The sequence below is a fragment of the Pseudomonas salomonii genome (genome assembly GCF_900107155.1).
GTDB lineage: Bacteria > Pseudomonadota > Gammaproteobacteria > Pseudomonadales > Pseudomonadaceae > Aquipseudomonas > Aquipseudomonas salomonii.
Genome location: NZ_FNOX01000007.1, coordinates 230,114 through 400,169, shown reverse-complemented (window position 1 = coordinate 400,169; position 170,056 = coordinate 230,114). Strand labels below are relative to the sequence as shown.

158 protein-coding genes, 1 pseudogene and 1 riboswitch (1 of these 160 only partly in view) are annotated in these 170,056 nt (G+C 61.1%); of the genes and pseudogenes, 76 read left to right on the top strand and 83 right to left on the bottom strand.

What is annotated here, in order from left to right; all coding sequences use genetic code 11:
* Positions 1–135: 135 nt before the first annotated feature.
* Positions 136–1,236, bottom strand: coding sequence for a glycine-betaine demethylase subunit GbcB (gene gbcB / locus BLV67_RS18385; RefSeq protein WP_017139359.1), 1,101 nt, complete (start codon positions 1,234–1,236; stop codon positions 136–138).
* A gap of 283 nt (positions 1,237–1,519) precedes the next feature.
* On the opposite strand from gbcB, the gene gbcA reads away from it, so the two are divergent.
* Positions 1,520–2,815, top strand: a complete 1,296-nt coding sequence (gene gbcA, locus BLV67_RS18375) for a glycine-betaine demethylase subunit GbcA (RefSeq protein WP_065929444.1) — start codon at positions 1,520–1,522, stop codon at positions 2,813–2,815.
* Between the two features lie 745 nt (positions 2,816–3,560).
* Here the strand turns inward: gbcA and etfB are convergent.
* The 6 genes from etfB to BLV67_RS18345 all read right to left on the bottom strand — a co-directional run bounded on the left by etfB (position 3,561) and on the right by BLV67_RS18345 (position 11,295).
* Complete coding sequence (etfB, locus tag BLV67_RS18370; protein WP_069787001.1) at positions 3,561–4,331, bottom strand: electron transfer flavoprotein subunit beta; 771 nt, start codon at positions 4,329–4,331, stop codon at positions 3,561–3,563.
* 10 nt (positions 4,332–4,341) lie between these two features.
* Complete coding sequence (gene etfA, locus BLV67_RS18365; protein ID WP_069787000.1) at positions 4,342–5,562, bottom strand: electron transfer flavoprotein subunit alpha; 1,221 nt, start codon at positions 5,560–5,562, stop codon at positions 4,342–4,344.
* Positions 5,562–7,505: a dimethylglycine demethylation protein DgcB gene (gene dgcB / locus BLV67_RS18360; protein ID WP_069786999.1), complete on the bottom strand. Its 1,944-nt coding sequence runs from the start codon at positions 7,503–7,505 to the stop codon at positions 5,562–5,564. The genes etfA and dgcB overlap by 1 nt, the downstream gene beginning before the upstream one ends.
* Positions 7,506–7,642: 137 nt before the next feature.
* Positions 7,643–9,703 carry a dimethylglycine demethylation protein DgcA gene (gene dgcA, locus BLV67_RS18355; protein ID WP_069786998.1) on the bottom strand — a complete coding sequence of 687 codons (2,061 nt, stop codon included), beginning with the start codon at positions 9,701–9,703 and terminating at the stop codon, positions 7,643–7,645.
* A 16-nt stretch (positions 9,704–9,719) separates the two neighbouring features.
* Positions 9,720–10,250 carry a DUF5943 domain-containing protein gene (locus tag BLV67_RS18350; protein ID WP_034116150.1) on the bottom strand — a complete coding sequence of 177 codons (531 nt, stop codon included), beginning with the start codon at positions 10,248–10,250 and terminating at the stop codon, positions 9,720–9,722.
* Between the two features lie 67 nt (positions 10,251–10,317).
* A complete protein-coding gene (locus tag BLV67_RS18345; RefSeq protein WP_014720245.1) occupies positions 10,318–11,295 on the bottom strand; it encodes a dipeptidase in 978 nt (325 codons plus the stop codon).
* A 219-nt stretch (positions 11,296–11,514) separates the two neighbouring features.
* Between BLV67_RS18345 and BLV67_RS18340 the strand changes: the two genes are divergently transcribed.
* Positions 11,515–11,916 (top strand): lysozyme inhibitor LprI family protein, encoded by a 402-nt coding sequence (locus BLV67_RS18340; RefSeq protein WP_056857778.1) that lies wholly within the window; start codon positions 11,515–11,517, stop codon positions 11,914–11,916.
* 41 nt (positions 11,917–11,957) lie between these two features.
* Positions 11,958–12,374 (top strand): DUF3010 family protein, encoded by a 417-nt coding sequence (locus BLV67_RS18335; protein WP_069786997.1) that lies wholly within the window; start codon positions 11,958–11,960, stop codon positions 12,372–12,374.
* 113 nt (positions 12,375–12,487) lie between these two features.
* Here BLV67_RS18335 and BLV67_RS18330 read toward each other — a convergent pair whose 3' ends face one another.
* Together BLV67_RS18330 and BLV67_RS18325 are read right to left on the bottom strand one after the other, a co-directional pair.
* Entirely contained in the window at positions 12,488–13,678 is a 1,191-nt protein-coding gene (locus BLV67_RS18330; RefSeq protein WP_069786996.1) for an AAA family ATPase, read from the bottom strand.
* A gap of 68 nt (positions 13,679–13,746) precedes the next feature.
* The gene (locus BLV67_RS18325; RefSeq protein ID WP_065929451.1) at positions 13,747–14,691 is read right to left on the bottom strand and encodes a GlxA family transcriptional regulator; all 945 of its coding nucleotides are present in this window, start codon (positions 14,689–14,691) and stop codon (positions 13,747–13,749) included.
* A gap of 194 nt (positions 14,692–14,885) precedes the next feature.
* On the opposite strand from BLV67_RS18325, the gene BLV67_RS18320 reads away from it, so the two are divergent.
* The 6 genes from BLV67_RS18320 to BLV67_RS18295 all read left to right on the top strand — a co-directional run bounded on the left by BLV67_RS18320 (position 14,886) and on the right by BLV67_RS18295 (position 20,179).
* Positions 14,886–15,830, top strand: coding sequence for a choline ABC transporter substrate-binding protein (locus BLV67_RS18320; RefSeq protein WP_069786995.1), 945 nt, complete (start codon positions 14,886–14,888; stop codon positions 15,828–15,830).
* A gap of 77 nt (positions 15,831–15,907) precedes the next feature.
* Positions 15,908–16,795 carry a 3-dehydrocarnitine:acetyl-CoA trimethylamine transferase CdhC gene (gene cdhC / locus BLV67_RS18315; RefSeq protein ID WP_069786994.1) on the top strand — a complete coding sequence of 296 codons (888 nt, stop codon included), beginning with the start codon at positions 15,908–15,910 and terminating at the stop codon, positions 16,793–16,795.
* A 146-nt stretch (positions 16,796–16,941) separates the two neighbouring features.
* On the top strand, positions 16,942–17,907 hold the full coding sequence (locus tag BLV67_RS18310; protein WP_069786993.1) for an L-carnitine dehydrogenase: 966 nt from the start codon (positions 16,942–16,944) through the stop codon (positions 17,905–17,907).
* Between the two features lie 65 nt (positions 17,908–17,972).
* On the top strand, positions 17,973–18,452 hold the full coding sequence (locus BLV67_RS18305; RefSeq protein WP_065929454.1) for a thioesterase family protein: 480 nt from the start codon (positions 17,973–17,975) through the stop codon (positions 18,450–18,452).
* Between the two features lie 9 nt (positions 18,453–18,461).
* On the top strand, positions 18,462–19,622 hold the full coding sequence (locus BLV67_RS18300) for a gamma-butyrobetaine dioxygenase (RefSeq protein ID WP_069786992.1): 1,161 nt from the start codon (positions 18,462–18,464) through the stop codon (positions 19,620–19,622).
* Positions 19,623–19,915: 293 nt separating this feature from the next.
* On the top strand, positions 19,916–20,179 hold the full coding sequence (locus tag BLV67_RS18295; protein ID WP_017139371.1) for a hypothetical protein: 264 nt from the start codon (positions 19,916–19,918) through the stop codon (positions 20,177–20,179).
* 88 nt (positions 20,180–20,267) lie between these two features.
* Here the strand turns inward: BLV67_RS18295 and gbdR are convergent, their stop codons facing one another.
* Both gbdR and BLV67_RS18285 read right to left on the bottom strand, forming a co-directional pair.
* The gene (gene gbdR, locus BLV67_RS18290) at positions 20,268–21,371 is read right to left on the bottom strand and encodes a choline metabolism transcriptional regulator GbdR (RefSeq protein ID WP_065929456.1); all 1,104 of its coding nucleotides are present in this window, start codon (positions 21,369–21,371) and stop codon (positions 20,268–20,270) included.
* A gap of 510 nt (positions 21,372–21,881) precedes the next feature.
* Positions 21,882–23,258, bottom strand: a complete 1,377-nt coding sequence (locus BLV67_RS18285; protein WP_069786991.1) for an L-serine ammonia-lyase — start codon at positions 23,256–23,258, stop codon at positions 21,882–21,884.
* A 406-nt stretch (positions 23,259–23,664) separates the two neighbouring features.
* Between BLV67_RS18285 and BLV67_RS18280 the strand changes: the two genes are divergently transcribed.
* The 3 genes from BLV67_RS18280 (at position 23,665) to choV (ending at position 26,713) form a co-directional block, all read left to right on the top strand.
* Positions 23,665–24,612: a choline ABC transporter substrate-binding protein gene (locus tag BLV67_RS18280; protein ID WP_068931290.1), complete on the top strand. Its 948-nt coding sequence runs from the start codon at positions 23,665–23,667 to the stop codon at positions 24,610–24,612.
* 80 nt (positions 24,613–24,692) lie between these two features.
* Positions 24,693–25,538, top strand: a complete 846-nt coding sequence (gene choW, locus BLV67_RS18275) for a choline ABC transporter permease subunit (RefSeq protein WP_017139374.1) — start codon at positions 24,693–24,695, stop codon at positions 25,536–25,538.
* Entirely contained in the window at positions 25,535–26,713 is a 1,179-nt protein-coding gene (gene choV, locus BLV67_RS18270) for a choline ABC transporter ATP-binding protein (RefSeq protein WP_017139375.1), read from the top strand. Before choW ends, choV begins: the two co-directional genes overlap by 4 nt.
* Before the next feature lie 134 nt (positions 26,714–26,847).
* Here the strand turns inward: choV and BLV67_RS18265 are convergent, their stop codons facing one another.
* Positions 26,848–28,782 (bottom strand): BCCT family transporter, encoded by a 1,935-nt coding sequence (locus BLV67_RS18265; protein ID WP_244160724.1) that lies wholly within the window; start codon positions 28,780–28,782, stop codon positions 26,848–26,850.
* Positions 28,783–29,173: 391 nt separating this feature from the next.
* Here BLV67_RS18265 and betI point away from each other — a divergent pair, with 391 nt between their 5' ends.
* From betI to yccS, 10 genes are all read left to right on the top strand, one after another.
* The gene (gene betI / locus BLV67_RS18260; RefSeq protein WP_065929460.1) at positions 29,174–29,767 is read left to right on the top strand and encodes a transcriptional regulator BetI; all 594 of its coding nucleotides are present in this window, start codon (positions 29,174–29,176) and stop codon (positions 29,765–29,767) included.
* Positions 29,768–29,876: 109 nt separating this feature from the next.
* Positions 29,877–31,349 (top strand): betaine-aldehyde dehydrogenase, encoded by a 1,473-nt coding sequence (gene betB, locus BLV67_RS18255; protein WP_017139377.1) that lies wholly within the window; start codon positions 29,877–29,879, stop codon positions 31,347–31,349.
* Positions 31,350–31,493: 144 nt separating this feature from the next.
* Complete coding sequence (gene betA / locus BLV67_RS18250; RefSeq protein WP_065929461.1) at positions 31,494–33,197, top strand: choline dehydrogenase; 1,704 nt, start codon at positions 31,494–31,496, stop codon at positions 33,195–33,197.
* Between the two features lie 165 nt (positions 33,198–33,362).
* A complete protein-coding gene (locus BLV67_RS18245) occupies positions 33,363–34,805 on the top strand; it encodes a TldD/PmbA family protein (protein WP_069786989.1) in 1,443 nt (480 codons plus the stop codon).
* Entirely contained in the window at positions 34,805–36,121 is a 1,317-nt protein-coding gene (locus BLV67_RS18240; RefSeq protein ID WP_069786988.1) for a TldD/PmbA family protein, read from the top strand. The genes BLV67_RS18245 and BLV67_RS18240 overlap by 1 nt, the downstream gene beginning before the upstream one ends.
* Positions 36,122–36,407: 286 nt before the next feature.
* Positions 36,408–37,298, top strand: a complete 891-nt coding sequence (locus tag BLV67_RS18235; RefSeq protein ID WP_069786987.1) for an alpha/beta fold hydrolase — start codon at positions 36,408–36,410, stop codon at positions 37,296–37,298.
* 36 nt (positions 37,299–37,334) lie between these two features.
* Positions 37,335–38,762: a multidrug transporter subunit MdtD gene (mdtD, locus tag BLV67_RS18230; protein WP_065929465.1), complete on the top strand. Its 1,428-nt coding sequence runs from the start codon at positions 37,335–37,337 to the stop codon at positions 38,760–38,762.
* Between the two features lie 130 nt (positions 38,763–38,892).
* On the top strand, positions 38,893–40,230 hold the full coding sequence (gene dbpA, locus BLV67_RS18225) for an ATP-dependent RNA helicase DbpA (RefSeq protein ID WP_232626477.1): 1,338 nt from the start codon (positions 38,893–38,895) through the stop codon (positions 40,228–40,230).
* A gap of 131 nt (positions 40,231–40,361) precedes the next feature.
* Complete coding sequence (locus BLV67_RS18220) at positions 40,362–41,540, top strand: BaiN/RdsA family NAD(P)/FAD-dependent oxidoreductase (protein WP_065929466.1); 1,179 nt, start codon at positions 40,362–40,364, stop codon at positions 41,538–41,540.
* A 234-nt stretch (positions 41,541–41,774) separates the two neighbouring features.
* Positions 41,775–43,958 carry a YccS family putative transporter gene (yccS, locus tag BLV67_RS18215; RefSeq protein WP_065929467.1) on the top strand — a complete coding sequence of 728 codons (2,184 nt, stop codon included), beginning with the start codon at positions 41,775–41,777 and terminating at the stop codon, positions 43,956–43,958.
* Positions 43,959–43,970: 12 nt separating this feature from the next.
* Here yccS and BLV67_RS18210 read toward each other — a convergent pair whose 3' ends face one another.
* Positions 43,971–44,708: a substrate-binding periplasmic protein gene (locus tag BLV67_RS18210; protein ID WP_065929468.1), complete on the bottom strand. Its 738-nt coding sequence runs from the start codon at positions 44,706–44,708 to the stop codon at positions 43,971–43,973.
* Between the two features lie 202 nt (positions 44,709–44,910).
* Between BLV67_RS18210 and BLV67_RS18205 the strand changes: the two genes are divergently transcribed.
* On the top strand, positions 44,911–45,363 hold the full coding sequence (locus BLV67_RS18205) for a GNAT family N-acetyltransferase (protein ID WP_065929469.1): 453 nt from the start codon (positions 44,911–44,913) through the stop codon (positions 45,361–45,363).
* A 114-nt stretch (positions 45,364–45,477) separates the two neighbouring features.
* Here BLV67_RS18205 and BLV67_RS18200 read toward each other — a convergent pair whose 3' ends face one another.
* Genes BLV67_RS18200 through BLV67_RS18190 form a run of 3 tightly spaced genes read right to left on the bottom strand, consistent with a single transcriptional unit; the run spans position 45,478 to position 48,443 of the window.
* Positions 45,478–45,774: a winged helix-turn-helix domain-containing protein gene (locus BLV67_RS18200; RefSeq protein WP_065929470.1), complete on the bottom strand. Its 297-nt coding sequence runs from the start codon at positions 45,772–45,774 to the stop codon at positions 45,478–45,480.
* 19 nt (positions 45,775–45,793) lie between these two features.
* On the bottom strand, positions 45,794–46,294 hold the full coding sequence (locus BLV67_RS18195) for a M48 metallopeptidase family protein (protein ID WP_017139389.1): 501 nt from the start codon (positions 46,292–46,294) through the stop codon (positions 45,794–45,796).
* Positions 46,295–46,337: 43 nt separating this feature from the next.
* Positions 46,338–48,443: a putative bifunctional diguanylate cyclase/phosphodiesterase gene (locus tag BLV67_RS18190; protein WP_069786986.1), complete on the bottom strand. Its 2,106-nt coding sequence runs from the start codon at positions 48,441–48,443 to the stop codon at positions 46,338–46,340.
* Between the two features lie 310 nt (positions 48,444–48,753).
* On the opposite strand from BLV67_RS18190, the gene BLV67_RS18185 reads away from it, so the two are divergent.
* Together BLV67_RS18185 and BLV67_RS18175 are read left to right on the top strand one after the other, a co-directional pair.
* On the top strand, positions 48,754–49,419 hold the full coding sequence (locus tag BLV67_RS18185) for a polysaccharide lyase family 7 protein (protein WP_065929472.1): 666 nt from the start codon (positions 48,754–48,756) through the stop codon (positions 49,417–49,419).
* Positions 49,420–50,429: 1,010 nt separating this feature from the next.
* A complete protein-coding gene (locus tag BLV67_RS18175; protein WP_017139393.1) occupies positions 50,430–50,717 on the top strand; it encodes a hypothetical protein in 288 nt (95 codons plus the stop codon).
* Positions 50,718–50,770: 53 nt separating this feature from the next.
* Here BLV67_RS18175 and BLV67_RS18170 read toward each other — a convergent pair whose 3' ends face one another.
* The 8 genes from BLV67_RS18170 to tkt all read right to left on the bottom strand — a co-directional run bounded on the left by BLV67_RS18170 (position 50,771) and on the right by tkt (position 58,824).
* Positions 50,771–52,042, bottom strand: coding sequence for a type II toxin-antitoxin system HipA family toxin (locus BLV67_RS18170; RefSeq protein WP_065929473.1), 1,272 nt, complete (start codon positions 52,040–52,042; stop codon positions 50,771–50,773).
* Positions 52,035–52,298 (bottom strand): helix-turn-helix transcriptional regulator, encoded by a 264-nt coding sequence (locus BLV67_RS18165; protein ID WP_239694251.1) that lies wholly within the window; start codon positions 52,296–52,298, stop codon positions 52,035–52,037. The genes BLV67_RS18170 and BLV67_RS18165 overlap by 8 nt, the downstream gene beginning before the upstream one ends.
* A 127-nt stretch (positions 52,299–52,425) precedes the next feature.
* Positions 52,426–53,490 (bottom strand): class II fructose-bisphosphate aldolase, encoded by a 1,065-nt coding sequence (gene fba / locus BLV67_RS18160; protein WP_069786985.1) that lies wholly within the window; start codon positions 53,488–53,490, stop codon positions 52,426–52,428.
* A gap of 278 nt (positions 53,491–53,768) precedes the next feature.
* Positions 53,769–54,104, bottom strand: a complete 336-nt coding sequence (locus BLV67_RS18155; protein ID WP_056857744.1) for an MliC family protein — start codon at positions 54,102–54,104, stop codon at positions 53,769–53,771.
* Positions 54,105–54,166: 62 nt separating this feature from the next.
* Positions 54,167–54,394, bottom strand: coding sequence for a hypothetical protein (locus tag BLV67_RS18150; protein ID WP_056857743.1), 228 nt, complete (start codon positions 54,392–54,394; stop codon positions 54,167–54,169).
* Positions 54,395–54,423: 29 nt separating this feature from the next.
* Positions 54,424–55,587, bottom strand: coding sequence for a phosphoglycerate kinase (locus BLV67_RS18145; RefSeq protein WP_069786984.1), 1,164 nt, complete (start codon positions 55,585–55,587; stop codon positions 54,424–54,426).
* A 17-nt stretch (positions 55,588–55,604) separates the two neighbouring features.
* Positions 55,605–56,660: an erythrose-4-phosphate dehydrogenase gene (gene epd, locus BLV67_RS18140; protein WP_069786983.1), complete on the bottom strand. Its 1,056-nt coding sequence runs from the start codon at positions 56,658–56,660 to the stop codon at positions 55,605–55,607.
* Between the two features lie 166 nt (positions 56,661–56,826).
* Positions 56,827–58,824: a transketolase gene (gene tkt / locus BLV67_RS18135; RefSeq protein ID WP_065929476.1), complete on the bottom strand. Its 1,998-nt coding sequence runs from the start codon at positions 58,822–58,824 to the stop codon at positions 56,827–56,829.
* 259 nt (positions 58,825–59,083) lie between these two features.
* Here tkt and BLV67_RS18130 point away from each other — a divergent pair, with 259 nt between their 5' ends.
* The 4 genes from BLV67_RS18130 (at position 59,084) to BLV67_RS18115 (ending at position 63,755) form a co-directional block, all read left to right on the top strand.
* Positions 59,084–60,079 carry an ArsR/SmtB family transcription factor gene (locus BLV67_RS18130; protein WP_058420733.1) on the top strand — a complete coding sequence of 332 codons (996 nt, stop codon included), beginning with the start codon at positions 59,084–59,086 and terminating at the stop codon, positions 60,077–60,079.
* A 19-nt stretch (positions 60,080–60,098) separates the two neighbouring features.
* Positions 60,099–61,289 carry a methionine adenosyltransferase gene (metK, locus tag BLV67_RS18125; RefSeq protein WP_056857738.1) on the top strand — a complete coding sequence of 397 codons (1,191 nt, stop codon included), beginning with the start codon at positions 60,099–60,101 and terminating at the stop codon, positions 61,287–61,289.
* Between the two features lie 337 nt (positions 61,290–61,626).
* Positions 61,627–63,291, top strand: a complete 1,665-nt coding sequence (gene ligB / locus BLV67_RS18120; RefSeq protein WP_069786982.1) for an NAD-dependent DNA ligase LigB — start codon at positions 61,627–61,629, stop codon at positions 63,289–63,291.
* A gap of 68 nt (positions 63,292–63,359) precedes the next feature.
* Entirely contained in the window at positions 63,360–63,755 is a 396-nt protein-coding gene (locus BLV67_RS18115; RefSeq protein WP_069786981.1) for a DUF1090 domain-containing protein, read from the top strand.
* Positions 63,756–63,761: 6 nt separating this feature from the next.
* Here the strand turns inward: BLV67_RS18115 and BLV67_RS18110 are convergent, their stop codons facing one another.
* Complete coding sequence (locus BLV67_RS18110) at positions 63,762–64,211, bottom strand: c-type cytochrome (protein ID WP_069786980.1); 450 nt, start codon at positions 64,209–64,211, stop codon at positions 63,762–63,764.
* A gap of 129 nt (positions 64,212–64,340) precedes the next feature.
* On the opposite strand from BLV67_RS18110, the gene mltA reads away from it, so the two are divergent.
* Positions 64,341–65,528: a murein transglycosylase A gene (gene mltA, locus BLV67_RS18105; RefSeq protein WP_069786979.1), complete on the top strand. Its 1,188-nt coding sequence runs from the start codon at positions 64,341–64,343 to the stop codon at positions 65,526–65,528.
* A 215-nt stretch (positions 65,529–65,743) separates the two neighbouring features.
* Here mltA and BLV67_RS18100 read toward each other — a convergent pair whose 3' ends face one another.
* A complete protein-coding gene (locus BLV67_RS18100; RefSeq protein ID WP_069787055.1) occupies positions 65,744–66,130 on the bottom strand; it encodes an MAPEG family protein in 387 nt (128 codons plus the stop codon).
* A 192-nt stretch (positions 66,131–66,322) separates the two neighbouring features.
* Here BLV67_RS18100 and BLV67_RS18095 point away from each other — a divergent pair, with 192 nt between their 5' ends.
* Positions 66,323–67,582: a cation:proton antiporter gene (locus tag BLV67_RS18095; RefSeq protein ID WP_065929482.1), complete on the top strand. Its 1,260-nt coding sequence runs from the start codon at positions 66,323–66,325 to the stop codon at positions 67,580–67,582.
* On the opposite strand, the gene BLV67_RS18090 is transcribed toward BLV67_RS18095, so the two are convergent.
* Together BLV67_RS18090 and BLV67_RS18085 are read right to left on the bottom strand one after the other, a co-directional pair.
* A complete protein-coding gene (locus BLV67_RS18090; protein ID WP_065929483.1) occupies positions 67,576–68,463 on the bottom strand; it encodes a formate/nitrite transporter family protein in 888 nt (295 codons plus the stop codon). The genes BLV67_RS18095 and BLV67_RS18090 overlap by 7 nt on opposite strands.
* An 86-nt stretch (positions 68,464–68,549) precedes the next feature.
* Complete coding sequence (locus tag BLV67_RS18085) at positions 68,550–68,942, bottom strand: acyl-CoA thioesterase (protein WP_016977737.1); 393 nt, start codon at positions 68,940–68,942, stop codon at positions 68,550–68,552.
* Between the two features lie 198 nt (positions 68,943–69,140).
* Positions 69,141–69,246: riboswitch (S-adenosyl-L-homocysteine riboswitch) on the top strand.
* A gap of 21 nt (positions 69,247–69,267) precedes the next feature.
* On the opposite strand from BLV67_RS18085, the gene ahcY reads away from it, so the two are divergent.
* The 4 genes from ahcY (at position 69,268) to rhlE2 (ending at position 74,674) form a co-directional block, all read left to right on the top strand.
* Positions 69,268–70,677: an adenosylhomocysteinase gene (gene ahcY, locus BLV67_RS18080; protein ID WP_056857730.1), complete on the top strand. Its 1,410-nt coding sequence runs from the start codon at positions 69,268–69,270 to the stop codon at positions 70,675–70,677.
* Positions 70,678–70,793: 116 nt separating this feature from the next.
* Positions 70,794–71,639 (top strand): methylenetetrahydrofolate reductase [NAD(P)H], encoded by an 846-nt coding sequence (gene metF, locus BLV67_RS18075; RefSeq protein WP_017139413.1) that lies wholly within the window; start codon positions 70,794–70,796, stop codon positions 71,637–71,639.
* Positions 71,640–71,768: 129 nt separating this feature from the next.
* Positions 71,769–72,560 carry a substrate-binding periplasmic protein gene (locus tag BLV67_RS18070; protein WP_069787056.1) on the top strand — a complete coding sequence of 264 codons (792 nt, stop codon included), beginning with the start codon at positions 71,769–71,771 and terminating at the stop codon, positions 72,558–72,560.
* 221 nt (positions 72,561–72,781) lie between these two features.
* A complete protein-coding gene (rhlE2, locus tag BLV67_RS18065; RefSeq protein ID WP_017139415.1) occupies positions 72,782–74,674 on the top strand; it encodes an RNA helicase RhlE2 in 1,893 nt (630 codons plus the stop codon).
* A 61-nt stretch (positions 74,675–74,735) separates the two neighbouring features.
* Here rhlE2 and BLV67_RS18060 read toward each other — a convergent pair whose 3' ends face one another.
* Complete coding sequence (locus BLV67_RS18060) at positions 74,736–75,110, bottom strand: nuclear transport factor 2 family protein (RefSeq protein WP_065912160.1); 375 nt, start codon at positions 75,108–75,110, stop codon at positions 74,736–74,738.
* Positions 75,111–75,237: 127 nt separating this feature from the next.
* Between BLV67_RS18060 and BLV67_RS18055 the strand changes: the two genes are divergently transcribed.
* Positions 75,238–76,122, top strand: a complete 885-nt coding sequence (locus tag BLV67_RS18055) for a LysR substrate-binding domain-containing protein (RefSeq protein WP_069787057.1) — start codon at positions 75,238–75,240, stop codon at positions 76,120–76,122.
* A gap of 61 nt (positions 76,123–76,183) precedes the next feature.
* On the opposite strand, the gene BLV67_RS18050 is transcribed toward BLV67_RS18055, so the two are convergent.
* Together BLV67_RS18050 and BLV67_RS18045 are read right to left on the bottom strand one after the other, a co-directional pair.
* Entirely contained in the window at positions 76,184–76,780 is a 597-nt protein-coding gene (locus BLV67_RS18050; protein WP_065912164.1) for a YceI family protein, read from the bottom strand.
* 32 nt (positions 76,781–76,812) lie between these two features.
* On the bottom strand, positions 76,813–77,364 hold the full coding sequence (locus BLV67_RS18045; RefSeq protein ID WP_065912166.1) for a cytochrome b: 552 nt from the start codon (positions 77,362–77,364) through the stop codon (positions 76,813–76,815).
* Positions 77,365–77,637: 273 nt separating this feature from the next.
* Between BLV67_RS18045 and BLV67_RS18040 the strand changes: the two genes are divergently transcribed.
* On the top strand, positions 77,638–79,044 hold the full coding sequence (locus BLV67_RS18040) for an adenosylmethionine--8-amino-7-oxononanoate transaminase (RefSeq protein ID WP_069787058.1): 1,407 nt from the start codon (positions 77,638–77,640) through the stop codon (positions 79,042–79,044).
* Positions 79,045–79,197: 153 nt separating this feature from the next.
* The gene (locus BLV67_RS18035) at positions 79,198–79,917 is read left to right on the top strand and encodes a 16S rRNA (uracil(1498)-N(3))-methyltransferase (protein WP_065912170.1); all 720 of its coding nucleotides are present in this window, start codon (positions 79,198–79,200) and stop codon (positions 79,915–79,917) included.
* A gap of 50 nt (positions 79,918–79,967) precedes the next feature.
* Here BLV67_RS18035 and BLV67_RS18030 read toward each other — a convergent pair whose 3' ends face one another.
* Genes BLV67_RS18030 through BLV67_RS18020 form a run of 3 tightly spaced genes read right to left on the bottom strand, consistent with a single transcriptional unit; the run spans position 79,968 to position 82,497 of the window.
* Positions 79,968–80,870, bottom strand: a complete 903-nt coding sequence (locus BLV67_RS18030) for a transporter substrate-binding domain-containing protein (protein WP_069787059.1) — start codon at positions 80,868–80,870, stop codon at positions 79,968–79,970.
* Positions 80,871–80,894: 24 nt separating this feature from the next.
* A complete protein-coding gene (locus BLV67_RS18025) occupies positions 80,895–81,245 on the bottom strand; it encodes a RidA family protein (RefSeq protein WP_069787060.1) in 351 nt (116 codons plus the stop codon).
* Positions 81,246–81,255: 10 nt separating this feature from the next.
* A complete protein-coding gene (locus tag BLV67_RS18020; protein ID WP_069787061.1) occupies positions 81,256–82,497 on the bottom strand; it encodes a D-amino acid dehydrogenase in 1,242 nt (413 codons plus the stop codon).
* 108 nt (positions 82,498–82,605) lie between these two features.
* Here BLV67_RS18020 and BLV67_RS18015 point away from each other — a divergent pair, with 108 nt between their 5' ends.
* Positions 82,606–83,508, top strand: coding sequence for a LysR family transcriptional regulator (locus BLV67_RS18015; RefSeq protein ID WP_065912174.1), 903 nt, complete (start codon positions 82,606–82,608; stop codon positions 83,506–83,508).
* Positions 83,509–83,564: 56 nt separating this feature from the next.
* Here the strand turns inward: BLV67_RS18015 and trhA are convergent, their stop codons facing one another.
* A complete protein-coding gene (gene trhA, locus BLV67_RS18010) occupies positions 83,565–84,182 on the bottom strand; it encodes a PAQR family membrane homeostasis protein TrhA (protein WP_017139425.1) in 618 nt (205 codons plus the stop codon).
* A gap of 350 nt (positions 84,183–84,532) precedes the next feature.
* On the opposite strand from trhA, the gene BLV67_RS18005 reads away from it, so the two are divergent.
* A complete protein-coding gene (locus BLV67_RS18005; RefSeq protein ID WP_069787062.1) occupies positions 84,533–85,447 on the top strand; it encodes a LysR family transcriptional regulator in 915 nt (304 codons plus the stop codon).
* A gap of 137 nt (positions 85,448–85,584) precedes the next feature.
* Here BLV67_RS18005 and madM read toward each other — a convergent pair whose 3' ends face one another.
* The 17 genes and pseudogenes from madM to pilG form a co-directional block, all read right to left on the bottom strand.
* Complete coding sequence (madM, locus tag BLV67_RS18000; RefSeq protein ID WP_056857769.1) at positions 85,585–86,349, bottom strand: malonate transporter subunit MadM; 765 nt, start codon at positions 86,347–86,349, stop codon at positions 85,585–85,587.
* A gap of 5 nt (positions 86,350–86,354) precedes the next feature.
* Entirely contained in the window at positions 86,355–86,747 is a 393-nt protein-coding gene (gene madL, locus BLV67_RS17995; protein WP_065912176.1) for a malonate transporter subunit MadL, read from the bottom strand.
* Positions 86,748–86,814: 67 nt separating this feature from the next.
* Complete coding sequence (mdcH, locus tag BLV67_RS17990) at positions 86,815–87,714, bottom strand: malonate decarboxylase subunit epsilon (protein WP_069787063.1); 900 nt, start codon at positions 87,712–87,714, stop codon at positions 86,815–86,817.
* Positions 87,711–88,307 (bottom strand): malonate decarboxylase holo-ACP synthase, encoded by a 597-nt coding sequence (locus BLV67_RS17985; protein ID WP_069787064.1) that lies wholly within the window; start codon positions 88,305–88,307, stop codon positions 87,711–87,713. Before BLV67_RS17985 ends, mdcH begins: the two co-directional genes overlap by 4 nt.
* A complete protein-coding gene (gene mdcE, locus BLV67_RS17980) occupies positions 88,301–89,071 on the bottom strand; it encodes a biotin-independent malonate decarboxylase subunit gamma (protein WP_069787065.1) in 771 nt (256 codons plus the stop codon). The genes BLV67_RS17985 and mdcE overlap by 7 nt, the downstream gene beginning before the upstream one ends.
* The gene (locus tag BLV67_RS17975) at positions 89,068–89,910 is read right to left on the bottom strand and encodes a biotin-independent malonate decarboxylase subunit beta (RefSeq protein ID WP_069787066.1); all 843 of its coding nucleotides are present in this window, start codon (positions 89,908–89,910) and stop codon (positions 89,068–89,070) included. Before BLV67_RS17975 ends, mdcE begins: the two co-directional genes overlap by 4 nt.
* Positions 89,903–90,202, bottom strand: coding sequence for a malonate decarboxylase subunit delta (locus BLV67_RS17970; RefSeq protein ID WP_017139433.1), 300 nt, complete (start codon positions 90,200–90,202; stop codon positions 89,903–89,905). The genes BLV67_RS17975 and BLV67_RS17970 overlap by 8 nt, the downstream gene beginning before the upstream one ends.
* A complete protein-coding gene (locus BLV67_RS17965; protein ID WP_069787067.1) occupies positions 90,202–91,035 on the bottom strand; it encodes a triphosphoribosyl-dephospho-CoA synthase in 834 nt (277 codons plus the stop codon). The genes BLV67_RS17970 and BLV67_RS17965 overlap by 1 nt, the downstream gene beginning before the upstream one ends.
* Entirely contained in the window at positions 91,036–92,706 is a 1,671-nt protein-coding gene (mdcA, locus tag BLV67_RS17960) for a malonate decarboxylase subunit alpha (protein WP_065912182.1), read from the bottom strand. It lies immediately after the preceding gene.
* Positions 92,707–92,983: 277 nt separating this feature from the next.
* Positions 92,984–93,214: a DUF6124 family protein gene (locus BLV67_RS17955; protein ID WP_069787068.1), complete on the bottom strand. Its 231-nt coding sequence runs from the start codon at positions 93,212–93,214 to the stop codon at positions 92,984–92,986.
* Between the two features lie 513 nt (positions 93,215–93,727).
* Positions 93,728–93,844 (bottom strand): annotated as a pseudogene (locus tag BLV67_RS17950) (chemotaxis protein CheW); the annotation flags it as partial.
* 140 nt (positions 93,845–93,984) lie between these two features.
* Positions 93,985–94,440 (bottom strand): chemotaxis protein CheW, encoded by a 456-nt coding sequence (locus BLV67_RS17945; RefSeq protein WP_056857706.1) that lies wholly within the window; start codon positions 94,438–94,440, stop codon positions 93,985–93,987.
* Entirely contained in the window at positions 94,433–100,267 is a 5,835-nt protein-coding gene (locus BLV67_RS17940) for a hybrid sensor histidine kinase/response regulator (RefSeq protein ID WP_069787069.1), read from the bottom strand. The genes BLV67_RS17945 and BLV67_RS17940 overlap by 8 nt, the downstream gene beginning before the upstream one ends.
* A gap of 178 nt (positions 100,268–100,445) precedes the next feature.
* On the bottom strand, positions 100,446–102,497 hold the full coding sequence (locus BLV67_RS17935) for a methyl-accepting chemotaxis protein (protein ID WP_074854491.1): 2,052 nt from the start codon (positions 102,495–102,497) through the stop codon (positions 100,446–100,448).
* Positions 102,494–103,018 carry a chemotaxis protein CheW gene (locus BLV67_RS17930; RefSeq protein ID WP_065912202.1) on the bottom strand — a complete coding sequence of 175 codons (525 nt, stop codon included), beginning with the start codon at positions 103,016–103,018 and terminating at the stop codon, positions 102,494–102,496. Before BLV67_RS17930 ends, BLV67_RS17935 begins: the two co-directional genes overlap by 4 nt.
* Before the next feature lie 12 nt (positions 103,019–103,030).
* Entirely contained in the window at positions 103,031–103,396 is a 366-nt protein-coding gene (pilH, locus tag BLV67_RS17925) for a twitching motility response regulator PilH (RefSeq protein WP_017139442.1), read from the bottom strand.
* Between the two features lie 46 nt (positions 103,397–103,442).
* On the bottom strand, positions 103,443–103,850 hold the full coding sequence (gene pilG, locus BLV67_RS17920; protein ID WP_010564379.1) for a twitching motility response regulator PilG: 408 nt from the start codon (positions 103,848–103,850) through the stop codon (positions 103,443–103,445).
* 239 nt (positions 103,851–104,089) lie between these two features.
* Here pilG and gshB point away from each other — a divergent pair, with 239 nt between their 5' ends.
* The 7 genes from gshB (at position 104,090) to BLV67_RS17885 (ending at position 110,088) form a co-directional block, all read left to right on the top strand.
* Positions 104,090–105,043, top strand: a complete 954-nt coding sequence (gene gshB, locus BLV67_RS17915; RefSeq protein WP_056857702.1) for a glutathione synthase — start codon at positions 104,090–104,092, stop codon at positions 105,041–105,043.
* 77 nt (positions 105,044–105,120) lie between these two features.
* On the top strand, positions 105,121–106,026 hold the full coding sequence (locus tag BLV67_RS17910; RefSeq protein ID WP_065912204.1) for an energy transducer TonB: 906 nt from the start codon (positions 105,121–105,123) through the stop codon (positions 106,024–106,026).
* Between the two features lie 169 nt (positions 106,027–106,195).
* The gene (locus BLV67_RS17905) at positions 106,196–106,765 is read left to right on the top strand and encodes a YqgE/AlgH family protein (RefSeq protein WP_065912206.1); all 570 of its coding nucleotides are present in this window, start codon (positions 106,196–106,198) and stop codon (positions 106,763–106,765) included.
* Positions 106,765–107,202 (top strand): Holliday junction resolvase RuvX, encoded by a 438-nt coding sequence (gene ruvX / locus BLV67_RS17900; protein WP_003213744.1) that lies wholly within the window; start codon positions 106,765–106,767, stop codon positions 107,200–107,202. The genes BLV67_RS17905 and ruvX overlap by 1 nt, the downstream gene beginning before the upstream one ends.
* Positions 107,203–107,284: 82 nt before the next feature.
* Complete coding sequence (gene pyrR, locus BLV67_RS17895) at positions 107,285–107,791, top strand: bifunctional pyr operon transcriptional regulator/uracil phosphoribosyltransferase PyrR (RefSeq protein ID WP_017139446.1); 507 nt, start codon at positions 107,285–107,287, stop codon at positions 107,789–107,791.
* A gap of 24 nt (positions 107,792–107,815) precedes the next feature.
* Positions 107,816–108,820, top strand: a complete 1,005-nt coding sequence (locus tag BLV67_RS17890) for an aspartate carbamoyltransferase catalytic subunit (protein ID WP_056857699.1) — start codon at positions 107,816–107,818, stop codon at positions 108,818–108,820.
* Positions 108,817–110,088 carry a dihydroorotase gene (locus BLV67_RS17885; RefSeq protein ID WP_069787070.1) on the top strand — a complete coding sequence of 424 codons (1,272 nt, stop codon included), beginning with the start codon at positions 108,817–108,819 and terminating at the stop codon, positions 110,086–110,088. The genes BLV67_RS17890 and BLV67_RS17885 overlap by 4 nt, the downstream gene beginning before the upstream one ends.
* 143 nt (positions 110,089–110,231) lie before the next feature.
* On the opposite strand, the gene BLV67_RS17880 is transcribed toward BLV67_RS17885, so the two are convergent.
* Positions 110,232–110,660, bottom strand: a complete 429-nt coding sequence (locus BLV67_RS17880) for an NINE protein (RefSeq protein WP_065912210.1) — start codon at positions 110,658–110,660, stop codon at positions 110,232–110,234.
* 249 nt (positions 110,661–110,909) lie between these two features.
* On the opposite strand from BLV67_RS17880, the gene BLV67_RS17875 reads away from it, so the two are divergent.
* Positions 110,910–111,545: a C40 family peptidase gene (locus tag BLV67_RS17875; RefSeq protein ID WP_017139450.1), complete on the top strand. Its 636-nt coding sequence runs from the start codon at positions 110,910–110,912 to the stop codon at positions 111,543–111,545.
* 138 nt (positions 111,546–111,683) lie between these two features.
* On the opposite strand, the gene BLV67_RS17870 is transcribed toward BLV67_RS17875, so the two are convergent.
* Positions 111,684–112,718: a type IV pilus twitching motility protein PilT gene (locus BLV67_RS17870; protein ID WP_069787071.1), complete on the bottom strand. Its 1,035-nt coding sequence runs from the start codon at positions 112,716–112,718 to the stop codon at positions 111,684–111,686.
* 57 nt (positions 112,719–112,775) lie between these two features.
* Between BLV67_RS17870 and BLV67_RS17865 the strand changes: the two genes are divergently transcribed.
* From BLV67_RS17865 to BLV67_RS17825, 9 genes are all read left to right on the top strand, one after another.
* The gene (locus tag BLV67_RS17865; protein ID WP_065912213.1) at positions 112,776–113,462 is read left to right on the top strand and encodes a YggS family pyridoxal phosphate-dependent enzyme; all 687 of its coding nucleotides are present in this window, start codon (positions 112,776–112,778) and stop codon (positions 113,460–113,462) included.
* Positions 113,463–113,495: 33 nt separating this feature from the next.
* Positions 113,496–114,314, top strand: a complete 819-nt coding sequence (gene proC, locus BLV67_RS17860) for a pyrroline-5-carboxylate reductase (RefSeq protein WP_069787072.1) — start codon at positions 113,496–113,498, stop codon at positions 114,312–114,314.
* 25 nt (positions 114,315–114,339) lie between these two features.
* Positions 114,340–114,927, top strand: a complete 588-nt coding sequence (locus BLV67_RS17855; RefSeq protein ID WP_017139454.1) for a YggT family protein — start codon at positions 114,340–114,342, stop codon at positions 114,925–114,927.
* Positions 114,928–115,123: 196 nt separating this feature from the next.
* Positions 115,124–116,263 carry a homoserine O-succinyltransferase MetX gene (gene metX, locus BLV67_RS17850; RefSeq protein ID WP_069787073.1) on the top strand — a complete coding sequence of 380 codons (1,140 nt, stop codon included), beginning with the start codon at positions 115,124–115,126 and terminating at the stop codon, positions 116,261–116,263.
* Positions 116,264–116,270: 7 nt separating this feature from the next.
* Positions 116,271–116,891 carry a methionine biosynthesis protein MetW gene (gene metW, locus BLV67_RS17845; RefSeq protein ID WP_016972957.1) on the top strand — a complete coding sequence of 207 codons (621 nt, stop codon included), beginning with the start codon at positions 116,271–116,273 and terminating at the stop codon, positions 116,889–116,891.
* Between the two features lie 21 nt (positions 116,892–116,912).
* The gene (locus BLV67_RS17840) at positions 116,913–117,347 is read left to right on the top strand and encodes a DUF4426 domain-containing protein (RefSeq protein WP_056857692.1); all 435 of its coding nucleotides are present in this window, start codon (positions 116,913–116,915) and stop codon (positions 117,345–117,347) included.
* A complete protein-coding gene (rdgB, locus tag BLV67_RS17835; protein WP_025859581.1) occupies positions 117,344–117,940 on the top strand; it encodes an RdgB/HAM1 family non-canonical purine NTP pyrophosphatase in 597 nt (198 codons plus the stop codon). The genes BLV67_RS17840 and rdgB overlap by 4 nt, the downstream gene beginning before the upstream one ends.
* Positions 117,937–119,139, top strand: a complete 1,203-nt coding sequence (gene hemW, locus BLV67_RS17830) for a radical SAM family heme chaperone HemW (protein WP_069787074.1) — start codon at positions 117,937–117,939, stop codon at positions 119,137–119,139. The genes rdgB and hemW overlap by 4 nt, the downstream gene beginning before the upstream one ends.
* Positions 119,140–119,157: 18 nt before the next feature.
* Positions 119,158–119,481 (top strand): DUF3392 domain-containing protein, encoded by a 324-nt coding sequence (locus BLV67_RS17825; RefSeq protein WP_056857690.1) that lies wholly within the window; start codon positions 119,158–119,160, stop codon positions 119,479–119,481.
* Positions 119,482–119,623: 142 nt separating this feature from the next.
* On the opposite strand, the gene trmB is transcribed toward BLV67_RS17825, so the two are convergent.
* The 4 genes from trmB to BLV67_RS17805 all read right to left on the bottom strand — a co-directional run bounded on the left by trmB (position 119,624) and on the right by BLV67_RS17805 (position 121,868).
* A complete protein-coding gene (trmB, locus tag BLV67_RS17820; RefSeq protein ID WP_056857689.1) occupies positions 119,624–120,349 on the bottom strand; it encodes a tRNA (guanosine(46)-N7)-methyltransferase TrmB in 726 nt (241 codons plus the stop codon).
* 9 nt (positions 120,350–120,358) lie between these two features.
* Positions 120,359–121,153 (bottom strand): thiazole synthase, encoded by a 795-nt coding sequence (locus tag BLV67_RS17815; RefSeq protein WP_017139461.1) that lies wholly within the window; start codon positions 121,151–121,153, stop codon positions 120,359–120,361.
* 65 nt (positions 121,154–121,218) lie between these two features.
* Positions 121,219–121,419: a sulfur carrier protein ThiS gene (gene thiS / locus BLV67_RS17810; RefSeq protein WP_065912283.1), complete on the bottom strand. Its 201-nt coding sequence runs from the start codon at positions 121,417–121,419 to the stop codon at positions 121,219–121,221.
* A gap of 71 nt (positions 121,420–121,490) precedes the next feature.
* Positions 121,491–121,868, bottom strand: coding sequence for a DUF423 domain-containing protein (locus BLV67_RS17805; protein ID WP_056857688.1), 378 nt, complete (start codon positions 121,866–121,868; stop codon positions 121,491–121,493).
* 74 nt (positions 121,869–121,942) lie between these two features.
* On the opposite strand from BLV67_RS17805, the gene mtgA reads away from it, so the two are divergent.
* On the top strand, positions 121,943–122,665 hold the full coding sequence (gene mtgA, locus BLV67_RS17800) for a monofunctional biosynthetic peptidoglycan transglycosylase (RefSeq protein WP_065912221.1): 723 nt from the start codon (positions 121,943–121,945) through the stop codon (positions 122,663–122,665).
* A 137-nt stretch (positions 122,666–122,802) separates the two neighbouring features.
* Here the strand turns inward: mtgA and rpoH are convergent, their stop codons facing one another.
* From rpoH to ftsY, 4 genes are all read right to left on the bottom strand, one after another.
* Positions 122,803–123,657, bottom strand: a complete 855-nt coding sequence (rpoH, locus tag BLV67_RS17795) for an RNA polymerase sigma factor RpoH (RefSeq protein ID WP_065912223.1) — start codon at positions 123,655–123,657, stop codon at positions 122,803–122,805.
* A gap of 129 nt (positions 123,658–123,786) precedes the next feature.
* A complete protein-coding gene (gene ftsX / locus BLV67_RS17790; protein WP_065912225.1) occupies positions 123,787–124,809 on the bottom strand; it encodes a permease-like cell division protein FtsX in 1,023 nt (340 codons plus the stop codon).
* Positions 124,806–125,477 carry a cell division ATP-binding protein FtsE gene (ftsE, locus tag BLV67_RS17785; RefSeq protein ID WP_003213784.1) on the bottom strand — a complete coding sequence of 224 codons (672 nt, stop codon included), beginning with the start codon at positions 125,475–125,477 and terminating at the stop codon, positions 124,806–124,808. The genes ftsX and ftsE overlap by 4 nt, the downstream gene beginning before the upstream one ends.
* A complete protein-coding gene (ftsY, locus tag BLV67_RS17780; protein ID WP_069787075.1) occupies positions 125,474–126,880 on the bottom strand; it encodes a signal recognition particle-docking protein FtsY in 1,407 nt (468 codons plus the stop codon). Before ftsY ends, ftsE begins: the two co-directional genes overlap by 4 nt.
* Positions 126,881–127,218: 338 nt before the next feature.
* Between ftsY and BLV67_RS17775 the strand changes: the two genes are divergently transcribed.
* The 4 genes from BLV67_RS17775 (at position 127,219) to BLV67_RS17760 (ending at position 131,751) form a co-directional block, all read left to right on the top strand.
* Positions 127,219–128,574, top strand: a complete 1,356-nt coding sequence (locus BLV67_RS17775; protein WP_065912227.1) for a M16 family metallopeptidase — start codon at positions 127,219–127,221, stop codon at positions 128,572–128,574.
* Positions 128,567–130,057, top strand: coding sequence for a M16 family metallopeptidase (locus BLV67_RS17770; protein ID WP_065912228.1), 1,491 nt, complete (start codon positions 128,567–128,569; stop codon positions 130,055–130,057). Before BLV67_RS17775 ends, BLV67_RS17770 begins: the two co-directional genes overlap by 8 nt.
* Entirely contained in the window at positions 130,057–130,674 is a 618-nt protein-coding gene (gene rsmD / locus BLV67_RS17765; RefSeq protein ID WP_056857682.1) for a 16S rRNA (guanine(966)-N(2))-methyltransferase RsmD, read from the top strand. Before BLV67_RS17770 ends, rsmD begins: the two co-directional genes overlap by 1 nt.
* Before the next feature lie 81 nt (positions 130,675–130,755).
* A complete protein-coding gene (locus BLV67_RS17760) occupies positions 130,756–131,751 on the top strand; it encodes a hydrolase (protein ID WP_065912229.1) in 996 nt (331 codons plus the stop codon).
* Between the two features lie 120 nt (positions 131,752–131,871).
* Here the strand turns inward: BLV67_RS17760 and BLV67_RS17755 are convergent, their stop codons facing one another.
* On the bottom strand, positions 131,872–132,726 hold the full coding sequence (locus BLV67_RS17755; protein WP_069787076.1) for a sulfurtransferase: 855 nt from the start codon (positions 132,724–132,726) through the stop codon (positions 131,872–131,874).
* 33 nt (positions 132,727–132,759) lie between these two features.
* A complete protein-coding gene (locus BLV67_RS17750) occupies positions 132,760–133,431 on the bottom strand; it encodes a TetR/AcrR family transcriptional regulator (RefSeq protein WP_025859550.1) in 672 nt (223 codons plus the stop codon).
* A gap of 146 nt (positions 133,432–133,577) precedes the next feature.
* Here BLV67_RS17750 and BLV67_RS17745 point away from each other — a divergent pair, with 146 nt between their 5' ends.
* The 5 genes from BLV67_RS17745 to BLV67_RS17725 all read left to right on the top strand — a co-directional run bounded on the left by BLV67_RS17745 (position 133,578) and on the right by BLV67_RS17725 (position 138,273).
* A complete protein-coding gene (locus BLV67_RS17745; protein ID WP_069787077.1) occupies positions 133,578–135,005 on the top strand; it encodes a coniferyl aldehyde dehydrogenase in 1,428 nt (475 codons plus the stop codon).
* Positions 135,006–135,033: 28 nt separating this feature from the next.
* A complete protein-coding gene (locus tag BLV67_RS17740; RefSeq protein ID WP_056857678.1) occupies positions 135,034–135,579 on the top strand; it encodes a hypothetical protein in 546 nt (181 codons plus the stop codon).
* Between the two features lie 161 nt (positions 135,580–135,740).
* Entirely contained in the window at positions 135,741–137,336 is a 1,596-nt protein-coding gene (locus BLV67_RS17735) for a GMC family oxidoreductase (RefSeq protein ID WP_069787078.1), read from the top strand.
* A 103-nt stretch (positions 137,337–137,439) separates the two neighbouring features.
* Positions 137,440–137,919 (top strand): pantetheine-phosphate adenylyltransferase, encoded by a 480-nt coding sequence (gene coaD / locus BLV67_RS17730; protein ID WP_003195136.1) that lies wholly within the window; start codon positions 137,440–137,442, stop codon positions 137,917–137,919.
* A 102-nt stretch (positions 137,920–138,021) separates the two neighbouring features.
* Positions 138,022–138,273: a YfhL family 4Fe-4S dicluster ferredoxin gene (locus tag BLV67_RS17725; RefSeq protein ID WP_029300613.1), complete on the top strand. Its 252-nt coding sequence runs from the start codon at positions 138,022–138,024 to the stop codon at positions 138,271–138,273.
* A gap of 45 nt (positions 138,274–138,318) precedes the next feature.
* Here the strand turns inward: BLV67_RS17725 and mutM are convergent, their stop codons facing one another.
* Positions 138,319–139,131 carry a bifunctional DNA-formamidopyrimidine glycosylase/DNA-(apurinic or apyrimidinic site) lyase gene (gene mutM / locus BLV67_RS17720; protein WP_065912235.1) on the bottom strand — a complete coding sequence of 271 codons (813 nt, stop codon included), beginning with the start codon at positions 139,129–139,131 and terminating at the stop codon, positions 138,319–138,321.
* A 21-nt stretch (positions 139,132–139,152) separates the two neighbouring features.
* Positions 139,153–139,965 (bottom strand): HDOD domain-containing protein, encoded by an 813-nt coding sequence (locus tag BLV67_RS17715; protein ID WP_176727923.1) that lies wholly within the window; start codon positions 139,963–139,965, stop codon positions 139,153–139,155.
* A 292-nt stretch (positions 139,966–140,257) separates the two neighbouring features.
* Between BLV67_RS17715 and BLV67_RS17710 the strand changes: the two genes are divergently transcribed.
* From BLV67_RS17710 to ilvD, 3 genes are all read left to right on the top strand, one after another.
* Entirely contained in the window at positions 140,258–141,454 is a 1,197-nt protein-coding gene (locus BLV67_RS17710) for a class I SAM-dependent rRNA methyltransferase (RefSeq protein WP_003213799.1), read from the top strand.
* A gap of 142 nt (positions 141,455–141,596) precedes the next feature.
* Positions 141,597–142,787: an MFS transporter gene (locus tag BLV67_RS17705; protein ID WP_065912239.1), complete on the top strand. Its 1,191-nt coding sequence runs from the start codon at positions 141,597–141,599 to the stop codon at positions 142,785–142,787.
* Between the two features lie 242 nt (positions 142,788–143,029).
* Complete coding sequence (ilvD, locus tag BLV67_RS17700) at positions 143,030–144,871, top strand: dihydroxy-acid dehydratase (RefSeq protein WP_017139479.1); 1,842 nt, start codon at positions 143,030–143,032, stop codon at positions 144,869–144,871.
* A 243-nt stretch (positions 144,872–145,114) separates the two neighbouring features.
* Here the strand turns inward: ilvD and BLV67_RS17695 are convergent, their stop codons facing one another.
* On the bottom strand, positions 145,115–146,173 hold the full coding sequence (locus BLV67_RS17695; RefSeq protein WP_065912241.1) for an HAD family hydrolase: 1,059 nt from the start codon (positions 146,171–146,173) through the stop codon (positions 145,115–145,117).
* A 241-nt stretch (positions 146,174–146,414) separates the two neighbouring features.
* Here BLV67_RS17695 and BLV67_RS17690 point away from each other — a divergent pair, with 241 nt between their 5' ends.
* Positions 146,415–147,806: an L-cystine transporter gene (locus BLV67_RS17690; RefSeq protein ID WP_065912243.1), complete on the top strand. Its 1,392-nt coding sequence runs from the start codon at positions 146,415–146,417 to the stop codon at positions 147,804–147,806.
* Between the two features lie 95 nt (positions 147,807–147,901).
* On the opposite strand, the gene BLV67_RS17685 is transcribed toward BLV67_RS17690, so the two are convergent.
* Positions 147,902–148,414 (bottom strand): dihydrofolate reductase, encoded by a 513-nt coding sequence (locus BLV67_RS17685; protein ID WP_069787079.1) that lies wholly within the window; start codon positions 148,412–148,414, stop codon positions 147,902–147,904.
* A gap of 69 nt (positions 148,415–148,483) precedes the next feature.
* On the opposite strand from BLV67_RS17685, the gene BLV67_RS17680 reads away from it, so the two are divergent.
* Entirely contained in the window at positions 148,484–149,863 is a 1,380-nt protein-coding gene (locus BLV67_RS17680) for a DUF2868 domain-containing protein (protein WP_069787080.1), read from the top strand.
* Positions 149,864–149,867: 4 nt separating this feature from the next.
* The gene (locus BLV67_RS17675) at positions 149,868–151,250 is read left to right on the top strand and encodes a DUF3482 domain-containing protein (protein ID WP_069787148.1); all 1,383 of its coding nucleotides are present in this window, start codon (positions 149,868–149,870) and stop codon (positions 151,248–151,250) included.
* Here BLV67_RS17675 and BLV67_RS17670 read toward each other — a convergent pair.
* The 9 genes from BLV67_RS17670 to BLV67_RS17630 all read right to left on the bottom strand — a co-directional run bounded on the left by BLV67_RS17670 (position 151,237) and on the right by BLV67_RS17630 (position 161,569).
* Positions 151,237–151,788 (bottom strand): hypothetical protein, encoded by a 552-nt coding sequence (locus tag BLV67_RS17670; RefSeq protein ID WP_065912252.1) that lies wholly within the window; start codon positions 151,786–151,788, stop codon positions 151,237–151,239. The genes BLV67_RS17675 and BLV67_RS17670 overlap by 14 nt on opposite strands.
* Positions 151,789–151,895: 107 nt before the next feature.
* Positions 151,896–152,426 carry a hypothetical protein gene (locus BLV67_RS17665; protein WP_068931415.1) on the bottom strand — a complete coding sequence of 177 codons (531 nt, stop codon included), beginning with the start codon at positions 152,424–152,426 and terminating at the stop codon, positions 151,896–151,898.
* A 97-nt stretch (positions 152,427–152,523) separates the two neighbouring features.
* Complete coding sequence (locus BLV67_RS17660) at positions 152,524–153,084, bottom strand: phosphonate degradation HD-domain oxygenase (protein WP_068931417.1); 561 nt, start codon at positions 153,082–153,084, stop codon at positions 152,524–152,526.
* Positions 153,084–154,211: a TIGR03364 family FAD-dependent oxidoreductase gene (locus BLV67_RS17655; protein WP_069787081.1), complete on the bottom strand. Its 1,128-nt coding sequence runs from the start codon at positions 154,209–154,211 to the stop codon at positions 153,084–153,086. The genes BLV67_RS17660 and BLV67_RS17655 overlap by 1 nt, the downstream gene beginning before the upstream one ends.
* A gap of 129 nt (positions 154,212–154,340) precedes the next feature.
* On the bottom strand, positions 154,341–155,357 hold the full coding sequence (locus BLV67_RS17650; protein ID WP_056857668.1) for a putative 2-aminoethylphosphonate ABC transporter substrate-binding protein: 1,017 nt from the start codon (positions 155,355–155,357) through the stop codon (positions 154,341–154,343).
* 22 nt (positions 155,358–155,379) lie between these two features.
* On the bottom strand, positions 155,380–157,104 hold the full coding sequence (locus BLV67_RS17645) for a putative 2-aminoethylphosphonate ABC transporter permease subunit (protein WP_065912257.1): 1,725 nt from the start codon (positions 157,102–157,104) through the stop codon (positions 155,380–155,382).
* Between the two features lies 1 nt (position 157,105).
* Positions 157,106–158,170: a putative 2-aminoethylphosphonate ABC transporter ATP-binding protein gene (locus BLV67_RS17640; protein ID WP_069787082.1), complete on the bottom strand. Its 1,065-nt coding sequence runs from the start codon at positions 158,168–158,170 to the stop codon at positions 157,106–157,108.
* Between the two features lie 224 nt (positions 158,171–158,394).
* A complete protein-coding gene (locus tag BLV67_RS17635) occupies positions 158,395–159,258 on the bottom strand; it encodes a LysR family transcriptional regulator (RefSeq protein ID WP_065912258.1) in 864 nt (287 codons plus the stop codon).
* Between the two features lie 16 nt (positions 159,259–159,274).
* Positions 159,275–161,569, bottom strand: a complete 2,295-nt coding sequence (locus BLV67_RS17630) for a heavy metal translocating P-type ATPase (protein ID WP_069787083.1) — start codon at positions 161,567–161,569, stop codon at positions 159,275–159,277.
* Between the two features lie 85 nt (positions 161,570–161,654).
* Here BLV67_RS17630 and cadR point away from each other — a divergent pair, with 85 nt between their 5' ends.
* Complete coding sequence (gene cadR, locus BLV67_RS17625) at positions 161,655–162,104, top strand: Cd(II)/Pb(II)-responsive transcriptional regulator (protein ID WP_053258516.1); 450 nt, start codon at positions 161,655–161,657, stop codon at positions 162,102–162,104.
* A gap of 125 nt (positions 162,105–162,229) precedes the next feature.
* Here cadR and BLV67_RS17620 read toward each other — a convergent pair whose 3' ends face one another.
* Positions 162,230–163,063 carry a thymidylate synthase gene (locus BLV67_RS17620; RefSeq protein ID WP_065912266.1) on the bottom strand — a complete coding sequence of 278 codons (834 nt, stop codon included), beginning with the start codon at positions 163,061–163,063 and terminating at the stop codon, positions 162,230–162,232.
* A gap of 53 nt (positions 163,064–163,116) precedes the next feature.
* Positions 163,117–163,929 (bottom strand): prolipoprotein diacylglyceryl transferase, encoded by an 813-nt coding sequence (gene lgt, locus BLV67_RS17615; RefSeq protein ID WP_065912267.1) that lies wholly within the window; start codon positions 163,927–163,929, stop codon positions 163,117–163,119.
* A gap of 230 nt (positions 163,930–164,159) precedes the next feature.
* On the opposite strand from lgt, the gene BLV67_RS17610 reads away from it, so the two are divergent.
* Positions 164,160–164,906: an NRDE family protein gene (locus BLV67_RS17610; RefSeq protein ID WP_065912268.1), complete on the top strand. Its 747-nt coding sequence runs from the start codon at positions 164,160–164,162 to the stop codon at positions 164,904–164,906.
* A 126-nt stretch (positions 164,907–165,032) separates the two neighbouring features.
* Here BLV67_RS17610 and ptsP read toward each other — a convergent pair whose 3' ends face one another.
* Both ptsP and BLV67_RS17600 read right to left on the bottom strand, forming a co-directional pair.
* Positions 165,033–167,312: a phosphoenolpyruvate--protein phosphotransferase gene (gene ptsP / locus BLV67_RS17605; RefSeq protein WP_017139499.1), complete on the bottom strand. Its 2,280-nt coding sequence runs from the start codon at positions 167,310–167,312 to the stop codon at positions 165,033–165,035.
* Between the two features lie 22 nt (positions 167,313–167,334).
* A complete protein-coding gene (locus tag BLV67_RS17600; RefSeq protein ID WP_003176750.1) occupies positions 167,335–167,814 on the bottom strand; it encodes an RNA pyrophosphohydrolase in 480 nt (159 codons plus the stop codon).
* 143 nt (positions 167,815–167,957) lie between these two features.
* On the opposite strand from BLV67_RS17600, the gene BLV67_RS17595 reads away from it, so the two are divergent.
* On the top strand, positions 167,958–168,614 hold the full coding sequence (locus BLV67_RS17595; RefSeq protein WP_069787084.1) for a histidinol-phosphatase: 657 nt from the start codon (positions 167,958–167,960) through the stop codon (positions 168,612–168,614).
* Positions 168,615–168,716: 102 nt separating this feature from the next.
* Here BLV67_RS17595 and BLV67_RS17590 read toward each other — a convergent pair whose 3' ends face one another.
* Together BLV67_RS17590 and ilvA are read right to left on the bottom strand one after the other, a co-directional pair.
* Positions 168,717–169,130 carry a DUF2269 family protein gene (locus BLV67_RS17590; protein ID WP_069787085.1) on the bottom strand — a complete coding sequence of 138 codons (414 nt, stop codon included), beginning with the start codon at positions 169,128–169,130 and terminating at the stop codon, positions 168,717–168,719.
* 40 nt (positions 169,131–169,170) lie between these two features.
* Positions 169,171–170,056: the 3' portion of a threonine ammonia-lyase, biosynthetic gene (ilvA, locus tag BLV67_RS17585; protein ID WP_065912273.1), read on the bottom strand. It continues 629 nt past the right edge of the window; the window shows 886 of its 1,515 coding nt (coding positions 630–1,515); its start codon lies off the right edge, out of view; it ends in the stop codon at positions 169,171–169,173.

The following is a 170,056-nucleotide window of genomic DNA, read 5'->3' as shown; positions in this document are numbered from 1 at the left end:
CGTTCCCACGCTCTGCGTGGGAATGCCTCTTGGGGCGCTCCGCGTCCCGGCCTGTGGGCATGGCCTGAATACCGGGCACTTTGTGACGCGGAGCGTCACGGGTTGCATTCCCACGCGGAGCGTGGGAACGAGCGTTTAGAACTCGATACGCACGTCGCCCTTCGGCACGCTGCAGCACGACAGGATGTAGCCTTCGGCTTCGTCTTCCTCGGTGATCCCGCCGTTGTGGTCCATCTCGACCTCCCCGCCCAGCTTCATGACCTTGCATGTCCCACAAATGCCCATGCCGCATGCTTTTGGAATCAGCAGGCCAAGCTTGGCCGCGGCCGCGTGCACGGTTTCGCCCGGCGCCACACGAATGCTTTTGCCGGAGGCGATGAATTCCACTTGATGCAGGTCTGCCAGGTCGATCTCTGGCGCGTCCGCGGCTTGCTCGGCTTGCTCCACCGCATCGGCGCGGGCTTCCGGCGGCGTGGCGCCGAAGGATTCCTCGTGGTAGCGCGTCATGTCGAAGCCGGCGGCCTCCAGCAGGCGTTTCACCGCGCTCATGTAAGGCGTAGGGCCGCAGCAGAACACTTCGCGCTCCAGGAAATCCGGCACCATCAATTCCAGCATCTTGTGGTTCAGGTAACCGCGATACCCGGCCCAGGGCTCGCCCAATCCGTGTTTTTCACAGATAAGGTGCAGGCTGAAGTTGTCGATCCGCGACGCCATGTGCTCCAGCTCGCGGTGGTAAATGATGTCTTTAGGCGAGCGGGCGCTGTGGACAAACGTCATGTCGACATTCGCGTTGGTGTCGTAAAACCAGCGCGCCATGGACATCACCGGCGTGATGCCGACGCCGCCGCTGAGGTACAGCACTTTAGGGCTTGGGAAGTCGATGGCATTGAACAGCCCGACCGGCCCGTGCACCGCCAGCTCCTGGCCTTCATGCAGGGTGTCGTGCAGCCAGTTGGAAACCCGCCCGCCCGGCACGCGCTTGATGGTCACCGAGAAGCTGTAGGGCACCGACGGCGAACTGGAGATGGTGTACGAGCGCATGATCGGCTGGCCTTCGATCTCCAGCTCCAGGGTGACGAACTGCCCTGGCTTGAAAAAGAACAAAATCGGCTGGTCGGCCATGAAGCAAAAGGTGCGCACGTCCCAGGTTTCCTGGATGACTTTGACGCAACGGACGATGTGCCGACCATTGGCCCAGGTCTGGGTGGTTACCGGGTTCAGGAAATTGTTGGACATGCTTGCTCTCCACTGCCGATGCTCGGCTTTATGGTGGCGATTCTGCGTAACGCCGCAACCGCCCATTTACCTATCTGCGACATTCACATACTTATCGCGACCAGCCCCCATACCACGGGGCTTGCGCGTCGGGATCAGAGTGGGCCATGTCGCTAATGGACAAGGTTCGGTGCATCGGCGGCCCCACACTCGCTTCCAACAACGACGCTTTCTTTACGCCTTGCTGCAAAACCTGATCAGCCACTTTCGCCGGCCACACAGAATGGCCATGAGGACACACACGATGGACGTCACCGCAACCTTAAGCTTGGGCGATCCGCTGGAACCCGCACGCAAGGCCACCGCGCAAATGCTGCAAGAGCGCGAACGCACTTTTTCGCTGCCGCAGCCGTTCTACTCTGATGAGCGGTTGTTTGATATCGACATGCAGGAGATCTTCCAGAAAGAGTGGTTGATCGCCGGCATGACCTGCGAGATCCCCACCAAGGGCAACTACATCACCCTGCAAATCGGCAAGAACCCGATCATCGTGATCCGTGGCGCCGACGGCGTGGTGCATGCCTTCCATAACGTGTGCCGCCACCGGGGCTCACGCCTGTGCACCAGCGACAAGGGCAAGGTCGCCAAGCTCGTGTGCCACTACCACCAGTGGACCTACGAGCTGGACGGCCGCCTGCTGTTCGCCGGCACCGAGATGGGCGCCGACTTCGACATGAAGCAGTACGGCTTGAAGCCCGTGAACGTGAAAACGGCGGGGGGCTACATCTTCATCAGCCTGGCCGAAACCCCGCCGGCCATCGATGATTTCCTGTCGACGCTGAACCACTACATGGAACCCTACGACATGGAGAACACCAAGGTGGCGATTCAAACCACCTTGTTCGAAAAGGCCAACTGGAAGCTGGTGCTGGAAAACAACCGCGAGTGCTACCACTGCAACGCATCGCACCCGGAACTGCTGAAAACCCTGCTGGAATGGGACGACGTCACCGACCCGCGCGCCGACCAGGCGTTTAAAGATCACGTCGCCGCCTCCGCCGCCGCGTGGGACGCCGAAAAGATCCCTTACGCCCACGCCAGCTTCGGCCTGCGTAATCGCATCGTGCGCATGCCGCTGCTCAAAGGCACCGTGTCGATGACCCTGGATGGCAAACAAGGCTGCGCCAAGCTCATGGGCCGCATCAAGAACCCGGACCTGGGCTCGATGCGTATCCTGCACCTGCCGCATTCGTGGAACCACTGCATGGGCGACCACATCATTGTGTTCACTGTGTGGCCGATCAGCGCCCAGGAAACCATGGTCACCACCAAGTGGATCGTGCACAAGGACGCTGTGGAAGGTGTGGACTACGACGTGGAGCGTATGCGCCAGGTCTGGGACGCCACCAATGACCAGGACCGCCGCCTGGCGGAAGAGAACCAGCGCGGGATCAACTCCACCGCGTACCAGCCGGGCCCGTACTCCAAGACCTATGAGTTTGGTGTGGTGAACTTTGTCGACTGGTACAGCGAGCGTCTGCTGAACAACCTGGGCGCGGCGCCAGCGCCGTATCTCAAGGGTGTGGCGGCGCACGAGTAACTGACACACCGTCGATCAAACGGTGGGAGCGGGCTTGCTCGCGAATGCGGTGGTTCAGCAATGAATGAATTGACTGATACACCGCTATCGCAGGCAAGCCAGCTCCCACATGTACATGGGCTACTGTTCAAAAATCGATCAACACTCTTACAGCCCTTTGTCACCCTACCCTCCAGCCTTCGCCCAACAACTTATCCACAAAGCCACCCACAGCAATTGTGGGCAAGTGTGCTCAACCCTCGAAATTAACTGAAGAAAATCCGTGACTTATTCAAGTCGTGCGGTTTTAGCCACACCTGATCACTTATTGATCAAACCCGTGAAAGCCCCTGAATACGTGGCCTACAGCAGTAGGCGAACACCTTATCCACAGAAGCACCAACAGACTTTGGGGGCAACTTTGCAAGCCTTGTGGAAAACCACCTCAAACCTTCATAAATCGGGGCATTCAGGGATTTTCGCAAGCCAACAAGGCAAATTGATCATATTTTGATCAAACCACTGAAAGTCTTTATCTATAAGGCTCCCAGCCGAGAGCGAACATCTTATCCACAGAAGCGCCAACAGACTTTGGGGGCAAGTTTGTGCCTGGCTTCAAACTTATCCAGCAAAAAACCCAAGCAAAAACCGTGAGTTAGCCTGGTTGTTTTTCGTACAGAGGTCTGCAGGGCTTGATCAGCCGGGGGTGTGGACAACCGCGAACAGGTTATCCACAGGCGGATCAACAGGGATTGTGGGTAATCCTTTAGCGCACCACGCCTTCTTCGATGAGTAGCTTCAGAATCGCTTCCGCGCCCGCTTCAGGGGTAAGCCCCTTGAGCACCTGCCCACCGCCGCCGCTGGCCTTGGCAGTCGCCGCCTTCATCCGATCGGCGCCGCTCTTGGCCTTGATTACCTTCAGGCGCTTGGGCCGTGGCTTGGCCGGTTGCAGCACCGCACCTGTGAATAACTCATCGTGTTCAACCTCGACCTCATGGGCCGCCAGCTCGCCGCGCTGCGCCGGGCCATAGGCGCTTTGCCGTGGCTTGGGCGCGGCGTTATCCACAGTCGCCAGGAACGGCAGGCGCACCTTCAGGCGCCGCCGCTGCCCGCGCGGCAAGGCTTGCAGCACATGGGCAATGCCGCCGTCGATAGACTCCACTTGCGCCAGCCCGACGATCAACGGCCAGCCCAATTGCTCGGCCAACAGGAACGGCAACATGCCCGAGCCTTCGCCGGTTTCCGCCTGGCTGCCGGTGAGCACCACGTGAGCCCCGGCCTCACGCAGATAATCACTGAGCACCGGCAAAGCGTCGCTGCCCGCCGGTTGTTCGAGCACATGCAACTGCGGCAGGCCCATGCCCAGGTAGCTGCGCAACGTCGGCTCGTTAACATCACCGGCATGCAGCACCTGCAAACTATCCCCAGCCAACTGCAGGCCCAGCTCGACGGCGCGGGCATCCTGCTCCGCACGACGCGGACGGCCGGAAGTCGGGTGGGCGCCGATGGACACCAAGCTGATTACATTCGTGGTCATGGTCATGTCCTTAAGCCGCATCGCGCTTGGCGCCGTTGCGGTACACCTGCACCGCCTCGATCAAGGCTTGCAGAATCGCGGCGCTTTCGCCGATCACCGACAGGTCGGCACGCTTGATCATGTCGCAGCCAGGGTCGAGGTTGATCGCTACCACCTTGTCGCAGGCACCGATGCCTTGCAGGTGCTGGATCGCCCCGGAAATGCCCACGGCCACGTACACCCGTGCCGTGACCCAGGTGCCGCTGGCGCCGACCTGGCGATCACGCGCCATAAAGCCATCGTCCACTGCCACCCGTGACGCGCCTTCGGTGGCGCCCAAGGCGGCTGCGGTCTGGTGGAATAATGCCCAATCCTTGACGCCATTGCCGCCAGAGAAAATGAACTCCGCCTCGGCCATCGGAATTGCCCCAGGGTCCACCGCCACTGCGCCGAGATCCTCGATACGCGGCAGGCTGCGCGCCAGAGTTGTGGATAACTCCACCGGCAAGGCTTCGTGACGGGTTTCGCTGACCGGCTCGGCGCATTCCACCGCGGCCAGAATCAGGCGCGGCAGTGGCCGGGCCAAATCCTCCTGGCCCGCACCGGCGCGGCCGATGCACTCCTCGCCCTTGATCTGCCACACGCGTGTGGCCGGGCGTTCCTTGAGGCTCGCGGCAAAACGCCGGCCCAATTCGCCGCCGCCACTGCGGCTGTCGGGCAGCAACCAATGGCGCGGGTTGAACTGGTTATCCACAGCCCGCAAGCCCTGGATGCGTTGCTCCGGTGAATAACCCTCGAATTCCTGGCCATCCAACACCAGCAGGCGATCGACGCCCGCCGTGGCAAAAGCACTTTCTTTGTGCTCGCCAAACATCACCGCCAGCACTGCACCGTCACTGCCGGCGAGTTGCCGGGCCAGGCCGAGCAAGTCGCGGTCATGGCTGCTCAGGCGGCCACCGACCATGTCCGGGACCACGTTGATATAGAACGCCGGCGCTGTTACCTGGTGCAGCGGCAACTGCACTTGCACTGCCGCCGTGCGCTTGGCCGCGCCGCCCTGCTGGGCGCCGCTGCGGTCGATACGCTTGATGCCGTTGGGGCCGATAAAACCCACGCCATGTACATTTTTGCGGATGACGCCGTTCGGCCCCATCCAGCTGTGTTGCAGCGGCTGCATGGCCGCGTGCAACGGGTGCAGGCGGTTACGGGCGATCCATTCGGCCCGTGGGTCGCGGCGGATAATGTCGCTCATCAGTGCACCTCCGCAGGTTGACGCTTGATGGGGGCCTTGGACGGTGTGGCGTCTTCAAGCAACGCGTCGGCCACCAGTTCAGCGATGTCCTTGATCAGTGGCCGTGGCTCGACTACACCCTCAAGCATTGCGGTGCATTGTGGACAACCCACGGCCACCAGCTCGGCGCCGGTTTCGCGGATGTCGTCCATGCGCATATCCGGGATGCGCTGCTTGCCGGGAATATCGGTGATCGGCGCGCCGCCACCGCCGCCGCAGCAGCGCGAACGGAAGCCCGAGCGTTGCATCTCCTTGACCTCGATACCCAACGCCCGCAGCACTTGGCGCGGCGCCTCGTATTCGCCGTTGTAGCGGCCCAGGTAACAAGGGTCGTGGTAAGTCACGCTGTTGCCCTTGTGCTGGCCCAGGTTCAGCGCGCCCTCGCCGATCAGTTCGGCCATGAAGGTGCTGTGGTGCTGCACGACATAATTACCGTTGAAGGCGCCGTATTCGTTTTTCAGCACGTGAAAGCTGTGCGGGTCGCAGGTGACGATGCGCTTGAAGCTGTACTTTTCCAGTGTGCGGATATTGCGCGTGGCCAGCAGTTGGAAAGTGGCTTCATCGCCCAGGCGCCGCGCCACATCACCGCTGTCGCGTTCTTCCAGGCCCAGCACGGCAAAGTCGACTTTGGCCGCTTTGAGCACTTTGACGAAGGCGCGCAAGGTGCGTTGGTTACGCATGTCGAACGCGCCGTCACCGACCCAGAACAATACGTCGCAGCTGGCTTTTTCGCTGAGCAATGGCAGGTTGAGGTCCGCTGCCCAGTTGAGGCGACCGCCCGGTGCGAAACCGCCGGGGTTATCGGTGGCAATCAGGTTTTCCAGGACTTCGGCGCCCTTGTTCGGCGTGGCGCCTTTTTCCAGGGTGAGGTGGCGGCGCATGTCGACGATGGCGTCGACGTGCTCGATCATCATCGGGCACTCTTCCACGCAGGCGCGGCAGGTGGTGCACGACCACAGGGTTTCGGCGTCGACCAGGCCATTGACGATCGGCTGGTGCGGGTTGCCGCTGTGTTCGCCCACCGGTTTGCCTGGGTAAGGGCTGCCGGCGAACTTGGCATCGGTGCCACCGGCCAGGCCGACCACCATGTCCTGAATGAGTTTTTTCGGGTTCAGCGGTTGGCCGGCGGCGAACGCCGGGCACGCCGCTTCGCACTTGCCGCACTGCACGCAGGCGTCGAAACCGAGCAGTTGGTTCCAGGTGAAATCCTTGGGTTTTTCCACGCCCAATGGCGCGGTTTTGTCGCTGAGGTCGAGCGGCTTCAAACCTGTAGAACGGCCACCACCAAAACGCTCGGCGCGACGGTGCCAGGCCAGGTGCAGGGCACCGGCGAAGGCGTGTTTCATCGGCCCGCCCCAGGTCATGCCGAAGAACATTTCGCTCACGCCCCACAGCACGCCCAGGCTCAAGAGCGCGGCGAGCAGCCAGCCGCCAAAGTCGGCAGGCAAAACTCCGGCCACCGGCAAGGTCACCACAAAGAAGCTGACCGAGAACGCCATCAGGCTTTTCGGCAGGCGCATCCACGGGCCTTTCGACAGGCGCGCGGGTGGGTCGCGCCGACGCAGGTAGACGAAGGTGGCGCCGACGAACATCAGCACCGAGGCCAGCAGCAAGGCATAGCCGAGGATACGGTTATGCAGGCCAAAACCGTGCACCAAAATAGCCAGCAGCGCCGACAGCACAAAGCCCAGGGCGGTGGCGACGTGGGTGTTGGCGATGTATTTGTCGCGGGCCACCACGTGGTGCAGGTCAACCATATAGCGCTTGGGCATGGCCAGCAGGCCGCCGAGCAGGTCGACCTTGGACGCGCGGCCACGGCGCCACATGTTGACCCGGCGCAAGGCGCCGAGGGCGGCGAGGCCGATGGCTGCAAACAAAAGAATAGGAAGCAAGGTGTTCAACATGGTGAAGCTCCCACAATGATCGTCCCCACGCTCTGCGTGGGGATGCATCCTGTGACGCTCTGCGTCACGACCTTAAGAGCGGACGCGGAGCGTCCAGGGCAGCATTCCCACGCAGAGCGTGGGAACGATCAGGTGCGTCAGAAATCCTTGCACAAGCGCAGGGCGTCATAGATCGCGGCGTGGGTATTACGCTGCGCCACACAGTCACCGATGCGGAACAGCAAGTACCCCTCACCCGCCTCGCTCAAGCACGGCTGCGGTTTGATCGCGAACAAGGCTTCGACGTCGATCTGGCCCTTGTTGCGCGAACCTTCCTTGAGCCCGTAGTAAATGGCCTCGTCCGGGCGCACACCGTTCTCGACCACCACCTGGTCAACCACGCGTTCTTCCTTGGCGCCGGTGTATTCGTTCTCCAGCACCGCCACCAGCTTGTCGCCCTCGCGGTAGACCTTTTCCAGCATCATGTCGCCGGTCATGATCACTTCTTTGGGGTACATGCTGCGGTAGTAAGTCGGGAACGACGTACCGCCAATCGCCACGCCTGGCTTGATGTCGTCGGTGACGATTTCCACCTGGCAGCCTTTGTCGGCCAGGAAGTCGGCCACCGACATGCCGGTGAACTCGCAGATGGTGTCGTACACCAACACGTTCTTGCCCGGCGCCACTTTGCCGTCGAGCACGTCCCAACTGCTCACCACCAAACCTTCAGCGGCGCCCCAATGTTCGTTCTGCTCGATAAACGGATGCCCGCCGACGGCCAGCACCACGATGTCAGGGCGCAGGTCGAGGATGGTCTCGGCATCGGCCGCCACGCCCAGGCGCAGGTCGACCTTCAAGCGTGCCAACTCCAGCTGGAACCAGCGCGTGATGCCGGCGATCTGGTCACGCTGCGGGGCTTTGGAGGCGGTGGTGATTTGCCCGCCGATAAACTCTTTCTTCTCGAACAGGGTCACGTCGTGGCCACGTTCGGCCGCGACCCGCGCCGCTTCCATGCCGGCCGGGCCGGCACCCACCACCACGACTTTGCGTTTGACCCCGGCGGATTTCTCGATGATGTGCGGCACGCCCATGTATTCACGGGAGGTCGCGGCGTTCTGGATGCACAACACATCCAGGCCCTGGTATTGGCGGTCGATGCAGTAGTTGGCACCGACGCACTGTTTGATCTGGTCGATCTGGCCCATCTTGATCTTGGCGATCAGGTGCGGGTCGGCGATGTGCGCACGGGTCATGCCGACCATGTCCACATAACCGCCTTCCAGAATGCGCGTGGCCTGGTTCGGGTCCTTGATGTTCTGCGCGTGCAGCACCGGAACCTTGACCACTTCCTTGATACCGGCCGCCAGGTGCAGGAACGGCTCCGGCGGGTAGCTCATGTTCGGGATCACGTTGGCCAGGGTGTTGTGGGTGTCGCAACCCGAGCCCACCACGCCGATAAAATCGAGCATGCCGGTGTCGTCGTAATACTTGGCGATCTGCTTCATGTCCTCGTGGGACAAGCCGTCCGGGTGGAACTCGTCGCCACACAAGCGCATTCCCACGCAAAAGTCGTCACCGACCTCGGCGCGCACGGCTTTGAGCACTTCCAGGCCGAACTTCATGCGGCCCTCGAAGGTGCCGCCCCATTCGTCGGTACGCTTGTTGACCCGCGGGCTCCAGAACTGGTCGATCATGTGCTGGTGCACCGCAGACAGTTCCACGCCGTCCAGGCCACCGGCCTTGGCGCGCTTGGCGGCGCTGGCGTAGTTGCCGATTACGCGCCAGATTTCTTCCGGCTCGATGGTCTTGCAGGTCGCACGGTGCACCGGCTCACGCACGCCGGACGGCGACATCAGGGTCGGCCAGTTAAAGCCGTCCCAGCGCGAGCGACGGCCCATGTGGGTAATCTGGATCATGATCTTGGCGCCATGCTTGTGCATGGCATCGGCCAGGTTCTGGAAGTGCGGGATGATGCGGTCGGTGGACAGGTTCACCGAGCTCCACCATTCCTGCGGGCTGTCGATGGCCACCACCGAGGAGCCGCCACAGATCGCCAGGCCGATACCGCCCTTGGCTTTCTCTTCGTAATACTTCACATAGCGGTCAGTGGTCATGCCGCCGTCGGTGGCATACACCTCGGCGTGGGCGGTACTGAGCACGCGGTTGCGGATGGTCAGTTTGCCGATCTGGATCGGCGCAAACATTGCTTCGAAAGCCATGGCACGGTTCCTCGACTTACAACGGCTTGACGGTGAACAGGCCGTCGTCATGGCCCTCTTCGGAGCCTCCGTAAACTTGCTCGGCTACGGTGCGAATCTGGCTGCCGCGCGCCTGCAGAATCTGGTCCATGGCACCGGCAAACCAGCCGGTGAACATGTAGTCCACTTTGCGCCCGACCTTGCCGTACACGTAGACAAACGCCGAGTGTTCGAGCTTGACGCTGGCGGTGCCTTTGTCGAGGTCGATGTCCTGGATCTTGAACAGGCCCCAGCCGCGTTGCGACAGGCGCTTCATGTAATGCTCGAACACTGCAACGCCTTCCAGGCCGTGGCATTCAGCTTCTTTTTCGCACCAGTGCCAGGCAGATTTGTAGCCGGCCTTGTAGAGGATCTCGGCGTAGGCGTCGGCGCCCAGCACTTCTTCGATGCCCATGTGGTTGTTGACGAAGAAATGCCGTGGCACATACAGCATCGGCAGGGCGTCGGAAGTCCAGACACCGGTTTCGCTGTCGACTTCGATAGGCAATTGCGGGGCGATTTTGGCCATGGAAACTTAACTCCAGAAAATTCTCAGGTATGCCCCGACGCGAACGGTCGGGGAGAAATGCGGTGGCTTATTCGCCCCAGACGTCTTTCAAGACGTTGACCCAGTTCTCGCCCATGATCTTGCGCACCACACGCTCGCTGTGGCCGCGTTTGAGCAGGGTCTCGGTGAGGTTGGGGAACTCGCCCACGGTGCGGATGCCCAGCGGGTTGATGATCTTGCCGAAGCTGGTCAGGCGGCGGGCGTAACCCTTGTCATGGGTCAGCATCTCGAAGAAATCCTGGCCATGGCCCTGGGTGAAGTCGGTGCCGATGCCGATCGCGTCTTCACCGACGATGTTCATGGTGTATTCGATGGCTTCGGCGTAGTCGTCGATGGTCGAATCGATGCCCTTGGCCAGGAACGGCGCGAACATGGTCACGCCGACAAAACCGCCATGGTCGGCGATGAACTTGAGTTCTTCATCGGACTTGTTGCGCGGGTGCTCTTTAAGGCCCGACGGCAGGCAGTGGGAGTAGCACACCGGCTTTTTCGATTCGAGGATGACTTCTTCGCTGGTCTTGGAACCGACGTGGGACAGGTCGCACATGATGCCGACACGGTTCATCTCGCCGACGATTTCACGACCAAAGCCCGACAGGCCGCCGTCACGCTCATAGCAACCGGTGCCGACCAGGTTCTGGGTGTTGTAGCACATCTGCACCACACCCACGCCGAGCTGCTTAAAGATCTCGACGTAGCCCAGTTGGTCCTCAAACGCATGGGCGTTCTGGAAGCCGAAGATGATGCCGGTCTTGCCCTGCTCTTTTGCGCGGCGAATGTCGGCGGTGGTTTTCACCGGGATCACCAGGTCGCTGTTTTCACGGATCAGGGTCTGGCTGGCCACGATGTTGTTGATCGTGGCCTGGAAGCCTTCCCACACCGACACCGTGCAGTTGGCGGCGGTGAGGCCACCTTTGCGCATGTCTTCGAACAGGTCGCGGTTCCACTTGGCAATAATCAGACCGTCGATAACGATGCTGTCGGCGTGCAACTCGGCTGGGCTCATCAGGCGTCCCCTTATTGGCGATTCATGCGCCGAATCGTCTGCCGGCGCTTTGGGGCCAGCATATGCCCAGGGGCAACCTGAGCCGGGTGCAAAAACGACAGGGGAATTGCCGAAAGCGTCAATCAGCGACAAAGGCCTACATGACATCGATGACGGGTGGCTGTTCTTTGTCCCACGCTTGAGCCAGAATTTGCTCATCACCTGATATGAGACGGCGCAATGAAATCGATTTTCCTGGCTTTGGCACTCATCGCAACCGGCGTCCACGCCGCCGAAGACACCGACAACACGCCTTGCGATGGCATCGAAAACGACAAACAAACCCTGGAATGCGCCACCTATAACAAAACCACCGCCGAGCAATTGCTCAAGGATAACTATCAGGGCTTGCTCGAACGCATGGGTTCAACCTATGGCAGCAACAAATCGCAACTGGCCGACATTACCGCTCGTCTGAAGGATGCCCAGCAGAAGTGGGAAAAACTTCGCGATGCCGATTGCGCGGTGGACACCTTCCCGGCGGTGAATGGCAGCAAGGACTACGCGATTCAACAGAATGACTGCCTGGCGCGGATGAGTGATGAGCGGTCGGAGTTTTTGGAGTCGATTGGGCAGGAATAAGCGACAATCCCGTCACTTTCTCTCTGAAACAAGGCTCTTGCATGACTATCTGCGGCATTGAAATCAAAGGCAGCGAAGCCATCATCGCCGTCACTTCCCTGGATGGCCTGACGCTGACTCACGTGGCGCTGGCCACCAAGAAAATCGCGCTTGAAGACGACGATGAGGCGGCCAACGTCAAAGCCTTCGCCGCCCAGGTGAAGGCCTTTGTGCAGGCAAACGCCATCACCCGCATCGCGATCAAAAAACGCAGCAAGAAAGGCGAATTCGCCGGTGGCCCGACCACGTTCAAGATTGAAGGGGTGTTTCAGTTGCTCGACGGGGTTGAGGTGACATTGCTGTCGCCGCAGACCATTAATGCGCAGAACAAGAAGCACGACTTTGCCCTGCCGGCGACGCTGAACAAGTATCAGCATGAGGCCTTCAAGGCAGCGTGCTCGGCGCTGGTAAAGAAATAAGCCACACCACCAATCCCCTGTGGGAGCTGGCTTGCCTGCGATGGCGGTCTGCCAGACAACGCTGCACTGCCTGATCTACCGCTATCGCAGGCAAGCCAGCTCCCACAGTTGATTTATGGTGTCTTTGAATTCGCTGTACGGCTTCTGTGCAGCAGCCAATCGCCAAAGGATTTGTCTTCCAGGGCATACCCGCCGCGACTCGACTTCCACACCAATTCTTTGTCACGCAAGGCATCGATACAGGCCTGAATGGTCTGGGTGCCCGGCACCACGTCGCTGCCCATGTCCTCCAGTGCCTTGCTGACCGCCGTGAGTGTGCTATCGGTAAACGGCGCAAAAGGCTCGTTGTTCTGCGAGCGCTCCACCATCACCTCCAACACAGCACGCTGGGGAACGGTGAGGTTGTTCCACGCGCTTTCAAATTCGGTCCATACGCCGGCACGCAACAGTTCGGCGCGGCTGTGCAGCAGTTGGCCCAGGTTGCTCGCCTCGCCCAATTCCAGCGCCACTTCGCCGATGATGGTACGCAGCATCTCCGGGCGACGGCCGACCAGTTCGAAGGCTTCGTCGATATCCGCAGCGTTGAACTGATTGGTGCTGGCCAAATGCGCGTTGAGGTGCAGGGTGTAGGCCTGAGTGAACGCTTTGCCGAGTAAGGGAAAGGGCGTGATGCTGGAGCCGAAGAATGGTTGGCTTTTACCGAGGACCAAATGCGCGAGCTTGTCGCGATTGGAGCCGGTGAACACCAGGCGCAAGCCACTGCCCTCCTCGTCACGGCCTTGGTTGAGCTGATCTCGGGCAGCTTTCAACGCGAACATCGCGTTGATGCCGGACTCGGTGGTCAGTGCGTGCTGCGCTTCATCAATCACCAGCACGACGGGCTTTTCGGCAGCGCTGTGGAGCAACTCCAACGCTTGAGTCAGCGTCGCGCCAACCGGCAATTGTGGCGTGCTGAAGTCCCAGGAAAGGGTACGCAGGAAGCTTAGCTTCTCGATTCCAATGTTCTTGGCCAGCTTGCGAATACCCTTTTCATAGGGCACCAGAGCCGCGGCGATAGCGCTGGCGATCAACTCCGCCGGATCTTTCTCTTTGTCAGCCCAGAGATCCACGTAAACCGCCAGCCAACCCCGCAGTTGACACTCCGGGATCAGGTCTTCGCGCAAAAAGGTACTTTTGCCGGTGCGTCGAGGTGCTGCGAGGAACAGGCCTGAGGTGAAATCCTGAATCCCGGCGCCGACCAAGCCATCAGCAATGCTGCGAGCCAGCGTCGGGCGGCGAAACACAAAGCCGCTGTGCTTGGACATGGTTTTATACTCAATTATTGGAACAGCTATAAATTATAGTCGCGAGTATAATTGACTATAATTGCTCGTCAAACCACTTCCCGTCGCCGGTCCTCTCTCGGGCACTTGGCAAACCGCGCCCTGTAGCTGCGGGTGAAGTACGACGGCGACTCAAACCCGCACGCAATGCTCACTTCCAGCACACTCATGTCGCTTTGGCGCAATAGCTGCCGGGCTTTTTCCAGGCGCAGGCCGAGGTAGAAGTTGCTCGGTGTGTCGTTCAGGTGCAGACGGAACAGGCGCTCCAGCTGACGCCGCGTGACCTTGATCGCCTCGGCTAACGCCAACGTGCTCAGCGGCGGCTCGCTGTGTTGTTCCATCTCGCCGATCACCTGCACCAGCTTCTTGTTGTTGATGCCGTAGCGCGTGGCGATCTGCATGCGCTGGTGGTCTTTGCGCGGGCGGATGCGCCCGAGCACGAACTGCTCGGACACCTGGATGGCCAGGTCCGGGCCGTGGGCCTGGGCGATCAGGTCGAGCATCAGGTCGATGGAGGCGGTGCCACCGGCGCAAGTGATGCGTCGGCGGTCAATCTCGAACAGCTCCTGGGTCACCGTGAGCTGTGGATAGGACTCCTTGAACGCGTCGATGGCTTCCCAGTGCAGGGTCAGGCGGTGACCGTCGAGCAAACCGGCTTCTGCGAGCACACAGGCGCCGGTGTCGATGGCGCCGAGGGTCACGCCATCGTGATCAAGGCGACGCAGCCAGTGTTCCAGTGCGGGCGTGGTGAACTTCAAGGGTTCGAAGCCTGCGACCACCATCAGCGTCGCGCCTTTTTTCAGCGGCTCCAGCGCGGCGTCGGCGTTCACCGACATGCCATTGCTCGCCAGCACCGCGCCGCCATCGGCACTCAACACGTGCCAGCGGTACAACTCGCCGCGAAAGCGGTTGGCCACGCGCAGCGGTTCCAGCGCGGAAATAAAGCCGATGGCCGAGAAACCCGGCATCAGCAGAAAGTAGAAATCCTGGGACATGGTGGCGCTCTCGTAGGACGGGCAGCGTGCTCACTGTGATACGCCAGTTCAACCGGCCATTCAAGAGCACAGGTCGCTGCAGTGCAAGAGCTGGTCGCCGCCGTGCGCTTTGCCTCCCCTCAAGCTGCGTAACGTGATCCCACGGCGCACAAAGACGCCGGCCCCCACAATAACGACCTGCCGAGGGATCCACCATGAACCGACTGATCAGCCGCTGCGTGCTTGCACTCAGCGCCAGCGCCATCTTGAGCACCAGCGTACTCGCGGCCGACGCAGAATCTTGCCGGAACGTGCGCATGGGTGTGGTGAACTGGACCGACGTAATCGCCACCAGCGCCATGACCCAAGTATTGCTCGACGGCCTCGGCTACAAGACCAAACAAACCAGCGCCTCCCAGCAAATCATCTTCGCCGGTATCCGCGACCAGCGCCTGGATATGTTCCTGGGCTACTGGAACCCGCTGATGACCCAGACCATCACGCCGTTTGTCGACGCCAAGCAAGTCAAAGTCCTCGACAAACCGAGCCTGGAAGATGCGCGCGCCACCCTCGCCGTGCCGACTTACCTGGCGGACAAAGGCCTGAAAACCTTCGCCGACATTGCCAGGTTCGAAAAAGAACTGGGCGGCAAGATCTACGGCATCGAGCCAGGCTCGGGCGCCAACACCCAGATCAAGGCGATGATCGCCAAGAACCAGTTCGGCCTCGGCAAGTTCCAGTTGGTGGAGTCCAGCGAAGCCGGGATGCTCGCCGCCGTCGACCGCGCCGTGCGCCGCAAAGAGGCCGTGGTGTTCTTTGGCTGGGCGCCGCACCCGATGAACGTCAACGTCGCCATGACTTACCTCACCGGCAGCGATGACGCCCTTGGCCCGAACGAAGGCATGGCCACGGTGTGGAGCGTGACTTCACCGACCTACGCCGAGCAGTGCCCCAACGTGCACAAACTGCTGACCAACCTGACTTTCACCGCCGCCGACGAGAGCCGAATGATGCAGCCGTTGCTGGATCACAAGGACGCTCTCGAATCGGCGAAGCAATGGCTCAAGGATCACCCGCAAGACCAGCAGCGCTGGCTCGAAGGCGTGACCACCTTCGACGGCAAACCGGCCGCAGCCAACCTGCAACTGACCAGCAAATAACCTGATTCGCATCACCGTATCGCAGCCGCTGTTGGCTGCGAACGGCATCACTACGCCCGCCTTTAAGGAACCGCCTCATGAACCACGACGTCATCATCACCTGCGCACTCACCGGTGCTGGCGACACGACCAGCCGCAGCCCGCATGTGCCGGTCACTCCCAAACAAATCGCCGCCGCCGCCGTGGAAGCCGCCAAGGCCGGCGCCACCGTGGTGCACTGCCATGTGCGTGACCCGCAAACCGGCAAGTTCAGCCGCGACGTGGCGCTGTACCGCGAAGTGATGGAGCGCATTCGCGAGGCCGACATCGACATCATCGTCAACCTCACCGCCGGCATGGGCGGCGACCTGGAGATCGGCGGCGGCGAGAACCCGATGGAGTTCGGCCCCAACACCGACCTGGTCGGCCCGCTGACGCGCCTGGCCCACGTCGAGGAACTGCTGCCGGAAATTTGCACCCTGGACTGCGGCACACTCAACTTCGGCGATGGCGACACCATTTACGTCTCTACCCCGGAGCAGCTGCGGGCGGGCGCCAAGCGTATTCAAGAGCTGGGCGTTAAGGCCGAGCTGGAAATTTTCGACACCGGCCACCTGTGGTTCGCCAAGCAGATGATCAAGGAAGGCTTGCTCGACAACCCGCTGTTCCAACTGTGCCTGGGCATCCCATGGGGCGCGCCGGCCGACACCACCACCATGAAAGCCATGGTCGACAACCTGCCTGCCGACGCCGTGTGGGCCGGTTTCGGCATCGGCCGCATGCAAATGCCGATGGCGGCGCAAGCGGTGCTGCTGGGCGGCAACGTGCGGGTCGGCCTGGAAGACAACCTGTGGCTGGACAAGGGCGTACTCGCCACTAACGGCCAACTGGTGGAGCGCGCCAGTGAAATCCTCAGCCGCCTGGGTGCACGGGTCATGACCCCGGCGGAAGGCCGAATCAAGATGGGCCTGACCAAGCGCGGCTAATCCCCTGCCGAAACCGGATCAAAAATGTGGGAGCGGGCTTGCTCGCGAATGCGGTGAATCAGTCACCGAATGCATCAACTGACACACCGCATTCGCGAGCAAGCCCGCTCCCACAGGGTTCTTCACATTATTCAGGGATTGTCGACATGAGCTTTATCACCGAAATCAAAACCTTCGCCGCCCTCGGCAGCGGCGTTATCGGCAGCGGCTGGGTGTCCCGTGCCCTGGCCCACGGCCTGGATGTGGTCGCCTGGGACCCGGCGCCCGGCGCTGAAGCAGCGCTGCGCAAACGTGTCGCCAACGCCTGGGGCGCCTTGGAGAAACAAGGCCTGGCGCCGGGTGCCTCCCAGGATCGCCTGCGCTTTGTCACCACCATTGAAGAATGCGTAAAAGACGCCGACTTCATCCAGGAAAGCGCCCCGGAACGCCTGGAGCTGAAGCTGGAATTGCACAGCAAAATCAGCGCCGCCGCCAAGCCGAACGCACTGATTGGCTCCAGCACTTCGGGCCTGTTGCCGAGTGAGTTCTACGAGGGCTCGACGCACCCGGAACGCTGCGTGGTCGGGCACCCGTTCAACCCGGTTTACCTGTTGCCGCTGGTGGAAGTGGTGGGCGGCAAGCACACCGCGCCGGAGGCGATTCAAGCGGCGATCAAGGTGTATGAATCCCTCGGCATGCGCCCGTTGCATGTGCGCAAGGAAGTGCCAGGGTTTATTGCCGACCGTTTGCTTGAAGCGCTGTGGCGTGAGGCGTTGCACCTGGTCAATGATGGCGTGGCAACCACGGGCGAGATCGATGACGCGATTCGTTTTGGTGCCGGTTTGCGCTGGTCGTTCATGGGCACATTCCTGACCTACACCCTGGCCGGCGGCGATGCCGGAATGCGCCACTTCATGGCCCAGTTCGGCCCGGCACTGCAGTTGCCGTGGACGTATTTGCCTGCGCCGGAGCTGACCGACAAGTTGATTGATGATGTGGTCGACGGCACCAGCGATCAGCTGGGTAAACACAGCATTTCGGCGCTGGAGCGCTATCGTGATGATTGCTTGCTGGCGGTGCTTGAAGCAGTGAAGACCACTAAAGAAAAACACGGTATGACTTTCGCTGAATAACCAATGTGGGAGCGGGCTTGCTCGCTTCCACATTTCTGACCGTGCACATTTTCGGAATCCACGCCATGCCTGCACTGACCACCTACACCACCAAAATCCAGCCCGACTGGGTCGATTACAACGGCCACCTGCGTGATGCGTTCTACCTGCTGATTTTCAGCTACGCCACCGACGCGCTGATGGACACCCTCGGGCTGGACAGCGAAAACCGCGAAGCCAGCGGCCACTCGCTGTTCACCCTGGAACTGCACCTCAACTACCTGCACGAAGTGAAACTCGGCGCAGAAGTAGAGGTGCACACCCAACTGATCGCCCACGACGCCAAGCGCCTGCACCTCTATCACAGCCTGCACCTTGTGGGCGATGCGAAGGAATTGGCCGGCAACGAACAGATGCTGCTGCACGTCGATCTGGCCGGGCCGCATTCGACGCCGTTTACCGAGGCCACCCTGGAAAAGCTCGCGGGCATCAGCGCCGAACAGGCCGACCTGCCCCGCCCTGCCTTGCTGGGCCGAGTGATTGGATTACCCCCCAAAAAACCATAAGGAGCCGCCATGCAAACCGCCGCCGCTGTTGCCGATTTCCGTACTTACCCGAAGATCTGCGACCTTGCCGAGGCGCAGGTGCTGGACGATCAGATTCGCGTGCAGTGGGCCGATGGGCGGGTCAGCCCGTTCCATCATCAGTGGCTGCGGGACAACTGCCCTTGCAGCGAATGCGTGTACAGCGTGACCCGTGAGCAGGTGCTGGAGATTGTCGATGTGGACGAGCATCTGCGCGCAGTCAGCGCGCACATCGATCAAGGTTTTCTGTGCGTGGAATGGTACGGCGGCCATCGCAGCCAGTACGACCCAGGCTGGTTGCGCGCCCACGCCTATGACGATCAATCACGCGCCGAACGCCGCGCAGCCAAACCCCAGTCGCACCTGTGGCACAGCACCTTCGCGCTGCCCGTCTTCGACTATGCGACGGTGATGGAAGACCCCAAAGCCCTGCTGCAATGGCTGCTGGCCTTGCGCGACGGTGGCCTTACGCAAATCCGTGGCGTACCCACCGAGCCGGGCTCGCTTGCACTGGTCGCCAAGCGCATTTCATTTATTCGCGAGAGCAACTTCGGCGTGCTGTTCAACGTGCAATCCAAGGCCGATGCCGACAGTAACGCCTACACCGCTTTCAACCTGCCGCTGCACAGTGATTTGCCGACACGGGAGCTGCAACCCGGGCTGCAATTTTTGCATTGCCTGGTGAACGACGCCGACGGTGGCGAGAGCATTTTTGTCGATGGTTTTGCCATCGCCCAGGCGCTGCGCAGCGAAGACCCCGAGGCGTTTCGCGCACTGTGTGAAATTCCGGTGGAGTTTCGCAATAAAGACCGGCACAGCGACTACCGCCGCCTGGCACCGATTATTGCGCTGGACGCCTTGGGTGATGTGGCAGAGATTCGCATGGCCAACTTTTTGCGTGGGCCGTTTGAGGCCAGCGTGGAGCAGATGCCATTGTTGTACCGGGCGTATCGGCGTTTTATTGCGATGACGCGCGAGGATCGTTTCCGGCTGGTCAAACGCCTGAATCCGGGTGAGTTGTGGTGTTTTGATAACCGCCGCACTTTGCATGCGCGCAATGCGTTTAACCCGGCTTCGGGGGCGCGGCATTTTCAGGGTTGTTACATTGATCGGGATGAGTTGTTGTCCCGGATATTGGTGTTGCAGAGGTAGACCGGGGTGCGGCCATCGCAGGCAAGCCACCACAAACCCCAGCCAAAAAAAGCCCCGGGCCAGCCGTGACTGGATCGGGGCAGAGTGCTTGGTGTGAGCGTGACATCCCGAGGGTGACCAAACCGTCAAGGTGCGTGCCTGGCCTCCAGTGTGCCTATTGTTGCTATCGGTAAATGACCCGAAAACGACCTGTTCATAGCCATCTGAGCCATTCGCCGATTCTGCCCTTGCCGACCGGCCGAGGGCCTACCAGAATCCCATTCAATACCGCTCCCTACACCAGGATAAACGTCATGATGCACGCGGACTTGATAGACCAGGATGACCTGCTGAGCCAACTGCGCTCGCTGGGTTTTGAGGTATCCAGCGGCGCCAGCGCCGAACAGGCTTGCGAATGTGCGGTACGCGGTTTGAGCGCTGCGCGGGCCAAGGCGCTCAAGGGCATGGTGGAGCAGATGTACACCGGCAGCGCGACGATCTTGCCGGCGGTGCGCCAGGCGATCGACAAGCAGTTGTTGCCGGCTTTGGTGCAGTTCAAGCAAAGCTCTGGTGCCTGATAGATCGCTATCGCAGGCAAGCCAGCTCCCACATTTTGAATGCATTCCCCTGTGGGAGCTGGCTTGCCTGCGATGAAGGCGACTCGGTCTAGAGCCTTACACTCGCAAACGTCGACTCATTACGCGCCTGGCTCAACGCCGACATCGGCCCCGACAACGGTGACAGCACCAGCGCCTGCGGAATCGGCATCATCGCCACTTGCTGGGTGGTGTTGGAACCTACGCGCTCATCCCGTGGCGGAATGCCGAAGTATTCGCGGTAGCACTTGGAGAAGTGCGGCGTGGACACAAACCCGCACACCGACGCCACTTCGATGATCGACATCGGCGTTTGCTTGAGCAACTGCCGTGCACGGATCAGGCGCAACTTGAGGTAGTAGCGCGACGGTGAGCAGTGCAGGTATTTCTGGAACAGCCGCTCCAGTTGGCGGCGCGACACGGCGACATACACCGCCAGCTCATCCAGGTCGATCGGCTCTTCCAGGTTGGCTTCCATCAGCGCGACGATTTCCTGCAGTTTCGGCTGGTTGGTGCCGAGCATGTGCTTGAGCGGCACACGCTGGTGATCCTGTTCGTTGCGGATGCGTTCGTACACAAACATCTCGGAGATGGCGGCCGACAATTCACGGCCGTGGTCGCGGCTGATCAGGTGGAGCATCATGTCCAGCGGCGCGGTGCCGCCCGAGCTGGTGAAGCGGTTACGGTCGAGGGTGAACAGGCGCGTGCTCATGGCCACGCGCGGGAAGGCTTCCTGCATCGAGGCCAGGCATTCCCAGTGCACGCTGCAATCAAAGCCGTCGAGCAACCCGGCGCAGGCCAAGGCCCAACTGCCGGTGCAGACCGCGCCAAGGCGGCGCGATTGGCGCGCCTGGCTTTGCAGCCACGACACATGTTCACGGGTCACGGTGCGCTGGATGCCCACGCCGCCGCACACAATCACAGTGTCCAGGGCCGCAGCTTTGTGCATGGAGGCATCGGGGGTGATTTGCAGACCGTCGCTGGCCCAGACCTGGTTGCCGTCGACACTCAGGGTTGTCCAGCGATACAGCTCGCGGCCGGACAGCTGGTTGGCCATGCGCAGCGGTTCCACTGCCGAAGCCAGGGAAATCAGCGTGAAATTGTCCAGCAGCAAAAAGCCGATGGATTGAGGCGCACGGTTCTGGGGTTGGGCCCCGGAGTTGAACGACGTCATCGCGGTATCTCCTCACACAAAGCGGGTGATGGCCTCAGGCGAGGCTCTTGTTATTGCGTTCGTCTCCAACAAGGAGAGAGGCTTTGAATGGATAGAGCAAATGCCATGCCTAAAATTGAATGGCCGTCCAATAAATCCTAAAAACGACCTGATGACGCGTCTATATAAGCCCACGCAGGGAGTGCGGGATATGGCCGGAAATGGACGTCAGACCGGCCCTGCTCAAGGGGTGTGAGCAGATCGGTAGCACTTGTGGGAAGGCGCTTTGCGGGTGTGGGAAAGGTCTGTCACCGCACGCACGGGTGACGGGTGGGAAGGCGCGGGATCGTTCGCAAGCTACTTATCTATTTGCGACGCGCTAAAAGGTGGCGCGTTTGGATTTGGATGTTCACTTTTTGAGCAGTGTTGCTCGGACTAGCGCTTTCGCGAGCAAGCCCGCTCCCACACTTGACCGTGTTCACAAATCAAAATGTGGGAGCGGGCTTGCTCGCGAAATCAGGCAACTCGGTCTCAACACTCTACTGCGCTGACCGCCAAGCCCCCTCGCGATGTCTCTTTGTACTTGTCATGCATATCCGCGCCGGTATCGCGCATGGTGCGGATCACCCGGTCCAGGGAAATAAAGTGCTGGCCATCACCGCGCAGCGCCATCTGCGCCGCGTTGATCGCCTTCACCGCCGCAATCGCGTTGCGCTCAATGCACGGCACTTGCACCAGCCCGCCCACCGGGTCGCAGGTCAGGCCGAGGTTATGTTCCAGGCCGATTTCAGCGGCGTTGCACAGTTGCTCCGGCGTGGCGCCGAGGATCTCGGCCAGTCCGGCAGCCGCCATGGCGCAAGCAGAACCGACTTCGCCCTGGCAGCCGACTTCGGCGCCGGAGATCGAGGCGTTTTTCTTGCACAGAATCCCCACCGCCGCAGCGCCCAGCAAATAGTCGACCACGTTGGCTTCGGTGACCTCTTCGCTGAACTTCATAAAGTAGTGCAGCACCGCCGGAATAATCCCCGCCGCGCCATTGGTGGGGGCGGTGACCATGCGCCCACCGGCGGCGTTTTCTTCATTGACCGCCAGGGCGAACAGGTTAACCCATTCCATGGCGCTCAAGGTTGAGCCGATCACATTCGGTTTGCCCAGCTCCTGCAAACTGCGGTGCAGCTTGGCCGCGCGACGTCGCACATTCAGGCCGCCGGGCAGGATGCCTTCGTGCTTGAGGCCCTGCTCCACGCAGTCCTGCATGGCGCGCCAGAGCTTCATCAGGCCGCTGCGGATTTCTTCTTCGCTGCGCCAGGTTTTTTCGTTGGCCAGCATCAATTCGGCAACGCGCAGGTTGTGGGTCTTGCACAGCTGCAACAGCTCCACCGCGCTGGAGAAATCATAGGGCAACTCGGTGCGGTCCATGTCCGCCACGCCGCTCTGCGCCTGGGCCTCATCCACCACAAAACCGCCGCCGACTGAGTAGTAGGTGTCGCGGTGCAGCTCGCCGTCATCACCAAACACCACCAGGGTCATGGCGTTGGGGTGGAAGGGCAGGTTTTCATCGAGCAGGCGCATGTCGCGCGCCCAGATAAAAAGCACCGGCAAACGCCCGTCGAGCAACAAGGTGTCGGTCTCGCGCAGGGTGTGAATACGCAGGCCGATCTGCGACGGGTCAATTGCGTCCGGCCATTCGCCCATCAAGCCCATGATGGTAGCGGTGTCGCTGCCGTGGCCGATGCCGGTGGCCGACAACGAGCCGTAGAGCTGAACTTCGACGCGACGTACTTGTTCCAACATTCCACGTTCACGCAAGTGCTGAACGAACAACGCCGCGGCGCGCATGGGGCCGACGGTGTGAGAACTCGAAGGCCCGATGCCGATCTTGAACAGGTCGAAAACGCTGATAGCCATTGCCGTGAAACTCCTCGATGGGCACGGGCGACCTGCTACGCTGAACTCGCCCGAATAGCGGCATCATCAAGCTTTTGTTGCCCCTCACGGCGTCTCACACCGACGTGACCATGCTCAGCAGCGCCGCCCTCGCGCGAACGGGCGTTTTGGCCGTTTTTAGCGGTGCAGAGCGGCAAAAAATGCAGTTTTGCCGTTGAAAAAATCTGTAAGCGACGTCACCGACACTGGATACGACCATCCCTGTACTGGATACGACGCCCCCTGTAGGCGTCAGATTTTCACTGGTACATGATCAGTCTCGACTCGTTTGCAAGGCATCGTGCCGTCAGCTTGAAGCACGCCCCAACCGCAACACTTATAAAGCGCGGCACAAGCCGTCAGAAAAAAGACACAGGAGTCTACCCAGATGAAAGGTTCACCCTCGTTGTTGTTGGCCGCCATGTTGAGTCTGCCAGCCCTGGCGCACGCTGCAGAACCGGCACAATGTCAGACCGTCAATTTCTCCGATGTCGGCTGGACCGACATCACCGTCACCACCGCAACCACCAGTGAAATCCTCAAAGGCTTGGGCTACAAGCCACGTACCACGATGATTTCAGTGCCGGTGACCTACAAGTCGCTGGCCGACGGCAAGAACATGGACATCTTCCTCGGCAACTGGATGCCGACCATGGAAAACGACATCAAGCAGTACCGTGATGCCGGCACCGTGGAAACCGTGCGCGCCAACCTGGAGAACGCCAAATACACCCTGGCCGTACCCGAGGCGCTGTATAACAAGGGCCTGAAAGACTTCGCCGATATCGCCAAATTCAAGGATGAGCTGGGCGGCAAAATCTACGGCATCGAGCCGGGTAACGACGGCAACCGCACCATCCAGACCCTGATCGACAAAGACGCCTTCGGCCTGAAAACCGCCGGTTTCAAAGTGGTGGAGTCCAGCGAAGCCGGGATGCTCTCGCAAGTGGAACGCGCCACCAAACGCGACCAGGCCATCGTGTTTCTCGGTTGGGAACCACACCCGATGAACACCCGCTTCAAGATGAAGTACCTGACCGGCGGTGACGATTCGTTCGGCCCCAACTATGGCCAGGCCACCATCTACACCAACGTTCGCAAGGGCTACACCCAGGAATGCAGCAACGTCGGTCAGTTGCTGAAAAACCTGTCGTTCACCCTGAACATGGAAAGCACCCTGATGGGTAAAGTCCTGGACGACAAACAAAAACCGGATGTAGCCGCCAAAGCCTGGCTCAAATCCAACCCACAAGTACTCGACACCTGGCTTGCCGGTGTCACCACCATTGATGGCAAACCAGGGCTGGACGCCGTTAAAGCTTACCTCGCCAAATAATTAACCCGGCAACATCGCTGACCCCAGGCCGGTGCGCTGGCCTGGGATGTTTTCCCCTTCGCATGTGGACATTCACTACCATGCTGACTGAACAGAAAATCCCACTAGGCCAGTACATCGCTGCCTTCGTCGAATGGTTGACCAAACATGGTGCCAACTATTTCGACGCAATCGCATCGACCCTGGAAACGATGATCCACGGCGTGACGTTCGCGCTGACCTGGTTCAATCCGCTGGCATTGATCGGTCTGATTGCGCTGCTGGCTCACTTTATTCAACGCAAATGGGGCCTGACCGTTTTTGTCATCGCCTCCTTCCTGCTGATCCTCAACCTGGGGTACTGGCAGGAAACCATGGAAACCCTCGCCCAGGTGTTGTTCGCCACCCTGGTCTGCGTGGTCATCGGTGTGCCGCTGGGCATTGTTGCCGCGCACAAACCGCTGTTCTACACCATGATGCGGCCGGTGCTCGATCTGATGCAGACCGTGCCGACCTTCGTCTACCTCATCCCAACCCTGACCCTCTTCGGGCTGGGTGTGGTGCCTGGCTTGATCTCTACGGTGGTGTTCGCGATTGCCGCGCCTATCCGCCTGACCTACCTGGGTATCCGCGATGTACCGCAAGAGTTGATGGACGCGGGCAAGGCCTTTGGCTGCTCGCGCCGTCAGTTGCTCTCACGCATTGAACTGCCCCACGCCATGCCGAGCATTGCCGCCGGCATTACCCAATGCATCATGCTGTCGTTGTCGATGGTGGTGATCGCGGCCCTGGTGGGCGCCGACGGCCTCGGCAAGCCGGTGGTCAACGCACTCAACACCGCCGACATCGCCCTGGGCTTTGAAGCCGGCCTGGCAATCGTATTGCTGGCCATCATGCTCGACCGCATCTGCAAACAACCCGACGCCAAAGTAGGGGGTGATGCATGAGCATTATCCGATTCGACAATGTCGACGTGATCTTCTCCAAAGACCCACGCGAAGCGCTCAAGCTGCTGGACCAGGGCATGAGCCGTAACGAGATCCTGAAAAAGACCGGGCAGATCGTCGGCGTTGAAAAAGCCAGCCTGGACATTGAAAAAGGCGAGATCTGCGTGCTGATGGGCCTGTCCGGCTCCGGCAAATCAAGCCTGCTGCGCTGCATCAACGGCCTCAACACCGTAAGCCGTGGCCAACTGTTTGTGGAGCATGAAGGTCGCCAGATCGACATCGCTTCGTGCACACCGGCCGAGCTGAAAATGATGCGCACCAAGCGCATCGCCATGGTGTTCCAGAAGTTCGCGTTGATGCCGTGGCTGACGGTGCGCGAGAACATCAGCTTTGGCTTGGAGATGCAGGGCCGCCCGGAGAAAGAACGGCGTGCGCTGGTGGATGAAAAACTCGAACTGGTGGGCCTGGCCCAATGGCGTAACAAGAAGCCCGACGAGCTGTCCGGCGGCATGCAGCAGCGCGTCGGCCTGGCCCGCGCCCTGGCGATGGACGCCGATATCCTGCTGATGGACGAACCCTTCTCGGCCCTCGACCCGCTGATCCGCCAAGGCCTGCAAGATGAATTGCTGGAGCTGCAACGCAAGCTGAGCAAGACCATCGTGTTCGTGAGCCATGACCTGGATGAGGCACTGAAACTCGGCAGCCGCATCGCGATCATGAAAGACGGCAAGATCATCCAGTACAGCGTGCCGGAAGAGATCGTGCTGAACCCGGCGGACGACTATGTGCGTACCTTCGTCGCCCATACCAACCCGCTGAACGTGCTGTGCGGGCGCAGCCTGATGCGCACCGTAGAGAACTGCACCCACGTCAACGGCTCCATCAGCCTGGACCCGGGCGGCGATTCGTGGCTGGACCTGGCCGAAGGCAATGTGATCAAGGGCGCACGCCAGAACGGCACGCCGTTGAACCTGCAGAACTGGGCGCCGGGGCAACCGGTGGAAGGTTTGGGCCGGGTACCGACGCTGGTGGATTCCAATATCGGCATGCGCGATGCGTTGCAGATCCGGTATCACACGGGGAACAAGCTGGTGTTGCATAACAACAACCAGGTGGTGGGGATTCTGGGGGATAGCGAGCTGTACCATGCCCTGCTGGGCAAGAACCTGGGTTAGTCGCCTGATCGTTCCCACGCTCCGCGTGGGAATGCCGCCCTGGACGCTCTGCGTCCGCTCTTGAAATCGTGACGCGGAGCGTCACAGGAGGCATTCCCACGCGGAGCGTGGGAACGATCATTCAAGCTCAACCATCAGCTATAGACACGGCCAAGGAGCTGCCGATGGCTCTCAAACTGATCGAGCACGTCCCGGGTGATCTGCTCCTGGGCGAAGCCCATCAGGTCATATTCCTGAGGTCCGTTGTGCAGGTAGACCTCGGCCCGGTAGTAGCGGGTGCGCTCTTCTTCGGGCAGGTCGCTCGGTGCCGAGGAGTAAGCATCCAGGCTCACTTCATAGACAAACGGGTTGCCCTCTTCCATCTCGATACGCACACCGATGCAGCGCTTGGATTTACCCAGCAGCGTCTGCACCTCCAGCCCTTGCTCACGCAAGGTTGCCGCCGCCTCTTCCAACGCCGGCGTAACGTGCTTGTCCATAAAGCGCTGCACAGTGCCCTGGCTCGGTTGCAGGTCCAGGGCGGTCAAACGCTCGCTGAAACCACGACGACCACGTTCGGCCAATTGCGCCTGCTCCTGTTCGATGGCCACATCCTGGCGCATCGCCTTGTGCAAACCGAACATAAACAGAATCAGCACCACCGAGAACGGCAGCCCCGCCAGCACCACCATGGTTTGCATGGCTTCGAAGTTACCCGCGAACAGCAGGCCGATGGTCACCAGAGTGATCACCGCCGACCAGAAGATCCGCAACCAGTGCGGCGCATCTTCATCCACATTGCCGCCCTTGCAGGACAGGTTGGCCATCATCACCGCGCCGGAATCCGCCGGGGTCAGGAACAGCACAAAGCCCACGAAGATCGACACACCGATCACGATTTTCGACGCCGGGTAATGCTCAAGCAGTTGGTAGATGGCCATCGACGGTTGTTCCAGCGCCGTCTTGCCCAACTCCACCGCACCGTGGTTCAACACCAGGTCCAGCGCCGAGTTACCGAAGATCGACAACCACGCCAGGGTGAAGCCCAGCGGGATCAGCAGCACGCCGGCCACCAGCTCACGCACCGTACGACCACGGGAAATACGCGCGATGAACATGCCGAAAAATGGCGCCCAGGAAATCCACCAGGCCCAGTAGAACAGGGTCCACAGGCCCATCCAGCGCTCGGTCTTGTCGGCATCGCCTTCGTACACATACAGGTCGAATGTTTTCAGGATGATGCCGTTGAGGTAGTCACCGGTGTTCTGCACCAGGCCATTGAGCAGGTGCAGGGTCGGGCCAAACAACAGCACAAAGATCAGCAAGCCGCTGAACAACACGATGTTGAGGTTGGACAGGCGGCGAATGCCGTTTTCCACACCCGACACGGCGGCGATGGTCGCTACGGTACTCATCACGATGATCACGATCAGCAGGTTGGTGTTGCTGTGCTGCATGCCGAACAGATTTTCAAGGCCCGACGACACTTGCATCGAACCAATCCCCAGGTTCGTCACCAGGCCCAGCAGGGTCACGAACATGCCGAAACCGTCCACCGCGTGACCGGCTGCGCCTTTGACCCAACGCTCGCCCACCAGCGGGTACAGTGCCGAACGCAAGGCCAGCGGCTGGTTATGACGGTACGCGAAGTACGCCACGGCCAGGCCGACCAGCGCATAAATCGCCCAGCCGTGCAGGCCCCAGTGCAGGAACGTCAACTGCAACGCCTGGCGGGCTGCGCCATTGCTGGCGGCGGCGCCTTCGGGCGGGTTGAAGTAGTGATCCAACGGCTCGGAAGCCCCGAAATACAGCAGCGAGATGCCGATGCCGGACGAGAACAGCATGCCGGCCCAGGCGCCGTAGCTGAAGTCCGGGGTGTCGTCCTTGCTGCCCAGTTTCAATTTACCGTAGGACGAAAACGCCAGGCCGACCACAAACACCAGGTAGGCAGCGATGACCACCATGTAGTACCAGCCGAAGCTTTTCGACAGCCACGCCTGGGCTATGCCGAGCATGCGCCCGGCCTCCTGCGGGGCGATGATCAAAATGGCGGTCAACAACAGAATGAGCGCGGTGGAGGTGTAGAACACCCAACCGTTGACCCTGACCTTTTCCGGCGGGGTCTTTATAAGAGAGGCAGAACTCATGGCGCAGATGCTCCGGGCAGTGCGAGAGAGAAACACAAGGCAACGGTTATCCCGGGACATCGATTTTTCGGCAGTCGACGGACGGGTGTTATAAAGACACCCCGAAAATTCTTGAGCCTCGTCGAGGCAGTGGCCAGGCCCTGATTCGGCCTGTTTCAAGGGTTTTTGCAGGTGTCAGAGGACGTCGCTCACAGGTAGGAAAAATCTGTAGGCAGCGACCATTTGTCGCAGATCTTATTCTTTGTTGATTGAACGTTCAATCAAAACAAAATAGACTGGCCATCAAGCCGACGGGCGTTTATCGCCCAACGGCAGGCCTAAGGAGAGGTGCTACATGCCCAAGGTCGGTATGCAACCCATACGCCGCCAGCAGTTGATCGAAGCCACTTTGACGGCCATCGATCAGGTTGGAATGGGAGATGCCAGCATTGCGCTGATCGCCCGTTTGGCCGGCGTCTCGAACGGCATCATCAGTCACTACTTTCAGGACAAGAACGGCCTGATCGCCGCAACGATGCGGTACTTGATGAATGTGCTGATCGAGAACGTCCACGAACGCAGGCAAGCGTTGAAAGACGACAGCCCCCGTGCCCACCTTCGGGTGATCATCGAGGGCAACTTTGACGCCAGCCAGGTCAACGGACCGGCAATGAAAACCTGGCTGGCCTTCTGGGCCGCCAGCATGCACCACCCGTCATTGCACAGGTTGCAGCGGATCAACGATCAACGTCTGTATTCCAACCTGTGCTGCCAGTTCCGCCGAGTGCTGCCGCTGCCGCACGCACGCAAAGCAGCCAGAGGCCTGGCGGCCCTGATCGACGGTTTGTGGTTGCGCGGCGCCCTGTCGGGAGACGCTTTCGACACGGAGCAGGCGCAACGGATCGCTTACGAATACATGGATTTCCAATTGGCCAAGCAGGTGAGTTAGAGCACACATAACCGCTCAACCCCTGAACGTCTGCCGCCCAGTGTTGCCACAACCCCATGGCCCACTGGCGGCGGGTAACGCCAACCACTTATGCACTTGCGAGGACTTTATGGCCCGTTTCGAACTGCAAAAACTCTACATTGACGGCGGCTACAGCGACGCTGGCAGCGATGCCACCTTCGAAGCCATCAACCCGGCTAACGGTGAAGTTCTCGCCCAAGTGCAACGCGCCACCAAGGAAGACGTGGAACGTGCCGTGGTCAGCGCCGAAAAAGGCCAGAAAATCTGGGCTGCCATGACCGCCATGGAGCGTTCGCGCATCCTGCGTCGTGCCGTCGACATCCTGCGCGAGCGCAACGATGAACTGGCCGCCCTGGAAACCCTGGACACCGGTAAAGCCTTCTCCGAAACCCAATACGTCGACATCGTCACCGGCGCCGACGTGCTGGAATACTATGCAGGCCTGGTGCCGGCCATCGAAGGCGAGCAGATCCCGTTGCGCGACACTTCGTTCGTCTATACCCGCCGCGAGCCGCTGGGCGTGGTGGCCGGTATCGGCGCGTGGAACTACCCGATCCAGATCGCCCTGTGGAAATCCGCACCGGCCCTGGCGGCGGGTAACGCAATGATCTTCAAGCCAAGCGAAGTCACTTCGCTGACCACCCTGAAACTGGCCGAGATCTACACCGAAGCCGGCGTACCGGCTGGCGTGTTCAACGTATTGACCGGCAGCGGCCGTGAAGTCGGCACCTGGCTGACCGAGCACCCGCGCATCGAGAAAGTCTCGTTCACCGGCGGCACCGACACCGGCAAGAAGGTTATGGCCAGCGCTTCGAGCTCTTCGCTCAAAGAAGTGACCATGGAACTGGGCGGCAAGTCCCCGCTGATCGTGTTCGAAGACGCCGACCTGGATCGCGCCGCCGACATCGCCATGATGGCCAACTTCTACAGCTCCGGTCAGGTCTGCACCAACGGCACTCGCGTGTTCGTGCCCAAGCACCTGCAAGCGGCGTTCGAAGCCAAGATCGTTGAGCGTGTTGCGCGCATTCGCGTCGGCAACCCACAAGACGAAAACACCAACTTCGGCCCGCTGGTCAGCTTCGCCCACATGGAAAGCGTGCTCGGCTACATCGCCAAAGGTAAGGAAGAAGGCGCCCGCGTACTGTGCGGCGGCGACCGTCTGACCGACGGCGAATTCGCCAAAGGCGCTTATGTGGCTCCGACTGTGTTCACTGACTGCACTGACGAGATGACCATCGTCCGTGAAGAAATCTTCGGCCCAGTGATGAGCATCCTCACTTACGAGACCGAAGAAGAAGTGATCCGCCGCGCCAACGACACCGACTTCGGCCTGGCCGCAGGTCTGGTGACCAAGGACCTGAACCGCGCCCACCGCGTGATTCATCAGCTGGAAGCGGGTATCTGCTGGATCAACGCCTGGGGCGAATCCGACGCCAAGATGCCGGTCGGTGGCTACAAGCAATCCGGTGTGGGCCGTGAGAACGGCATCAGCTCGCTGAACAACTTCACCCGCATCAAATCGGTACAGGTTGAGCTGGGCGACTACGCCTCGGTGTTCTAAATCCGAGCGTTGTATTGCCCGCGAGGCCGCCATCGCGGGCAAGCCCGGCTCCCACATTTTGTGCTGTATGAACCCAATCAAATGTGGGAGCCGGCTTGCCTGCGATGAGGCCCGACCTGACCATCTCAAAAGAGGGTGCATCCAATGTCCCAAGAATACGATTACATCATTGTGGGTGCCGGCTCCGCCGGTAACACCCTGGCGACCCGTCTGACCGAAGACGAAGGCGTCACCGTCCTGCTGCTGGAAGCCGGCGGCCCGGACTACCGTTTTGACTTCCGTACCCAAATGCCGGCCGCGCTGGCGTTCCCGCTGCAAGGCCGTCGCTACAACTGGGCCTACGAAACCGACCCAGAGCCACACATGGACGGCCGTCGGATGGAATGCGGTCGCGGCAAAGGCCTGGGCGGTTCTTCGCTGATCAACGGCATGTGCTACATCCGTGGCAACGCCCTGGACTACGACAACTGGGCAAAACTGCCCGGTCTGGAAAACTGGACCTACCTCGACTGCCTGCCCTATTTCCGTAAAGCCGAAACCCGCGACATCGGCCCCAACGACTACCACGGTGGCGACGGCCCGGTCAGCGTGACCACGCCGAAAGCCGGCAACAACCCGCTGTTCCACGCCATGGTTGAAGCCGGCGTACAGGCCGGTTACCCGCGTACCGACGACTTGAACGGCTACCAGCAAGAAGGCTTCGGCCCGATGGACCGTACCGTCACGCCTAAAGGCCGTCGCGCCAGCACCGCACGCGGTTACCTGGACACGGCCAAGAAGCGCTCGACCCTGACCATCGTCACCCACGCCCTTACCGACAAAGTGTTGTTTGAAGGCAAGCGTGCCGTGGGCGTGCGTTACCTGATCGGCGCGGCCGAAGAGCGCGTTGAAGCCCGTGCGCGTAAAGAAGTACTGGTGTGCAGCGGCGCCATCGCTTCGCCGCAACTGCTGCAACGCTCCGGTGTGGGCCCGGCCAAACTGCTGGAAAGCCTCGACATCCCGGTGGTCCACGACCTGCCCGGCGTCGGCGAAAACCTGCAGGACCACCTTGAGCTGTACCTGCAATACGCCTGCACCCAGCCAGTGTCGCTGTACCCGTCGCTGCTCTGGTACAACCAACCGGCTATCGGTGCGGAATGGCTGTTCAACGGCACCGGCATCGGCGCCAGCAACCAGTTCGAAGCGGGCGGTTTTATCCGCACCCGTGAAGACTTCGATTGGCCGAACATCCAGTACCACTTCCTGCCGGTCGCGATTAACTACAACGGCAGCAACGGTGTGAAAGAGCACGGTTTCCAGGCGCACATGGGCTCCATGCGTTCGCCAAGCCGTGGCCGCGTGCAATTGAAGTCGAAGAACCCTCGGGACTACCCGAGCATCCTCTTCAACTACATGGCCACCGAACAGGACTGGCAGGAATTCCGCGATGGCATTCGCCTGACCCGCGAAATCATGCAGCAGCCGGCACTCGACCAATACCGTGGCCGTGAAATCAGCCCAGGTATTGACGTGCAAACCGATGAGCAGCTGGACAAGTTCATCCGCGAGCACGCCGAAACTGCGTTCCACCCGTCCTGCTCGTGCAAAATGGGCACCGACGAGATGGCCGTAGTGGATGCCGAAGGCCGCGTGCATGGCATGCAGGGCTTGCGTGTTGTGGATGCGTCGATCATGCCGATCATCACCACCGGCAACCTCAACGCGCCGACGATCATGATCGCCGAGAAAATTGCCGACAAGATCCGTGGCCGCCAGCCGCTGCCGCGCAGCACGGCGGATTACTACGTGGCAGGCGATGCGCCGGTGCGTGGCAAGCCGATGCGTGAAGTCGGCCCGACCGCGCAGTAACCCGTTGATCGTTCCCACGCTCTGCGTGGGAATGCATCCTGTGACGCTCTGCGTCACGACCTTCAAAAGCGGACGCAGAGCGTCCAAGGCGGCATTCCCACGCAGAGCGTGGGAACGATCACCTATGCTAGCCTCTGGGACTGCGCTGCCCTCAAGGAGGTCCCGATGTTCGACGCCCACCCCACCCTCAAACAACACTTCAGTGCCCTGCGCGCCCGTGCCGAATTTTTCTCGCTGCGTTATGTGCGCGAATCCGGCCAGTACCTGTCGGTCCGCAAGAACGTCGCCGAGCCGCCACACCTGAGCCACGACGAGGGCGCGATGCTCACGGTGCGCCTCAATGGCGTGGAAGCCTACGCCGCAACCAACGATATTTCCCTCGCCGGCCTGCAAGCCGCCCTTGAGCGCGCCGAGCAGCAAGCCCGGCAGATTTCGCCCCACGCCCTGCTCGACCTGCACCAACAGCAGGTTTCCAGCGACGTGGCCGACTACCTGTCGCCCGACCTCGACCAGCCCTTCCCATCCCTGAGCGACTGCTACCAACTGCTCGGCGATGAATCCGCCAGCGTTCCCAAGGATGAGCGTCTGGTGAGTTGGGAAGTCAGCCTGGGCACCACGCACGTTGAGCAGATCTACCTCAACAGTGCCGGCGCCGAGCTGCGCCAGGCCCAGCGTTTCGTCTTTCCGGGCCTGAGCGTCACCGCGTTCGACGGCAACGACAGCCAGACCCGCACCCTGGGCGGCACCAACTTCGGCCAGCAAGGCAGTGCGAACGTGATTCGCCGCTTCGGCCTGGCCGGCGCCGCCCGTACGGTCGCCGACGAAGCCCTGCAACTGCTGCTCGCGCCGAACACGCCCCACGGCCCACGCGACCTGCTGCTGATGCCCGACCAGATGATCCTGCAGATCCACGAGTCCATCGGCCATCCGCTGGAACTGGACCGCATTCTGGGCGATGAGCGTAACTACGCCGGCACCAGTTTTGTGAAAGCCAGCGACTTCGGCCACCTGCAATACGGCTCGCCCTTGCTCAACGTGACCTTCGACCCGAACATCCCCGAACAGCTCGCCAGCTATGGGCATGACGACGACGGCACGGCCGCCAGCAAACAATTTCTGATCCGCGATGGCCTGTTGCTCAAGCCCTTGGGTGGCGCGCTGTCGCAATTTCGCGCGAACCTGCCAGGCGTGGCCAACAGCCGCGCGTGCGGCTGGAACCGGCCGCCCATCGACCGCATGGCCAACCTCAATATCGAGGCAGGCGACAAGACCCAGGCCGAACTGGTCAGCGGCATCGAGCACGGCATTCTGATGAGTACCAACCGTTCCTGGTCCATTGATGACGCGCGCAATAAATTCCAGTTCGGCTGCGAGTGGGGCCAGTTGATCGAAAACGGCGAACTCAAGGGTGTGGTCAAAAACCCCAACTACCGTGCCATCTCCGCGCAGTTCTGGCGCAACCTCAGCGCCGTCGGCGACGCCAGCACCTTCCAGGTGTTAGGCACGCCCAACTGCGGCAAAGGCGAACCCAACCAGGTGATCCGCGTGGGCCACGCCTCACCGGCCTGTGTGTTCAGTGATATCGACGTGTTCGGGGGAGATGCCTGATGAACAACTTCAAGGCACTGGTGAACTGGCTCAAACAAGCCGTCACCGACAAGGAACAGTTTCACCTGGGCTACGCTGACGAGTCGTCGGAGTTTGTGCGTTTCAACCACGCCAAGGTGCGCCAAGCCGGCCAGGTGCAACAGGCCAGCCTCAACCTCAAGCTGATCAACGATGGCCGCCACGCCGACCTCGGCATCACCCTGGCGGGCGAGCCGGAGCTGGATCGCCAGCGCCTCGCCGATGGCCTGCAACAACTGCGCGAAACCCTGCCATTGTTGCCGCAGGATCCGTACCTGCTGCTGAACCACAACGCCTGGCAAAACCACAACGAACAACTGCGACCGTTGCCGGAGCTGGCTCAGGTGCTGGCAGATATCAGCCAGGCCGCCGACGGTGTGGACCTGGTGGGCTTCTATGCTGCCGGCCCGATCAGCCGTGGCTTTGCCAGCTCCGACGGCGCGTTCGGTTGGCACCAGGCCAATAGTTTCAACTTCGATTTCAGCCTGTTCCACGCCAATGGCGAAGCGGTAAAGGCCAGCTACGCCGGGCACACCTGGGACAGCGCCGCGTTCATTGAGCGTTTCCAGCGGGCGCGCGAGCAGCTGGCGTTCCTTGGCCGCCCGCTGCACAAGCTGCCTCCCGGCCAGTACCGCGCCTACCTTGCCCCGGCGGCGCTGGAAGAAATCTTCAGCATCGTCACCTGGGGCGGGTTTTCCGCCCAGGCCATCGCCAGCAAAGGCAGTTGCTTGCAAAAGCTCTACACGGGTGAGCAGTCGCTGAGCCCACTGGTGAGGGTCGATGAGCAGATCAGCGGTTCCCTGAGCCAGGCATTTTCCACCGAAGGCTACCCGCGCAGCGATGTCACGCTGATCAACGCCGGTAAAGCCCAGGGCCAACTGATCAACTCGCGCAGCGCTGCCGAATATGGCCTGAGCACCAACGGTGCCAGCAGCGACGAGTCGCCCAGCGCCTTGCAGATGGCCGCCGGCGACCTGGGCCAGGCCGATATCCTCAAGCAATTGGGCACTGGCTTGTACATCAGCAACCTGTGGTACTTGAACTACTCGGACTTGCCGGCGGCACGCCTGACCGGCATGACGCGCTTCGCCACGTTCTGGGTCGAAGACGGTGAAATCAAGGCGCCGGTGAGCACCATGCGGTTTGATGACAGTGTCTACAGCCTGCTCGGTTCGCAGCTTGAGGCGCTGACCTCGGAACGGGAACTGCTGCTGTCGGCGAGTACGTACAGCCAGCGCAATACCTCGTCCAATCTATTGCCTGGCGCGCTGGTCAAGCGCCTTACTCTCACGCTGTAAATGCAATTCCCCCTGTGGGAGCGGGCTTGCTCGCGAAGGCGTCGTGTCAGTCTCCGGATGAATTGACTGACACACCGCTTTCGCGAGCAAGCCCGCTCCCACAAAGTTTTGCGTCGTTTTCAGGCACCCGGTTTCGTCCCTTCCTACCGCAAAATCCCATCTGACACTTCTCCCCGTGCGGCCTGTTGTCGCCCGCAAAAAACCTCGTTATAACGGTTAGTGGCAAACCGCCACCTATCCCACGAGAGCACGACCTTGCCCGGGAAGGGCAAGCTGGAGCGTTGACATGAATCATGGAAGTTTTGTCATAGAGAAGCTGTTCAAGCACTACAACGTTCATGTTGAGCAGCTAGGAAACGATTCGGGAAAAAAGACCGTGTTGATGGTCAACGGCGCGCTGTCTACCACCCGCTCTTTCGCGCGAACCAGCAAATGCCTGGCGGAGCATTTTAATGTGCTGCTGTTCGACCTGCCCTTCTCCGGCTATTCGCGCGAGCACAACACCGACCTCGACCTTGTGACCAAGGACGACGAAGTGCAAATCCTGCGCGCCCTGGTGGAGCGCTTCGAGGTCAACCATCTGGTGTCGGCCTCCTGGGGCGGCATCTCCACCTTGCTGACCCTGGCCCACAATCCGCCGTCCATCGAAAGCTCGGTGGTGATGGCCCTGGCGCCCAACCTCAACCAGGCCATGCTCGACTACGTGGAGCGCGTGCGCGTGCTGATCGAGGCCGATGACAAATCCGCCGTCGGCCACTTGCTCAACGAGACCGTCGGCAAATACCTGTCGCCGCGCCTCAAGCGCAACAACCATCGGCATCTGTCGAGCATGGCCACCACCGAATACCGCCAGGCGCGTTTCCATATCCATCAGGTGCTGGCCTTGGGCGATGGCAATTACCTGCCGACGCTGACCCGGATCGAAACCCCGGTGCACTTCCTCAACGGCGCCCTGGATGAATACACGCCGGCGGCCGAGGCCCAGTTGTTCAAGCACTATGTCGGCCGCAGCAGCTTTGCGGTCGCCGAACACACCGGCCATCTGCTCGATCTGGAGTCGCGCGAAGCCGCCATGGCGGTGCACCGTGCACTGTTGGATTTCCTGGTGGGAGAGCACGCAACCCTGTCGGAATTAGACGAACCGCCAGTGGGAAAAGGAGCGACGGATGGCGCATAATCGCCAACACATAGCCTGCTAATAAAAAGGGTTCATATGCCGAATCGCGCCCCTCTCGATGCCAAGACCGCCCGCTGGCTACCCTGGGTGGTAGCGATTGCCTTCTTCATGCAGTCGCTGGACGGGACGATTCTCAACACCGCCCTGCCGGCCATGGCGCGGGACTTGGCGGAAAACCCGCTGCGCATGCAAGGGGTGGTGATCGCCTACATGCTCACCGTCGCCTTGCTGATCCCGGCTTCGGGCTGGGTGGCCGACCGCTTCGGCACCAAAAAAATCTTCTTCGGCGCAATCATGCTGTTCAGCATCGGCTCCTTGCTGTGCGCCTTGTCGAGCAGCTTGACCATGCTGGTCGGCGCGCGTGTTATCCAGGGTTTGGGCGGTGCGCTGATGCTGCCGGTCGGGCGGCTGGTGGTCCTGCGTGCTTATCCGCGCTCCGAACTGGTGCGCATCATGGGCTTCATCACCATTCCCGGCCTGCTCGGCCCGTTGCTCGGCCCGACCATGGGCGGCTGGATGGTGCAATACCTGACCTGGCACTGGATCTTCCTGATCAACCTGCCGGTGGGCATGGTCGGTTGCTACGCCGTGTGGAAACTCATCCCCGACTTGCGCGGCAGCGAACGCACGCGCTTTGACAGTGTGGGGTTTGTGCTGTTTGGCGCGGCGATGGTGCTGATCACCATCGCCATGGAAGGTCTGGGCGAACTGCACCTGCCGCACCTGCGGGTGATGTTGCTGTTGTTCGGCGGGCTCGCCTGCCTGGCCGCGTACTGGCTGCGTGCCGGGCATATCGACAACCCACTGTTCTCGCCGGTGCTGTTCAAAACCCGCACCTTTGCCGTGGGCATCCTCGGCAATCTGTTCGCCCGGTTGGGCAGCGGCGCACTGCCCTTTCTGGTGCCGTTGCTGCTGCAGGTGGCACTGGGTTATTCGCCCTCCGAAGCCGGGATGAGCATGCTGCCCCTGGCAGCGGCGGCGATGTTTGCCAAGTCCATCGCGCGGCCACTGATCGAGCGGCTGGGCTATCGCATTGTGCTCACCGGCAACACCCTGGCGCTGGGCATCATGCTGGCCAGCATGGGCCTGGTCAGCGAACACACGCCCTACCCGCTGCTGCTGTGCATGCTGGCGGTGCTGGGGGCGATCAACTCGCTGCAATTTACCGCGATGAACACCGTCACCCTGATCGACCTGGACGACGCCCAGGCCAGCAGCGGCAACAGTTTGCTCTCGGTGGTGGCGCAATTGTCCTTGAGCCTGGGCGTAGCCTGTGCCGGTGCCTTGCTCGGCGGCTTCACTGCCGAAGCGGGCAATGACGGCGTGGAAAGCGTGCTGGGCGCGTTCCAGCTGACCTTCCTTACCGTCGGCATCATGGCCATGCTGGCGGCGGCGATCTTCCTGCAACTGTCGCCAAAAGACGGCAAACGGGTGGTCAGCCGCGAGCACGACCTTGAGCATTAACAGGCTTCTCGTCTAGAACTTGCAGGGAAAATCCCACAGGGCTGGTACACTGCGCGACATTTTGTTTTGCAGAGCCAGTCCCGTGACTACCATCGCCACCGCTTTTAATACTTTGCCCCTGTCCGCCGCCATGCTGGCTAACCTCGACTCGCTGGGTTACGTCGAGATGACGCAGATCCAGGCGCAAAGCTTGCCGGTGATCCTCAAGGGGCTGGACCTCATCGCCCAAGCCAAGACCGGCAGCGGCAAGACCGCCGCCTTCGGTATCGGCCTGCTCAACCCGATCAACCCGCGTTACTTCGGCTGCCAGGCGCTGGTGATGTGCCCGACCCGTGAGCTGGCCGACCAGGTCGCCAAGGAAATCCGTCGCCTGGCGCGTGCCGAAGACAACATCAAGGTACTGACCCTGTGCGGCGGCGTGTCCCTCGGCCCGCAAATCGCCTCGCTGGAACATGGCGCCCACGTCATCGTCGGCACGCCAGGCCGTATCCAGCAGCACCTGCGCAAAGGTTCGCTGGTGCTGGACGGCCTGAACACGCTGATCCTCGATGAAGCCGACCGCATGCTCGATATGGGCTTCTACGACGCCATCGAAGACATCATCAGCAAGACCCCGCCACGCCGCCAGACCCTGCTGTTCTCGGCCACCTACCCGGTGAGCATCAAGCAGCTGGCCTCCAAGTTCATGCGCGCGCCGCAGCAAGTGAAAGCCGAAGCCTTCCATTCCGACGACCAGATCGAGCAGCGTTTCTACGAGATCTCGCCGGAAGAGCGCATGGACGCGGTGACCAAGGTGCTGGCGCACTTCCGCCCGGCGTCTTGCGTGGCGTTCTGCTTTACCAAGCAGCAAGTGCAGGAAACCGTGGATCACCTGACCGCCAAAGGCATCTCCGCCGTCGGCCTGCATGGCGACCTGGAACAGCGCGACCGTGACCAGGTACTGGCGATGTTCGCCAACCGCAGCACTTCAGTGCTGGTGGCAACCGACGTCGCCGCCCGTGGCCTGGACATTGATTCGCTGGACATGGTGATCAACGTCGAACTGGCCCGCGACTCGGAAATCCACATCCACCGCGTGGGCCGTACCGGTCGCGCCGGTGAGACCGGCATCGCCATCAGCCTGGTGGCACCGTCCGAAGCGCACCGCGCCCAGGCCATCGAGCAACTGCAAAAGTCGCCGCTGAACTGGGACCAACTGGACAACCTCAAGCCGCAAAGCGGCGGCCCGTTGCTGCCGCAGATGAGCACGCTGTGCATCGCCGCCGGCCGTAAAGACAAGGTTCGCCCAGGCGACATCCTTGGTGCACTGACCGGTGATGCCGGGATTCCGGGTGCTCAGGTCGGCAAGATCGCGATCTTTGATTTCCAGGCGTTCGTGGCCGTGGAACGTGGGATCGCCAAACAGGCGCTGCAGCGTTTGAATGACGGCAAGATCAAAGGCCGCTCGTTGCGCGTGCGCATCCTCTGACCTGATCGTTCCCACGCTCCGCGTGGGAACGCATCCCGTGACGTTGTGCGTCACAAAGCGGACGCAGAGCGTCCATGGCGGCATTCCCACGCAGAGCGTGGGAACGATCTGATGAACATGAGGACACCGTTTTGCGCTCGACCGAAGTTGTGATCATTGGCGCCGGCGCCGCAGGCTTGATGTGCGCACTGACCGCCGCCGGGCGTGGGCGCAAGGTGATGCTGATCGACCACGCCAACAAGGCCGGCAAAAAGATCCTGATGTCCGGCGGCGGCCGCTGCAATTTCACCAACATGTACACCGAACCGGCCAACTTCCTCTCGCACAACGCGCACTTCTGCAAATCCGCCCTGGCCCGCTACACCCAGTGGGATTTCATCGGGCTGGTGGCCAAGCACGGCGTGCCGTACCACGAGAAAAAACTCGGCCAGCTGTTCTGCGACAACAAGTCCAGCGACATCCTCGGCATGCTGCTCGATGAATGCATCCAGACCGGCGTGAGCCTGCACCTGGACACCTCCATCGAGGAAATCGCCAAAGTCGACGGCGGCTATCAGTTGCAAACCACCTTGGGCGAACTGCACTGCGAATCCCTGGTGATCGCCACGGGCGGCCTGTCGATTCCGACCCTGGGCGCCACCGGTTTTGGTTACCAGGTGGCCAAGCAATTTGGCCACGAACTGCTGCCGACCCGCGCAGGTTTGGTGCCGTTTACCATCACCGACCAGCTCAAGGAACTGTGCGGCGAGCTGTCCGGTACATCCGTGGATTGCCTGGTGAGCTGCAACGACCAGAGCTTTCGCGAGAACATCCTGTTTACCCACCGTGGCCTCAGTGGCCCGGCGATTCTGCAGATTTCGTCCTACTGGGAAACCGGCGACACGGTGGAAATCAACCTGCTGCCCGACCACGACGCGCACAGCTGGTTGCAACAGCAACAGGTCGAGCACCCCAACAGCGAGCTGAAAACCCTGCTGGGTGAGATCTTCACCAAGAAGATGGCCAACCTGTTGGCGCAGAGCTGGTTTGTGTCCAAGCCGATGAAGCAATACACCCACGCCGAAGTGGCCGACATTGCGCAAAAGCTGTCGAGCTGGCAGTTGGTGCCCGCGGGCACCGAAGGCTATCGCACGGCCGAGGTGACGCTGGGTGGCGTGGACACGCGGGAAGTGTCGTCCAAGACCATGGAATCGCTGAAAAGCCCAGGGCTGTACTTTATTGGTGAAGTGTTGGATGTGACCGGTCACCTGGGTGGGTTTAATTTCCAGTGGGCCTGGGCGTCCGGCTATGCGGCCGCGCAATACGCCTGACACAACGCGGTAAAAAATGTGGGAGCGGGCTTGCTCGCGAAGGCGGTGTATCAGTATCAGATGTGCTGACTGACACTGCGCATTCGCGAGCAAGCCCGCTCCCACATTGATTGCATTCCACATTTAGAATGCAGGCCCTGGAATAAATTTCGCTGTTACATGTGATCGCCACGCTTGCCGTGGCGTCATTACTGGCTCAATTTAGCGGCATCGTCCCGGAAGACTCCAGACTTCATGTCATCGACCTCGTTCAAGCAGTCCATGCGGCGCCTGTGGGCGCTGGATAAATTCAGTTACAGCGTTCGGGTATTCATCGCCCTCACCGGCAGCATGGCGCTGTGCTGGTATCAGAACGAAATGACCCTGCTGATCCCGCTGTTCCTGGGGATTATCGCCAGCGCCCTGGCCGAGACTGATGACAGCTGGCAAGGCCGCCTGAATGCACTGGCGGTGACGCTGGTGTGTTTCAGCGTCGCCGCGCTGTCGGTTGAGCTGCTGTTTCCCTATCCCTGGATCTTCGCCATCGCCCTGGCCCTGGCCAGCTTCTGCCTGACCATGCTCGGCGCGTTGGGCGAACGTTATGGCGCGATTGCTTCAGCGACGTTGATTCTGTCGGTTTACACCATGATCGGCGTGGACCAGCGCGGTGGCGCCGTCACCGACTTCTGGCATGAGCCGTTGCTGCTGGTGGCCGGTGCGGCGTGGTATGGCGTGCTGTCGGTGCTGTGGCAGGTGCTGTTTTCCAATCAGCCGGTGCAGCAAAGCCTGGCGCGGTTGTTTCGCGAGCTGGGGCGTTACCTCAAACTCAAATCGTCGCTGTTCGAGCCGATCCGCCAACTGGATGTGCAAGCCCGCCGCCTGGAACTGGCCCAGCAAAACGGCCGGGTGGTGGCGGCGCTGAATGCCGCGAAAGAAATCATCCTGCACCGCGTGGGCAATGGCCGCCCAGGCTCGAAAGTCAGCCGTTACCTGAAGCTGTACTTTCTGGCCCAGGATATCCACGAACGCGCCAGCTCGTCCCACTACCCTTACAACGCCCTGGCCGAAGCCTTCTTCCACAGCGACGTGCTGTTCCGCTGCCAGCGCCTGTTGCGCCAGCAAGGCAAGGCCTGCCAGGCCCTGGCCGAATCAATCCAGCTGCGCCAGCCGTTCATTTATGACGACAGCTTCGCTGAAGCCCTGGGCGACCTGAACGCCTCCCTGGAGCACTTGCGCATCCAGAGCAACCCGGCCTGGCGCGGCCTGTTGCGCTCGTTGCGGGCGTTGGCGGCCAACCTGTCCACCCTCGACCGCCTGCTCGGCGATGCCAGCAACCCCGACTCCCTGGCCGACGCCACCGACAGCAGCCTGCTGGACCGTGCCCCGCGCAACCTCAAGGAAATGTGGACGCGCCTGCGCACGCAACTGACGCCGACGTCACTGCTGTTCCGTCACGCCCTGCGCCTGCCGCTGGCACTGAGTATCGGCTATTGGATGGTGCACCTCATCCACCCCTCCCAGGGTTACTGGATCATCCTCACCACCCTGTTCGTGTGCCAGCCCAACTACGGCGCCACGCGGCGCAAGCTCGGCCAGCGGATCATCGGCACCGCCATCGGCCTGACCGTGGCCTGGGCGCTGTTCGACCTGTTCCCAAGCCCGCTGGTGCAGTCAATGTTCGCCATCGCCGCAGGCCTGGTGTTCTTTATCAACCGTACCACCCGCTACACCCTGGCCACGGCGGCGATCACCCTGATGGTGCTGTTCTGCTTCAACCAGGTGGGCGACGGTTACGGGCTGTTCCTGCCACGCCTGTTCGATACCTTGCTGGGCAGTTTGATTGCAGGCCTGGCGGTGTTCCTGTTCCTGCCGGACTGGCAAGGCCGGCGTCTGAACAAGGTGCTGGCCAACACCCTGACCTGCAACAGCATTTACCTGCGCCAGATCATGCAGCAATACGCCGCCGGCAAGCGCGACGACCTGGCCTACCGGCTGGCGCGGCGCAATGCGCACAACGCCGATGCGGCGCTGTCCACCACGCTGGCGAATATGCTCATGGAACCTGGGCATTTCCGTAAGGAGGCCGATGTGGGTTTCCGCTTTCTGGTGCTGTCGCACACCTTGCTCAGCTACCTTTCCGGGCTGGGTGCGCATCGGGAGACTCAATTACCGGCCGACGTGCGTGAACATCTGATCAACGGCGCCGGTAACAGCCTGGCGGCGAGTATCGACGAAATCGCCACGGGGCTGGCCAACAAGCAGCCGATTGCGATTCAGAGTGATGCCGAAGAAGCATTGGCGGCGGACCTGGAGCAGATGCCCGATGAGATTGATGAGGGGCAGCGGTTGGTGCAGACGCAACTGGCGTTGATTTGCCGCCAGTTGGGGCCGTTACGCACGTTGGCGGCGCATCTGATCAAAGACACCAGCGCGGCGTAGACCGCCAAAACACTACATCCCATGCTCCTTCATCAACCTTGCATAACTGCCATCTGCCTTCATCCTGGCAATCTCCCGATCAAAGCTGGCCACGATCTGCTCATGCTCGGGGTTCTTCAGGCTCACCAGAATATGCAGGCTGTTCTCGCTCAGCGGCTTGGGTAAAAACTCCACCGCATTGCGCACCCGGGGCGACTCCCGCGCCAGGTAATAGCGGGCTACAAACTCATCTTCCAGCGTCAGCCTGACGCGTCTGGCCGCCAGCATACGCACCGCCATGGCGAAGTTATGCACCGGCACTTTCTGCAACTGCGCATCCTGCTCGAACGCCGCCGAGTAGGCGTAGCCGCGCACCACGGCGATGGGATCGTCGTGCAGTTGCTCCAGGTTCTGATAGTCGATGGGGTCGTCGCGGCGCTTGATAAACCGCACGCGATTCATCAGGTATTCGCCGGAAAACTGGCCCAGCCTGGTGCGGGCATCGTCGTACCAGGCGTTGATCAACACGTCATAACGGCCATCGCCCACGCCCATCAACGCCCGCGCCCAGGGCACCTGCTCAAAATCACTGGCATACCCTGCGCGGGCCAGCGCCGTACTGACAATGTCAGTGGCCAGGCCGCCGTTAATCAAGGTGGAATCGGTAAACGGTGGCCATACATCCGCTACCAGGCGCAAGCGCTGCGCCACCGCGGGCTGGGCCAGCAGCAACACTCCAATCAAAGCAACGGCACGAGAAAATCGCGGCATGCTCAAGGTCCTTGGCGGGCAGGCAGGCAGTGGCCTGATAACAGTAGCTCATCAATGAGCCCGTATTGCAGATTACACAAAGAAGCCAGCAGCGATCGAACTGAATGATGGCAAATTGACGCCATTCACAAAAATGCTCGCTTTAGACAGGGCGGCCGGTGGCGCTTACTATCGGCAACAAACATTAATAAGGGAAAACGCCATGACGGTTGAATGGGTCTGCAAACATCACGAAGACCTCGGCAAAGAGCAGCTGTACGCCATTATGCGTCTGCGCAATGAGGTGTTCGTCGTCGAGCAAAAATGCGTGTATCAAGACCTCGACGGGCAGGATCTTTCGGGCGATACCCACCACTTGATGGCCTGGCAAGATGACGTGCTGGTGGCTTACCTGCGCCTGCTGGACCCGGAATCACAGGGCGGTGACGTGGTAATTGGCCGAGTGATCGTGGCACCGGTGGCACGCGGTACCGGGCTGGGGCACCAGATGATGGAAGAAGCGCTCAAGCGCATTGAAGACATCTGGCCGCAGACGCCGATTTATCTGTCAGCCCAGGCGCATTTGCAGGGGTATTACGGGCGGTACGGGTTTGCGGTGGCGGGTGAGGAATACCTGGAGGATGACATTCCCCATATTGGTATGCGGCGTAGCTGAGGGCCTCTTCGCGAGCAAGCCCGCTCCCACATTTAACCGCGTACATACTTTGAAATGCGGTCGAATGTGGGAGCGGGCTTGCTCGCGAAGGCGTCAGACAATTCACCACAAGCCTCAGGGATAACCCAACACCTGCTTGACCACCCCAAGGTTCGCCTCGATCCAGCGCCGATCAATCGCGCCCCAGCTGCGAATCCGATAACACCCAGCATGATTACGCGCACCGTCCTCCTGCTCGAATTCACACACAATATCCAGATCAGCCAACGCCGCAATCGTGTCCTGCGCCGTGCGCCGTGGCATGCCGGTGGCGTCGGTCAGTGCCGGCACGCTGCTGGCCTGGCCGCTGTCGATCAGGTAAGCCACATACAGGCGGCGGTAGAAACTGCTTTTGGTCTTGCTCACATCCATGCTCGAACGCCTTGTGAAGTTAGGGCTTGCCCTGCAAGTCGCGATACGTGAGGTACACCCGCAGGTCGAATTCCACCTGATGGTAGCCCGGCATCATGTACTCACAGAGTTTATAGAACGCCTTGTTGTGGTCCGATTCCTTGAAGTGCGCCAGCTCGTGTACCACGATCATGCGCAGAAACTCCGGCGCGGCTTCCTTGAACAGCGCGGCAATGCGGATCTCTTTCTTGGCTTTGAGGTTGCCGCCCTGCACCCGTGAAATCGTGGTGTGCAGGCCCAGAGCGCGGTGGGTGAGGTCCAGGCGGTTGTCGAACAGCACTTTGTCGATGGCCGGCGCGTTGCGCAGGTGTTCCTGCTTCAACGCCAGGGCATAGCTGTATAGCGCCTTGTCGCTCTGCACGCCGTGGCGCTCGGGGTAGCGTTGCTCCAGGTAGGCGCCCAATTGGTCCTTGGCGATCAACTGGCGCACTTGCTCTTGAAGCGCTGCGGGGTAGGCCTGGAGGTATTTCAGCGCGGTCATGGGGCTCTGCAACAGGGTTCGAATGGCCGCCAGTGTAGCGAATTCACAGCAGACGAGGGTGGGACCACGTGGCCATTTCCTCGGCCACCAACGGCTGCGCCGCCCACGGCCCCTGGATAAACGCGCAGCCATTGGCCTTGAGCCACTGTGATTGTTCGAGGGTTTCCACACCCTCGGCGATCACCAACACATCAAAATGAGCGCATAACTGGATGATACTGCGCGCCATCGCCGCATCCCGCACCGAGCCCGGCAGGCGCGCCACCAGTTGCGGGTCGAGCTTGAGCGTGTCGAACGCCAGGTCCCGCAGGTGGGCCAGGGAGCATTGGCCCAGGCCGAAATCATCCAGGGCAATGCGCACGCCGATCTGGCGCAGTAACTTGAGCTGCTTATGGGTCTCGTCGAGGTTACTCATCAGGCTGTCTTCGCTGATTTCCACCTCCAGCTGGCGCCCCTGCAACCCATGTCGCTCAAGGACCTGCTGCAGTTGGCTGGCGAGGTTGGGCATATTGAACTGGCTGGCACTCAAGCTCACGCTCAGCACCAGCGCTTGATCGAACGTGGCTTGCCAGGCCTGGCGCTGGGCAGCGACTTGCTGGTAGATCCAGGCGCTCAACTGGCTGATCAGCCGCGCCTCTTCAAGCAGCGGCAAAAACAAGCCCGGCGGCACATCGCCGACGCTGGGGTGCTGCCAGCGCAACAGCGCCTCGACACCACGCAAGCGCCCGTCTTCCAGCGAGACCTGGGGTTGGTACACCAGGGTGAAATCCTTGTTTTGGATCGCGGTGCGCACGCTGTCTTCCAGCATCAGCCGCGAACGGGCACGGCCGTTCATTTCCTGATCGTAATAGCGATATTGCTGACGCCCCGCGCGCTTGGCTTCGTACATGGCGATATCCGCCGCACGCAACAGACCACTCAGGTCGGAGCCGCAGTCCGGGAACGTGGCGATGCCGATGCTGACGCCGAGCATCACCTCCAAACCGTCCACTTGCTGGCACACAGACACCCTTTCGATCAGTTTTTCCGCAATCTTGGCGGCCTGCTCCGGAAACTCCAACTCCAGCAACGCGGTGAACTCATCCCCGCCCATGCGCCCAAGAATGTCGCAGGAGCGCAGACACGCCTGCATCTGCTCCGAGACCCAGCGCAGCACACGGTCGCCCGCGTCGTGGCCCAACGAGTCATTGACCCGCTTGAAACCGTCCAGGTCCAGGTACAGCAACACCAGCGACTGTTCGTTACGCTCGCTGCGCGACAAGAGGTTCTCCACCGCCTGGTGAAAGCCACGCCGGTTCAACAGCCCCGTCAACGGGTCGGTCACGGCCTGGAACTCCAACTGCTGATGCAGATGGCGTACCTCGGACATGTCCAGCACGGTCACCACCATGGCCTTCTGCTCGGCGGGCAGCGGTGCACAGGACAACGCCACGGGCACCTGCTGACCACGCCCGGTGCGCAAGATTGCGTCATGCTGGCGCCACGTTTCGCCCCGCCGGTACGCCTCGTACATCGGGAAACTCAACCACGCGGGCACATGGGGCTTTTGCAGGAAGCTCAAGAAGCTCTCGCCCTGCAACTCGGCCATGGTGGCGTTCAGCAAGCGTGAAATGGCCGGGTTGGCGTACTCGATCACACTGCCCTCGCCCACCACCAGCAGGCCTTCGGCGGCGTTGTCGAGCACCGAGGCGTTAAAGGCACGCGCCAGCTCCAGGTCATGGCTCAGCCGCTGCAAGGCCCGGCGGTTGCGTTGGTGTTCCAGCAGGGCCTGAACCTTGGGCTTGAGGATATGGGGGTCGAAAGGTTTGAACAGATAGTCGATCGCACCGCTGGCGTAGCCTTCCTGCACGGCGTCGGACGATTGGGCGTGGGCCGTCAGAAAGATAATCGGCGTCATGCGCGTACGCTGGCTGCCGCGCATCAGGCGTGCGACTTCAAAGCCGTCCATGCCGGGCATGCGCACATCCAGCAACACCAGGTCGACCTCGTGGGCGAGCAGCAATTCCAGGGCTTCCAGCCCGGAGGCGGCCGTGATCACGTGCCAGTCTTCACGCTGCAAAAGCGCACGCATGCTGATGAGGTTCTCGGGGTAGTCATCAACTACCAGAAGAACCGAACTGCCATCGCCGGGGTGTGGAGCGCAATCCATGCTACGTCTCTTCCTTGAGGGGCTGCACCGGTCACTTCTGCTACAAAAACCGGACAAACACAGAGGGCTCACTCTAGCCCCGCTTTAAAAAAAGCAGAAGTGACGTGGGTGCCATCATTGCGCCAAAGCTCAGGAAGCCGACTAACGGTCAAGCCCTACAGCCTACGGGCTGTGGGAAACATGGCTTTTTGGCATTTAGCTGACGCCAATAATTTGCCAGCGCTTAATTAACAATTTGGTTACTACCGCTTATAAAGAACCTGCGCAGCCCTCGGGCTAAAGCCTTCATTCTCTGTAAAAGGCCAACACCATGATCGACCTTTCCACCTGGAACCTGAGCATTCCGGTCGGCTCCCCGCCCACGACCATCGACACCCCCAAACTGCTGAGCGGCTTCAAAGACCAGTACTTCCAGGCCGAAGGCAGCAACGTGCAATTCTGGACACCCGTGACCGGCACCCGTACCGAAAACGCCATCTACCCACGCAGCGAGTTACGCGAAACCTACGCCGATGGGCGCCTGCGCAACTGGACTTACAACGAGGCCAACAACTTCCTGCGCGCCACCGTGACCGTCAACCAGGTGCCCTCCAGCGGCAAAGTGGTCATCGGCCAGATCCACGCGTATGACAGCCAGAAACCGCTGATCAAGCTGGAGTACCAGTTCAAGGAAAAAACCCAGACCGGCAACATCGTCGCCAAGGTGCGCATGCGCCCGGATGATGGCGAGGGCCGTGTGATTACCGTCGCCAGTAACGTGCCATTGGAGAAGAGCTTCACCTATGTGATCAACCTCAATAAGGCCGGCTTGCTCAGCGTATCTGCCGCAGACGGCCAATGGAACGAGCGCATAGGCGCCGCGTGGGGTGCGAAGCCGCTGTACTTCAAGGCAGGGGTTTATGTGCAGGACAACAGCGGCGACAGCAAAGAAGGCGCGCGAGTGACGTTTGCCAAATTGGATATTGATCACCAATAGTGCGTGAAAGAAGCCCCGTTAATGGCGGGGCTTCTTGGAAGGTTTATTCAACGAACATCAGCATAAAGCCCATCGAGGAGTCACCGGCGGGTTTGTTATCGCCGACTTTAAGCGTCAATACATTAATGTAGTTGATGGCCGGAATACTGCCCAACTTGGCATGACCATAGAAGATATGTTCGTTGGAACTGACATCCCTCAGGCTGCGCGATCAAGGCTACCTCTTTCACCCACTTGGGCGACTGTGCAGTGGCTTGCCCCTTTTCGTTAACAGATGCGGTGAATATTCGGCCCTCGGCGTGGGCAAAAGATCCTGCTGCGAGTAACGCGATGATAGCGCCAGCGACTTTAATCAACTTCATTATCAATTCTCCATCATTGAATACATTTAACGATCAACCTTAAATGATCAGAGACTGATAAAAGCGCACTTTTAATGGCGCACCAATAAAACAGAAAACTATAAAGACACAGGGAATTCTACTGACTGGTTCAGGAGACTTCCGATTGCAAAGCACTTTTGAGCCGATGATATTCGTAGGCAAACTCCGACAGATACAAAGACTATTCTCAGATTAATCCAACCTCTTAAACACACCACCGAACCCTGTGGGAGCCGGGCTTGCCCGCGATGGCGGCGCATCAGCCACCATCAGCAGTGCCTGACACACCGCCATCGCGGGCAAGCCCGGCTCCCACATTGGATCTGCATCGATTCAAAGGTCCAGGTTGGTCCTACACGACCGTTGCGGGCAAACAGATCGCCGCTTATAGTTCGCCGGTCGCTGAGAACAGCGATAGGGTTTCGCAGCCCTACCGAGTTAATACCGCACCCGTCACAAACGGCCCCGGCGCTCCGCCGACGGCCGTCCTTGTTATGGCGGCTGTGCGTGGGAGACCTTCGGGTCTGCCGGGTCTTAACTCCTCGGTCTGCGAACCCGCGTACAGCTGCCACCCAATTTGTTTCGCAGCAAACGGTGGTCATTCTTTTCTTGAGTTAAGGATTTACCATGACCGACCCATTACCACCCCGCCGCTTCTACCCCTGCACCGAGTCCGCCACCGACTCACCCGTGCTCTTGATCGACAGCGCCGCCCCACTGCCCGACCTCCACGCCTGCCTGCGCGAACGCCTCAACGCCGCCCTCGAACACCTCAACCTGATGGCCTGCTCCAGCCTCCCGGACTTCGCCGAGCGCGACCTGAATAACGTGGCCAATACCGCACGTATTCTGGTGCAGGACGTGAGCGACGTGTTCCGCGTCATTGAGCACCGAGGTTTCGATACCGCTGCCTGATCAAATCCCGGCCACAAAAAAGCCCGCATCGTTGCGGGCTTCTTTGCAGGCACTTATGGCGCCCGTTTTTCCACTGGCTTTCGTCTCATCCCCGATACCACCGAATCATGCAGCGCCATTGCGCGGCCGGCGTCCCACTCCTTCTGCATCGTTGAAAACAGCTCAACGTCTATGTGTACTTTATGTGCGCTTAGCGCCTCAGACATGGCATCGCTAATTTGCTCAATAATCGCGCCTGGGTTTGCAACACCACAGTGCTTGCGACCGAACTCGACCAGTTGCTGGCGATCCGGGTAGGCCTTTGCCTTGTTCATCTTGATCGCCAAGGTACGGTCGACCAGTGACTGACCAGACTTGGGGTTGTAATTTTCATACACAGTAGTCGTTGTCACATCGAACACAGGGGCTAACTGCACGGTTTCCAGCGCACCGGGATGGGTGTAGAGCACACCGAAATTTTTCAGATGAGCATCGCCATTGCGCACCATGACCGACAAGCACACAGATGAATAAAAACGTTCGAGTTCACGCAGCACATCACCCTGCCGGCACACCTCATTTATCACTGCAGCAAGCGTTTCGTAACTTTGGGAATATTTGTAGTTGTCGTGAGGATCTTTGTTCAGTCCCAACAGCACTGCCATATCCTCGAACCCCAACCTGCCAGACTCCGTCAGATCAAAGCGCTCCATGACAAACAGATCACCCCGTTCCGACAGCCAGAAACGCGGAGTTTGCATGCCGGCAAGGCGAGCAGCTTCCAAACAGAGGAATTCGTTCTGAGCCAAGTGTGCATATTCATCAGCGCCGGACTTCACGATTAAGTCAGAACTGAGCATGGTTTTGCGACTGCCTGTCAGCTTATCCAGATCGGGTACCAGCACCTTCGGCTGCACCCCGGAAATACCTGACTCAAAGTAGGTCTCGACCAGGAAATCGAATACGCCTTGTGAGGCATCCGCAGAAAGGATTTCCTGCAACCCCACTTGCGCTTTCACCGGTGCAGACGCTTCAACGGGGTTCTCGTAACTCAACCGACCGATCTGATTGCCACCAATGATCGACAGCAAACGCATGTCGTCCACCTGCATATGCTTGGCCATGCGACGTTTAATCTGATCAGCCAGGAAACCCTCCGGCACATTCATATCAAAAATCGGATGCAGGACGTTGCTGACCGCAGGCGTCGGGTCATAGGGCATTACCAATGACACTTCAGACGAAGCCTGCGCCGAGGCATAGGCGAACGAAAACTGTGAGCCTTTGGACAGCACGCCTGCCAAGCCCTGGGGCGTGGTTATGTTGAGCAGCTTGACCCTACTCATCGTACTCCACCAGTTCGGCAAGGGATTTGAGGTCGATGCGCCGATCAACCACCTCCAGCGCCATTCCCAACGCGGTAATGACCCTGAATACGGTATACATAGCCACGTTTTCCCCTGCCTCAAGATCGATGATCGTCTTGCGACTGCACCTGGCTTTTTCCGCGAGCTGTTGCTGACTGTATTGCTTCGCCCGCCGCAGCTGCCTCAGCCGTTCGCCAAATGAGGGAGGATTGGTGATAAGCAAAATGTCACCCATATAGGACTTTTTAAGTATTAATCATAATTATGTCCACTATAGCGGACATTTCAACCACCTTCCGTCTGCAACGCGCGGCCACAAAAAAGCCCGCATCGCTGCGGGCTTCTTTTTAAACGCTTAAGGCTCAGTTCACCTTGGCGTTCAACTCACCTTTCAGGTAACGCTGGTACATGGCTTCCAACGAGATCGGTTTGATCTTCGAAGCATTACCGGCAGTGCCGAACGCTTCGTAGCGAGCGATACACACATCACGCATGGCGGTAACGGTGGCGCCGAAGAACTTACGTGGGTCAAATTCGCTCGGGTTGGTGGCCATCAGGCGACGCATTGCGCCGGTGGACGCCAAACGCAGGTCGGTGTCGATGTTGACCTTGCGCACGCCATACTTGATGCCTTCGACGATTTCTTCAACCGGCACGCCGTAGGTTTCTTTGATGTCGCCGCCGTACTGGTTGATGATCGCCAGCCACTCTTGCGGTACCGAGGAAGAGCCGTGCATCACCAGGTGGGTGTTAGGGATGCGCTTGTGGATTTCCTTGATGCGGTCGATGGCCAGCACGTCGCCGGTAGGTGGCTTGGTGAACTTGTAGGCGCCGTGGCTGGTGCCGATGGCGATGGCCAGGGCGTCCACTTGGGTCTTTTTCACGAAGTCAGCGGCTTCTTCCGGGTCAGTCAGCATCTGGCTGTGATCCAGCACGCCTTCGGCGCCGATGCCGTCTTCTTCACCGGCCATACCGGTTTCCAGGGAACCCAGGCAGCCCAGCTCGCCTTCAACCGACACACCACAGGCGTGAGCCATGGCCACGGTTTGTTGGGTGACGCGTACGTTGTACTCGTAGCCGGTCGGGGTCTTGCCGTCTTCGCCCAGGGAGCCGTCCATCATTACCGAGCTGAAGCCCAGTTGGATGGAGCGCTGGCACACGTCAGGGCTGGTGCCGTGGTCCTGGTGCATGCACACCGGGATGTGCGGGAATTCTTCGATCGCGGCGAGAATCAGGTGACGCAGGAACGGGGCGCCGGCGTATTTGCGCGCACCGGCCGAAGCCTGGACGATCACGGGGGAGTCGGTCTTGTCAGCGGCTTCCATGATGGCGCGCATCTGCTCAAGGTTGTTGACGTTAAAGGCTGGGACGCCGTAGCCGAACTCGGCTGCGTGGTCCAGCATTTGACGCATGCTGATAAGTGCCATTGTGTTGTCTCTCCCGGTCGAGGGTCGTTAATCGTGCAAGCCTGCCGTAGCGGCGGCTGCTATTCAAGTTATTGCAGATCAAGGGGTTAAGCTTGAGCTGCTGAATCGTTATTGCAGTGTCCGGTTCGCATTCATTTCGATTTGGAACCGGCTCTACTGTGGGAGCGGGCTTGCTCGCGAATGCGGTGTACCAGTCACCGAATTCGTCAGCTGAACCACCGCTTTCGCGAGCAAGCCAGCTCCCACATTTTGATCTCATGTATTTCGAGATCGTGTTCTTACTGAGCCTTACAGCCGCGCCCAATCAAATCATCGGTGGCGACCCAGTAAACCAGGCCTTCCTCACCTTTTGTGTGAAACGCCAGTTGGCCGTCGCTGTACAGCACGCCCGAGGCGGCAACCTCTTGTTTAAGGCGATAAACCTGGTCCGCACCGCCGAGGCGTACATCCACTTCAGAACGGGCCGGGTTGGCAAAGCGCCAGTTGACCTCGGCCTTGCTGTCGCAGGTCCAGGTGGTCCATTTGTCTGCCGGCTCAGCCGCCTTGTTGAACATGTTCATGCTGCTGCAACCGGCCAACAAGGCCAGGGCTGCCAGGGCGAAAACGCCTTTCATTGCCACTCCTCGAACGACGGCCCCAAGGGCCGCCACTGCTGTCGGTTAGTTGATCAGACCCGTCATGGGCAACCCTGTTCCTGACCGTTGGGCGCGGCGTCGTATTGTTCCAGCCGTTCATTGCCGATGCGCTTGTTGATCACCGGCATGGTTTCGGCTTGCCAGTCGGCCTGGTAGCAGCTTTTTTTCGGCGCCGCCCCAGGCGCTTGCGCCTCGGGCGCAGCGCTTGGCGTGCTGCCGCAGCCGGCCAACAGGCCCGCTGCGATCACCAGTGCCAACGACTTGATCATGGGAATGCTCCTTTTCCGGATCACGAGCCTTAACCTTTGGCTCGGGTTTCCAGCACTTCAACGGCCGGCAGCACTTTGCCTTCGACGAATTCGAGGAATGCGCCACCACCGGTAGAAATGTAGGAGATCTGGTCAGCAACGCCATATTTATCGATGGCGGCCAGGGTGTCACCGCCGCCGGCGATGGAGAATGCCGAGCTGTCGGCAATCGCCTGGGCCAGCACTTTGGTGCCGTTGCCGAACTGGTCGAACTCAAACACACCGACCGGGCCGTTCCACAGAATGGTCTGGGAGGCTTTCAGCAGTTGCGCGAAGTTAGCCGCCGTTTGTGGGCCGATATCCAGGATCATGTCGTCAGCCGCCACGTCAGCAATCAGCTTGACGGTGGCTTCGGCGCTTTCGGCGAATTCCTTGGCAACCACCACGTCCACCGGCAGCGGCACGCTGACTTTGGCGGCGATGGCGCGGGCGGTGTCGAGCAGGTCCGGCTCATACAGCGATTTGCCCACCGGGTGCCCGGCTGCGGCGAGGAAGGTGTTGGCGATGCCGCCGCCGACAATCAGCTGATTGCAGATGGTGCTGAGGCTGTTGAGCACGTCCAGCTTGGTGGACACTTTGGAGCCGGCAACAATGGCCGCCATCGGTTGGGCCGGTGCGCCCAGGGCCTTGCCCAGCGCATCCAGTTCAGCGGCCAGCAACGGGCCAGCAGCGGCGACTTTGGCAAACTTGGCCACGCCGTGAGTCGAGCCTTCGGCGCGGTGCGCGGTGCCGAAAGCGTCCATCACGAACACGTCGCACAGGGCCGCGTATTGCTGGGCCAGTTCGTCGCTGTTCTTTTTCTCGCCTTTGTTAAAGCGCACGTTTTCGAACAGCACGATGTCGCCAGGCTTAACGTCAACGCCGCCCAGGTAGTCGGCTACCAGCGGCACGTCACGGCCCAGGGCCTTGCTCAGGTAGTCGGCTACAGGCTTGAGGCTGTTTTCGGCGCTGAACTCACCTTCGGTCGGGCGACCCAAGTGGGAGCAGACCATCACGGCCGCGCCTTTTTCCAGGGCCAGCTTGATGGTCGGCAGCGAGGCCAGGATTCGCGCATCGCTGGTGACAACACCGTCCTTGACTGGGACGTTGAGGTCTTCGCGAATCAGTACGCGCTTACCTTGCAGATCGAGGTCGGTCATCTTCAACACGGTCATGGGTCGCAGTTCCTGAATTACTGTTGAGGTTGTTTAGTGGCGATGTGCAGATAGTGCCCTGCAACATCCAACATGCGGTTGGCAAAGCCCCATTCGTTGTCGAACCACGCCAGGATGTTCACCAGCCTGGGGCCGGAAACGCGGGTCTGGCTGGCATCGACAATCGCCGAATGCGGGTCATGGTTGAAATCACAACTGGCGTGCGGCAACTCGGTGTAGGCCAGCAGGCCCTTGAGCGGGCCGCTGGTGGCGGCGTCGCGCAGGATCCGGTTGACCTCTGTCGCGTCAGTGTCGCTGACGGTTTGCATGGTGATGTCCAGACAGGACACGTTCACCGTCGGCACCCGTACGGCTTTGGCCTGGATTCGCCCGGCAAGTTCCGGCAACAGTCGCTCGATGCCACGGGCCAGGCCGGTAGACACCGGAATCACTGACTGGAACGCCGAGCGCGTGCGGCGCAGGTCTTCATGATGATAGGCGTCGATCACCGGTTGGTCGTTCATCGCCGAGTGAATAGTGGTGATCGACACGTAATCCAGGCCAATCGCCTGATCCAGCAGGCGCAACAGCGGCACGCTGCAGTTGGTGGTGCAGGAGGCGTTGGACACCAGCAGCTCATCGCCGGTCAGGCAATCCTGGTTGATGCCGTAGACGACGGTGGCGTCGACATCCGCCTCGCTGGCCATCGGCTGGGAAAACAGCACACGCGGCGCGCCGGCGTCGAGAAAACGCTGGCCGTCGGCACGGGTGTGATAGACACCGGAACATTCCAGCACCAGGTCAACGCCCAGTGCTTTCCAGTCGATGCCTTCGGGGGTGGCACTGCGCAAGACCTTCACGCAGGTGCCGTTAATATGCAGACAATCGCCCTCAACCCGCACTTCGCCGGGGAAGCGGCCGTGGGTGGAGTCAAAGCGTGTCAGGTATTCGATGCTGGCCATGTCGGCCAAATCGTTGATCGCCACAATTTCAAACCCGGCCGCCGCCCCTCGCTCGAACAGCGCACGCAAGACGCAACGACCAATGCGGCCGTAGCCGTTGAGTGCAACTTTGTAGGGACGCGGTTGAGGCATGGGGTTCTCGATTACCTTGGGTAATGGGGTGGCGGTTAGACCGCTTTCGCGAGCAAGCCCGCTCCCACACTTGAATGGGTTCACAATTGCAACTGTGTGAACCCGGTCAAATGTGGGAGCGGGCTTGCTCGCGAAGAGGCCGGCACAGCCACCTCAATCTACAGCCTTAGTCTTCCAGCAGCTCTTCAGCCTGACCCAGGATGTTTTCCAGGGTGAAACCGAACTCTTCGAACAAGGCTGGCGCCGGCGCCGACTCACCGTAGGTGGTCATGCCGATCACGCGGCCTTCCAGGCCCACGTACTTGTACCAGTAGTCGGCGTGCGCCGCTTCGATGGCGATACGTGCGCTGACCTGCAACGGCAGCACCGATTGCTTGTAGTCCGCGTCCTGGGCTTCGAACAGGCTGGTGCACGGCATGGACACCACGCGAACGTTGCGGCCCTGGGCGGTCAGCTTGTCGTAGGCTTGAACCGTCAGGCCGACTTCGGAACCGGTGGAGATCAGGATCAGTTCCGGCTCGCCGATGCAGTCCTTGAGCACATAACCGCCACGGCTGATGTTGGCGATCTGCGCGTCGGTACGCACCTGGTGTTGCAGGTTCTGACGCGAGAAGATCAGCGCCGAAGGGCCGTCCTTGCGCTCGATCGCGTGCTTCCAGGCCACCGCGGATTCCACCGCGTCGGCTGGGCGCCAGCAATCCAGGTTCGGCGTGGTACGCAGGCTGGTCAGTTGCTCGACCGGCTGGTGCGTCGGGCCGTCTTCGCCCAGGCCGATGGAGTCGTGGGTGTACACATGGATCACGCGCTTCTTCATCAGCGCGGCCATACGTACCGCGTTACGCGCGTATTCCATGAACATCAGGAAGGTCGCGCCGTAAGGCACCAGGCCGCCGTGCAGGGACACGCCGTTCATGATGGCGCTCATGCCGAACTCGCGCACGCCGTAGTACATGTAGTTGCCGCTGGCGTCTTCGGCCGACACACCTTTGCAGCCTTTCCAAAGGGTCAGGTTGGAACCGGCCAGGTCAGCCGAACCGCCGAGGATCTCGGGCAGCAATGGGCCAAAGGCGTTCAGGGTGTTCTGGCTGGCTTTACGGCTGGCGATGGTCTCGCCCTTGGCTGCGACTTCGGCGATGTAGGCCGAGGCTTTTTCCGAGAAGTCGGCAGGCAGGTCACCGGCCAGGCGGCGTACCAGCTCGTTGGCCAATTCCGGGAATTCGGCGGAGTAGGCAGCAAAACGCTGGTCCCACTCGGCTTCGGCGGCCAGGCCTTTTTCCTTGGCGCTCCACTCGGCGTAGATGTCCGCCGGGATTTCGAACGGGCCGTGGTTCCACTTCAGCGCTTCGCGAGCCAGGGCGATTTCCGCGTCACCCAATGGGGCGCCGTGGCAGTCTTCTTTACCTTGCTTGTTCGGCGAGCCGAAACCGATGATGGTCTTGCAGCAGATCAGGGTCGGCTGCTCGCTCTTGCGGGCGGTGTCGATGGCGGTCTTGATCTCTTCCGGATCGTGGCCGTCAACGTTGCGGATCACTTGCCAGTTGTAGGCTTCGAAACGCTTTGGCGTGTCGTCGGTGAACCAGCCTTCGACTTCGCCGTCGATGGAGATGCCGTTGTCATCGTAGAAGGCAATCAGCTTGCCCAGGCCCAGGGTGCCGGCCAGGGACGCGACTTCGTGGGAAATGCCTTCCATCATGCAGCCATCACCCAGGAACACATAGGTGTGGTGGTCGACGATGTCGTGGCCAGGGCGGTTGAACTGCGCGCCCAATACTTTTTCAGCCAGAGCGAAGCCCACGGCGTTGGCCAGGCCTTGACCCAGCGGACCGGTGGTGGTTTCGACGCCCGGGGTGTAACCGAATTCCGGGTGGCCCGGCGTGCGGCTGTGCAGCTGGCGGAAGCTCTTGAGGTCATCGATGGTGACGTCGTAGCCGGTCAGGTGCAGCAGCGAGTAGATCAGCATCGAACCGTGGCCGTTGGACAGCACGAAGCGGTCACGGTCGGCGAAAGACGGGTTGCTCGGGTTGTGTTTCAGGTAGTCACGCCAAAGTACCTCGGCGATATCCGCCATGCCCATCGGGGCACCGGGATGGCCGCTGTTGGCTTTTTGCACGGCATCCATGCTGAGGGCACGAATGGCGTTGGCACGCTCACGACGGCTGGGCATCGCTGATCTCCTGGGGTTTGAATAGAAGAAACGGAAAAAAGGACCGGCATTTTCCCTCAGCCACCGCCTGCGGGCAATGACAGATAGTCACTTGAAGGTGTTTTTCCTGCGGTTTGCCCGGCATTGGCTTGCAGAAACGGCCCACCGCTTCGCCTAAAGGTTATAGCGGCGGCTTATAACGACCGATTATCGACCAATATCAAAACTTTTTGATATTGGCCTTGCGAGGATTTCCACCCGTCACTAGACTGCTGGCCTTATGAACCTACCCGTGCCTTCCTTGCGTCCCGACGACAGCGATGAGCTGGCTGCCTTATGCAAGGCCGCCGGTGATCCGTTGCGCCTGAACGTGCTGCGCGCACTGGCCAACGACTCTTTTGGCGTGCTGGAACTGGCGCAGATCTTTGCCATCGGCCAATCCGGCATGAGCCACCACCTTAAGGTGCTGGCCCAGGCCGAGCTGGTCGCCACACGCCGAGAAGGCAATGCGATTTTTTATCGTCGCGCCCTGCCCCACACCGAGTTGCTCGGCGGCAAGTTGCACGCCGCCCTGCTCGACGAGGTAGACAGTTTGGGCTTGCCCAGCGACGTGCAGTCGCGCATCAGCCAGGTCCACGGGCAACGCGCCGCCGCCAGCCAGGACTTTTTCTCACGGGTAGCCGAGAAGTTTCGCGCCCAACAGGACCTGATCGCCGGTTTGCCCCAATACCGCGAAAGCGTACTGGCGCTGTTGGACAAGCTGAGCTTCAGTGATGAGGCGACGGCGCTGGAAGTCGGCCCCGGCGACGGTGGCTTCTTGCCGGAACTGGCACGCCGCTTCAAGCAGGTGACGGCGCTGGACAACAGCCCGGCAATGCTTGAGCTGGCGCGCCAGCTGTGCGAGCGCGAAGCGCTGCGCAACGTCAGCCTGCAGCTGGCCGACGCGTTGAATGACACCAGCCTGCGGGCCGACTGCGTGGTGCTGAACATGGTCTTGCACCACTTTGCCGCCCCCGCCGAAGCCCTCAAGCAGATGGCGAATTTGCTGCAACCGGGCGGCAGCCTGCTGGTCACAGATTTATGCAGCCACAACCAGAATTGGGCCAAGGAGGCCTGCGGTGATCTCTGGTTGGGTTTTGAACAGGACGATCTGGCCCGTTGGGCCACCGCTGCGGGACTCGTTCCCGGGGAAAGCCTCTATGTAGGTTTACGTAATGGTTTCCAGATCCAGGTCCGCCACTTTCAGCGACCGACTGGCGACACTCACCATCGGTAAATATCAGGAAAACATCGAGATGAGCGAATACTCCCTTTTCACCTCCGAGTCCGTGTCTGAAGGGCATCCGGACAAAATCGCCGACCAGATTTCTGACGCGGTGCTGGACGCCATCATTGCTGAAGACAAGTTCGCCCGTGTGGCGTGCGAGACTCTGGTGAAAACGGGCGTGGCGATCATCGCCGGTGAAGTCACCACCACCGCCTGGGTCGACCTGGAGCAGATCGTTCGTGACGTGATCACCGACATTGGCTACAACAGCTCCGACGTCGGCTTCGACGGCGCGACCTGCGGCGTGATGAACATCATCGGCAAGCAGTCCCCCGACATCAACCAGGGTGTGGACCGCGCCAAGCCTGAAGATCAGGGCGCCGGCGACCAGGGCCTGATGTTCGGCTACGCCAGCAACGAAACCGACGTGCTGATGCCCGCTCCGATCACCTTCTCGCACCAGCTTGTGCAACGCCAGGCCGAAGCACGTAAATCCGGCGTGCTGCCGTGGCTGCGCCCGGACGCCAAGTCCCAGGTCACCTGCCGTTACGAAGGCGGCAAAGTGGTGGGTATCGACGCCGTTGTACTGTCGACCCAGCACAACCCGGACGTGTCCTACGCCGACCTGCGCGAAGGCGTGATGGAGCTGATCGTCAAGCACGTGCTGCCTGCCGAACTGCTGACCAAAGACACCCAGTTCCACATCAACCCGACCGGCCAGTTCATCATCGGCGGCCCGGTGGGCGACTGTGGCCTGACCGGCCGCAAGATCATCGTCGACAGCTACGGCGGCATGGCCCGTCACGGCGGTGGCGCGTTCTCGGGTAAAGACCCCTCCAAGGTTGACCGTTCGGCGGCCTACGCCGGTCGTTACGTGGCCAAGAACATCGTCGCGGCCGGCCTGGCCGAGCGTTGCGAGATTCAGGTTTCCTACGCGATCGGTGTGGCCCAGCCTACGTCGATCTCGCTGAACACCTTCGGCACCGGCAAGATCAGCGATGACAAAATCGTCAAGCTGGTGCGTGAGATCTTCGACCTGCGCCCGTACGCCATCACCACCATGCTCGACCTGCTGCACCCGATGTACCAGGACACCGCAGCCTACGGCCACTTCGGTCGCACCCCTGCACAGAAGACTGTCGGCGACGACACCTTCACCACTTTCACCTGGGAAAAAACCGACCGCGCCAACGACTTGCGCACGGCCGCCGGCCTGTAAGCACGCGTTGCACCAAAAGCCCCGCCAGGTTCGCCCGGCGGGGCTTTTTATGGCCTGCGCAATGACCTTTGCATGTTGACCTGCTGAGCATCCAGGCCCCTAAACCGGCACAGGCGCAGCTCAACAAAGGCTGTAACAAACTCGCGGAGCCCCAGCCCAAGGTCGATGCCAAGCAGCAAACACAGGACGCCACGATGGAAAAGTACCAAGCGGTGAAAGCATTGGGCGGCCTGTTCAGGTAGCTGGAAACACCCGGTAAAAAGCCCCGCCCTGCCGGGGCTTTTTTGTGCCCGTCGGGATCACTTAGGCTGGGCGTCCCTTCCGAGCAAGGATGCTCATGATGCGTTTACTGATTGCCCTTGTACTCAGCGCCCTGTCATTTCTGGCCTGGGCCGAGGAATGCCCCGAAGAGGCACGCTCACAGGTCGGCACCCTGGCCGAACAGATCAAGCTGTGGGATGACAGTTACCACCGGCTCGGTCAGTCTCCGGTCAGCGACGAGCTATACGACCAGGCCCGACAACGCCTGGCGCAGTGGCAGGCGTGTTTTGCGCCAACACAGTCGACGGCGGACAACCCGCTGGCAGGTGCGCGTGGTACACAGCCCCATCCGGTCGCTCATACCGGCCTGGAAAAGCTGGTGGATGAAGAGGCCGTCGGTGGGTGGCTCAAGACACGCCAGGACGTCTGGGTGCAGCCCAAGGTCGACGGCGTTGCGGTGACGCTGGTGTATCGCAAAGGCCGCCTGAGCCGACTCATCAGCCGTGGCGACGGCCTGCTCGGTCAGGATTGGACAGCCGCTGCGCGCAAGATCCAGGGCATTGTCCAGCAACTGCCCGAACCCATCGACCTGGTGCTGCAAGGCGAACTCTATTGGCGCCTTGACGATCATGTGCAGTCCGAACACGGCGGGCTCAGTGCGCGCAGCAAAGTGGCCGGGCTGATGAATCGCCGACAGTTAAGTGAGGCCGAGGCTTCCAGAATCGGGCTATTCGTCTGGGCCTGGCCCGAAGGCCCGGCAGACTTCAGCACGCGGCTGGCCACCCTCGCGCGCTGGGGCTTCACCGACAGCCGTCGCTACAGCCACCCCGTGCAAAACCTCACTGAAGCCGCGCATTGGCGCAGTTACTGGTACAACCATCCGCTGCCCTTTGCCAGCGATGGCGTGGTGTTGCACCAGGCCCTGCACGCACCTGCCACGCGCTGGCAGGTCGGCGCGCCGTATTGGGCGGTCGCGTGGAAGTACCCGGTAACCAGGGCTTTGGCGCTGGTGCGCAAGGTACAGTTCAAGATCGGCCGCACGGGGCGTATCACGCCCATTCTGGAACTGGAGTCGGTGCGGCTGGACGACCGGCAAATCCGTCGTGTCAGCGTCGGCTCCTTGAAGCACTGGCATGCGCTGGACATCCGCCCCGGCGATCAAGTTTCCATCAGCCTTGCCGGCCAAGTGATTCCGCGGTTGGAGCAGGTGATCCTGCGCAACGAGACCAGAGTGGCGGTGCAGGTGCCGGATGCGCGCAACTTCCACGCGTTGAGTTGCTGGCAACTGGACCCCGGTTGCGAGGAGCAATTGCTCGCGCGCCTGACCTGGCTGAGCAGCAATCAGGGCCTGGCCCTGCCCTATATGGGCCGGGAAACCTGGAACGCATTGATTCAGGCCGGTCTAATCGCAGGCATTCTCGATTGGTTAACCCTGGATGCGGCAGAGCTTGCTAACATTGACGGCTTCGGTGATCGCCGCCGGGCCCGAGTGCTCGACAGCCTGCAAAGCGCGCGGCAACGGCCCTTTGCACAATGGCTCAAAGCCCTGGGCGTACCGCCTTCGGCGCGCAACGATCTGGAGGGCGGCTGGCAGGCCCTGGCCGCCAAAGACACGCAAGCCTGGCTGGCCACCGACGGCATTGGCCCGGGCCGCGCGGCGCAACTGAGCGCTTTTTTTCGCGACCCACACGTACAAGCGTTAGCTGAAACACTACGCGTGGCAGGGATTGACGGGTTTTAAGCCCAGCCCAGCCACTTTTAACCCGGCAGAATTCACCCTGCCATCCAATTGCGACCTTGGAGCCCCACATGAAATTTCTAGCCCCACTTGCCTTGTTGACCACCGTAACCTTGGCGAGCATGCCGCTGCTGGCCGCCGAAGAAGTGCCGGAACTCACCGGCTGCGCCGCCAAGCGCCAGGCCATCAGCGCACAAATCGAACAAGCCAAGGCCCATGGCAACAGCGAGCAACAGGCCGGCCTGGAAAAAGCCCTGAGCGAAGTCACCACCCACTGCACCGATGCGTCCCTGCGCAAAGAACGCGAAAACAAGGTGCTCGACGCCAAGCACGAGGTCAGCCGCCGTCAGGCCGACCTCGACAAGGCGATGAAAAAAGGCGATGCCGAGAAAATCAACAAACGCAAAGACAAGCTGGCTCAGTCACGCAAAGAACTGCAGGAAGCTGTCGACGAGCTCGACAAGTAAAACCGGTCAGTGGTCGCGAAACTGTTTATGGCAAGCCGTGCAGGCATCTTCGACTTTCTGCACCGCAGGCCCCAGGTTGCTGGCCTTGTAGGGCTGCACCTGGCTTGCGATCACCAATTCACCGGTGGCCGCTTCAAGGTTTCGGGCCAGCTCCTGGAAACGTGCCTGCTGTTGCCACACCGTGTCCTTGGCGCTGGTGTGATCTTCCTCACGCACGCTCGGGAAATGCTTCCACGGTTCGTGGGACAACGCATCGAGCTTGACCGCGCCTTCGGCGAACTTCGCGCCGTCGAACGGGATACGCCCACGCAGCATGCCGCCCAGGTCTTCGCCGGTCTTGAGCATCTGCTTGAAGATGGCCTTGCGTTGGCCCAGCGGCGAATTCGGGTCGACACCGCCGCAGGCGGACATAGTCAGGCAGGCCAGCAATACCACGGTCAGTTTTTTAAAAGTCATGATGGCTTCAGGGTCACGGGAAACGGCGGCCAGTATCCTCGCCCCGCCCGCAAAGACCAATAGCCCTATTAATAATAAGGGTTGCCCAAATGCGCTGCGGCGCAGGCAACCGCTTCAGGAATTACGTGTATGAATGTCACCTTGAAACGCTGGAGCCGCCGAATGGTGTGGGCTCTGCCGATGGTTGCGCTGCTGGCCGGTTGTGATGGCGGCAAAGACGCCGGCAAAAAAGATGAAGCGCCCAAGCCCCATGCCGTTGCCACTTATGTCAGTGCACCGTGGGAAGCGCTGCCGGCGGTGTCCGACAGCGACCTGCTGGCCGGGTTTGAATCCTGGCGCAGTGCCTGTCAGCGCCTCAAGGCTGATCCGGTATGGGGCGCGACCTGTGCTGCCGCCGCCACCGTACCGGGCGATGCCGTGGCCGTGCGCGGTTTTCTCAAGGAGCGCCTGGATGTGTTCGGTCTGCGCTCGGCCGACAACACACCCAATGGCCTGATCACCGGCTACTACGAGCCGGTCTACCCCGGCAGCCTGACCGAAACCGCCACCGCCCATGTGCCGGTGTACGGCGTGCCGGATGACTTGATCATCGTCAACCTGGAAAGCATCTACCCGGAACTCAAGGGCAAGCGCCTGCGCGGCCGCCTCGAGGGCCGCGTGCTCAAGCCGTATGACGATGCCAGCACCATCAACGGCCAGGGCTCCACCGCCAAACCCATTGCCTGGCTGACCAACCCCATGGACCTGCAGTTCCTGCAGATCCAGGGCTCGGGGCGTATTCAACTGGCCGGTGGGCGCCAACTGCGCGTCGGTTATGGTGACCAGAATGGCTACCCGTACCGCCCGATCGGCCGCTGGCTGGTGGAACAAGGCGAGCTGAAAAAAGAGGACGTGACCATGGGCGCCATCAGCGCCTGGGCCAAGGCCAACCCGCAGCGTATTCCGCAATTGTTGGCGAGCAACCCCAGCTACGTGTTCTTCAGCGCCCGCCCGGACAGCAACGAAGGCCCGCGTGGTTCACTGAATGTGCCGCTGACGGCGGGTTACAGCGTGGCGGTGGATCGCAAGGTGATTCCGCTGGGCAGCCTGTTGTGGCTGTCGACCACTAAGCCTGACGGCTCACCGATTGCCCGACCCGTGGCAGCCCAAGACACGGGCGGAGCGATCACTGGCGAAGTGCGTGCAGACTTGTTCTGGGGCACCGGTGACGCGGCGGGTGAGCTGGCGGGGAATATGAAGCAGCAGGGGCAGATCTGGATGCTGTGGCCCAAGGGCGCGGCGTTGCCCCACGTGCCGGATGCGCCAGCCGGTTCTTGAATAACGCAGAAGATCACATGTGGGAGCTAGCTTGTGTGGAGGCATATGTGGCGAGCGGGCTTGCCCCGCGTTGGGCTGCGCAGCGGCCCCAATAAGAGCAACGAGTTCTTTCAGAAAGAGCTCAGTGCCTGTTTTAGGGCTGCTTCGCAGCCCAACGCGGGGCAAGCCCGCTCGCCACAACAAGCCCGCTACCTTATTGAATGTGCGTAATACCTCTAGATCGACACAAAGAAGAAACTCGCAATCAACGCCATCCCTACCGCCCACACCAGGGAACGCAGCAACGCCCAGTCGGCCAGGTAGCAAATGATGTACAGCAGCCGACTGGTGATAAACAGCACCGCCAGCACATTGATGGTCACCAGCGACGCCGTACCGGCCAGGTGCGCGATGATCACCGCCGCGGCAAACGCAGGCGTCACTTCAAAGCTGTTGAGTTGGGCGTTGTGGGCGCGCTTGGCCACGCCTTCGACGGTGTCCAGGAAGGCGCGCGGGTCGTGGTTATGCCGCGGGCCGAACTTGCCGCCGCTGAACTTGGCCACCCCCGTGCACAGGTAAGGCAGGAATATTGCGATCAACACACACCAGAAAGCGGCCGTCATGAAGGATTCCTTTTTTTGTTTTAAATAGAAATTAGAGTTTTAGCACTATCACTGCAAAATCGCACTCACCGGCTATGAACCGAAGCGCGCCGAAAGGTTCTATCGCGCTTTTAGCCGGTGCCTTGAAACATCCTGTTGCTGTTGCGGTCCATCCCAGCAATAACGACCTTCCCTCACTTCCAAGGACCTCGGATGCTTGAACTTGTCGCCGCCTTTATTTGCCTTACCACGCTGCTCACCTATGTGAACTACCGATTTATCGGCCTGCCGCCCACCATCGGCGTGATGGTCACGGCCCTGCTGTTTTCCCTGATTCTGCAAGGCTTGAGCCTTATCGGCTACCCAGGATTGGAAGAGCGTATCCAGCAGTTGATCGGCCAGATCGACTTCGGCGACTTGCTGATGAACTGGATGCTGTCGTTCCTGCTGTTCGCCGGCGCCTTGCACGTCAATCTCAACGACCTGCGCAGCTATCGCTGGCCCATCGGCCTGCTGGCGACCTTCGGCGTATTGATCGCCACCGTGGTCATTGGCAGCCTGGCGTATTACATCTTTGCCCTGTTCGGCTGGCACGTCAGCTTCCTCTACTGCCTGCTGTTCGGCGCGCTGATCTCACCCACCGACCCGATTGCGGTGCTGGGCGTACTGCGAACCGCCAACGCATCGAAGCCGCTTAAAACCACCATCGTCGGCGAATCGCTGTTCAACGACGGCACGGCGGTGGTGGTGTTTACCGTACTGCTGGGCATCGCACAGCTGGGCGAAACACCCACCGTCGGCGCCACGGCCATGCTGTTCGCCCATGAAGCGATCGGTGGCGTGGTGTTCGGCGGGCTGATCGGCTACCTGGTGTACCTGATGATCAAGAGCATCGAGCAGCACCAGATCGAAGTGATGCTGACCCTGGCGCTGGTGATCGGCGGTTCGGCAATGGCGACCGAACTGCACGTCTCGGCGCCGATTGCGATGGTGGTGGCCGGGCTGATTATCGGCAACCTGGGGCGCAAGCTGGCGATGAACGACATGACCCGCCGCTACCTCGACGGTTTCTGGGAGTTGCTCGATGACATGCTCAACGCCCTGCTGTTTGCCCTGATCGGCATGGAGCTGCTGCTGTTGCCGTTCAACTGGTTGCACGTACTGGCCGCCAGCTTGCTGGCCGTGGCGATCCTGGCCTCACGCCTGCTGACCGTGGCCCCGGCGATCCTGTTGCTGCGCCGCTGGCGCACGGTGCCACGCGGCACTATCCGCATTCTTACCTGGGGTGGTTTGCGCGGCGGCGTCTCGGTCGCACTGGCGCTGGCCCTGCCGCTTGGCCCGGAACGCGACTTGCTGCTGAGCATCACCTACATCGTGGTGCTGTCGTCGATTCTGTTGCAGGGTTTGAGCATCGGCAAGCTGGTCAAGCACGTGACCAAGGGTGAGCCCCAGGCCACGCCCGAGGTTCACTGATCCTTTTTGATCTGCTGCGGATGTCTGGGGTCCGCAGCAGCCTTGCCCGGCAAGCTGCTCTCACTGCGAATCTGCGCATGGCTGATCAGCGCAAAAATAAAACTGCCGCCGATGATATTGCCCGCCAGGGTCGGCCCGGCGAACACCAGCCAGAAGTCCTTCCACGGCAGCTCGCCGGCAAACACCAGGTACGACACTTCCGCCGAGCCGACGACGATGTGGGTGAAGTCCCCCAGCGCCATGAGGTAGGTGATCAGGATAATGATGAACATCTTCGCGCTTTCCATGGACGGGATCATCCACACCATGGTGGCGATCATCCAGCCGGAAATAATGCCTTTGGCGAACATCTGACCGGGGTCGTTTTCCATGACCTTGCGGCCGATTTCGAGGAAGGCCATGTCGGTCTTGGTGTCGAAGATCGGCAGGTGCAGCATCACGTAGGCCACCAGCAAGGTGCCGCACAGGTTGCCCACCAGCACCACCGTCCATAACCGCAACAGGCGGCCGGCATTGGCCAGCGTCGGCTTGCTCATTACCGGCAGCACGGCGGTCAGGGTGTTTTCAGTGAACAATTGCTGGCGCGCGAGGATGACCGCAAGAAAGCCCGCGCAATAACCAAAGCTGGCGATCACCTTGAAACCTTCGCCATCCGGCAGGCGCGAGTTGAGCAACCCCATGCCCATCAGCGACAGGCCCATGGTCAGGCCCGCCGCCAATGCCGACCACCACAACGCAGCAACATTGCGCTCCAGTTCCTGGTCGCCCTGGGTGCGGATGATTTCGTGCAGAACCGCCGCGCGGGGCGGTTGGTTGTCGTCGACGTCCTGTTGCTCTTCCTGCGACAGGTTGGGGGTTTTGCCGTCTGTTTGCGTGGCCATGGTTTTACCTGAACAAGGGGATGCGGTTCAGGTACGACCCGTCTTCATTCGCGAGCGTTCAATGCCCGCCGACGCAGGCCGTGCAGTTACTCATCCTGAAACTGGTCTTTCACATACTTGATTTCAGTACGCCCGTGCGGTGCCGGCAAACCGTCTTCGCCCAGGTTGACGAAGACCATTTTCTCCACCGTGAGGATGCTCTTGCGGGTGATCTTGTTGCGCACTTCACAGGTCAGGGTGATGGAGGTGCGGCCGAACTCGGTGGCGGTGATGCCCAATTCGATGATGTCGCCCTGACGCGAGGCGCTGACGAAGTTGATTTCGGAGATGTACTTGGTCACCACGCGCTGGTTGCCCAATTGAACAATCGCGTAGATCGCCGCTTCTTCGTCGATCCAGCGCAGCAGGCTGCCGCCGAACAGGGTGCCGTTGGGGTTGAGGTCTTCGGGTTTTACCCATTTGCGGGTGTGGAAGTTCATGGTCACTCCAAAGCGTCTTGCGAAATGATGGGCAACATCATGGCAGAGCCCGCGCCCAAGCTCTATGCGCCATTGCCTATCACGCCCATGCACGATCTGCATGCGGCCGACAGAAAGGCTTGGGAAGTGCCGCGCACACGGCTATAATCGCCACCGCTTCAAAACGGTCATCTTCGATTGATACCGTTCTCCCGCCACCTGTCCGAGGGGCGCTGCAGCAGGTTCAACCTGTCAGGCTCGGATGGGGCGTTGTCCGGCCTGGTTAGCCAGCTGGATACTAAACGCACAACGGCGCCCATTCGCACACTACGAATGGAGGCTCTTCATGAGCGCTGTAATCACGCCTGCAGGTTTTACCGACTACAAAGTCGCCGACATGTCCCTCGCTGCCTGGGGCCGTCGCGAAACCTTTATCGCCGAATCCGAAATGCCAGCCCTGATGGGTCTGCGCCGCAAGTACGCCGCTGAGCAGCCGCTCAAAGGCGCGAAGATCCTCGGCTGCATCCACATGACCATTCAGACTGCCGTGCTGATCGAAACCCTGGTTGCCCTGGGTGCCGAAGTACGCTGGTCGTCCTGCAACATTTTCTCGACTCAAGACCAGGCCGCTGCTGCTATCGCGGCTGCCGGCATCGCGGTTTACGCCTGGAAAGGCGAAACCGAAGAAGAGTACGAGTGGTGCCTGGAGCAAACCATCCTCAAAGATGGCAAGCCATGGGACGCCAACATGATCCTCGACGACGGCGGCGACCTGACCGAGCTGCTGCACAAGAAGTACCCGCAGATCCTTGACCGTGTTCACGGCGTGACCGAAGAAACCACCACCGGCGTACACCGCCTGCTGGACATGCTGGCCAAGGGCGAGCTGAAAATCCCGGCCATCAACGTCAACGACTCGGTGACCAAGAGCAAGAACGACAACAAGTACGGCTGCCGTCACAGCCTCAACGATGCCATCAAGCGCGGCACCGACCACCTGCTGTCGGGCAAGCAAGCCCTGGTGATCGGCTACGGTGACGTGGGCAAGGGTTCGTCCCAGTCCCTGCGTCAGGAAGGCATGATCGTTAAAGTCTCCGAAGTTGACCCGATCTGCGCCATGCAAGCCTGCATGGACGGCTTCGAAGTGGTTTCGCCGTTCATCAACGGCCAGAACGACGGCACCGAAGCGAGCATCGACAAAGCCCTGCTGGGCAAGATCGACCTGATCGTGACCACCACCGGTAACGTGAATGTTTGCGACGCAAACATGCTCAAAGCCCTGAAGAAGCGCGCCGTGGTCTGCAACATCGGTCACTTCGACAATGAAATCGACACCGCTTTCATGCGCAAGAACTGGGCATGGGAAGAAGTGAAGCCGCAGGTACACAAGGTTCACCGTACCGGCGCTGGCGATTTCGACCCGCAGAACGACGACTACCTGATCCTGCTGGCTGAAGGCCGCCTGGTTAACCTGGGCAACGCCACCGGCCACCCAAGCCGCATCATGGACGGCTCGTTCGCCAACCAGGTCCTGGCACAGATCTTCCTGTTCGGCCAGAAGTACGCCGACCTGTCGCCGGCCCAGAAAGCCGAGCGTCTGACCGTGGAAGTACTGCCGAAGAAACTCGACGAAGAAGTGGCCCTGGAAATGGTCCGCGGCTTCGGCGGCGTGGTGACTCAACTGACCAAGACCCAGGCCGACTACATCGGCGTGACCGTTGAAGGTCCGTTCAAGCCGCACGCTTACCGTTACTGATATGCCTGCTGCCTGCTCTCTCTGTGAGAGCGGGCTTTTGTGGGAGCGGGCTTGCTCGCTCCCACATTAAATCGGTGCATGACTTGCGGTTTTATGAGTTTCCAAGGGTGTTAACCATGTCCCAAGACCGTCGCTACAGCTTCGAGTTTTTCCCGACCAAGACCGATGCTGGGCATGAAAAACTGATGGCGACTGCCAAGCAGTTGGCCAGCTACAACCCCGACTTCTTCTCCTGCACCTACGGCGCCGGCGGCTCGACCCGTGACCGCACGATCAACACCGTGCTGCAGCTCGAAAGTGAAGTCAAAGTTCCCGCCGCTCCGCACTTGTCGTGCGTGGGCGACAGCAAGGCCGACCTGCGCAGCCTGCTGACCCAATACAAACAAGCCGGCATCAAGCGCATCGTCGCCCTGCGTGGCGACCTGCCATCCGGCATGGGCATGGCCAGTGGTGAGCTGCGCTACGCCAATGACCTGGTGAGCTTCATCCGTGAAGAAAGCGGCGATCACTTCCATATCGAAGTGGCGGCTTACCCGGAGATGCACCCACAGGCGCGTAATTTCGAAGACGATCTGCAGAATTTCGTGCGCAAGGCCAATGCCGGCGCCGACAGCGCGATCACTCAGTACTTCTTCAACGCCGACAGCTACTTCTACTTCGTCGAGCGTGTACGGGCCATGGGTGTGAACATCCCTATCGTGCCGGGCATCATGCCGATCACCAACTACAGCAAGCTGGCGCGTTTCTCCGACGCCTGCGGTGCTGAAATCCCACGCTGGGTGCGCAAGCAACTGGAAGCTTATGGCGATGACGTCAAGAGCATCCAGGCGTTCGGCGAGCAGGTCATCACGCAGATGTGTGAACAATTGCTGCAAGGTGGCGCACCCGGGCTGCACTTCTACACCCTGAACCAGACCGAACCCAGCCTGGCGATCTGGAACAACCTCAAGCTGCCACGCTAAGGCTGGCTTGGTAATGCCGAGGCCCTCGTTTATACGAGGGCCTTTTGCTTTTAATGCGCCACATCAACTTGCCCGCGAATGCGTGTGCCAGAGCTTCTCTTTAGCGCAGGAGCATCGTAACCTCAGGGTATGCCCGTCATCCTCAAGCTGTTGACCACTGTGCTTTTTACTTGCCTGAGCTTCACCGCTTACGGCGAGAAATTGCGCATTGTCACCGAGCCTTGGGCGCCTTATGTCTACGAAGACAACGGCAGCATGCGCGGCCTGGATTACGAAACCACGATGATCGTGTTCCAACGCCTGGGGGTGGATGTAGAGTGGCAATTCCTGCCCTGGAAACGCTGCCTGGCCATGCTGGATCAAGGCCACGCCGATGGCGCGCTGGATATTTTCCACAGCCATGAGCGCGACGCCTTGCTGCTTTACCCCAGCGAACCGTTGTCGGCTGTCGAGTTCGTGCTGTTCTATGCCAACGACCGCCCTCATCCGGCCCAGACCCTCAATGACCTGCGCGGGCTGACGGTCGGCACGTCGCCGGGCTATCTGTATGGCGAGGCCTTCAGCGAATCCACCCTGTTCGACCGCGAGCCGGCGCCCAGCCATGAGGCCAACTTCGGCAAACTGTCGTTGGGTCGTATTGACCTGGTGATTACCGACCGGCGCGTCGGCCAGCATGTGATCAAGGCCATGGGCCTGGAAGGCAAGGTCAGCCAGGCGCCGCTGGTGGTCAGCCGCCAACCGCAATTTTTGGCTGTGCGCCGGGGCGCCGGCATGGACCTGCTGGTGCAGCGCTTTGCCGCCGAGCTCAAGCGCTTCAAGCAAGAACCTGCGTACGAGGCCCTAAGCGCCAAATATGGGGGAATCCAAGCAATAACGGCCTTCGAACACACCGTTGAGCAGCAGGAAAGCGGCGCGCCGTGATTGCTCTGTTATACTCCGGCCTTTCCGCCAGGCTCACGCCCGGCCGCTGAGGTCTTGAAAAAGGCACCTAACCCAGCTACTGCGCAGCTTTCAGCCCGCGCGAGCCGGTGGAGTGCCCGCCAGACGCAGCAGGACCGGACGGGGTTGCGCTCCCCTAAGCGCCATTCACGCCCGGCAAGATTATCCCTTTGGGCCAAGCCCTAACTAAAACAGGATTACTCATGTCCTTTGCTTCCCTCGGTCTCTCCGAGGCTTTAGTCCGCGCCATCGAGGCAGCGGGCTATACCGAGCCTACTCCGGTGCAACAGCGGGCCATTCCCGCCGTGTTGCAAGGTCGCGACCTGATGGTTGCGGCGCAGACAGGTACTGGTAAAACCGGTGGTTTCGCCCTCCCGATTCTGGAGCGGTTGTTCCCCAACGGTCACCCGGACAAATCCCAGCGTCACGGCCCGCGCCAACCGCGCGTACTGGTCCTGACCCCAACCCGCGAACTCGCCGCCCAGGTGCACGACAGCTTCAAGCTGTACGCCCGCGACTTGAAGTTCGTCAGCGCCTGCATCTTCGGCGGCGTCGGCATGAACCCACAGGTTCAGGCCATGTCCCGTGGTGTTGACGTGCTGGTCGCCTGCCCGGGTCGTTTGCTCGACCTGTGCGGCCAAGGCAGCGTCGACTTGTCCCACGTGGAAATCCTCGTGCTGGACGAAGCCGACCGCATGCTCGACATGGGCTTTGTCCATGACGTGAAAAAGGTCCTCGCCCGCCTGCCGGCCAAACGTCAGAACCTGCTGTTCTCGGCAACGTTCTCCCAGGACATCACCGCCCTGGCCGGCAAGCTGCTGCACAACCCGGAACGCATCGAAGTCACGCCGCCGAACACCACGGTCGAGCGTATCGAGCAACGCGTGTTCCGTCTGGCCGCCAGCCACAAGCGCTCGCTGCTCGCGCACCTGATCACCCACGGCGCGTGGGAACAGGTACTGGTGTTTACCCGCACCAAGCACGGCGCCAACCGTCTGGCCGAATACCTGGACAAGCACGGCCTCACCGCCGTCGCCATCCACGGCAACAAGAGCCAGAACGCGCGCACCAAAGCCCTGGCCGACTTCAAGGCCGGCACCGTACGCATCCTGGTCGCCACCGATATCGCCGCACGCGGCCTGGATATCGACCAATTGCCACACGTGGTCAACTTCGAGCTGCCGAACGTCGATGAAGATTACGTGCACCGTATCGGCCGTACCGGCCGTGCCGGTCGTTCGGGCGAGGCCATTTCCCTGGTCGCTCCGGACGAAGAAAAACTGCTGAAAAGCATCGAGCGCATGACCAAGCAGAAAATCGCCGACGGCGACCTGATGGGCTTCGACTCCAGCGCCGTGGAGGCCGAAAAGCCTGAAGCGCGCGAGCGTCCGGACGTGCGTAACCCACGCAACCCACGTGGTCCGAAGGGCGATGGCCCGAACGGCGGCGGTGGTGGCGGTGGCCGTCGCGACAAGGGCAAAGACAAAGGCGGCAAGGAAAAAGCGCCCACCAACGGCCGTGGCGAACGCCCGGCCCGTGAGCAGAAGCCCCGTGAAGGCACCCCGGCCCGCGAACAGCGCCAGCCGAGCCAGCCGCCACGCGCCGCCGCCGACCGCGCCCCGGACGAGTTCCTCGACGATGACGTGGATAACTTCGGTAACCGCGTTGACTACGTGCCCCAGGCCAAGCCGGCCCAAGGCCGTGGCCGCCGCCCAGGTGCACCGGCACAAGGTGCGGGCGCAGGCACCGGCGCTCCACGTGGCGGCCAGCCACAGGGTGGTCGTCAAAATGGCCCACGCAACAGCAGCGGCGGTACCACCGGTACGCCACCTGCCAAGCGCAACGGCCCGCGCAATGGCGCACCCCGTGACGGCCAAGCCCGTCGCGAAGACTCGCGCAGCAACAACCGCCGCCCGGCCCGTGACGACCAGCCACGCTTGTCGGAACCCGCCGTGCAGAACCCGCGCGGTGGCCCGGCGCCGAAAATCATCCACAAGGAGTCGAAAGCGGATCGCTTCCCGACACCTGAGCAGCTGGATCAACTGCCAGGCCGCCCTCGTGGTGAAAAACCAGCGTTGCTGACCCGCAACCGCTGAGTTTTAGACGCAAACAAAAACGCCCCGATTAGTCGGGGCGTTTTTGCATCCAGGCAGAAGCTTATTGATCAGCCACTTCACCGGCCTTATGAAAAAGTTTGGCGAAGATCATCCAGCGACCCTCAACTTTCATCAGGTTCAAGTAATCAACCATCACGTTATTGAACAAGCGCAAACGCACTTTGACGATGGCCATTTCCGGCGACATCACGTCGATCATCAATACCTCATCCAGCTGCGGAAAACCGCCTTCCTGTGGCGACTTACGGCCTTGAACCATGGCCCGGTATTCATCGAACGGCCGCACGACCACGGCAGAGTTCTGTGCGCTGTATAACACGCAGCCACGATGAAAGACTTGATCGAATGTATTCAAGTCCTGCGTTTGCAGCACACTAAAGTAATCGTTCAGAAACGCTTGAATCTCATCAATCATGGTTCACAACTCCCGACAGTTTCAGCACGGTGTTATTTGAATAAATAACTTGCCGCCATTATCGGTAGCCCGCTCATTTCACGTATAGCGGCTATTATTAGGCTTTTCTGTGAAAGGAATTCACACATTGAAACTGCCACCACTCGCCGCGCTGCGGGCCTTCGAGGCCTTGGCCCGATTGGGCAAAGTGAACCTGGCCGCCCTCGAACTGCACGTGACCCACAGTGCCGTCAGCCATCAGATTCGCGCACTTGAGGAGTACCTGGGCCTCGCGTTGGTCATGCGCAACAAGCGCACGCTGATGCTGACGGATGAAGGCCGCGTGTATGCCTACCAGATCCGGCAGGGGCTGGGCGAGATCGCCGGGATCACCGAAAAACTCATGGCTAAAACCCGGCACCCACAGCTGACCGCTTCGGTGCTGCCTTCCTACGCCATGCATTGGTTGTTGCCGCGCCTGCATGATTTCAGGGCGGCTCACCCCGAGCTGCACTTGCGGCTGGAGTCGAGCATGGAGTTCGCCAGCTTCGAGCAAGGCCCGCTCGATTGCGCGATTCGCTTCGGCCATGGCCAGTGGCCGGATGTGCATTGCGAAACGTTGATGGGCGACTCATTGCTGGTGGTCGCCGCGCGCGACTTCAACCACGGCGTGCTGCCGGACACGGCGCAAGCCGTCCTTGAGCAGCCATTGCTGCATGCCAGTGAGAGTTGGCCGATCTGGCTGGGCGCTGCCGGTATCGAAGGGCAACGTCCGCAAGCGCCGCTGGAGTTCACCGATTCCACATTGATGCTCGAAGCCGTACGGCTGGGGCACGGCGTCGCGCTGACCCGCCGCTCCATTGCCCATGCGCTGATTCAACGGGGGGAACTGGTCCGGCTCACCGACATTGAACCGGCACACACTTCACGCTACTACCTGGTCTGGCCCGCCGGCAGCAAACCTTCGGCGCAACTGACGTTGTTGCATAACTGGCTCAAGGACCAAGTGAAGACGTATCAAGAAAGCCTTTAAACACGGCACAGCAAAACGCCGACCCTGAGGTCGGCGCTTGGCGTTTGAAGCAGCGAAATAATTACTTCGCTTTCACACCTTCAAAAGTCACGTACAGCTCAACAGTGTTGGACGCTGGGCCCAGGTCCATCTGCTTGCCGAAGTCCTGACGGTTGAAGCTGGTGGTGCCTTCAAAGCCGGCACGGTAGCCGCCCCATGGATCCTTGCCTTCGCCCAGGAACGTGGCCTTGACCACGATCGGCTTGGTCACACCGTGAAAGGTCAGGTCGCCGGTCACGTCGGCAGTGACTTGGCCCGCAGCATTTTTACCGGTGGTTTTGACACTGGTGGAGACGAACTTGGCATCGGCAAACTTGCCAACGTCCAGGAAGTCTTTGCTGGCGATGTGCTTGTCACGTTCGGCGTGGTTGGTGAATACGCTGGCGGTACGGACGTTGAACTCGATTTTGCTGTCTTCAGGCTTGGCGGCGTCAAAGCTGAACTTGCCGTCCAGGTCCTTGAACGTACCGGTGATGAAGCTGTAGCCCAGGTGGCTGATCTTGAAGTCAACGAAGGCGTGCTGGCCTTCCTTGTCGACAACATAGTCAGCGGCCATCGCCGAACCTGCGGACAGCAGAGCAGTACCGATTGCCAGAGCGGCGAGAGTCTTTTTCAACATGCTTTCTATTCCTTGTGAGTCGAGGTTGAACATCAGGCTTTGCGTCCCAGCATTCGCGTCAGGGTCGCATCACGATCGATAAAGTGGTGTTTAAACGCAGCTACGCCATGCAAACCGGCGAAGACCACCAACACCCAGGCGAGGTACAAATGCACCACACCGGCGGTGTCTGCCTGGTCCGGTAGCCCGGAAACCACGGCAGGAATCTCAAACAGGCCAAACACCGGGATACCGACACCATCTGCGGTGGAAATCAGGTAACCGGCGATCATCACGGCAAACAGCCCGAGATACAGGAACGCGTGGCCGAACGCAGCCCCAATACGCGTCATTCGGCTGTAGCTGGCCAATGGTGGTGGCGGCGGGCTGACAATGCGCCAGACGATACGCACCAGCATGATGGCGAACAGCGTAATGCCAATGCTCTTGTGCAGGTCGGGCGCGTCTTTGCGCCACGCACTGTAGTAGTCGAGGCCGACCATCCACAGGCCCAGCGCGAACAAACCGAACACCACCAGGGCTACGCCCCAGTGCAAAACAATGCTGACCCAACCATAACGGGCCGATGAATTACGTAGCTGCATGTCCCAAATCCCGTAAGAGCTGTGCCCAAGACTAGCGATTTACCTATCGAATTAAAGCGGAAAATTTCGCTTTGAAATATCGAGAAATACGATCAAGAGAGTATGCACAGTACGTTAACAATGGATTAAGGACTATTCCCAAGAAACGTGACAGATCGTCCTGCGTTTACTGCCAATTCATCCGTAATGGGTTGTGACGCCGCCTGGCATTGCATAGGCTTGCGCGATTGTTTCGCCTGCGCCGGGCGCAGGGCCGCTTCGAGGAGATAACCGATGGGCTTGAATAACCAGTGGATGCAACGCGACCTCGCGGTGCTGTGGCATCCCTGCACCCAGATGAAAGACCACCAGCAACTGCCGCTGATCCCGATCAAGCGCGGCGAAGGCGTATGGCTGGAAGACTTCGAAGGCAAGCGCTACCTCGATGCCGTCAGTTCCTGGTGGGTGAATGTGTTCGGCCACGCCAACCCGCGCATCAACCAGCGCATCAAGGACCAGGTGGATCAGCTGGAGCACGTGATTCTCGCCGGTTTCAGCCACCAGCCGGTGATCGAGTTGTCGGAGCGCCTGGTGGCGATGACGCCCGAGGGCCTGACGCGCTGCTTCTACGCCGACAACGGCTCGTCGTGCATCGAAGTCGCGCTGAAGATGAGCTTTCACTACTGGCTCAACCGTGGCCTGCCGAACAAGAAGCGCTTCGTCACCCTGACCAACAGCTACCACGGCGAAACCATCGCCGCGATGTCGGTGGGCGATGTGCCGTTGTTTACCGAAACCTATAAAGCCTTGCTGCTGGACACCATCAAGGTGCCGAGCCCGGATTGCTACCTGCGCCCCGAGGGCATGAGCTGGGAAGAGCACTCGCGCAATATGTTCCTGGCCATGGAACAGACCCTGGCCGAAAACCACGCCAGCGTCGCCGCCGTGATCGTCGAGCCGCTGATCCAGGGCGCCGGCGGCATGCGCATGTACCACCCGGTGTACCTCAGGCTGCTGCGCGAAGCCTGCGACAAATATGGCGTGCACCTGATCCACGACGAAATCGCCGTAGGCTTCGGCCGCACCGGCAGCATGTTCGCCTGTGAGCAAGCCGGTATCCGCCCGGACTTCCTGTGCTTGTCCAAGGCCCTCACCGGCGGCTACCTGCCGCTGGCCGCTGTGGTCACCACCGACGATGTGTACGACGCGTTCTACGACGACTACCCGACGCTGCGCGCCTTCCTGCATTCCCACAGCTACACCGGCAACCCGCTGGCGTGCGCGGCAGCCTTGGCGACCCTGGATATTTTCGAAGAAGACAACGTCATCGAGAACAACAAGGCCCTGGCCCAGCGCATGGCCACCGCCACCGCGCACCTGGTGGACCACCCGCACGTGTCGGAAGTACGCCAGACCGGCATGGTGCTGGCCATCGAGATGGTCCAGGACAAAGCCACCAAAACCGCCTACCCGTGGCAGGAACGCCGTGGCTTGAAGGTGTTCGAGCATGCACTGGAACGCGGCGCGCTGTTGCGGCCGTTGGGCAGCGTGGTGTATTTCCTGCCGCCGTATGTGATTACGCCGGAGCAGATCGACTTTTTGGCTGAAGTGGCCAGTGAAGGCATCGATATCGCCACCAACAGCAACGTCAGTGTTGCCGTGCCGAAGGACTTCCACCCAGGCTTTCGCGATCCGGGTTAATTGAGTTCACTCAACTGATCGGGTGCCGGGTCTACCGCTATCGCGGGCAAGCCCGGCTCCCACAGGTTTTGTATGATCGTTCCCACGCTCAGCGTGGGAATGCAGCCCTGGACGCTCCGCGTCCGCTCTGCACACCACTTCCAGAGAACAGAAATGAGACTGTCCCGCTTTTTCACCGACACCCCGCTCAGCATCGGCGAGCATGAATTGCCCGAAGCCCAGGCGCACTACATCAGCCGCGTATTGCGCATGGGCGAAGGTGATGCCGTGCAATTGTTCGACGGCTCCGGCCAGGAGTTTCGCGGCGCCTTGCTGGAGGTCGGTAAAAAACGCGTCACCGTGCAACTCACCGAAAGCTTTGCGGGCCAGGCCGAATCACCGCTGCACATCCACCTCGGCCAAGGCCTGTCCCGGGGCGAGCGCATGGATTGGGCGATTCAGAAAGCCACCGAATTGGGTGTGAATGAAATCACGCCGATCTTCAGCGACCGCTGCGAAGTGCGCTTGAAGGATGAACGCGCCGACAAACGCCTGTTGCACTGGCGCCAGGTGGCAATCAGCGCCTGCGAGCAATGCGGGCGCTCGACGGTGCCGGTGATTCACCCGCCGCTGTTACTGGCCGACTGGTTGAAGCAAGCCGAGGCGGATTTGAAGCTGGTGCTGCACCCGGTGGCCGAGCCGATGGTCAGCCACGCCAAGCCATCAAGCCTGGCGTTCCTGATCGGGCCGGAAGGCGGGTTGACCGACCCTGAAGTACAAGCGGCCCAAGGCGCCGGCTTCCACGCCGCCCGCCTCGGCCCGCGGGTGCTGCGCACCGAGACGGCACCCGTGGTGGCATTGGCCGTGGCCCAGCAACTCTGGGGCGACTTCTAACCCGCGCCCGATCGTTCCCACGCGGAGCGTGGGAACGATCATTGCGTCTATCATTCCACCGGGTCACTCACCGGCTTGGCAATAATCGCCTTCAACTCGCTGGTCATCGGGAACTCCAGGTTCAGGCCCTTGGGCGGAATCGGCTGTTCAAACCAGCGCTGATAAATCCCGTTGATCTCCCCGGAGCGGTACAGGTCGGCGAGCGTTTCGTTGACCACGGCGAGAAACTGCGGGTCGTCCTTGCGCAGCATGCAGCTGTAGATCTCCCGCGACTGTTCCTTGCCCACGACGACCCAATGGTGCGGGTCACGGGCCTTGGCCCGCTCGCCGTAGAGCAGCGCATCATCCATGTAGAACGCCACTGCGCGGCCGGTCTCGAGCATTTTGAACGCTTCGCCATGGTCCTTGGCGCTGATCACAAACATATTGGCCTTGTGGTCAGCGTTGTAGCTCTTGAGAAAGCGTTCATTGGTGGTGCCGGCCGTGGTCACCACGTTCTTGCCCGCGAGGTCTTCAAAACCCTGGATGCCGCTGTCTTTGGCGGTCAGCAGTTGGCCCTTCACATAGATAAACCCGTAGGAAAACGCCACCTGCTTCTGCCGCTCGGCGGTCACACCGGTGGAGCCGCATTCCAGGTCGACGGTGCCGTTTTGCACCAGCGGAATACGGGTCTGAGAGGTCACCAGGTTGTACTTCACATTGAGTTTGGCCACCCCGATTTTCTGCTGGATGCGCTCAACGATCTTGTTCGCCAACTCCACCGAATAGCCCATGGGCGTACCGCTGCTATCGCCCACATAGGAAAACGGCACCGAGGCATCGCGATACCCCAAGGTGATCGACTTGGCATTCGCGATCTTGCTCAAGGTGCCGTCCAGCGGGGCTTGATTGGCCTGAACCTGTGCGCCAAACAACAGCCCCAGGGTGCAGCCGGTCAACAGGATTTTTTTCATTGTTATGCTCCGTTGGTCTTTTGGTTATTTACGTACAGCAATCACGCTGATTTCCACCAGCACCGTCGGGCGCGCCAGTTCGGCCTGCAAGGTGGTGCGTGTCGGCGCCATGCCCGGCGACAACCACGCGGACCACACTTCATTCATGGGTGCAAAACCGCTGCAGATGTCTTTGAGGTAAATCGTGGCGTTGAGTACGTGATCCTTGTCGCTGCCTGCTTGCGCCAGCAGTGCGTCGATCCTGGCCAGTACTTCGCGGGTTTGCGTGGCCACATCCTGGCCGTCGCCCGGCACCTGGCCCGAGAGGAACACCAGGTCCTTGAAGGTGACGGCGCCAGAGAGGCGCTCGTTGCTGCTGATTCGAGTGATGGTCATGGCTGTATCCTTAAGCGGCGCGGGGCGTGAGGCCCTGCATATCGATGGAAGGCGCGTGTTCACTGATCAGTTCGGCCAGCAATTGGCCGCTGCCGCAGGCCAGGGTGAAGCCCAGGGCGCCGTGGCCCAGGTTCAGCCACAGGTTGCGATAGGCGCTGGCGCCGATCAGCGGCACGCCGGTGGGTGTTGCCGGGCGCATGCCGGCCCATTCGACGGCGTGGGTGTAATCGCCGGCCGTTGGGAATGTCTCCATGGCCTGGCGCTTCATCAGCGCCAGGCGCTTGGGCTCAAGGCCTGCATCAAAGCCGACGATATCCACCATGGCCGCGACCCGCAGTTGCTCGCCGATGCGCGCATACACGATCTTGCGGTCATAGTCGGTGACACTCACGTTCGGCGCCTGGTGATGCGCGCCAATCGGCACGTTCAGGCTGTAACCCTTGAGCGGATACAGGGGCAATGACAACCCAGGCACACCCAATTGCGCGCTGCGATGCCCGGCCGCCAGCACCAGTTGATCCACCGCCATCACCTCGTCACCCAGCTCGATGGCCTGCACCGCGCCGTCGGCGTGGCGAATACGAGTGACCTTGCGGCCCAGCAAAAACCTGCAGCGCCCCGAGGCTTCGAGCCGGGCCGCCAGCCGTTGGCAGAAGGCGTGACAGTCAGCCACCTCCTCGTTCGGCGTGTAGATGCCACCGAGAAAGTCGGCGCCCATTAACGCTGGCTCCAAGTGCGCACAATCGGCCATGGACATCACCTGCTGCTGCAGGCTATTGGTGACCTTGCTGCGCGCATGCTCAAAGGACGCGGCGTTACGAAACGTCACCAGTTTGCCGTTGCGCCGCCAATCGAAGCCTTCCAGGCGATCGCATTCGCGCCATTGCTCCAGCGTGGCCTGGCTCAAGGACGCCAGGCGCAGCAGGTGCGCAGCATTGCGTTTGTTCACCGAGCCACGGCAGGCGCCGATAAAGGCCGCCATCCAGCGCCATTGCTGCGGGTCGAGGCGTGGGCGCAGCTTCAGCGGCGAATCACCGCGCAGCAACCAGCCGATGGCTTGCAGCGGCACACCTTTGTCGGCCAACGGCGCGACATAACGGTAGGAGAGCTGCCCGCCGTTGGCGAAACTGGTCTCGCTGCCCAGGCTGTCCCGCGCTTCGATCACTGTCACTTCATGGCCTGCACGCACCAGGGCGTAGGCACTCGCCAAGCCGATAACGCCACCACCGATGATGCAAACCTGCTTGGCCATTGCTGCCACCCGCTGTTGAATTGACTGGCCCCAAGCCTAGGGCCAGGTGACAGGCCGCCGACAATGAATAAAGATGGGTCACCTATAAACAAAGGTTATGGACTTGCCATGCGCCTGCGTCATATCGAAATCTTCCAGGCGATCCGCCAGACCGGCTCCGTCAGCGCCGCCGCGCAGCTGTTGCACGTCTCGCAACCGGCGGTGACCAAGGTGCTGCAGCACGCCGAGTTGCAGTTGGGCTTTCCGTTGTTTCTGCGGGTGCGCGGCAAACTGCAGCCCACACCGGAAGCCCTGGCGCTGGAAAGCGAAGTCGAAAAAGTCACCGAAAGCCTGCAAGGCGTGCGGCGCCTGGCCAAGAGCCTGCGCCGCAAGCCGGGCCAAAGTGTGCGTATTGGTGCGATTCCAGCCCTGGCCCTGTCGTTGCTGCCGCCGGCCATTCTGGAATGGAAGCGCGACTACCCGGACATTGCCTGTGAACTGTCCAGCGACCATAGCCGCGAGCTGGTGCAGAAGCTGTTGATGCGTGAGATTGACCTGGCGCTGACGCTCAACTTCTCCGGCCATCCGGGGCTGACCACCCAGGTGCTGGCCAACGGCGTGTTGGTGGCGCTGGCGTCCAAGGGTTATTGGTCTGATGCCGAGCTGAGCAAGCCACTGCCCTTGGCTGACCTGGCGGGTGCGCCACTGGTAGGCTTGTCCAGTGCCGACCCGTTGGCCGCCAAGCTCGACAGCTACCTGGAAAACGTCGACCCACCGCCACGGGTGAGCATTGCCGTACAGACCTATTCCCTGGCCCGGGCGATGGTGGAGTCAGGTGCCGGGTTGACGGTGATCGACCCGTTCACCGCCCTCGGCGCGTCGACGGCGACCACCTGCATTCGCCCGCTGACGCCGCCATTGCCGATCACCCTGTACGCCCTGACGCGCGCTGATGAGCCGCCGCCCCATATGTTGGCGAACTTGCTGCAGATCTTCGGCAAGCGCGCCCGCGAATTGCTCGAACGCCTCTAAAAACACCACCTATCCAATGTGGGAGCTGGCTCCCAAAAAAAGCCAGCGTCCACAGGTCACAGCACGTAATGCATGATCGCCACAAAGTGCAGCAAACTGCCGCCGATCACAAACAAATGCCAGATCCCGTGGGAATGGCGCAGGCGATCCTCCAGGGCAAAAAAGATGATGCCGACGGTGTACAACACCCCGCCCGACGCCAGCCAGATAAACCCCGCCGTGCCCAGCGCGGCAATCAATGGCTTGACCGCCACCAGCACAATCCAGCCCATCACCGCGTAGATGACAATCGACAGAATCCGCGCCTCAGACCTTGGTTTGATCTCCTGCAAAATGCCGATCACCGCCAGCCCCCACACGATTCCAAACAGCGTCCAACCCCACGGCCCGCGCAGCGTCACCAGGCAAAAGGGTGTGTAGCTGCCCGCAATCAGCAGGTAGATCGAAAAGTGATCAACCTTCTGCATGATCTCTTTTCGCCGCCCCTGCACGCTGTGGTACACGGTGGACGCGCTGTACAGCACCAGCAGGGTAAAACCATAAATCGCCACACTGACGATCTTCCAGGGGCTGCCGTCCAGGCTCGCCACCACCAACATCCACACTGCGCCGACAAAAGCGGCAACCGCCCCGGCCAAGTGGCTCCAGGCGTTGAATCGTTCCCCGTGATACATGTGTCACTCACCTCGAATAACCGTTACCACATGGTTGTGCCAGAACCATTCTGACGCTACCGGCACTGTTGCAGGTAACACGCATGTCTTCATTTGCCCAAACACACACGCCGATAGCTCATTCACGTCATCCTGTGGGAGCTGGCTTGCCTGCTCCCACATACGGCAATCTCCATGGCCCGGCCCCAATATCGCCATCTGCATGGCTCGCCAGGTGCGGTTGTGACCGTGCGCGGGCTGTACCTGTTCCCTTCGGTACACCCGCCTGGTGCTGGGCCTGTGCAGCGCATGGCTGGGAGTGAACGGGTTTTAGGGGCACAATCGACGGCATTCGAACCCGAGCCACGGCCATGCTGATCGACGAAGAATTCACCCTCAAGAAACTGGAAATCTTCCTGGCGTTCATGCGCACCGGCAACCTCGCCCGCGCCGCTGCCGAGCTGCAAACCAGCAACGTCAGCGTGCACCGTGCTATTCACTCGCTGGAAAATGCGCTGCGCTGCCCGTTGTTCAAACACGAAGGGCGCAACCTCACCCCGCTGGAAAGCGCCTACGTGCTGGAAGAACGCGCCCAAAAGCTGGTGGCCGACGTGGTCGACAGCGTGCGCCTGACCCGCGAAGCCGCCGGCTTCTCCGCCGAGCGTTTCAAGCTGGGCTCGCTGTATTCGCTGACGGTCAAAACCGTGCCGCAACTGATCATGGGCCTGAAAATCAGGCGCAGCGAACTCAATATCGACCTGATTCTGGGCTCCAACTTCGACCTGCTCTACAAGCTCAAGAACATGGAGGTGGACGCGATCCTGATCTCCCTCGACGAGCATGCCAACGACCCCGACTGCGAACAGATCGCGCTGTTTTCCGACGACATCTTCCTCGCCACACCGGCCGATTCACCCTTCGACCGCGAGCAGCAGATCGACCTGGCGGATGTGCGCGACGCGACCTTCATCACCCTCACCCAAGGCTTCGCCACCCATCAGGACGGCAACCGGGTGTTCAAGCAGGCGGGGTTCGAGCCGAAGGTGGCGATGCAGGTGAACGACATTTTCACGCTGCTGAGCATGGTCAGCTCGGGTGTGGGTTATGCGTTGCTGCCAGGGCGGATCGCGGCGGTGTATGAGAACCGCGTGAAGCTCATACCGCTGCAGCCGCGGTATCGGTTGCAGCAGCATATTGGCGTGGTGTTCTTGAAGGCCAAGGAGCGTGATCCGAACTTGCTGGCGTTGCTGGCGGAGTGTCGGATGTATGCCAATCGCCAAACCTGACACCGATCGTTCCCACGCTCTGCGTGGGAATGCCTCATGTGACGCTCCGCGTCACGCCTTTAAGAGCAGACGCGGAGCGTCCAGGGCTGCATTCCCACGCGGAGCGTGGGAACGATCATTAATGAGGCCGGCTCAGGTCAGCCCACCAACCCGCGCATCAGCAAAAACAGCAACGACGGCCCCAGCAGACAGCCCAGCGCCGTATAAAACGCCGCCGTCAGGCAACCATACGGCACCAGCTTCGGATCAGTCGCTGCCAAGCCACCTGCCACACCGCTCGAAGTGCCCATCAAGCCGCCGAAGATCACCGCACTGCGTGGGTTATTCAGCCCGATCAACGGCGCTACAAACGGCGTCATCACCATCACCAGAATGGCCTTGATCAACCCGGCGGCAATCGACAGCGCCATAACCTCGGAGCTGGCACCAATCGCCGCGCCCGTCACCGGGCCAACGATGTAGGTTACGGCGCCCGCACCAATGGTGGTGAGGCTCACGGCATCGGTATAACCAAACGCCATCGCCACTCCGACGCCAGCCACGAACGATGAACCCACGCCGACAAACAGCGCCAGCACGCCCACATAACCGGCGCGTTTAAGTTCATCCACACTCACGCCAAACGCCGTGGCAACAATGGCAAAGTCCCGCAGCATGGCGCCGCCCAGCAAGCCGATGCCCGACAGCAGCGGTATATCCACAACCCCCTTGGCGCCGCCGGTAAATGCGCCGCCCACATACGACAGCACCAGCCCGAGCAAAATGGCGATGGCCGAACCGTGCAGACGGCCTTTGGTGAAGGTGTCGGAGATCCAGTAGGACACCCACATGGTCAGGCCGATTACGGCAAAACCACTGATCAGGCCGTAGCCGGTGATCACTTTCATCATGGATTCGTACATGGCGATCACCCGGCTTCTTTAGTGGGAACAGCCGCAACTGGCTCACGGTTGCCGATGCGTACCAGCACCGGCACCAGGGCAAAGCCCAGCACCACCGCGAGCGTGCCGGCCAGTATTGCCATAGGCCCGCCCTTGATCGCGCCGTACACATTTTGTTGGGCCGCCATCGCTACCACAATCGGGATATATACCGCCGCCCAGAAGCTCACGCCCTGCTCCGACTTGCCGGTAAACAGCCCACGTTTGCTGAGGTAACTGCCCAGGCCGATCAACAGCAACATGGCGATACCCACCCCGCCGACGTTGGCCGGGATACCCATCCATTTGCCCAGCAATTCACCGATAAACAGGCCGGTCAACGTACACAGCGCCAGAAACGCCACACCGTAAATAATCATGGTTGTTGTCCTCAAAGTGCTTCATCGAAATTGTTGTTTTTGTGCTTCGAAAGCCTTGGGTGCTGCTTTATCGGTGGCGGCGCTCCTCCTCTTGCAGCAGGGCCTGCAAGGTGTCCAGGCGTGCGCCTTCATAGGCGATTACGCTGCCTTGCTCGAAGACACGCCGGGACAGGCCGGTGAGTACCGCGCCAGGCGGCAGTTCGATTTGCAGGCGCACGCCGCGCTCGTAGGCGCTTTGCACGGTGCCGCGCCAGTCGACGATGCGGCACATGTTGAAAGCCAGGTCGTCGCGCAGTTGCTCGGGGTTGTGGATAGGTCGCGCGCGGGTGCTGCTCAGGTAGGTGATGCGTGGCGCCTTGAGCGTTACAAACGCCTGCGCCAATGCCTCGGCGGGTTCGTTCAGCAGCACGCAATGGGATGGCACGCTCACGGCCAGGCGTTTGGCCACGCCGTTGCCTTTGATGCGTTGTGCCACACGCTGCATGGCTTCGTCACTGCCGGCGATGACGGTCTGGTTGTCGGCGTTGATATTGGCCAGGTACACCGGGGTTTGCGGGCTGTGGATTTCGGCCAGCAGCGTTTCGACTGTGGATAACTGCGGGCCGATGATCGCGGTCATGCCAAAGCCTTGTGGATAAGCGTTTTGCATCAGTTCGCCGCGCAGGCTCACCAGCTTTACCGCATCGGCAAACTCCAGCGCACCGGCGATGACGGCTGCCGGGTAGGCGCCGATGGACAGGCCCGCCACGTAATCGGGCGTGTGTTGCAATTGGCGGGCATGAGCCACGCCGGTGATCAACAGGCAGAGTTGCACCGCACGCGTACTGGCCAGGGCTTGGGCCGAATCGAGCAGGCTTGCGTCTTCGCCCAGTGCGTCACTGGCCTCTTCCAGGACGTGGGCAGGCAATGCTTGCAGCATGCCCGCGCGCTGGGCGCCCTGCCCTGGAAATACCAGAAGGCTGCTCATGCCACGGCCTGCCAGGGGTCGAGTACAAGGTGCGCGCCGTGGGTGGTTTTAAGCAGCACCCGGCGTGATTCACCCGCCCACTCGCGCAAAGCGACAGCACCGAATGGGGTTTGCAATTGCAGGTCGACGGCGCATTCGGCCGCGTCCAACAACGCCAGCAGAGTGCGTGCAGCGATGCGCTCAAGTGGCTCGGGCGTGCACAGCATCAAATCCAGATCGCTTTGGGCATGCAGTGCTTCAATGCCGCTGGCCAGCTCGAAACCCGCACTGCCGGTGACGCCCCAGTCTTGTTGCGCCAACACCGGGCGCAGTTGATCCAGTGCGCGCAGTGCCGGCAAATCCCGTGACGAGATCACACTGCGCAAGTCTTGCGGCTTCACACGTCGTTGCACCGCCAAAAGGGGCATCACCGCCGCAAACCGCTGTTCACGCAAGCGCCCGCGCACACCGACGGCCACGTAACCCGGCTCGGCCATGGCGCGACGCACCACCACCGGGTGACCGGCGCTGATCGCGTCGTGTACCCAGGCTGGCGCGTCAACAGGCAGATGCGCCGGGGTCATGCCCCAGAGCAAGTCGTGGGCGTTCACCATTGCTCCCGCAGCAGTTGGCGTACATGGCTGGAAGCTGCACGATTGCTCGCACCGAGGCGCCCTTTCAGATCCGGGCTGTGGATATCTTCAATGGCGTGCAACAGGCAATCGCTGACCCGCGTCACGTCGTCCGCCGTGGGCTGTTCAATCCGGCTGACCGACAGGGTTTCCCAAAGCAAACCGAGGCTGGCGTAGCTGTCGATGTCATAGGCCATGGGCGGCACGCTGGCGGCCAAGGCTTCGAGTTCTTCAACACTGCGCAAGGTCACTCGCGCCGCCGAGGCTTTGCCCATGGCGTGCACCATCACGCCAGGGTCACGCAGGGCGATCATGCGGTTGGCCTGATAGCCGTGGGCGAGAAACGCACCGGACATGGCTTTGCCCACCAGCAGCGCAATCACCGGGTGCCCGGCCAAGCGCGCGCGGGCATAGCTGTCGGCGGCCGCAGCCAGTGCTTGATGGATGCCGAGGGCTTCTTCGCGACGGCCATAGGCCTGGCTCGGCACATCGACGATGGCGATGATGGGGCGTTTGTCGCCCTTCTCGATGGCTTCGTCGACAGCCTTGGCAAGGCCCCAGCCCTCCAGTAAACCGACTTCGCCGTTGCGCGCACGCGGGAAACGATTTTGCGCGTCGCTGACCACGGCAATAAAACGCACGGCCTGCTCACCCACTACGCCGTCTGCAACCCTCAAAGAGTCCGGCAACCCTTCGACAGGCGCTGCGCCAGCGCTCAATGCGTTGAACCACTGCAAACCTCTCATGGGCGTTCTCCTTGATACAGGTCGCGCACCGTCGCGGGGTCTATTTGCGGCGTTGCGTCCAGCTCGGTAAGGCGCGCCAGGTAGAAGTCGATCTGACGGCTGCGCTGTTGCTCGGGCAAACCCTGTTGCAGCAAAGCGCTGACGGTCTGTTGGATCTGCGCCACGTCGTCCGCCACATAACGGTCGGCCAGGCCGCTGTTGAAGCGTTGCTCGCCGCCGGTAAGGCTCCAGATAAACGGCCGGTCGCGGGAGTCGTACTCTTCCAGGCCCGCTTCCTGCTCGATCACTTGTGGGCCATTCAAGCCCAGGCGTGCTTCGCGGGTGACCACCAGATAACTGCACAGCCCGGCGGCGATGGACATGCCACCAAAACAACCGACGCTGCCCGCCACCACGCCGATCACCGCCTGGTACTGGCGCAGGTCGACAATCGCCGCATGGATATCGGCAATCGCCGCCAGCCCAAGGTTGGCTTCCTGCAAGCGCACACCGCCGGTTTCCAGCAGCAGCACGGCACGGGTCGGGACACCGTTGCGGTTATCTTCAGCCGCCAGTTCGAGGGCACCGGCGATTTTCGCGCCGCCCACTTCACCGAGGCTACCGCCCTGGAAATTGCCTTCAATGGCAGCAATCACCACCGGCAACCCGGCGATGCTGCCCTTGGCGATCACCACGCCGTCATCCGCTTGCGGCACCACGCCTTGACGGCTGAGCCACGGCGACATCACGCGCTGGAACGGGTCGATCAGTTCGCGGTAAGTGCCGCTGTCCAGCAGCACCTTGGCCCGCTGCCGGGCGCCGAGTTCGACGAAGCTGTGCTTGTTGAGTAAATCAGTCATGGCCGATCTCCTCGAAACCCTGTTCCAGGCGCAAACGCACCACGCCGGGGGTGGCGCCGAAGTCGTGAATATCAATCTTCAAAGCCGGTGGCGTCTGCTCCTGGAAGATCCGTTCGAACAGGTGCTGCCAGCGTTGCTCGGCGCCATTCACCGAGGTCTGCACTTGAATGGTCAGCGTGCCGGGCGTGCCCGGTTCCAGCAGCACTTCCAGGTCGCCGGAGCCGACGCAACCCACCAGCGCACGGCCTTTGGGCGGCTGCCCGGCGGGGAATTCAAAGGATAAGGTTTCCATCACAACGCTCCGTCGAGGCGGTCGATAAACAGGCAGGCGGCCAACAGGTCGGCGGCGCCGCCGGGGGAGGCATTCAGGGCCAGGAGTTGCTGGTCGAGTTCGTGCAGTTGGCGGCGCCCGGCGAGGCTTGCGCTGCCGCCAGCGTCCAGCACCGCCTGGGCGCCACGCTGCATGGCGAGCAGGCCTTCGGGGCCGGCGCGGTAGAGCACGCAGGTGTCGGCCAGGTCGGTCATGATCGCGAGCAAGGCGTCCAGGCGCGCGTTCTGTTCGCCAGCGTTTTGCCGGCGGCTTTTGTGCAGTTGCGGCAGGCCGCGTTGCACCACGGACGGGAAGCCCAATTGCGCTTCTTCACGGGCACCGCGAGCGCCGTAGCGCTGCGCGACTTGCGCACCATGGCTCAGCGGTTGCGGGGCGTAGCGGTCGGTGAGCAAGGCCAGTTTGGCGGCGGTGAGCGTGATGGCGCGGGGTTGCAGCGCCGCAGCAGCGGTGAGCAAACCGAGCGCCCAGATCGCGCCACGATGGGTATTCACGCCGTTGGTGGTGGCGAGCATGGCTTGTTCACCTTCGCGACCGATACGCCCGAGGGCTTCGCGCAAGGGCAAACCCACTTCACCGAACTCAAGCGCCGCTTCGGCCATTGCCTTGAACATCGGCCACAACGACAGCGCCGAGGCGTGCATCAGGCCCAGGTGCAAATCGCTATGGGCGCCATTGCCGCGACGGTCTACCAATGCGGGTTTGGGCGACAGGTCGGCCTCATCAATCAAGGCGTCCACGGCCATATCCGCCAGGCGATCGGCGAGGCTCAATTCATGCAGTTTGAGGGCGCGCATTTACCAGCTCCTGAACTTGGCGGGCGGGTTGTACAGGCCACCGGACCAGTCCACCAGGTCGGCCACGCTCTTGGCGGCGAGCAGCTCGCGGGTGGCGTCGGTGCGGCGGATGCCGAGGTCTTCGGGCAAGGCGATCAAACCTTCGCGGCGCATGCGCGCGGTGTCCTTCGGGTTGTGGCGCAGGCCGATGGCGGTAACGCCTGCAACCGCGGCGATCATCGCCTGGCGCTCTTCCAGCGAGCGCGCCTTATACAGATAGGCGATGCCTTCTTCGGTAAGCAGGTGAGTAACGTCGTCACCGTAGATCATGATCGGCGCCAGCGGCATGCCGCTTTTGCGCGCCACTTCCACGGCGTCGAGGGTTTCGACAAAGGTGGGTTTGCCGCCTTCCTGGAAGGTCTCGACCATTTGCACCACGAGCTTTTTACCGCGCTCCAGCAAGGCCTCCGGCGCGTCATCGTGGCGCATATCGAGCCAGGCCGGCGTACCGTGACGGCGGCCACGTGGGTCGTGGCCCATATTCGGCGCGCCACCAAAACCGGCGAGACGGCCACGGGTCACGGTGCTGGAATGCCCATCGCCGTCTACTTGCAGCGTGGCGCCGATAAACAGATCCACCGCGTATTGCCCCGCCAGTTGGCAGAACATCCGGTTGGAGCGCATTGAACCGTCGCGGCCGGTGAAGAACACATCCGGGCGGGCGGCGATGTAGTTTTCCATGCCCAGTTCGGTGCCGAAGCAATGCACGCTTTCCACCCAGCCGCTTTCAATCGCGGGAATCAGGGTGGGGTGCGGGTTGAGGGTCCAGTTGCGGCAGATCTTGCCCTTGAGGCCCAGGGATTCGCCGTAGGTGGGCAGGATCAACTCAATGGCGGCGGTGTTGAAACCGATGCCGTGGTTGAGCGACTGCACGTTGTGTTTTTCGTAGATGCCACGGATCGCCATCATCGCCATCAGCACGTGCACCGGCTTGATATGGCGCGGGTCGCGGGTGAACAGCGGTTCGATGTAGAACGGCTTGTCGGCCACCACCACAAAATCCACCCAACTCGCCGGGATGTCGACGCGGGGCAAGTCCGTGACGTCGTCGACCAACTGGTTGACCTGCACGATGACGATGCCATCGCTGAAGGCGGCGGGCTCGATCAGTGCCGGCGTGTCTTCGGTGCTGGCGCCGGTGTAGATATTACCGGCGCGATCAGCCATGAAACCGGCGGACAGCACCACGTTGGGGATCAAGTCCACCACCAGCCGTGCGTAGAGTTCGATGTAAGTGTGGATCGCGCCGATTTCCAGCAGGCCGTCTTCGAGCAACTGGCTGATGCGCAGGGATTGGGTGCCGGCAAACGAGAAATCCAGTTTGCGCGCGATGCCTTTTTCAAACAGGTCCAGGTGCTCGGAACGGCCGACACTGGGCATGATCATGTGCAAATCGTGGAGCTTGGCCGGGTCGGCCTTGGCCAGGGAGCGCGAGAGAAAATCGGCCTGCTTTTGGTTATTGCCTTCCAGCACCACACGGTCGCCGGGCAGGATCAGTGCTTCCAGCGCCTCGACGATTTTGTCACTGGGCAACACCGCCCCGTCTGCGTATTTTTTGACCAGCCCGAGCCGCCGCTGCTTCTCGTCGCGCCGCCGCGTCCAGCGCGAATCGGGGGTGATGGTTGTTGTCATGGTCGCTCCACGGGGTTTGCTGTCGTGGGCTGTACCTTAGGAGTGAATGTGGGGGGCATCAATCAAGCCCGACGGTGGATCGTTACGGTTGGAGTAACGGACCATCAGCTGATGCTCGATTCGAGCCAAATTAAACTCAAAATGTGGGAGCGGGTTTGCTCGCGAATGCAGGGTGTCAGGCGGTACATCTCTAACTGACCCACCGCATTCGCGAGCAAGCCCGCTCCCACATGTGTTCGGTGGTGCTAGTTAGATAGCGGTCCCTTTTCGGGAACGTTTAGGCAGGGCTGACGTGTTCCAGTGCTCTATCGACCAACAGCTGACTCAGCTCTGCCATTTGCTGAATCGCCAACATGCTCGCACGCTGGGCGGGGTCCAGGTCGAAGGCCAGGTTGCAGGTCAGTGCGTTGAGGGAGCACAGGGTTTCGCTGGCGTTGGCCAGCAGAGCTTCGGTGTTTTGGTGGGGGTTTACGGTGAAGAGGGGCGGATTAGGGGTAGGTTTAACCATGATTTACAGCTCCGATATGTGATGGAGGCTGCCCTCTTCCGCTTGCACGCGAATAAAGGTGGCAGCTGTGCGCAGGTGTGCAAGACCGGGCATATCGGACCCCGGCAGACCCCGAGGGATCTCCCGCGCACAGCCGCCATAACAACTACAGCGAGCATAAAAAACGCCCGTTGAATGGCTATGGGCGTTGGTGCGCCGATATGTAACCGGACTTGCACGTCCGTGTCACCGTTTTTCGATGACGGGACGAAGACTAGCCGCCATGACTACCCACAACAAGTTCATGCACAGCTCGAAATCTTGCAGGAAAATTCCGAAGGCTGGGCACAACGCTCACGGCAAAAACGCTTCCTGTGGCGAGCGGGCTTTCGATCGTTCCCACGCTCCGCGTGGGAATGCCGCCTGGGACGCTCCGCGTCCCGCCAGGCAGTGCAAGGCTCAAGACCATCGCAGGGGTGACGCGGAGCGTCACGGGATGCATTCCCACGCGGAGCGTGGGAACGATCATCGCCGTCAGGCCAGGCCAGATTCGACCAACAACGCCTCCAACCCCATCAAGTCCGACACCTTCGCCACGTGCTCGCCCACCTGCACTGCCGCAAGTTCCAGCGGGCACAGTGGCACGTCGATCGTTCCCACGCTCCGCGTGGGAATGCCGCCTGGGACGCTCCGCGTCCCGCCAGGCAGTGCAAGGCTCAAGACCAGCGCAAGGGTGATGCGGAGCGTCACGGGATGCATTCCCACGCGGAGCGTGGGAACGATCATCGCCGTCAGGCCAGGCCGGACTCGACCAACAGCGCTTCAAGCCCCATCAAATCCGGCACTTTCGCCACGTGCTCGCCCACCTGCACCGCCGCCAGTTCCAGCGGGCACAGTGGCACGTCTACGTAGCTCAATTCGCTGTCGAGCTTGTACGAGCGGGGAATGCCCTGGATCACCAGCGCAATAAACTTCAACGTCGGCCGCCCGCCCAGCGCGTTCAGCACCACGATGCGCGAGCGCTCGGCGGTCAGGATTGCTTCGCCGCACACCGCTTCGAAGCTGATCAGGGGTATTTGCCGGTCGCGCCAGGTCACTTGCCGCAGGTACCACGGCGGCGCATCGCTGGCCGGTTCGCCGCGCTGGAAGTCGATCAGCTCGGCGATGGCGACATTGGGCAGCACCAAGTGACGGTCGGCCAAGGGCAACAACAGGCCGGTGAGTTGGCTGGTGCGGTGGTCAAGCATGGGACTTGCTCCAGTAGGCGATGCTCTCCAGCAGCACCGACTCCTGGTACGGCTTGCCGAGGTAGTCGTTGACGCCGATGGCCATGGCGCGGTCGCGGTGTTTTTGCCCGGTGCGCGAGGTGATCATGATGATCGGCAGGCGCATCAGGCGCGGGTCATTGCGCACCTGGATCGCCACTTCGAAGCCGTCCATGCGCGGCATTTCAATGTCGAGCAGCATCAGGTCCGGGGTGTGTTCTTCGAGCAAGGCGATAGCGTCGATGCCGTCTTTGGCGGTGAGCACGTTCATGCCGTTGCGTTCCAGCAGGCGGCTGGTGACTTTGCGCACGGTGACCGAATCGTCCACCACCAGCACCAGCAGCGGGCGTTTTTTCAGTGGGTCGTTGAGGACCAGCGGCGCATCGACCGCCTGGGCCGGCAACGCTGGTTGGCGGGCGCGGATGTGCGCGAGCAGATCGATGATCAGCACCACGCGGCCATCACCCAGGATGGTCGCACCGGACAAGCCCTGCACGCCCGCAAACTGCGGCCCCAGGCCCTTCACCACTATCTCCCGCGTACCGACCATGGCATCCACATGCACCGCCACGCGCCGTTCGTTGTATTGCACCAGCAGCATCGGCACCGGCTGGTATTGGCCGAGCAATTTGGGGCGGCTGACGGTATGCAGCAGGTCGCCAAGGTAGAACAATTCGTAACGCTGGCCGCCATATTCATAACGCGGCGGGTCTTGCTGATAGTGCCCGGCCAACTCGTGGGGCAGCACACGCACCAGGCCTTCGATGGTGTTGAGCGGGATCGCATATTGATCGTCCGCGCACTGCACCATCAGTGCCCGGTTGACCGACACGGTAAACGGCAGGCGAATACGAAAGTGCACGCCCGCACCGGGCGTGGAGTCAATCACCATCGAGCCGCCAAGCTGGCGCACTTCTTCGTGCACCACGTCCATGCCCACGCCGCGCCCGGAAATCTGAGTGATTTTCTCCGCCGTCGAGAAGCCCGGTTGCAGGATGAACTGCAACACGTCACGGTCGCTGATCTCTTGATGGGGGCCGAGCAGGCCGCGCTTGATCGCCTTGCGCCGCACCGCGTCCAGCGGCACGCCGGCGCCGTCGTCACGCATGTCGAACACGATATCGCCGCCTTCGTGGGTCAGGTCCAGGGTGATACGACCCTTTTCCGGTTTGCCCGCCAGCACACGTGCTTCGCGGGACTCAAGGCCATGGTCGACGGCGTTGCGCAGCATGTGTTCCAGCGGCGCGGCCATACGTTCCAGCACGTTGCGGTCCATCTCGCCTTCGGCATTGCCGACCACGAACTCCACGTCCTTGCCCAACTCCTGCGCCACCTGCCGCACGATGCGCTTGAGGCGCGGCAGCATACGTTCAAACGGCACCATGCGCGTGCGCATCAGACCTTCTTGCAACTCGGTGTTGATACGCGCCTGTTGCTGCAACAGGTTGTGCGCATCCTGGTTGCGGCGGTCGAGGGTTTCCTTGAGGTCCAGCAAGTCGGAAGCGGACTCGGACAACGCACGGGACAGTTGCTGCAACTGCGAATGGCGGTCCATTTCCAGCGGGTCGAATTCTTCATAACCCAGGCGCTCGGCCTCGGCCTGCTGACGGCTGAGGATACGGCCCTGGGTTTCGCTGTCGAGGCGGCGCAGTTGGTCGCGCATGCGCTCAATGGTGGTTTCGACCTCGTTGAGGGCCGTGCGCGCATCATTGACCTGCTGCTCGATGCGCCCCCGGAAGATCGAGGTTTCGCCGGCCAGGTTGACCAGATCGTCGAGCAAATCGGCGGAGATTTTCACCATGTCCGCAGCCGGGTCGACCGCCGCTTCGGCCTTGCCGGCGGGCAGTGCAACCGGCGCCAGCGGCTCATCACTCGGGTGCACCAGGCTTTTGATCCGCTCGATCAGCTTGTCCACCGAGCCCACCGGCAAACCGTCCGCCACGGCATCGATCATCTGCGCCAGACGGTCGTGGCAACCTTGCAGCAGCGAAAACAGTTCCGGCGACGGCGCCAGCAAACCGGCCGACAACCCTTCGTAGAGAAATTCCAGCTCATGGGCCAGGTCGCCAATCGGCCCGATTTCGACCATGCGCGCGCCGCCCTTGAGGGTGTGCAGGTCGCGCAGCAGGGTTTCCACTTCCTGGCGATTGTTCGGCTCGGCTTGCCAACGCACCAGCGCGCTGCCGGAGCTGTCGAGAATATCGGCGGCTTCTTCGAGGAAAATTTCCAGCAACTCGGGGTCGGCGGTCGCTACTTCGGATGCTGCGACGGGGGCCGCTGGCGTGCTGCTGTGGCGCAACTCGCGCAGTTGCGCGATCAAGTCGCTGGAGTCGCTCAGGGGTTGTTGGTCTTGCAGTTGATCGAGCTGCAAGGCCAGCCGCTCGTGACTGGCCATCAACACGTGGGACAACTCGGTGGAGTAGCTGTAACGGCGGTCCACCAAACCTTCGTAAAGGCCTTCCAGCTCATGGGCCAGGTCGCCAATCGGGCCGATTTCGGCCATGCGCGCGCCACCCTTGAGGGTGTGCAAGTCTCGCTGCAATGAAGACAACGGCGCGGCGCTGTCGGGCTCCAGCAGCCAGCGCTTGAGCGACTGCCCGGCGCTGTCGAGGATGTCCACGGCTTCTTCGAGGAAGATCTCGACGATCTCATCGTCCATCGCCGTGTCCTGGCTCAACTGCGCCGTGGCCGCACCCAATTCAGCGATGCTGAAGGTACGGCTGCCGTCGCTTTTGATCAGGCCGGTGGCCGACGGGTCGAGGGCTTCATCGAGCAATTCGCGCAGGGCCTGCACCCGCGCCGGCGCCGGGCTGATTTCCTGCCCCGCCGCCAACTGGTCGAGCATGTTGATCAGTGCGTCATGGGCCTGTTCAGCCTCGTGGAAAAACCGCTCGCTGACCGCCAGGCTGCTTTCCTCCACCGCGCCGTAGAGGTCAAGCAAGGCTTCGCAGAGTTCGTCGATGCTGTGCAGGTCGGCGATATGCGCGCCCTCGCCCAAGGTGGTCAACTCGTCCAGCAGTGCGGTGAGTTCCTGACGTTCGCCGGGGTGCTGCTGCCAGCGGCGCAACAGGCTTTCGGCGTCGAGCAGGATATCCATGCCTTGGGCCAGGAAATTGGCGATCAACTGCGGGTCGCGTTTGATGCGCAGGCCCGTGCTCGGCGCGTCGAGCAAGGCTTGCAGTTGTTGGTCAAGCAGGCGTTGGGTGCGGCTGATCAGGTCCGGCGCACCCTTGATCGGCACCAACGGGTCGCTGTCCAGTTGACGCAGGCCGCGCTGGAACAGGCCTTCGGCTTCCAGCAGCAGTTCCACTTCGTCCAGGTCCAGCGGCAGGCGGTGGGCCTTGTACTCACGGGTCAGGTGATCCAGCGGCCGCGCCAGCTCGGCAATCGGCAATACGCCGGCCATGTAGGCACTGCCTTTGAGGGTGTGCAGGGCGCGTTGCAGCTCATCGCTGACTTGCAGCGGGACATGCTCGGCGGCCTGTTGCAGGAAGTGGTTGATGCTCTCCAGGTGGCTCTGGGCTTCGTTGCGGAAGATCTCCAGCAGCATCGGGTCGTGGGGCTCGGCCTTTGCACTGCCACTGGTCTCTGTTGCACTGCCACTGGCGAGGGCATGGGCACGGGCGGCCAGGGCGTCGACTTCATCGCGCTGGTGTTGGTCGTCGGTGGCGAAGTCGGCGATCAATTCGGGCAGCAGGGCCACCGCTTCATCCAGCACGTGTTGCACGTCGGGGTCGAGGGCCACGCTGCGTTCGAGCACGCGATTGAGCAGGTTTTCCACGGCCCAGGCCAGCTCGGCCAGCACCAGCGCGCGGACCATGCGGCCACTGCCTTTGAGCGTATGAAAGGCCCGTCGCATTTCGCCCTGGGCGGTTTTGTCGGCGCTGTTGGGCAGGTGGCGGTGCAGCACGTCGAGGACTTCGTCGGTCTCTTCAAGGAAGACTTCGCGCAGCTCATCGTCGATGGGTTCTTCATCGGCCGGCGGCGGCAGCAAACTGCCGGGGCGATGCAGCGCCGGCGGGTTCAAGCGCGTGATCGGGCTGGCCAGGGCATCGAACTGGGACTGGCTCGGCGTGCTGTCGGCCGACAATGCACCCTCTGGCGCAACCAGCGCCTGACGCCAGGGTTTCTCGGCGGGCAGGTAACCCAGCGCGGCCAAGCCTTGGGTGGCCAGTTCCAGCACGCGTTCGCCCGCAGCGTCAGCGTCCTGGAGCATGCGTTCCAGGTAGTACTCAAGGCTGCTGATCACCTCGGCAAAATGCGCCAACTGCGCCTGGGTCGGCGGCGTGTCGTTGACCATCAACTGTTCGTCGACGTAATCGGTGCAACCCCGCATCAGGCTCGCTGCGCGTGGCAGTGGAATCATCGCCAAGGCGCCGCGCACCTGGCTGAGCAGCTCCGGCAGGGATTCCAGGCGTTGGCGGTCCCAGTCGGCTTCGATGCAGTCGATCACCAGTTCTTTGGCTTGGCGCAGGCATTGGCACGACTCGCGGATCACCAGTTGATGAATCTGCGTCAGGTCGGTGGTGGGCAGGCGGCTTTCTTCGCGGCTTTCCGGTTCGACGGTGCCGACCATGCCGGCCAGTGTGGCCTCGACATAGAGCAAGGCGCCGGCGACGTCCATCAGTACGGCGTCATTGGGTTCGCGGTGACCTTGCACCAGGCTCAGCACCACGGCGAGCTGGTCGATGATCACCTTGCGCGGCTGGCCGAAGCCCAGCACGGCCAAGGTATCGGCGATCTGCCGCAATGGCGCCAGCAGCGTATCCAGGTCGTCGGTGTGTTGGCGGTCGCTGCGCACGAATAAGTCGAGGCGCTCCTTGACCCGCACCAGCTCCTCACACAATGCGCCGAGTACCGAGCCCATGGCATTGCGGTCCGGCCCGGCCAGGCGCGCCCGCTCGGCGTCGACCACGGCACTGTCGGGCAAGGCCTCATCCAGGCCATAACGCTCCTTGAGGCTTTGCATGCGCGGCGTCGGCCGGGTGACCTTGGCCACATAGAACAGCAGGCTCTTGAGCAACTCGTCCGGCGCAGGCTGATTGATACCGCCAATGCCCTGGGCCAGCAGACGCTTGAGTTGCTTGTCGCTGGCCTTGAGCAGGCTGCGCAGCGCCGGGCTGTTGGCGATCACGCCAGTGAGCATGCCTTCGACCAGCGCCGAGGTGACTTGCCACAAGGGCAACAGCGGCGCGCCCTGGCACAGCGCTTCGAGGCGCGCGAACACCCGCGCCATGTCTTCCAGGTTGCTCGGGCCATGGTCTTCGCGCAGCAGGCCGGCCAAGGCTTGTTGCAAAAGGTGGTGCCACTGGCGCAGTTGTTCGTGCAGTTCCGGCACTGCGCGCCGAGCCAGGGCTTCGTCGGGCAACGGTGCAATCGACAGCAGTTGCGGGCTGAACAGGCTGGTTTCCGACAACAGGCTTTCGCCGCGCGCGCTGCGCAGGTCATTGAGCAGCGGCAACACCACCAGCGGCAGGTCGCGGCGGGCGCTGTGCACGCGGTCCAGATACAACGGCAATTGGCTGAGGGCTTGTTGCAGCAGACGGATGCTTTCATCGCGCTGGCCGACGCGCTCGGCCTGCAGGGCCAGGGTGAGTTCTTCGATCTCTTCGGCGAGCAGGGCTGCGCCGTAAAACTCCACCATCTGCAGCGCGCCATGCACTTGATGGATGGCGGCCAGGCACTCGGCGATGGCGTCGCTGTCGTGGGTTTCGACAAACGCATCCAGCGCCGAACGGGCCTGTTTCAGGGTTTCGGCAATGTCGCCCTTGACCCATTCGAGGGCCACGTAGTCGTGCCGATCAACCATAACTGCTCCGCTTAAAATTCATGAGTTGCTGGTGTTGCCAAAAAACAATGGAAATCACCTGTGGGAGCTGGCTTGCCTGCGAGGGCGGACTGTCAGTTGATACCTATGCAACCGACCCACCGCTATCGCAGGCAAGCCAGCTCCCACATTTGGACTGTGGTGTTTTCCAGATAGCATTTCAATCATCGGCCTGTTTAGGCGGCGGCAGGGTGAAACCCGACACCGACCGGCGCAACTGGCTGGCCATTTTTGCCAGGTTGCCGATGCTTTCCGCCGTGGCCGTAGAACCCGACGATGTCTGCGTGGTGATCTGCTGAATCACATTCATCGTCAGCGAAATCTGCCCCGCCGATGAGGTCTGTTGCTGCGCCGCATTCGAGATGCTCTGAATCAGCGCCGCCAGGGTTTTCGACACGCCTTCGATCTCTTCCAGCGCCACGCCCGCGTCCTGGGCCAGCCGCGCGCCGCGCACCACTTCGGTGGTGGTCTGCTCCATGGAGATAACCGCTTCGTTGGTGTCGGCCTGAATCGCCCGCACCAGGGTTTCGATTTGCCGGGTGGCGGCGGATGAGCGCTCGGCCAGCCTTTGCACCTCATCGGCCACCACCGCAAAACCGCGCCCGGCGTCACCGGCCATGCTCGCCTGGATGGCGGCGTTGAGGGCGAGGATGTTGGTCTGGTCGGCAATGTCGTCGATCAGGCTGACGATGTCGCCAATCTCCTGGGAAGATTCGCCCAGGCGTTTGATACGTTTGGCGGTGTCCTGGATCTGTTCGCGAATGTTGTCCATGCCATGGATGGTGTTGTGCACCACCTCGTTGCCCTTGTTGGCGATTTCCACAGAGCGCTCCGCCACGGCCGAAGATTCGGCGGCGTTGGCCGACACTTGATCGATGGACTGCGCCATCTGGTTGATCGCCGTAGAGGCTTCGGCGATCTGCTGGGCTTGGTGCTCAGAAGCCTGGGCCAGGTGCATGGCGGTGGCCTGGGTGTCCTGCACCGCACCGGCCACTTGCCCGGCGGTGAGGTTGATGGTGGCAACCAGATCGCGCAGTTGGTCCACGGAGTAGTTGATGGAATCGGCGATGGTGCCGGTGAAGTCCTCGGTGACCGAGGCGGTCACGGTGAGGTCGCCGTCGGCCAGGTCTTCGATTTCATCGAGCAGGCGCATGATCGCGTTCTGATTGCGCTCGTTCTTCTCGGCGGTTTCATGCAGTTGGCGGTTGGTTTCGCGCACCATCACCAGGCCGATCAGAATGATCGAGGCCAACGCCAGCAAACCCAATACATAACCGCCAATGGTGTCGAAACTGCGCCCGCTGGCGAGGTTTTCAAAACCTGTGGCCAAGTGCGAGGCTTCATCGAGCAGGGTTTGCGACAGGTTGAAGATATTGCTCGCCGAGGCCCGTACCTGGAACAGTTGCGGCGAGGTTTCGAGGATTTCATCCACGGAGCCGGAGACAAACTCGAACAGCTCCGAAATTTCCGCCAGCCGCGCGCGGGCGTCATGGTCTTCGACCTGGGTGATGCGCAAGCCCGGGTTGCCATTGAGCATCCCGTTGAGCACCACACCAAAGCGGCTGGCATCGCGGCCAAAGGCATCGGCGGCTTGCACGGCGGTTTCGTCGCCCGCCAGCACGGTGTTGACCGCGCCTAAAATGCGCTCGGCCAACAGCGACTGGCGTTGCGCCAAGGCTACCTGGCCGGCCGGCGCGCCACGTTGCAGCAGGATATCCACGACCTTTTCCGACTCCATCTGCAATTGCGGCACGGTTTCGGCGAGGGTCGCGGCCACTTGATGCAGGGACAGCACGGTTTGTTCGCTGGCGAGAATCGCGTCGGTGTTTTTCAGCAGCGCTTCCCAGTCGGTCTGCACCGCGCGCATTTCCGCCCGAACCGCACTGGGCGCGGCGGGCAGACCGGTGTCGGTATCACCTTTTTTCAGGTAGCCCCAGCGCTGGGCAAAGTCGTTGCGCGCATCGCCCAGCAATTTGAACGCGGCGGCCTTGCCGGCAGCGGCCTCGGTGGCGTTTTTGGCGATGCGTTGGGACAGCACACGCAGCTCACCGGCGTGGCCGATGTACTGCTTGTCATAGGTGGACTGGGTGTTGAGGTACGCGAAGTTGGCAAACAGCAGCATGATGAACACGATCAGCGCGATAAACAGCACGATGATCTGTGAGCGGCTGCGCGACGCGGCCTGGGGTTTGGGCGTGGTGACGGTGGTCATGCGGCAACATCCATAAAGCCCGGGGCCTGGGCCAGAGCGAAGGGGCTGAAGACTTGCCACAACTGATCGCTGTCGAACTCACCCTGGATAAACGGCGCGGCCGGGGCAGTGCTCACCAACAATGCGTCTTGTGCGAAATGCTGCATGCCCACTACCTCGTCTACCAGCAGCCCGACAAACAGGTCGTTGTACTCGACCACCAGCACCCGCCGCTGCTTGCGTGCCTTGGACAGTTCCAGGCCAAGAAAACCGCCCAGGTCCATCACCGGCAGCAAACGCCCGCGCAGGTTGGCCACGCCCTTGACCCACGGCTTGACGCCGGGCATCAGCGTGCAACGCGGCTCATGCAGCACTTCGGCGACTTCGCCCATCGGCGCCACGTACCAGTGGGGCCCCAGGCGAAAGCCGATCCCGCTCCAGCGTTGCAGGCGAGCTTCCTGGGACGGCAGGTCGGCGGCCAGCAGGCGGCAGCGGCGGTCGATGTCCAGCAGCAGCTCGAAGGCGGTTTGCGACTCGGTCATGATCGCGAGCCTTTAGCCGGCCAGTACCTTGTTCAAGGTGGCGATCAGGGTGTCTTCGTCCACCGGCTTGGTCAGGTAATCCTTGGCACCCTGGCGCGCGCCCCAGATCTTGTCGGTTTCCTGATCCTTGGTGGTGATGATGATGATCGGAATGCCGTTGGTTTCCGGCTCCTTGGACAGCTGGCGGGTAGCCTGGAAGCCGTTGAGGCCCGGCATCACGATGTCCATCAGCACGGCGTCAGGTTTTTCCTGACGGGCCAGGGCCACGCCGTCCGCGCCGTTTTCGGCTTTGAGCACCACGTGGCCGTGCTTTTCGAGCATGCCGGTGAGTTTGTACATTTCAGTCGGCGAATCGTCGACGATCAGAACGCGTGCCATGGTTTTCCCCACTACATTGGTCGGCGCCGGCCCTTGTGAGGCGGCGTCAGTGTGCTTGTTCTACTGCGGCGAACCCAGGCACGTAAGCCTTGATTGCACCCAGCAGTTCTTCCTTGCTGAAAGGCTTGGTCAAAAACTGATCGACACCCACGATGCGCCCCTTGGCCTTGTCGAACAGGCCGTCTTTGGACGACAGCATGATCACCGGGATCGACTTGAACGCCGGGTTGTTCTTCACCAGGGCGCAGGTCTGGTAGCCATCCAGGCGCGGCATCATGATGTCGACAAAGATAATGTGCGGGTGATGATCAACAATCCGGGCCAGGGCATCGAAACCGTCGATGGCCGTGATCACATCGCAGCCCACGTTCTTCAACAGCGTCTCGGCGGTGCGGCGGATCGTTTTCGAATCGTCGATCACCATCACTCTCAAGGCGTTGGAATGCTGTTCCATATCTGCTCTACCATCGCCACAGCGAATCGGTTTTCGGTGTGTACTGCCTGATGTTGCACAGGATGAGCGCCGCAAGCCTTGGAATTCAAGGGCTGCTGCGCCGTGGCAGTCTTTTTAGCACAGTCTCCGGGCGCAATCTATCGAGCAACCGGCCAGGTGGTTTTTCCTTGACCCACAACAGCTGCAGCGCCACTCTGACGCCACTTTTATGCGCCCTAATTTGCTAGAGGAAATCCCCCATGAGCGTTCGCGTCGGCATTGTCATGGACCCTATCGCCAGCATTTCCTATAAAAAGGACAGCTCGCTGGCCATGCTCCTGGCCGCCCAGGCCCGCGGCTGGACCCTGTTCTATATGGAGCAGCGCGATCTTTACCAGGGCGACGGCGAAGCCCGCGCACGCATGCGCCCGCTGCAGGTGTTTGCCAACCCTGAGAAGTGGTTTGAGCTGTCGGACGAAATCGACAGCCCGTTGAGCGATCTGGATGTGATCCTGATGCGCAAAGACCCACCGTTCGACATGGAATTCGTCTACTCCACGTATCTGCTGGAACAGGCCGAGCGCGCCGGTGTGCTGATCGTCAACAAGCCGCAGAGCCTGCGCGACTGCAATGAAAAGCTGTTCGCCACGCTGTTCCCGCAGTGCACGCCGCCGACCGTGGTCAGCCGCCGTGCCGACGTGCTGCGTGAATTCGCCGCCAAACACGGTGATGTGATCCTCAAACCGCTGGACGGCATGGGCGGTACGTCGATCTTCCGTCACCGCGCCGGCGACCCGAACCTGTCGGTGATCCTGGAAACCCTGACCGCGCTGGGCACCCAGCAGATCATGGGCCAGGCTTATATCCCGGCGATCAAGGACGGCGACAAGCGCATCCTGATGATCGACGGCGAGCCGGTGGATTATTGCCTGGCGCGTATTCCGGCGGCAGGCGAGACCCGTGGCAACCTGGCGGCAGGTGGTCGTGGTGAGGCACGCCCCTTGTCGGACAAAGACCGTTGGATCGCCTCTCAGGTTGGCCCAACCCTGCGGGAAAAAGGCCTGCTGTTTGTAGGACTAGACGTAATTGGCGAGAACCTCACCGAAATCAACGTCACCAGCCCGACCTGTATTCGCGAGATCGACAACGCATTTGGCACGAACATCGGCGAAATGCTGATGGCGGCCATTGAGCGCAAGCTACAAGCCAAGTGACATAGAACAGCCGGACACACACCAACATTGCGTTATCATGCGCCACCTGTGAAACGCGCGATGTTGGTTTTTTTGTCATGACACTCCCGTCCGACCTGCCCCCCGAACTCTCCCCCAGCGGCGTGCGCCCGGCTGATCGGCTCGGATTTACCCTGTTCCTGGCCGCCTTGATCCACCTCGCCCTACTCCTGGGCCTGGGCTTCACCTACGTCGAGCCCAAGCAGATCACCAAAACCCTGGAAATCACCCTCGCTACGTTCAAGAGCGAAAAGAAGCCCGAAAAGGCCGATTTTCTCGCCCAGGACAACCAGCAAGGCAGTGGCACCCTCGACAAGAAGGCCGTGCCCAAGACCACCGAAGTGGCGCCCTTCCAGGACAACAAGGTCAATAAAGTCACGCCGCCACCTGCGCCCAAGCCTGAGGTCAAACAGGCCGCGCCCAAGGCTGCCGTGACCACCGTCGCGCCGAAACCGCAAAAAGCTGCGACTCAGCGCGAGAAAACCAAGACCGAGCCGACGCCTGAGCCCGTCAAACCGGCCCCTACGTTCGACAGCTCACAGCTTTCCGACCAGATTTCCAGCCTCGAAGCCGAACTGGCCAATGAACAGCAGCTATACGCCAAACGCCCGCGCATTTACCGGCTGAATGCCGCCTCGACCATGCGCGACAAAGGCGCCTGGTATAAGGACGAGTGGCGCAAGAAGGTCGAGCGCATCGGCAACCTCAACTACCCGGATGAAGCACGACGCCAGCAGATCTATGGCAATTTGCGTCTTTTGGTGTCGATCAACCGCGACGGTTCGCTTTATGAAGTGCAGGTGCTGGAGTCGTCCGGCCAGCCGCTGCTGGACCAGGCTGCCCAGCGCATCGTGCGCCTGGCTGCGCCTTTCGCACCGTTTACCGGTGACTTGAACGACATCGACCGCCTGGAAATCATCCGCACCTGGAAGTTTGCCAGGGGCGATCGGCTGTCCAGCAATTGATGACAACGGATCGTTCCCACGCTCTGCGTGGGAACGCATCTCAGGACGCTCCGCGTCCGCTTTTAAGAGCGTGACGCGGAGCGTCACAGGCGACACTCCCACGCAAAGCGTGGGAGCGATCACTAACTCCAGCTTGTCAGTTCGCCCCTCCAACGCCACACTAGTGGACATGAAAAATGTCAGCCCGACCTACCTCAAGCACCAATTCCTGATCGCCATGCCCCATATGGCCGACCCGAACTTTGCGCAGACCTTGACCTACATCGTCGAGCACACGGCCAATGGTGCCATGGGGTTGGTGGTCAACCGCCCTCAAGCGCTGAACCTGGCCGATATCCTTGAGCAACTGCGCCCCGAGATCGACCCGCCGGCGCGTTGCCAGGGCGTACCGATCTACATTGGCGGGCCGGTGCAGACCGATCGTGGTTTTGTGCTGCACCCCACCGGGCCGAAGTTTCAGGCCACGGTAGACCTTGAAGGCGTGTCGCTGTCCACCTCCCAGGACGTGTTGTTCGCCATCGCCGACGGCGTCGGCCCCGAGCAAAGCGTGATCACCCTCGGCTACGCCGGCTGGGAAGCCGGGCAACTGGAAGCCGAACTGGCCAGCAACGCCTGGCTGACCTGCCCGTTTGACGCCGACATCCTGTTCAACACCGCCAGTGAGCTGCGCCTGGAAGCGGCTGCCGCCAAGCTGCGGGTCAACCTCAGCCTGCTGACCAGCCAGGCGGGGCACGCCTGATGGCTTTGCGCTTGATCCTCGGTTTTGACTACGGCACCAAACAGATCGGCGTAGCGGTCGGCCAGGTGATTACCGGCCAGGCCCGCGAGCTGTGCACCTTGAAAGCCCAGAACGGCGTGCCGGACTGGAACCAGGTCGAAGCCCTGATTAAAGAGTGGAAGCCTGATGCGGTCGTGGTCGGCCTGCCGTTGAACATGGACGGCACTCCCAGCGAGATGTGCCTGCGCGCGGAAAAATTCGCCCGCCGCCTCAATGGCCGTTACAACCTGCCCTTTTATACCCACGACGAACGCCTGACCACCTTCGAAGCCAAGGGTGAGCGCCGCGACCGTGGCGGGCAAAAAGGCAGCTACCGCGACAACCCGGTGGACGCCATTGCCGCCGCCCTGTTGTTACAGGGTTGGCTGGATGAAAACACCGCTTTATTTGAATCCTGACTGACGCGGCTTGCCGCGTCTTTTTACGTTTGAGTCCGGACCTTGCCGCGCCCTCGCCGCGCAAGGCCTTGAAGGAGCCACCATGAGCCTGCCCAATCCCGCCGAACTGATCAGCCAGATGGCGATTCGCCTTAAGGCCCACCTGGAACACCGCGCCATCAGCGAGCCGCGTTTTATCGGGATCCGCACCGGCGGTGTGTGGGTGGCCCAGGCGCTGCTGGAAGAACTGGGCAGCGATTCGCCGCTGGGCACCCTGGACGTGTCCTTTTACCGTGACGACTTCAGCCAGAATGGCCTGCACCCGCAAGTACAGCCCTCGGCACTGCCATTCGAGGTCGAAGGCCAGCATCTGGTGCTGATCGACGACGTGCTGATGAGCGGCCGCACCATCCGCGCCGCCCTCAACGAGCTGTTCGACTACGGCCGCCCGGCCAGCGTGACCCTCGTATGCCTGCTGGACCTGGACGCCGGCGAATTGCCGATCAGCCCGGACGTGGTTGGCGCAACGCTGTCGCTGCAAGCCCATCAACGGGTAAAATTGTCCGGTCCCACGCCGCTCGAACTCGAACTGCAAGACCTTGCCCTTTAAACCGCCTTGTACAGAGTCCCCGCGATGACGCCTCTAGATGCCAAGCGCCCGCTGCAGCTCAATGCTCAGGGCCAGTTGCAACACTTCTTGTCCCTCGACGGTTTGCCCCGCGAACTGCTCACCGAAATCCTCGACACCGCCGACTCGTTCCTCGAAGTCGGTGGCCGGGCGGTGAAGAAAGTCCCGCTGCTGCGCGGCAAAACTATCTGCAATGTGTTCTTCGAGAACTCCACGCGCACCCGCACCACCTTTGAACTGGCGGCCCAGCGGCTGTCGGCCGACGTGATCACACTGAACGTGTCGACCTCGTCGGCGAGCAAGGGCGAAACCCTGCTCGACACCCTGCGCAACCTGGAAGCCATGGCCGCCGACATGTTCGTGGTACGCCACGGCGACTCCGGCGCCGCACACTTTATCGCCGAGCATGTGTGCCCGCAGGTGGCAATCATCAACGGCGGCGACGGCCGCCACGCACACCCGACCCAGGGCATGCTCGACATGCTCACCATTCGTCGGCACAAGGGCAGCTTTGAAAACCTCTCGGTGGCCATCGTCGGCGACATCCTGCACTCGCGGGTGGCGCGTTCGAACATGCTGGCCCTGAAAACCCTGGGTTGCCCGGATATCCGCGTGATCGCGCCGAAAACCCTGCTGCCGATCGGCATCGAGCAATACGGCGTGAAGGTCTACACCGACATGACCGAAGGCCTCAAGGATGTGGACGTGGTGATCATGCTGCGCCTGCAGCGCGAGCGCATGTCCGGTGGCCTGCTGCCGAGCGAAGGCGAGTTCTACCGCCTGTTCGGCCTGACTACCGCACGTTTGGCCGGTGCCAAGCCGGACGCCATCGTGATGCACCCAGGCCCGATCAACCGTGGCGTGGAGATTGAATCGGCAGTGGCCGATGGCCCGCAGTCGGTGATCCTCAACCAGGTGACTTATGGCATCGCCATCCGCATGGCTGTGCTGTCCATGGCCATGAGCGGGCAAACCGCGCAACGTCAATTCGAGCAGGAGAACGCCCAGTGAAGCTCAGCATTCTTGGCGCTCGCGTTATCGATCCGGCCAGTGGCCTGGATCAAGTCACCGACCTTCACCTGGAAGCCGGCAAGCTCATCGCCATTGGCGCCGCGCCCGCAGGTTTCAGCGCCAGCCAGAGCATCGACGCCAAAGGTTTGGTAGCCGCGCCTGGCCTGGTGGACCTGAACGTCGCTTTGCGCGAGCCGGGTTACAGCCGCAAAGGCAGCATCGCCAGTGAAACCCGCGCCGCCGCAGCCGGTGGCGTCACCAGCCTGTGCTGCCCGCCGCACACCAAGCCGATCCTGGACACTTCGGCGGTGACCGAGCTGATCCTCGACCGCGCCCGTGAAGCCGGTAATTGCAAAGTGTTCCCCATCGGCGCCCTGAGCAAAGGCCTGGAAGGCGAACAACTTGCCGAGCTGATCGCCCTGCGCGATGCCGGTTGCGTGGCCTTCGGCAACGGCCTGGAGAGTTTTCGCAGCACCCGCACGCTGTGCCGTGCCCTGGAATATGCGGCTACGTTCGATCTGACCGTGATCTTCCACTCTCAGGACCGCGACCTGGCCGAAGGCGGCCTGGCCCATGAAGGCGCCGTGGCCAGCTTCCTTGGTTTGCCGGGCATTCCGGAGACTGCCGAGACCGTGGCCCTGGCCCGTGACCTGTTGTTGGTGGAGCAAAGCGGTGTACGCGCGCACTTCAGCCAACTCACGAGCGCACGTGGTGTGGCGTTGATCGCCCAGGCCCAGGCGCGCGGCCTGCCGGTGACGGCGGATGTGGCGCTGTATCAGCTGATTTTGACCGATGAGGCGCTGATCGACTTCTCCAGCCTGTATCACGTGCAGCCACCGCTGCGCACCCTGGCCGACCGTGAGGGTTTGCGGGCGGCGGTGAAGTCGGGTGTGGTTTCGGCGATTTCCAGCCATCACCAGCCCCACGAACGGGATGCCAAGCTGGCACCGTTTGGCGCGACAGAGCCAGGCATCAGCAGCGTAGAGCTGTTGTTACCACTGGCGATGACCCTGGTGGAAGACGGTTTGCTGGACTTGCCGACGCTGCTCGCTCGCCTGAGCGCTGGCCCTGCCGAGGCGTTACGCCTGCCGGCGGGCAAGTTGGCGGTGGGTTCGCCGGCGGATCTGGTGGTGTTTGACCCTGCCAGCTCCACGGTTGCCGGGGAACACTGGCTGTCCAAGGGCGAGAACTGCCCGTTCATCGGCCATAGCCTGCCGGCGACGGTGCGCTACACCTTGGTGGATGGGCGGATTACCTATCAGGCCTGACTCCAGTCTGGAGTGGCCGCAGTAAATGTGGGAGCGGGCTTGCTCGCGAATACGGTGTATCAGCTGGCAAATATGCTGACTGATCCACCGTTTTCGCGAGCAAGCCCGCTCCCGCATTGGGCTCTCTAATAGGATTGAGAGACTTAGCGCCCGCTATTGCGCTCGGCATTGCGGATCGAAATCTGCGTATTCAACGTCCAGAAGTCATACAGCACCCCGATCAGGAACAAACCGCCGGTCAGCAGGTAGATCAGGCCGGTGATCCATTTGCCCTGGTACATGCGGTGCAAACCGAATACACCCAGGAACGCCAACAGAATCCAGGCCACGTTGTATTCGATCGGCCCGGCGGTAAAACGCAGGTCCGCTTCACGGTCCATGGCCGGGATCAGGAACAGGTCGATCAGCCAACCAATACCGAACAGGCCGAAGGTGAAAAACCAGATCGTCCCGGTCACGGGCTTGCCGTAATAGAAGCGATGCGCCCCGGTAAAACCGAAAATCCAAAGCAGGTAACCGATCACCTTGCTGTGGGTGTCTTGCTGCGTAACAACCTGTCGATAGGTGTTCATGGAGTACCTCTTTTGCCTCGATAGATAAATTTTTTCATTTTCTTTGTGACTTTTTTACGGGCGCCCGACGCACGGCAAATGGTATCTTCCCTCCCGCAAAGCCTTATGCCACCTGACCTCTGTAGGACAATTGCGGCAATTCGTCGCGTTTTTCCAGAGTTTGACCCCAGAGTTCAGTCGACAAACGGCCTGAGAACGACACAAAAAGCTGTTATAAAGTTGCGCGCAAACCTAAAAGAGCCACGCCTAATGCGACCATTTTTCAAGACATGGCTAACCATCTGCCTATTAATGCCACTGGCCGCCCACGCCACCAATCGTGAGCAACGTCTTCCTAACGTTAACGGTTTCACCCCTAAAGTTCACAGCACACCCAGCACTGCCAAGTCGGTAAAGCTGACCGTCAACCGCCCGACTCAAGTGAGCAAGGCCCACGGTAAAGCGATCCACACCCAACTGGCCGTCAACACCAAGCAAAGCAGCAATGTCCTCAGCCGCGCCGTTAACGTGCTCGGTACTCCTTATCGTTGGGGCGGCAGCAGCCCAAGTAAAGGGTTCGACTGCAGCGGTTTGGTGAAATATGCGTTTAATGACGTAAAAGCGGTGGATTTGCCCCGCACCTCCAATGCCATGGCTGCCGGCCACGGCTTGAAGGTTGACCGCAAGGATTTGAAACCGGGCGACCTGTTGTTCTTCAAACTGAAGAGCCGCCAGGTCAACCACGTTGCCATCTACCTGGGCAACGACCGCTTTATCCACGCACCGCGCCGTGGCAAGTCGGTGAGCATCGACACGCTGAAAAAGCCGTTCTGGGACAAGAACTACGTGATTGCCAAGCGTGTTCTGCCTAAAGAGCAGAATAACCTGCGGGTTGTTCAGCGCTGATTAGAGCTATAACGCGATACAAAATGTGGGAGCGGGCTTGCTCGCGAATGCGGTGGTTCAGTCACCTAAGATATTGACTGACACTCAGCATTCGCGAGCAAGCCCGCTCCCACATTTATTTTGCGTCGATCTTCAGACCTATATATCCCCAGGCACCCGCGCCAGCCCCCGCGCATCCTCCCGGCTGATCAGCCCTTCGCTGACCAACGCCTTCAAGCTCATATCCAGGGTTTTCATCCCCAACGCCCCACCGGTTTGAATCGCCGAGACCATCTGCGCCACCTTGTCCTCGCGGATCAGGTTACGGATGGCTGGCGTGCCCAGCATGATCTCGTGCGCCGCCACCCGGCCGCCGCCGAGCTTTTTGACCAGCACCTGGGACACCACCGCCTGCAACGACTCCGACAACATGGCGCGCACCATGGCTTTTTCCCCCGCCGGGAACACGTCCACCAGTCGGTCCACGCTCTTTGCCGCTGAAGAGGTGTGCAGCGTGCCCAATACCAAATGCCCGGTCTCTGCGGCCGTCAGCGCCAGGCGGATGGTTTCGAGGTCACGCAGCTCGCCCACCAGAATCACATCCGGGTCTTCACGCAGGGCCGACCGCAGCGCCGCCGAAAAACTATGGGTGTCGCGGTGCACCTGGCGCTGGTTGATCAGGGCCATTTTCGGCCTGTGGATAAATTCGATCGGATCTTCCAGCGTGAGGATGTGCTGGCGTCGGTGCTGGTTGAGGTGGTCGATCATCGCCGCCAGCGTCGTCGACTTGCCGGAGCCGGTCGCGCCGGTTACCAGCACCAGGCCGCGCGGCAGCTGCGCGATACGGCGCAAGACCTCGCCTAATCCGAGGTCTTCCAGGCTTTGCACTTCGCTGGGGATGGTGCGAAACACCGCGCCCATGCCGCGATCCTGGCGGAACACATTCGCGCGGAACCGCGCCAGGCCCGGCAGCGTGAAGGCAAAATCCGTTTCAAGAGATGTTTCGAAATCCTTTTGTTGGTGCTGATTGAGCAAAGGGCTTAATAGGTCCGCAACTTGCGTAGGCGAAAGTACCGGGCCCTCCAATGGCCAGATTTCGCCATCGACACGCAGCATCGGCGCCAGGCCAGCCGACAAATGCAGGTCGGAGGCGCCACGGCGCACGCTGGCCGTCAGCAGTTCAGTGATATCCATAGGGCTTTCCATTTCCAGTAGAATGCCGCGGACTCCATATCCACGGGTGCATCTTGAATGTCGACGATAGCAGACAACATCGGCCAGGTTAGCCAGCGCGTCCGCGCCGCGGCCCACGCCGTGCAACGTGACGAAAGCAGCATCCACCTGCTGGCCGTGAGCAAAACCAAACCTGCCCAGGCCGTACGCGAAGCCTATGCCGCCGGCCTGCGCGACTTTGGCGAGAACTACCTGCAGGAAGCCCTGGGCAAACAGGCCGAATTAACCGACCTGCCCTTGAGTTGGCACTTCATCGGCCCCATTCAATCGAACAAGACGCGTGCGATCGCCGAAAACTTCGCTTGGGTACATTCCGTGGACCGCTTGAAAATTGCTCAACGCCTGTCCGAACAACGCCCGGCCGACCTGCCGCCACTGAACATCTGCATTCAGGTCAACGTGAGTGGCGAAGCCAGCAAGTCCGGCTGTACACCCGCCGACCTGCCGGCCCTGGCCGCTGCAATCAGCGCCCTGCCACGTTTGAAGCTGCGTGGCTTGATGGCGATCCCCGAGCCGACTGAAGATCGCGCGGCACAAGATGCAGCCTTTGCAGCGGTCAGCGATCTGCAAGCCAGCCTGAACCTGCCGCTGGACACACTTTCCATGGGCATGAGCCACGACCTTGAATCGGCTATCGCCCAAGGCGCCACCTGGGTGCGGATCGGTACCGCCCTGTTTGGCGCCCGCGACTACGGCCAGCCGTGAAATGGCTGACATCCATCTAAGTAAGGACCTGTCATGAGCAACACGCGTATTGCCTTTATCGGCGCCGGGAACATGGCGGCCAGCCTGATCGGCGGCCTGCGGGCCAAGGGCCTGGAAACCACGCAGATCCGCGCCAGCGACCCCGGCGCCGAAACCCGCGCCCGCGTCAGCGCCGAGCACGGTATCGAGACCTTTGCCGATAACGCCGAGGCCATCCAGGGCGTCGACGTGATCGTGCTGGCGGTAAAACCGCAAGCCATGAAGGCCGTGTGCGAAAGCCTGCGCCCGAGCCTGCGACCGCACCAACTGGTGGTGTCGATCGCTGCCGGTATCACCTGCGCCAGCATGAACAACTGGCTTGGCGCCCAGCCGATCGTGCGTTGCATGCCCAATACGCCGGCACTGCTGCGCCAGGGCGTGAGCGGCTTGTACGCCACCGCCGAAGTGAGCGCCGAACAGCGCGACCAGGCTCAAACGCTGCTGTCCGCCGTGGGCATTGCCGTGTGGTTGGAACAGGAGCAGCAACTGGACGCGGTCACCGCCGTCTCCGGCAGCGGCCCGGCCTATTTCTTCCTGCTGATCGAAGCGATGACCGCCGCCGGCGTGAAACTGGGCCTGCCACACGACGTGGCTGAGCAACTGGCCGAGCAAACCGCCTTGGGCGCCGCGAACATGGCGGTAGAAAGCGCTGTGGACGCCGCCGAGTTGCGCCGTCGCGTGACCTCGCCAGGTGGCACTACTCAAGCTGCAATCGAATCGTTTCAGGCCGGGGGCTTTGAAGCCCTGGTGGAAAAAGCACTGGGTGCTGCGGCACACCGTTCAGCCGAGATGGCTGAGCAGCTGGGCAAATAGTCATCCCTTACCAAGGTAATCAAACATGCTCGGAATCAATGACGCTGCCATTTTCATCATCCAGACCCTGGGCAGCCTGTATCTGCTGATCGTGCTGATGCGTTTTATCCTGCAACTGGTGCGGGCGAACTTCTACAACCCGCTGTGCCAGTTCGTGGTCAAGGCCACCCAGCCGCTGCTCAAGCCGCTGCGCCGGGTAGTGCCGAGCATGTTCGGCCTGGACATGTCCTCGCTGGTGCTGGCGCTGTTGCTGCAAATCCTGTTGTTTGTGGTGATCCTGATGCTCAACGGCTACCAGGCGTTCACCGTGCTGCTGTTGCCATGGGGTTTGATCGGGATCTTCTCGCTGTTTTTGAAGATCATCTTCTGGTCGATGATCATCAGCGTGATTCTGTCGTGGGTCGCACCCGGCAGCCGCAGCCCGGGTGCTGAGTTGGTGGCCCAGATCACCGAGCCGGTGCTGGCGCCGTTCCGTCGCCTGATCCCGAACCTGGGCGGCCTGGATATTTCGCCGATCTTCGCGTTTATCGCGATCCAGCTGCTGCAAAGCTGGGTGATTCCGCGCCTGGCGTACTACGCGTTCATGCCTAAAGAGCTGTTCGGCCTGATCTGACCGCATGATCGTTCCCACGCTCTGCGTGGGAATGCCTCTTGGGACGCTCTGCGCCCCCTCATGCAGGGTGCGACGCGGAGCGTCACCGGCTGCATTCCCACGCGGAGCGTGGGAACGATCGTCTGGCTCAGGGTTTGCTTGCCGCTGGGGTCACCGCTCTTTAGACTTACGCCTCATTTAAACGAGAGCAGGGTCGATGCCAGCTGCCTTCCCCCCCGATTCTGTTGGACTGGTCGTGCCCCAAGTGGCGCACTTCAGCGAACCGCTGGCCCTGGCCTGCGGCCGTTCGCTACCGGCCTATGACCTAATCTATGAAACCTACGGCCAGTTGAACGCCACGGCGAGCAACGCCGTGCTGATTTGCCACGCCTTATCCGGCCATCATCACGCCGCTGGCTTTCACAGTGCCGACGAGCGCAAGCCCGGCTGGTGGGACAGCTGCATCGGCCCCGGTAAGCCCATCGACACCAACAAATTCTTTGTGGTCAGCCTGAACAACCTCGGCGGCTGCAACGGTTCTACCGGCCCCAGCAGCCTCAACCCGGAAACCGGCAAACCGTTCGGCGCCGACTTCCCGGTGCTGACCGTGGAAGACTGGGTGCACAGCCAGGCGCGTCTTGCCGACCTGCTGGGCATCAAGCAATGGGCCGCCGTGATCGGCGGCAGCCTGGGCGGCATGCAGGCGCTGCAATGGACCATCTCCTACCCGGATCGCGTGCGCCATTGCCTGGCCATCGCCTCGGCACCAAAACTGTCGGCGCAGAACATTGCCTTCAACGAAGTGGCACGCCAGGCCATCCTCACCGACCCCGAGTTCCACGGCGGTTCGTTCCAGGAAGCCGGTGTGATCCCCAAACGCGGCTTGATGCTGGCGCGGATGGTCGGGCATATCACCTACCTGTCCGATGACTCCATGGGCGAAAAATTCGGCCGCGGGCTCAAGAGCGAAAAGCTCAACTACGACTTCCACAGTGTCGAGTTCCAGGTCGAAAGCTACCTGCGTTATCAGGGCGAGGAGTTCTCGGGGCGTTTCGACGCCAACACTTACCTGCTGATGACCAAGGCGCTGGACTACTTCGACCCGGCCGCCAACCACGACGACGACCTGGCGAAAACCTTCGAGCACGCCACGGCCAAGTTCTGCGTGATGTCGTTCACCACCGACTGGCGCTTCTCGCCAGCGCGCTCCCGTGAGCTGGTGGACGCCTTGATGGCCGCACGCAAAGACGTCTGCTACCTGGAGATCGATGCTCCGCAAGGCCATGACGCCTTCCTGATTCCGATCCCGCGCTACCTGCAGGCCTTCAGTAACTACATGAACCGAATAGCACTGTGAGAACGCCATGAGAGCCGACCTGGAAATCATCCAAGACTGGATCCCCGCCGGCAGCCGCGTGCTCGACCTGGGCTGCGGCGATGGCGAACTGCTGAGCTGGCTGCGTGACAACAAGCAAGTCACCGGTTATGGCCTGGAAAACGACCCGGACAATATCGCCCAGTGCGTGGCCAAGGGCATCAACGTGATCGAGCAGGACCTGGACAAGGGCCTGGGCAACTTTGCCAGCAACAGTTTCGATATCGTGGTGATGACCCAAGCGCTGCAGGCGGTGCACTACCCGGACCGCATCCTCGACGAGATGCTGCGCGTGGGCCGCCAGTGCATCATCACTTTCCCCAACTTTGGGCACTGGCGCTGCCGCTGGTACCTGGCCACCAAGGGCCGGATGCCAGTCTCGGACTTCCTGCCGTACACCTGGTACAACACGCCGAACATCCACTTCTGCACCTTTGAAGACTTTGAAGCCTTGTGTGGCGAGCGTGAAGCCAAGGTGATCAACCGCCTTGCCGTCGATCAACAGCACCGCCACGGCTGGGCGAGTAAACTATGGCCCAACCTGTTGGGCGAAATTGGTATTTACCGGGTCAGCAGCCCTGGCCTGACCGACCACAAGATTGCCGTCTAATCATTATCAAGAGGCACGATCATGAGTCGTTTGGCTGTTTTTTTATTGACTGCATTGCTGGGCGCCAACGCTATGGCCGCCGATGTTATCGACCCTAATCGCACCAAGGAATTTGGTGATATCACCGTTCGTTACAACACCTTTACCTCCAGCTTCCTGCAGCCCGAAACCGCTCAAGCGGTGGGCGTTGTACGCAGCAAGAACAAAGGGTTGATCAATGTGTCGGTGTTTAAAGGTGTGACGCCTGTGGTGGCGCAAGTGACCGGCACCATCAAGGACTTGAGCGGCAAGAGCGAAGTGCTGACGTTCAAGCAAATCACCGAGAAAGGCGTGACCAATTACCTGGCCCCTTACTCAGTGCCGCAACAGGAATTCAAGACCTTCACTATCAACGTTGAAACTGGCGGCAAGGCCCACGGTTTCAGTTTTGTCCAAGAACTTTTCCCGGCCGAATGATGAACCTCACCCAACTCGTACTGGCCAGCCATAATGCCGGCAAACTCAAAGAACTCCAGGCCATGCTCGGCGACTCCGTGCAACTGCGCTCGATCGGCGAGTTCAGCCAGGTCGAGCCGGAAGAAACCGGCCTGTCGTTTGTCGAAAACGCCATCCTCAAGGCCCGCAATGCCGCACGCATCTCCGGCCTGCCGGCGCTGGCGGATGACTCGGGCCTGGCCGTGGATTTCCTCGGCGGCGCGCCGGGCATCTATTCGGCGCGGTATGCCGACGGCAAGGGTGATGCGGCCAACAACGCCAAATTGCTGGACGCCCTCAAGGACGTGCCGGACGCCGAGCGCGGTGCACAGTTCGTCTGCGTGCTGGCGCTGGTTCGCCACGCTGATGACCCGTTGCCGATTCTGTGCGAAGGCCTGTGGCACGGGCGCATTCTGCATGCGGCCAGTGGCGAGCATGGCTTTGGCTATGACCCGCTGTTCTGGGTACCGGAGCGCAATGTCTCCAGCGCCGAGTTGAGCCCGGCCGACAAGAATCAGATCAGCCACCGCGCCCGCGCAATGGATTTGCTGCGCCAACGCCTGAGCCTGAAATGACCCAGAACACCTCTGCGCAGCCGCTGATCCACGGCGGCGCGCAAACACCGCGGGCGGCTCTGCCGGTGCTGCCGCCTCTGGCGCTGTACATCCACATTCCATGGTGTGTGCGCAAATGCCCGTATTGCGACTTCAACTCCCACACCGCGAGCAAAGTGCTGCCGGAAGAAGAGTATGTGGACGCACTGCTGGCCGACCTTGATCAAGACCTGCACGCGGTTTACGGCCGCGAACTGAGTTCGATCTTCTTCGGTGGCGGTACGCCGAGCCTGTTCAGCGCCGCCGCACTGGGCCGCCTGCTCAAGGGCGTGCAAACCCGTATTGCGTTTGCAGGCGACATCGAAATCACCCTGGAAGCCAACCCCGGCACCTTCGAACAAGAGAAGTTCGTGGCGTACCGCAAGCTGGGGATCAATCGCCTGTCCATTGGCATCCAGAGCTTCCAGCAGCAAAAGCTTGAGGCGTTGGGCCGCATCCATAATGGCGATGAGGCTGTGCGCGCCGCTGGTATGGCCCGCCAGGCCGGGTTCGATAACTTCAACCTGGACCTGATGCACGGCTTGCCCGATCAGTCGCTGGACGATGCCCTGAGCGACTTGCGCCAAGCCATCGCGCTGAAGCCCACGCACTTGTCGTGGTATCAGCTGACGCTGGAACCCAACACCGTGTTCTGGAACCAGCCGCCCGCGCTGCCGGAAGACGACACGCTGTGGGACATTCAGGAAGCCGGCCAGGCGCTGCTGGCCGAACACGGTTACGCGCAATATGAAGTCTCGGCCTATGCCCAATCGGGCCGCCCGGCGCGACACAACCTGAACTACTGGAGCTTCGGCGACTTTATCGGCATCGGCGCCGGTGCCCACGGCAAGCTCAGCCACCCGGACGGGCGCATCATCCGCACCTGGAAGACCCGAGCACCCAAGGACTACCTCAACCCGGCCAAAAGCTTTCAGGCCGGGGCGAAAGAACTGACCAATGAAGAGCTGCCGTTCGAGTTCCTGATGAACGCTTTGCGCCTCACCGAAGGCGTTGAATCCAAGCTGTACGCCGAACGCACCGGCCTCGACCTGGCCAGCCTCGACGAAGGCCGCCGGGAGGCAGAACAAAGTGGCTTAATGCAGGTCGAACCGTCACGCCTGGCGGCCACCGACCGTGGGCAACTGTTTCTCAATGACCTGTTGCAGAAGTTTTTGAGCTGATCGCTCTAAGGAAATCACATGGATTTGGTACTCGACCTGCTCGCCACCGTGTCCCGCTGGAGCCGTAGCAACCTGTCGGAAATCTCCCTGGCCCTTGTCGGCTGCCTGCTGGTGTTGTTTGGCGCGGATATCAAAGGCTGGATCGAAGGCCGCCTAGGCAGCCTCGCCGGGGCCTTGCGCGTACCCTTGATGGCGCTGGTATGCATGATCGGCAGCGGCGCGGCCTTGCTGTATGCCACGCCGTGGATTGTTCGGGGGCTGAGCCAGTTTAATAACTACAGCCTGGCGCCGGTGCTGGTGGTGGTGCTGGTGTTGATTGGCGTAGTAGCCGACCGCCGCTGATTTAAAGCGCGCTGCAAAACAACTGTGGGAGCTGGCTTGCCTGCGATGCTGGCACCTCGGTGTATCTGTGATACTGAGGTGATGCTATCGCAGGCAAGCCAGCTCCCACAGTTGATTGCATTCCAAGCCGACTATTAGCTTGTCAGTCGACCTTCTCGAACTTCAAATCCCAAACCCCATGCCCCAGACGCTCGCCACGGCGTTCGAACTTGGTGATCGGGCGCTCGGCCGGGCGTGGCACGCATTTGCCGTCTTCGGCCAGGTTGCGGTAGCCAGGCGCTACGTCCATCACTTCCAGCATGTATTCCGCGTAAGGCTCCCAGTCGGTGGCCATGTGCAGGATGCCGCCCACCTTGAGCTTGCTGCGCACCAGCTCCGCGAAGGAAGCCTGAACGATACGGCGTTTGTGGTGACGGGATTTGTGCCAAGGGTCCGGGAAGAACAGCATCAGGCGATCGAGGCTGTTGTCAGCGATGCAGCGGTTGAGCACTTCGATCGCATCGCAGTCGTAGACGCGCAGGTTGGTCAGGCCTTGGGTCAGCACGCCGTTAAGCAGCGCGCCGACACCTGGGCGGTGCACTTCCACACCGATGAAGTCCTGGTCCGGCGCGGCCGCGGCCATTTCCAGCAGGGAGTGACCCATGCCGAAACCGATTTCCAGGGAACGCGGCGCCGAGCGGCCGAACACCTGGTCGTAGTCCACCGGCGCGTCGGCCAATGGCAACACGAACAGCGGCGTACCTTGCTCCAGGCCCTTTTGCTGGCCTTCGGTCATGCGGCCGGCGCGCATCACAAAACTCTTGATGCGGCGGTGCTTGGACTCGTCGCCTTCTTCCACGGGGTTCGGCGTTTCGTTTGATTCAGTCATCAATGGCTCTTACTTGATCAGACCATCCAGCGGCGAGGAGGCGCTGGCGTACAGTTTTTTCGGCATGCGACCGGCGAGGTACGCCAGGCGGCCCGCGACGATTGCGTGTTGCATGGCTTGGGCCATCATGACCGGCTGCTGGGCATGGGCGATGGCCGAGTTCATCAGCACCGCGTCGCAACCCAGCTCCATGGCGATGGTGGCGTCGGAGGCAGTGCCCACGCCCGCATCCACCAGTACCGGAATCCTGGCTTCTTCGAGGATGATTTGCAGGTTGTACGGGTTGCAGATCCCCAGGCCGGAACCGATCAGGCCGGCCAGCGGCATCACGGCGATGCAGCCGATTTCGGCCAATTGGCGCGCGATGATCGGGTCATCACTGGTGTAGACCATCACGTCGAAGCCTTCCTTGACCAGGGTTTCGGCGGCCTTGAGGGTTTCGATCACGTTGGGAAACAGGGTTTTCTGGTCGGCCAGCACTTCCAGTTTTACCAGGTTGTGGCCGTCGAGCAGCTCACGGGCCAGGCGGCAGGTGCGCACGGCTTCGATGGCGTCGTAGCAACCGGCAGTGTTCGGCAGGAAGGTGTAGCGATCCGGCGACAATACTTCGAGCAGGTTCGGCTCGCCCTCGATCTGGCCGAGATTGGTGCGGCGCACGGCAAACGTCACGATCTCGGCACCCGAGGCTTCGATGGCCAGGCGCGTTTCTTCCATGTCGCGGTACTTGCCGGTGCCGACCAGCAGGCGGGACTGGTAGGTACGACCGGCCAGGACGAAAGGCTTGTCGCTACGAACGATGCTCATGGGAAATCCTCGAGTTGGGGTGAGGTTCTGCAGAATGCGGGTTGGCGTCCTTGAGCGCCGGGCGGCTAGCCGCCGCCGATGGCGTGGACCACTTCGACCTGATCACCTTCGGTGAGCGCGGTTTCGGCATGCAGGCTACGCGGGACGATATCCAGATTGAGCTCTACTGCGACACGGCGTCCGGTGAGGTCCAGACGGGTCAGCAGGGCCGCAACGGTTTCACCGTCGGGCAGTTCAAAGGGTTCGCCGTTCAACTGAATGCGCATGCCACGGGCCGCCATCGTTTTTAGGGGCCAGCATTCTAGCCCGATCAGCGCGGCTGACCCAAGCCCCTTGGTCAGGCGACCTGTAGACGCCACGCAGTCAAACCGAGGAAGAACCAGCCGAGCAGGAAGGCCAGCCCCCCAAACGGCGTGATGATGCCCAGCTTGCTGATGCCCGTGAGAGTCAGCGCATACAGACTGCCCGAGAACAGCAGGATGCCGACGGTAAAGGAGATGCCCGCCCAACTGACCAGTCGGCCAGGAATATGCGCGGCCAGCAGCGCCACGCCGAACAGCGCCAGGGCGTGCACCAACTGGTAGGTGACGCCCGTATGGAAGATCGCCAGGTACTCGGCGCTCAAGCGGTTTTTCAGGCCGTGGGCGGCAAAGGCGCCCAGGGCGACGCCGGTAAAGCCGAAAAAGGCAGCCAGCATCAGAAAGCTACGCAGCATGAGGAACTCCAGTCAGACTCGAGGGGCAGGGTCTGTATAATGGCCCGCTCAACGGGTTCGGCCAAGCCATCTCTATGCTGCGTCTCCTCTTCAAGCGCTTTCTTAATGTCATTAAATGGTTTGCCATCGGCAGTGTGCTGCTGGTGCTGCTGTTTCGTGTGGTGCCGCCGCCGTTCACTGCGTTGATGGTGGAACGCAAGATCGAATCCTGGGTCGACGGCGAACCGATCGATGTGCAGCGCACCTGGGTGCCGTGGGATGAGATATCCGACGAGCTGAAAGTGGCGGTAATGGCCGGTGAAGACCAGCGTTTCCCGCAGCACTGGGGTTTTGACTTTGGCGCGATCCAGGCGGCGCTGGCGCATAACGAGCGCGGCGGTTCGATTCGCGGCGCCAGTACCTTGAGCCAGCAAGTGTCGAAGAACCTGTTTTTGTGGACCGGCCGCAGTTATCTGCGCAAAGGCCTGGAAGCCTGGTTTACCGCACTGACCGAGGTGCTGTGGCCCAAGCAGCGGATTCTTGAGGTGTACCTCAATAGCGTGGAGTGGGATGAAGGCGTGTTTGGCGCAGAGGCAGCCGCGCGGCATCACTTTGGCGTGAGTGCCAAGGCGTTGTCCCGTCAGCAGGCCAGCTATCTGGCGGCGGTTTTGCCTAATCCACGGGTGTGGAGTGCCAGCCATCCGACGGCGTATGTGGCACGACGGGCAGCGTGGATTCGGCAGCAGATGAGCCAGCTGGGCGGGGATGGTTACTTGGCGGAGTTGAACAACTCCCGCAAAGCCCCGTGGGCTGACTGACACAACACACAAACAAATGTGGGAGCGGGCTTGCTCGCGAATGCGGTGGTTCAGTCAATATCTACAGTGACTGACACTCCGCTTTCGCGAGCAAGCCCGCTCCCACATTCGATCGTGCTGTTTTCGATACCCGCGTTTTAAGCGGCGATCGACAACTTCAGCTTGTTCATCGCGCTTTTCTCAAGCTGACGAATCCGCTCGGCCGACACGTTGTACTTCTGTGCCAGGTCGTGCAGCGTGGCTTTGTCTTCAGCCAACCAGCGCTGATAGAGGATGTCACGGCTGCGGTCGTCCAGCACTTCCAGCGCTTCGTGCAGGTTCTGGTTGGAGTTGTCGCTCCAGTCGGCGTCTTCCAGTTGACGCGCCGGGTCGTACCGGTGGTCTTCCAGGTAGTTGGCCGGCGATTGGAAGGCGCTGTCGTCGTCCGCTTCAGCGGCCGGGTCGAAGGCCATGTCATGGCCGGTCAGGCGACTTTCCATCTCGCGCACTTCACGCGGTTCCACGCCGAGGCTTTCGGCCACGCGGTGGACTTCCTCGTTGTTCAGCCACGCCAGGCGTTTTTTCTGGCTGCGCAGGTTAAAGAACAGCTTGCGCTGAGCCTTGGTGGTCGCGACTTTCACGATGCGCCAGTTGCGCAGGATGAACTCGTGGATTTCCGCCTTGATCCAGTGCACGGCAAACGACACCAAACGCACGCCCATCTCAGGGTTGAAGCGCTTTACAGCCTTCATCAGGCCGACGTTGCCTTCCTGAATCAGGTCAGCCTGGGCCAGGCCGTAGCCGCTATAGCTACGGGCGATATGTACGACAAAACGCAGGTGGGCGAGCACCATCTGCCGAGCCGCCCCCAAATCCTGCTCATAGTAGAGACTCTCGGCCAGTTCACGCTCCTGCTCGGGCGTCAGCAATGGAATGCTGTTGACCGTGTGCACATAGGCCTCCAGGTTCGCACCTGGGACCAGAGCATAAGCAGGTTGCAAAGAAGTGGTCATACGAAAAAACCTCCGACTCACATAACTCGTGCAGTTCAGCACTGCGAAAATTGACCGGGAACCGTAGGACAAGTTCCCTAAACCACCAATACGGTCAATACAAACGAAACCACATTAATCTGACATTAACTACTTCGGTGCCAGCTCACGTAAATGACGAGCGACCGCAATCCAGGCACCGATATACCCCAACAAGACGGCGCCAAGCAAGAGACTCAGACCGTCGGCGACCGGCACACCGGCCAGGGCAAAATCGCTGCCATACAAGCCGGCCAGCCCGACTACTGCGTCGTTCAGCCAGTTCAAGCCAAAAGCCAGCACGCCCCAGGACAAAATCCCGGCACCAAAGCCATAAAGCGCGCCCATGTACAGAAAAGGCCTACGCACATAGCTGTCTGTGCCGCCGACCAGTTTAATCACTTCTATCTCGGTGCGGCGGTTTTCAATATGAAGACGAATGGTATTACCTATCACCAAAAGTAATGCAGACACCAACAATACCGTCAGACCGAACACGAAGCGGTCGCCCAGCTTGAGAATCGCGGCCAGGCGCTCCACCCAGACTAGATCAAGTTGTGCCTGTTGCACCTTGGGCATCTCTGCGAGTTTTTGTCGCAGGGCCTCAAGCGCCGGCTTGTCGACTTCGTTCGGCGTCACCAGCACCACGCCCGGCAGCGGGTTCTGCGGCAACTCTTTAAGCGCCTCACCCAGGCCCGATTGCTGCTGGAACTCTTCAAGGGCCTGATCGCGGCTGATGTATTCGGCCTCCGCCACGCCCGGCAGGTTTTTGATGTCGTCGCGCAGGTTCTCGCCGTCTTTGGCGCTGGTGTCGAGGTCCAGGTACAGGGAAATCTGCGCCGCGCGCTGCCAGGAACCGCCCAGGCGCTCCACATTATTAAGCAGCAGCGACAAACCCATCGGCAGGCTCAGTGCCACGGCCATTACCAGGCAGGTGAAAAAGCTGCCGATCGGCTGTTTGCCCAGGCGGCGCAGGCTGTCGACCAAGCTGGCGCGATGGCTTTCGATCCAGGCGCGCAGCAGCGTGGCGAAATCCGGACCATCATCGTCGTCGCGTTTTTTCTTCGGCGGTTGCGGGTCGGCGGCTTTTGGCGCCACACGCTCGGAAACCTTGGGGCTGCGAGTCGCACTCATACGCCAGCCTCCCCGTCGCCGATCAGGCGGCCGCGTTGCAAGGTCAGCATGCGGTGGCGCATGCGGGCGATCAGTGCCAGGTCATGACTGGCGATCAGCACGCTGGTGCCCAGGCGGTTGATGTCTTCGAACACGCCCATGATCTCAGCCGCCAGACGCGGGTCAAGGTTACCGGTAGGCTCATCCGCCAGCAGCAAGGCCGGGCGGTGGACGATGGCGCGGGCGATGCCGACGCGCTGTTGCTGGCCGGTGGACAGGTCGCCCGGATACAGGTCGGTCTTGTCCGACAGCGCCACGCGCTCCAGAGCCGAATCCACGCGTTTGACGATTTCAGCCTTGGACAGGCCGAGAATCTGCAACGGCAAGGCAATGTTGTTGAACACCGTGCGATCGAACAGCAACTGATGGTTCTGGAACACTACGCCGATCTGGCGGCGCAGGAACGGGATCTGCGCATTGCTGATGGTCGCCAGATCCTGGCCGGCCAGCAGCAGCTTGCCGGTGGTCGGGCGCTCCATCGCCAGCAACAGGCGCAGCAGCGTACTTTTACCGGCGCCCGAGTGGCCGGTTACAAACAGAAACTCGCCACGCCGTACTCGAAAGCTCAGCTCATGCAAGCCCACATGCCCGTTGGCGTAGCGTTTACCGACCTGTTCGAATCGAATCATGAACGCTCCCGCTCGGCGAAAAGTGCCTGTACAAAGGGTTCGGCTTCAAAGGTGCGCAGGTCGTCGATACCTTCACCGACACCGATATAACGAATCGGCAACCCGAACTGTTTGGCCAGGGCGAAGATCACGCCGCCCTTGGCCGTGCCGTCGAGCTTAGTCAATGCCAGGCCGGTCAGTTGCACCGTCTGGTTGAATTGTTTGGCCTGGCTGATAGCGTTCTGACCGGTACCGGCGTCGAGCACCAGCAGCACTTCGTGCGGGGCGTCAGCGTCGAGCTTGCCGATCACGCGGCGCACTTTCTTCAGCTCTTCCATCAAGTTGTCTTTGGTGTGCAGACGACCGGCGGTATCAGCGATCAACACGTCGATGTTACGGGCCTTGGCAGCCTGCACGGCATCGAAGATCACCGAGGCGGAATCGGCGCCCGTGTGCTGGGCGATGACCGGGATCTTGTTGCGCTCACCCCAGACCTGCAGCTGCTCCACGGCAGCGGCACGGAAAGTGTCACCGGCGGCGAGCATGACTTTTTTGCCTTCGGACTGCAGCTTCTTGGCCAGTTTGCCGATGGTGGTGGTTTTGCCGGCGCCGTTGACGCCGACCACCAGAATCACGAACGGCTTGTTCGGCGTGATCACCAGCGGGGCTTCTACAGGTTTAAGCATCGCAGCCAGTTCGGCCTGCAGGGACTTGTAGAGCGCATCGGCGTCGGTCAGCTGCTTGCGCGCAACCTTCTGGGTCAGGCTCTGGATGATCACGGCAGTGGCTTCAACGCCCACGTCGGCGGTGAGCAGACGGGTTTCGATGTCTTCCAGCAGCTCGTCATCGATGACCTTCTTGCCCAGGAACAGGCTGGCCATGCCTTCGCCGATGCTGGCGCTGGTTTTGCTCAGGCCTTGCTTGAGGCGGGCGAAGAACCCGGTTTTGCTGGTTTCAACGGCAGCCACAACAGGCTCCGGGGCAACCGGCGGCTCGATAATGGCGGGAGCGGCAACCACAACAGGTGCAGGTGCAGGCGCAGGCGCAGGCTCAACAGTGACGGGCGCAGGCGCTTCAACGACCACTGCAACCGGCTCAACAACCGCTGGAATCGGCGGCGTGACGTGCTCGGCCTGTACATCTTCAACCAGTGCCACAGGCTCTTCAGCCACCGGCAGTTCCAGCCACGGCGTGTGCTCGGGCGCAGGCTCTGGCTCAACCACCGGTTGCAACACCGGCTCGGCCATCGGCAGCACCACCGGCGCGGGCGGCTCAGCGTCTATGACCGGTTCTGGAATCGGCTCAGGCTGAACCTGTGGCTGTTCGACGACGGTTTCCTGCGGCTTTTTGCGCAACCATCCGAACAGGCCTTTTTTCTCGCCAGCCGCAGCTGGGCTCTTCTTGTCGTCGTTGGAACCAAACATGGAGGACGGCTATCTCAAAGTAGCGATGCGCCAGGGCGCCTCGGTAAATAAATTCGATGCAGAACAGACTGCGTTAACGCTCGCTTGTTCATGCGCAACATTTTGTAAGGCGTAAATAAAGGCCTCAACAAATCGTTTCAATAAAGGACTGAAGCGACAAAATCGGCGAAAAGTAGAAGATCGTCGGGGAAACCCAGCGCCAACTCCTACATTCCTACGACTCGATCCGGAACCATATGACCGCCGCAGTGGCCGCCCCTGAATCGGATCAGTATCCTAGCACCTCCTCGCCCGCCGACGCTAAGACCAAGCGGGTAGCCCAACAGGTTAAAACACGAATGATTGCTCTAGCCCGCCGCGCCGCAGGCCTGCTGCTCAGCACAGTTTGTCTGCCTCTTTCAGCCTTGGCTGCCGACCCACAACCCACCCATGAATTCACCCTCGATAACGGCCTTAAAGTGGTCGTGCGCGAAGACCATCGCGCGCCTGTGGTGGTTTCCCAGGTCTGGTACAAGGTCGGCTCGAGCTACGAAACCCCGGGCCAGACCGGTTTGTCCCACGCCCTGGAACACATGATGTTCAAAGGCAGCGCCAAGGTCGGTCCCGGCGAAGCCTCGCTGATCCTGCGCGACCTCGGCGCCGAAGAAAACGCCTTCACCAGCGATGACTACACCGCGTACTACCAGGTACTGGCGCGTGACCGCCTGGGCGTGGCTTTCGAGCTGGAAGCCGACCGCATGGCCAGCCTGCGCCTGCCGGCTGATGAGTTCAGCCGCGAAATCGAGGTAATCAAGGAAGAACGCCGCCTGCGTACCGACGACAACCCGATGTCCAAGGCCTATGAACGCTTCAAGGCGATGGCCTACCCGGCCAGCGGCTACCACACCCCGACCATCGGCTGGATGGCTGACCTTGAGCGCATGAAAGTCGAAGAACTGCGCCACTGGTACCAGTCCTGGTATGTGCCGAACAACGCCACACTGGTGGTGGTCGGCGACGTAACGCCGGACGAGGTCAAGAAACTCGCCCAGCGCTACTTCGGCCCAATCCCCAAGCGTGACGTGCCACCGGCCAAGATCCCGCTGGAGCTGGCCGAACCTGGCGAGCGCTTGCTGACCCTGCACGTGCAGACCCAACTGCCAAGCGTGATCCTCGGCTTCAACGTGCCGGGCCTGGCGACTGCCGAAGACAAGCGCTCGGTGCAAGCCTTGCGCCTGCTCTCGGCCCTGCTGGATGGCGGCTACAGCGCACGTATCTCGGAGCAACTGGAGCGCGGTGAAGAGCTGGTCTCCGGCGCCTCCACCAGCTACGACGCCTATACCCGTGGTGACAGCCTGTTCACATTGAGCGCCACGCCGAACCAACAGAAGAAAAAGACCATTGCCCAGGCCGAAGCCGGCCTGTGGCGTTTGCTCGACGAGCTGAAAGCCAAGCCGCCGACCACCGAAGAACTGGAGCGTATCCGCGCCCAAGTGATTGCCGGTGTGGTTTACCAGCGTGATTCCATCACCAGCCAGGCCACGGCCATCGGCTCGCTGGAAACCGTCGGCCTGTCGTGGAAACTCATGGACACCGAGCTTGCCGACCTGCAAAGCGTGACCCCGGAAGATATCCAGAAAGCCGCACGGACTTATTTCACCCGCGAACGTTTGAGCGTCGCCCATGTTTTGCCCGAGGAGACCGCTCATGAGTAATCGCAAAAGCAGCCGCCTGATCTTCCCCGGCCTGGTCGTCGTCACCCTGATCGCCGCCAGCGCCGTGTACTTCCTGCGCCCGAGTGAATCGGTGGCCAGCCAGGCCCTGGACAAGGCGCAATCGGCCAACAAATTGCAATCTTTGGCGGAACTGGACGGCAAGGCGCCGACCAACCGCAAGCTCGACGTGCAAACCTGGACCACCGCCGAAGGCGCCAAGGTGCTGTTCGTCGAAGCTCACGAACTGCCGATGTTCGACATGCGCATCCTGTTCGCCGCCGGCAGCAGCCAGGACGGCAACACGCCCGGCGTGGCGCTGCTGACCAACGCCATGCTCAACGAAGGCATACCGGGCAAGGATGTCAGCCAGATCGCCAGCGGCTTTGAAGGGCTGGGCGCCGACTTCGGCAATGGCGCTTTTCGCGACATGGCGTTGGTGTCCCTGCGCAGCCTGAGCGACAGCGACAAGCGCGACGCGGCCCTGGCGCTGTTTGACCAAGTGATCGGCAAGCCGACTTTCCCGGCCGACTCCCTGGCGCGCATCAAGAACCAGATTCTTGCCGGTTTTGAATATCAGAAACAGAACCCCGGCAAGCTGGCCAGTCTTGAGCTGTTCAAGCGCTTGTACGGCGACCACCCTTACGCGCACCCAAGCGAAGGCACGCCCGAGAGCGTTCCGGCGATTACCCTGGCGCAGTTGCAGGCGTTCCACGCCAAGGCTTATGCGGCGGGCAACGCAGTGATCGCCGTGGTGGGCGATCTGACTCGCGCCGAGGCGCAAGCCATGACGGCCAAGGTCTCCGCATCGCTGCCCAAAGGCCCGGCCCTGGCCAAGATCGCCCAGCCGACCGAGCCGAAAGCTGGCCTGAGCCATATCGAGTTCCCGTCCAAGCAAACCCATTTGCTGTTCGCGCAACTGGGCATCGACCGCGCCGACCCGGACTACGCCGCCTTGTCCCTGGGCAACCAGATCCTCGGCGGCGGCGGTTTCGGCACCCGCTTAATGAGCGAAGTGCGTGAGAAGCGCGGCCTGACCTACGGCGTTTACTCCGGTTTCTCGCCGATGCAGGTGCGTGGCCCGTTCATGATCAACCTGCAGACCCGTGCCGAAATGAGCGGCGGCACCCTGCGCCTGGTTGAAGACGTGCTGGCCGATTACCTCAAGACCGGCCCCACGCAAAAGGAACTGGACGACGCCAAGCGTGAGCTGGCCGGCAGCTTCCCGCTGTCCACGGCGAGCAACGCCGATATCGTCGGGCAACTGGGCGCCATGGGTTTCTATAACCTGCCGCTGAGCTATCTTGAGGATTTCATGAAACAATCCCAGGCCCTGACCGTAGAGCAGGTCAAGGCTGCAATGAATAAACACTTGAGCGCCGACAAGATGGTCATCGTGACCGCCGGCCCGACGATTGCGCAAAAGCCACTACCGCCCCCCACTGATAAACCCGCCGAGCAGCCGCTCGGGGTTCCGGAGCATTAATGGCCAGTTCATCTCGCCCGAAAAAACCTGTCCACAACGTGCATAACGGTGTGGGCCAACTACGCATCATTGGCGGTGAATGGGGCAGCCGCAAGCTGAGTTTCCCCGACGTCGTGGGCCTGCGCCCAACGCCGGACCGCGTGCGTGAAACCCTGTTCAACTGGCTCGCGCCGTATATCGGCGGCGCCAAGGTACTGGACCCGTTCGCCGGCAGTGGCGCGCTGTTCCTGGAGGCGCTGTCCCGTGGCGCGGCCCAGGGCCAGGCGCTGGATGCCAGCAATGTGGCGGTATCCAGCCTCAAGGAACACTTGGGCACACTGCGCTGCACCACCGGCCAGGTGCAGACCGCCGATGCACTGCGCTACCTGGAAACCCAGGCGGCCAGCGAATACGACGTGGTGTTCCTCGACCCGCCGTTCAACCAGAACCTGTTGCCGACGGTGTGTGCGTTGCTGGAGGAACGCCAGTGGCTGGCACCCGACGCGTGGATCTACACTGAAAGCGAGACCGCGCCGTCGACCCTCGGCCTGCCGGGCAGCTGGCGCCTGCACCGGGAGCAGAAGTCCGGTCGGGTGTATTACGCGTTGTGGCACCGGTTGGTTGAAAGCGCTGCTTAACCTTAGGTAAATGTTGTAGTGAGCAGGCTTGCCACAACAAGCTCGCATGCCACAGTGAGTTCGCTTGCTACCGAGAGTTTCATGATCCCGTCTTCTGAACTGTTCAAACCCGCCTTCGGCCTCGGCAACCCTCACTTGCAGACCTTGTGGGGTCCGCTGTGGCGCCCCACTACCCACATCGAACGCCAACGCGAACGCCTGTGGCTGGATGACGGCGACTTTCTCGACCTCGACTGGCACGGCCCACATGACGCGCAAGCGCCGTTGGTGCTGGTGCTGCACGGGCTGACCGGCTCGTCCAACTCGCCCTACGTGGCCGGGCTGCAAAAAGCCCTCGCCGCCCAAGGCTGGGCCAGCGCCGCCTTGAATTGGCGTGGGTGCTCGGGCGAGCCAAACCTGTTGGCCCGCAGCTATCACTCCGGTGCCAGTGAAGACCTGGCGGCGGCGATTGCCCATCTGCGGGCCAAGCGCCCCTTGGCGCCGCTGTACGCGGTGGGTTATTCGTTGGGCGGTAATGTGCTGCTCAAGCACCTGGGCGAAACCGGCGAGGCATCCGGTCTGCAAGGCGCAGCGGCAGTGTCGGTGCCGTTTCGACTGGACCAGTGCGCCGATCGCATCGGGCTGGGCTTTTCGCGGGTTTATCAGAAGCATTTCATGCGCGAGATGTTGGCGTATATCCGCGTCAAGCAAAGCCGCTTTGTAGAGGATGGCAGGGCCGAAGGGCTGAAAACCCTGGAAGCCCTGGGCTCATTGGAAAAAATGCGTACGTTCTGGGACTTCGACGGCCGGGTGACCGCGCCGTTGCACGGGTTCCTCAGCGCCGAGGACTATTACCGTCGCGCCTCGAGCCGTTACTACCTGGGCGAAATCCGCACGCCAACGCTGATTATCCAGGCCGCCGATGACCCGTTCGTGTTTGCTCATAGCCTGCCCGAGGCCAGTGAACTGTCGGATTGCACCGAGTTTGAGTTGTTGGCCAAGGGTGGGCATGTGGGGTTTGTGGATGGCACGCTCAAGCGCCCCAGTTACTACCTGGAGCGCCGTATTCCGCAATGGTTACTGACACAACACGGTTAAAACTGTGGGAGCTGGCTTGCCTGCGATGAGGGAGTGTCAGTCAGATAACTATTGGCTGACACACCGCTATCGCAGGCAAGCCAGCTCCCACAGTTTGATTGGGGTCACATGGCTGATAAATCAGTCGCCGGTTGCAATTTCCCGCTCTGGATCGGTAATCCACTCACTCCACGACCCCGCATACAACTTGCCCAACGGGTAACCGGCCAAACTCAAGGCAAACAAGTTGTGGCACGCCGTCACGCCCGAACCGCAATATGCCACCAGTTCATCCGGTGAGCGGCCCTGCAACTGCGCGGCGAAGCGCTGTTTAAGCTGATCGGCCGGCAGGAAACGGCCGTCACTGCCCAGGTTTTCGTTGAACGCCGCACATTGCGCACCGGGAATGTGCCCGGCAATCGGGTCAATCGGCTCCACTTCGCCGCGAAAACGCGCCTGGCCGCGGGCGTCGATCAAGGTCAGGCCCGGCTCGCCCAAGCGTTTTTGCAAATGCTCGGCATCCAGCAGCAGGCGGTTGTCCGGCTTACCGGCAAACGTTCCCGGCTCAACCACCGGCGCATCGAGGCTCAACGGGAAACCGGCGGCGTGCCAGGCCTTGAGGCCACCGTCCAGGATAAACACCCCGTCGCGCTTACCCAGCCAGGCCAGCAACCACCAGGCGCGGGCGGCATAGGCGCCGGGGCCGTCGTCGTACAGGACGATGTCGGTGTTGGCATGGATGCCCCAGGCCCGCAGTTGCGCAACCAAAGTGTCCGCCGCCGGCAACGGGTGGCGGCCGGTCACGCCTTTGGTCACCGGCCCACTGAGGTGGCGCTCCAGGTCGGCATATTGCGCGCCTTCGATATGCCCTTCGGCATAGCTGCACAGCCCGTAGTCCGGGTCTTCAAGGGCAAAACGACAATCCAGGATCACCAGCCCTGCGGCCTTCTGGCGTTCGGCCAATTGCTGGGGGCTGATCAGTTGGGCAAGCGGCATGACGGGCTCCTGTAAACAGATTCGGGATAGGTCCTACTTCACTTCTTCCAGTGCCTGGTTCAACGGCACGTAAAACTCTTTGAACAGCGCATCCACCGCCTCTTTCGCCTGAGGCGTGACAAACCCCGCCTCCAGCACCAGCACCTGATACACACCACGCTTGATCGCTTCGGCGCTCAAGTGCGCGGAGTTTTCATTGGTGGTGCACAGAAACCGCACCCACGAGGTGAGGATAATCCAGGCATTGAGGGTCAGGGCCTCGGTTTGCACCGGGTCCATATTGAGGATGCCGGCGTCGACAAACCCTTGGTAAATGGCCCCACCCTGGATCAGGCAGCGCTGGGAAAACCGCCGGTAACCGGTGGCCAGTTCCGGGTCGCTTTCCAGCAGGTGTTCGAGGTCCCGATGCAGGAAGCGATAACGCCACATGCCGGCCAGCACGGCCTGCAGGTAAAAGCGCTTGTCTTCGACGGTGACGGCGCGGCCCTGGGGCGGGCGCAGAAAACTGTCCACCAACGCTTCGTACTCACGAAACAGCACGGCGATGATCGCCTGCTTGTTGGGGAAGTGGTAGTACAGGTTGCCCGGGGAAATTTCCATATGGGCGGCGATATGGTTGGTACTGACGCTGCGCTCACCCTGCTGGTTAAAAAGCTCCAGGCTGGTTTGCACAATGCGCTCGCTGGTCTTTACTCGTGGTGCCATAGGGGATCAGCTTCTGAACACGGGATGGGGCATCTTACGGCCTATCCTTGTCAGGATAAATCCGCATGTTGCTGCAATGACATTTGACAATTTAGAGCAATGACTCTAAAAATCCAGGCAGACCTATAACAATCGGGAACTGCGCCATGTCTGCCAACGTTGCCTACCTGCAAGATTCCCAGGCGCTGGATCAACTCCAGGACCTGTTCGACGCCCAACGTCACGCCTACGCGGTCAACCCGATGCCGCCCGCTGCACAGCGTCAGCAATGGCTGAAGGCTTTGCGCGATGTGCTCAGCGACGAACGCCAGGCATTGATCAATGCCATCAGCCAGGACTTCAGCCACCGCAGCGCAGACGAAACGCTGTTCGCCGAATTGATGCCCAGCCTGCATGGCATTCACTACGCCAGCAAACACCTCAAAGGCTGGATGAAACCTTCCCGGCGCGCGGTAGGCATTGCCTTCCAACCGGCCTCAGCCAAAGTCATCTACCAGCCGCTGGGTGTAGTCGGGGTGATTGTGCCCTGGAATTACCCGTTGTACTTGGCCATTGGCCCGTTGGTCGGGGCGTTGGCGGCGGGAAACCGGGTGATGCTCAAACTCAGCGAATCCACGCCCGCCACGGGCGAACTGCTTAAGGCGTTGCTGGCGAAGATTTTCCCCGAAGACCTGGTGTGCGTGGTGCTGGGCAAGGCTGAAGTGGGCATGGCATTTTCCAAACTGCGCTTCGACCACCTGCTGTTCACTGGCGCCACCAGCATCGGCAAGCATGTGATGCGCGCGGCCGCCGAGCACCTGACACCGGTCACCCTGGAACTGGGCGGCAAATCGCCGGCTATTGTTTCCGCCGATGTGCCACTCAAGGACGCCGCCGAGCGCATCGCCTTCGGTAAATGCCTGAATGCCGGGCAAACCTGTGTGGCACCCGACTACGTGCTGGTGCCGGAAGACCGCGTTGACGGTTTCGTCGAGGCCTACAGCAACGCCGTTCGCGGGTTTTATCCGACACTGGCCGACAACCCGGACTACACCGCCATCATCAATGAGCGGCAACAGGCCCGGCTCAATGCCTACGTCAAAGACGCCACCGACAAGGGCGCCACCGTGATTGCGCTGTATGACCAAGGCCAGGCACGGCGTATGGCCCATAGCCTGTTGCTGAATGTCAGCGACGAGATGACGGTGATGCAGGATGAAATCTTCGGCCCGCTGCTACCTATCGTGCCTTACCGCGGCCTCGACCAGGCGTTTGCCTACATCAACCAGCGCCCTCGCCCACTGGCTCTGTATTACTTCGGCTACAACAAAGGCGAACAGAACCGCGTCCTCCACGAGACCCATTCCGGCGGTGTTTGCCTTAACGACACGCTGCTGCATGTGGCCCAGGACGACATGCCCTTTGGCGGTATCGGCCCGTCGGGCATGGGCCATTACCACGGCCATGAAGGCTTCCTCACGTTCAGCAAGGCCAAGGGTGTGCTGGTCAAACAGCGCCTGAACGCGGCAAAACTGATCTACCCGCCTTATGGCAAAGCCATCCAGAAGTTGATCCAGAAGCTGTTTATCCGCTGATTCCGCCACCCTCGGGATAACAATAAGAATGAACCCTAGCCTGACTGAAACACCTGCGCTGTCACGGCGCGGCGTCCTGAAAATCGGCCTGTGCGCCAGTGCGTTCCTGGCCACCGCCGGCTTGGGGGCCAGCCTCAGCGGCTGTTCCAGCAGTACTCCGGCCAGTGGCTTTGCGATGCTGCGCAGCAGTGATTTGCCGTTTTTGCGCGCGATCATCCCGGTGCTGCTCGAAGGCGCGGCCAGCGCCCAGGACGTGGTCGCCGGCATCGAAGACACCCTGAAAAAACTCGACTACAGCCTGCAAAACCTGTCACCGGAGATGTTCAAGCTCACCCAGCAGCTGTTCGACGTGCTGAGCATGGGCATCACCCGTGGCCCGTTGACCGGCATTTGGGGCAGTTGGGAAAACGCCAGCAGCGATCAGATCCGCAACTTCCTGCACCGCTGGGAAAACAGCTACCTGAACCTGCTGCGCATGGGCCAGGGCTCGCTGCTCAAGCTGGTGATCATGGCCTGGTACTTCCGGCCGGCATCCTGGGCGCATTGCGGCTACCCCGGACCACCAAAGATCTAAGCCTGGCAACCCGCTCAAACATGTGGGAGCGGGCTTGCTCGCGAAAGCGGTGGGTCAGTCAATGATTTCTTACATTGATAGACCGTATTCGCGAGCAAGCCCGCTCCCACATTGACCGTAACTTCGTAGCGTTTAACGCATAAAAATAAGAGTGCACTTCTATGCCCGTACCCGATCTGTTCCGCGATGGCCTGGCCCGTGGCTGGAAAACTCACAATGGCGCCGCCCTCAGCAATGACCTGACCCTGGAAGCCGACGTGGCCATCATCGGCAGTGGCGCGGGTGGCGGCACCACTGCCGAGATCCTCAGTGCCGCGGGCTACAAAGTGCTGCTGATCGAAGAAGGCCCCCTCAAGACCAGCAGCGACTTCAAGCTGCTCGAAGACGAAGCCTACGCCAGCCTCTATCAGGAAGGCATCGGCCGCATGAGCAAGGACGGCGCGATTACTATCCTGCAGGGCCGTGCCGTCGGCGGTACCACGCTGATCAACTGGACCTCAAGCTTTCGTACACCCGACGCCACCCTCGCCCACTGGGCCAGTGAATACGCGGTCAAAGGCCACAGCAGCGCCGAAATGGCGCCATGGTTCGAAAAGATGGAACAACGCCTGGGCATCGCCCCCTGGGCCATTCCACCAAATGCCAACAATGATGTGATCCGCAAAGGCTGCGAAAAGCTCGGCTATAGCTGGCACGTGATCCCGCGCAACGTGCGCGGCTGCTTCAACCTGGGTTATTGCGGCATGGGGTGCCCGGTCAACGCCAAGCAATCGATGCTGGTGACCACCATTCCCTCTACGCTGGAAAAGGGCGGCGAACTGCTCTACCTGGCCCGCGCCGAGCACCTGAAATACAGCGGCGACACCATCAGCAGCCTTGAATGCGTGGCCATGGATGAACGTTGCGTGGCGCCTACCGGGCGCAAAATCACGGTCAAGGCCAAGCATTACGTGCTGGCGGGCGGCGGCATCAACAGCCCGGCGCTGTTGATGCGCTCGAGCGCGCCCGACCCGCATTCGCGGTTGGGCAAGCGTACCTTCCTGCACTTGGTGAATTTCTCCGCCGGGCAGTTCAACGAGGTGATCAACCCGTTCTATGGTGCGCCGCAGTCGATCTATTCCGACCACTTCCAGTGGCAGGATGGCACCACCGGCAAAATGTCCTACAAGCTGGAGGCACCGCCGCTGCATCCTGGCCTGGTCAGCACGCTGTTCGGTGGCTACGGCACCGCAAACGCGCTGGACATGAGCCAGTTGCCCCACACCCACGCCATGCTCGCCCTGCTGCGCGACGGTTTTCACCCCGACAGCCCTGGTGGCGCGGTGGAACTACGTGGCGACGGCACGCCGGTGCTCGACTACCAGGTCTCGGATTACGCCTGGGACGGCCTGCGCCGTGCGTTTCATACCATGGCCGAGATTCAGTTCGCGGCGGGCGCCAAGTCGGTCAAGCCGTTGCATCACGATGCACGCTACGTAAATACCCTGGCCGAAGCGCGCAGCCTGATCGACGGGCTGAGCCTGGAACTGCACCGCACCACGCTGGGCAGCGCCCATGTGATGGGCGGTTGCGCCATGGGCGAAGACCCGAAAAACGCGGTGGCCGACAGCCTCGGCCGTCATCATCAATTGCGTAACCTGTCGATCCACGACGGCTCGCTGTTCCCCACCAGCATTGGCGCCAACCCGCAATTATCGGTGTACGGGCTGACTGCGCAACTGGCGACGGCATTGGCCGAACGTCTGAAAACGGCATGAAAAAACCGGGTATTCACGGTATCTATCTACATAAGTCGACTTGGCCCACCGGGCATGCTGCGATACCATCCGGTTCCCCAACGGACTCCGCCAGGACGACGCGATGAACCGAGTGTTGTACCCAGGAACCTTCGACCCGATTACCAAAGGCCATGGCGATCTGGTCGAACGTGCGTCTCGCTTGTTCGACCATGTGATCATCGCGGTCGCGGCCAGCCCCAAGAAAAACCCGTTGTTTCCCCTGGAACAGCGTGTGGAGCTGGCGCAGGAGGTCACCAAGCACCTGCCCAACGTGGAAGTGGTGGGCTTTTCCACGTTGCTCGCGCATTTCGCCAAAGAGCAGAACGCCAATGTGTTCCTGCGTGGTCTGCGCGCAGTGTCGGATTTCGAATACGAATTCCAGCTGGCCAACATGAACCGCCAACTGGCGCCGGACGTGGAAAGTCTGTTCCTCACGCCGTCTGAGCGTTACTCGTTCATTTCCTCGACGTTGGTGCGTGAAATTGCCGCTTTGGGCGGAGATATCACCAAGTTCGTGCACCCGGCCGTGGCCGATGCGCTGACCCTGCGCTTCAAGAAGTAAGACCGCTCAACCGGCGCCCGCTCGCACTGCGGGCGCCAATGCGGCACAATTGCGCGCATTAGTTTTCAGATGCCCTGGCTGACAGCCCTGGCAGGAGTTTCCATGTCCCTGATCATCACCGACGATTGCATCAACTGCGACGTCTGCGAACCCGAGTGCCCGAACGCTGCGATTTCCCAGGGCGAAGAGATCTACGTGATCGACCCCAACCTGTGCACCCAGTGCGTCGGCCACTACGACGAACCTCAGTGCCAGCAAGTGTGCCCGGTGGATTGCATTCCGCTGGATGAAGCACGGCCGGAGACTGAAGAGCAGTTGATGGAGAAGTACCGGTTGATTACCGGCAAGGCCTGAAGTTATTTATTGCCTGCGATGGCGACATCAGCCATCACCCGGCATTCAGCTCTGGCACTTGGGGCAAAACACACTCGCCCGCTGCCCCAGCACCACATTGCGCAACTCGCTCCCGCAGACCTTGCACGCCTCGCCGCCCCGGCCGTAGACGTACAGTTCCTGCTGGAAATACCCCGGTTGCCCGTCGCCGCCGATAAAGTCCCGCAACGTGGTGCCGCCCCGCTCGATGGCCGCTGCCAGCACGCGCTTGATCTCGATCGCGAGCTTCAAGTAGCGCCCGCGTGAGATACCGCCCGCAGCCCGGCGCGGATCGATCCCCGCCGCAAACAACGCTTCCGTCGCGTAGATATTGCCCACGCCCACCACCACCGCGTTGTCCATGATGAACGGCTTCACCGCCATCGACTTGCCACGCGAGAGCTGGAACAGACGCTCGCCATCAAACAGCTCGGTCAACGGCTCCGGCCCCAGGCGCAGCAGCAGTTCGTGGTTGTGCGGGTCCTGGCTCCACAGCATCGCACCGAAACGCCGAGGGTCGGTGTAGCGCAGCGCCAGGCCAGACTCCAACTCGATATCCACGTGCTCATGCTTGAGCGCCGGCAAACCGACTTCCACCAAGCGCAAATTGCCCGACATCCCCAAATGGCTGATCAACGTGCCCACTTCAGCATTGATCAACAGGTACTTGGCCCGCCGCTCCACCAGCACGATGCGCTGCCCCGACAGGCGCACATCCAGGTCTTCCGGGATCGGCCAGCGCAAGCGCCGCTCACGCACCACCACCCGGCTGACACGTTGGCCTTCCAAATGCGGCGCAATCCCGCGGCGGGTCGTTTCGACTTCGGGTAACTCGGGCATGTGTACCTCTTGATTAAAGGGTCAGTGGGCGCCCAGTTCACGAATGGACAGCTTCAGGCTTTCAAAGTCGTAGTCCGACAAGCCCACGTAATCCAGCACCAGATGGCCGATGGCATCCCACTCATGGTCCGCCGACTGGTTACCCAGCACGCGGCAGGACGAGCAGATGTGCTCGGCCATCTTGAGGATCGCCAGCAGGTTTTTAAGTTGCGGGTTGCGCGATGACTCATCGCTGAAGATCGCCAGGGCGTTGTGGTGGTTGGCGATCGCGTCGGTCACATGCTCCGGCAGGCGCCAGGATTTGGCGGTGTAGTAACCCACCACGGCATGGTTGGTGTTGAACGCGTGGTTCTCGGTGTCGACCACCCGACAATCCGGGCCGGCATTGGCATACGCCTGCTCCAGCACCGCCATGTAGTTGGGGAAGCGCTTGAGCATCAGCGGCACGCCGCAATCGTGGAACAGGCCCAAGGCATAGGCCTCGTCGACCGCTTGCGAGCCGGTGCGCTTGGCCAGGGTCAGGCAGGTCATGGCCACGTCCTGGGCGGTGTCCCAGAAGCGGTTGAGCGTAACGATGGTGTCGTCACTCATCTCGCCCTTGATCGACTGCGCGTTGATCAGGTTGATGACCGAGCGGCTGCCCAGCAGGTTCACCGCGCGCTGGATCGAGGCGATCTTGTTGCTCAGGCCGTAATACGGCGAGTTGACGATCTTCAGCAGCGCGCCGGACAGGCCCGGGTCCTGGGAGATCAACCGCGCGATCACTTCCAGGTCCGGGTCGGGCATGTACTGCTCCATCTGCAAATCCACCATGATTTGCGGTTGAGGCGGCACGCTGATGCCTTGCAGGGCCTGTTGGATCTGCTCGGCGGAAAGCTCTGGGGACATAAATACACACTCTGGACTAGGCGTGAATTCTAACCTTTATGAAGACCCGGCCGACACCCAAAAACCGAACTGGAACCGGATCAAACGTGGGAGCTGGCTTGTCGGGTCGCCGCACCGCTGCGAAAGCATCACCGCCGTACGTCAGATACACCGCGCCGTCCGCATCGCAGGCAAGCCAGCTCCCACAGAACAGCCGCACAACAGGGTATACTCCCGCTCTTTTTTCCGGAGCGACGTCATGTCCCTGCCAAGCCTGCGTCTCAAAGCCAACGCCGATCGTCGTTTGCGCAACGGCCACCTGTGGGTCTACAGCAACGAAATCGACGTGGCCGCCACCCCACTTCACGGCTTCCAGGCAGGCGACCAGGCTATCCTGGAAGCGGCCGGCGGCAAGACTTTGGGCATCGTGGCCATGAGCCCGAACAACCTGATCTGCGCCCGTCTGCTGTCGCGTGACATCAAGTTGCCGCTGGACAAGTCGTTGCTGGTGCACCGCATCAACGTCGCGCTGTCCCTGCGTGACCGCCTGTTCGACAAGCCGTTTTACCGCCTGGTCTACGGTGATTCCGACCTGTTGCCGGGCCTGGTGGTCGACCGTTTCGGCGACATCCTGGTGGTGCAGATCGCCTCGGCAACCATGGAAGCCCATAAGGAAGACGTGATCGCCGCGTTGACCCAAGTGCTCAAGCCAAGCGGCATCCTGTTCAAGAACGACTCCGCCGCGCGCGACGCCGAAGGCCTCAACCGCTACGTCGAAACCGTGTTCGGCCTGGTGCCGGAGTGGGTCGCGCTGGAAGAAAACGGCGTGAAATTCGAAGCCCCGGTGATCCAGGGCCAAAAGACCGGCTGGTTCTACGACCACCGCATGAACCGCGCACGCCTGGCCCCGTACGCCAAAGGCAAACGCGTACTCGACCTGTACAGCTACATCGGCGGCTGGGGCGTGCAAGCTGCGGCCTTTGGTGCCAGTGAAGTGTTCTGCGTCGACGCCTCAGCCTTCGCCCTCGACGGCGTAGAGCGCAACGCTGCGCTGAACGGGGTTGCCGAGAAGATGACCTGCATCGAAGGCGACGTGTTCGAAGCCCTGAAGGAACTCAAAGCCAGCGAAGAACGCTTCGACGTGATCGTCGCCGACCCACCGGCCTTCATTAAACGCAAAAAAGACATGAAGAACGGCGAAGGCGCCTACCGCCGCCTGAACGAGCAAGCCATGCGCCTGCTCAGCAAGGACGGCATCCTGGTCAGCGCCTCGTGCTCCATGCACCTGCCGGAAGACGACCTGCAGAACATCCTGCTGACCAGCGCCCGTCACCTGGACCGCAATATCCAGATGCTCGAACGCGGCGGCCAGGGCCCGGACCATCCGGTGCACCCGGCGATTGCCGAGACGCGTTATATCAAGAGCATTACGTGCCGGTTGTTGCCTAATAGCTGATAACAGGATGGTTCCCGTAGGAACAGTCAACGACTGATCCTACGGGCCTTTCAGCTATTTCCTACTGCCACTTCCATTGACTTCCCTTACCGCCAAACCGACTCTCTCCCCCCCAACAAGGAAGGATAGAGTGGTCCGGTCGATGCCTATTAGTACAGCCACATCAAACAAGTCATATTTCATCGTACTGTTGATGACCATGACGCTGCTCGCCGTCTTCCCCCTCGACGTAGTCCTGCCATCCTTTCCCGCCCTCTCCAATCACTTTGGCCACACGCCTTCAGAAATCGCCCAGTCCGTCAGTATTTTTGCCATTGGCCTGGCCGTCTCGTTGCTGCTGATAGGTCCGTTGTCTGACATGTTCGGCCGCAAAAAACTGCTGCTGGCAGGCATTGCTTTATCGGCGTTGGGTGCAGCCGGTTGTTTGCTGGCTCCGGATTTCAGTTGGTTTATCGGCTTTCGCGTGGTTCAGGCCGTAGGGTGCGGGGCGTTTGCCCTGTCGCAGGCGCTGATCCAGGACTTGTTTACAGGACGGGAACTGCAGCGGATTCGAATCTGGATGACCACTGCCGGCGGAGTGTTCATCTCAAGCTCGCCACTGATGGGCACCTGGCTGCAAATTTATGGCGGCTGGCAGGCGAGTTTTTACGTGTTTATCGTGTTGGCCATAGTGGTGTGGCTCTGGTCCGCACACCTGCTGCACGACTCGCGCAGCAGCCATCGCCCTTCACCGCTACAGTTCTTCAGCGGCTATTGGCTGCTGTTTTCCGACCTCCGTTTCGTCAGCTATTGGCTGATTTCCGCCCTGGCCTTTGCCTGCCATTTCTCGTTTATCGTGATGTCGCCCCTGATCTTCATGGAGCGTTTGAACCTGTCGACCTATCAATTCGCCTGGGCATTGCTGCTGTACGGCGCAGCCTACGTCTGCGGCGGAGTGATTGCCAGTTTCCTGCATCGCAAAATGGACGCCGACCGGCAAATCAACACCGGCCTGTTGCTGATCACTGTGTCAGGCCTGGTCATGCTCTGGCTGGCCTGGCAGTTCGGCCTGTCGGCCGCCACGGTGCTGATCCCGATGTTGATCTGCACAGCCGGCACCACCATCTGTCGACCCATCGCCAACTCCAAGGCCATGAGCCTCTACCCGCAACTGGCTGGCACGGCGACCTCTGCCGGTAGCTTGCTGATTTTCATGTGCGGCGGCCTGATCAGCCTGGTGATCAACCTGGCCACCACCAACCTGACCACCGCGCTAGCCCTGTGCTTTCTAATCCTGAGTGCCGCCGGGCTCGCCCTGAATGCGCTGATCAAACGACGCCCACACGTCCTGTAGCCGCTATCTTCACGGTTTCGATCATTCCCTCCAGCCACCAGCGGTGTAGAATCGGCCTATTCATCGCCAGTCATCCCCCGGCGGGTTTATGAGCTCGAGGCCCAAGCAAGCGGCGATCCCGCGACGCGAGTGGCAACTTTTGGACACCACGGCCATTTTTCGGGTGTTCCAGACGTCAATAGAAGCTCACTCCCCAGTAGTACCTGATTAGTAGTTACCTGATTAGCCGCCCGGAGTGCTCCATGCCAGATTACCGCTCGAAAACATCCACCCACGGCCGCAACATGGCCGGCGCCCGCGCACTGTGGCGTGCCACGGGGATGAAAGATGACGACTTCAAGAAGCCGATCATCGCGATTGCCAACTCGTTCACCCAGTTCGTACCGGGCCACGTCCACCTCAAGGACCTGGGCCAACTGGTCGCCCGCGAAATCGAACGCGCCGGTGGCGTAGCCAAGGAATTCAACACCATCGCCGTGGATGACGGCATCGCCATGGGCCATGACGGCATGCTGTATTCGCTGCCGAGCCGCGAGATCATCGCCGACTCCGTGGAATACATGGTCAACGCCCACTGCGCCGACGCCATCGTGTGCATTTCCAACTGCGACAAGATCACCCCTGGCATGTTGATGGCCGCCCTGCGCCTGAACATCCCGGTGATCTTCGTCTCCGGCGGCCCGATGGAAGCCGGCAAGACCAAGCTCGCCTCCCACGGCCTCGACCTGGTCGACGCCATGGTCATCGCCGCCGATTCCAGCGCTTCTGACGAGAAGGTCGCGGAATACGAACGCAGCGCCTGCCCGACCTGCGGTTCGTGCTCCGGCATGTTCACCGCCAACTCGATGAACTGCCTGGTGGAAGCCCTGGGCCTGGCCTTGCCGGGCAACGGCTCCACGCTGGCCACCCACAGCGACCGCGAACAGCTGTTCCTGCAGGCCGGCCGCACCATCGTCGAGCTGTGCAAGCGTTACTACACCGAAAACGATGAGTCGGTGCTGCCGCGCAATATCGCCAACTTCAAGGCGTTCGAAAACGCCATGACCCTGGACATCGCCATGGGCGGTTCCACCAACACCATCCTGCACTTGCTGGCCGCCGCGCAAGAAGCCGAGATCGACTTCGACCTGCGCGACATCGACCGCCTGTCCCGTCACGTGCCGCAACTGTGCAAAGTCGCGCCGAACATCCAGAAGTACCACATGGAAGACGTGCACCGCGCCGGCGGGATCTTCTCGATCCTCGGCTCGCTGGCCCGTGGCGGTCTGTTGCACACCGACCTGCCTACCGTGCACAGCAAATCCCTGGCCGAAGGCATCGCCAAGTGGGACATCACCCAGACTGACGACGAAGCGGTGCATCACTTCTTCAAGGCCGGCCCGGCGGGTATCCCGACCCAAACCGCGTTCAGCCAGTCGACCCGCTGGGAAACCCTGGACGACGACCGTGAAAACGGCTGCATCCGCAGTGTCGAGCACGCTTACTCGCAAGAAGGCGGCCTGGCCGTGCTGTACGGCAACATCGCCCTCGACGGCTGCGTGGTGAAAACCGCCGGTGTGGATGAATCCATCCACGTGTTCGAAGGCCGCGCCAAGATCTACGAAAGCCAGGACAGCTCGGTACGCGGCATCCTTGCCGACGAAGTGAAAGAAGGCGACATCGTGATCATCCGCTACGAAGGCCCGAAAGGCGGCCCGGGTATGCAGGAGATGCTCTACCCGACGTCCTACCTGAAGTCCAAGGGCCTGGGCAAAGCCTGCGCCTTGCTGACCGACGGGCGTTTCTCTGGCGGTACTTCGGGCCTGTCCATCGGCCACGCCTCGCCGGAAGCTGCTGCCGGCGGTGCGATTGGTCTGGTACAGGATGGCGACAAGGTGCTGATCGACATTCCGAACCGCTCGATCAACCTGCTGATCAGTGACGAAGAACTGGCTGCACGCCGCGTCGAGCAGGACAAAAAAGGCTGGAAGCCGGTGGAGAAGCGTCCGCGCAAAGTCACCACCGCGTTGAAAGCCTATGCCCTGCTGGCCACCAGTGCCGACAAAGGTGCTGTGCGTAACAAGGCGATGCTTGACGGCCTGTAAGCCCCGCCCATAAAAATGCCCCGCCACGTGCGGGGCATTTTTTTTGCCTGAAGAAAATCCCCCAGACTACAGAGATCAACTGTGGGAGCTGGCTTGCCTGCGATGGCGGTGGGCCAGCCGACTCATGTATGGCCTGGCACACTGCTTTCGCGAGCAAGCCCGCTCCCACACTTGACCGAGTTCCAACATGAGCATGCGGTCGAATGTGGGAGCGGGCTTGCTCGCGAAGCAGGCGCCTCGGTATTACTGAATCTCGTCAGGTTTCACGATCACCCAGTTTTTATCCGCCGTCACCGGCAGCCCTTCCTTGGCCTGCGCCGCCGCGTGCTTGGCCATCATCCCGTTAAGCTGGGTCATGTATTTGTCCTTGCGGTTGATCCACAAGTGAACACCGCCCTTGGCCACGTCCACATCGTGGAACAGCATGTAGCCGTCGCTGGTCGGCGTATCACCGCCGACGATCACCGGCTTTTTCCACTCGTCGATGTAAGTCAGGATCGCTGCGTGCTTACCCGCCATCCACGTCGCCGGCGTCCACAGGTACGGGGTGAGTTCGAGGCCAAGGTTGGCCTTCTCGTCATATTTGCCCGCAGTGATCTGCTTACGCGCCGTGGTCAGCTCGCCAGTCTTGCGGTCTTTGAGCAAGGTGCTCACGCCAATCACGTTCTCGGGTTTGACGTTGTAGCCGTACTTAGGGTCGGCGGCGACCATGCGCACCAACTCCTCGGAGGCGGCGGTCATCACATACACTTCGATGCCGTTTTCCATCAGCTTGTTGTACAGCTCGGCCTGGCCGGTGAAGACTTTCGGCGGCTGTACCTCGGATTTCTTCACCACGTCGCCTTCAAAATAGGTGACCGGCACCGGCTTGCCGGAAGCCATCAGCTCGTCCACCTGGACCTTGAGTTCCTTGAGGGTGAAGCCCGAGAAAATCTGCGCAACCCATGGGTAGCAAACCATGTCGTCGACTTCGCAGAGGCGATAGTAGTAGCTGAACAAGCTTTCCTTGTGGTCGGCGGTGTCCTTGAACGGCATCAGCTTCAGGGACGGGTCCATGCTCTCGCGGGTGATCAGGCCCTTGTTTTCCATGTAGGGCAGCAAGGACTCTTCGAGGTCGTAGCGGTAACTGGTGTTGTCCATGTCGAACACCGCGAAGTTACCCTTGTTGGCATTCGCGGCGATCATCTTGTTCAGTTGCTCGGCGGCGGGCGCCGGCCAGTGTTTCAACTCGGTGGCGGCAAATGCCTGGCTGACGAGGCCGAGGCAGAAGGCAGCGGCAAGTAGTTTTGGCGCGAGCTTCATAAGCGTTTTATCCCTGAGTGAAAGACATCGACGCTAACAAATCTGTATGACAGTTATCGCCCGAGCACGACCGCTTGCGTCGTGATAACGCCAAGGGCATGTGCCTGAGCGCCAAATGCTTATTCCAAAAACGACAGTCGACATTCCATATTGGTATTAAATCAATATATTTCAAACTGTTAGGCTTCCCGGTTCGCAATCGCAGGCTCGCGCGATTGGCTGCCTTCTCAACGGAGCTTCAATGAATCTGCCCCTGATTCTCAACTTACTGGTGTTCGTGGCCCTGTTGCTGGGCCTGGCACAAACCCGTCGCACCAACTGGAGCCTCGCCAAGAAGGTGCTGTTTGCCCTCGTCTTGGGCGTGGTGTTCGGTACGGTGCTGCACACCCTTTATGGCGACGGCAACCCGGTGCTCAAGGCCTCGATCAGCTGGTTTGATCTGGTCGGCAATGGCTACGTGCAATTGCTGCAAATGATCGTGATCCCGCTGGTGTTCGCCTCGATCCTCAGTGCCGTGGCGCGCCTGCATAACGCCTCGTCCCTGGGCAAGATCAGCTTCCTGACCATCGGCACGCTGCTGTTCACCACCGCGATTGCGGCGCTGATCGGTATCGGCCTGACCAACCTGTTCGGCCTCACCGCCGAGGGCCTGGTGGCCGGCACCCAGGAAATGGCACGCCTGCAAGTGATCCAGAGCGATTACGCCGGCAAGGTGGCCGACCTGAATATCCCGCAGCTGCTGCTGTCGTTCGTGCCGGCCAACCCGTTTGCAGATCTTGCCCGCGCCAAGCCGACGTCGATCATCAGCGTGGTGATTTTCGCCGCATTCCTGGGGGTTGCCGCGCTGCAACTGCTCAAGGATGACGTGGAAAAGGGCCAGAAAGTGCTCAACGCCATCGACACTCTGCAAGCCTGGGTAATGCGTCTGGTGCGCCTGGTCATGAAGCTGACGCCTTACGGTGTGTTGGCACTGATGACCAAAGTGGTCGCCGGCTCCAACCTGCAAGACATCATCAAGCTCGGCAGCTTTGTGGTGGTTTCGTACCTGGCACTGGGCCTGATGTTTGTGGTGCATGGCCTGTTGCTGTCGCTGGCAGGGATCAACCCGCTGCGGTTTTTCCGCAAGGTCTGGCCGGTGCTGACGTTTGCCTTCACCAGCCGCTCCAGCGCAGCCGCCATTCCGCTGAGCATTGAAGCGCAGACTCGTCGCCTGGGTATCCCGCAGTCCATCGCCGGGTTTGCCGCCTCGTTTGGCGCGACCATCGGCCAGAACGGTTGCGCCGGTCTCTATCCGGCCATGCTGGCGGTGATGGTCGCACCGACCGTGGGCATCAACCCGCTGGACCCACTGTGGATCGCAACATTGGTGGCGATTGTGACCCTGAGTTCGGCCGGTGTGGCAGGCGTGGGCGGCGGTGCGACCTTCGCCGCGCTGATCGTGCTGCCGGCGATGGGCTTGCCGGTGTCACTGGTGGCGCTGCTGATTTCCGTGGAACCGTTGATCGACATGGGCCGCACGGCGTTGAACGTGAATGGTTCGATGACCGCCGGGGCGATTACCAGCCAGATCATGGGGCAGACGGATAAAGCGCTGCTGGATGCTGATGAGCATGCTGAATTAGCGCAGGTCTGATAGACCGCTATCGCAGGCAAGCCAGCTCCCACAGTTGAATCGGTTTCCTCAGGAGAACTCGGTCAACTGTGGGAGCTGGCTTGCCTGCGATGCTTTTAAGCTTTTTCCCAGACTTCGAAGTTGTAGGCAGGCTTATCGCCTTCAGCCAGGTTCTCGACGTTTGACACCAGCTTCCATTGGTTCAAATCAAACTCCGGAAACCAGGCATCGCCTGCCGGGCTCAACGCCACCCGCGTCAAATACAGGCGATCCGCCTGCTCCAGCCCTTGCGCATACAACTGCGCACCGCCGATCAGCATCAGCTCATCCACGCCCTGTTCCAGCGCCCAGGCTTCTGCCCGCTCAACCGCCGCGTCCAGTGACGGAAAAACTTCCGCACCTTCCAGCGCCAAGCCGGTCTGACGGCTGACCACAATGTTCAGGCGCCCCGGCAACGGTCGGCCCAAGGAATCCCAGGTCTTGCGCCCCATAATGATCGGCTTGCCGAGCGTGGTGGCCTTGAAATATTTGAAATCCCCCGGCAAATGCCAGGGCATGCTGTTGTCGACGCCGATCACGCGGTTTTCACCGAGGGCTGCGATCAGGCTTAAAGGGAGAGTTTTTTTCATGCCGACGAGAATACCAGAGCCACGAGTCTGCGGTTATGCTCCAAGCTCACTTGCTCAACAGGACGGCGCGTGACTGCTCTGAACCCGCTGCATACACTTTGGCTGACCGAAACCGTACGCCTGCGCGAAGAACACGCAGGCCCTTTGGAAGACCTGGAAGCCAACCGCCTGGCCCGCACGGCCGGTGGCGATTTGCCCACGCGCATCCAACAGCGCGCCCTGCATCTGGCCGAGCGCGACGGGCTGACGGCCGCCCTCAGCCGCTGGCTGCAAGGCGCGCGTTTGGCGTTGGTGCTGCTGGCGGTAGTCGCCGTGATCAGTGGTGCCGGGCTGGCCTTTGCCGCCTTGGGCAACGGCCTGACGCCGGTGAATGTGTTCTGGGCCTTGGGCAGCCTGCTCGGCTTGAACCTGATCCTGTTAATCAGCTGGGCGTTGGGCTTGCTGTTTGCCGGTGAACACGGCGCCAGCCTCGGGCGGCTGTGGTTGTGGCTCAGCGAAAAACTTGCCCGCGATGCCAGGGCCGCACAATTAGCCCCTGCGCTGCTGTTGTTGTTGCAGCGCCAGAAACTCAATCGTTGGGCCGTGGGTGTGCTGGTCAACAGCCTGTGGTTGCTGGCGCTGCTCAGCGCCATGGTGATTCTGCTGACACTGCTGGCCACGCGGCGCTATGGTTTTGTGTGGGAAACCACCATCCTCGGCGCCGATACTTTTGTCGCCGTGACCCAAGCCCTCGGCAGCCTGCCCGCCTTGCTCGGTTTTAATGTGCCGACGGTGGAGATGATCCGCGCCAGTGGCGACTCGGCCCTGAATATCGAAAGCGCCCGCCAGGCCTGGGCCGCTTGGCTGGTAGGCGTGCTGCTGGTGTATGGCCTGCTGCCCCGATTGCTCCTCGCGCTGCTGTGTTTGTGGCGCTGGAAGCACGGCCGCGCTGCGTTGCGCCTGGACCTCAACCTGCCCGGCTACAGCCAACTGCGTGAACGCCTGATGCCCAGCAGTGAACGGCTGGGCGTCAACGACGCCGCGCCCGAACAACTGCACCACGTCACTGGCGGCATCAGCGAACTGGAAAGCGACGGCGCCCTGCTGGTGGCCATCGAACTCGACGGTCAGCACCCGTGGCCGCCCAAGCTGCCGAACAGCGTCAAGAACGCCGGCATCCTCGACAGCCGCGAATCGCGCAACAAACTGCTGGAACAACTCACGCGCTTCCCGCCCGCACGCCTGGCCATTGCCTGTGACCCGCGCCGCTCGCCGGATCGCGGCAGCCTGGCGCTGATCGCCGAGCTGGCCCGCAGCGCCACCGCCACCCGCGTATGGCTGTTGCAAGCGCCACCCGGCCAAGCGCTGGACGCCGAGCGCCTGGGCGACTGGCACGCCGCGCTGCAACAGCTGGAGCTGCCGTTCGCCGACTGTGCGCCGCTGAACTGGCTGGAGACCGGTCATGACTAAACCGCTGACTAACCCCCTGAAGCTCGCCGTGGTCGGCCACACCAATGTCGGCAAGACCTCGCTGCTGCGCACGCTGACCCGCGATGTGGGCTTTGGCGAAGTCTCCCATCGCCCCAGCACCACGCGGCATGTCGAAGGCGCGCGCTTGTCGGTAGACGGCGAAGCCTTGCTGGAGCTGTACGACACGCCCGGCCTGGAAGATGCCATCGCCCTGCTCGATTACCTCGAACGCCTGGACCGACCCGGCGAACGCCTCGATGGCCCGGCTCGATTGGTGCGGTTCCTGGAAGGCAGCGAAGCCCGCCAGCGTTTCGAACAGGAAGCCAAGGTGCTGCGCCAACTGCTGGCCTCGGACGCCGGTTTGTACGTGATCGACGCACGCGAACCGGTGCTGGCCAAGTACCGCGACGAGCTGCAAGTGCTGGCCAGTTGCGGCAAGCCGTTGCTGCCGGTGCTCAACTTCGTCAGCAGCAGCGACCACCGCGAGCCGGACTGGCGCGAAGCCTTGGCCCGCCTCGGCCTGCATGCGCTGGTGCGCTTCGACAGCGTGGCGCCGCCGGAAGACGGCGAACGCCGCTTGTATGAAAGCCTGGCCCTGTTGCTGGAAAACGCACGGCCGCAGTTGGAACGCCTGATCCTCGATCAGCAAGCCCAACGCCAGGCCCGCCAGCAAAGCGCTGCACGCTTGATCGCCGAGCTGTTGATCGACTGCGCAGCGTGCCGACGCAGCGTGGCCACTGAGGATGAACAGCAAGCCATCAGCGACTTGCGCAAGGCTGTGCGCCAGCGCGAGCAAAAGTGTGTGGAAGCGTTGCTCAAACTGTTCGGCTTCCGCCCACAGGACGCCGCCGCCAGCGACTTGCCACTGCTGGACGGGCGCTGGGGCGATGATTTGTTCAACCCGCAAACCCTCAAGCAACTCGGCGTGCGCGTCGGTGGCGGGATCGCCGCAGGTGCCGCCGCCGGCGCGGGCGTGGATTTATTGGTCGGCGGCCTGACCCTCGGCGCCGCCGCCCTCGCCGGTGCGATCGCCGGTGGTGCGCTGCAAACCGCACGCAGCTACGGCAGTCGTCTGCTGGGCAAGATCAAGGGCCAGCGCGAGCTGACCGTTGACGACAGCGTGCTGCGCCTGCTCGCCCTGCGCCAACGTCAATTGCTCAAAGCCCTGAACCTGCGCGGCCATGCGGCGACACACAGCATCAAAGTCGACACACCCCAGGACAAAACCTGGCGCGAAGGCAAGTTGCCGGAGGCCCTGCACAAGGCCCGTGCCCACCCGCAGTGGTCGTCGCTCAACCCTCACGCCAAACTCAGCCAGGCCGAGCGCCAGGACCAGCTTGAGGTGTTGGCAAACACACTCAATGACGCGGCGTTCAAGGCGTCGTGATGGACGGCGCGTGCCAATTGAACTTCAAGAACGTATCGGCGAGTTCTTGCACCAAGCCCTGGTCGACGTCATTGATGACGCCGTCATGGTTAATATCGAAGTGAATGTTCCACTCCAGTGCCCCATCATTATCAAAGTCATACGCAGCGTTCCACATGACCTGGGTTTTATCGCAAGGGGTGCCTTCGCCCTCATGCACGTGCAGGCGGACCGTATCGGGCGTGCCATCTTTATAAAAATCTTCGGTATAGACCTGCAGGTAGCGCGATGAGGCCAACCCACTGTTGAACCAGTTGAGCTTCAGATACGCACCGGCAAACTGATACAGCAGCGTATGGTCTGCATCGCTTTCCACCCCATCTTGGGTGACGTCCCCCAGGTGGAAATCAGTGCAGCCGTCTTCGATGAGGTCGAGCGCAACAGCGCGGTTAACGACAATGTCCTTGTTGTCGGCGCCGACCTCACAAAAGTGCAGCAAGACCGTATCCGGCCTGCCACTGCCAAAACGGTCTTGAGCAATCACCTTCAAATAGCGCATGGCGGCTTCCTAAAAAAGAATGAACCACCACGCTAATTCATGCCTCGCGCCCTCACCAGCGCACACAATCGATGCGCGCTGTAAGAAAGCTCGACAAAGGTCGCCCCTTAACGCCAGTTGAACTTCAGATACAGATTGGCCATTGATTGCAGCGCCTTTAGATCCATGGTGTCGAACAGTTCAAGGGGCAGCGCTTCGTCGTCCAGTTGCATCACGCCTTTACCAAGGCTATCGCAGGCGGTGACGCTGAATTTCAGACGTTGTTTTTCAATCATGGGTTTGTCGTTCTGATAGAGATCCAGGCGGACTTCGGCGGGGTCGCCTGCGACGGTGAAACGACTCACATAAAAGTTGATCGAGCGGTTGGGCATCGGTGGACGGCAGAGCCAATTCACTCTCAATACGGCATTGGCAAAATCCTTGAGTAACTCCCTGTCCTTCTCCCCCGAGACACCGTTGCCATCGATGTCACCGGTGATCTGGTAATCGACCCGGCCATCCGCCGATACATCGACGGCTGTGGCCTGGCGCACCCGCTCATCCGGCAACTTTGGCGTGCGTAGAAAAAACAGAAGCTCCACGGTATCCGCCAAAGCATTGGCACTTTGATCCTTCACGGCAACTCTCAAATAACGCATCTAAATCGCTCCCTTAATCAGAGGGCGTACTTTACTGAGTGCGCGGACGTTGACTCCATGCGCTGCGTCCGTGTCCTCGGTCGGAATTACGTCATTCTTATGCAGGCAACGTCAGTAGCCGCTGAGCCTTGAACTTCAATACCTCCAGGTTCAGTACCGGCACGTGGATTTCCTTGGCCTGTTCATCCCAGTGGCGCATGCGCAGGCTGACCTCACACAGCGGGTCTTGTTCAAAAGCCCGGGCCTCTTCGGCCGTCATCACGCCGCCCTGATAACCCAGGGTGCGTCGGCTGGCCTCGCTCAGGCGGGCGTAGTAGTCCGGCTGGCTGAAGGTCAGGTAGCGCTTGGCCTGCACGTGATACTCCACCAGCCTGGCCATGCGCTCGCTGAAACCTGCGCGGCGCAGATAATCCGCGCCGAGCCGCTCGTGGCTGACCACTCCATAACCGCCCATGTTCTCGCCGCCCTGCCCGCAGAGATGCCCGATGTCGTGGAAAAACGCTGCCAATACCACCTCATCGTCGAAGCCTTCGGCCATGGCCAACTGCGCGGCCTGGGACATGTGCTCGATCTGCGACACCGGCTCACCGATGTAATCGGCCGCGCCGTGCTGTTCGTACAAGCCGAAGACTTCGGCGATTACCTGGTCCGGGTTCATCATGCGCTCCCCCACAATGCTGTGATATTTCGCTCGGCCATCGCCGGCCCCACGCTCATGCCCACGCCGGAATGCATCAACGCCGCGCTCACACCCGGCGCCGCACGCAGAAAGGAAAACGGTGCCGGGCCGCGTGAGCCATAAACACCCTGCCAGCGTTCCACCACCTGGATTTTGCAGCCCAGCGTCTGCTCCGCCAGCTCGATCAGCCAGTCATCGACTTGCTCGGCATTGAACGGCGATGCATCGCTGCCGTAGTCATGGGAGTCGCCGATGATCAACTCGCCATGGGGCGTCGGGCTGATCAGCAAGTGAATGCCGTGTTCTTGTAAATGCGGCGCTTCGCGCAGGATCTGTGCCTGCACTGGCGCGGCTTCCGGCAAGTCGGCAAACGCGCCGTAATGCACGCAACTAAGGCCCGTGAGCAATGCGTGTTGCAGGTTCAGGTTGACCGCCGGCCGGGCCCGCAGCATTTGCAGGCGGCAAATGCTCGGGTTGAGCTCGGCCATCGGTTCCGCCAGCAAAGTCTGGTAGTCATGGCCGGAGCACACGACCACCTGCTCGCCGCGAAAACTGCCTGCGGTGGTGTGCACTTGACCAGGCTCAACGTCACGCACCAGGGTGGAGAAGTAAAACTGCACGTTCAGTTCCTGGGCCAGGTAATTGATCAGCGCCGGGATCGCCTCGCGCGAATACAGTTGCTGATCATCCTTGCCATGCAGCGCCGCGCGGTGATGGCGGAACTGGCCGCCATACAGGTCTTTCATCGCCGCGCCTTGCAGCAGCTCGACGGTGTAGCCGTGCTCCTGCGCCCGGCCGCCGCAGAAGGCTTGCAGCAGATGCTCTTCGGCTTCGGTGCGGGCGAACAGGTAAGAGCCGTTGCGCTTGAGCTGGATACCGGCCACCTGTGCCCAGTGCGCCCAGATATCGCGGCTTTCCAGCGCCAGGTCGAGCATTTGGCCAGGGGGTTGGCCGGTGACCAGTGCCTGGCCGAAGTTGCGCACGGAGGCGCCCAGCGGTGTGGCGCTGCGTTCGAAGACCTTGACCTTGAGGCCGCGTTTGGCGGCGGCGTAGGCGTGGGACAGGCCGAGGATGCCGGCGCCGATGATCAGCAGATCGCTACTCATGTGTTCCTCTCGTTCCCACGCTCTGCGTGGGAATGCATCCAGTGACGCTTTGCGTCACGACTTCCAAGAGCGGACGCGGAGCGTCCAGGGCGGCATTCCCACGCGGAGCGTGGGAACGATCATCATCAGTTACTGCTTCTCGGACTTGCCGTCATAGCGCTTGCGCCATTCGGTCAGGATGCTGTCGCGGTTTTTCGAGGCCCAGGCGAAGTCGTTCTTGATCAGACGTTGTTCGTAGTCAGCCGGCAATTCGGTCTGCGGCTTGGCGATACCCGGCTGGGCGAGGACGGCGAAGTTGTCTTTGTACAGCTCCATCGCCGCGGGGCTGGCGGAGAAGTCGGCCAGTTTTTTCGCGGCGTCGGCGTGGCTGGTGCCCTTGATCACGGCAGTCGCTTCGATGTCCCAGCCCAAGCCTTCCTTGGGCAGGATGATGTCCAGCGGCGCGCCTTGGCGTTTAAGCTGCACGGCCGGGTATTCAAAGGAAATACCAATCGGGAATTCCCCGGAAGCCGCCAGCTTGCACGGCTTGGAACCGGAGTGAACGTACTGGCCGATGTTCTGGTGCAGGTCGTCCATGTACTGCCAGCCCTGCTTCTCGCCGAAGGTCTGCAGCCAGGCGCTCACATCCAGAAAGCCGGTGCCGGACGACGCCGGGTTGGGCATCACGATCTTGCCCTTGTACTCAGGCTTGGTCAGGTCTTGCCAGCTCACTGGCTTGGTCAGGCCCTGTTTCTCGGCTTCGACGGTGTTGAAGCAGATGGTCGCAGCCCACACGTCCATGCCGACCCAGGCCGGTGGGTTGGCGGCGTCGCGGTAGTTTTTGCCGATCTTGTCCAGATCCTTGGGCGCGTAGTTATCCAGCATGCCTTGCTGGTCGAGGATCGCCAGGCTGGACGCCGCCAGCCCCCACACCACATCCGCCTGGGGCCGGGCTTTTTCGGCCAGCAGCTTGGCGGTGATGATGCCGGTGGAGTCACGCACCCACTTGATGTCGATATCCGGGTTGGCTTTTTCGAAGGCCTGCTTGTAGGTCTTCAACTGCTCGGCTTCGAGGGCCGTGTACACCGTCAACTCGGTTTTGGCGGCAAAGGCATTCAGGCTGAATGCGCTGAGCAGAGCAGCGGCCAGGGCCAAGGGCTTGAACATGGAGCACCTCCTTCAGGGATTTTTATTGGCCGGGCGCGGTTTGGCGCCAGGCTTGGGAGCGGCGCAAGGCGCCACGTGAAGCCCACGCCAGCAGCAGCGAGACGCCGGCCGACGTGAACAGGATCAGGGTCGACATGGCCGCAGCGCCGCCCACATTGCCGGCGTCGTCCATGTTCAACACGGCGACGGCGGCGAGGATCGTGTCGGGGCTGTAGAGGAAGATCGCGGCGGACACGGTGGTCATCGCCGACACAAACAGGTAGCGCACAATGTCCAGCAACGCGGGCAGGCAGATCGGCACGGTGACACGCAGATAGTGGCGGTACAGCGGCGCCTTGAGGGACAGCGCGGCGGCTTCGAACTCGGCATCCAACTGGCGCAGCGCCGTGGTTGCGGTCATTTGCGCGGTGGTCAGGTAGTGCGCAATGGTGCACACCACCAGCAAGGTCATGGTGCCGTAGAACACATGCAGCGGGTTGCCGTTGAGGTTGAAGAAGAACACGTAACCCAGGCCCAGCACCAAGCCCGGCACAGCCATCGGCACAAAGCTGAGCATACGCAGCGCCAGGTTCAGGCCTTTCTGGCCCTTGGTCTTTTCCATCAGGTAGGCGCCGGTGAAGATCAGCACACTGCCGATCAGCGCAGTGCACAGGGCCATGGTCAGGCTGTTGCGATAGGCCAGCCAGCCGCCGCCGGCCGTGTCTTCAAACTGGTAGTGATTGAGCGATAACGACAGGTTGTAGGGCCAGAACTTCACCAGCGAGGAGTACACCGCCATGCCGAACACCAGCAGCAACACGGCGCAAATCAACAGCACAATCGCCAGGTAGCAGCCATCCCTTAGGCGCGATGGCGCCGGCTGGAACACTTGGGCGCGGCCGCTCATGGCATCACCCTGACGGCGGCGCAGCCAGGCATCCACAGCAAAGCTGAACAGCGCCGGCAACAGCAACACCATGCCGATCAACGCGCCGCGACCGAACTGTTGCTGGCCGACCACCGCCTTGTAGGCTTCCAGCGCCAGCACCTGATAGTCGCCACCCACTACCACGGGCACGCCGAAGTCGGTGATGGTCAGCGTAAACACCAGGCAAAACGCCGCGAATACCGCCTGACGCGTGGCCGGCCAGGTAATGCTGCGAAACGCCCGGGCGGAGCTTGCGCCCATGCTGGAGGCGGCATCGAACAGGCGCGCATCCGCCAGGGACAGCGCCGACAGCAAAATCATCAAGGCGTGTGGGAAGGTGTAGATCACTTCACCCAGCACAATGCCCCAGAAGCCGTAGATATTGTCCGAAAGCAAACCACGCAACATGCCCTGGTTGCCGAACAGATAGACCAGCGCAATACCCGGCAACATCGACGGGGCCATCAATGGCAGCAGTGACAGGCCGCGCCAGATCGGCTTGCCGGGGATCAGCGTGCGTTGCAGCGCGTAGGCAAACAGGTAGGCCAGCGGTACGACGATGGCCGCCACGCTCAGGGACACTTTCAGGCTATTGCCCAACAACCAATGGAAGTTTTCACTGGTCACCAGTTCCCGTGCCGCGACCAGCCCGCCGCCCTGCCCGGCTTCGCTGCTGAAGCCGCGCCAGAAGATCGCCAGCAACGGCAACAACACCGCGATGCCCAACAGGAGTAACCAAAGCAGCTTGCCGCCGACCACAAAAATGCGGTCGCCAAGCTCAGCGCGGGAAACCTGACGAGCCACGTGGTCGGGTATCGGCAGACTCATATCGGCAGCCATCTCAGGCAAACACCTGCAGGCTGCGCGGCGGCAAAGCCACCCAGATATCCTGCGCGCCCAGGCGCGGCATGGCTTCGGGGGCCAGTTCGGCCAACAGCGGGTGGCCGGGCAATTGCTCCAGTTCAAAGCTCATGCGGCAACGGTTGCCGAGGAAGGTGATTTCGCGGACCTTGGCCGGAAACAGGTTTTCTTCATGCACCAGCGGGTTGACGCTGATGGCTTCCGGGCGGCAGAACAAGCGGCCGGACCTGGCCTTGCTGGCGCTGTCATCCAGGCGCATGTGCAGGCCGCCGACCTGGGCATGGCTGTCGCTGCTGCGGCTGAACGGCAGCCAGTTGCCCTGGCCGACAAACTCCGCCACAAACGGCGTGGCCGGGCGGTCGTAGATTTCCTGGGGCGTGGCGTACTGCTCGACCTTGCCGTTGTTCATCACGGCGATGCGGTCGGCCATCAGCATGGCCTCGTCCTGGTTGTGGGTGACCATCAGCGTGGTGATGCCCAGGCGCCGTTGCAGTTGACGCAGCTCGTTGCACAGATGCTCACGCACACGGGCGTCGAGGGCCGACATGGGTTCGTCCAGCAGCAGCAATGACGGCGCAGGCGCCAGGGCACGGGCCAGGGCCACGCGCTGTTGCTGGCCGCCGGAGAGTTGGCCGGGGTACTTTTTTTCGCTGCCGACCAGGCCGACCAGTTCGAGCATCTGCCCGACGCGCTTGCGCACTTCGTCGCGACCACTGCCGGTGAGGCCGTAGCCGATGTTCGCTTCGACGGTCAGGTTGGGAAACAGCGCGTAGGACTGGAACAGAATGCCGTAGTCCCGCGCCTGCGGCGGCAGCAGGGAAACATCGCGATTGCCCAGGTAAAGCTCACCGCTGTCCTGGCGCTCCAGGCCGGCGATGCAGCGCAGCAAGGTGGTCTTGCCGCAACCGGACGGGCCCAGCAGGCACACCAGCTCGCCGGCGGCGACTTCCAGGGACACGTTGTCCAGCGCGGTGAAGGCGCCGAAGCGTTTCTGGATACCGCGCACCTTCATTGACGCACCGGGTTGGGTCAGGGCTGTGTTCATGCAAGGCACCTCATCAAACTGATGAAGGCCATGCTAGGCGGGCAATGCGTCCCTCTTGTGGCAGAAAGGCAAAAGGCAGTGATAGTGGTATTGGTGGATTTGGGTGTAAGGCGATCGTTCCCATGCTCTGCGTGGGAATGCATCTTGTGACGCTCCGCGTCACCACACCCAAGAGCAGACGCGGAGCGTCCAGGGCGGCATTCCCACGCGGAGCGTGGGAACGATCAGAGTGGCGACATTTCCTGCGCCAACCCCAGAAACGCCGCCGGCAACCGTGCGCCTTTGCGCTCCTTGAGGCAGTACAAATACTCGGGAATCTGCGGTGCATTCTCGATGGTCAGCACCCGCAGTTGCGGGTCATGGGGCACTTCCTGGCGGGCAATGATGCTGATGCCGATATTGCGCAACACCGCCTCGCGAATCGACTCACGGCTGCCGATTTCCAGCAATGGTCCGTAACTCACGCCGGCGCTCTGCAACATCTCTTCAGTCAACCGCCGCGTGGTGGAGCCGGCTTCGCGCATCAGCAGCGTATGCCCGGCCAGCGCACTCAGTGGCACATGTTCAAGCTTGGCCAGGGGATGATTGCGATGCACCGCCAGCACCAGCGGGTCGGTGCCCAGCACGCGGCGGATCAGGCGTGGGTCTTCGAGCAGTTGCGAGGAGGCCGCGACGTCGACGCGGTAATCGTCCAGTGCTTCGAGCACCTGTTGGGAATTGCCGATTTCCACCGAGACGTCCACATGGGGCAGGCGTTCGCGAAAGGCTTTGACCAGATCGAGGATGTAGTACGGCGCCGTGGCGGCAATCCTTAAGGCGCCCTGAACCTGGCCGGTATTGCGCAGGAAAAACTCGATATCGGCTTCCTGTTGCAACAGCGTCTTGACCATCGGCAGCAAGCGCGCGCCGTCGTCGCTGACGGTGAGGCGGCGCCCGCCGCGGTAGAACAGTTCAACGCCGTATTGGCTTTCCAGGTTGCGAATCTGGGTGGTGACGGTGGGCTGGCTCAAGCCGAGTTTTTTCGCCGCCTGGGTAATGCTGCCCAGGCGGGCGACCATAAAAAACGCCTTTAACTCAGCACTCAGCACACCGCCCTCTCATCGTCTATTTGCGCAACAGGCGCAGACCATTGAACACCACCAGCAGGCTTACGCCCATGTCCGCGAACACTGCCATCCACATGGTCGCCATGCCCAGGAAAGTCACTGCCAGGAAGATCGCCTTGATCACCAACGCCAGGGCGATGTTCTGCTTGAGGATACTCGACGTTTGCCGCGACAGACGAATGAATGCCGGAATCTTGCGCAGGTCATCGTCCATCAACGCCACGTCGGCGGTCTCGATCGCCGTATCGGTGCCCGCTGCGGCCATGGCGAAACCAATTTCGGCACGGGCCAGCGCCGGAGCATCGTTGATGCCGTCGCCGACCATGCCTACCCGGCGGCCTTGGCCGTAGAGGGTTTCGATCGCTTGCAGTTTGTCGGTGGGCAACAGGTCGCCCTGGGCCTGATCGATGCCAACCTGCGCCGCAATCGCCTGGGCTGTGTGGGTGTTGTCGCCGGTGAGCATCAGGGTCTTGATGCCCAGTTCATGCAGTTGCTGGATGGCTTCGCGGCTGCTGTCTTTTACCGTGTCAGCCACGGCGAACAACGCCAGCGGACCGGACTTGTCGAGCAGCAGCACCACGGACTTGCCTTGTTTTTCCAGGGCGAACAGCTTTTCTTCCAGCGCGGGCGAGCACAGGCCCAGGTCCTCCACCAGACGGTGGTTGCCCAGGTGGTAGGTTTCGCCGTTGATGTCGCCACGCACGCCACGACCTGGCAGCGCCTCGAAGTTATCCACAACGTGGCTTGGCAGGTTTTTATCCACAGCTGCCTTGGCGATGGCCAGCGACACAGGGTGGTCGGAGCGCCCGGCCAGGCTGGCCGCCAGGGCGGGTGCGCTGTCTTCAACGTTGGGGAACAGCGCCAGGTAATCGGTTTGCACCGGTTTGCCGTGGGTGATGGTGCCGGTCTTGTCGAGGGCCAGGTAGTCGAGTTTGTAGCCGCCCTCCAGGTACACGCCGCCCTTGATCAGGATGCCTTTGCGCGCCGCAGCCGCCAGGCCGCTGACGATGGTCACCGGGGTGGAAATCACCAGGGCGCAGGGGCACGCGACCACCAGCAATACGAGGGCGCGGTAGATCCAGTCGAACCACACGCCGGCCATGAACAACGGTGGGATAATCGCCACGCCCAAGGCAAACAGGAAGACTGCCGGGGTGTAGATCTTCGAGAAGCTGTCGACAAAGCGCTGGGTCGGCGCCCGTGCGCCCTGGGCCTGTTCCACCGCGTGAATGATGCGCGCCAGGGTGGAATTGTTGGCCGCAGCGGTGACCTTGTATTCAAGGGAACCGGCCTGATTGATGGTGCCGGCGAAGACTTTATCGCCCACGGTCTTTTCAATCGGCAGGCTTTCACCGGTAATCGGCGCCTGATCGATGGTGGATTGGCCAGCGGTGACTTCACCGTCCAGGCCAATGCGCTCGCCGGGCTTTACCCGCACGATAGCGCCCAACTCAATGCTTTTTACTTCCTGTTCAAGCCACGAACCATCGGCCTGCTGCACCGTGGCCTGTTCCGGCGTCATTTGCATCAGGCCACTGATGGCATTACGTGCACGGTCCAGGGACTTGGCCTCGATCAGCTCGGCTACCGTGAACAGGAACATCACCATGGCCGCTTCCGGCCACTGGCCGATCAGGATCGCGCCCGTCACCGCGATGCTCATCAGCGCGTTGATGTTCAGGTTGAGGTTTTTCAGGGCGATCCAGCCCTTTTTATAGGTGGTGAGGCCGCCGCTGAGGATCGATACCAGTGCCACCAGGGCAATCACCCAGGTCGGCGCCACGCCGGTGAAATGCAGCACTTCGGCGCCCAGCGCGCCTACGCCGGACACCGCCAACGGCCACCAATGCTTCTTGGCAGGCGGCGCGGCGGCAGGCGTGCCCTCTTCAATAGGGTCGGCCTGCATGCCGATGGATTTGATCGCCGCGATGATCGGCGCAGTGCTCGGCAGGTCGTGGGTGACGCCGAGGATGCGGTTGATCAGGTTGAATTCCAGCTGCTGCACACCGGCGAGCTTGCCCAGTTTGTTCTGGATCAGCGTCTGTTCGGTGGGGCAGTCCATGGCTTCGATGCGGAAAGTGCTCAGGCGCGAGCCGGCTGTCGGCGCTTCGCTCAGCGTGACCACAGCGGGCGCTGCCTTGCTGGAACAGCAGGAATCGCCATGACTGCCATGCTCATGCTGTTTGACCGGGGTCAGCTTGGCGCCATGTTCGTGGCTATGTTCGGGGCTATGGTCATGATCATGGTCGTGGGGGTGATCATGTTTTTTCGGGGTGTGGATGGAATCGCTCATTCTGTCGCGTCCGTAAAGGTGCCTGTTGCCAAGTAAAGACCCTGTAGCCACTATAGGGTCAAGCACCCATTTGGAGATTGCTGCGATGAAGATCGGCGAATTGGCCAAACTGACCGATTGTCAGGTGGAAACCATCCGTTATTACGAGAAAGAAGGCCTGCTGCCGCCCCCGGCGCGCACCGATGCCAACTATCGCGTGTACACCCAGGCGCACACCGAGCGGCTGATCTTTATCCGCAACTGCCGCAGCCTGGACATGACGCTTGAAGAAATCCGCAGCCTGCTGGGGCTGCGCGACAGCCCTCAGGACCAGTGCGAGAGTGTGAATGCGTTGATCGACGAGCATATCCACCATGTAAAAGCGCGGATCGATGGGCTGTTGGCGTTGCAGGTGCAATTGCTCGACCTGCGCCAACGCTGCGGCGGCGGGCCGGATCTGGACCAGTGCGGGATTTTGCAGCGGCTGGAAGTCAGCGGCAGTGTGGCGGCCAGCGAGGCGGAGCCTTCACATGTGGGCAGAAGCCACGGGCATTAAGGTGCATACAGAACAACTGTGGGAGCTGGCTTGCCTGCGATAGCGGTGGATCAGAGGCATTTGTATCGCCTGACACTCCGCTATCGCAGGCAAGCCAGCTCCCACATTTTTAACCGAGACAGACTTTAGATGGCGACGTCAGCCTTGATGCTTGGATCGGCGTCGTAGCCCACAATCTCGAAGTCTTCGAACTTGTAGTCATAGATCGACGCAGGCTTACGCTTGATCACCAGTTCCGGCAGCTTCTTCGGCGTGCGCGCCAGCTGAGTACGAATCTGTTCCATATGGTTGCTATAGGCGTGGGTGTCGCCGGTGGTGACAATGATCTCGTGCGGGATCAGGTCGCATTGCTGGGCCAGCATATGGGTCAGCAACGCCAGGGCGGCGGTGTTGTACGGCAGGCCGAGGAATACATCGGAGCTGCGGATGTACAACTGCATCGACAGATGGCCGTCATGCACAAACGCCTGGTACAGCAGGTGGCACGGCGGCAGGGCCTGCTTGCCGTTGCGCGCGTTTTCCTGCGGGCTCTTGGTTTCGTCCGGCAGGTATTCGACGTTCCAGCCGTGGAACAGGATGCGACGGCTGTTGGGGTTGTTCTTCAACGTGTCGACCATGTAGTCGATCTGGTTGATGGTGCCGCCGTCCCTGGTGGGCCAGGCGGTCCACTGCTCGCCGTACACCGGGCCAAGGTCGCCGTCTTCGGTGGCCCATTCGTCCCAGATTTTCACGCCGTTTTCGTTCAGCCACTTGATGTTGGTATTGCCACTCAACATCCAGATCAATTCGTTGGCGATGCTTTTGAAATGAAGCTTCTTGGTGGTCAGCAGCGGGAAGCCGTCGGCCAAGTTATGCCGATACTGACGAGCAAACACGGCTTTGGTGCCGGTGCCGGTGCGATCGCCCTTGGTCAATCCATTGGTCACGACGTCGTTCAGTAGTTCGAGATATTGCTTCATGTTTTTACCCGTATCAAAGAAGTCGAGGCTCGCAAAAGCCTCGGCATTCGAATTTAAAGCGCGGCGTTCTTGATGCCTTGGGGGCGATTGTAAGCCCACCACAGCAGGCCCAGGCCGGCGATGATCATCGGCAGGCTGAGAATCTGACCCATGGTCACCCAGCCCCACGCCAGGTAGCCCAGCTGCGCATCCGGCACGCGGACGAACTCGACGATGAAGCGGAAGATCCCGTAGAACAACGCAAACATGCCGGAAACCGCCATGGTTGGGCGTGGCTTGCGCGAGAAGATATAAAGAATCAGGAACAGCGCCACACCTTCCAGGGCGAACTGGTAGAGCTGCGACGGATGGCGCGGCAGTTGTGCCGGGTCGCTGAAGGGTGGAAACACCATGGCCCATGGCACGTCGGTCGGCTTGCCCCACAACTCGGCGTTGATGAAGTTACCGATACGCCCGGCACCCAGGCCGATCGGCACGAACGGTGCGACGAAGTCCATCAACTGGAAGAACGACTTGCCGTTGCGGCGGCCGAACCACCACGCGGCGATCATCACGCCGACAAAGCCGCCATGGAACGCCATGCCGCCCTTCCACACCTCGAAAATCAGTGTCGGGTTGGCGATATAGGCCGGAAGATCGTAGAACAGCACATACCCGAGGCGTCCGCCGACGATGACGCCCATCGACATCCAGAACACCATGTCGGAGAGCTTCTCCTTGGTCCAGGTCGGGTCAAACCGGTTCAGGCGCCGGGAAGCCAGCAGCCAGGCACCGCCGATGCCGATCAGGTACATCAACCCGTACCAATGGATTTGCAGCGGACCGATGGCCACGGCCACCGGGTTGATCTGCGGGTAAGGCAGCATTGCGACTCCTCGTTAAATCATTAGTCATGGCGCACCGGACCATGCCGGTGTGGGATTAAGCCTGCGTTACAGCCGCAATTTCAAATTAAGCCGACGTTTCAAAATTAAAAAGTCAACACGCGCCCAATAGCCCGGCATGTTAACGGATGGAAGGCGCTCGGCCCAACTTCGATACGATGGATAGCCATCCGTTGTATGGGTAGAGTGAGCAAAACACAAAGGGAACGCCTATGTGCCTGATTGTTTTCGCCTGGCGGCCGGGCCACGCCCAGCCGCTGATCGTCGCGGCCAACCGTGATGAATTCTATGCCCGCCCCAGCCTGCCGCTGGCTCAGTGGCCGGATGCGCCGCACGTCTACGCCGGTCGCGACCAGGAAGCCGGTGGCACCTGGCTTGGCGTAAACGCCGACGGGCGCTTTGCCGCGCTGACCAATATTCGTGACCCGCACCAACCGCCTGCCCGCAAATCCCGCGGGGAATTGGTGGCGCGCTTTCTCAGTGGATCGCTGCCAATTGACGACTATCTGGCCGATGTTAACGGCCGTTCGATCGAATATTCCGGCTTTAACCTGCTGGTAGGCACACGGGATGAGCTGTGGCATTACAACGCCAACGAGACCAGGGCTACGCGGTTGGAGGCTGGGGTTTATGGGCTGTCGAATGCCGGGCTGAATACGCCCTGGCCCAAATTGCTCAAGGCCAGGGCGGCGTTGAGTGACTTGTTGGAGAACCCACAGCCGCAGGCCTTGCTGGAAATCTTGAGCGACCCGCAGACTGCGCCGTTTGCCGACTTGCCGGATACCGGCGTGGGGTTGGCGACCGAGAGCCTGCTCTCCAGCGTGTTTATCGCCAGCCCCAGTTATGGGACGCGGGCGAGTACGGCGCTGATTGTGAATGCCGATGGGACGCGGCAGATGGTGGAGCGTAGTTTTGGGCCGTTGGGTGGGCGGCTGGGTGAGGTCGAACTGAACATTTGATGGCGCTTATTGATCGTTCCCACGCTCTGCGTGGGAATGCCGCCCTGGACGCTCTGCGTCCGCTCTTGAGGGCGTGACGCGGAGCGTCACTGGATGCGTTCCCACGCAGAGCGTGGGAACGATCAGTTAGAGGGTTTTCGCCGAAGCCGGGTTGATCATCCGCGTCAGCCCCAGGTTCTTCAACGCCAGTTGCAGCGAGCTGTGGATAACCTGCGGGTTGTCGATGGTCATCAACTCCGCCAGCAAGTCCTTGGCCATGCTCAGTTCCACCTGGCGCAGCATCCACTTCACCTTCGGCAAGTTGGTGGCGTTCATCGACAAGCTGTCAAAGCCCATTGCCATCAACAGCACCGCCGCCGCCGGGTCACCGGCCATTTCGCCGCAGATGCTCACCGGCTTGCCTTCGGCATGGGCGTCGCGCACCACATGCTGCAGGGCTTGCAGCACGGCGGGGTGCAGGTAATCGTAGAGATCGGCCACCCGTGGGTTGTTGCGGTCCACGGCCAGCAGGTATTGGGTCAAGTCATTGGAGCCGACCGACAGGAAGTCCACCTGCCGTGCCAGTTCTTTGGCCTGGTACACCGCCGCCGGGATTTCGATCATCACGCCAATCGGTGGCATCGGCACGTCGGCGCCTTCGTCGCGCACTTCGCCCCAGGCGCGGTGGATAAGATGCAGCGCTTCTTCCAGCTCGTGCGTGCCGGAGATCATCGGCAGCAGGATGCGCAGGTTGTTCAGGCCTTCGCTGGCCTTGAGCATGGCGCGGGTCTGGACGAGGAAAATTTCAGGATGGTCGAGGGTTACACGAATACCACGCCAGCCAAGGAAGGGGTTATCTTCCTTGATCGGGAAATACGACAGTGACTTGTCGCCGCCGATGTCCAGGCTGCGCATCGTCACCGGCAACGGGTGGAAGGCGGACAATTGCTCGCGATAAATCGCCAGCTGCTCCTTCTCGCTCGGGAACCGTTGGTTGATCATGAACGGCACTTCGGTGCGGTACAGCCCCACGCCTTCAGCGCCGCGCTGTTGCGCACGGGCCACATCGGCCAGCAAGCCGGTGTTGACCAGCAGCGGCACACGGTGGCCATCGAGGGTGACGCACGGCAGCTCGCGCAGCGAGTCGAGGCCCAGCGCCAGTTGTTTCTCTTCTTCCACCACCTCGGCGTATTGCTTGCGCAGCAGCTCGCTGGGGTTGGTAAAGACTTCGCCACGATGGCCGTCGACGATCATGTCGATGCCGTCGACCTTGGAATACGGCAGGTCCACCAGGCCCATCACCGTCGGAATACCCATGGCTCGAGCCAGGATCGCGACGTGGGAGTTACCCGAACCCAGTACCGACACCAAACCCACCAGTTTGCCTTCGGGCACTTCGCCGAGCATGGTGGCAGTCAGTTCTTCACTGATCAGGATGGTGTTGTCGGGGTAGACCAGGTTGGTGGTGCGGTCTTCCTGCAGGTAGGCCAGCAGGCGGCGGCCGAGGTCGCGCACATCCGAGGCGCGCTCACGCAGGTAGGCGTCGTCCATCAGTTCGAAACGGTTGACGTGATCGGTGACCACCTGGCGCAGCGCGCCCTGGGCCCACTGGCCGGTCTTGATCACGGTTTTGACTTCGTTACCCAGGGACGCGTCGTCGAGCATCATTTGGTACACGTCGAACAGCGCGCGCTCTTCGGGGCGCAGTTGCGTGGCCAGCTTGGTCGAGAGGTTGCGCATGTCGGCGCGCACGCCTTCCAGGGCGGTCTTGAACAGTTTGATTTCAGCGTCGATGTCATCGACGGTCTTGTCCGGCACCACATCGAGGTCGGCCGGTGGCAGCATGACCACGGCCGTACCGACCGCAGCGCCCGGCGAACCTGGCACGCCGACGAACTTGGCTTCCTGGATGCCCTTGCCCTGACGGCCCAGGCCACGGATCGAACCCGTCGCTTCGGCGTGGGCAATAACCCCGGCAAGCTGCGCGCTCATGGTCACGAGGAAGGCTTCTTCACCTTCGTCGAACTGGCGACGCTCTTTTTGCTGGATGACCAACACGCCAACAACGCGGCGGTGGTGAATAATCGGCGCGCCGAGGAACGAGGCGTAGCGCTCTTCGCCGGTTTCGGCAAAGTAGCGATAACGCGGGTGATCGGCCGCGTTTTCAAGGTTCAGGGGTTCTTCACGCGTCCCCACCAGGCCCACCAGACCTTCATTGGGCGCCATGCTGACCTTGCCGATGGAGCGCTTGTTCAAGCCCTCGGTGGCCATCAGCACAAAACGGTTGGTCTCTGGGTCCAGCAGGTAAACCGAGCAGACCTGGCTGCCCATGGCTTCCTTGACGCGCAACACAATAATCCCCAACGCCGCCTTGAGATCCTTGGCGGAGTTAACTTCCTGGACGATCTTGCGCAGCGTATTGAGCATGGCTCGGGGTCGAACTCCGTCGTCAGTCGCGCGCTAAAAGGCGCGGGGCAAGCTCTTTGAGAGCGCGACGATAAACCTCGCGCTTGAATGTCACCACCTGGCCCAACGGGTACCAATAGCTGACCCAGCGCCAGCCATCGAACTCCGGTTTACCGGTCAAATCCATCCGCACCCGCTGCTCGTTGGAGATCAGGCGCAAAAGAAACCATTTCTGCTTCTGGCCGATGCACAGCGGTTGGCTGTGGGTACGCACCAGGCGTTGCGGCAAACGATAGCGCAACCAGCCACGGGTACAGGCCAGAATTTGCACATCTTCGCGCTCAAGGCCGACTTCTTCATTCAACTCACGGTACAAGGCGTCTTCAGGGGTTTCGTCGGGGTTGATTCCACCTTGAGGAAACTGCCAGGCATCTTGGTTGATTCGGCGAGCCCATAGCACCTGTCCGGCATCATTCGTAAGAATAATCCCGACATTAGGACGGAAACCATCGGGGTCGATCACGGCAACAACCTCGCAAACGCATGTCGCCGCATTGTTCCACAAAGGTTGTTCCAGCGGCAACGAGGCTTCTTACCTTATGTGCACTCTTGTGAAAAGACCGTATTCTGGACGCCTTTTTACAGACTTTTCAGCGAGTAACTGCAATGCGCCTGGCTTTATTCGACTTGGACAACACGCTTCTCGGCGGTGACAGCGATCACGCGTGGGGCGATTACCTCTGTGAGCGTGGGATTCTTGACCCGGTGGCCTACAAAGCCCGCAACGACGAGTTCTACCAGGATTACCTGGCCGGCAAACTCGACAACGCCGCCTACCTGAACTTCAGCCTGGAAATACTCGGCCGCACCGAGATGGCCCAACTGGACGAATGGCACCGCGACTTCATGCGCGACTGCATCACCCCACTGATGCTGCCGCTCGCCGCCGAGCTGCTGGCCAAGCACCGCGCTGCCGGTGACAAACTGGTAATCATCACCGCCACCAACCGCTTCGTGACCGCGCCGATTGCCGAGTCGCTGGGGGTTGAAACCCTGATCGCCACTGAGTGCGAGATGGAAAATGGCCGGTATACCGGGCGCAGCACTGATATCCCGTGCTTTCGCGAAGGCAAAGTGACGCGCTTGAACCGCTGGCTGGAAGAAACCGGGTACAGCCTGGAAGACAGCTACTTCTATAGCGATTCGATGAATGATTTGCCGTTGCTGGAGCAGGTAGCGCATGCGGTGGCGGTGGACCCGGATCCGAATTTACGCGCTGAAGCCGAGAAGCGTGGCTGGCCGGTGATTACCCTGCGCAGTTGATGACGCCATCGCAGGCAAGCCAGCTCCCACACTTTGGATGTATTCACAGATCAACATGTGGGAGCTGGCTTGCCTGCGATGAAGCCGACGCGGTCTAAAGCCTTAAACCGGCTTGGCGCCCATCAACCCGGCAATCGCCACAAACCCCACCAGGCTGACCACCGCCAGCACCAGGGTGAAATTCAGGCTACCGCCCTCGCCCTTACGCAGGCGATTAAGCCGCGCCACCAGCCAACACCACGCCAGTGCCGCCACGGTGTAGAGAATGCTGGAACCCAAAATCCAGGTTTGCCCCAGCGGCCAGCCGAGCAGGTGCACCAGCCACCAGCCGGTGAACGGCATGCTGACCACGCAAACCCCCATCAGCAACCACACGAACGCCCACGGGCGCTGCACGGTAACCGTCGGGCCGGCGCTGCGTTTGCGCCAGGCCAGTACCGCCAGCCCGAGGCCGCTGAGCAACAGCAACACGGTGGCGGTGATGTGGATAACCTTGAGGGTGGTCAGTGTTTCCATGGTCTTGATTCCTTAAAGGCCGCCCAGTCAGCGTAGTCGCTCAACCGAGGAACAGCTGGTAAGCCGGGTTTTCGCTCTCATCCCAGTACGGGTAGCCGATTTCTGCCAACGCGGCCGGCACCAGGTGGCGCTCGTCCGCCGGCACTTGCAAGCCTGCGACCACACGGCCGTCGGCCGCGCCGTGGTTGCGATAGTGAAACATCGAGATGTTCCAGCGCCCGCCTAATTTGTTAAGAAAGTTGAACAGCGCGCCGGGACGCTCGGGGAACTCGAAGCGAAACACCAGCTCGTCGCTGACTTTGGCCGCATGCCCGCCCACCATATGGCGAATGTGCAACTTGGCCAACTCGTTTTCGGTCAGGTCCAGCACCGGGAAGCCCTGGCTGGTGAGGCTGGCGATCAAGGCGCTGCGCGGGTCGTTTTCCGGATGAGTCTGCACACCCACGAAGATGTGCGCCTCGCGGCCGGAGTGGTAGCGGTAATTGAATTCGGTGATCTGGCGCTTGCCCACGGCCTCGCAGAACGCCTTGAAGCTGCCGGGCTGCTCGGGGATGGTCACGGCGATGATGGCTTCGCGGCCTTCACCCAGCTCGGCGCGCTCGGCCACATGGCGCAGGCGGTCGAAGTTGACGTTGGCGCCGGAGTCGATGGCCACCAGGGTCTGCCCGGTCACGCCACGGGTTTCCACGTATTTCTTGATGCCCGCCACGCCCAGCGCGCCCGCAGGCTCGGTGATGGAGCGGGTGTCGTCGTAGATGTCCTTGATGGCCGCGCAGATTTCGTCGGTGCTGACGGTGATCACTTCGTCTACATAGTCTTTGCAGATATCAAAGGTGTGCTGGCCGATCTGCGCTACCGCCACGCCATCAGCAAAGATGCCGACGGCCGGTAGCACCACGCGCTCGCCTGCGGCCATGGCGGCTTGC

What these genes read in the sequence shown, in the direction of transcription:
- BLV67_RS17645 (WP_065912257.1), bottom strand. Translation starts at nt 157,104, where the DNA reads ATGGCTGCCGATATGAGTCTGCCGATACCCGACCACGTGGCTCGTCAG.
- ligB (WP_069786982.1), top strand. Translation starts at nt 61,627, where the DNA reads ATGATGCGTTTACTGATTGCCCTTGTACTCAGCGCCCTGTCATTTCTG.
- BLV67_RS17985 (WP_069787064.1), bottom strand. Translation starts at nt 88,307, where the DNA reads ATGGTGAACGCCCACGACTTGCTCTGGGGCATGACCCCGGCGCATCTG.
- fba (WP_069786985.1), bottom strand. Translation starts at nt 53,490, where the DNA reads ATGGCACTTATCAGCATGCGTCAAATGCTGGACCACGCAGCCGAGTTC.
- cadR (WP_053258516.1), top strand. Translation starts at nt 161,655, where the DNA reads ATGAAGATCGGCGAATTGGCCAAACTGACCGATTGTCAGGTGGAAACC.
- proC (WP_069787072.1), top strand. Translation starts at nt 113,496, where the DNA reads ATGAGCAACACGCGTATTGCCTTTATCGGCGCCGGGAACATGGCGGCC.
- trmB (WP_056857689.1), bottom strand. Translation starts at nt 120,349, where the DNA reads ATGACTGAATCAAACGAAACGCCGAACCCCGTGGAAGAAGGCGACGAG.
- mutM (WP_065912235.1), bottom strand. Translation starts at nt 139,131, where the DNA reads ATGCCCGAGTTACCCGAAGTCGAAACGACCCGCCGCGGGATTGCGCCG.
- gbcB (WP_017139359.1), bottom strand. Translation starts at nt 1,236, where the DNA reads ATGTCCAACAATTTCCTGAACCCGGTAACCACCCAGACCTGGGCCAAT.
- mltA (WP_069786979.1), top strand. Translation starts at nt 64,341, where the DNA reads ATGAATGTCACCTTGAAACGCTGGAGCCGCCGAATGGTGTGGGCTCTG.
- betI (WP_065929460.1), top strand. Translation starts at nt 29,174, where the DNA reads ATGCCCAAGGTCGGTATGCAACCCATACGCCGCCAGCAGTTGATCGAA.
- BLV67_RS18335 (WP_069786997.1), top strand. Translation starts at nt 11,958, where the DNA reads ATGACTATCTGCGGCATTGAAATCAAAGGCAGCGAAGCCATCATCGCC.
- BLV67_RS18175 (WP_017139393.1), top strand. Translation starts at nt 50,430, where the DNA reads ATGACCGACCCATTACCACCCCGCCGCTTCTACCCCTGCACCGAGTCC.
- BLV67_RS17775 (WP_065912227.1), top strand. Translation starts at nt 127,219, where the DNA reads ATGATTGCTCTAGCCCGCCGCGCCGCAGGCCTGCTGCTCAGCACAGTT.
- mtgA (WP_065912221.1), top strand. Translation starts at nt 121,943, where the DNA reads ATGCTGCGTCTCCTCTTCAAGCGCTTTCTTAATGTCATTAAATGGTTT.
- BLV67_RS18095 (WP_065929482.1), top strand. Translation starts at nt 66,323, where the DNA reads ATGCTTGAACTTGTCGCCGCCTTTATTTGCCTTACCACGCTGCTCACC.
- BLV67_RS17770 (WP_065912228.1), top strand. Translation starts at nt 128,567, where the DNA reads ATGAGTAATCGCAAAAGCAGCCGCCTGATCTTCCCCGGCCTGGTCGTC.
- metK (WP_056857738.1), top strand. Translation starts at nt 60,099, where the DNA reads ATGAGCGAATACTCCCTTTTCACCTCCGAGTCCGTGTCTGAAGGGCAT.
- BLV67_RS17760 (WP_065912229.1), top strand. Translation starts at nt 130,756, where the DNA reads ATGATCCCGTCTTCTGAACTGTTCAAACCCGCCTTCGGCCTCGGCAAC.
- BLV67_RS17935 (WP_074854491.1), bottom strand. Translation starts at nt 102,497, where the DNA reads ATGACCACCGTCACCACGCCCAAACCCCAGGCCGCGTCGCGCAGCCGC.
- BLV67_RS17745 (WP_069787077.1), top strand. Translation starts at nt 133,578, where the DNA reads ATGTCTGCCAACGTTGCCTACCTGCAAGATTCCCAGGCGCTGGATCAA.
- BLV67_RS17815 (WP_017139461.1), bottom strand. Translation starts at nt 121,153, where the DNA reads ATGAGCATCGTTCGTAGCGACAAGCCTTTCGTCCTGGCCGGTCGTACC.
- BLV67_RS17660 (WP_068931417.1), bottom strand. Translation starts at nt 153,084, where the DNA reads ATGAACCCGGACCAGGTAATCGCCGAAGTCTTCGGCTTGTACGAACAG.
- mdcE (WP_069787065.1), bottom strand. Translation starts at nt 89,071, where the DNA reads ATGAGAGGTTTGCAGTGGTTCAACGCATTGAGCGCTGGCGCAGCGCCT.
- metX (WP_069787073.1), top strand. Translation starts at nt 115,124, where the DNA reads ATGCCAGCTGCCTTCCCCCCCGATTCTGTTGGACTGGTCGTGCCCCAA.
- BLV67_RS18280 (WP_068931290.1), top strand. Translation starts at nt 23,665, where the DNA reads ATGAAAGGTTCACCCTCGTTGTTGTTGGCCGCCATGTTGAGTCTGCCA.
- BLV67_RS18325 (WP_065929451.1), bottom strand. Translation starts at nt 14,691, where the DNA reads ATGTCCCAGGATTTCTACTTTCTGCTGATGCCGGGTTTCTCGGCCATC.
- rhlE2 (WP_017139415.1), top strand. Translation starts at nt 72,782, where the DNA reads ATGTCCTTTGCTTCCCTCGGTCTCTCCGAGGCTTTAGTCCGCGCCATC.
- BLV67_RS17670 (WP_065912252.1), bottom strand. Translation starts at nt 151,788, where the DNA reads ATGCGCTATTTGAAGGTGATTGCTCAAGACCGTTTTGGCAGTGGCAGG.
- BLV67_RS17965 (WP_069787067.1), bottom strand. Translation starts at nt 91,035, where the DNA reads ATGCGCGCCCTCAAACTGCATGAATTGAGCCTCGCCGATCGCCTGGCG.
- BLV67_RS17655 (WP_069787081.1), bottom strand. Translation starts at nt 154,211, where the DNA reads ATGAGTAGCGATCTGCTGATCATCGGCGCCGGCATCCTCGGCCTGTCC.
- BLV67_RS18040 (WP_069787058.1), top strand. Translation starts at nt 77,638, where the DNA reads ATGGGCTTGAATAACCAGTGGATGCAACGCGACCTCGCGGTGCTGTGG.
- BLV67_RS17855 (WP_017139454.1), top strand. Translation starts at nt 114,340, where the DNA reads ATGCTCGGAATCAATGACGCTGCCATTTTCATCATCCAGACCCTGGGC.
- BLV67_RS18170 (WP_065929473.1), bottom strand. Translation starts at nt 52,042, where the DNA reads ATGAGTAGGGTCAAGCTGCTCAACATAACCACGCCCCAGGGCTTGGCA.
- BLV67_RS18205 (WP_065929469.1), top strand. Translation starts at nt 44,911, where the DNA reads ATGACGGTTGAATGGGTCTGCAAACATCACGAAGACCTCGGCAAAGAG.
- BLV67_RS18020 (WP_069787061.1), bottom strand. Translation starts at nt 82,497, where the DNA reads ATGGCCAAGCAGGTTTGCATCATCGGTGGTGGCGTTATCGGCTTGGCG.
- BLV67_RS18320 (WP_069786995.1), top strand. Translation starts at nt 14,886, where the DNA reads ATGAACCGACTGATCAGCCGCTGCGTGCTTGCACTCAGCGCCAGCGCC.
- BLV67_RS17890 (WP_056857699.1), top strand. Translation starts at nt 107,816, where the DNA reads ATGACGCCTCTAGATGCCAAGCGCCCGCTGCAGCTCAATGCTCAGGGC.
- BLV67_RS17945 (WP_056857706.1), bottom strand. Translation starts at nt 94,440, where the DNA reads ATGCTTGACCACCGCACCAGCCAACTCACCGGCCTGTTGTTGCCCTTG.
- gbcA (WP_065929444.1), top strand. Translation starts at nt 1,520, where the DNA reads ATGGACGTCACCGCAACCTTAAGCTTGGGCGATCCGCTGGAACCCGCA.
- BLV67_RS18150 (WP_056857743.1), bottom strand. Translation starts at nt 54,394, where the DNA reads ATGATCAAGTCGTTGGCACTGGTGATCGCAGCGGGCCTGTTGGCCGGC.
- BLV67_RS18340 (WP_056857778.1), top strand. Translation starts at nt 11,515, where the DNA reads ATGAAATCGATTTTCCTGGCTTTGGCACTCATCGCAACCGGCGTCCAC.
- lgt (WP_065912267.1), bottom strand. Translation starts at nt 163,929, where the DNA reads ATGCTGCCTTACCCGCAGATCAACCCGGTGGCCGTGGCCATCGGTCCG.
- BLV67_RS17690 (WP_065912243.1), top strand. Translation starts at nt 146,415, where the DNA reads ATGAATCTGCCCCTGATTCTCAACTTACTGGTGTTCGTGGCCCTGTTG.
- BLV67_RS17740 (WP_056857678.1), top strand. Translation starts at nt 135,034, where the DNA reads ATGAACCCTAGCCTGACTGAAACACCTGCGCTGTCACGGCGCGGCGTC.
- BLV67_RS18015 (WP_065912174.1), top strand. Translation starts at nt 82,606, where the DNA reads ATGCGCCTGCGTCATATCGAAATCTTCCAGGCGATCCGCCAGACCGGC.
- etfA (WP_069787000.1), bottom strand. Translation starts at nt 5,562, where the DNA reads ATGAGCGACATTATCCGCCGCGACCCACGGGCCGAATGGATCGCCCGT.
- tkt (WP_065929476.1), bottom strand. Translation starts at nt 58,824, where the DNA reads ATGCCCAGCCGTCGTGAGCGTGCCAACGCCATTCGTGCCCTCAGCATG.
- metF (WP_017139413.1), top strand. Translation starts at nt 70,794, where the DNA reads ATGTCCCAAGACCGTCGCTACAGCTTCGAGTTTTTCCCGACCAAGACC.
- BLV67_RS18050 (WP_065912164.1), bottom strand. Translation starts at nt 76,780, where the DNA reads ATGTTGAAAAAGACTCTCGCCGCTCTGGCAATCGGTACTGCTCTGCTG.
- dgcA (WP_069786998.1), bottom strand. Translation starts at nt 9,703, where the DNA reads ATGGCTTTCGAAGCAATGTTTGCGCCGATCCAGATCGGCAAACTGACC.
- thiS (WP_065912283.1), bottom strand. Translation starts at nt 121,419, where the DNA reads ATGCGCATTCAGTTGAACGGCGAACCCTTTGAACTGCCCGACGGTGAA.
- BLV67_RS18130 (WP_058420733.1), top strand. Translation starts at nt 59,084, where the DNA reads ATGAACCTACCCGTGCCTTCCTTGCGTCCCGACGACAGCGATGAGCTG.
- BLV67_RS17930 (WP_065912202.1), bottom strand. Translation starts at nt 103,018, where the DNA reads ATGACCGAGTCGCAAACCGCCTTCGAGCTGCTGCTGGACATCGACCGC.
- BLV67_RS17880 (WP_065912210.1), bottom strand. Translation starts at nt 110,660, where the DNA reads ATGAACACCTATCGACAGGTTGTTACGCAGCAAGACACCCACAGCAAG.
- BLV67_RS18295 (WP_017139371.1), top strand. Translation starts at nt 19,916, where the DNA reads ATGATGCACGCGGACTTGATAGACCAGGATGACCTGCTGAGCCAACTG.
- BLV67_RS18345 (WP_014720245.1), bottom strand. Translation starts at nt 11,295, where the DNA reads ATGAGCCCAGCCGAGTTGCACGCCGACAGCATCGTTATCGACGGTCTG.
- BLV67_RS17840 (WP_056857692.1), top strand. Translation starts at nt 116,913, where the DNA reads ATGAGTCGTTTGGCTGTTTTTTTATTGACTGCATTGCTGGGCGCCAAC.
- hemW (WP_069787074.1), top strand. Translation starts at nt 117,937, where the DNA reads ATGACCCAGAACACCTCTGCGCAGCCGCTGATCCACGGCGGCGCGCAA.
- BLV67_RS18305 (WP_065929454.1), top strand. Translation starts at nt 17,973, where the DNA reads ATGCCTGCACTGACCACCTACACCACCAAAATCCAGCCCGACTGGGTC.
- BLV67_RS17695 (WP_065912241.1), bottom strand. Translation starts at nt 146,173, where the DNA reads ATGAAGCTCGCGCCAAAACTACTTGCCGCTGCCTTCTGCCTCGGCCTC.
- dgcB (WP_069786999.1), bottom strand. Translation starts at nt 7,505, where the DNA reads ATGTTGAACACCTTGCTTCCTATTCTTTTGTTTGCAGCCATCGGCCTC.
- mdcA (WP_065912182.1), bottom strand. Translation starts at nt 92,706, where the DNA reads ATGACAACAACCATCACCCCCGATTCGCGCTGGACGCGGCGGCGCGAC.
- madL (WP_065912176.1), bottom strand. Translation starts at nt 86,747, where the DNA reads ATGATTATTTACGGTGTGGCGTTTCTGGCGCTGTGTACGTTGACCGGC.
- BLV67_RS18025 (WP_069787060.1), bottom strand. Translation starts at nt 81,245, where the DNA reads ATGACCATCACTCGAATCAGCAGCAACGAGCGCCTCTCTGGCGCCGTC.
- BLV67_RS17975 (WP_069787066.1), bottom strand. Translation starts at nt 89,910, where the DNA reads ATGACTGATTTACTCAACAAGCACAGCTTCGTCGAACTCGGCGCCCGG.
- BLV67_RS17640 (WP_069787082.1), bottom strand. Translation starts at nt 158,170, where the DNA reads ATGAACACAGCCCTGACCCAACCCGGTGCGTCAATGAAGGTGCGCGGT.
- BLV67_RS18070 (WP_069787056.1), top strand. Translation starts at nt 71,769, where the DNA reads ATGCCCGTCATCCTCAAGCTGTTGACCACTGTGCTTTTTACTTGCCTG.
- BLV67_RS17620 (WP_065912266.1), bottom strand. Translation starts at nt 163,063, where the DNA reads ATGAAGCAATATCTCGAACTACTGAACGACGTCGTGACCAATGGATTG.
- BLV67_RS18235 (WP_069786987.1), top strand. Translation starts at nt 36,408, where the DNA reads ATGAATCATGGAAGTTTTGTCATAGAGAAGCTGTTCAAGCACTACAAC.
- BLV67_RS18165 (WP_239694251.1), bottom strand. Translation starts at nt 52,298, where the DNA reads ATGGGTGACATTTTGCTTATCACCAATCCTCCCTCATTTGGCGAACGG.
- BLV67_RS18240 (WP_069786988.1), top strand. Translation starts at nt 34,805, where the DNA reads ATGAACAACTTCAAGGCACTGGTGAACTGGCTCAAACAAGCCGTCACC.
- coaD (WP_003195136.1), top strand. Translation starts at nt 137,440, where the DNA reads ATGAACCGAGTGTTGTACCCAGGAACCTTCGACCCGATTACCAAAGGC.
- BLV67_RS18035 (WP_065912170.1), top strand. Translation starts at nt 79,198, where the DNA reads ATGAGACTGTCCCGCTTTTTCACCGACACCCCGCTCAGCATCGGCGAG.
- BLV67_RS18200 (WP_065929470.1), bottom strand. Translation starts at nt 45,774, where the DNA reads ATGGATGTGAGCAAGACCAAAAGCAGTTTCTACCGCCGCCTGTATGTG.
- pilH (WP_017139442.1), bottom strand. Translation starts at nt 103,396, where the DNA reads ATGGCACGCGTTCTGATCGTCGACGATTCGCCGACTGAAATGTACAAA.
- BLV67_RS17905 (WP_065912206.1), top strand. Translation starts at nt 106,196, where the DNA reads ATGAAAAATGTCAGCCCGACCTACCTCAAGCACCAATTCCTGATCGCC.
- BLV67_RS18210 (WP_065929468.1), bottom strand. Translation starts at nt 44,708, where the DNA reads ATGCCGCGATTTTCTCGTGCCGTTGCTTTGATTGGAGTGTTGCTGCTG.
- BLV67_RS18245 (WP_069786989.1), top strand. Translation starts at nt 33,363, where the DNA reads ATGTTCGACGCCCACCCCACCCTCAAACAACACTTCAGTGCCCTGCGC.
- BLV67_RS18350 (WP_034116150.1), bottom strand. Translation starts at nt 10,250, where the DNA reads ATGGCCAAAATCGCCCCGCAATTGCCTATCGAAGTCGACAGCGAAACC.
- rsmD (WP_056857682.1), top strand. Translation starts at nt 130,057, where the DNA reads ATGGCCAGTTCATCTCGCCCGAAAAAACCTGTCCACAACGTGCATAAC.
- BLV67_RS18100 (WP_069787055.1), bottom strand. Translation starts at nt 66,130, where the DNA reads ATGACGGCCGCTTTCTGGTGTGTGTTGATCGCAATATTCCTGCCTTAC.
- BLV67_RS17755 (WP_069787076.1), bottom strand. Translation starts at nt 132,726, where the DNA reads ATGCCGCTTGCCCAACTGATCAGCCCCCAGCAATTGGCCGAACGCCAG.
- BLV67_RS17910 (WP_065912204.1), top strand. Translation starts at nt 105,121, where the DNA reads ATGACACTCCCGTCCGACCTGCCCCCCGAACTCTCCCCCAGCGGCGTG.
- BLV67_RS18145 (WP_069786984.1), bottom strand. Translation starts at nt 55,587, where the DNA reads ATGACCGTGTTGAAGATGACCGACCTCGATCTGCAAGGTAAGCGCGTA.
- BLV67_RS18045 (WP_065912166.1), bottom strand. Translation starts at nt 77,364, where the DNA reads ATGCAGCTACGTAATTCATCGGCCCGTTATGGTTGGGTCAGCATTGTT.
- pyrR (WP_017139446.1), top strand. Translation starts at nt 107,285, where the DNA reads ATGAGCCTGCCCAATCCCGCCGAACTGATCAGCCAGATGGCGATTCGC.
- BLV67_RS18330 (WP_069786996.1), bottom strand. Translation starts at nt 13,678, where the DNA reads ATGTCCAAGCACAGCGGCTTTGTGTTTCGCCGCCCGACGCTGGCTCGC.
- BLV67_RS17735 (WP_069787078.1), top strand. Translation starts at nt 135,741, where the DNA reads ATGCCCGTACCCGATCTGTTCCGCGATGGCCTGGCCCGTGGCTGGAAA.
- ftsY (WP_069787075.1), bottom strand. Translation starts at nt 126,880, where the DNA reads ATGTTTGGTTCCAACGACGACAAGAAGAGCCCAGCTGCGGCTGGCGAG.
- BLV67_RS18085 (WP_016977737.1), bottom strand. Translation starts at nt 68,942, where the DNA reads ATGAACTTCCACACCCGCAAATGGGTAAAACCCGAAGACCTCAACCCC.
- BLV67_RS18060 (WP_065912160.1), bottom strand. Translation starts at nt 75,110, where the DNA reads ATGATTGATGAGATTCAAGCGTTTCTGAACGATTACTTTAGTGTGCTG.
- BLV67_RS18115 (WP_069786981.1), top strand. Translation starts at nt 63,360, where the DNA reads ATGAAATTTCTAGCCCCACTTGCCTTGTTGACCACCGTAACCTTGGCG.
- BLV67_RS17590 (WP_069787085.1), bottom strand. Translation starts at nt 169,130, where the DNA reads ATGGAAACACTGACCACCCTCAAGGTTATCCACATCACCGCCACCGTG.
- rdgB (WP_025859581.1), top strand. Translation starts at nt 117,344, where the DNA reads ATGATGAACCTCACCCAACTCGTACTGGCCAGCCATAATGCCGGCAAA.
- BLV67_RS18090 (WP_065929483.1), bottom strand. Translation starts at nt 68,463, where the DNA reads ATGGCCACGCAAACAGACGGCAAAACCCCCAACCTGTCGCAGGAAGAG.
- BLV67_RS17685 (WP_069787079.1), bottom strand. Translation starts at nt 148,414, where the DNA reads ATGAAAAAAACTCTCCCTTTAAGCCTGATCGCAGCCCTCGGTGAAAAC.
- ilvD (WP_017139479.1), top strand. Translation starts at nt 143,030, where the DNA reads ATGCCAGATTACCGCTCGAAAACATCCACCCACGGCCGCAACATGGCC.
- gshB (WP_056857702.1), top strand. Translation starts at nt 104,090, where the DNA reads ATGAGCGTTCGCGTCGGCATTGTCATGGACCCTATCGCCAGCATTTCC.
- rpoH (WP_065912223.1), bottom strand. Translation starts at nt 123,657, where the DNA reads ATGACCACTTCTTTGCAACCTGCTTATGCTCTGGTCCCAGGTGCGAAC.
- BLV67_RS17875 (WP_017139450.1), top strand. Translation starts at nt 110,910, where the DNA reads ATGCGACCATTTTTCAAGACATGGCTAACCATCTGCCTATTAATGCCA.
- BLV67_RS18190 (WP_069786986.1), bottom strand. Translation starts at nt 48,443, where the DNA reads ATGGATTGCGCTCCACACCCCGGCGATGGCAGTTCGGTTCTTCTGGTA.
- BLV67_RS18300 (WP_069786992.1), top strand. Translation starts at nt 18,462, where the DNA reads ATGCAAACCGCCGCCGCTGTTGCCGATTTCCGTACTTACCCGAAGATC.
- BLV67_RS17705 (WP_065912239.1), top strand. Translation starts at nt 141,597, where the DNA reads ATGCCTATTAGTACAGCCACATCAAACAAGTCATATTTCATCGTACTG.
- mdtD (WP_065929465.1), top strand. Translation starts at nt 37,335, where the DNA reads ATGCCGAATCGCGCCCCTCTCGATGCCAAGACCGCCCGCTGGCTACCC.
- BLV67_RS18155 (WP_056857744.1), bottom strand. Translation starts at nt 54,104, where the DNA reads ATGAAAGGCGTTTTCGCCCTGGCAGCCCTGGCCTTGTTGGCCGGTTGC.
- ahcY (WP_056857730.1), top strand. Translation starts at nt 69,268, where the DNA reads ATGAGCGCTGTAATCACGCCTGCAGGTTTTACCGACTACAAAGTCGCC.
- BLV67_RS18195 (WP_017139389.1), bottom strand. Translation starts at nt 46,294, where the DNA reads ATGACCGCGCTGAAATACCTCCAGGCCTACCCCGCAGCGCTTCAAGAG.
- BLV67_RS18285 (WP_069786991.1), bottom strand. Translation starts at nt 23,258, where the DNA reads ATGGCTATCAGCGTTTTCGACCTGTTCAAGATCGGCATCGGGCCTTCG.
- ftsX (WP_065912225.1), bottom strand. Translation starts at nt 124,809, where the DNA reads ATGAGTGCGACTCGCAGCCCCAAGGTTTCCGAGCGTGTGGCGCCAAAA.
- BLV67_RS17805 (WP_056857688.1), bottom strand. Translation starts at nt 121,868, where the DNA reads ATGCTGCGTAGCTTTCTGATGCTGGCTGCCTTTTTCGGCTTTACCGGC.
- metW (WP_016972957.1), top strand. Translation starts at nt 116,271, where the DNA reads ATGAGAGCCGACCTGGAAATCATCCAAGACTGGATCCCCGCCGGCAGC.
- BLV67_RS17970 (WP_017139433.1), bottom strand. Translation starts at nt 90,202, where the DNA reads ATGGAAACCTTATCCTTTGAATTCCCCGCCGGGCAGCCGCCCAAAGGC.
- pilG (WP_010564379.1), bottom strand. Translation starts at nt 103,850, where the DNA reads ATGGAACAGCATTCCAACGCCTTGAGAGTGATGGTGATCGACGATTCG.
- BLV67_RS17825 (WP_056857690.1), top strand. Translation starts at nt 119,158, where the DNA reads ATGGATTTGGTACTCGACCTGCTCGCCACCGTGTCCCGCTGGAGCCGT.
- BLV67_RS17595 (WP_069787084.1), top strand. Translation starts at nt 167,958, where the DNA reads ATGCGCCTGGCTTTATTCGACTTGGACAACACGCTTCTCGGCGGTGAC.
- dbpA (WP_232626477.1), top strand. Translation starts at nt 38,893, where the DNA reads ATGCTGGCTAACCTCGACTCGCTGGGTTACGTCGAGATGACGCAGATC.
- BLV67_RS17940 (WP_069787069.1), bottom strand. Translation starts at nt 100,267, where the DNA reads ATGGTTGATCGGCACGACTACGTGGCCCTCGAATGGGTCAAGGGCGAC.
- BLV67_RS18110 (WP_069786980.1), bottom strand. Translation starts at nt 64,211, where the DNA reads ATGACTTTTAAAAAACTGACCGTGGTATTGCTGGCCTGCCTGACTATG.
- BLV67_RS17610 (WP_065912268.1), top strand. Translation starts at nt 164,160, where the DNA reads ATGTGCCTGATTGTTTTCGCCTGGCGGCCGGGCCACGCCCAGCCGCTG.
- gbdR (WP_065929456.1), bottom strand. Translation starts at nt 21,371, where the DNA reads ATGACGTCGTTCAACTCCGGGGCCCAACCCCAGAACCGTGCGCCTCAA.
- trhA (WP_017139425.1), bottom strand. Translation starts at nt 84,182, where the DNA reads ATGTATCACGGGGAACGATTCAACGCCTGGAGCCACTTGGCCGGGGCG.
- BLV67_RS18030 (WP_069787059.1), bottom strand. Translation starts at nt 80,870, where the DNA reads ATGAAAAAAATCCTGTTGACCGGCTGCACCCTGGGGCTGTTGTTTGGC.
- mdcH (WP_069787063.1), bottom strand. Translation starts at nt 87,714, where the DNA reads ATGAGCAGCCTTCTGGTATTTCCAGGGCAGGGCGCCCAGCGCGCGGGC.
- choV (WP_017139375.1), top strand. Translation starts at nt 25,535, where the DNA reads ATGAGCATTATCCGATTCGACAATGTCGACGTGATCTTCTCCAAAGAC.
- yccS (WP_065929467.1), top strand. Translation starts at nt 41,775, where the DNA reads ATGTCATCGACCTCGTTCAAGCAGTCCATGCGGCGCCTGTGGGCGCTG.
- BLV67_RS17750 (WP_025859550.1), bottom strand. Translation starts at nt 133,431, where the DNA reads ATGGCACCACGAGTAAAGACCAGCGAGCGCATTGTGCAAACCAGCCTG.
- BLV67_RS17955 (WP_069787068.1), bottom strand. Translation starts at nt 93,214, where the DNA reads ATGGTTAAACCTACCCCTAATCCGCCCCTCTTCACCGTAAACCCCCAC.
- BLV67_RS17665 (WP_068931415.1), bottom strand. Translation starts at nt 152,426, where the DNA reads ATGCGTTATTTGAGAGTTGCCGTGAAGGATCAAAGTGCCAATGCTTTG.
- ruvX (WP_003213744.1), top strand. Translation starts at nt 106,765, where the DNA reads ATGGCTTTGCGCTTGATCCTCGGTTTTGACTACGGCACCAAACAGATC.
- madM (WP_056857769.1), bottom strand. Translation starts at nt 86,349, where the DNA reads ATGTACGAATCCATGATGAAAGTGATCACCGGCTACGGCCTGATCAGT.
- BLV67_RS18185 (WP_065929472.1), top strand. Translation starts at nt 48,754, where the DNA reads ATGATCGACCTTTCCACCTGGAACCTGAGCATTCCGGTCGGCTCCCCG.
- cdhC (WP_069786994.1), top strand. Translation starts at nt 15,908, where the DNA reads ATGAACCACGACGTCATCATCACCTGCGCACTCACCGGTGCTGGCGAC.
- betB (WP_017139377.1), top strand. Translation starts at nt 29,877, where the DNA reads ATGGCCCGTTTCGAACTGCAAAAACTCTACATTGACGGCGGCTACAGC.
- choW (WP_017139374.1), top strand. Translation starts at nt 24,693, where the DNA reads ATGCTGACTGAACAGAAAATCCCACTAGGCCAGTACATCGCTGCCTTC.
- BLV67_RS17630 (WP_069787083.1), bottom strand. Translation starts at nt 161,569, where the DNA reads ATGAGCGATTCCATCCACACCCCGAAAAAACATGATCACCCCCACGAC.
- BLV67_RS18310 (WP_069786993.1), top strand. Translation starts at nt 16,942, where the DNA reads ATGAGCTTTATCACCGAAATCAAAACCTTCGCCGCCCTCGGCAGCGGC.
- BLV67_RS17725 (WP_029300613.1), top strand. Translation starts at nt 138,022, where the DNA reads ATGTCCCTGATCATCACCGACGATTGCATCAACTGCGACGTCTGCGAA.
- ftsE (WP_003213784.1), bottom strand. Translation starts at nt 125,477, where the DNA reads ATGATTCGATTCGAACAGGTCGGTAAACGCTACGCCAACGGGCATGTG.
- BLV67_RS17710 (WP_003213799.1), top strand. Translation starts at nt 140,258, where the DNA reads ATGTCCCTGCCAAGCCTGCGTCTCAAAGCCAACGCCGATCGTCGTTTG.
- BLV67_RS17870 (WP_069787071.1), bottom strand. Translation starts at nt 112,718, where the DNA reads ATGGATATCACTGAACTGCTGACGGCCAGCGTGCGCCGTGGCGCCTCC.
- BLV67_RS17650 (WP_056857668.1), bottom strand. Translation starts at nt 155,357, where the DNA reads ATGTTCAAGCCCTTGGCCCTGGCCGCTGCTCTGCTCAGCGCATTCAGC.
- etfB (WP_069787001.1), bottom strand. Translation starts at nt 4,331, where the DNA reads ATGACCACGAATGTAATCAGCTTGGTGTCCATCGGCGCCCACCCGACT.
- ptsP (WP_017139499.1), bottom strand. Translation starts at nt 167,312, where the DNA reads ATGCTCAATACGCTGCGCAAGATCGTCCAGGAAGTTAACTCCGCCAAG.
- BLV67_RS18005 (WP_069787062.1), top strand. Translation starts at nt 84,533, where the DNA reads ATGCTGATCGACGAAGAATTCACCCTCAAGAAACTGGAAATCTTCCTG.
- BLV67_RS17865 (WP_065912213.1), top strand. Translation starts at nt 112,776, where the DNA reads ATGTCGACGATAGCAGACAACATCGGCCAGGTTAGCCAGCGCGTCCGC.
- betA (WP_065929461.1), top strand. Translation starts at nt 31,494, where the DNA reads ATGTCCCAAGAATACGATTACATCATTGTGGGTGCCGGCTCCGCCGGT.
- epd (WP_069786983.1), bottom strand. Translation starts at nt 56,660, where the DNA reads ATGCCTCAACCGCGTCCCTACAAAGTTGCACTCAACGGCTACGGCCGC.